The organism is Streptomyces sp. JLBJ103 (assembly GCF_058215575.1).
This window is the reverse complement of the sequence record NZ_CM177089.1, coordinates 7,393,200-7,623,885: the sequence shown is the minus strand read 5'-3', so window position 1 is coordinate 7,623,885 and position 230,686 is coordinate 7,393,200. Positions and strand designations below refer to the sequence as shown.

The window sequence follows — 230,686 nt, the reverse complement described above, 5'->3', positions numbered from 1 at the left end:
GCGGGGTGGAGTCGTAGAAGGGCCCGGGGTCGCCGTAGACACCCATGATGGGAGCGGGCCCGAACTCCTTGGTCAGGATCTCGGCCGCCCCGCGGAAGGCGGCCGCCTTCGCCGGCGCCCCGCCCTCCGGCACCACGACGGGCACATACAGCCCGATGTATTCCTGGCCACCATGGACGAAGTCCTCCTCGAAGCGGCCGACCGAGCGCAGCCGGGGTGCGGCGGCACCTTCCCGACCCTGGCCGATTTCCTCGGCCAGTGCCCTGAGCGCGGAACCGCTCCAGTCGCCGGTCTCCGCCCCCCTGAGCCGCCGCGCCAGATCCACCAGGCGTGCCTCGTCCCATGCCCCCGTCATTCCGAACTCCCCGCTCCTTGCTGTGGTGTGCTGCGTGGTGCCGATGCAGCAGACGATGCCATACGGCACCGACAGCGCCGTACCGGCGTAGGGCCCCGCAGACCGCCCGGCACGACGCGCAGGCCTGCCGCATGGAAGACCCTAGATCCGGCCCGGCTCCGGCGAGTCGAGAGTGTCCGCGATGAGGCCGGAGACGGTGGCGCCGTCCGGGGCGAGGATCTGGGCCACCGCGGCGCCCGCCGTACGGTGCCAGGCGCCACCGCGCCACAGCATGGCGTGACCGCCTCCCGTGATGAGCAGGGTTCCGGCGCGGGCGCCGTCCTCGCGGGCGCGGCGGACCAGATCGACCGAGGCGTGCGGATCGGTCGTACGGTCCCGGTCACCGTGCAGGACTATCACGGTGCTGCCGCGCAGCTGCGCCACCGGCTCACCGTCCGGACACCACGGAGCCAGCGCCACGACCCCCCGCACCCGCGGGTCCGCGGCGGCGCGCAGGGCGGCCCGCCCGCCCATCGAGTGCCCGATGAGCACCACCGGCACCTCACCGGCCCGCCGCGCAAGCTCGGCCAGCGCCCGTTCGGTGTCCCGCAGGGGATCGGCGAGGGTGTCGTTCCAGCCCTGGAAGCGGTAGCGGACGGCGCCGACGAACAGCCGCCGGTCCGGGAGGGCCCGGTCCACCGCCCGCGGGAAGGGGCGCATCCGGACCACCGCCGGCTGCCAGGGGCGGGTGGGCTGCCGGCCGTGCTCACGGCCGCCGTGCAGCATCAGCACGGCGGCGTCCGCGCCCGCGGGGTCGCTGACGATGCGCAGGGCGGACCCGTCCGGTGACGGCACTCCCGTGGCACCGGATGCGCCGTCGTCCGTCGGCCGCTGTGGTTGTCCTCGCATCGCGTACCTCCTGGTGGCGGGGGTGGGGGCACCTCGCCCATGCCGGTTATTGTCCCAGCTCGCACGCCCTCTCCTCGAGACCGCGGAGCCGGGTGGCTGGAGTCGGGTGGCCGGAGCCGGGTGGCTAGGGAGACACCGTCCTCCCCGAGAAGTACGCGTTGGACGACGGCAGGAAGATCAGCGCGATCGCGCCGAGCCCGAGCAGGTCCGGACCAATCGTGATCATCTCTTCCCAGGGGTAGCCGCTCATGCTCAGACTGTTGAGGAGGAACAGCGCACTCAGCACACCGGCGGCCGCGAGCACGATCCGCGCCCAGTTGTACCCCGCGCGCATCTTGACGGCGAGCAGCAGCCAGAGCGCACCGATCACGCACACGGCGCCTCCGGACAGGACGAGTTGGAGAATGGCCTCACGCTGACCCATGTGGTGCCGCATCTCCTCCAGCCCGGTGGGAGCGATGACGAACGCGCCCAGCGCCCAGGAGACCCCTTGGAGCGCGATGGCCGCGAGGGACAGAACATAGGCGGTCTCGACCTGCTGCGGGCGCTCACCATGGTGTGCCCCCGGGCTCCGGCTGCTCATTCCGTTTCCCTCCACTGAAGGCCGTTCGGCCATGGCTTCGTCCGTGCGCATGGCAAGACCTTCAACCGTCCCTGGAGGTTCCGCTCCTGGCTGTCTACTAGGGATCTCACGCTTCCCCGGTGTGTCACGCACCGTCACACACCGGAGCCCGTAACGAGGCGGACGCGGAGGTCAGTTGGGCAGCCGCCCCAGCGCCGAGATCAGCTGGGCGGGCATGAAGACCGGCCAGTGCGGGCGGCCCACCAGGTAGGACACATAGCCGAGGGCCCTGCTCGCCTCGATCTCATCGGTGGTCTCGGCCTGGTACACGAGTACGCAGTCGCCCGAGGCCTCCCGGGCGCGCTCCCACAGGGCCGAGGCGGGCTTGCGCTCGGCTTCCGTCCGCGGGGTGAGGATCCGGTCGCCGAAGTCGGACCAGGCGAACGGACGTGAGTCCTTCCAGTCCTTGGCGATGACCTTCTTCAGCTCCGCCGCCCGTTCGGCGTCGGTGTTCCCCCAGGACGAGGGGACGTTCGTGATCAGGCCGACGGGGATGTGCCGGGCCCGTAGCGCCCGCAGATGCTCGGCCGCACCGGGCATGTACCGGATGCTTCCGTCGCCGGCGGTGTGGATCAGCGTCTCTCCGAGGTCGAAGTAGACGACCACACAACCACGGTGGCCCTTCGCCGCGTTGTGGTGCGGTAACCGTACGGCGCCTTGCGCCGCGGTGGCGGATACGGTCATCGCGGTCAGACCACCGAGGGCCAGCAGCAGCCGCGCGATCCTCCGGGCGGGTGTCCTCGTCATGACAGATGCCCTTTTCTGTGTGGGGGGTTACCGGTCGTGCGCGGGCACGACAGGAGGGCCGCGCCATGCACACGTCATAGGCTCATACCCCGTGATCGCCGGAAAACCCGGTCTGGAGCGTGAGTTGGCGCTGCTTTGGTCCCGACTCTGGCGTGAAATCGGCGAGGGATGGGGCGCCGGGGTGGGCCCAACTCCTCATCGCCCCGCGGGTTACGTACTCAGGCGACTCCGACAACGCGGCGAGGCGCGGTGCCAGCCGTCGCGGGCCCGATAAGATCCACCGGACAGGGCCCAGGCTTGGGTGGGCGAGCCAGTGAGGGAGACCGCATATGAACGTGGACGACAGCACCACCGTCCGCCTGCCCTCGTTCCGCAGCCGCCGCAACCTCCGCGAGGAGATCACCGAAACCCTGCGGGGCGCGGTGATCGCGGGCGAGATGAAGCCCGGGGTCGTCTACTCCGCCCCCAGCCTCGCCGAGCAGTTCGGGGTCTCCCCCACCCCGGTGCGCGAGGCCCTGCTCGACCTCGCCAAGGAGGGGCTCGTCGAGGTCGTCCGCAACAAGGGCTTCCGGGTCACCGCCCTCTCCCCGGCCGAACTCGACGAGATCAATGAGCTCAGGGCGCTCATCGAGGTGCCCACCATCCGCCTGATCACCGAACGGGGCGTTCCCGCCGCCGTCATCGAGCAGTTGCGCCCCCTTGCCGCCGGGATCGAAAAGGCCGCCGAGGAGCGGGACTTCATCGCGCATGTCACCATCGACATGGAGTTCCATCTCACCCTGCTGGAACTGGCCGGAAACGCCCGGTTGCTGGAGACGGTACGGGCGCTGCGTACCAGCTCCCGGCTCTACGGACTGAAAACTCTCACCGACAGCGACGCTCTGTTCCACTCCTCCCACGAGCACGCCGAGTTGCTCGATCTGATCGAGGCCGGTGACGCGGACGGCGCGGAGGCCCTCATGCGCCGTCACATCAGCCATGTGCGCGGCATCTGGAGCGAGAAGAACCCTCCGGACCACGACATGGGGCGGGCCTGAGGCCCCAACCGCCCAGCGGGGCGAGTCGGTGGCCGATCTTGCCCGGCCGAGAGCGGAATCGGGGTACCCGCCTCGGTTGGGATGGATCAGCAAGCAGTGGTCAGTCCGTGTCGCGCGGGTTGAGCGACGTGGTGTCGACGATCAGCGGCGTGGGGAAGGCGGATGCCACCGCGTCCCATCGTACGAACTTGTATCCGGTGCTCTCCCTGTCCCCGTCCGCCGGAGTGGCCTCACCGTCCTGGGACACCCAGAGACCCCTTGGGGAAGCCATGCCCGAGCGGCACGTTCACCACGGTGGATCCGTCCGAGTGCTGGACCCCGTCGGTGGCCCGGCCGTCGGTCACGGTGAACGAGCCCACCCACGCGTTGTTCCCGCCGTGTCGGTAAACGGCGGAAGGTGCTGTCACCCTGGCTGGACCGCCTCCACAACCACGGGCAACGACCGCCCCGTTGGCGCCGTGAGGGTGCACATCGGCCGAAGACCAGGACACGGTGGTGCGGCCCCCGCCGGTGATTCACCGGACGTCGGGGTACATGAGTCCGTTGCGGGGCCCGTCACCGAGGGTGGCGCGTGGACTCCTCGGTCCGGTGACGCCGCCCCCAGGCCGTGATCATTCCGGCTGACAGCGCGGCGCAGTCGGGCGAGTCGAGATACCGGATCGCCTCGTCGACCTCGGTGTCGTCCACGAGGCCGGTGGACACGATCGTCTCCCTCGCCCGGTTCCAGGTCTCCGCCCAGAAGCGGCTGATGGGACTGGACGGGAGCAGGGGCGGCACCTGGATCTCGGCGGCCACGGAAGTGAGTCCGGCGGTGTGCAGCAGACGGGGGTAGTCCGGGACCCAGGAGATGTCGGTGCCGATGGTGTCGCGCAGCCCCTGCCACATGGCCTGCATGACCTTGGTGTACGGCGTCACGGGCGCGGTCGCGGTGGTCAGGTCGATGGCATCGCTGAGCACCAAAGCCCCTCCGGGGAGCAGCAGTTCGGCGAACCGGTCGATCAGCCGCCGCCACGAGCGCAGATGCATCAGGACGAACCGGGCGTGGACCAGGTGGAATCGGCCCGGGTCGAATTCCGGCACCGTGATGTCCGCCTCCATGACCTCCAGCCCGGGGACGGGGTGGGCGGCGAAGAAGCGTATGTCACGGTCGACGGCGAGTACGGAGTCGACACCGGCCTCGCTCAGCAACCGCCGCGCGACGGTGCCGGTACCGGCCCCCACGTCGAGACAGCGCCATCCCGGCCCGGCGCCCAGATCGCTCAGGCGGGCCATGGTGAGAGGGTCGTACACGAGCGCGCCGAGGCCGATGCGTTCGTCCTCGCCGGTCCGCTCGGGCCGGAACACATCCTCGCCGTAGTGGCCCGCCGTGCAGGGCCCCGGCTGCCGTGCACCGGGACGGATATGTGCGCACATGGCCGGTCACCGCCTCCGTGTGTCGCCCATGGTGGCCGTCCGACGGCCGCCTCGGGCGGCGGCTCCCCCTCCAGTATGGCCGGGGTGCTCCGGCCCTTCCTGTCGGCGGACGGTGTGGGCCGGCGCCGCCACCGGGGCCGTACCCTGGTGCCCGTGCACCTCTGCTTCGTCTGCACCGGGAACATCTGCCGGTCCCCGTCCGCCGCGCTGGTCTTCGCCGAGCATCTGCGCCGGGCGGGGCTCGACGGCGCCGTACGGGTCAGCAGTGCCGGTATCGGCCCCTGGCATGTCGGTGAGCCCATCGACGAGCGGGCCGGTGCGGTACTCGCCCGGCACGGCTACCCCGTCGGGCACATCGCGGCCCAGGTCGGAGCCGAGCACGGGGACGCCGATCTGTTCCTGGCGATGGACGTCGGCCATGAGAAGGCGCTGCGGCGGCTGGTCGACGACCCGTCCACGGTCCGGCTGCTGCGGTCCTTCGACCCGGACGCACACGGTGACCTGGACGTACCCGATCCGTACTACGGCGGCCCGGAGGGATTCGACGGGGTGCTGGCCATGATCGAAGCATCGGTGCCCGGACTGCTCGCCTGGGTGCGCGAGCGCCTCGCCGCATGACCGCCGGTCCGGCGGCCGGGGACGCCGAAGGTCCGGGTGCGGCGGCGGCCCGTTTCACCGGTCGCGAGGCGGCCGGTGAGCGTCCGCTGTCGGGCGCGCTCGCCGAAGTCGGGCTCGGCGACGGGCAGGTGGTGATGGTCAAGCGCGGTGACGCCCCCGGCGCGGTACGGGCCGAGGCGGCGGGGCTGCGCTGGCTGGCCGACGCCGGTACGGTCCGCGTTCCGGCGGTGTACGGTCACGACCGGCGCTGGCTGGTCACCGAACGGGTCCCCACCGGCGCGCCGAGCGCCCGAGCGGCGGCCCGGTTCGGCCGTGACCTGGCCGCACTGCACACCGCGGGCGCGCCCGCGTTCGGCGCTCCACCGCCCGACGGCCCCACGGACGCCTACATCGGGCTCGCCCCGATGCGCAATGTGCCCGGGTCCGACTGGCCGCGCTGGTACTCCGAGCACCGGGTGCTGCCGTATCTGCGCCGGGCGGTCGACGACGGCACGGTGCGCTCGGCCGAGGCGAACGTGGTCGAACGCGTCTGTGAGCGGCTGCCCGAACTGGCGGGCCCGGCCGAGCCGCCCGCCCGGCTGCACGGCGATCTGTGGAACGGCAATGTGCTGTGGGGTACCGACGGACAGGTCTGGCTGATCGACCCGGCCGCGCACGGAGGACACCGGGAAACCGATCTGGCGATGCTCCAACTCTTCGGCTGCCCGCGTCTGGACGATGTGCTGGACAGCTACCAGGATGCGGTGCCGCTCGCCGACGGCTGGCGGGACCGCGTCGGACCGCACCAGCTCTTCCCGCTGCTGGTGCACACGGTGCTGTTCGGCCGTGGCTACGCCGAGCAGACGCTCGCGGTGGCCCGGGCGGCCCTGGCAGTCTGAAGGGTCCAGAGGTATGCCCCGGATCCGGTTCAGTGCACGCCCCAGACATCGGGCTGGGCACCGTCGACATCGGTGAATCCGTATTCCCGGGCGAGTTGGGCGGAGCTGACCGACCGCTGGTTCCACCTGGCCCGTTCGGGGTCCGTGGCCAGCGCGGCGACGGCGCGGCCGACGTAGCGCGGTGACTCGGAGGAGGCGAAGCCCGCGGGGGCGGTCGGCCGGTCCTCGCCCCGGTCGGGAGCGAGCGCGTCGCGCCAGTTCTCCTCCGTCACCCCGTAGTTGTCGAGCATCATCTCCGAGCGCAGCCAGCCCGGTGTCAGGGCGACCGCGGTGGCCCCGTAGGGCGCGAGCTCATGACCCTGGGAGAACGCCAGCCGGTTCACCGCGGTCTTCACCAGGTCGTAGAAGACCGAGAGGCGGTACCGCTCGGCGTTGTACGCCGCGGTGCCGTCGGACACCTCGACCAGCAGCCCGCCCGGCTTCCCGATCAGCAGTGGCAGCAGATGGTGCGAGGTGATCAGGTGTGTTTCGATGCCGAGCCGGAGGATGCGCAGACCGTCGTCGAGACTGTGGTCCCAGATCGGGGTGTTCCAGTCGGCGGGCCCGCCTTTGAGCCGCTCGGCGCCCCAGATGTTGTTCACCAGCACATCGATGCCACCGTGGTCACGGCCGATGCGCTCGGCCAGCCGACGGACCTGGTCGGAGTCGAGATGATCGGTCCGAACGGCGATCCCGGTGCCGCCGAGCCGGGTGACCAGTTCGGCGGTCTCCTCGATCGTCTCGGGCCGGTCGTAGTCCGATCCGCCGGTACCCGTCACACTGCTGCGTCCGGTGCAGATGACGGTCGCCCCGGCCTCACCCAGCGCGGCGGCGATACCACGCCCGGCGCCACGGGTGGCTCCCGCGACAACGGCGACCCGTCCGCGCAGCGCGTCATGATCGAGTGATCGGCTCACCCGACGAGTGTGGCACAGCGGTCATATCCGCCGGACGGTGTGCGAGACACCTTCGGACCGTCGGATACGGTCCCGCCACCCGGGCCACGGATGATGGGCGACGACGGTAAATCCCGGCCAGGTCAAGGGGGTTGGCCGGATGACCGCCCCCGTCGAGAACACCACCGCGCCACAACTCCGGCGCACCACCGGCCTGGTCGCCCCGTACGGCACCGCCTGGTCCCGGCGATGCGGAATCGGTGGCCCCGGCAGGACGTCGTGAGGCCCGTCACAGGTGTCCCTGGCTGAATACATCGCAGGTCGGCCGCTGGATTCCCTGTACTATGAACCGGCAAGCAACGAACCACTCTGCCTGACGCAGAGCTGGCGCGACCGCTCGGCGGCCGCGGTCCTTCTGCCCCCTTTCGGCGCGGACCCGGTATCTACCCCGGTCCTGCGCGAGAGGACAGCTCTCGGCGCACTCCGCGATGACACACGGGTGCGCTACCAGGCGGCAGAAAGGGCATGGCCGTGGCAACCGCGGTCTCCACCACCCCTCCTGTCCGGGACCCCGGGCCCGCCGAGCGCCCCGATCCCGCCAGGCGCCCCGGCTACGGGCAGCTGCTGCGCACACCCGGCGCATGGACATTCCTGCTGCCCGGCTTCGCGGCCCGGCAGCCGTTCGCGATGCTCACGATCAGCATCGTGCTCCTGCTGCGCCACACCACCGGTTCGTACGGTCTGGCCGGTGCGGTGGCGGCGGTCACCGGGGTCTCCATGGCGCTCTTCGCACCGCAGAGCGGCAAGCTGGCCGACCGGTACGGACAGCGTGCGGTCCTGGTGCCGGGGGTGCTGATCCACGCCGCGTCGGCAGCGCTGCTGACGGCGCTCGCGCTGGGGCACGCCCCGCTGTGGGCCCTGGTCGCCGCCGCGGTGCCGACGGGCGCCTCCGTTCCGCAGGTCGGCCCCATGGTGCGGGCCCGCTGGGCCGCCTCACTCGGGGACGGGTCCGGTCCGGGCGGGCGGCGCAGTCCGCTACTGGCCACCGCCGCGGCGTTCGAGTCGGTGACGGACGAGCTGACGTTTGTCATCGGCCCCGTGCTGGCGACCGCCCTGAGCACCGGGGTGCACCCGGCCTCCGGGCTGATCGCGGAGGCCGTGCTGACCCTGGCGGGCGGGCTGCTCTTCGCGGCCCAGCGCCGTACCGCACCGTCGGTGAACCCGGCCGCGCCGGGCACCCGCGAGCAGCGCGCCTCGGCCCTCTCGGTGCCGGGTGTACGGGTCCTGGCCGTGGCGTTCCTGGGCATCGGCTCGGTTTTCGGCGGTATGCAGGTGGCCCTGACGGCCTTCACCCAGGAGCTCGGTCAACCGGGGCTGAACGGTGTGCTGTACGGGATCTTCGCCGCGGGCAACATGCTCGCGGGCGTGGCCTGCGGGGCCATCGCGTGGCGCACCTCACCGCAGCGGCGGCTGCTGGTCTCGTACGCCGCGCTGGCGCTGACCTGCTCGGCCCTGTGGCCGGTGCACGCACCACTGCTGCTGGGCGGGCTCGGGCTGCTGGTCGGCCTGTGCATCGCACCGGCGCTGATCACCGGATACACCCTGGTCGAGTCGCTGGTCGCGGCCACGTCCCGTACGGAGGCGTTCACCTGGCTGACCGGTGCGGTGGCGCTGGGGCAGGCCACGGCGGTGACGGTGGCCGGGCAGCTGGCGGACGGCTTCGGCGCGAGCGCCGCCTTCACGGTGCCGCTGGCCGGTACGGCGCTGGCCCTGCTGACCGTGCTGGCCCTGCGCGGCCGTATCGCACCGCCCGCGCGGCACAGCGCCGGAAGCCGTGCGGGTGCTTCGGTGCCGGCCTGAGGAAACACGGGTGCGGACGAAGTCGTGGCCGGGGCCATCGGCGGCGGTCCGCGACCTCCGCCGACGCGATATATACGCTACCGTACAGCCCGCGGCGGCGCCCGGCGGGGCACGCCCGCTTCGAGCCACACCACGGACAGGAGCAGGAACAGCCATGGGTGCCGAAATCCGAACGCCTCGCGGGAAATGGATCGAGACCGGACTGCGGGCGCTCGCCGACGGCGGTCCGGACGCCGTCCGCATCGAGGCCCTGGCGAAATCCCTCGGCGTCACCAAGGGCGGTTTCTACGGGTACTTCGCCGACCGGAACGCCCTGCTGGAGGAAATGCTCGACACCTGGGAGCGCGAAAGCGTCGACGATCTGCTCGCACGGGTCGAGCACGAGGGCGGCGACACCGAGGCCAGGATGCGGACGGCGGGCTCGCTGGCCTCCGACGACCGGCTGCTGGCGATCGACCTCGCGGTCCGCGACTGGGCCCGGCGGGACCGGGCCGTCGCGGACCGGCTGCGGCGCGTGGACAACCGGCGTATGGACTATCTGCGCTCACTGTTCCGCGAGCGCTACAGCGACGAGGACGAGATCGAGGCGCGCTGCATGCTCTCCTTCTCGCTCGTGGTCGGCAACCACTTCCTGGCCGCCGACCACCGCGGCCGCACCCGCGAAGAGGTCTACGAACTCGCGGCCAAGCTGATCAGGTCCTGACCCGCTCCGGGGCACCACCGGCCGACGCCCGCCACCGCTCGGCGTACCGCCGCATGAGGGCGGGGTACACGACCAGATACCGGAACGGCATGATCGCGGCCATGTAGGCGGCGCCGAACGCGCCGTTCGGCTTCACCAGCACGGCCATCTGACCGCGGTAGCGGACCCCTTCGCGGGACTCGCCGTCTCCGTGACCACCACTGTCTTCGACCGGAACCCAGCTCATGTGCATCACGGCGTGCACGGTCCGGTTGCCGAGCTCTGCTGCCCACTCGTCCTCGAGTTCGTACAGCGGGGTGAAGGGCCCCGAGGGGGCCGCCCGGCGCGGGGGCGCGTCGAGCAGGTCCTGCGGCAGGCGGTCGCGCAGTGTCGACAACCGAGACCCGATACCGGCGTCCCGCTTGTCCCAGCCGAACAGCTTCCCGAGCTTCCACCGGACCGAGAACAGCATGCGGACCACGGGCGAGAAGCTGCCCACCTCCCCCTCGGGGAGAGCCGCGTCCACCAGCCGCGGGAAGTCGTCCCGACCGCCCGGCGTGGGCAGGGCCCACACGTCCTCGACCCGGAAGTCGGGGGCGAGCTCATGGATCCGCCAGGGGCGGGAGGTGTGTGCGGAGCTCGGGAGCCTCATGAGCGAACCTCCATCTATACGGTGGCGTATAGAAGGAGCGTAGCACCGGCCCCCGCCGGCCACCCGCCACCCTCCCGGGCACGCGGGTCGGCGGCGGCGATCCGGCCATCGCCCACCTCCGCGCACCTCCGCGCACCTCCGCGCAAGGGGACGCACCGCTCAGCGGAAGGTGTGCGTACCCGACCAGCCGGGATCCCCTGTCGCCGCGAACCGCACCCACGCGCTGTGCACCTCCGCCGCGAGCGTGGCCGGGACATCCGGCCCGAGGAGGCCGGTTGCGGTGCGGAGGGCAGGGAGGGCCGTGTTGTCGAAGACGAAGGGGAGTTCCGCGCAGTGGCAGGCGCCGAGCGGGCCGCCGCGCCAGTCGAAGTCGTAGCCGAACGCCCCTTCGTACCGGGACACCAACCGCTCCCGCGCGGCGTGGAACATCGCGTCGATGGCCGCGGCGTGGTCCGGCCGCTGGTAGAGCCGGGACTCCTCGGTGTTGGTGCCCACCAGCACATCCGCCGGAAGCGCCGGGCCGATGTCGTCCAGCACCACACCCAGCGGGGACAGCCGCGTCCCCCGCCCCGGCACCGCGGCGAGCGCGGACACCAGACGTTCATCGGGGACGGCCGCGAACGCCTCGGCCGTCGGCGGAACGCCCAGCCGGTCGGCCAGGGCCTGGGTAGTCCCCGCCGCCTCCTCGCCGGTCAGGGTGTGCAGACCACCGCTCTGGCTGATCGCTCGGTGGAACAGCCCGGTGGCCTCCGGTGTCACCAGCAGCGCGCTGACGAGCATCGCGCCCGCCGACTGCCCGAACACCGTGACACGGTCCGGATCCCCGCCGAACCCCGCGATGCGCTCACGCACCCAGCGCAGCGCCGCGATCACATCCAGTAGCCCCCGGTTGCGCGGCGCACCCGGCAGATCGAGCCAACCCGGGGCGCCGAGGCGGTAGTTGAGGGTCACCAACACGACACCGTCGCGGGCGAAGGACGTCCCGTCGTACAGCGGTGCCTGACCGGTGCCGGAGACAAAACCGCCGCCGTGCACGAACACCATCACCGGTGCGCTGCCGTCGGTCCGCGGTGTCCAGACATTGAGGGTCAGATAGTTCTCGCCGCGCACCCAGCCCGGTCCTATGACAGGGCTCAGATCGAGTGCGAACCGCCGCGCGGGGGCCGGGGCGGTCGGCCCCGGACCGTCGGCGCCGGGTACGCCGTCCACGGGGATCGGGGCCGCGAACCGGCCGGCGCCGGTCGGGGCGGCCGCGTACGGAATGTTGCGGAACACCGTCACCGCCATGTCGCCCACTCCGTCACCGCGAACCGCGAGCCGTCACGCCGCACTTCGGCCGCGCTCGGGCCGGGGAAGTGCGCGGGGAACAGCAGGGCGCCCGTGTCGGCGGTCTCCTCGAGCACCCGGCGCCGGGCGGCCCGTGCACCCGTCTCGTCCTCGTCGAAGCAGGGGGAGCAGTCCGGCTCCACGATCTGCAAGGGGCTGTGCAGCAGATCGCCCGCGAACACCGCCCGGTCCGTACCGGACCGCAGCCATACGACGGAGGAGCCGGGGGTGTGGCCGGGGGCGGGCTCGATCCGCAGCTCGGCGCCGATGTCGTGGTGGTCACCCTCCCACAGCACGGTCTGTCCGGCCTGGTGCACGGGGGCGACGCTGTCCTCGAAGACATTCGCCATCCGGGGGCCGGAGCGGGTCCGGTGTCCGTTCGCCGGGTTCCAGTAGTCGAAGTCGGCGCGCGAGATCACATATTCGGCGTTGGGGAAGGTGGGCCGCCACTCACCGTCCACCTGGTGGGTGTTCCAGCCGACGTGGTCGCCGTGCACATGGGTGCAGATCACGGTGTCGACGTCCTCGGGGCGGACCCCTGCCGCGGCCAGATTGCCGAGGTAGTCGGTGTTCAGGTGGTGGAAGACCGGCATGGCGGGGCGCTCCCTGCCGTTGCCGATACCGGTGTCGATCAGGATGGTCCGGCCCTCGGTGCGGATCAGCCAGGTCTGGATCATGGTGCGGATCGCGTCGGCGGCCGGGTCGAAGAATTCGGGGACCAGCCAGTCCTCGTTCTCGCGCCAGCGGTCCATGGGGACGTCGGGGAAGACAAAATCGCGCGCCAGGCCCTTCGTGGGCAGCTCGACGACACGAGTGATCTCCGCGTTTCCCAGCGTGATGGTGTCCATGTCCTCAGCATGCGGGGCGATCGACCGCGGCGGTATCGGTCACCTGACTGCACCTGCCGCATGCAGTCGGACCTCGCGGGTCGCGGTGCGGGATACAGTCGGACGGTGACCATGGTCGGGCGGGAGAGCGAGAGCGCGGCCGTGCTCGGGCTGACCGGCGGTGTGCTCATCGTGACGGGAGAACCGGGCACGGGCAAGAGCACGCTGCTCGGGCTGGCGGCGGACCGGCACGGTGGCCGGGTGCTGCGGATGACCGGCAGCGAGAGCGAGGCGGATCTGCCGTTCGCGGGGCTGCACCAACTGCTGCGGCCGGTCCTGGACGAGACGGCCCGGCTGCCCGAGCGGCAGCGGTCGGCGCTGCTGGGTGCGGTGGGTCTGGGGGATGGAGGTCCCGGGGACACCAGCCCCGGCCCCGGCGAACCGGCCGCGCCCCGTCCACCCGACCGGCTGCTGCTCGGCGTCGCGCTCCTCGCCCTGCTCTCCGACCTCGCCCACCGTTCACCCCTTCTCGTGGTCGTCGACGATGTGCAGTGGATCGACACCGGCTCACTGGAAACGCTCGCCTTCGCCGCCCGCCGCATCCACGACGAGCCCCTCGCCGTGCTCGCCGGGACCAGGGATCTCACGGGCGACGGCACACCAGGCGGAGCCGGGACCACCGCACCGCTCTCCGGCTTTCCCACGCTTGCGCTGGGGCCGCTGGACGCCACCGCCGCGGGACTCCTGCTGGACCGGCAGCCGCATCCGCCCACCGGCAGCCGCCGGTTGCGCATCCTCGACCAAGCCGCCGGAAATCCCCTGGCCCTGGTCGAACTGGCCCGTGCTCACGGCGCCTGTGGCACGGACACCGCCGACGAGGAGCTGCTGCCACCCACCGACCGGCTGATGCGGGTTTTCGCCGGCGATCTCGACGCCCTGCCCGAGGCCACCCGACAGGCGCTGCTCCTGGTGGCGGCGGACGACCGGGCGCTGGCGGGCCGGATCGAGGAGCTGGCCCCGGCCGAGGCCGCCGGGCTGCTGAGGATCACCGGCGGGGGCACCGGCCAACGTGCCCGCTTCCGGCATCCGCTCATCAGGTCCGCCATCTACCACTCCGTACCGCTGGCCGCCAGGCGGCAGGCACACCGCCACCTCGCCGCCTCGCTCACCGCCGAACCCGACCGCCGCGCCTGGCATCTGGCCGCCGCGGCGGAGGGGCCGGACGAGGAGATCGCCGCGGCGCTGGAGGAGTCCGCGGTCAGGGCCCGTGAGCGCGGCGGCTACACCGCGGCCGCCACCACACTGGAACGCGCCGCGGAGCTGAGCCCCGACGACCACGACCGCGCCCGCCGCCTGGTGGGCGCCGCCGGTGCGGCAGCCTCCACCGGACAGCCCCGCTGGGTGCGTCAACTCGCCGCGCGGGCCGCGGCACTGACCGACGACCCGGCCCTCGCGGCGGAGGCGTCGCTGCGGGTCGGACAGGTGCTGACGCTGACCGCCGAGCACACCACCGCGCTGTCCTCGCTGCTACGAGCGGCGGAAGCCCCGGGTCTGCGCCGGATCGCGATCGCCACGGCGTCCGTGGCCGGTTTCTACTCGGGCGACGAGGAACACCGGCTCGCCGTACGGGCACAGGTGCAGGACGATCCCTGGACCCTCACCGTGATCGATCCCACCGAGCGCAGATCGGAGCGGGTGGCGGCGATCCCGGCGCTGGTGGAGCGGGCGGGCGACGACCCCGCCCTGCTCACCTCGCTGGGCGCCATGGCCTGGCTGCTCGACGAGACCGCGCTCGCGGTACAGATCTTCGACGACGCGCTGCACCGCTGGCGTCTGCGCGGCGACCTGCCCACCGGTCTTGGCTGTTCGGCGGGATGGGCGTATCTGGACCACGGACGCTGGGCGCAGGCCCGGCTCGCCGCCGCGAACACGGCCTCCGCCGGGGCCGGACTTCCGCATCTCAACGCCGCGGTACGGTCGCTGGACGCCGCCGCCCTGGCACTCACCGGACACTCCGCCGAGGCCCGCGACGCCGCCGAGGGCGCGCTTACGCTCGTCGATCCGCACCGCAGCCGCGCGGTCGCCGTCCGCGCCCGCTGGGCGCTGGGCATGGCCGCGGTGGCCTCCGGCGACCAGGCGAGCGCGTACGAACACTTCCGGCTGCTGTTCACGGCCGACGGCGACCCCGTCCACTATGCGTGCTCCCTCCCCGGGCTCGCCGAACTCGCCGCCGCGGCCGTACGTACCGGCCACGGCGCCGAGGCCACCGGCATCGTGGAACGCACCGCCGAACGGCTCGCCGGCGACGCGTCGCCGCGGATGCGGATCCTCCTCCACCGCGCCCGTGCCCTGCTCGAACCGTCGCGGGCCGAGCCGCACTTCGACGCCGCGCTCGCCGATCCCGCGGGCGGCCAATGGCCCTTCGAACGCGCGCAGATCCTGCTGGACCACGCCGAATGGCTGCGCCGCCGCCATCGCATCACCGAGGCCCGGACCGCGCTGAACACCGCGCTGGAGACCTTCCGCCGCCTCGGCGCCCGCCCCTGGATCGACCGCGCCCACGCCGAACTCCGGGCCGCCGGGGTCGACTCCGCGCCCACCACCCCGGACGCGCTGACCTCCCTGAGCCCGCAGCAGCAGCACATCATCCGGCTGGCCGCGCAGGGGCTGAGCAACCGTGAGATCGGCGAACGGCTCTTTCTCTCGCCGCGCACCGTCGGCTCACACCTCTACCGCAGCTTCCCCAAGCTGGGTGTGACCGCCCGCTCCCAACTCCGCGATCTGGTCGAGGCATCGTCCGCCCGCGTGAACTGCCCGGTGTAGACACCCACGCCGCATGTGACGGGCGTCATACACCATCGGGTGCCGAACCCGCGTAATGATCCCGCCGGGACCGGCTCTCCCCTGCTACCAGGCACCGCCAACACCATGGGCGGGCCGTACGCCTCGGGAGGACTCCGGCTCATGAACGGTCATATGGGTTTCGAATGGCGCGAGGGCGAGCTGACCACCCCAATGGGTGATGGTCTCGGTTCGCGGGTCTTCAAGAGCGGGACGTACACGCCGATGAGCTGACCACCGTGCCGTACATCGGCTTCGGGGTGCCGCTCGTCCGCCCAACCCACGCCGGGCAGTCCGCGTAACCGGCCATCCCGGGACACGCAACTCCACTCGTCCGAACGTGTCTGGTGTCACCGGTGGATTCTCGGTTCAGGAGTCCCGGAACGGTGACTGCGAGTACGGTTGTGTCATGTCTGCCGGTCTTCCCGGCAGCAGCCAAGCCGACAGCCGTCGCAACCGCAGGAGAGCCTCATGGTCTCGAGCCCTGTCCTCACCGGTGTCTCCGGTCCGTCCCGTTCCGCCCGAGTGCAGGCCCTGCGCGACGCGCTGGCGAGCCGTGTGGTGGTGGCCGACGGTGCCACGGGCACGATGCTCCAGTCGCTGGAACCCACGATGGAGGATTTCACCGGGCTGGAGGGCTGCAACGAGGTCCTCAGCGTCAACCGCCCCGACCTCGTCGGCTCCGTCCACGTCGCCTATCTGGACGCGGGAGTCGACTGCATCAAGACCAACACCTTCGGCGGCAATTACTCCGCACTCGCCGAGTACGACATCGCCGACCGTGTCTTCGAGCTGTCCGAGGCCAGCGCCCGTATCGCCCGCGACGCCGCCGACCGCTCCTCCGAGGAGAGCGGGCAGCAGCGCTGGGTACTGGGCTCGATGGGCCCCGGCACCAAGCTGCCGACGCTGGGCCATCTGCCGTACACCACGCTGCGTGACGCCTACCAGGCGAGCGCCGAGGGGCTGATCGGCGGGGGCACGGACGCGCTGCTGGTGGAGACCTCCCAGGACCTGTTGCAGGCGCGGTCCGCCGTACTCGGCGCCCGCCGGGCGATGGACAAGCTCGGAGCCGATGTCCCGCTGATCTGCTCGGTCACCGTGGAAACCACCGGCACGATGCTGCTCGGCTCGGAGATCGGCGCCGCGCTGACCGCCCTGGAGCCGCTGGGCATCGACATGATCGGGCTCAACTGCGCCACCGGCCCGGCCGAGATGAGCGAGCATCTGCGCTATCTCGCCCGCACCTCCCGTGTGCCGCTGTCCTGTATGCCGAACGCCGGACTGCCGATCCTCACCAAGGACGGCGCCCGCTATCCGCTCACCCCGGGTGAACTCGCCGACGCCCAGGAGATGTTCGTCCGCGACTACGGCCTGTCCCTGGTGGGCGGCTGCTGCGGCACCACACCGGAGCATCTGCGCCAGGTCGTGGAGCGTGTCCGCGGTCTGGTCCCCGGCGAGCGCGAACCGCGGCCCGAGCCGGGTGCCGCCTCGCTCTACCAGACCGTTCCGTTCCGCCAGGACACCTCGTATCTGGCCATCGGTGAGCGGACCAACGCCAACGGGTCCAAGAAGTTCCGCGAGGCCATGCTCGAGGGCCGCTGGGACGACTGCGTGGAGATGGCCCGCGATCAGATCCGTGAGGGCGCGCACATGCTCGACCTGTGCGTGGACTACGTGGGCCGGGACGGGGTGGCCGACATGGCGGAAGTGGCGGGGCGTTTCGCCACCGCCTCCACCCTGCCGATCGTGCTGGACTCCACCGAGGTCGATGTGATCCAGGCCGGTCTGGAGAAGCTGGGCGGCCGTGCGGTCATCAACTCGGTCAACTATGAGGACGGCGACGGACCGGACTCCCGCTTCGCCAGGGTGACCCGGCTCGCCCAGGAGCACGGCGCCGCGCTCATCGCGCTGACCATCGACGAGGAGGGCCAGGCCCGTACCGTCGAGAAGAAGGTCGAGATCGCCGAGCGGATCATCGCCGATCTGACGGGCAACTGGGGCATCCATGAGTCCGACATCCTCATCGACTGCCTCACCTTCACCATCTGCACCGGCCAGGAGGAGTCCCGCAAGGACGGCGTGGCCACCATCGAGGCCATCCGCGAACTCAAGCGCCGCCACCCCGACGTCCAGACCACCCTGGGGCTGTCGAACATCTCCTTCGGCCTCAACCCGGCCGCCCGGATCGTGCTCAACTCCGTCTTCCTGGACGAGTGTGTGAAGGCGGGCCTGGACTCCGCCATCGTCCACGCCTCGAAGATCCTGCCGATCGCCCGCTTCGACGAGGAGCAGGTCACCACGGCCCTCGATCTGATCCACGACCGCCGCGCCGAGGGCTATGACCCGCTCCAGAAGCTGATGGAGCTGTTCGAGGGTGCCACCGCCACCTCGTTGAAGGCCGACAAGGCGGAGGAACTGGCCGCTCTCCCGCTCGACGAACGCCTCAAGCAGCGCATCATCGACGGTGAGCGCAACGGTCTGGAAGCCGATCTGGACGAGGCCCTCCAGACCCGTAAGGCCCTGGACATCGTCAACGAGACGCTGCTGGACGGTATGAAGGTGGTCGGTGAGCTGTTCGGCTCCGGCCAGATGCAGCTGCCGTTCGTGCTCCAGTCCGCCGAGGTCATGAAGACGGCGGTGGCTCATCTGGAGCCGCATATGGAGAAAACCGCGGACGGCGAAGAAGGGGCGGGGAAGGGCACCATCGTGCTCGCCACTGTCCGCGGCGACGTCCATGACATCGGCAAGAACCTGGTGGACATCATCCTGTCCAACAACGGCTACAACGTGGTCAACCTCGGTATCAAGCAGCCCGTTTCCGCGATCCTGGAGGCCGCCGAGGAGCACCGCGCGGATGTCATCGGCATGTCCGGGCTGCTGGTGAAGTCCACGGTGATCATGAAGGAGAACCTGGAGGAGCTCAACCAGCGCAAGCTGGCCGCCGACTACCCGGTCATCCTCGGCGGCGCCGCCCTCACCCGGGCCTATGTCGAACAGGACCTGCACGAGCTCTACGAGGGCGAGGTGCGCTACGCCCGCGACGCCTTCGAGGGCCTGCGGCTGATGGACGCCCTGATCGGTGTCAAGCGCGGTGTGCCGGGTGCCAAGCTGCCCGAGCTCAAGCAGCGCCGGGTACGGGCGGCCACGGTGGAGGCTCAGGAGCAGCGGCCCGAGGAGGGCCATGTCCGCTCCGACACCGCCACCGACAATCCCGTGCCGGAACCGCCCTTCTGGGGCACCCGGGTCATCAAGGGCATCCAGCTCAAGGAGTACGCGAGCTGGCTGGACGAGGGCGCGCTGTTCAAGGGCCAGTGGGGGCTGAAGCAGGCCCGTACCGGCGACGGGCCCGGCTACGAGGAGCTGGTGGCGACCGAGGGCCGTCCGCGGCTGCGCGGTCTGCTGGACAAGCTGCACACCGAGAACCTGCTGGAGGCGGCCGTCGTCTACGGCTACTTCCCGTGTGTCTCCAAAGGCGACGACCTGGTGCTGCTAAACGAGGACGGCAGTGAACGCACCCGCTTCACCTTCCCCCGCCAGCGCCGCGGACGGCGGCTCTGCCTGGCCGACTTCTTCCGCCCCGAGGAATCCGGCGAGACCGATGTCGTCGGCCTCCAGGTCGTCACCATCGGCTCCAAAATCGGCGAAGCCACCGCCGAACTCTTCGAGTCCGACGCCTACCGCGACTACCTCGAGCTCCACGGCCTGTCGGTCCAGCTCGCCGAGGCGCTGGCCGAGTACTGGCACGCCCGCGTCCGCGCCGAACTCGGCTTCGCCGGCGAGGACCCCGGCGAGATCGAGGACATGTTCGCGCTGAAGTACCGCGGCGCCCGCTTCTCCCTCGGCTACGGCGCCTGCCCCGACCTGGAGGACCGCGCCAAGATCACCGAACTCCTCCAGCCCGAGCGCATCGGCGTGAAGCTCTCCGAGGAGTTCCAGCTGCACCCCGAGCAGTCCACGGACGCCATCGTCATCCACCACCCCGAGGCCACGTACTTCAACGCACGGTAGGTGCGGTCGAATAGGGCGCGTGCCGATCAGGCGGACGGTTTCGTCCGCGCCCACTGCTGGTTGGTGGAGACCGCGCACCCCCACAACTGCAATGGGGTCCCGGGGTCGTTGTAGCCGTTGAACGCGTCGACACAGATCCCGTCCTGCCGGATGGTGCCGTCGCCTTCGAGTTGCCAGCGCTGCCGGTCGCCACCTCCGCACGAGGCGATGACGACCGGTGTCCCCTGCGCGCCCTCCGGACCCGTCCCCGTCACACACGCGTCCCCGTACACCCGCAGCTCCCCGGCGGCGGTGTAGGTGAACCGCTGACCGCTCGATCCCGCACAGGGCGCGAGCCGCAACTGCGTACCCTCCTGGTGCGGGACATCAACACAGAGCCCCGATCCGACCCCGACATAGGCGTAGCCGACGGCGCCGGGTGCGTGGGGCGGCTTGGGCTTGGGTTTGGGAGGCTTCGACGCCGTGGGCGTGGCGCGCTTGTGCTCCGCCTTCTTGGAACGGGTGGCCGACGGGCTCGCCGAGCGCGACGGCTGGTGGTCGGCGGGCGAGGTGGCGGTGGCGGGAGCGGTGTCCCGGGGCAGGCGGGGGATCTCCGTCGCGGCACGGGTCGGTGAGGAGGTGTCCCGTGGCTCCTCCTCCGGATAGGCGAGGAAGGCGGCGGTGACGGTGGCGCCGATCAGCACCGCGGCCACGATCCGTCCCCGGCCGATCCCGCGGGACACGCGACCGGGCGGATCCGGTGCGTTGCCGAACCCCGCTCCCGGAGGGCCGGAGGGTGGTATGCGCTCCTGGTCGAACGCGGCCACCGCGGCGGGATCGGGCATGGCCGGAGCCGACGGCAGGAAGACGGGTGGGTCGGCAGGGGATGGGGACCGCCTTTCACACCCTGCGGTGCCGGAGCATGACGGGTCATCGCAGAATCGACACATCGTCATGGAGGGTGCCTCTTCTCGGTCTTGCGGTGGTGCCGGATCGAGTGGCCTTTGTACCAGGTCAACCCCGCTTCGCCCAGTGCGGGTGAACAGATCGTCCGGTGGGACGGGCGGTACGCCGGGGTCGGCCCGGATTTCCCGGATGAGCACTGCGGCTGTCGGGCGGCGCGCCCCGTGCACTTCCCGGGGGCGGCCCCCGCCCGCATGGGAGGATTCCGGGGCGGGTGGTATCCGCCTGGATCCATGAGCTGAATCCGCGACTCGTATCCGTGACTCGTATCCGTGATCTGTATCCGCGACGGAGGACGAAGCATTCATGCGTGATGAGACGATCGGCGACTTCCTGACCCAACTCGCCGCCCGGGTACCGGCGCCCGGTGGCGGAGCGGTCGCCGCGCTGCACGCGGCGCAGGCCGCGGCGCTGGTCGGGATGGTGGCCCGCTACAGCACGGGTGAGAAGTACGCCGAGCACCAGGAGATCATCGAGCGGGTCACGGCCGAGTCGGACCGGTTGCGAAACGAGGCGCTGCGGCTGGCAGAGGCCGACGCCACGGCGTTCACGGCGGTGGCCGAGGCGTATCAGCTGCCGAAGGACACCGATGAGGCGAAGGCCGCGCGGTCGACGGCGATCGCGCGGGCGCTGGCCGACGCGGGCCGGCCACCGGCCGAGGTGGTCGGGGTGGCGCAGGTGGTGCTCGAGCTGGCCGAGGAGCTGCTGCCGTTCGGCAACCGCAATGTCATCACCGATGTGGCGGCCGCGGCGGAGGCCGCCCGGGCCGCGGCCACCACCGCCCGGGTCAATATTGAGATCAACCTCGGCGGGGTACAGGACGAGATGGTCTACGGGGAGCTGACCGCGGCGGCGGCGTGGGTCCCCACCCTGGTGGCGCGGGCGGAGCGGGTGACCGCCGCCGTGCGTGAGCGGATCGCCGCATGAGCGCCGCGGTGCTGTCCGGCAAGGAGTGTCGGTCGCGTTCCGGGCCCCCGGAAGGCAGTGGACGATGAAGATCAGGGTGTGGTGAACGGCACCGTCAGCCAGGGGCTGTCGGGGTCGGTGGTCAGCTCCCGGTGCGCGTCGAGGACGGTGGTGTACCAGGGGCCGAAGTGCTCCTCGTCGAAGTGGAGACACCGCCCGAGGATGTAGCCGGCGGAGAACTCCTCCCATGAGCCGTACACCGCCTGGGCGCTTCTGGACGCGCTTTCCAGCGCTGTGTGCATCTCGGTCTCGGTGGCGTAGCGCGCGCCCAGACCCCAGCGGGCCATCTTGGACGCGCGGCCGATGTCCCAGGCGGCGACCGAGCGGACGACCCCGTCGGGCGGCAGCAGGCCGTCGGCGCGAAAGCGGGCCTCGTACCGCAGGATCTCGCCCACCAGATCCCGCATCCGCCCCACGAACGCGTCGAAGTCGGGGTCAGTAGGGGTGCGGGACTCCCGGGCGCGAGCGCGCAGGGTCGCCTCCACGCAGTCGCGCCACTGGTCGGGGTAGCCGTTGCCGCTGCGGAGCAGCGCGTTACGCGCGCCCAGCACAAAGTCCCAGTACCAGGGGCTCACCTCCTGGTCCAGAAGCTCTTTCTGCATCTCCAGCCAGTCCTCCCGGCTGTTCACGCCCCAGTCGCGGGAGATCCGTTCCCTCTCGCCCTGGTAGCCCATGCCGTGCCAGTGCGGGGTGTTCCAGGGGTCGCCGTTGCGGAAGCACAGATGCGCACCGCAGGCCAGGCCGTGCAGCAGCGGACCGGGGTCGGGGAGCCGGGTGCGCCGGGTGATCACCCGGTCCATCAGCTCGTCCGGTTCGAAGAGTTCGTGGTGCAGATCGAGCCAGACGTCCCGTTCCTCGTCGTCGGTGAGGAAGTACTGTTCGCACGGGGTCGCCGCGTTGACCACGAGAACATCCACCTGCTCAGGGACGATATGGGCGAGGGCACCGAGCGTGGCGTACTCGTAGACGAGGTACGGATGCGGCCGGGGCAGCACACCGGCGGTGTAGACCTGCGCCACGACTCGGCCGTCGGAGGTGTCGACGGTCAGCATCGGATACTCGTCCTCGGCGGCCTCGCGGGCGTGGTCGAGGCGGACCGGGTAGTACACCCCCTCGGTGGCGAGGGTGCGCAGATAGGCGTAGGCGTTGTCCCTCCGGCTCAGCTTGTACAGATGTTGTTCCAGATCGGTGGGCGCCTGCCAGCGGGTGACGCCCTCCGGAGGTGGTATGGACGGGAAGAACTCGTCGTGGAGTTCGTCCTCGCTCACCACATGCATGCGTTTCCTCTCCTCCGGTCCCGCCCCGACCGTTGTTCCTCACCATCAATCCGTAGAGGGTAACGGGGCGCGGTGTCACGGCACGCACATGGGGCGTGGCGGAGTCCGGAGGGGTGTGGTCACCCGGCCGCCCGGCGCCTGCTCCTCCGCCGCTACAGCAGCGGCCTCCGTGCGAAGTTCACCGCTTCGGAGGCCGTGCCCGCGACGTGAGGAGGCGTTCCGCAGGGGTCAACTATTCGACGTCCACCAGGGATTCCTGGCTGTCCCGGTCGCGCTCGGCCATCGGCACGATCTTCTGCTGACCCTCCAGCAGTTCCTTCTTGTCGGCCGAGGCGCTGGAGACGCGGCTGACGCCCGCCTCGCGCATCTCCATCCGCTCGGTGTCGATCCGGATGACCTTCCAGGCCAGGCGGGTCTTCTCCAGGCTCCAGATGAGGATGGCGCTGGGGTCGACCTCGTACCACTTCATACCGTGGCGCGCCGAACGCGGGAAGGCGTGGTGGTTGTTGTGCCATGCCTCGCCGAAAGAGGGGATGGCCAGCCAGGCGACATTGCGTGAGTGGTCGGTGGTCTCGAAGCGGCGGCGGCCGAAGTAGTGGCCGATGGAGTTCACCGCGTAGGTCACATGGTTGATCAGGAAGATACGGACCAGACCGCCCCACAGCATGCCGGTGAACAGCGCCTGGACATCACCGCCGGTGATGGCGAACGCCAGCAGGCCCGGGGCCACCACACCGGCCGCGGTAACCAGCAGCAGATTCTCACTCAGCCAGCGCAACTGCTTCTCACGGACCAGATCGGGGCAGTACCGCATCGGGTCGGAGGTGAGGCCGGTGTCGAAGAGCCAGCCGAGGTGGGAGTGCCACAGGCCCTTCATCATGCCCATGAACCCGGGCTCGAAGTCCAGGTGCGGGCTGTGCGGATCGCCCGGCTTGTCGGCGACCCGGTGGTGCTTGCGGTGGTGTGCGGCCCAGATGATCGGCGGGCCCTGACCGGCCAGGACTCCGGCCGTGGCCAGACCGTAGCGGATGGGCTTGTAGGTCTCGAACGAACGGTGCGTCAGCATGCGGTGGTATCCGGTGGAGATGCCGAAGCCGGAGATCACGTACATCACCAGCGTGACCACCAGATCGGACCAGGAGAAGATCCGGTTCCACAGCAGCACCATCGCGCCCAGGACGGCCACGAGTGGCACGATCGACGCGATGAGCATGAACCAGCGGTGTTCCCTACCGTCCATGGTTTCCTCACTTCCGGGAGAGCTGGGACACGGAGCGTGTGGACCTCGTCCGTGGATCCATGTCCTGAACCATGTGCTACTCCGCTGTCGCGGACCCCTCCAGCAGGAACGCCTTCATCGCGGCGGCGAGTTGTCCCGGCTGGTCCTCGGGGATGAGGGTGTAGCTGTCGGTGATCTCCATGTGCTGCCCTTTGGGCAGCAACGCGGCCAGTCTGCGGCCGTGTTCGGGTGGCATGACCTTGTCCTCCGCGGCCCAGGCCACCAGCGCGGGGCGGTCGAAGTCCCGCAGCTTCTCGGCCCAGTTGTGGAGCTCGCTCTGCGCGGGCACGCCGAGGACGTACTTCCTCAGATCCCGGCGGATGTCCTTGGAGGTCCACAGCGGCTGGAACCACTGATTCATGACCTCGTGCGGCACCGGCCGCTTGCTCATCCTCCCCCAGGTCATCGGCATCCGCCGCATCGGTGTGAGCTTCAGCAGTTTGAATGCGAGGTTGATACCGCCGGGCATCTTGGCCGACAGGTACAAATTGCTGCCGGGCAGCCCCGGCGGGAAATTCCCGAAGGCCTCGCAGGACGTGATGACAAGGCGTCCGATCCGCTGGTCACGGCCGTCGGCGACCAGGGCCTGCGGGCCGCCCCAGTCGTTCATCACCAGCGTGACGTCGTGCAGATCGAGCCGCTCCAGGAATTCGGCGACCAGCCGCGCCACGCCCAGGATCGACAGATCCGCGTCGGGGCGCATCGGACGCCGGTGTCCGCCCAGCGGCAGTGTGGGCACCACGCACCGGAAGTCGGCGCGCAGCTCGGCGACCACCTTCCGCCACAGCGAACCGTCCATCGCCACGCCGTGCAGGAGGACAACCACCGGCCGGTCGCCACCGGTGTCCTCGTACTCGATGATTCCTGCCGAGAGTTCCACCTCAGCCATCTGCGCAATCTCCCAACGGTCGGCGAACGAAGGCGGGGTGCCTGTCTCACGACTGGGTGGATCTGACTGGCGCTTGGAGTCACTCTGTCGACAACCACGCTAGCGGCCGTAAGACGGAATCCAGGAAAGCATCCGTGTCCTCTTACTGCCAGCTAATCGGAGGGAGATGACAGCAAGTTGCCCATTGCTCCTATTCCCCGAACTGTCGACCATAGGATATCGCTCACAGAAGTCCTCAAAATGCCTGTCGGCGGCTGGTGCTATCACGGCCCGCATGACCACCACGCCCTACGAGGAATTACTCAGGACTGTCCGATGAGTTCGCCAGGACTCTGGACTCCCACGAGCAAGGCAGGCAGCCTGCTCATGGGAGTCCGTCCACTATCGCTCCTGGTCGGCGACGTACGACGAGACCCAGGCCAGCGGCGCGTTCCAGTTGATGGTGATCTCGTTGGTGGCGAACGCCATGATGTCGTCCGTGTAGCACATCGCGGGGGCACAGCCCTTCAGCCGCTTCTTCGAAACCGGGTCCTCCAGAACGGAGTTCGGTCCTCCGGCCAGCGAACCGGGCGCCGGGTGCGGCAGCCTGGGGTCGAGCTGATGCGCCCAGAAACGGTGGTGCTGGTTGTGCGAGTCGCGTTCGCCGTAGCCGGTCACGTAGGACTGGTTGAGCGGGTTTCCGCCCAGCAGGTAGTCCATACCGCGCAGCACCGCGTCACGGTAGCGGGTCTTGCCGGTCAGGTCGTGCGCGGTGGCGAGCACGACCATGTTGTTCAGCACTTGGCTGTTGGAGCCCCACTCGTACGCGCCGCCCTTGGGCGCGTAGGGAACTCCGTAGGCCGACTTCGCGGAGAACGAGGCGTAGCGGTCGGCGGCCTTGGTGACCATCGAGCGGACCGCGGCACGCTGCTCGCCGGTGAGGTGGTTGGGCACGGTGGCCAGGTCCAGCGCGCCGAGACCGGCCACCGACGCCCAGGACACACCGCTGACACGGGGGAAGATCGCATCGGTGTCGCCGTGCAGCGGCGAGGTGAGGACGGCCGTGCGGTAGGTGTCCTCGCCGGTGGTGATGAACAGCTCGGACGCCGCCCAGTAGAACTCGTCCCGGACGTCGCGGTCGCCGTACGCGCCGCCCCCGACGGAATCCTTGTCGCTGGCGTACTTCTTCGGGTGTGCCTTGGCCGCGGCCCACGCGGTCCGGGCCACCTCCAGGCACCGGGCCGCGTACTCCGCGTCGTAGGGCTGGAAGAGGCGGGCGGCCTGCGCGGCGGTGGCCGCGAGGTTGAGGGTGGCCGCGGTGGACGGGGCGCGCAGCTCACGCGGCTGCTTGTCCTGGTCCGGCCTGGTCGGTAGCCCGGTCCACTGCTTGTCGTGCACCTTATGGAACGCCATTCCGGCGAGCGGCTTACCCTTCGGCACCTGCATGCGCATCAGGAAGTCCATCTCCCAGCGGGCCTCGTCGAGGACGTCCGGGGTGCCGTTGCCACGCTCGGGCACCCGGAGCCGGCCGTCACCCAGCGGCGCGGCGTCGGCGCCCGGGGCGGTAAGGGTCCGCTCGTACATGGACATCAGCTGGGCCACGGAGATCCCGCCGTTGACAACGTACTTGCCCTGGTCACCGGCGTCGTACCAGCCACCGGAGACATCGCGCCGGTAGTCGCACACACCCTTCGTGCAGCGCGCTTCGGTGTCGCCGCCGTGCGGAGCCTTCCTGTCGTGGCCCGCGGGCCGGGCGTAGGCATCGCCGACGAACTTCTTGTCGATCTTGATACCGCTGCGGTTGTGGTAGAAGTACGCCAGCGCGTCGGAGCGCAGCGAGCCGTAGAGATTGTCGCCGATGGTGAACGGCTCGCTCTTCTTCCCGCCGATGGTGATGGTGTACCCCTTGCCCGGGGCGGTGACCTCGCTGAAGTCGAAGGTCTGCACGTTCTGCCGGGAGCTGCGGTCGACACCGGCGGGGGTGGTGGTCCCACCGGCCCGCTTGATGCCGTCGGCGTCCCGGAGGGTCCAGGTCAGGGGCTTGGTGGCAGGAGTGACAACGGTGCCCTTCTTGGGGCCGTGCGTCGGGTAGCCGACCTGGTTCACGCGCACCGGGGAGCCGGTGTCGACCTTGGGACGGTCCGCCCCTGCGGCACGCGGACCGGAGTGGTCCGCGGCCACTGCCGCGGGTGCGGTCAGAGCGCCCAGGGCCAGCCCCGCGGCGACCACCGCACCCAGCGTGCGCCGGCGGCGGTCGGTGCGGTCGAGGGCAGGACGTGTCCGGGGAGCAGAGTGAATCAAGGCGTCAGTACTTCCGAAGCGGGGGCAGAGGCGGCGCAGCAGTACGGCAGCCACCGTTCTGCTGCTGCTCGCCGAGGAGGGTCCGAGGGACTCACGGGACATCTCGTGAACGTCACCGTGCGCGATGACGCGGATGCGTCGCGCGAAGTCAGCGGTGGATGTCCCGCGCGCTCGGCTCGGACCCCTCGACGGCTTTTTCCATTCACCAGACCCTAGGCAACCGGTCTGGCCTGCGGCTTCGTACGCCTAGCCGAAATTTGGGTGCACCAATCGAACGATCCCCACTCATTCAATTGAGGTAGCTGTCACCCCGGACGCCGTCATCCCGGACGCCGTCACCCCGGACGCCGTCACACCCGGCCGGCCACCGCCGCCAGCGCCTCGCGGGCCGCGTCCATCGCCACGGCCCGGTCCTCGGGGACCAGGCCGATCCGGGTACGGCGGTCCAGCAGGTCGGACTCGTCGAGGGCGCCTTCGTGGCGTACGGCCCACAGGAGTTCGGCGCGGGTGGTCCGTACCCCGGCGGCCACCGATTCGGCCAGGTGGGGGTCGGCGTCGGCGAGGGCCCGCACGGCCGGGGCCTCGGTGCCGTAGCGGTCGACCAGCCTGCGGGGCGCGGCCAGGGTGGCCAGGGCGGGCCGGGGGGCGGCGCCCACCAGGGGAAGGCGGGAGGTGCGGCAGGGCCCCGGCGCGTCCAGGCAACCCGCGGTGAGCGCGGCGTCCACGGCGTCCTGGGCCATCCGGCGATAGGTGGTGAGCTTGCCGCCGACGACGGTCACCACACCTTCGGACGAGGTGAGCACGGCGTGGCGGCGGGAGATGTCGGCGGTGCGGGTGGTGTCTTCGGTCTCCAGCAGGGGACGCAGCCCCGCGAAGGCGCCCACCACGTCCTCGCGGCGGACCGGCACATCGAGCACGGACCCCAGGATGTCCAGCAGGAAACCGATGTCGGACTCCGGCGCCTCGGGGACGTCCGGCAGCGGGCCGTCCACGGGCTCGTCGGTCAGCCCCACGTACACCCGGCCGTCGTCCTGAGGGAGCACCAGGACGAAGCGGTTGGTCTCGCCGGGGACGGGGATGTGCAGTCCGGTGCGCAAGCCCCCCAGGCTCTCCGCGCGCAGCACCAGATGGGTGCCGCGGGAGGGGCGCAGCCGGATGCCCTCGGTCAGCTCGGCGGCCCAGACCCCGGTGGCGTTGATGAGGGTCCGGGCCCGGATGCGGATCTCCTGGCCGGTGAGTTCATCGCGGACCAGTGCCTCTCCACCGGTGAGGGACAGGGCGCGGGTGCGGGTGAGCACCCGGGCGCCGTGTCCGGCGGCGGTGCGCGCGATGGCGGTCACCAGCCGTGCGTCGTCGGCGAGTTGGCCGTCCCAGGACAGCAGTCCGCCGCGCAGGCCCTGCCGGCACAGGCCGGGCGCCGCGGCCAGGGTCTCGACGGCGGACAGCCGCCGGGGGCCGGGCAGGGTGGCGCGGCCGGTGCGCGCGGACAGCCGCAGCACATCACCGGCGCGCAGCCCGGCCCGGACCAGGGCGGCGTTGCGGTGCGAGGTGAGGGCGGTCAGCGGCATGACGAAGGATTGGGCGCGCACCAGGTGCGGGGCGGTGCGCTCCATCAGCACGCCGCGCTCCACCGCGCTCTCGTAGGCCACGTCGACATCGCCGGTGGCCAGGTAGCGCAGTCCGCCGTGGACCAGCTTGGAGCTCCAGCGGGAGGTGCCGAAGGCCAGGTCGTGGGCGTCCACCGCGGCAACCGACAGGCCCCGTGAGGCGGCGTCCAGGGCGGCTCCGGCGCCGGTGACGCCGAGGCCCACGACGAGGACGTCGACGGCGCCGCCCGCGGCCAGTTCCTCCAGTTCCCGGGAGCGGCGCGCGGCGTTGAGGGAGTAGTCGGGGCGGGGACCGGCGGCAGCACTCATGGGGCGAGGATCCTTTCCAGGATGAGGCGGACTTCCGCGTAGAAGGCGGTGTCGTCCAGTTCGGGATCGGTGTCGTCGGTCATGGTCTGCAAGGACAGGGCGAACGACTGGAGCACCAGCACCAGGGCGCGGGCCTGGCGCACCGGGTGGTCCTTGCGGACCGTGCCGTCCGCGTGGCCACGCCGCAGCGCTTCCTCGATGAACTCCAGCACCCGGTTCTGACTCGCCCCGCGGCGGTCGAAGAGGTACGGGAGCATCAGCTCGGGGTCGACGTCGAGGATCTTGCGGAGCAACGGGTGGGCGCGCAGCGCCTGGAGCCCGCTCATCAGGGCGTCGACGAGCGGCGCGGCCGCCGTCCCGAGCGGGCCCGGGTGCGGCATGGCGCCCACGGTGACGGCCAGCCACTCCCGGGTCATGAGGTCGCCGACCAGGCCCCCTACATCGGGCCAGCGCCGGTAGAGCGTCATCCGGGACACGCCCGCGCGGCGCGCGACGTCGGTCAGGGTCGTGCGCCGGACGCCGACCGCCAGCACACAGTCCCGTGCGGCGTCGAGCACGGCGTCGTCATCCCGAGAGGTGTTGCGTTTGGACGTCATCTGTCACAGTGTAACGGCGGAAGCGGCGCCAGGCGAAGGCCGGGCCCGCCCCGGGCGCGAGCGATCCGCACCGCGGAGCACGGTCCAACCGCGCCGAGAAACACGGCTGAGCCGCACGGAGAAGCGAGGAATCAGGTGGAGTCGACAGACATGCTGTGGAACGGCTGGGGCGATCCGGACCGGGCGGAGCCGCTGCCCGAGCCGGTCGTCGGCCTGCTGGGCGAACTGCTCGGCGTACGGCCGTCCGACGGCCGCTCCGTCGCCCTGGAGGCCGCCCGGCCCCGCGCCACCCGGCTGACCGAGGACGCCCGCGAGGCGTTCGCCGGGATCGTCGGCGCGGAGCACGTCCGCACCGACGCCGAGAGCCGGGTCCGCCGCACCCGTGGCAAGTCCACGCCCGACCTGCTGCACATGCGGTCCGGCGCCGTCGAGGACGCCCCCGACGCGGTGCTGCGGCCCGGCAGCCACGACGAGGTCATGGCCGTTCTGCGGCTGTGCGCCGAGCGCCGGATCGCGGTCGTTCCCTTCGGCGGCGGCACCAGCGTCGTCGGCGGGCTCGCCCCGAGCGGCCACGACTGCTTCGTCACGCTCGACCTGCGCCGGATGAACCGGCTGATCGAGGTGGACACCGTCTCCCGCACCGCGGTGCTCGAACCCGGTCTGCGCGGACCCGAGGCCGAGGCCCTGCTCGCCGAACACGGCTACACCCTGGGCCACTTCCCGCAGTCCTTCGAGTGGGCGACGATCGGCGGATTCGCCGCCGCGCGCTCCAGCGGCCAGGCGTCGGCGGGCTACGGCCGCTTCGACGAGATGGTGACCGCCCTGCGCGTGGCCACCCCCGAAGGCACCTGGGAGACCGGCCGCACCGCCCCGCGCTCGGCCGCCGGACCGGATCTGCGCCAGCTGGTGCTGGGCTCCGAGGGCGCTTTCGGCGTGATCACCTCGGTGACCGTGCGGATCCGGCCGCGCCCCGCCACCCGCGTCTACGAGGGCTGGCGCTTCACCTCCTTCGAGGCCGGCCGCGACGCGCTGCGCGCCCTGGCCCAGGACGGCCCGCTGCCCACCGTGCTGCGGCTGTCCGACGAGACCGAGACCCTGGTGGGCCTGGCCGACCCCGCCGCCATCGGGAACGGCGCCTCTGAGTCGGGGTGCCTGGCCATCGCCGGATACGAGGGCAGCGCCGAGGAGGTGGCGGTCCGCAGGGAACGCGCCCACGCCGCGCTGAGCGCCCACGACGGCACCTTCCTCGGTGAGGAGCCCGGCGAGAAGTGGAACCACGGCCGCTACTCCGCCCCGTATCTGCGCGATGCGCTGCTCGACGTGGGCGCGCTCGTGGAGACCCTGGAGACCGCCACCTACTGGTCGCAGATCCCCACGCTGTACGAGAACGTGCGCACCGCGCTGACCACGGCCCTGTCCGGCGCGGGCACCCCGCCGGTGGTGCTGTGTCATGTCTCGCACGTCTATCCCGCGGGCGCGTCGCTGTACTTCACCGTGCTCAGCGCCCAGGGCGACAAACCCGAGGAGCACTGGGCGGCCGCCAAGCGGGCGGCCTGCGACGCGATCCTCGCCTCCGGCGGCACCATCAGCCACCACCACGGGGTGGGCACCGACCACCGGGACTGGTACGCACAGGAGATCGGCCCGCTGGGTGTGGAGGTGCTGCACGCCGTGAAGAACCGGCTCGACCCGTCCGGCATCCTCAACCCGGGTATTCTCCTGCCGCCCCTGACGTCCCCCGGAGCGTAGCCATGCGCCACTTCACCGCCGTCGTCAAACCCACCTCGGGCAGCTCGGGCAGCGAGTCCCTGGTCCCGCTGGCCCGTGCCCTCCGCGAAGGGGGCGCGGAGCTCGAAGTCGAGTACAGCCGCAGTCTCGGCCATGCGCGGGACCTCGCCCTGCGCGCGGCCGAGCGGGGCCGGGTGGTCCTCGGGGTGGGCGGGGACGGACTGGTGGGGCGGGTCGTCGGCGCCCTGGCCGGGACCGACGCCGTCGCGGGCATCGTGCCCGCGGGCCGGGGCAATGACTTCGCCCGCGCGCTCGGACTGCCCGAGAAGGTGGCGGACCTCGCCGACGTACTGCTGCACGCCGAGCCCGTGAAGACCGATGCCATCGAGGTCGAGTCCGCCGTCCACCAGCGGATGGCGGTCCTGGGCAGTGTGTACGCGGGCGTCGACGCCCTGGCCAACCGGCACGCCGACGACTACCGTGCGCTGGGCGGCGCCGCCTCGTACTACATGGGCGGGCTGCGGGCCGTCACCACCTGGCGGCCGGTCCACTACCGCATCACCATCGACGGCACCCCGCACGAACGCACCGGATACACCGTGGTGGCGGCCAACTCCGGCTACTACGGCTTCGGCCGGCAGATCGCGCCCGGCGCCTCGGTGCGCGACGGTGTGCTCGATGTGGTGGTCATCCACCACGCCTCACGACTGCTGTTCTTCAGCATGATGAACGAGCTCAAGACCGGACGGCACATCCTGCGGCCGGAGGTGGAGATCCTGCACGGCCGCGAGGTGCGTATCGAGGCCGACCGGGCTCTGCCCTACGGCGCCGACGGCGAGGTGGAGGCCGAACTGCCGGTGACGGCACGGGTGTTGCCGGAGGCGCTGAATCTGCTGTGCTGAACGAGATGTGCCGAACCTGGTCCGCTGACCGGCAGCGACGATGGAGGAGCCGATGAGGAGAGGCCGATGACGGATGACATGGTGTCCGAGACCATCCGGATCGCCGTACCACCGCGGGAGGTGTACGACACGGTGACACGGGTGGCCGACATGGGCCGCTGGAGCCCCGAGTGCACCGGGGGCGAGGTCAAGGGCGGCGTCGCCACGGAGATGCGCGCGGGGACACGGTTCACCGGGCACAACCGCTCCGACCGGCGCCCGTGGTCGACCGCGTGCACCGTCACCGCGGCCGACCCCGGCGAGCGTTTCACCTTTGTCGTACGCGCCGCGGGGCTGCGCATCGCGGTCTGGAGCTACCGCTTCGAACCGCTCGACGAGGGCCGCGCCACCCAGGTCACCGAGACCTGGATCGACCAGCGCGGAGGGCTGATGCGCCGCATCAGCCCGGCGGTCTCCGGGGTGCGCGACCGGGCCGAGTTCAACCGGCGCGGCATGCGGCAGACCCTGCAACGGCTCAAGGAGGCGCTGGAGGAGGAACACCGGACGGTCTGAGTACGCCTACGGGCCGTCCGGGAGCCGTGCGGACCCGGCGACCGGACGGCCCGGGGCACCCGAGCGTCCGGGCGTCCGGGCATCCGGACGGAAAGTGTGTGCGCGGTCCCCGCCCCGGGGTACGGTCCGCCCATGCCCCGATCATCAGAGACCAGCCCCCGCCCCTCCCCCGTCACCGCGGACGACCTCGGCCTCGCCGTACGGCTCGCCGTGGATGTGCTGCGCACGGCACCCCCGGACGCCTGGGACGGCAGGGCCGGTGCGCTGGAGTGGGACTGCTGGGAGACGGCCGAGCACCTCAGCGACGACCTCTTCGCGTACGCCGCCCAACTTGGCCCCGCGACACCGCCGTTGGACGGTGAGGTGCCGTTCGTGTGGGAGAGCCGTCGCCCCGGTGGCCCGGCGAACGCCATCCACGCCGACCGCGCGGCGGGACCCGCCGGGCTGCTGCGCGTACTCGAGGCGAGCGGCGCACTGCTGGTGGCCATGGTGCGTACGGCGTCCCCGCACACCCGCGCCTACCACGTCTTCGGCACCGCGGACCCCGAGGGCTTCGCCGCGATGGGCATCGTGGAAACCCTGGTGCACACCCATGACATGGCGGAGGGACTCGGGATCGGCTGGGAGCCTCCGGCCGGGCTGTGCACACGGGTGCTCGCCCGGCTGTTCCCCGACGTCCCGGCCACCATCGCCGAACCATGGCCCACGCTGCTGTGGGCCACCGGCCGTATCGACCTGCCCGGACACCCCCGGCGCACCACCTGGCGCTGGGACGGCACACCGTGATGGACCCGCACGGACGCCCAGGTCCTGTCCTGTCGATCTTCGTGGATCAGGCCGCGGCGTCTGGTGCCGTGGATCGCAAGGCGGAGGGTCGTCCTCGTACTGGGCGTACTCGGAAGATCCCGACAACGCGGCGAGGCGCGGCGCCAGGCGTCGCGGGCCCGCGAAGATCGGCAGGACAGGGCCTAAGGCGGTGCTGGGAGGCCGGTCGCGCGCTGGGGGCGGCCAACCCCCTGGCGGTGGACCTCGGCATCGCGCTCCTGATGCAGGCGGCGATGACGATGCCCTTCGTCGTGCCCCGCGGGCCCGAGCTGGAGCCCGCGACCTGGCCTGCCTACGGGCTGACCACGCTCATGGTGATCCCCCTGGTCTGGCGTCGGCGCGCGCCCCTCGCCGTCCTGCTGGCGGTCGTGGCGGCCAGCGCGCTGTACCGGCTGGCGCTGGACGGCCCCGGGCAGCCGCTGCCCTATCCCGGGCTTGTGGCCGTCCATACCGTCGCCGCCCTGTCACCACCCCGGAAACGGCTGGCCACGGGGCTTCTGCTGCTGGTGGCCGTGCCGGTGTCGGTATGGCTCAACACCCGGTCGGCCCGTGAACTGTCCTTCTCCGCCTTCGTGTTCGCCGCCGCCTATGTCTTCGGGCGGCTCACCGATGCCCGGCAGCGGGCGAACCGGATCGAGGCCGAGCAGGCCGCCGCCCGCGAACGGGCCCGGATCGCACGGGAGATGCACGACATCCTCTCCCATGCGGTGAGCCTGATGATCGTGCAGGCGGAGGCCGGTCCGGTGGCCGTGCGTACGGCGCCGGAGCGGGCGGAGGCCGCCTTCGACGCGATCTCCGAAACGGGCCGGGGCGCCATGGCGGAGCTACGCCGGATGCTGGGGGTACTGCGCGCGGGCGACGAACCGGACGGCACCACCGCCGCTCCGCGTGAACCGCAACCGGACCTCGCCGGACTGCCCGATCTCCTGGACCGGGTGCGGGCCGGCGGTCTCGATGTGGTGTACCGGACCACGGGGACGATCGCGCCACTGCCGGAGGCGACCGGGGCAACCGTGTACCGGATCGTCCAGGAGGCGCTGACGAACACGGTCAAGCACGCGGCCGCCCGAACCGTCCGCGTCCATCTCGCCTACGACGGGGATGAGTTGGACATCCGGGTGACGGACGACGGGCGCGGGCCGCAGCCCGGTCCGGGTGGCGGCCACGGTCTGGTCGGTGTGCGGGAGCGGGCGGCGGCGCACGGCGGTACGGCGGTGGCCGGGGCGGGCCCGGACGGCCGGGGCTTCGAGGTGCGGGTGCGGATCCCGGTACCGTCGGGGCGGACCACCGTGCGGTCTGGGCGCCTGCGTTCTCCCGTAGCATCCGGGGCGGAGGTGGCGCGTTGACGATCCGCGTGGTGGTGGCCGATGACCAGGAGCTGGTGCGCAGCGGCTTCGCGATGATCCTGGACGTCCAGCCGGACATCGAAGTGGTGGCGGAGGCGGGCGACGGGGCCGAGGCGGTCGAGGCGGTGCGGCGGCACTCGCCGGATGTGGCGCTGCTGGACATCCGGATGCCACGTATGGACGGTATCGATGCCTGCCGCGCGATCAGCGCGGACAGCGCCTGCCGGACGGTGATGCTGACGACCTTCGACTCCGACGAGTATGTGTACGAGGCGCTGCACGCGGGCGCGAGTGGCTTTCTGCTCAAGGACGTACGCCGTGACGACCTGGTCCACGCGGTACGGGTGGTGGCCCGGGGCGACTCACTGCTCGCGCCGTCCGTGGCCCGGCGCCTGGTGGAGCAGTACACCCGGTCGGCCACCCGGCCGCGGCGGCCCGACCCCCAGCTGGAGGTACTGACCGGACGGGAGAAGGAGACCCTGCTGCTGCTCGCGCGGGGTCTGTCGAACGCCGAGATCGCCGCGGAGCTGACGGTCAGCGAGCACACGGTCAAGACCCATGTCGGCAATGTGCTTGCCAAGCTGGGGCTCCGGGACCGGATCCAGGCGGTGATCTGCGCGTATGAAACGGGTCTGATCGCGGCGGGGTCTGCGGGGTCTCCCCCGCCCGGGGGAGCGTCCCGCCCCGGTTCCTCCCCCGCGTCGGCGAGGAACTGAACCCCAAACACCGGCTGTGCGGGCGATCCGCGCGACGTCGCTGGTCAGCAGGATGAGAGCCATCGAGAACACCGGCTCACGTCCATGGAGTTGACCATGCCTGGCACACCGCCCCGGAAAACCACCACCCGCGCCCTGCTGGCCACGGCACTCGTTCTGGGTGTTGTGGCGGGACCGGCGGCTTTGTCGGCCGACGCGACGCCGTCTGGGACCCCCGCTCCCTCGGCCCCTGAACGACCCTCCGCGGCCGCCCTGGAGGACGCCATCGCGGGCCTCCCGACGGCGGACGCCACGGCCGCGCTGGTACGGGTCGGTGGCACCGAGGGGGTGTGGCGGGGCAGCGCGGGGGTGCACGACCTGAAGACCCGCCGCCCGGCCGACCCGGACGCCCGTTTCCGTGCCGGTTCGGTCACCAAGGTCTTCACGGCGGCGGTCGCCCTGCAACTGGCCGCCGAGGGCGCACTCGACCTGGACCGCACCGCCCGTTCGTATCTGCCGGACCTGATCCCGGCCTCGTACGGGCACGTCACCGTCCGGCAGTTGCTCAACCACACCCATGGCATCCCGGCCGCCGACGTCCCCGGGGACACGGTCGAGGAGTGGTACGCCAACCGCTTCCGGATCCACCGCCCGGAGGAGATGGTCCGCTCGGCGACGGCCAAGAAGCGCGAGTTCAGGCCCGGGGCCGCACAGCACTACCTCAACATCGGCTACACCATCGCCGGGCTGCTGATCGAGCGCGTCACGGGCGACACCTACGAACACCAGGTGGCACGCCGCATCCTGCGGCCCCTCGGGCTGCGCGACACCTCGTTCCCGGGGACGAATCCGCGCATCACCGGTCGGCATAACCACGGTTACCAGAGGATGCGGCTGGACGACGGCACGACCGGACTGCGTGACGTGTCGGTGTGGGGGACGACGGACGGCTGGGCGGCAGGAGACATCATCTCCACCACGGCCGACCTGGAGCGTTTCACCCAGGCCCTGTTCGCGGGCCGGGTGGTGCGCGGCCCGCTCCTGGAAGAGATGTTCACCCTGCCCAAGGTGAAGGACGCCACCAGCGGCGCCCCGGCCGCGTACTCCGTCGGGCTCTCCATGAAGCGGCTGGGCGGGCGCGAGGTATGGGGCAAGACGGGCGGCCGCTGGGGTTACAACGCGGCCATCGCCGGCACCCGCCACGGCTCCCGGACCCTCGTCTACAGCGTCAACTCCACCGACGCCAAGGGCCAGGACATGAACAAGGTGGCGATGAACCTCATGGTCGCGGCCTTCGGTAAGCCGTAGGGCGCCCTCTGTCATGCCCGGCCATGGAGCCAAGATCCTATTTGAGCCACCGCGGAGCGGGGGTGGCAGCGAGGAGGCTGTGGGCTTCATCATGGGCGCGAACGGCCCACTCGCGTCCGGAGGGTGGACCTGATGTGCGACGATCTCCGAGGGTCACACCTGATGGCCACGGAGGGATACGAGGGAAAGACATGTCGTTGCGCGATTTGGTGCGTGATGAGGCAATTGCCTCGATGTCTCGTTCGGAACGGTTGACAGCGCTGCGGTCTGTGCGTCTGTACTTCCAACGGCCGGATGAACCCGGCTTCTTGGTCTCCGAGACGGAGGAGGGCCCCGTCGTCCCGGTCTTCACCTCCCTGGAACGGCTCGCGCTGTTCGCCGGTGTCTGCCCATGGGCGTCCACCACGCTCGAGGACGTGGTGGAGCTGCTGCCCGAGGGCGTACGCGCGTTGGTCGACCCGCTGGGCCCGCGGACCGTTGTACTGGACGCGCGGTCATTGGAGGACACCGGCGAGCAGGGGTCGGAGGACGCCAAGTGAGCGGGAACCATGACAAGGGCGGTTCGGCCGGGGATGGCCCAAAGCCCGGTGACGGTTACCGGGTGGAGATCACGTCGGTGCAGAAGGTGCTGATTCCGCTGGAGGAGTCGGTTGTCGCCGCGGGGAAGATCAAGAAAGACTGGAAATCCCTGGCGGACAACATCCAGAACGCCGTCGAATTCGACATCTACTCCTCCTCAGAGAAGATGCTCTCCTCCTGGGGCTTCGGTATGGGCCGGGTCGCCGACCAGGCCAAGGTCGTGGTGGAAACACTGCGGCAGGTGATCGCCGCCTATATGCTCGCTGACCTGCTGCGCATCAAGGACTTCGCGCCGACCGAGCACAACATCGCCAAGCTGCCCTTCGGCGAGCACGGGATGAAGGCATGGAAGGATGGCTACCGCCCCAAGTTCGACCCGCCACCGGAGATCTACCAGGAGCCGTGGCTGGACGACAACGGCGGTGACAGTGGGAGTGGTAGCGGTAGTTATCAGGACGTACCGACCAGGCCGCGGCTTCGGTACGACGGGGGCTGGGAAGTCGACGGCGGGGGAAAGGGAACTATCGCGTAACGCACAAGGCCGCTCGCGTCCGGAAGCCCCTTCCTGCGCCCCTCGATCTCCCCGGAGATCGAGGGGCGCGCGCATGCCGTCGGGAGCGCCCACAGGGTGGGCCGAGGACGTTTCTGGAGGACGCTGGCGGTGCCCATCAGCCGCCCCGACCACGAGCGGCCGACCGCCGACCGCCGACCGCCGACCGCCGAGAGGACCGCAGAATGGTGCGCCCCGCCCTGACCCGACGCCCCCAGCTGCATGACCGGTTTCCCGCACTGGCGGCCAGCGTCCCCTACCTCCCGCTCGGCCAAGCCCCCACGCCCGTAGGGGAATTGCCGGAGCTGACACCCGGCCTCTCAGTCTGGTGCAAGGACGAGAGCGGCTACGGCCACGGCGGCTGGGGCGGCAACAAGGTGCGCAAACTCGAGTGGCTGCTACCCGAAGCACAACGTCGCGGGGCGCGGACCCTCCTCACCGTCGGGGGTCTCGGCACCAACTGGGGCCTGGCCGCCGCGCTGTACGCCAGGGAGCAGGGTCTGGCCACCGCCCTGGCCCTCATCGACCAGCCGGTCGACGACCATGTCCGGGCCCAACTGGGGCGGTTGCGCCGGTCCGGGGCCACGCTCCACTTCACCCGTAGCAAGCTGCGCACCATGGCCGCCGCCCCCTGGCTCTTCCTGCGCCACACCACCGCGGGACGGCCGCCGCACTACCTCCCCGCGGGCGGCTCCACCCCGGTCGGCACACTCGGCTATGTCGAAGCCGCCCTCGAACTCGCGGCACAGATCGCGGCGGGGGACCTCCCCGAGCCCTCCCACGTCATCACCGCCGTCGGCAGCGGAGGCACCGTCGCCGGGCTTGTCCTCGGTCTGCGTCTCGCCGGACTCCGTACCCGTGTCGTGGGCGTGGTGGTCAATGACACGCTTCGCCTGGACCCACCCACGGTGGCCGGTCTGGCCCACCGGACCGTACGCCTCCTCCGGTCACGGGGCGCCGGCCTCCCGCCGATCCGCATCGGACCGGAACACCTGACCCTGGTACGCCACTGGCTCGGCCCCGGCTACGGCCACCCCACACCGGAGGGCCTGCGCGCCCAATGCCTCGCCGCCGACACCGCGGCCCTGCGACTGGAACCCGTGTACACGGCGAAGGCCATGGCCGCGCTGCTCGCCCTCGCGGCCGAAGGCCGCCTGGGCTCGGGCCCCGCGCTCTTCCTCCACACCCATGGCCCACGCCCCGCCAGTCCCTGAGCGATGGCCTCGCCCCACCGTCCGTCACCCCATGACAACGGCCTTGATGCTGGTCGAGCCGGCGACCGCGGACAGCGCGTCGCCGAACCGTTCGAGCGGGAAGCGATCGGTGATGATGCCGTCGGCGCGGATGCGGCCGGTACGCAGGAACAGCAGGGCGCGGGCAAAGCAGTGGGTCTGTGCGAAGGAGCCCTTGATGGTGAGTTCGCGGGAGAAGATCTCGTAGGGAGAGAAGGGCACGGTGTCGTCGGCCCCCGCCATCCCGTAGACCAGCACGGTTCCGCCGGTGCGGGTCATCTCCGGACACATGGCCAGCACGGCGGGAGCCCCGGTGGCTTCGATGACCGCGTCGAATCCGGAGGGGGCCAGTGCGCGCAGCCGTCGTAGCGACGCCTGTGGATCCGAGCGGTCCATCCGGACCGTTTCGTCGACTCCCAGGTGCCGGGCCACGTCGAGTTTATGGGGGCTGGGCGCGGCGACGGTGACACGGGCCGCGCCGCCGTGGACGAGGAGTTGGGCGAGCAGCAGACCGGTGGGGCCCGCGCCGAAGAGGAGTACATCGGACCCCGGGCGCAGCGCCAGCACATCGGCCCCGTGTATCGCACAGGCCAGGGGCTCGGTAAGGACGGCCGTCATCGGCTCCAGACCGTCGAGGGGGAAGCACTTCTCGGCCTGTGCCACGAGCAAGTCGGCAAAGCCACCGGGGCCGTTGACGCCGAGCGAGAAGAAGTGGTCGCAGTACAGGGGCTGGTCGCGTCGGCAGGGCGCGCACTGGCCGCAGAGCACCGTGTTGTCGACGGCCACCACGTCACCGATCGACAGCCCTTCGACGCACTCACCGAGCGACTCCACTTCGGCGACGATCTCGTGTCCGGGGATCAGCGGGAAGCGGGCCATGAATCCACCGGCCAGCAGATGCCGGTCGGTACCGCAGATCCCGGTGGCCACGGTGCGCAGGCGGACCTGCTCCGGGCGCGGTCGCGGATCGTCCATGTCCATGACGCGGAAGTGGTGGGGCCGGTCGAAGACCACTGCTCGCATGTCTGCGCTCCTGACGGTGGAGGTGGGAAAGGTGTCCTCCGTGGCCGGTGAAACGATAGATCAGGCATAAATATCACGCAAGATGCGTTAACAAACTGCTGATCTTCTACTAAGAATGCTGTACACCATCGTTCGCGCCCCACAACTCGACGACTTCAAGGGACGACGCACTCCCATGCCCTCTCTCCTTCCTCTCAGACCCCCGAGGCCCCGCATCAGCCGCCGCACCCTCCTGGGTGGCGCCGCCATCGCCGGGGCGGCGGGTCTGCTCACCGCCTTCGCGGACCACCTGGACGCGGACTCCCTCGCCGACACGGTGCAGTGGCAGTCGGCCGCGGGCACCACCTTGACCTTCCTCTCCGAGAACACCGCACCGACCGCCGCGATCGCCGCCCACCTCGAGCCGTTCACCGAGCTGACCGGGATAAGGGTCCGCATCGTCACGCTGAAACTGTCGGCCCTGGCGCGGAGGGTGGCCCGCGACATCGACTCCCGGGAGGGGGCGTACGACGTGGTGTATGCGGACCCCTACCTGGTGCTGGCCCCCTGCGCCTCCGCCTTCACCGATCTGCGGGAGTTCGAGGACGACGGCGCGATGCCACATCTGGCTGGCGGCTTCCGCGACTTCATCCCGACCCACCTGGACGCGGCCGGACGCTTCGAGGACGACACCACCGTGCTGGCGCTGCCGTACGACTGCCCGACCATGATCTGGCAGTACCGCGCCGATCTGTTCACGAAGCACCGGGCGCGGATGGCCGACGACCTCGGCTTCGATCCCACACCCTCCGAGAACACCACATGGGAGCAGTACTACGCCATCGCCCGGTGGTTCAACGACAAGACCGACGAGGTGCGCTACGGCACCGGCCACCAGGCCAAGCGGCACGACTCCCTGATGTGCGACTTCTCCAATCTGCTCTGGTCCTACGGCGGCGACTACTTCCTCGACGGATCACGCGTCGGCCGTCTGGGCACTCAGGACCCCGGCATCTGTCAGCTGCGCTCGGACGCGGCGGCCGAGGGGGCCGCCTTCTACCAGCGGCTGCTGAAGATCGCCGACCCCGGCTCCCGCACCTGGGACTGGGACGGGCTCGGCGCCGCCTTCCGCGCCGGACGCATCGCCATGTGCCCCAACTGGCACGAGTACGCGGCGTCCAACGAGGCCGCCCTCCCCGGCAAGGTCGGCTACGCCCCACTGCCCAAGGGCCCGGCCCGCTCGGCCGGAATGTACGGCGGCACCGGCATCGCCATCTCCAACCTCATTCCGGCCCGGCGCCGCAAGGCCGCCTGGCTGTTCCTGAACTGGGCCACCGCCCCGAGGACCCAGCTGGCCGTCCTCGCGAGCACAGTGGGCGGCGGGACTCCCACCCGCAGCTCCGTGTACGCGATGCCACGTGTCACCGCGGCCGAGCGCCGACCCTCCCCCATGCCCACCATGCTCTCCACACGCGCCGTACGGCAGGTGTGGGATCCACAGAACATCGGGCTCAGACCGAAGATCCCCCGGTGGGCGGAGTGCGACATGGCCATCTACGACGAGCTGTCCGGGATGCTCGCCGGGGAGACCTCACCCGCCGGGGCGATGCGCGCCGCGGCCGACCGCGTCGACCGCATCACGGCCCGCGGACGGGCGGACCGGCCATGAACGCCGCCCTGACCGCGTCCGGTGAGGTGGAGACCGAGGTGGTGGTGGAGGCGCCGGTCACCGCACCGGTACGGTCTGGAGCGACGGGTGGATCAGGAAGAACGGAAGGAAGCGAAGCGTACACCGACCGAGACACCGACCGGGACACCGGACGAGGCCGCCCGCGACCGTACGACGATCAAGCTGCTGGTGTGCCCGGGGACGGGCCGAACCGCGCCGGGCGCGGAGGGGAAGGAGGCCGTATGCCGGCCAAGGCACGGCTGACGCAGGCCGCCGTCGAGGAGCGGCGGCAGGCTGTCCTGCGCCATGTCGTCGAGCACGGCGAGATCCGCATCGACGATCTGGCTACGCGCTTCGACGTCAGCCTGATGACGATGCACCGCGACCTCGACGACTTGGCCGCCCGCCATCTGCTGCGCAAGGAGCGCGGCCGCGCCGTCGCCTTCCCCGCCCTGACCATGGAGACCGCCACCCGGTTCCGGGAGAGCGCGCGGCTGGCGGCGAAGACCGCGCTGTGCGCGGCGGTGGCCGACCGGATCACCCCGGGGAGCACCCTGTTGCTCGACGACTCCACCACCCTCTACCCGCTGGCCGACGTCCTGGCGTCGGTCGGCCAACTCACCGTCGTCACCAACTCGGTGGGCCTCGCCCAGCGGCTGAGCCGCGCGGCGGAGGTGGACATCACGCTGCTGGGCGGGCGCTACAACGGCGAGTTCAACTGCTGCACCGGCCCGGATGTCGTCAGCGCCCTCTCCCGGATCCGCGCCGATCTCGCTCTGACATCCGCCACCGCGATCCTCGAGGGGCGGCTGTTCCATCCCTTGCGCGAGTACGCGGAGATCAAGGAGGCCATGCTCGCCTCCGCGAACCAGTCGCTGCTGCTGGCCGACCACTCCAAGTTCGGCAGGACGGCCACGTACGCGTACGGCACCGCCGCCGTCTACGACGCGGTGGTGACCGACACCGGTACACCGGAGGAGGAGATCGCGGCCATCCGTGGTCTCGGGGTGCGTGTGGAGAGCGTCGCCCCCGAAGAACCCTCCTGACCCGTCAGGGGCTCCTGACCCGACCGCGCTTGCCGCCCCTTCCGCGGCTACGGAACGGCCGGGGCCACGGTCTCCACCCGGACCCCGTGGCCCCGGATCGCGGCGATCTCGTGCTTCGGTGTGCCGGAGTCGACGATGACCGCTTCGTACGAGCTGATGTCGCCGAAGGCGTAGGTGGCGGTCTTGCCGAACTTCGTGTGGTCGGCGAGGAGCAGCGAACGCTCGGAGCAGGCGATCATGGCTTCCTTCACATCCGCGTACTCGCGCAGCGGGTGGAAGAGACGGCCCTCGAGGATCGCGGTGGCGGACATCAGGCACAGATCGGCGTGGATCCGGGACAGGGCGCGGGTGACCTCGGGGCCGGTGCAGGAGTTGAACTCACTCCGGTAGTGGCCGCCCAGCAAGGTGATGTCCACTCCGGTGGCCGGTCCCAGACGCTGGGCGATGCCGACCGAGTTGGTGACCACCGAGAGCTGTTCGGACCCGGCCAGGAGGTCGGCCAGCGGATACAGGGTGGTGGAGTCGTCCATGACGAAGGTGTCACCGGGACGGATCCAGCCCGCCGCGGCCTCGCAGACGGCCTGCTTGGCCGCGAGGTTCTCCGATTCGCGGAAGCGGGTGGCGGTCTCCATGGTCAGGGCGGGGAAGGCGACGGCACGGCCGCGTTCCTTGCGCAGCAGATGGCGGGCCGCGAGGTCGTCGAGGTCGCGATGCATCGTCATCAGGCTGACGCCGAAGTGGGCGGCGAGGTCGTCGATGCGGATCTCCTCGCGCTCGGCGACATGGCGCAGGACGGCCTGACGGCGCTGTTCCACGGTGGCCTGCGACGACCGTACCTTGGCGGGCACCTGTCCTCCCTCGCTGGCGGTACCGGCTCCGGCTGCCGGTTCTCGTGGCGCGATCGCCACGGCGCGACCGCGGTCGGCACACCTCGGTGACCTCGATGTCGAGGTTCCCATATGCCCCTGCTCGCGCAAGGCGATACGGCCCCCGCGCACCGGCGGCGGGCCTTTGGCGGTCACCCCGTCACCGGCCGTTGCCGCGCGCGCCCCCGGGGAAGGTGAGAGCATCACGGTGAAGGCCCGCGATCATGCTCGTGCCGCCCGTGGACAACGCCGTGCTGGTCCGGCAGGCACGCCGACGGCGGAGAGGGATCCGGTATGTCGCGACCACCGCTGGGGCGGCGGGTGACCGGTGTCGCGGCCGGCATCTGCGCGGCGGGGCTGCTGGCGGTGGGCTGTGGTGGATTCGGCGGGGTGGGGGCCGGTGACGGCACCACCGTTTCGGTGGCCGTGGTGGCCAATCCGCAGATGACCGACATGGAGGCGCTGACCCCGTCCTTTGAACGGTCCCACCCGGACATCCGGGTGCGCTTTGTGACACTGCCGGAGAACCAGGCACGACAGAAGATCACCGAGTCGGTGGCCACCGGTGGCCGTGAGTTCGACATCGTCATGATCAGCAACTATGAGACGCCCATCTGGGCGCGGAACGGCTGGCTGGCCGACCTCCAGGAGCGGGCCGACCGCACCCCCGGCTACGCGCCGTCCGACTTCATCGCCCCGATCCGCGCCGCGCTGTCCTACCGCGGACACCTCTACTCGGTCCCCTTCTACGGCGAATCGTCGTTTCTGATGTACCGCAAGGACCTCTTCGCGGCCCGGGGGCTGACCATGCCGAAGCGGCCCACTTGGCGGCAGGTGGCGCGCTTCGCGAAGGCGCTCGACGACCCTGGGCACGGCGTGGCGGGGATCTGTCTGCGCGGGGCCCCGGGCTGGGGCCAGGTGCTCGCACCGCTGAACACCGTGATCAACACCTTCGGTGGCCGCTGGTACGACCTGCGGTGGAACGCCCAGCTCACCACCCCGGAGGTGGAACGGGCCGTCGGGTTCTACGTGTCCCTGGTGCGCCGGCACGGAGAGCCGGGTGCGGCCAACGCCGGTTTCACCGAGTGCGCCACCCACTACGCCCAGGGCAAGGCGGCCATGTGGTACGACGCCACGTCGGCGGCGGGGGTGCTGGAGGATCCCGCGAGCAGCAAGGTGGTCGGCAGAACGGGATATGTGGCGGCACCGGTGGAGCGCACGGCGTGGTCGGGCTGGCTGTACTCCTGGTCGCTCGGCATTCCCCGGACCAGCCCCCATCAGGACGCCGCCTGGACGTTCATGTCCTGGGCCACCTCCCGGGAGTACATCGAGCTGGTGGGGCGGCGGCTGGGGTGGTCCCGGCTGCCGCCGGGCAGCAGATACTCCACCTACGCGATCCCGCGGTACCGGCGGATCGCGCGGGCGTTCGCGGGCCCCACAATGCAGGGCATCCGCCACGCCGACCAGCGGCACCCCACCGTGCTGCCCGTGCCGTACACCGGTGTGCAGTTCCTGGACATCCCCGAGTTCCAGGATCTGGGCACCCGCGTGAGCCAGCAGATCAACGCGGCCATCAGCGGACAGGAATCGGTGCGCACCGCCCTGGCGCAGTCCCAGCGCTACGCCCGGACCGTCGGCCGCGATCAGCAGCGGCTGGGCCGCTAGGTACCGCCATGGCAGTCGGCTCTCTCCCACCCGCGGGCCCGACGGCAACCGCCGGGCCGCTCCCCTCGCGGCGGGCGGCAGGGCGGCGGGGCCGGCCGCTGGCTCCCGCCCTGCTGTGGGTGGTCGCCCTCACCCAGTTGCCCTTTGTCTTCACCGTGGTCTTCTCCTTCCAGTCCAGGAATCTGCTCCGGCCGGGGTCCGAACACTGGGTGGGCCTGGCCAACTACGCGAACGTGTTCACCGACAACGTGTTCCGCGCGGCGCTGCTCACCGAGATCGAGCTCACCGTTCTGACGGTCGCGTTCGCCATGGCGCTGGGAGTGGCGCTGGCCGTGCTGCTCGACCGCCGTTTCCCCGGCCGGGGCCTGGCCCGCACCCTGCTGATCTCGCCATTCCTGGTGATGCCCGCGGTCGCCGGGCTGCTGTGGAAGACCGCCATGTTCGACCCGGTCTTCGGGCTCGTCAACTACTCGGCGTCCTGGTTCGGCGTCCAGGGCACCGACTTCGTCAGCCGTTTCCCCGTGGCGTCGGTGGTCACGGTCCTGGTCTGGGAATGGACACCGTTCATGATGCTCATCGTCCTCGCCGGGCTCCAGAGCCGGCCGACCGAGATCCTGGAGGCGGCCCGGGTGGACGGCGCCGGGCCCTGGGCCACCTTCCGCTGGATCACCCTGCCGTATCTGCGCCGCTACATCGAACTGGGTGTGCTGCTCGGTGCGATCCACCTGGTCAACACCTTCGATGTGATCTACATGATGACCCAGGGCGGCCCCGGCACCCGGACCACCAATCTGCCCTACTACATCTACCAGCGGGCGTTCCTCGGCTTCGACGTCGGGCAGTCCTCCGCGCTGGGCGTGGTCACGGTCGCCGGCACACTGGTGGCTGCCGCACTGGCGCTGCGACTGCTGTTCACGGCGTTCACCGGCACCGGGGCGGGCGACCGATGAGAATCCCCGCCACGCTCCGCCCGCCGTACCGCCACCGGTTCGGCCGGTGGCTGTGGACCACCGGAACCTGGCTGGTGACCTCGGTGTTCTTCTTCCCGGTGCTGTGGATGGTGGTCACCGCGTTCAAAACCGAGGCGGACGCCTACACCACCTCTCCCAAGGTGGTGTTCGCACCGACGCTCGAGCAGTTCCGGGCGGTGTTCGCTGAGGGCGTCGGCCTCTATCTGGGCAACTCGGCGCTGGCCGCCGTGGCTTCCACCGCCCTCGTGCTGCTACTCGCGACACCGGCGGCGTACGCACTGTCCATCCGGCCCGTGGGCCGGTGGCGCGATGTGCTGTTCTTCTTCATCTCCACCAAGATGCTGCCGGTGGTCGCCGCGATCATTCCCGTGTATCTGGCCGCGCGCGGCCTGGGCGCGCTCGACAGCATCGGCACCCTGATCGTGCTGTACGCGGCGATGAACCTGCCGGTGGCGGTGTGGATGCTGCGCTCGTTCTTCCTGGAGATTCCGCGCGAGGTGCTGGAGGCGGCGCGGGTGGACGGGGCGACAGCGCGTCAGGAGGTGATGTGGGTGCTGCTTCCCATGGTGGCGCCCGGTATCGCCGCCACCGGGCTGATCTGCGTGATCTTCTCCTGGAACGAATTCTTCCTGGCGTTGAACCTGACGTCGGTCCGGTCCGCGACGATGCCCGTCTTCCTTGTCGGCTTCATCACCAGCGAGGGGCTGTACTGGGCGAGGCTGGCCGCGGCGGCCACACTGGCCTGTCTGCCGGTGCTGCTGATGGGGTGGCTGGCCCAGCGCCAGCTCGCCCGCGGCCTGTCCATGGGGGCGGTGAAATAGATGGCGGCGGTGAAACAGCCGGTGACCGCCGAGACCACATGCGAAACCACTGAGCAGGGCAGAGAACAGAGAGGAGCAGCGGTGCGTGTCCTAGTCGTCGGCGACCACTTCATCCCGGCCGCCTGCTACGTCGAGGCCCTGGCCGAGGTGTCCGGGCGGGACACCGGCCCGGACATCGGCCCGGTCCGCAGTGTCGACTGGTCCGGGACCAAGGCCGAGCAGCACGCCGCGCAGCAGGAGATGGAGCTGCGGGGGCCGGAGGCGGTGCCAGTGCCCGGTGAGATCGTCGAGGCGCTCGGGGACACCGGGGTGCTCGCCGTGCACTTCGCGCCGGTGTCCGCGCAGGTGCTGCGGGCCGCGCCGAAGCTGCGCGCGGTGTGTGTCGCCCGGACCGGGCTGGAGAACGTGGACGTGGCCGCCGCCACCGAACGCGGTATCGCCGTCGTACCGGTCTACGGACGCAATGCCTCGGCCGTGGCCGAACTCGCCCTGGGGCTGATGCTCGCCGAGGCGCGTGACATCGCGCGCGCGGATGCGTCGGTGAAGGCCGGGGGGTGGCGCAAGGACTTCGGCGGCCCCGGGGACGAGATCGGTGGCAGCACCGTCGGCATGGTGGGTATGGGCCATGTGGGGCAGGAGCTGGCCGACCGGTTGCGCGGCTTCGATGTGCGCGTCCTGGTCCATGACCCGTATGTGCCGGACGCGGTGCTGGGGCGCCATGGTGCGCAGCGGGCGGCCGATCTGGACACGGTGTTCCGGGAGTCCGACGCCGTGCATGTCTTCGCCCGGCTGACGCCGGAGACCGAGCGGTTCATCGGACGGCGGCACTTCGCGCTGATGAAGCCCACCGCGTACTTCTTCAACACCGCGCGCAGCCGTCTGGTGGACACCGACGCGCTGTACGAGGTGCTGGCGTCCGGCCGGATCGCCGGGGCCGGGCTCGATGTGCACGACGAGGAACCCCTGCCCGCCGACAGCCCGTGGCGCGCGCTGGACAATGTCACGCTCACCACCCACTACGGCGGCGACACGGTCACCACCAATGTGCGTTCGGCCCGGCTGGTCGCCGAGGTCATCGCCGAGCTGGCGGCGACCGGACGCTGTCCGGGCGCGGTCAACGCCCGTGAACTGGAATGGATGTAGCACCCCGTGCGTGAACTGTTGCTGGGTATCGACGCCGGGCAGACCGTGACCAAGGCGCTGCTGTTCGACGCCACCGGGCACGAGGTGGCCCGCGGCAGCGCGACCGTGCCGCTGAGCAGTCCCCGGCCGCACTGGGTCGAGCGCGATATGGACGAGGTGTGGCACGCGGCACGGCTGGCGATCAGGGACTGCCTCGAGGTGGCGGGCGAGGAGGCGGGCCGGGCCGTGGCGGCGGTAGGGCTGTCCGGACACGGCGACGGTGTCTATCCGGTGGACGGGCGGCTGCGACCGGTGCGCACGGCGATCGTCGCGCTGGACACCCGGGCCGAACCCCTGCTGGCGGACTGGCGGGACACCCCGCTGTGGGAGCGTGCCCTGTACCGCTCCGGTCAGGTGCCCTTCGCGGGCTCTCCGGCGGCCCTGCTGCCCTGGCTCGTCCGCCACGACCCGGACGCGGTGCGGCACAGCCGGTGGCTGCTGTTCTGCAAGGACTGGCTCCGGCTGAAGCTGACCGGCACGCCCGCGACCGATCCCACGGACGCCAGCGCCTCGTTCACCGATGTCCGCACCCGGGCCTACTCACCGGAGCTGCTGGAGCTGTACGGCGTCAGTGAGCTGGCCGGGAAACTGCCGCCGGTGCTGGCGTCCGACGCCCTGGCCGGAACGGTCACACCCGAGGCCGCCGCGGCCACCGGGCTCACCGCCGGTATCCCGGTGGTCACCGGTGCGCACGATGTGGACGCCGCCTCGATCGGGGTGGGACGGCTGGATCCGGGTGAACTGTCCCTGGTGGCGGGGACGTTCAGCGTCAACCAGGTGATCAGCGATCGGGTGGTGCTCGACCCGCGCTGGCAGGTCCGTGGTTTTGTCCGGCCGGACCAGTGGATGATCATGTCCACCTCGCCGTCGTCCGTGGCCAACCTCGAGTGGTTCCTGCGGGTCATGGGCGTGACCACCGGAGCGGGGGAGAGTGTGCACGATGTGATCGCCCGGGAGGTCGCCGCCCACCTCGGCGGACCGTCGGAGATGGTGTTCCACCCCTTCCTCTACGGGTCCCCGCACGGGCGGCCCACCTCGGGCACGTTCCTCGGTATGCGGGGCTGGCACACGCGGGGCCATGTGCTGCGGGCACTGCTGGAGGGTGTGGCGCTCAACCATCGCTGGCATGTCGACGCCCTGTGCTCGACGCTGCCCGTCAGCGGCCCCGCACGGCTCACCGGCGGCGCCGCGCGCAGCGAGATCTGGAGCCAGATGTTCGCCGACGCGCTGGCCCGGCCGGTCGAGATTACGGATGTGGCGGAGAGCGCGGCCCGCGGCGCGGCCCTGCTCGCCGCCACCGCGGTCGGACTGCTGGACGGTCTCGACGACCCCCGCGCCCGGGTGGCGGTCAGCAGACGGCATGAGCCGCACGAGGAGCGGGTGGCGGTGCTGGAGGAGGCGTACCAGGTGTATCTGGGGGCGCTGGAGGCGCTGGGACCGACATGGTCACGCCTTGCCGCCGACTGACCACATAGACGTATCACATAAAGAGAGATCTTTTAGCGAAATTTATGTGATTTCTGCCCAGAATCTCTTGTAATATCGATGGGCCGGGCGTACACCGGAACTAAAGGCACACCAAGCCGCCGACCCTCGCCCGGAAGCGACCCGAACCCATGTGTGTTACCGCCAGCCTGCTTGCCTCGCCGGTCGGCCCCCGACCGACGGAGCCCCCGCCGATGGCGCCCACCCCGGTCTCCGGACGCGACGCCCTGCTCGCCCTGCCCGCCGAAGCCGCCCTGGTCGGCTGTGCCCGCCACTTCGCCGAGAACGTCCTCACCCAGTGGCATCTGCCGTCCGACGAACGCGATGCCGCCGTCCTCGTCGTCGGGGAGCTGGCCGCCAACGCGGTCCGGCACGGACGCAGCAGGATGACACTCCGGCTGACCCTCGCCCCCGGCGCCCTCCAGCTCGTCGTGTCCGACCACGGTCTGCTCCCCCGCCCCAGGCGGCCGCACACCGCACCCGACCCCGATGAACACGGCCGCGGTATCCCTCTCGTGGCAACCCTCGCCACCCGGGTCGAAACCCGCCACCACGACAACGGCCACTGGGTCCGCGCCACCATGCCCGTGGCCGCGGCGCACCCGATGGCCGCATGAGCGGCCGGCCGCCGCACACGGCGGACCGTGACCGCTTTCACACCGGCGACGTGATCGTTTGCCAGCAGACTGGCCCTCATGTGGACGCAGACGATAACGGCGGCCGGAGTGCTCGCCCTGCTGACCGTGGTGCCGGGGCCGGACATGGCCGTGGTCACCAAGCGCGCGATCGCCTCCGGGAGGGCGGACGCCCTGCGCACCGCCGCCGGAATCACGACCGGCCTTGTGGTCTGGGGGGTGTTCACCGTCGCCGGGCTCGCCGCGGTCCTCGCGGCCTCGGCCGAGGCGTACTTCATCGTCAAGGTGCTGGGGGCGGTGTATCTGGCCTACCTCGGTCTGCAAGCGCTGTGGCAGAGCCGACGCGCCGCTCCGGAGACCGCCGAGCCCACGGCCACCGGCTCGAAGCGCGCGTACCTGACCGGGCTGACCACCAACATCCTCAACCCGAAGATCGCCGTGTTCTACACCGGTCTGCTGCCCACCCTCGCCCCTGACGGTCTGCCCCCGGCGACCGGTATGGGCATGCTGGTCACACTGCACGCGGCACTGACCCTGAGCTGGCTCGGCGGCTACGCCTGCCTCGTGTCCAGGGCACGCGGAGTGTTCCAGCGGCCCCGGGTCCGCCGGGTGCTGGACCGGGTCACCGGTGTGGTGCTCATCGGCTTCGGGGCGCGGATCGCCACCGACGCCCGCTGACGCCCGCGTCGGCGCGCCACGGCCGCGAACGACGGTGGGGGAGCAACCGGATCCCTCTCGGGATCGGTTGCTCCCCCACCGCGGAACGACGGATCGGACCGTCCGCCCGGGTCAGACCACCGGGGCCGGGTACGTCGGGTACTCCACCCCGGAGACGTGCTGGACAACGCGGATGACCTGGCACGAGTAGCCGAACTCGTTGTCGTACCAGAGGTAGAGGATCGCGTTGTCGCCGTCGACCTTGGTGGCGCCCGCGTCGACGATCGAGGCATGGCGCGAGCCGATGAAGTCGTTCGAGACCGCGTCGGGAGCGCTGGTGAAGTCGATCTGGCGCTTGAGCGGCGAGGTCAGCGAGACATCACGGAGGTAGTCGAGAACCTCCTCGCGGGTGGTCTCACGCGCCAGCCGCAGATTGAGGATCGCGATGGAGACATCGGGCACCGGCACGCGGATGGAGCTGCCGCTGATGGGCGCCTTGAGGTCGGGCAGCGCCTTGGCCACGGCGGACGCGGCACCGGTCTCGGTGATGACCATGTTGAGCGGCGCGGAGCGGCCGCGGCGATCGGCCTTGTGGTAGTTGTCCAGCAGATTCTGGTCGTTGGTGAACGAGTGGACGGTCTCCACGTGGCCGCGCAGCACACCGTACTCGTCGTCCATCGCCTTCAGCGGCGGGACGATCGCGTTGGTGGTGCAGGACGCGCAGGACAGGATCTGCTCATCCGGCTTGATCGTGTCGTGGTTGACGCCGTGCACGATGTTGGGGACATCGCCCTTGCCCGGCGCGGTCAGAACGACCTTGTCGACACCGGGGCGCAGGTGCTGCGACAGACCCTCGCGGTCGCGCCACTTGCCGGTGTTGTCGATCAGGATGGCGTTGTTGATGCCGTACGCCGTGTAGTCGATCTCCGACGGGTCGTTGGCGTAGATCACCTTGATCTCGTTGCCGTTGGCGACGATCGTGCTGTTCGCCTCGTCCACGGTGATCGTGCCCTGGAACTGGCCGTGGATGGAGTCACGGCGCAGCAACGAGGCGCGCTTGACGATGTCCTGGTCACCGCCCCGGCGGACGACGATGGCGCGCAGCATCAGGCCGTTGCCGGAACCGGCCTTCTCGATGAGCAGCCGGGCCACGAGGCGGCCGATACGGCCGAACCCGTAGAGGACCACATCGCGCGGCTCGCTGCGCTCGATCTTGTTGTCGCCGGTGGCGCCCGCGACGGCCTCGGCGGTGAACTCCTCGACCGACAGACCGCGGTCGTCGGTGCGGTAGGTCTCGGCGAGCAGGCCGAGGTCGATCTGGGACGGGCCGAGATCGAGCGTGGTCAGAGCCTGAAGGAACGGCAGGGTGTCGGTGACCGAGAGTTCGACACCCGCGATCTGCCGTGCGAATCGATGGGTCTTGAGGATGCTGACCACCGACTTGTTCACCAAGGAGCGGCTGTGAAGCAGGACGGTGACGTCCCGCTCCCGATGCAGCTTCCCGATGATCGGGATCATCGACTCCGCGATCTCCTCGCGGTTTTTCCAATTGGTGAACGAGTCCTCGTTGGCAGTCACAGCGCATCTTTCGAGCTAGGCGGTGCTCATATGCTACCCCCGCCCGCACGATGATCGTTCAAACGCCCCCCTCGGGCGGGATCCTGTGATGGGCCTCCTCACCAGACCGGGGCATCACTTTGACCCGATACGCCCTTTGCGTACCGCCTTACGGACGCCCATGCCGTCGCGCTCCGCACCGGCGCTATGACACCGTGCGCGCGCAGTGCGATGCACACCACCCCCGGGCCCACGCCGAGCGCGTGGTGAGGATCGTCGCAGCGCCCGTATCCCCGCCGCCAGGTGCGAAGATGCCCCCCAGGTCGGGGAACCGCAACAGCTGCGGCGGTAGTCATCAGGACGTACCGACCGGGCCGCGGCTTCGGTACGACGGCGCCTGGGAAGCCGACGACGGGGGGAAAGGGAACCATCGCGTGACGCACAAGGACGCCATCGAAGGCGGCGCGACCGAACGCATACCGCAAGGCGCCAAGCCTTCTGAGGTCATACCCGGCTCACCGAAGACCATCGAGGACCTGGCCGTCAAACTCCGCGCCTACTCCGGCGCGTTCAAGGACGGAGAGGACCAGCTCGGCGTTCTGTCCCTGATGAACTGGACCGGCGCCGCCAACGAAGGCTTCAAGGGCGCCACCGACAGACTCCCCACAGAACTGGAGTCCCCCCAGACCTACTTCACCTCGGCCGCAAGCGCCCTGGACTCCTACGCCGCCAAACTGCGGTCGGTGCAAAAGCGCGTCAAACCGATCATCGACGACGCCGACGAGGCCCGCGCCGCGTCCAAGCACTACTGGGCCCGGGTCAAGGAATACAACGCCGCGGTGGACCGCAAGGACGACACCCTTCCCGAGCGCCCGCCGGAGGACGACCCCGGACTCGCCGCGCTGAGCAGCTGCTACGGCCGCTTGGACAAACTGGAGCACGAACTCCAGCTCGTCGTCACCTCGTCGAAGAAGAAACTGGACACCGCGGCCGAAGAGGCCCCGGACAAACCCCCCGCCCCCTCCGGCTGGGACACGCTCACAAAGGGAGTCGGCGACTTCTTCGGCGGCGCGGGCGAGACCGTCAGCGGCTGGTACAACGACTTCGACGACCTCGTCAACGACGGCGTCGGAGGCGCCGGACTGCGCCTCGCGGGCATGGTCGACGGCGCCGCCTACGCCGCCGACCACCCCAAGGAATTCGCCAAAGCCGTCGTCAACTGGGACGAATGGCAACGCAACCCCGCCCGCGCCGCCGGCCAGCTCACCCCCGAACTCCTCCTCGCCCTCGCGTCCGGCGGCTCAGGCGCCGTCCGACGCGGCGGCTCCGCGGCCAAGAACGCCGCACAACGCCTCCTCAACCGCGAACGCGCCCTCTGCCGCGACCAGAGCCCGCGGGCGTACCAACAGCGATCCGGACAACAACAGCACACCGAACGGGGAGCGGCCCACCACTGGTGAGCCGATCGATGTGGCCACCGGCGAGATGGTCATGTCCGCCACCGACGTCGCCCTGCCCGGAGTGCTCCCGCCACTCCGGCGGCTACCGCATCGCCATCGACACCGACCCACAACTGCTGCGCATCACCGCCCTGCGCATGCTCCACGGCGAGGACCACCAGCACAGCACCACCCTGATCTCCTACGGCTACAACCAGGCCGGAGACCTCAGCGAGATCATCAACTCCACCGGGAAACCACTGCGCTACCAGTACGACGACGCTCACCGCGTCACGTCCTGGACCGACCGCAACGGCACCACCTACGCCTACGTCTACGACCACCGCGGCCGCGTCCTGCGTGGCATCGGCCCCGACGGCACCCTCTCCGGCAGACTCCGCTACAGCGCCGACGGCCGCACCACCCACTACACCGACTCCCTCGGCAACACCACCACCTACACCCACAACAACGCCTACAAGGTGATCGTGGAGACGGATCCGCTGGGCAACACCACCCGGACCGAGTGGGACACCAGCAACCGCCACCCCATCGCCATCACCAACCAACTGGGCCACACCACCCGCTATCACTACGACAGCCACGACCGCCTGACCACCATCGAGCACCCCGACGGCACGGTCAGCAGAGCCGTCCGCAACGCGTGGGGCCTGCCGCTGGAGATCCATGAACGAGGCGGCGCGGTATGGCGCCACACCTATGACGCACGCGGGGCGCACACCTCCACCACCGATCCCGGCGGAGCCACCACCCACTACACATACGACGAGAAGGGTCACCTCTCAGCGATCACCGATGCGCTGGGCCACACCATCGAGGTGACCACCAACGGCGCCGGTCTGCCGGTCACCGTCACCGACCCCCTCGGCCAAACCACGCATGTCCGCCGGGGTCCCCACGGCCAGATCACGGCGATCACCGACCCGCTCGGTGAGACCACCCGGCAGGGCTGGACCATCGAGGGGCGCCCCGCCTGGCGCGAATCCCCCGACGGCGCCCGCGAGGTATGGCAGTGGGACACCGAGGGCAACCTCGCCCGCCACACCGACCAGGCCGGACACACCACCACCTACACCCACACCTACTTCGACCAGCCGGTCACCCGCACCGACCCCGACGGCTCGGCCACACCTTCGGCTACGACACCGAACTGCGCCTGACCACCGTCACCAACCCCCAGGGCCGCCAGTGGAGTTACGACGACGACCCGGCGGGCCATCTGGTCGCGGAGACCGACTTCAACGGCGCCACCCGCACCTACACCCGTGACGCCGCGGGCCGCCTCACCGCCCGGACCAACGCCCTGGGCGAAACACTGCGCTACACCCTCGACACCGCCGGGCGCGTCCTCGCCCAGTACGACGAGACCACCGGTGAAGAGACCACCTTCGCCTACGACGCCAACGGCGCCCTGATCCACGCGGCCAACACCACGACTGAGCTCACCCGGGAGCTGCGGCCCCGAAGCCGCCGAGTTGAGGTGTTTCAGGGACCTCGGTGTGCTCGACCGGCCGCTGGACGCCCGGATCGGCATCGCCCCCGATGTGTCCCTCCTCGTGCAGGAGGGCGCGGTGGCGGGCTGGAGCCTCACCGATCCCGCCCGCTACCTGACTGACGGCTTCGCGCAGCCCGAGGCCACCGCACCCTCCCCCGCCACCCGGCGGCGGCTGGCCGAGTGCCTGGACCTGATCTCCTCCCCGCTCGTGGACGAGGTGATGGACCAGGACGCGGCAGCCTGGCGCATGCTCCGGACCACCGAGCGCGCCTTGCGCGACCAGCGGGAGGACCGGCGGCGGGCGGACGTCCTGCACCAGGTCATCAGCCGGCTGATGGAGGACTACGAGTCCTGAGGCCCGATCCGGCCGATGTAGCCGTCCCGTACCGGCCGGGTGCGGACCGCCCCGGGGGAGAACGGTCCAGGAGTGCGGTTCGTCCGGGCCGGGCGCGCCGAAGGTGAGGCGGGTGGCATGGGTCCCGCGGTAGAGGTCGAAGAGGCGCAGCGTCCGCCCGTCGGCGCCGCCACCGCGTCGTATGCGACCTGAGGCGTACGGCCGCCTTCTCTTCCGTCCGTGGCCACATCGGAGGACACCCCGGTGGGCGCGGACACGGTGTCCGATTCGGCGCCGTATGTCCGCTACCTCTCAGGTAGCACGGCGCGCCCCCCGCTGATACCCGCGGCGTACCGAGAGCGGCGCTTTGGGCTGACGCGGCCCCGGAGCAGGGCGACTTAGCGTGATTCACGTCCTCCGAGGGGCGCCGCGAAAGGAACCTGATGATCGAAGTAAAGGGACTGTCCAAGCGCTACGGCGACAAGGTCGCCGTGGACGACTTGAGCTTCACGGTCCGGCCCGGACTCGTCACCGGCTTCCTCGGGCCGAACGGGGCCGGGAAGTCCACCACGCTGAGGATGATCGTCGGCCTGGACCAGCCGACCTCCGGTACGGCGACGGTGTGCGGCCGCCCGTACCGGGAGCTCGCCCGTCCGCTGTGCACCGCCGGTGCGCTGCTGGAGGCGAAGGCCGTACACAGCGGGCGTACCGCGCGCGAGCATCTGCGGGGGCTGGCCGCCTCCAACCGCCTCCCCAAGCGGCGGGTTGACGAGGTATTGGAGCTGGTCGGCCTGACCGACACCGCCCGGCGGCGGGTCGGTGGCTTCTCGCTCGGCATGGGCCAGCGTCTGGGCATCGCGGCCGCGCTGCTGGGGGATCCCGAGGTCATCATCCTCGACGAACCGGTCAACGGCCTGGACCCGGAGGGCATCCAGTGGGTGCGCGAGTTCATGCGCGGCATGGCCGACGACGGCCGTACCGTTCTGGTCTCCTCCCATCTGATGAGCGAGATGCAGGACACCGCGGACCATCTGATCGTGATCGGCCGTGGCCGTCTGGCGGCCGACAGTTCGATGGCCGACTTCCTGGCGCGCAGTTCGCACAACGGTGTTGTGGTGCGTACACCGCACACGGCGCAACTGGTGTCCGTGTTGCGCAGCAGCGGGGCAACGGTCGACGCCCTCGCGGACCGCGACCGCGAGCGTGGGGACGATGCGGTGGAGGAACCACCCCTGATCGTGAAGGGGCTCGACGCCCGGCGGATCGGGGAACTGGCCGGGCAGAACGGTCTGTGGCTGCATGAGCTGGCACCACAGCGGGTGTCACTCCAGGAAGCCTTCATGGAGCTCACCGCGGATGCCGTCGAGTACCGGGTGGGGCGGCGCGGAGCCGCCGAGCACAACGGAGTTGCCGTATGAACATGGTCAGGACGCATACCGCCGGGGCGGAACACCGAGCGGTCCCCCGTGCACTGCCGGGTGACGACCGGAGCATGCGGCCACGATTCGCCGATGCGGTCGCCTTCGAGTGGATCAAGATCCGGTCGATCCGGTCGACGTGGTGGACGCTGGCGGCCGCCGCCTGCATCAGCATCGGCATCGGAGTGCTCGGCGGCCACGAGGCGCTTCCGGACGACACCACGGCGTTCGTCATGGAGAAGATCCTCGTGGGCCTCTCGCTCGGACAGATGGCGATCTGCGTCTTCGGCGTGCTGACGGCCACGTCCGAGTACGGCACCGGCTCGATCCGCAGTACGTTCACGGCGGTACCCGACCGCCTGCGGCTGCTGGCCGCCAAGGCCCTGGTCGTCTTCACCGTCTCCCTGGTGGCGGGGACGGCCATCGTCTTCGCCACCTTCGCCGCCGGGACCCTCACGCTGGGGTCGGATGTCCGGGTCCCGTCCGTGTCGGAGGACGCGGTGCTGCGTGCACTGGTGGGCGGAGGCTGCTATCTGGCCCTACTCGGGGTGTTCTCGCTCGCGCTGGGCCTGGTGCTGCGCGCCTCCGCGGGCGGCATCACGGCCGCCGTCAGCATCACCTTCATCCTTCCCACGGTGTTCCAGATGCTCGGCAGAGACGGTGAGACCCTGCGCAAGTGGTGGCCGACCCAGGCCGGACAGCAGATCCTCCAGGTGTCACCGTCCACGACCAATCTGGCACCGTTCCCGGGGCTCGGCTATTTCGTGATCGTCACGGTCATCGGGCTCGCCTCGGCGATGGTCCTGACCAACCGGCGTGACGCCTGACGGGGCCCATAACGTCCACCGTCCCAGCGCGCGGCCCTTCCCGGACACCTTGTGTCAACGGGCGGGGCCGCGGCCCGCGTTGGTGATGTCCCGGGCCCCCGTCCATCCGCGGTCATGCCTTCCGGCCCTCCCTCAACGCGGACAACGCGAGCAGGTGCCGGATCAGGGCAACTGTGGCCAGGACCACCACGAGTGCGCACACACCCCACCATCCGGCCCGGCTCCAGGCCTGGACACCGAGCCAGGACCCCGCGCTGCCGCCGAGGTAGGCACAGGTCATATAGGCGGTGTTGAGCCTGGAGCGGGCGTCGGGACGCACGGCGTAGACCCGGGCCTGGTTGGCGACCATCCCGGACTGCATCGCGACGTCGAGGAGCAATGTGCCGACGGTCAGGGCGGCCAGACCCACCGGGCCGCCCCGGGCGCCCACGGCGAGGACCGCGGCGGAGACGAGGACTCCCACCATGCAGATGAGGTTCACCGGGTCGGGACCCCGGCGGTCCACCAGACGGCCGGCGAACGGCGTGCAGAGCATGGTGGCCCCGCCCACCAGGGCGAGCAGTCCGACGGCCTGGGCACCCAGCCGGTACGGGGGGCCGGTGAGGAGAAGCGCCAGACAGGTCCAGACGGCCGAGAACCCCGCGAAGACCGTTGCCTGGTAGAGGCAGGAGCGGCGCAGCTCCGGCTCGGTGCGCAGCAGACGCAGCGGTTCGGCCAGGAGCACGGGGTAGGACTTCCGGGAGGACGGGATCGTCGCGGGCACCGTGAGCGCCAGGACGGTGGCGAGGAGCAGTGTCAGGGCCGCGGCCACCAGATAGGGGGCCCGCCAGCCCAGCCATTCGCCCAGCGTGCCGCTGAAGGTGCGGGCCAGCAGCATGCCCCCGGTCGATCCACTGAGCAGGGTGCCGATCACCGCTCCTCGGCGGTCGGGGGCCACCAGGCCGACCGCCAGCGGACCGGCGATCTGCGCGGCCACGGTGGTCAGACCGACCGCGCCGCCGGCGGCGACCAGCGGCGCCAGGGCCGGTGCGCAGCCCGCGATGAGCAGGGCGATGCCGGTGAGGGCGAGCAGGACCACGAGGAACGTGCGATGCGGGATCCGGTCGCCGAGGGGCACCAGCAGCACGATCCCTGCCGAGTAGCCGATCTGGGTGGCGGTCACCACCAGGGCGGCCGAATCGGGTGACACCTCCAGTCCGGCGGCAACCAGCGGACCGATGGCCTGCGGGAAGTAGATGTTGCCCACCGCCACGGCGCAGGTGAGGGCCAGGATCGGAATCATCCGCCGGCCGCCCGGTCTTCGCACCGGAGTGGCACATGCCGTGGGGGGTGTGGGCGTCGCGGGTTTCTTGGACGTCATGGCCCGAAGTCCACGACAGCGGCCGTCCGTTGCCAATCGATGTAGTGTCCGACTTAATGATCAGCTTTGAGCTCGGCGTGGAGGACCTCGCTGACACGCATTTCGCCGTCTCACCTTTGAACGAGACCGTGTTCAGCCTGCGGGTGCTGCACGATCCGGGCCTGTCAGCGCTGCATCTGCCATGGCGCAGATCCGTACTCGGCGGACTCGGCGCCCTGGACACGGACTTGCTGATGTCCCTGGTGGCGCGGCGACTCACCCTTCCGGACTTTCTGACCCCCAGACCCATGAGCTTCGCCCCGGCCTTCGAAGACGAACTGGCCGTCGTCCGCCGGACCCCTCCTGCCCTGGTGCGCCGCGATCTCCTGGCCGCCCACGCGCCGGATCCGCTCCCCCGGGCCCTGTACGACGCCACCGCCGACGACAGCGTGTGTGTGGCCGCACTCCGTGACACCATCTGCGAACTCCTGCGCCGGTACTGGGAGATCGCCATCAAGCCGAGGTGGCCGCAGATGCGCCTGGTGGTGGAGGCCGATATGACGTACCGGGCGCGGCAGCTGGCGCGGGGAGGTGCCCGGCTGCTCTTCGCCGATATGCACCGGAATCTGCGGTGGCACGACGGTGTGTTGCACATCGACAAGATGATCAGCAAGCACCATGTCGCGGCATCGGGTCGCGGGCTGCTGCTTCTGCCCTCGGTATTCGCCCACAAACCCGCGCCGCCGGTCAGCCCGGAGGAACCCCCGTCGCTGGTCTACCCCAGCCGTGGGGTGGCAACGCTCTGGACAACACCGGTGGCCACCGGTGACACATCCGCTCTCGTCCCGCTCCTCGGCGCACCCCGCACGAGGCTGCTCAGCCTGCTGGAAGAGCCGCTGGCCACGGTGGAACTCGCCCGCCGCCTCGGGGTGACTCCCAGTGCGGTGTCCCAGCATCTGCGTGTGCTGCACGCCACCGGCCTGGTCACCCGGGCACGCCACGGACGGCAGGTCCTGTACCGGCGCAGCGTGCTCGGCGATCAACTCACCGGATCCACCGGACGCACCGAACGGTGAGCGACCACCCGCCGGTCTAGACGCAGGACGGGCACAGCCCCTGGTAGGTGACCTCGACCGCGGACACGGTGAAGCCGAACCGTTCCTCCGCCGGGAGACCGGCCAGCAGATCGCCGGTCGGATGGACATCGCGGATGGTGCCGCAGCCGGAGCACACCAGGTGCTGGTGCGGATGGTGTGCGTTGGGGTCGTAGCGCTTGGCGCGGCCGTCGGTGGAGACCTCTATGACCTCACCGAGGGAGACCATCTCCCCCAGGGTGTTGTAGACGGTCGCCCGGGAGATCTCGGGCAGCCGGTCCGCCGCGCGGGCGTGCACCTCGTCAGCCGTGAGATGCACATGATCGCCGTCGAGGACCTCCGCAACGACACGTCGCTGGGAGGTCATCCGCCAGCCACGCCCTCGCAGTCGCTCCAGCAGGTCACTCATATCGGTTCACCTATTCAGGTTCGGTGGGACTCCCGAAGTTTACCAATGGACATCCGGGATCCGATCGGATATGGGTTTGGCGCACTTCTTGACTTAGATTCTGTCCATCGTAGGATCGGTTCCGGCGAGAGCCAAGAGACAGGAAGACTCCGGTACGACAGGAGACAGAGACGTGACGGGACCACCGCCGAGCAGCTCCGCGGTGCAGGCCCTCCGGTGATGGCCTCCCGCGTCTCCCTCTACGTCGTACCCGAGGACCTCTGCCTTACCGCGTCCGACGAACCACGGCTTCCCGATCGTCCTCTCGATCGACGGGGCCGAGGTCATCTCCCGGGGCCGTGCCCCGACCGTTCCACCATCCGCAGTTCATGAGCACCGTGATCCGCCTGGTCCGGAAGGATTCCCATGTCTGAGAACCATGACGCCATCGTCGTAGACGCGAAGACGGAAGGCGGAGGTGGCTGCCCGGTCGCACACGGGCGCGCGCCGCACCCGACGCAGGGCGGCGGAAACCGCCAGTGGTGGCCGGACCGGCTGAACCTGAAGATCCTTGCCAAGAACCCCGCCGTGGCCAATCCCCTCGGTGAGGAGTTCGACTACGCCGAGGCGTTCAAGGGCCTCGACCTCCCGGCCGTGAAGCGGGACATCGCCGAGGTGCTGACCACCTCGCAGGACTGGTGGCCGGCCGACTTCGGCAACTACGGCCCGCTGATGATCCGGATGGCCTGGCACAGCGCGGGCACCTACCGCATCAGCGACGGCCGCGGTGGCGCCGGGGCCGGTCAGCAGCGCTTCGCCCCGCTGAACAGCTGGCCGGACAACGGCAACCTGGACAAGGCCCGCCGTCTGCTGTGGCCGGTCAAGAAGAAGTACGGCCAGGCCATCTCCTGGGCCGACCTCATGATCCTCACCGGCAACGTCGCCCTGGAGACGATGGGCTTCAAGACCTTCGGCTTCGCCGGCGGCCGTGCGGACGTCTGGGAGTCGGAGGAGGACGTCTACTGGGGCCCCGAGACCACCTGGCTCGGCGATGAGCGCTACAGCGGCGACCGCGAGCTGGAGAACCCGCTCGGCGCGGTCCAGATGGGTCTGATCTACGTCAACCCGGAGGGCCCCAACGGCAACCCGGACCCGATCGCCGCGGCCCGCGACATCCGTGAGACGTTCCGCCGCATGGCGATGAACGACGAGGAGACCGTCGCCCTGATCGCCGGTGGTCACACCTTCGGCAAGACCCACGGCGCCGGCCCGGCCGACCACGTCGGCGCCGACCCCGAGGCCGCCGGCCTGGAGGAGCAGGGCCTCGGCTGGCGGAGCACGTACAACACCGGCAAGGGCGCCGACGCCATCACCAGTGGCCTCGAGGTGACCTGGACCAGCACCCCGGCTCAGTGGGGCCACGAGTTCTTCAAGAACCTCTTCGAGTACGAGTACGAGCTCACCCAGAGCCCGGCCGGCGCCAACCAGTGGGTGGCGAAGAACGCCGAGGCGATCATCCCCGACGCGCACGACCCGTCGAAGAAGCGCCTCCCGATGATGCTCACCACCGACCTGTCGCTGCGTTTCGACCCGGTCTACGAGCAGATCTCGCGCCGCTTCTACGAGAACCCCGAGCAGTTCGCGGACGCCTTCGCCCGCGCCTGGTACAAGCTGACGCACCGCGACATGGGTCCGGTCGTCCGCTACCTCGGCCCCGAGGTGCCCTCCGAGGTGCTGCTCTGGCAGGACCCGCTGCCGCAGCGCACCGGTGAGCTCATCGACGCCGCGGACAGCGCCGCGCTCAAGGAGCAGGTCCTCGCCTCGGGCCTGACCGTCTCGCAGCTGGTCTCCGCGGCCTGGGCCTCGGCCTCGTCCTTCCGCGGCAGCGACAAGCGCGGCGGTGCCAACGGCGCCCGCGTCCGCCTGGAGCCGCAGCGCGGCTGGGAGGTCAACAACCCGGACGAGCTCGCCCAGGTGCTTCGCACGCTGGAGGGCATCCAGGAGTCCTTCAACGCCAAGGGCGGCAAGCAGGTCTCCCTGGCCGACCTGATCGTGCTCGCGGGCAACGCGGCCGTCGAGAAGGCGGCCAAGGACGGCGGTGTCGAGGTCGAGGTGCCGTTCTCGGCGGGCCGGGTGGACGCCGCGCAGGAGGAGACGGACGTCGAGTCCTTCGCCGCCCTGGAGCCGGCCGCCGACGGCTTCCGCAACTACGTGGGCAAGGGCAACCGCCTGCCGGCCGAGTACCTGCTGCTCGACAAGGCCAACCTGCTCACCCTGAGCGGCCCCGAGATGACCGTTCTCGTCGGTGGTCTGCGCGTGCTGGGCGCCAACCACGGCGGTTCGAAGCACGGCGTCCTCACCGACCGTCCGGGCACCCTGACCAACGACTTCTTCGTCAACCTGCTCGACCTGGGCACGACCTGGAAGTCCACCTCGGAGGCGCAGGACGAGTTCGAGGCCCGCGACGCGAGTGGCGCGGTCGCCTGGACCGGTACCCGCGCCGACCTGGTCTTCGGCTCGAACTCCGAACTCCGCGCGCTCGCGGAGGTCTACGCGAGCGATGACACGAAGGAGAAGTTCGTGAAGGACTTCGTCGCCGCCTGGGCCAAGGTCATGGACCTGGACCGCTTCGACCTGGTCTGATCTCACCACTCCACGTCCAGGTCGGCCCCGTGACGGGCCGGCCTGGACGTTGCCGTTATGGGGACGGCGTTGAGCCGGGGCGGTTGTCGTCGGCGGCCAGGTCCGGGGCGATCCGGGCGCACAGGGCGGCGAATTCGGGAAGGTGGCGGGCCGCGAAGTCGTCGGCGTCCCAGGTCTCCGCCCGGATCTCGCCCTCGCGCCAGATGTAGGCCCATCCGCGGTCACCCGAGGCCAGGGTGATCTGGCGCAGCTCGTACTCGTCGTCCTCGAACGCGTCGAGGATCTCCCACTCCCTGAGGCTCAGCCCGGAGAGCAGCAGACCGGGCGCCGCGGCACCGGGAGCGGGCACGAGTCCGGGGTAGACACGTCGTTCGAGAGCGGCGGCCCGCCAGCCGGGAGCGGTCGCGGGTGCGCTCCGGGGCACCCGTCCGAGCAGTGGTGCGAGTACGGCCTCGAACTGGAGGGTGCCGTAGGCGAACAGCGCGTTGGGCCCACCGGCGAGCCGACTCCGCAGCGCGGCGTCGGGGCCGGTCGAGTGCTCGACGGGGATGGCGTCCTGCACGTGTCTCTCCGATCCCTCCGCGCCAGAGGCTCCGCGGCCGGCGACTTCCGGGTCACCTTATACGGCAACCACGTCAGTCCCCGGAGTGTGTCCTGCCCCCGCTCCTGGACGGCACACACCACCATGCGAGACCCGCGGCGATCAGGTAGGCGAGTGCGCCGACGGCCATGCTGACCCGCAGTCCAGCGCCGTAGTCGGTGGCTGTGGCTGTGGCGAGCAACGTGCCACCGAGCGCCACGCCGGTGGCGCTGCCGAGCTGCCGGGTGGTGTTGAACAGTGCGGAGGCGGTGCCCGAGTACGCCGGGGGTGCGGCGCCCATGACGGTGGAGGTGGAACCGGTGAGGGCGAAGGAGGTGCCGAATCCCGCTGCCATCATCGGGGCCACGAGCAGCGGGTAGGCGGGATCGTCACCCGCGGCGACCCAGCCCAAGACCCAGGGCGGCCAGCAGCATGCCGCTGATGACCAGCGGACGATCCCCGGTCCTCCGGGTCAGCCGCCCGGACAGGACGGAGGCGAACATCGTCATCGCCACCGCGGGGAACAGCGCCAACCCGGTGGCGAGGGCGCTGAGGCCGCGCTGGTGCTGGAAGTCCAGGCTGGCGGTGAACACCATGCCGTAGAAGCCGAAGTTGAACAGCAGGCCGATGACGGCTCCGCCGCCCAGCGCACGCGAGCGCAGCAGGTTCGGGGGGAGGGCGGGAGCGCGGGCCAGCCACTCGCGCACCACGAATGCCACGGCCGCCAGCACCGCAAGACCCACCCCGGCGAGGACGGCCGGATCGGACCATCCGCGTCGACCCGCCTCGTTGAGCGCGGCGGTCAGCAGGGCCACCGCCGCCACGACGGCGCACTGTGCCGACCAGTCCAGGGCCCGGGTGGTGAGCCGCGAGGAGGGCTCCACATGGCGCGGCGTCAGCGCCAGACAGGCGATCCCGACGGGCAGATTGATGAGGAACACCCACCGCCAGCCCACCGTGGAGACCAGCAGCCCGCCCAGCAGCGGCCCGGCCGAGGCCGCGATGCCGGCCACGGAACCCCACAGCCCGAAGGCCCGCGAGCGGGCGCCGGGATCCGGATACGCCTGCTGGAGAAGAGCCAGTGAACCGGGGCACGATCAACGCCGCGCCCAGCCCCTCCACCACCCGGGCGGCGATCAGGAAGAGCGCGCTGGGCGCGAACGCACACGCGGCCGAGGCGGCGGTGAACACGGCCACGCCGGTGCAGAAGATACGGCGGTTGCCCAGTCTGTCGCCCAGCGCGCCGCCGGTCAGCAGGAAACCCGCGAAGACCAGGGTGTATCCGTCGGTGATCCACTGGATGCCGGTGAGTGAGGCCGACAGCTCCCGGCCGATCACCGGTACGGCGACGTTGATGACCGTCACATCCAGGATCACCATGAAGTACCCGGCGCACACGGCCAGCAGCGGCACCAGGGACCCACTGGACGCGGGTGGCCCGTCACGGCCGGCCGACTTCGCGAACGCCACGTCCCCAACTCCATCTCGCTCACGAAGACCCTCCGGCAAAAGCCACAACAAGGGATGGATACCACATAGCACCCAGCCGGAGTGGACGTGGCGATCACGCGGGCGGCGGCGCCCTTAGCAGGACATAGGGTGACTGGCGAGTAGGGGAAACCCCACACGACGCGCGTTGGCTCAACGAAGGGCTGGCCGATTGCGGTGGCTGCGGTCATCATGACCCGGTCATCACACTCGCCACTCACACACCCTGGGGACGGAGTTCGTGAACGGATCCTTCGTCAGACCGTTATTGGCCGTCCTCCTGCTCCTCGGCCTGACGGCGCCGGATGCCACGGCCGCCCAGCGGGCGTCACAGCGGCCCGCTCCGACGGCGGCGGATACGGCGCCCGCTCCGGCGGCGGCCGACTGGAAGGGTCCGCTGAGCACCCGGGGCCGCTGGATCGTCGACGCCGACGGCAACCGCTTCAAGCTGAAGTCGGGCAACTGGCATGGCGCAAGCGGCACATGGACGGGATCCGGCAGTCCGGACGAGGACGCCAACCACCATTCGGGCGAGAACTCCGGCCGGATGCCGCTCGGTCTCGACCGAGCGTCCATCAAGGAGATCATCTCCGGATTCCAGGAACTGGGCATCAACAGCATCCGGTTGCCGTTCTCCAACGAGATGATCCATGACACCCGCCCCGTGACGGACGACTCGGTCGCCGCCAATACGGAGTTGCGCGGCAAGACGCCGCTCGAGGTGTACGACGTGGTGGTACGGGAACTCACCGCCGCGGGTCTGGCGGTCATCCTCAACAACCACACCAACACCACACGGTGGTGCTGCGCCGTGGACGGCAACGAGCGCTGGAACGCGAGCCAGTCCGCGGCCACCTGGGAGAGCGACTGGCTGTTCATGGCGCGCCGCTACCGGGACAACAAGCGTGTGGTCGGCGCCGACCTCTACAACGAGGTACGCCGCTCCGTACTGGACGACCCCAACTGGGGCCTCGGCGACAACCATGACTGGTACGCCGCCTCCCAGCGGGCCGGTGACCGCATCCTGACCGAGGCCAATCCGGATCTGCTGATCATCGTCGAGGGGATCAACTGGACCGGCATCCCCGTTGACGGCCTCCCCCACGAGCGGCCCACCCTGGAGCCCGTCCGCCGTCTGTCACACACGCTCGTCGAATCCGGCAAGCTGGTCTACTCGGCGCACTTCTACGACTACACCGGTCCGCGCCACACCGGCGCCACCGGCGTCGGCGAGACCAGCGACCCTCGCTACCGTGATCTCAGCCGGGCGGAACTCACCGCCACACTCAACCGCCAGGCCTTCTACGTGGCCTCCGAATCCGACCGTCACTTCACGGCTCCGGTCTGGATCAGTGAGTTCGGCATCGGAGGACGCGAGGAGACCGGGGCTAAGCAGCGGGCCTGGTTCGAGAACTTTGTCGACGAACTCATCTGCGCGGACGCCGACTTCGCCTACTGGCCCCTCGTCGGACTGCACGAGAACCGCAGGGGAAACGGCTGGGGGCTGCTGCACTGGGACGCCGCGGGCCACCGTATGGGCCTGTACGACGGGGACGACTGGCGGGCCGGGGCCTGGACCCGGCTGATCAACGCCCAGGGGCGGACCGGTCATATCGATCCGGTGACGCGCTGGTCGATGCTCAGCCCTGATCACGGGGACTTCGTGGCCTCCCGGCGAATGCGCGCGCTGCCCGAGCCCGACTGGGACCGCGGGGCACGCAAGGCCGCCTGCCCCGACGGCCAGCGGCTGATGGGGCTGAGCCACACCGGCAACCGTGGACTGTGCTCGGACGTGTCCGCCACGTCACTGGCGGACACCTCCGGTGGACACGAGGTCGTCACGGACGAGCGGCATGTGGCACCCGGCCAGGACTGGGCGTCCGGATACACCAAACTCCAGTGTGCGGACGGTCAGTTCCTGACGGGGTACAGCGTCCGTGGCTCGGCGGTGTCGGCCGCCCTGTGCGTGGCCGCCTCCCCCGGGAAGCTCGCTGCGAGTGGCCGCACGGTGTGGTTCGACCGGGGCGACAACCGGGGGACGGATCCCAAGGGCGGGGACTTCGGACACGGCCGCTACAAGGGGCAGTGTGCCGATGACGAGTACGCCGCCGGGATCGCCTACACCGGGCGCGTGGGTTCGTCCCGTACCCCGGACGCCCTGTACTGCCGGAAGCTGCGCTGAGCGGAAACCGCCCAGCGCTCATGGTGATGACAGGGTGACCACACAGCTCTGTGTCCACCGCCGTCGCAGGCTTGCGCGCTGCTCGGGATCGTCCACGGCCGGATGGCCGAACGCCCCCGACGAGGTCTGCTGGCGCAACAGGAAGTCCAGTCCGTCGCGGACGATACGGTGGCCGGCCCAGCCGAGCAGCGCCAGGCTCTGGAGAAGCACGGCCACTTCGTCCAGCTTGTAGTCCTTGCAGGCGGCCGGAAGGGCCGCGGCCAGTCGCTCGGCGACGGCATGGGCCGAGGAGCCGCGGGAGGACAGGCGGCTCGGATCGTCCCCGGCGTACTGGACCAGCCCCCTCGCGGTCATCGCGGGCGGGCTGCCCTCCGCCATCAACGGCGCCGGGTCCGCGGAGGCGATGAGGGAGTGCGCGGTCTCCTCGGAGAGCAGGCCCAGTCGCATCAGCTGCGCCACACCCCCGGCCGCGGCCGCGGGGATGGCCGTGAGGCCGGAGAGCGCGGTGGCGGTGTCGTCGAGGAAGCGGTCCAGCGTCGCACAGCCGCCGGATGTCGCCCTCAGTCCGTGGGCGCACTCGAAGACCACATCGGCGGCGATGCGTTGCCACCGCGACGGCCCCGGCTCGGCTTCGACGCGTTTGACGACCGAGGCGAGCGCGGAGTGGGCGAGTGCGGGTTCATGAAGCGAACGGGCGCCACGTGCGGCAGCGGCCGCCGCGGGAAGGGCCGCCTCGAGGTCGGCGCCCACGGCGGCTTCGGCGAGCCAGACGGTGGCCCGGCGAAGGGCGGTCGCGGACTGTGCGGCATCGGGCGCCGCGGGGGGTGACGGCCGCCGGCGACGGATGACGGAGGAGCTTCTGGCGAGCAGTCCGGCGAGCGCCGCGACGATGGTCGTGTGGTACGCCGTGGCCCACGAGCGGTAGTCCTCGTCACCGCCTTCGAGCCCCGGGTGGACGATGCCCTCCGGCCCGGCGACCCGGCCGTCGGGTTCCTGGACCTCGGCGAGAAAGGCCCAGGACCGCTCCGCCTCCGCCGAGTCGCGGATGCCCAGGCAGAGCAGCGAGCAGAGCAGCTCCGCTACGAGGTCCGCGTTCCCCCGGCGCCGACACAGCAGACACAGCGCCTCGAGCAGTTCGACGGCGCTGGACAGATCAAAACCGGCGGGCCACTTCGGGACGCGCAATCCGAAGTCGGTGGCGTAGAAGACCGTGTGGGTGATCGCGTAGATATCGCGGTCCCCGAGTCTGAGGACCGATGGGTCCGCGCAGAACAGCGTGAAGGGCAGAATCTCCTCGACCGCGGGCAGCCGGTTTTCGACTCCGGCCAGTTCCATGGTGTGCAGCAGATCCAGCTGCCGATAAGGGATGCGCTCGAAAGAGGTCGCATAGCGACCTGCCACGGATTGCTCGATGAGGTGGTGGAAATCTTCGTCGTGCTGTCCGCACAACCGGAGCGCCGCATGCGTTCCGGCGTACAGCAGAAGCGCGCGCTCATCCCGGCCGACGAGTTCCCGATAGGACGGACGCTTCGCGACGGCACCCATCCGGTCGCACAGCCGCTGATAGTCCTCGTCGAACGGGGCGGGGTCCAGCCGGGCGCGTAGTCCGACCAGCAGCGCCATCTCCACCAGCGCCTTGCGGGCGAAGAGAACGGATCGCTCTTCCGCGGTGTCCGGGTCGAACCGGGTGTGGTGCGCGGCCAGCCAGCAGACCGCTCGCTCTTCGACCGCGCACCACGGTGGGGGCAGTTCGCTCCCCGTGTTCATCGGTGCCACAACTGCCCCCTCGTCGCTCTCTGTCCATCGGGTCGGCCCCGCGGCTGCGTACGTCGCGAGGTCACCCTTACTGCTCGGCGGCGGCTGTCTCGTCGCATTCGGCCGCGACAACGAGCACGTACTTCTCCCACGCCAGCACATATCCCGCGACCTCGTCGAGTGTCGTGGTCGCGCGGACCAGCTGCTCCAGAGGTATTTCGAGATGGACGAGTCCGCTGGTCTGGAGGAACTCCAGGGCTTTCCGGGTATCAATGGAACAGGACATGGCTTGCCTCCGTGGAGAGTTGGGTGTCCTCGGTCGGAATTCCGCTGCCGCACCGCCGAGGTTCCCCCCAGTCTGGCCATGGAACGGCAAGGTGTCACTTGAGCTTTCATTACTCATATCATCGCCATCGAATACCCTGTGAGAATTCTGGGACGCCCGAACCTCCAGGTATTCATGGTGCGGTTGAGCCGGTGCGGTTGGGTTGTCCGTGCGTGCCGGCGCCTCCGCCGTTCGCTTGCCCAACTGCCCCGTGCGGCACGCCACTTCCGCCCCGTATAGTCATGGCCTGACGTATTCGCCCCCGTCGGCCGGAGGTTCCACGTGACCACCTCGCCCCACTCAGACAAGGTGCACGCCGGCCAGGCCATGTACGGGCCGTGGACCCTGCCCCTGTACGACCTGATGGCCTTCAAGATCAACTGCCGGTTCCTCTTCCGGATCCCGGTGTCCGAAGTGGTCGCCATGTTCGACCGCAACGTCTCCCCCGAGCATCTGGACCTCGGTGTGGGCACCGGCTACTTCCTGGACAACTGCCGCACCCATCCGGGGCAGTCCATCACCCTGGCCGATCTGAACGAGCACTCGCTGCGTCACGCGGCCCGTCGGCTGGCCCGCTTCGACGTCACCACGGTCCGGGCCAACGCGCTGGAACCGCTGCCGCTTCCCGAGGCGGCCTTCGGCTCGGCGTCGATGAACTTCTTGCTGCACTGCGTTCCCGGCAGCATCCGCGAGAAGGCGACGGTGCTGGACCATGTCGCGGCCTGCGTACGGCCGGGTGGGCGGCTCTTCGGCGCCACGGTGCTCACCCAGGGGGTACCGGTAGGGACGGCCGCCCGGGTGAATTTCCGGATGTGGAACAAGCGCGGCCTGATGAACAACGCCGAGGACAGTCTCGAGGACCTGCGCACGGAGCTGGCCGCCCGCTTCCCCGACCACAAGCTCACCGTCCATGGCTGCGGCGCCCTCTTCGAGGCCGAGGTCCCCTGAGCATCCCGTACACGACCGGGCCCGGTACGACGCGTGGCAGCGTGTCGCACCGGGCCCGGTCGTGTGTTCCTAGGAGCGGCGCGGCACCGGGATCACATAGCGGTTGAAGACCAGATCGCGCAGGACGTCGTCACCGCCTTCCACGACGGAGACGTAGCGGATGTCGCGCATCAGCTTTCCGATGGGCATCTCGTGGGTGTAGCCGAGCCCGCCGAACATCTCGGACCCCACACTGGCCACGTCCCAGCCGGCCTGGCCGCAGAACATCTTGGCGGTCAGGGCGGACTTGAGGGTGCCCTGCCGGTGGAAGCTCGCGGCGGCGCCCGGGGCGGCCATGATCGCGTCATAGTCGCGGCCGGCGCGCAGACAGTGGCTCTTCATGACGTCGATCTGCATCTCCATCTGCCCGAGCCGCTGGGCGAACACGGGGCTCTCCACGAGGAGGCCGTCGCGCAGCGGCTTGGTCTTGGCGTAGGTCATGCAGTGGTCGCGGATGCGGCGGGCGACCCCGATCGCGGTGGCGGCGATGAGGATGCGGCTGGCGTTGAGGCCGATCTCCAGCAGCCGCAGGCCCGATCCCTCGAGGCGGTTGGCGGCGGGGACCCGGCAGCCCTTCAGGCTGACCTGGTAGGTGTACGAGGCGCGCAGGCCGATGACGTCCCAGCGTTTCACGATCTCGACACCGGGGGTGTCGCGCGGGATCAGCACGGCGTGGTACGCCTCGGAGTCCTCGGCCGACCGGGCGATGACGACGAGGAAGTCGGCGAAGTCGGTGTTGGTCGAGAAGAACTTCTCACCGGTGACGACGAGTTCGTCGCCCTCGGTCGCCACCACGGTCTCGGTCTTGCCGAGTTCGCTGCCCGCGTTCCGTTCGCTGCCCAGTGTCGCGCAGAACGAGCCCCGCTCCGCCATGGGCTTGAGATAGCGGGCCTTGAGCTCCTCGGAGCCGTACAGCTGCACGATGCTGGTGCCGAGCACCGAGATGAAGAGTGTGAAGGCCACTCCGGCGTCGCCGTAGGCGATCTCGTTGACGATCTCGACGCTGTCCTCGAGGCTGAGGCCGCGGCCGCCGAGCTCCTCCGGCAGCCACCAGTTGGCCAGTCCGGTCTCCCGGAACTTCTCGTAGACGTCCGAGGGCTTGTCCTCGAGCGCGTCCGTCTCCGTGTGTCGGCCGGCCAGACACTCCTTGACGAATGTGCGAACGGCCTTCAGGTCTTCCGGTTTCATCTCTCCACCCTTGTCGAGGTCAGCACACGGGGACACGCGGTGCTCATTCGGAATTCGCCCGCTGCACGAGTGCCTCGATGTCGAGGTCATCGATCTCGTCGATCTCGTCCAGTCCGTCGAGCGCGTCGTCCGGCAGGTCGGCGGTCTCCTCTGCCACCTGCTCCGGCTCGGGGAACAGCAGTTCCCGCAGCCGTACCGCCAGCGCGGCGGGCGTCGGATAGTTGTAGATCACCGTGGCCGGGACGTGGACTCCGGTGTCCTGCTTGACCTGGTTGCGGAACTCGACACCGCTGAGGGAGTCGAAACCGATCTCCTGGAACGACATCTCGGCGTCGATGTCGTCGGCGGACGGATAGCCGAGCACCACGGCCGCGGTCTCCAGCAGCAGGGTCACCAGTTCCTCGCGCTGCTCCTCCGGCGAGAGGAGGGCCAGCTTGCCCGCCATGGGCGACTCCCCGCTCTCCTCGGCGGCGACGGGCCGCTCGGAGGGCGCGGGCAGCGCGGGCTGGACCAGGGTGCGCAGCAGCGCGGGCACGGTGTCCTGCCACAGGGCGGCCCGCTCGATCTGCACGGGCACTTGCAGCGTCTCGTCCGCGGCGAGAGCGGCGTCGAAGAGGGCGGTGCCCCGCGCCGCCGTCAGGGGCGTCATCCCGTGGCGCCGGAAGCGCGCCAGGTCGGACTGGCCGAGGGTGCTCGCCATGCCGAGCTCCCACGGGCCCCAGGCCAGCGAGAGCGCGGGCAGTCCGGCCCCGGCGCGGTGTTCGGCCAGCGCGTCGAGGAAGGCGTTGGCCGCCGCATAGTTGGCCTGGCCCGCGTTGCCGACCACGCCCACGACGGAGGAGTACAGCACGAAGGCCGACAGGTCCATGTCCTTGGTGAGTTCGTGCAGATGCCATGCGGCATCGACCTTGGGCGCGAACACGCGGTCGATCCGCTCGGGTGTCATCAACTCCACGGTGGTGTCGTCGAGTACGCCCGCCATATGCACGACGGCGGTGAGCGGCGCCTCCCGCGGAATCCGCGCGAGCTGCTCCGCCAGGGCCGCGGCGTCGGAGACGTCGCAGGCCGCGTGGGTGACGTTGGCCCCCAGCTCGGTCAGCTCGGCGGCCGGTCCGGCCGCGCCGGAGCGGCTGAGGAGCAGCAGGTTGCGCACCCCGTGCTCGGTGACCAGGTGCCGGGCGAGCAGGGCGCCCAGACCGCCGGTGGCGCCGGTGAGCAGCACCGTACCGGCCGGGTCCCAGGTCTGCCGGGTGGTGGTCGAGGCGTGCGAGGAGACCAGCCCCGGTGCGTAGAGCTTGCCCCGGCGCAGCGCGACCTGGGGCAGCCGGGCGTCCAGGGTCTCCAGCGCGCGCAACGACTCCTCACTGCCGTCGGTGTCCACCAGGACGAACTGACCGGCGTGTTCGGTCTGCGCGGAGCGCACCAGGCCCCACACCGCCGCGAGGGCCAGATCGGGCGTCTCCCCGGGGAGGGCCGCCACGGCGTTCGTGGTCACGATGGCCAGCGGGCGGTCGTGCGGGGCGTCCAGCCGCCGCCGCACCAGCTCCAGGGCTTCGCGGGCGCGCGCCCGCGCCGTCGCGGGGGCGTCACCCTGCCCGTTCGCCTCGATATGCGCGATGTCGGGCGTACGGGCCGGGCGGTCCGGGTGCTGCTCCGCGGGCGACCAGCGCAGCGCGAACAGGGAGTCGGCGAGGGAGCCTCGGGCGAGCTGGTCCGCCGACGCGGGCATCACGGCCAGGGACTCCACGGTCAGCACGGGCACACCGTCGGTACCGGTGATCGACAGCGACACCTCGGTGTCGCTGATCCGGGCGACGCGGACCCGCAGCCGGGTTCCGGCGGGCGCGTGGCACACAACTCCGGCCCAGGAGTAAGGCAGGACGGTCTGCACCGGGTCGTCGGACACCATCAGCGACAGCATCGGGTGCAGCGCGGCGTCGAAGAGGGCCGGGTGCACGGCGAATCCGCCCTTGGCGTGCGGTACCCGGTCGGGCAGCTGGACCTCGCCGTAGACCTCGTCCCCGAGCCGCCACAGCGAACGCAGCCCCTGGAAGGCCGGGCCGTAGCCGTAGCCCCGGCCGACCAGCTCCGGGTAGAAGCCGGACAGGTCCACCGGGACGGCGTCCCGCGGGGGCCAGACGTCCTCGGTGGCCGCGCGGGCGGGGGCCTGGGTGACCACATGCCCGGCGGCGTGCCGGATCCAGGCGCTGGACACCCCGGAGGCGGGACGGGAGTAGACGCCGATGGGGCGCCTGCCGGTCTTCTGCTCCGCCTCGCCCACGACGACCTGGAGCTGTACGGCGCCGTCGGCGAAGGTCAGCGGTGCGTGGAGGGTCAGTTCCTCGATGGCGTGGCAGTCGGTGCCCTCGATCGCGCGCAGCGCCATCTCCACCACGGCCGTGCCGGGGAAGACGGCGTTGCCGAAGATGGCGTGGTCGGTCAGCCAGGTCTCGGCGACGAGGTCGATCCGTCCGCTGAACGCCACCTGGTCGCCGACGGCGAGTTCGGTGGCGGCGGAGAGGAAGGGATGTCCGACCGGCTCGAGACCGGCGCCCGCGACATCGCCCTGCGGCTTGGCCGGCTGCGCCCAGTAGCGCTGGTGGTCGAAGGCGTAGGTGGGCAGGTCGACGGGGTGGCCCACGGCGCCGACGGCGTCCAGGTAGGCCCGCCAGTCGACCGGGACACCGGCGGTGTGCATACGGGCCAGGCCCTCGGCTGCCGCACGCGCCTCCGGACGCCCCTTGCGGACGAGGGGAATCGCCGTCAGGTTGGCGTCGGTGAGGGTCTCGGCGACCATGGCGGAAAGGACACCGTCGGGGCCGACCTCGACCAGCGCCTCGGCCCCGGCCTTCACGGCGGCGGCCACCCCGTCGGCGAAGCGCACGGCGTCGCGCACATGGCGCACCCAGTATCCGGGCTGCTCCAGCTCCCCCGGCTCGGCGATGGCGCCGGTCACGTTGGAGACGACCGCGAGGCGCGCGGGCGCGTAGGACACCGACTCGGCGACGGCCCGGAACTCGTCGAGCATGGGGGCCATCAGCGGCGAGTGGAAGGCGTGCGAGACACGCAGCCGGGTGGTCTTGCGTCCGTCGGCGGCCAGGGCCGCGGCGACCTCGGTGACGACGTCCGCCACGCCGGAGATCACCACGGCGGCCGGGCCGTTGACGGCGGCGACGGAGACGGCCTCTTCGTGTCCGGCCAGGGCGGCCCGGACCTCGTCCTCGTGTGCCTGCACGGCCACCATGGCCCCGCCGCGCGGCAGCGCCCCCATCAGGCGGCCGCGCGCGGCGACCAGACGGGCCGCGTCGGCCAGGGAGAACACCCCTGCCACATGGGCGGCGGCCAGTTCGCCGATGGAGTGGCCGACGAGCACCGCGGGTTCGACCCCGAGGGACGTCAGCAGCCGGTAGGCGGCCACCTCGAAGGCGAACAGCGCGGGCTGGGTCATCGCGGTCTCGTCGAGCAGCCCGGCCTCCGCGGACCCGGGCTCGGCCGAGACGACCGCGTCGACGGGGCGCTCCAGCAGGGGGTCGAGCGCGGCGCAGACCTCGCGCCAGGCGTCGGCGAACGCCGGGAAGGTCTCGATCAGCTCCCGGCTCATACCCAGGCGCTGGCTGCCCTGACCGGAGAACAGGACGCCGACGCTGGGCGGCGCCGAGGCGTGGCCGGTGACCACACCGGACTCGCGACGGCCCTCGGCCAGCGCGTCCAGTCCGGCGAGCAGTTCCTCCCGGTCCGCGCCGATGACCACGGCGCGGTGGTCGAAGGCGGAGCGCCGGGTGGCCAGGGACACGGCCACGTCGGCCGGGTGAGCGGCGGTGTCGGCGGCGAGCGCGGCGCCCAGCTTGCGGGCCTGCCCGGCCAGCGCCTTGGCGCTGTGCGCCGACACCGGCCACACCATCGCGCCCCGCGGCGCGGTGGCGGACGGCGCGCCGGACTCGACGCGGTCACCCTGCTCGATGATCACGTGGGCGTTGGTGCCGCTGATCCCGAACGAGGAGACTCCGGCGCGCCGTGGGCGGTCCGCCCCCGGCCAGTCGCGCTGCTCGGCGAGCAGCCGTACCGCGCCGGAGGACCAGTCGACCCGGCTCGAGGGCACCTCCGCGTGCAGGGTCCTGGGCAGCACACCCTCACGCATCGCCATGATCATCTTGATCACGCCCGCGACGCCCGCGGCGGCCTGGGTGTGTCCGATATTGGACTTCAACGACCCCAGCCACAGCGGGTCCTCGCGGTCCTGGCCGTAGACGGACAGCAGCGCCTGCGCCTCGATCGGGTCGCCGAGGCCGGTGCCGGTGCCGTGTGCCTCCACGGCGTCGACCTCGGCCGGGGACAGCTCCGCCGAGGCGAGGGCCTGGCGGATCACCCGCTCCTGGGAGGGACCGTTGGGCGCGGTGAGGCCGTTGCTCTCACCGTCCTGGTTGACCGCGCTGCCGCGCAGCACGGCCAGGACGCGGCGGCCGTTGCGGCGCGCGTCGGACAGCCGCTCCAGCACCAGCACACCGACACCCTCGGACCAGCCGGTGCCGTCGGCGTCGTCGGAGAACGCCTTGCAGCGGCCGTCGGCGGCGAGCCCGCCCTGCCGGGCGAACTCGAGGAACATGCCGGGGGTGGACATCACGGTGACGCCGCCCGCCAGGGCGAGGGTGCAGTCGCCGGAGCGCAGTGCCTGGGCGGCCAGGTGCACGGCGACCAGGGAGGAGGAACAGGCGGTGTCGACGGTGACGGCCGGTCCCTCGAGGCCGAGGGAGTAGGCGATCCGGCCGGACACCACACTGCCGGAGCCCCCGGTCAGCGCATGGCCCGCGAGATTGCCGGACACCTCCTGGAGGCGCGGCAGATAGTCCTGGGCCATGGCGCCCATGTACACCGCGGTGGCGCTGCGGCGCAGTGCGGCCGGGTCCTGGCCCGCATGCTCCAGCGCCTCCCACACCGCTTCCAGAGCGAGCCGCTGCTGCGGGTCCATGGCGAGGGCCTCGCGCGGACTGATACGGAAGAACCCCGCGTCGAAGTCGGCCGCACCGTCCAGGAAGCCTCCGGCGGGAACGAAGTCGGCGTCCGCCTCGACCTGCCATCCCCGGTCCTCGGGGAAGCCGGTGATGGCGTCGGCCCCGTCGGCCACCAGGCGCCACAGCTCCTCGGAGGTGGTGACGCCGCCGGGCAGCCGGCAGCTCATGCCGACGATCGCGATCGGGTCGTCGGTGGCGGAGACGGAAACGGTCCGCGCGGCGGCCGGGTCCTCGCCCGGCCCGGTGAACTGCTCGCGCAGATGCCGCACCACCGCGGCGGGGGTCGGGTGGTCGTAGGCCAGGGAGGCGGGCATCTGCAAGCCGGTCGCGGTGTTGAGCCGGTCGCGCAGCTGCACGGCGGTCACCGAGTCGAAGCCGAGCTCCTTGAAGGTGTTGTCGGTGCCGATCCGCGCGGTGTCCGCGTGGCCGAGCAGCACCGCCGCCTCACCGCGCACCAGCGCCCACAGTTCCTGTTCGGACATCCCGGCGGTGGCGGGGGCGGCCCCGGGGGCCACGGTGGCGGGGGCCATCGGCGTGCCGGGCGCCTCGACGGCGGCCCCGTCGACCCAGTAGGTCTCGCGCTGGAAGGCGTAGGTCGGCAGCGGCACCCGCCGGGCGCCGGTGAACATCCCGCTCCAGTCCAGGTCCACACCCCGGCTGTACAGCTCGGCCATGGACAGCAGCAGACGGTGCGTCTCCTCCTCGTCGCGGCGCAGCGTGGGCTGCACCACGGCGGAGCCCTCCGTGGCCGCGATGTGCATCGTCAGCACCGGGTGCGGGCTGACCTCCACGAACACGCCGTATCCGTCGGCGGACAGCGCCTGGACGGTGTCGGCGAAGCGCACCGGCTCACGCAGATTCCGGTACCAGTACTCGGCGTCCAGCGTGGCGGGGTCGACCCGGCCGGCGACGACGGTGGAGTAGAAGGCCACCCCGGTGTCGGTGGTCGCGGCGCCCGCCACACCGCTGAGCACCTCGTCCCGGATCGATTCCACGTGGTCGCAGTGGGAGGCGTAGTCGACGGGGACGATCCGGGCGCGGATGTCCTTGGCGTGGCAGTCGGCGACGGCCTCGCGGACGCCGTCGGGGTCACCGGAGATCACCACGGTACCGGGCGAGTTCACCGCGCCGATGGAGACCCGGGACTGGTCGATCTGGTCGGCGGGCCGGTCCAGGACGGCCATCAGGCCCCGCCCGGACAGCTTTTCGGTGATGATCCGCGCGCGGGCGACGATCAGACGGATGCCGTCGGCCAGGGAGAGGATGCCCGCCGCGGTGGCGGCGGCGATCTCGCCCTGGGAGTGGCCGATGACCGCGTCCGGCTCCAGGCCAGTCGAACGCCACACCTCGGCCAGCGAGACCATGACCGCGAACAGCGCGGGCTGTACGACATCCATGCGCTTGAGGGCGGTCTCGTCGCCGAGCACCTCCCGCAGCGACCAGCCGCCGAACTCCCGCAGCAGGGCCTCGCATTGGTCCATGCGGGCGGCGAACACCTCGTTCGCCTCCCACAGGCCCTTGGCCATGCCGACCCAGTGCGCGCCCTGGCCGGAGAACACCCACACCACTCGGCCGCCCTCGGTGGCGGTACCGGTGACGACCCGCGCCGACGGCCTGCCCTCCGCCAACGCGGCCAGGCCGTCCAGCAGTTCATCGCGGTCGGCGGCGAGCACCACACCCCGGCTCTTCAGTGAGGACCGGGTGGTCGCGGTGGAGTGGCCCACGTCCAGCGGGCGCAGCGCGGGGTCGTCGCGTACCCAGTCGTGCAGCCGCCGGGCCTGGGCCCGCAGCGCCTGGGGGGTACGGGCAGACACCAGCACCGGCACCGGGGTGCCGGGAGCGGGCTCCGCCGCCGGCCGCGGCTCGGGCTCCTGCTCGGGCTCCGGCTCGGGGGCGGCGACGACGAGGTGGCAGTTGGTGCCACCGATACCGAAGGAGCTGACACCGGCGAGCCGGGGGGCGTCCGGCCACTCCGCGGCGGTGGCGTTGACCCGCAGCTTCCACTGCTCCAGGGGGATGTCCGGGTTCGGGTTCTGGTAGTTGAGGCTGGCGGGCAGCAGACCGTGCCGCACCGACAGGGCGACCTTGATCAGGCCCAGGACGCCCGCGGCCGCGTCGAGATGGCCGATGTTGGTCTTCACGGATCCGACCAGCAGCGGCCGCGCGGCGTCGCGGCCCTCGCCGAAGACCGCGGCCAAGGCGCTCGCCTCGACCGGGTCGCCCGCGCGGGTGCCGGTGCCGTGCAGTTCGACATAGCCCACCCGCTCGGGCGCCACCCCGGCCTCGCGGCAGGCCGCGCGCAGCAGCGCGCTCTGCGCCTCGGCGCTGGGCACGGTCAGCGCGCCCGGTCCGTCGTGGTTGACGGCGCCACCGAGCAGGACGCAGTACACGTCGTCGCCGTCGGCGACCGCGTCGGCCAGGCGCTTGAGCACGACCACGCCCGCGCCCTCACCGCGGACAAATCCGTTGGCGCGGGCGTCGAAGGTGTGGCTGCGGCAGTCGGGCGACAGCGCTCCGGAGCGGGCGAAGGCGATCGTGCTCTCCGGCACCAGGTTCAGATGGACACCACCGGCCAGCGCCAGGCGCGCCGCTCCCGAGCGCAGGCTCTCAGCGGCCATGTGCACCGCGACGAGGGAGGAGGACTGCGCGGTGTCCACCGTCAGGCTCGGTCCGTGCAGGCCCAGTTGGTGGGAGACCCGGTTGGCGATCAGCCCGCGGCTCAGCCCGGCGATGGAGTGGTGGGACAGCGCGTCGCCGCCGTGCCGGTGCGCCAGGGAGGCGTAGTCGTCACCGGTGGCGCCCAGGAACACCGCGGTGGCGCTGCCACGCAGGCTCTCCGGCGGGAGGAAGGCGTCTTCCAGGGCTTCCCAGCCCAGCTCGAGCACCATGCGCTGGCGCGGGTCCATCACCGCGGCCTCTCTCGGGGAGATGCCGAAGAAGTCCGCGTCGAAGTCACCGACACCGTCGACGAAACCCCCCTGGGGGTGCCGTGCGAGTTCCGGGATGTCCGTGGGCCACCGGTCCGCAGGCCCGTCCGCTATCGCGTGCTCGCCCTCCCTCAGCAACGTCCAGAAGGAACGCAGATTTTCGGCGCCGGGCACCCGGCACGACATTCCGATGACGGCGACGGCATCCTGACCCACACCGGTGAGCCCCTGCCCGCACTTGTTCCCGCCCATAGAGCTCCAGCCCTCTCTTACCCCTTTGACTACACGATCCGCGAACCGGTCCCGTGGATACGCCATGGGGCGTTTTTTCGAATTCATGGCGCGGTTCACTGCGCGAGTCCACTGCTCGAGTTCACTGCGCGGGACAGGAGCGCGGGGTCGGACGGTCGTCCCGCCGCGCACACAAGTGTGGCCGCGCCGGGGTCCGGCGCGGCCACCTCGTTCGGGCGCTGTCAGTCGTGTGGTGCGCGTGTTATCGGGATGTGCCGGTGTGCGCCTGTCATCGGGACGTGCTCGTGTGCCAGGACCGGCCGATCGCCCTGACCAGGGACGGTGTCACGAAGATACGCCGGAAGGGCAGGATGGCCGGCATGTACACCTTGCCCAGCAGGCCCTTCTTCCGCACCAGCACGGCCATCTGCGCGTGATGCCTGCCGTTTCCGTCGTCCACCCAGCCGATGTGCATCGCCGCGTGCACGGTCTTGTTGACGACCTCGGTCACCCACTCGTCGGAGGTCTGGAAGACCGACTTCATCGGCACCGTCTTCAGGTCCGGGCCGCGCGGACCACTCAGCAGATCGTCCGGCAGCCGGTCCCGCAGGGAGGGGTCGCGCGGGCCGACGCCGTGCGTCTCCTTGTCCCAGCCGAGAATGGCGCCGAGCCGCCAGCGGATCGCGAACAGCAGCTTGTACATCGGCGACGGTTTGAAGTCGGACCCGTCACCGTCGAACTGCCGTACCAGCAGCGCCAGATCGTCGGGTCCGCCGGGGGTGTCCAGGTCCCAAACGTCCTCGACCTCGAAGTCCTCGACGAACTCGTGGATCCGCCACGGCCGCTCGGTGAAGGCGGTGTTCGGGAGCCTCATACAAACCTCCATGTCACGTGCGTCGCGAGCGGACCCCCGGGGCGTACCCCGGCCACACGCGGCGGAACCAACCTACCCGGGTGTCCGGCCCCCGGGTCTCAGCGAGCGCCCGGTCCGGCCGTCACCTTGCGCGGACGGAACACCATGCGGGCCCCGTTCCGCGGGATGTTGACCACCGTCCGGCTGTGCGCCGACTCCGGCTTGGCGTCGGCGCGCTCGACGTCACAGGTGGTCAGAATCTCGGTCAGGGTGGCCTTCAGCTCCATGAGCGCGATCCGGTCGCCCAGGCACCGGGTGTGGCCGCCGCCGAACGGGATCCAGGTGTGCGAGGCGGGCTTGACGCCGAGGAAGCGCTCCGGCTTGAACGCGTCGGGCTCGGGGTAGTTGTGCTCGTCCCGGTTGAGCAGATAGGCGCTGGCCCACAGCCGGTCGCCGGGCTGGTAGCGCACACCGCCGAGCTCGATCGGCTTGACCACCTCGCGGGGGACGATCTGCTGGATCGGCGGGCCGAGCCGCAGCACCTCGTGCACCACGGCGGTCAGGTACGTGTCACCCGCGCCCTCCGCCATCTCCTCGCGCAGCCGCTCGACCACGTGCGGAGCGTGGGTGAGGTACTCCAGCGCCCAGCAGATGGCCGAGGCGGTGGTCTCGGTGCCGGCCAGGAACTGGGTCATGATCTCGTCGCGCATCTCGACCCGGCTGGGCTTGGTGCCGTCCGCGTTGGTGATGCCCAGCATCACACCCAGCAGGTCGTCGCCGGACGCGCCGGACCGCTCGCGCTCCTCGATGGCGGAGTCCACCATCGCGTGGACGCGCGCACGGCGGGTCAGGAACTCGTTGACACCATTGGGCCGGAACAGCCGCATCCTCTTCATCTTGCCCTCGGGCAGCATATGGAACGGCTTCATGGTCGACGGCCGGGAGTTGAACTCCAGCATCTTCATCACCTCCTCGAACATCTCGTCCTCGCACGAGGGACGGTGTTCGCCGAAGAGCACTTCGAGGATCACCTTGGTGGTGTAGTGGTGGGCGAAGCGGTGGACCGCGAAGGCTCGCTCGCGCGGCCAGGAGGCGACCGTCTCCTTGGCCAGCCGGTACACCTCCTTCTCCACGCGCTTGAGCGCGTCACCGCGGAAGCTCGGCATCACACTGCGCCGCCGCGCGGTGTGCTCCTCCTCGTCCAGCCAGGCCAGACCGTGTCGACCGGTCCACTTCTCGATGGGGGTGTTACTGGAACCGGTGTGCAGCACATCCCGGGGCGCCAGGAACATCTGCTTGACGTCTTCCGGTGCCGAGATCACGTACAGCGGAACACCGGGGATGATCGTCACGCGGAACCGGCTGCCGTGCGTGGCGCGGGCCTTCTTCAGGAAGGGCTCCGGGCGGGCCCAGATGCTGAGCACCTGCCGCATACGCGCCATGTCCACCGCGGGCAGCGCGGAGGACGGGATGACCTCCTTGGGGGCGGGCGAGGAGTGGTCTATCGGGCACTTGCCCCCGGATGCGACCGCCGCGTCGTGAGCGTTGCTGGAGTGGTCCATTTACCTTGCTTCCTTATCTCGTTGCCGCTTGGGTCACGTGCGCTGACTGGTTGTCTCCGCCCGTACCGGGCGGGGCGGACGGTCTCACCGGGCCGATCGCGAACAGGGCGAGCCCGCTGACGAGGCTGGCACCGGCCATGATCAGGAACGCGGTGCGGAAGTCGTCGAGGTCCGGCACACCGTCGAGCACCGACGCGATCACGGCGACGCCGATGGCCATGCCGATCTGACGCGACATGGACGACATCCCGGTGCCGGTGGCCACGCGCTCCGGTGGCAGGGACAGCGTCGCCGCCGCGGCCAGGGGCGGCAGGATGAGGCCGAAGCCGATACCGCCGATGATGGCGCCGGGCAGGAAGTGGCCGGTGAAGTCCGGGGTGGCGTCCAGCGCGAACGTCCACCACAGGCCGCCCGCGGCGAAGAAGACGCCGCCGACAAGACCGACCAGGTGCGCCCCGTAGCGGACCGCCAGGATGCCGCTGGGCACGGCGAACACGGTGGCCGACACCGGGCCCGGCGCGATCTCCAGGGCGCCGCGCAGCGTCGAATGCCGCCAGATCTGGGTGAGGAACAGGATCGTGGACATGGCCATCGCGCCGACGCCGACGAAGAAGAAACCGGTGGCGACATTGCCCAGCGCCACCGGCCTGATCCGGAGGATGGCGGGTTCGATGACCGGTGCGGGATGGCGCAGCCCACGGCGCACCGTGCAGACGAGGCCGATCGCGCCGGCCAGCGACAGACCGATGACCTGGGCGCTGCCCCACCCCCACACCTGCCCCTGGGAGATGGTGGCGACGATGGCGGCGACGGACGCCGCGAGCACCGCGATACCGAGCAGGTCCGGGACCGGACCGTCCTCGGTGGCGGTCCTGTGCAGCGACCATCCGCCGATCAGCAACGCCACCGCGCCGAGGGGCAGGTTGACCACGAAGACCCACCGCCAGTCGATCTCGGCCAGCAGCCCGCCGAGCGGCAGCGCGGCGGCGGAGCCGACACCGCCGACCGCGGTCCACAGCCCGATGGCGATACCGCGCCGCGCGGGCGGGAACAGCCCGAGCAGCAGCCCCAGCGAACTGGGCGCCATCAGCGCGGCGCCGACGCCCTGGAGGGCCCGTGCGATCACGAGCACCTCCAGGTTCGGCGCCGCCGCGCACGCGGCCGACACCGCGGTGAACAGCCCCAGACCCAGCAGGAAGACCCGCTTGCGCCCGGACCGGTCGGCCCAGCGGCCGCTGGGCAGCAGCAGGGCGGCGAAGGTGATCGCGTAGGCGCTCATCACCCACGACAGATCGGTCAGACTCGCCGAGGAGAAGGACTCCTGCATGCTCGGGAAGGCGATGTTCACGATCAGCATGTCCACCGCGGAGATGAACACCCCGACGAGGACGACCGCGATGGACATCCCCCGGCGTACTCGGTCGCTGCTCATTCCTCGATCCACCTTTCGATCGCGTTCGCGGTGTCCGCGGCGGCGGTCTCGATCAGGGCGAAGTGGTCGGCGGCGACCTCGACATGGTCGTCGGTGGCCGCCCACCGCGGGCCGTCCGGCACCGCTGCGGCGCCGAGTGGTTCGGCCGCCCGGACCATCAGGGTCCTGGCGGACACCGGCTCCGGCCGGAGACCGGTGAACAGACGCAGGTAGGCGCCCATGGACAGCCAGCTCGCGTCGTCGATGGAGACCGCGCGCCGCTCCTGGGTGAGGATCTGAGCCAGCAGAGCGGCGAACGCCCGGCCCGCCTCGTCCTCGTCGCCGTCGCCGTCGCCGTCCAGCGCCAGTGTGTCGATCATGGCGACTCCGGTGAGCGCGGCGCCGGAGGACTCCAGACGCTCGGCCAGCGAGCGCGCCACCACACCCCCCATCGAGTAGCCGACCAGGATGAACGGGGCGTCGCCGACGGCCGCGCGGATCGCGCCCGCCAGGACCTCCACGGCGGCCTCCCGGGACTTCGGGGAGAGTTCGGTCCCAAAGCCCGGCAGGGAGCAGACGTGGACGTCCCGCACCCCCTCGAAGCGGTCGGCAAGACGCATGAACTGCTCCTGGCCGGAGCCGACCACATAGACGTAGGACGGTACGCAGACGATCTTCACGCGGCCCGGCCCGCCGGCCAGCTGTGCCAACCGTCCGTCGCTGTCGGGGAGTTCGGCGGCCGAGGAGAAGACCGGCCTGCCGTCCGCGGCGTCCAGCAGCTGCCGCAGTGCCTCCGGCAGGGTCCCGTTCCCGGCGGCCTGCCGGAGCCGCAGGCTGATCGTCTCGCCCGCGGGCTCGGCCGCCCCGGTGTCCGGCGCCCCCGAGCCGACCTGCTTGAGCAGCTGCCGGGCGATCTCCGCCGGGGTGGGGTGCTCGAAGACGAACGAAACGGGCAGCCGCAGACCGGTGGCCTGCGAGAGCCGGTTGCGCAGGCCCACCGCGCTCATCGAGTCCATGCCCAGTTCCTTGAACCTGCGCTCGACATCGATCCGGTCATCGGCACCGTGGCCGAGTACGGCCGCGACATGCGCCGTGACCAGTTCCAGCACGACCCGCTCACGATCCGCCTCGGAGACCCCCGTCAGTCGCTGGGCCAGCGACCCACCGCCCGCCTCACGCTGGGCGGGCAGCCGGACCAGACCGCGCAGCAGCGCCGGAAGGGTGCGCTCACGCGCCCTCGCCCGCAGCGCGGCCAGGTCAAGCTGTACGGGCGCCAGCAACGCGGCGTCGGCGGCGAGGGCCTGGTCGAACAGCTCCCGTCCGCGCTCGGCGGGCAGTTCGGCGGTCCCGGGCAACGTGCCCTCGCCCTCCCACGGCCCCCACATCAGCGCGGTGCCCGCGCGTCCGGCCGCGCGGCGCGCGCGGACCAGCGCTTCGACGGCCGCGTCGGCCGCCGGGTCCTGGGCCGCGGCGCCGCCGAGGGATGAGAACGAGGCAAACGAGGAGAACGACGAGAACACCACGAAGGCGGCGAGGTCGGCCCGTTCGGTCAGCGTGTGCAGCCGCCACACCAGCTCCAGCCCCTCGGGCTCGCCCCCGGTGTGGACGACCGCGGTGAGCGGCCGCTCCAGGGACCCGATCACCTCGGCCAGCCGGTCCGGCGCGTACGCCTCGACGCGCGCTCGCGCGCCGAGTTCCGCCAGCTCCGCGACCAGCCCGTCCGCGGCGGCGCCGGGCTCGCCGAGCAGCAGCAGCTGCCGCACACCGTGGTGGGCGGCCAGATGCCTGGCCAGCGACGCACCCGGAGGGGTCACCCCACCGGTGATCAGCACGGTGCCGTCGGAGTCCACCGGCAGCGCCCGGTCGGCGGACCCGGCCGGCACCAGCGCCAGTCGCGGTGCCAGGAACTGCCCGGCGCGCAGGGCGAGTTGCGGCTCGTCGGCACCGAGCACCGCGCCCCACTCGGGCACCGTGTCCCCGTCCACGTCCACCACGAGGAACCGGCCCGGGTGAGCGGACTGCGCGGCCCGCAGTACGCCCCACACCGCCGCCTGCGCCGGGTCGGGGACCTCCGTGTCCCGGACCGCGACCGCGCGGTGCGTCGCCACGGCCAACACGGCCTCGGCGGAGGGCCCGTGGTCCACCCAGCGCCGCACCAGGGCCGTGGCCGCCTCGGCCGCGCCCCGCACCGCCGCCGGACCCTCCCCGGCGGGCGTGTCGATCACCGTGAGCACGGCCTGCGGTACTGCCGCGCCACCGTCCACCGCTCGTTCCAGGTCGGCCAGATCGGCGTACCGGTCCGCCACTCCCCCGGCCGCCGCACCCAGCGCGGCCAGCCGCACCGGGGTGGCGGCGCCCAGTTCGACCGGAGCCCAGTCCACGCGGTACAGCGAACTCTGGCCGCGGCGCAGCTCCTCCAGATGGGCCGGATCGACCTCGTGGAAGGCGATCCGGTCCACGCCGAGCACCAGCGCGCCGTCCTCGCCGAACACCTCCAGCCGCAGGGTGTCACCGTCGGAGGTGAGGTGCGCGCGGCCACCGGTGGCGCCGGTCGCGGCCAGCCGCACCCCGGACCAGGAGACCGGCAGCTTCGGCGTGTCCTGCTCGACGAAGCCCAACTGGCCCGTGTGCAGGGCGGCTTCGAACAGCGCCGGGTGGATGCCGAAGTCCGCCCCGCCGATGCCCTCGGGCAGCGCGAGCTCGGCGTACACCTCGTCGCCGGAGCGCCACACCGCCCGCACCCCGTGCAGCGCCGGGCCGCAGTCGAGGCCGAGTCCGGCCAGCGCGGCGTAGAGCCCGTCCACCGGCACCGGTTCGGCCCCGGCGGGCGGCCACTGACCCGCCCGGCCCACGGCCGGTTCGGTGTCCGGTGCCAGCCAGCCCGTGCAGTGGCGGGTGGACTCGGCGCGCTGGTCACCGTCCTGGCGCGAGTGGACCGCCACCGGGCGGCGGCCGTCGGCTCCGGGAGCGCCCACGATCGCCTGGATCTGCAACGCCGCGCCGTCGGGCAGCAGCAGCGGTGCCTCGAACATCATCTCGTCGAGCAGCGGCGCCCCGACCCCACGGCCCGCGGCCAGCGCCAGCTCGACCAGCGTGGTGCTGGGCGCCACCGGGAGCCCGAAGGCGGCGTGGTCGCGCAGCCAGGGCTGGGACTCGTGGCACAGCCGGCCGGTGAGCACCCACTCGTCCCGGTCGGCGAGCTGCATCCCCGCCGTCAGGACCGGGTGCTCGACGCGGCCGAGACCGGAGACGGCCGGGTCGCCCGCGGTGGCCGGGCGGGTGCTCGGCCAGTACCGCTTGCGCTGGAACGCGTACGTGGGCAACGACACCCGCTGGGCGCCGGAACCGGCGAAGCAGGCCGCCCAGTTCACCTTCACCCCGGCGATATGCGCCTCGGCGAGGGAGAGCAGGAACCGCTTCATTCCGCCGTGGTGGCGGCGCAGCGAGCCGACCACTCCGACCCGGGCCGCGCCGGTGGCGGCGACGGTCTCCTCCATCGCCACTCCCAGCACCGGGTGCGGGGACATCTCCAGCAGGCACCCGGCACCGTTCTCGATGAGCGCGCGGATGGCGGGCTCGAAGCCGACCGGGTTGCGCAGGTTGCCGTACCAGTACGCGGCGTCCATGGTGGCGGTGTCGACGAACGCGCCGAGCGAGGTGGAGTACAGCGGGACGCTGCCGCCGCGCGGTTCGACCGGGGCGAGTGCCGCCATCATCTCGGCGCGGGCCACCTCCACATGCGGCGAGTGCGAGGCGAAGGTGGCCGGGACCCGCTTGGCCCGGATGTCCTCGCGGTCGCACCGCTCCAGCAGGGCGGCGATCGAGTCCAGATCACCGGCGACGATCACCGCTGCCGGGCCGTTCACGGCCGCCACGGTCAACCGGTCCCCGTAGGGCGCGATCAGCTGCTCGACCCGCTCGACCGGCAGGGCGAGCGACGCCAGGCAGCCGGTGTCCATGAGCTGTTCGTGGGCGATCCGGCTACGGACCGCGATGATCCGGGCCGCGTCCCGCAGCGACAGCCCACCGGCCACGTACGCGGCGGCGATCTCGCCCTGCGAGTGGCCGACCACGGCCGACGGTTCGACACCGTAGGAACGCCACAGCGCCGCCAGGCCGACCATCACCGCGAACAGCGCGGGCTGGACCACATCGACCCGCTTCAGGGAGGGGGCGTCCGGCGCGCCACGCAGCACATCCTCCAGACGCCAGTCCACGAACTCCGCCAGCGCCGCATCGCACGCGGCGATCTCGGCGGCGAACGCCGGGGAAGTGTCTAGCAGTTCGACGGCCATGCCCTCCCACTGCGCGCCCTGTCCGGGGAACACGAACACCGGCTTGGCGGTGGTGGCGGGACGGCCGAAGGCGGTCTGCTCGGTCACCTCGCCGACGGCGAACGCGGCCAGCTCACGGCCCAGTTCCTCGCGGTCGGCGGCCACGAGCACCGCGTGGTGCTCCAGCGACGCCCGCGAGGTCAGCTGGGAGTGGCCGAGGTCGGGCAGTGAGAGCCCGGGGTGCTCCAGCAGATGCCTCCGCAGCCGCTCGGCCTGGGCGCGTACGGCCGCCTCGGTGCGCGCGGAGAGCAGCACCGGGGTGGCGGGCGCCACGGTCTCCGCGGCCTTGGCGGCCGGGGGCTCGGCGGGCGCCTCCTCGACGATGATGTGCGCGTTGGTGCCGCTGACGCCGAAGGACGAGACGCCCGCCCGGCGGGGACGGCCGGGGCTGGTCCACTCCCGGGCCTCGGTCAGCAGCTCGACCTCGCCCGCCTCCCAGTCGATGTGCGGGGAGGGCGCGTCCACGTGGAGGCTCTGCGGCAGTACCCCGTGCCGCATCGCCATCACCATCTTGATCAGCCCGGCGACACCGGACGCCCCGGAGGTGTGGCCGATGTTCGACTTGATGGACCCCAGCCACAGCGGATCCCCGTCCCGCTCCTGACCATAGGTGGCCAGCAGCGCATGGGCCTCGATCGGGTCACCCAGGGCGGTGCCGGTGCCATGGCCCTCGACGGCGTCCACTTCGGACGGCGAAAGACCGGCGTTCGCCAGCGCCTGACGGATCACCCGCTCCTGCGACGGACCGTTCGGCGCCGTCAGACCGTTGCTCGCACCGTCCTGGTTGATCGCGGTACCGCGGATCAGACCGAGGATCGTCCGTCCGTTGCGCCGGGCGTCGGACAACCGCTCCAGCACCACCAGGCCCAGACCGTCGGAGAAACCCGTCCCGTCGGCGGACGCCGCGTACGCGCGGCACCGGCCGTCCGGGGAGTTCGCGCCCTGGCGGCTGAACTCGGTCATGGTGATCGGGGTCGTCATGAACGTGACGCCGCCCGCCAGCGCGAGCGAGCACTCGCCACCGCGCAGCGCCTGCGCCGCCATGTGCAGCGCGACCCCGGAGGACGAGCACGCGGTCTCCACCGACACCGCGGGGCCTTCCAGGCCCAGGGTGTAGGCGATACGGCCGGACGCGACGCTCGACATGGTGCCGGTGACGCGGTAGCCCTCGTACTCGGCGGGCACCAGCATGCTGTAGTCGGAGCCGGTGATGCCGACGAAGACGCCGGTGTCGGTGCCGCGCAGGGACGTCGGGTCGATCCCGGCGTGCTCCAGGGTCTCCCAGGAGGTCTCGAGCAGCAGCCGCTGCTGCGGGTCCATGGCCACGGCCTCGCGCGGGCTGATGCCGAAGAACTCGGCGTCGAAGTCGCCCATGCCCGCGACAAATCCGCCGCCGGTCGAGTAGGTCGTACCGACCTGCTCGCGGTCCGGGCTGTAGAGCCGCTCCAGGTCCCAGCCACGGTCGGCGGGCAGCGGGCCGATCACATCGCGGCCGTCGGCCACCAGCTGCCACAGGTCCTCGGCCGAGGTGACACCGCCGGGGTAGCGGCAGCCGATGCCGACGATCGCCAGCGGCTCGTCCACCGCCCCGCGCCGCTTCGGCGCGGCCGGGAGGCCGGTGTCCGCCGGTCCTTCGACCTGCTGGAGCAACAGCCGGGCGACGGCCTGCGGGGTGGGGTGGTCGAAGACGACGGTGGCCGGCAGCGCCACTCCGGTGCTCTGCGAGAGCCGGTTGCGCAGTTCGACCGCGCTGACGGAGTCGAAGCCGAGCTCCTTGAAGGCGCGTTCACCGTCGACCTCGTCGGCGGAGTCGTGGCCGAGCACGGACGCGACCTGTGCCCGGACCAGTTCGAGCACCACATCCTCGCGCTCGGCCTCCGGCACCTCGGCCAGCCGCCGCGCCAGGGTGCCTCCGGACGTGGCGCGCCGTGCGGGCACCCGGACGAGTCCGCGCAGTACGGCGGGCAGCAGTCCGGCGCGTGCCTGCTCGCGCAGCACGGCCGGATCCAGCTCGACCGGGGCCAGCAGCGGTGTGTCCGCGGTGATGCCGCGGTCGAAGAGCTCGAGTCCGAGCTCGGTGGGCAGCGGGAGGATTCCGGCCTGGGCGACGAGCGCGGGGTCGGCCACGCCGGTTTCGTCGATGCCGCGGCCGTCGGCCCAGAACCCCCAGGCGAGCGCGGTGCCGGGGAGCCCGGCCGCACGGCGGGCGCTCATGAGCGCCGCCAGGGCCGCGTCCGCCGCGGAGGTGGCCGCCTGGCCGGGGATGCCGACCAGGCCCTCGAAGGAGGAGAACACCACGAAGGCGGAGAGGTCCGTGTCCGCGGTCAGTTCGTGCAGCTGCCAGGCGGTGTCCACGGTGGCCCGCAGCGCCGTCTCCAGCCGCTCGTCGGAGAGGGTCTCGAGCAGGCCCGCGTCGGGCACCGCCGCGGTGTGCACCACGGCGGTCAGCGGGTGCTCCAGGGAGCCCAGCAGCGTGGCCAGTTGATCCCGGTCGGTGATGTCGCAGGGCACGACACGCACCCGCGCACCGAGGAACACCAACTCGGCGGTGAGCTTGTCGGCCTGGCCGCCGGGGGCGGCCACCACCACGTGGCGGGCGCCGTGGTGGGTGACGAGGTGCTCGGCGAACGGAGCTGCGAAGCCACCGGTGATCAGCACCGTGCCGTCGGGGTTCACGGGTTCCGGCCGGTCCACCGGTCCGCCGGGGACCCGGGCCAGCCGGGGAGCCAGCGCCTTGCCCGCGCGCACGGCCACCTGCGGCTCGCCGGGACCGAGCAGCGCGCCCCACTCCGGCTCCGCGTCGGCGTCTGTGTGCGCGTCTGCGTCTGCGTCTGCGTCCACGAGCAGGAAGCGGCCGGGGTGTTCGGACTGCGCGGTGCGGATGACGCCCCACACCGCGGCCTGCGCGGCGTCGGGAACCTCGTCCGCGACCGGCACGGCGCCGCGGGTGACCACGGTCAGTGTGGCGTCGCCCAGCGACTCGGCGGCCAGCCACTGCCGTACGAGGGACACAGCCCGCGCGGCCGCGTCACGCACCGCCGCGGGTGTCTCCCCGGCGGGGGTGTCGATGGCGGCCAGCACCGCCTGCGGCAACGGCGCGCCCTCCGCCACGGCGCGCTCGAGCGCGGTGAGATCGGCATGGGCATCGGCCACCCCGGCCACCTCGCCCAACGCGGCCATCCGCACCGGCTTGGCCGCACCGGCCGTCACGGGAATCCAGTCCAGGCGGAACAGCGCGTGTCGACCACGGCGCAGCTCCCCGAACCGGGCCGGGTCGGCGTCCCGTACGGCGATCCGGTCGATGTGCGCCACGAGCGCGCCCTCGGCGTCGAAGAGGTCGAGCCGCAGAGTGCCCTCGCCCACTGGTACGATCCGCGCCCGCGCCCGGGAGACCGGGTCGCCCATCAGCCGCACGCCCGACCAGGACGCCACCGACGGTGCCTTGTCGGCGGCGGGCCGGGGGGCGGTGTGCAGCGCGGACTCCAGCAGAGCCGGGTGGATGGCGAATCCGCCGGGCTCGGTGCCGTCGGGCAGGGCGAGTTCGGCGTACACCTCGCCGTCGAGTGTCCACGCCGACTGCGCGCACTGGAGCACCGGACCGCAGTCGAGGCCGAGTTCGGCCAGGGCGGTGTACAGCGCGTCCACCGACATCGGCTCGGCCGCGGCGGGCGGCCACTCGCCCAGCCGGCCGGACCGTGGTTCGGTGTCGGGGGCGATCCTGCCTCGCGCGTGGCAGACGGCCTCGGTGGACTGCTCGTCGCCGGTGTCCGGCCGTGCGTAGACCGCCACTTCACGGCGGCCGTCGGCGTCGGCCGGGCCGAGCGTGACCTGCACCGTTGCGTCGGTGTCGTCGGCCAGGACCAGCGGGGCGTCGAGGCTGAGCTCCTCGATCAGATCGCAGTCCACGTGGCGGCCCGCGGACAGGACCAGTTCCATCAGCGCGGCGCCGGGGAGGGTGACCGTGCCGAACAGCGCGTGGTCACGGATCCACGGCTGCCCCTGGTGGGATACGCGGCCGGTGAAGACCCACTCGTCACGGTCGCCCACCCGCACGGCGCCCGCCAGGACGGGGTGTTCAACGCGGCCGAGGCCGACCGCGGAGGCGTCGGCGAGGCCGGTGGCATCCAGCCAGTAGCGCTTGTGCTGGAAGGCGTAGGTGGGCAGCGGGACGTGCCGGGCGCCGGAGTCGGCGAAGCAGGCGGCCCAGTCGACCTTCACCCCGGCGGTGTGCGCCTCGCCCAGCGAGAGCAGGAAACGGGCCAGTCCGCCTTCGTCGCGGCGCAGGGAGCCGACCACTCCGATACGGCCTGCCGGGCCGTGGGCGGCGATGGTCTGCTCCACGGCCATGGCGAGCACCGGGTGGGGGGACATCTCCAGGAAGCACCCGGCACCGTTGTCGACGAGCGCGCGGATGGCGGGCTCGAACCCGACCTGGCCACGCAGGTTGGTGTACCAGTACGCGGCGTCCATCGCGGTGGTGTCGAGCAAACCACCCGTAACCGTGGAGTGGAACGGAACACGTCCGCTCGTGGGTTCCACGGGGGCGAGCGCCTTCAGCAACTCGGCCTCGATGGCCTCCACCTGGGCCGAGTGCGACGCGTAGTCCACCTTGACCCGGCGCGCCCGGACGTCGTCGCGTTCGCACGTGGCCAGCACCTCGTCCAGCGCCCGCGGCTCACCGGCGACGATGACCGCCGCCGGGCCGTTCACCGCCGCCACCGAGACCCGGCCTTCGTACGGAGCGATCAGCTCCTCGACCCGCTCCACCGGCAGCGCGACCGACATCATGCCGCCGAGGCCCGCGAGGCGGTCACGGACCAACTGGCTGCGCACCGCCACGATCCGGGCCGCGTCCCGCAGCGACAGACCACCGGCCACATACGCCGCGGCGATCTCGCCCTGCGAGTGGCCGACCACCGCGGACGGCTCCACACCGCAGGAGCGCCACAGCGCCGCCAGGCTCACCATCATCGCGAACAGCGCGGGCTGCACCACATCGACCCGCTCCAGGGACGGCGCACCCGGCGCACCCCGCAGCACATCCTCCAGACGCCAGTCCACGAACGCGGACAGCGCCTCACCACACGCGGCGATCTCGGCCGCGAACACCGGGGAGGAGTCCAGCAGTTCGACCGCCATGCCCACCCATTGCGCACCCTGCCCGGGGAACACGAACACCGGCTTGGCGCCGGGTGTGGCACGGCCCTCGACGACCACGGGCGACGGCTCGCCGAGGGACAGGGCGGCCAGCCCGGACAGCAGCTGGTCGCGGTCGCCGGCGGCCACCACACCGCGGTGCTCCAGGTGAGCCCGGGTGGTGGCCGTGGAGAAGCCGAGGTCGGCCAGGGACAGGTCCGGGCGCGCCAGCGCGTGCGCGCGGAGCCGGTCGGCCTGGGCGCGCATCGCCGCCGCGGTCCGGCCGGACACCGTCACGGGGGCGGCGGTCATCGGCCGTGGCTCGGCGGCGGCCTCGGCGGGCTCCTCGGCCGGTGCCTCCTCCAGGATGATGTGCGCGTTGGTGCCGCTGACGCCGAACGAGGACACAGCGGCACGACGGGGCTTCTCCCCCGCGGTCCACTCCCGCGCCTCGGTCAGCAGCGCGACCTCGCCCGCCTCCCAGTCGATGTGCGAGGACGGCGCGTCCACGTGCAGGGTCCGCGGCAGCACCCCGTGCCGCATCGCCATCACCATCTTGATGACACCGGCCACGCCCGCGGCCATGGAGGTGTGGCCGATGTTCGACTTGATGGACCCCAGCCACAGCGGATCCCCGTCCCGCTCGCGACCGTAGGTGGCCAGCAGCGCATGGGCCTCGATCGGGTCACCCAGCACGGTGCCGGTGCCATGGCCCTCGACCGCGTCCACATCGGACGGCGAAAGACCGGCGTTCGCCAGCGCCTGACGGATCACCCGCTCCTGCGACGGACCGTTCGGCGCCGTCAGACCGTTACTCGCACCGTCCTGGTTGACCGCCGTGCCCCGGATGAGACCGAGGATCGTCCGCCCGTTGCGCCGGGCGTCGGACAACCGCTCCAGCACCACCAGGCCCAGACCGTCGGAGAAACCCGTCCCGTCGGCGGACGCCGCGTACGCGCGGCACCGGCCGTCCGGCGACACCGCCTGCTGACGGCTGAACTCCGCCAGCAGGAACGGGCCGGACATGACGGTCACACCACCGACGAGGGCCATGGAGCACTCACCGGCGCGCAGCGCCTGCGTGGCCATGTGCAGGGCGACCGCGGAGGAGGAGCACGCGGTGTCGACGGACACCGCGGGGCCCTCCAGGCCGAACACGTAGGAGATACGGCCGGAGGACACGCTCGCCGCGCCACCGGTCAGCTGCATGCCCTCGATCTGGGGCAGGCTGCCCGCCGGCGCCGTGCAGTAGTCGCTGGTGCCGACGCCGCAGAAGACTCCGGTGTCGCTGCCGCGCAGCGAGGTCGGGTCGATGCCCGCGTGCTCGAACGCCTCCCATGACGCCTCCAGCAGCAGTCGCTGCTGCGGGTCCATGGCCAGGGCCTCGCGCGGGCTGATCCCGAAGAACTCGGAGTCGAACTCGGCGATCTCGTCGAGGAAGCCACCGCCGCTGGTGGACACGGCGCCGGGTCGGCGCAGGGTGGGGTCGTAGATCCGCTCCGGGTCCCAGCCGCGGTCGGTGGGCAGCCCGCTGACGGCGTCGCGCCCCGATGCCACAAGCTCCCACAGCTCGTCGGGGGAGCTGACGCCACCGGGGTAGCGGCAGCTCATCCCGACGATGGCGAGCGGTTCACTGGCGTTCGCGAGCAGTCGCTTGTTGAGCTGGCGGAGCCGGTCGGTCTCCCTGAGGGATTTCCGGAGCGCCTCGACGAGCTGGTTCTGATCGGTGGCCATGTCTATTCCTTCAACTCCAAGCTCATTGCGGCGACGGCGTTCCCGGCCGGGGTCATGCGAGGTCCTCCTGAGCCATCCGGATCAGGGCTTCCGCGTCCATGTCCTCGAACGACGCGGTGTCCCCGTCCTCGCCGACCGCCTCCGGCGGGTCGCTGTCGGCCAGTTCGCGCAGGGTGCCGAGCAGTCCGGCGCGGCGCAGCCGGTCGATGGGGATCGACACGAGCAGCGCGCGGATCTCGTCCTCCTCGGACCGCGGTGTGGCTGCGGCGTCCGGAACGATCTCGGGCAGCAGATGGCGGGCGATGGCCGCCGGGCTGGGGTGGTCGAACACCACGGTGGCGGGCAGCCGCACACCGGTGGCCTGGGTGAGCCGGTTGCGCAGTTCCACCGCGCTCAGGGAGTCGAAGCCGAGCTCCTTGAAGGCCCGTTCGGGGTCGACGGACGCGGGTGAGGCATGTCCGAGTACCGACGCCACCTGCGCCTGGACCAGTTCGAGCACGATCCGCTCCCGGTCCGCTTCCGGCGCCCCGGCCAGCCGCTGGACCAGCGCGCCCGCGCCCGCCTCGACCACCCTTGCCGGGGTCCGGACCAGCCCCCGCAGCAGCGGCGGCAGCATCCCGGCGCGGGCCTGGGCGCGCAGCGCGGCCGTCTCCAGCCGCACCGGCGCCACCACGGCCGCGTCCACCTCAAGCGACTGGTCGAACAGCGCGAGACCGGTTTCGGCGGTGAGCGCGCTCATGCCCATCCGCTCCAGCCGGGCCAGTTCGGCCTCGTCCAGTCCGGCGGCCATCCCCGCGGCTTCCGACCACAGCCCCCACGCCAGGGAGGTGGCGGGGAGTCCCGCGGCCCGGCGGGACGCGGCCAGCGCGTCCAGGGTCGCGTTCGCCGCCGCGTAGTTGGCCTGGCCGGGGCTGCCCATCAACGACGCCACCGAAGAGAACAGCACAAACGCCGACAGGTCCGCGCCGGCGGTCAGCTCGTGCAGATGCCACGCCGCGTCCACCTTCGGTCGCATCACCCGCTCGATCTGCTCGGGCGACAGCGACTCGACCACACCGTCGTCGAGGACACCGGCCGCGTGCACCACCGCGCTGACCGGACGCTCGACCGAGCCGAGCGCGGCGGCCAGTTGCTCCCGGTCGGACACATCACACGCCACGACCAGGGCCCGGCACCCCTGAGCCGCCAGCTCCGCCACCAACGCGGCGGCTCCCTCGGCCTCCGGGCCACGGCGGCTGAGCAGCAGCAGGTCGCGCACACCGTGGGTGGCGGCGAGGTGGCGGGCGAACAGCGCGCCCAGACCACCCGTGCCACCGGTGACCACCACCGTGCCCTCCGGGCCGAGCGGCGCCGGAACGGTCAGTACGACCTTCCCGACGTTGCGGCCCTCGCGCAAGTGGCGCAGCGCCTCACGGCCCTGCCGCACGTCCCAGGTGCGGATCGGCGCGAACGCGAGCGCCCCCTGCCGGAACAGGGCCACGATCTCGGACAGCAGCTCACCCAGCCGCCGTGGCCCCGCCTCCCACAGGTCGAAGGCCCGGTAGGCGACGCCCGCACGCTCCACCGCGATCGCCTCCGCGTCACGGATGTCGGCCTTGCCCATCTCCACGAACCGGCCGCCGCGCGGCAGCAGGTCCAGGGAGGCGTCGACGAACTCGCCCGCCAGGGAGTTCAGCACCACATCCACCCCGGCGCCCTGGGTGACATCGAGGAGGGCGTCGCGGAATCCGGTGTCCCGCGAGGTGGCGATGTGGTCGGCCGTGACACCGGCGGCCCGCACGACGTCCTGCTTGGCCGGACTGGCCGTGGCGAAGACCTCCGCGCCAAGGTGCCGTGCGATCTGCACGGCGGCCGTGCCCACACCACCGGCGGCGGCATGCACCAGCACCCGTTCCCCTGCCCGCAGCCCGGCCAGATCCACCAGGCCGTAGTAGGCGGTCGCGTACGCCACCGGCACGGACGCCGCCTGGGTGAAGGACCACTCGTCCGGCATCGGAGCGACCAGAGCCCGGGGGGCGACAGCCACCGGGCCGAAGGACTCCATCACGATGCCGAAGACCCGGTCGCCGGGCGCGACATCGGTGACGTCCGAGCCGACCTCCAGCACCACACCGGCCGCCTCGGCGCCCAGGGGCACATCGTCGGGGTACACACCGAGGGCGATCAGCACATCGCGGAAGTTCACCCCCGCCGCGCGGACCCCGATCCGCACCTCGTCGGCGGCGAGCGGACGACGGGCGTCGCAGGACACGATCCCCACGTCCTCCAGGGAGCCCTTGCGGGTGACCGACAGCCGCCATGTGCCGTCGGCGGGAGCGGCGGCCGCGCTCAGACGCGGCGCGAACACCCGCTCCCCGCGGACGGCGAGCTGCGGCTCGTCCCCGCCGAGCAGCCCGCCCCAGTCCGGCTCGTCGCCGTCCAGGTCGACCAGGACGAACCGGTCCGGGTGCTCGGACTGGGCGCTGCGCAGCAGACCCCACACCGCCGCCTGGGCGATGTCCGGCGTCTCACCATCGACGGAGACCGCACGCCGGGTCACCACCGCCAGCCGGGTGTCCCCCAGCCACTCACTGGCCAGCCACCGCTGTACCAGGGTCAGCGCCTCGGCGGCAGCGGTCCTGGCTGCGTCGGCCACGTCCGCGTCCGGGGTGTCGACGGCGGCCAGCACCAGCTGCGGCGCCGGGCTGCCGTCGGCGAGAGCCGTCTCCAGCGCGGCCAGGTCCGGGAACCGTTCGCCCGTGGCGGCCAGTTCGCCGAGCACGGCCACCCGGACGGGCTGCCCCGCACCGATCGCGACCGGGGCCCAGTCGAGCTGGTAGACCGACTGCCGGCCGCCGTGCCGCAGCCGCTCCAGCTGGGCCGGGTCGACCGGACGCATATCCAGCCGCGCCAGGCTCAGCACCGGTTCGCCGTGCTCGCCGACGACATCGAGGCCGAAGGCCGTCTCGTCCACCCGGCGCATACGGACGCGCACCCGGGACAGACCGCGCTGCCCGGTGCGCACCCCGGACCAGGAGAAGGGCAGGAACGCCGTGTCCCGCGGCCCGTCGTCCTGGAGCAGACCCGCGTGCAGGGAGGCGTCGAAGAGCGCCGGGTGGATACCGAAGCCCTCGCCGCCGGTATCGCCGGGCAGGGCGACATCGGCGTAGCAGACGCCGTCGATCTGCCATGCCGCACGCACACCCTGGAACAGCGGTCCGTAGTCGAACCCGAGCTCGGCCATCCCGGCGTACAGCGTGTCCGCGGTCATCTCCACACCACCGGCGGGCGGCCACGCTTCCGGGCGCCACGACGACACCGGTGTGGTGTCCTCCGCGGCCAGCCATCCTCGGGCGTGGCAGATCAGGTCACCCTGCTCACCGTCTCCGGCCTCGGGGCGGGCGAAGACCGCCACTTCGCGGCGGCCGTCCTCACCGGCCGGGCCGACCGTGACCCGCAGTTGGACCGCGGAATCCTCCTCCAGCAGCAGGGGTGACTCCATCACCAGCTCGTCCACCACCGGCGCACCCACCCGGCGACCGGCGACCGACGCCAGCTCCACCCATGCCGTACCGGGCACGATCACTGCGCCCAGCACCACGTGGTCGCGCACCCACGGCTGCGACTCGGCGGAGAAGCGGCCGGTGAACAGCCACTCGTCACGGTCGCCCAGCTGCACGGCAGCAGCCAGGACCGGGTGGTCGACCTGGTCGAGACCCGCCGCCGCGACATCACCCTGCGCCGACGGCATCAGCCAGTAGTTCTCGCGCTGGAAGGCGTAGGTGGGCAGATCGACGGGCTGGGCGCCGGTGTTGGCGTAGAAGGCGTTCCAGTCCACCTCCACACCCGCGGTGTGGGCGCGGCCGAGGAAAGCCGCGAGAGTCGCGCTCTCGCCGCGCTTGGCGCGCAGGGCGGGGATGAACGCGGCCTCGGTGTCATCCTCCACGCACTGCCGCGCCATCGCGGTCAGGACGGCGTCGGGGCCCAGCTCGAGGAATCGCCGCACGCCCAGGTCCCACAGCGTCCGCACACCGTCGGCGAACCGGACGGCCTGACGGACATGCCGCACCCAGTAGTCGGCGTCGAAGGCCGACACCAGCTCACCGGACACATTGGAGACGACCGGGATGCGAGGCTCGGCATACTCCAACCGTTCCGCCACCGCGCGGAATTCCTCAAGCATCGGCTCCATCCGTGGGGAGTGGAACGCGTGCGACACCCGAAGCCGGGTCGTCTTACGGCCCTCCCATCGCGGCAGCCACTCCTCCGCCGCCTCCTCATCACCCGAGACGACAACGGCCCGCGACCCATTGACCGCGGCGATCTCCAACCGGCCCTCGAACCCGGCAAGGGATTCGGCCACTTCGTCCTCGGCAGCCTGAACGGCAACCATCGCACCACCGGTGGGCAGCGCACCCATCAACCGGCCCCGTGCCACCACCAGTTCGGCAGCATCCGCCAGCGACAGCACACCCGCCACATGAGCGGCAGCGATCTCTCCAACGGAGTGTCCGATCAGGTAGTCCGGGCGCATGCCGAGGGATTCGGCCAGCCGGAACAGCGCCACCTCAACCGCGAACAACACCACCTGCGTGAACTCGGTCGCATTCAGCACCTCACCCTCGGCAGCCAGCAACTCCCGCACCGAACGACCAAGCCGCGGATCCAACTCCGCGCACACCTCGGTCAACGCCTGGTCGAACACCGGAAACGCCCCGGCCAGCTCCAGACCCATCCCCGAACGCTGCGAACCCTGACCCGAGAACAAAAACGCCGTCTGCCCCGCGACACCGGACTCCGGCGACACCTCGGCAAGCCGCGCCAGCAGTTCATCACGGTCACCGGCCACCACCACCGCCCGGCGGTCCAACAGCGCCCGCGAGGTCACCAGCGAGTACGCGGTGTCCGCCACCGACAGATCCGGCCGGGACACCAGATGTGCACGCAACCGCTCCACCTGCGCGCGCAGCGCCGAGTCCGTCCGCGCGGACACCACCACCGGCAGCGGAGTCGCGGGCGCGGTCCGCTCCTCGGCCACCGGCTCCTCGGCCGGAGCCTCCTCGACGATGATGTGCGCGTTGGTACCACTCACACCGAACGACGACACACCCGCACGACGCGGACGACCGTTTGCGACCGGCCACTCCCGGGACTCGGTCAGCAGCTCGACGCGCCCCGACTCCCAGTCCACATGCGGTGACGGCTCATCCACATGCAGGGTCGGCGGCAGCACACCGTGCCGCATCGCCATCACCATCTTGATCACACCGGCGACCGCGGCCCCGGCCGAGGTGTGACCGATGTTGGACTTGATGGACCCCAGCCACAGCGGATCCCCGTCCCGCTCCCGGCCGTACGTGGCCAGCAGGGCCTGCGCCTCGATCGGATCGCCCAGCTTCGTACCCGTCCCGTGGCCGTCGACCGCGTCCACATCGGACGGCCGCAGCCCGGCGCCTGCCAGCGCCTGACGGATCACCCGCTCCTGCGACGGACCGTTGGGCGCCGTCAGACCGTTGCTGGCGCCGTCCTGGTTGATCGCGGTACCTCGGATGAGACCCAGGATGCGACGGCCATTGCGCCGGGCGTCGGACAGCCGCTCCAGCACCACCAGGCCGAGCCCGTCGGAGAAACCCGTCCCGTCGGCGGACGCCGCGTACGCACGGCACCGGCCGTCCGTCGACAGACCGCGCTGACGGCTGAACTCCCGCAGCATGAAGGGGCTGGGCATGAGGGTCACACCACCGGCGAGGGCGAGCGAGCACTCTCCCGCCCGCAGGGCCTGCACGGCCATGTGCAGAGCCACGGCGGAGGAGGAGCACGCCGTGTCCACCGACACCGCCGGACCCTCCAGGCCGAGGAGATAGGAGATCCGGCCGGACGAGACGCTGGCGGCGCCACCGGTAAGCTGGAAGCCCTCCACCTGGGCCACGCTTTTCTCCGGCCCCATGCCGTAGTCGGTGACGCTGAGACCGCAGTAGACACCGGTCTCGCTGCCACGCAGCGAGGTCACGTCGATGCGGGCGTCCTCGAACGCCTCCCACGACGCCTCCAGCAGCAGCCGCTGCTGCGGGTCCATCGCGGTGGCCTCGCGCGGGCTGATGCCGAAGAACTCCGCGTCGAACTCGCCGATACGCTCCACGAAGCCGCCACCCCGGGTGTAGACCTTCCCGGTCTGGTCGGGGTCCGGGTCGTAGAGCCGCTCCAGGTCCCAGCCTCGGTCGGTGGGCAGCCCGGTGATGGCGTCACGCCCCGAGGCCACCAACTCCCACAGCTCCTCAGGTGAGCTGATCCCACCCGGGTAGCGGCAGCTCATGCCGATGATTGCCAGCGGTTCGGTGGCCCGTGACTCGGCCTCTTCGAGCTGCGCCCTGGTCTCGTTCAGTTCGAGTGCGACTTTTTTGAGATAGCGGACGAGCTTTTCCTGCTGATCGATGTTCTCGGTCATTCCTGTGTCCCCCGTCACGCGTCGCCCAACTCCACATCGATCATCTGGAAGATCTCATCGGCCGTGGTGGCCGCCTCGATCCGCTCCTTGGCGTGCTGCTTCTTGTCGCCCTGACCGCCGTCGCCCGCGCCGGCACCGGTCGCCTGGGCAGTGGCACTGATGCTGGACAGCAGGGTGCGCAGGCGCTTGGCCACCCGCTGCTGCTCGTCCGCGGAACTCGCGGCGAGCATGTCCTCGAGCTTCCTCATCTCCTGGTCGATGAGGGGCTCGGCCTGCTCCCCACCGCCGACCTCCGACAGCACCAGGTCGGCGACCGCGGCCGGTGTGGGGTGGTCGAACACGAGCGTGGCGGGCAGCCGCACACCGGTGGCCTGGGTGAGCCGGTTGCGCAGCTCCACCGCGCTGAGCGAGTCGAAGCCGATGTCCTTGAACGCCCGCTCGGGCTCGATGGACGCGGCCGAGGCGTGTCCGAGGACCGCGGCCACCTGGGCCTGGACCAGTTCGAGGACGATGCGCTCGCGGTCCGTCTCCGCCACTGCGGCCAGCCGCTGGACCAGCGCACCCGCGCTGGCGTCGACCACCCTTGCCGGGGTCCGGACCAGCCCCCGCAGCAGCGGCGGCAGCATCCCGGCCCGCGCCTGGGCGCGCAGCGCGGTCGTCTCCAGCAGGACCGGAGCCACCACGGCCGCGTCGACATCCAGCGACTGGTCGAACAGCGCGGGACCGGTCTCGGCGGTGAGCGCGCTGATACCCATGCGCTCCAGGCGGGCGAACTCTGCCTCGTCCAGGCGGGCGGCCATACCCGCGTCCGACCACAGACCCCACGCCAGCGCGGTGGCGGGCAGTCCCGTGGCCCGCCGGAGCCCGGCCAGCGCGTCCAGGGTCGCGTTCGCCGCCGCGTAGTTGCCCTGACCCGGGCTGCCGATGAGCGCGGACACCGAGGAGAACAGGACGAACGCGGAGAGGTCCGCGTCGGCGGTCAGCTCGTGCAGATGCCACGCCGCGTCCACCTTCGGCCGCATGACCCGCTCGATCTGCTCGGGCGTCAGCGCCTCGACCACACCGTCGTCGAGCACGCCCGCGGTGTGCACAACGGCGGTCAGCGGGTGTTCGAGGGAGCCGAGCGCGGCGGCCAGCTGCTCCCGGTCGGACACATCGCATGCGGCGACGTTGGCGTGGCAGTCCAGGGCCGCCAGCTCGGCCACCAACTCGGCGGCGCCATCGGCCTCCGGACCGCGCCTGCTGAGCAGCAGCAGATGACGGACACCGCGCGCGGTGGCCAGGTGTCGGGCGAACAGGGCGCCCAGACCGCCCGTACCACCGGTGATCACCACGGTGCCCTCGGGGTCGAACGTGGTCATCGACGCACCGGCGGAGGCGCGGGACAGCCTGGGTGCCAGCACCCGGCCGCCGCGGACCGCGAGTTGCGGTTCGTCCGCGTCGAGCACCGCGCCCCAGTCGGGCTCGTCGCCGTCCAGGTCCACCAGGATGAACTGGTCCGGGTGCTCGGACTGGGCGCTGCGCAGCAGACCCCAGACCGCGGCCTGGGCCATGTCGGGGGTCTCGCCACCGACAGCGTCAATGGCCCCGCGGGTCGCGACAACCAGCCGGGCTTCGGCCGGCCAGTCGGCGGCCAGCCACCTCTGCACCAAGGCCAGTGCCTGGGTGGTGGCTTCCCGGGCAGCCCCGGCCACGTCCCCGTCCGGGGTGTCGACCGTGGCCAGCACCAGCTCCGGTACGGGGCCACCGTCGGCCACGGACCGTGCCGGCTCGGCCAGTTCGCCGAGAGCCGCGACCCGCACGGGCCGACTCGCGCCAAGGGTCACCGGCGTCCAGTCGAGCTGGTACACCGACTGTCCGCCACTTCGGCCCAGCCGCTCCAGCTGAGCCGGTTCGACCGGGCGCATGTCCAAGCGCTCCAGGGTCAGCACCGGCTCGCTCTGCTCGGACACCACATCCACGCGCAGGGCGGCGTCACCCGCGGGCGAGATCCGCACCCGGACCCGGGAGAGACCCGAACGCCCGCCGGACACCTTCGACCACGAGAACGGCAGGATCGTCGCCCCGCCGTCCGAGCCCTTCTCGGCGAACGCACCGTGCAACGAGGCGTCGAACAGGGCCGGATGAAGACCGAAGCCCTCACCGCCGGTGTCACCCGGCAGTGCCACCTCGGCGAACACCACGTCATCGACACGCCACGCCGTACGCACTCCCTGGAACACCGGTCCGTAGTCGAACCCGAGCTCGGCCATCCCGGCGTACAGCGCGCCGCCGGTCATCTCCACACCATCCGCGGGCGGCCACTGCGCCGGGAGCCACGACGACACCGGTGTGGTGTCCTCCGTGGCCAGCCAGCCACGCGCATGACAGGTCATCCCGGCGTCGTCCCCGACCCCGGAGCGAGCGAAGATCATCACCTCACGGCGGCCGTCCTCACCGGCTGTACCGACCGTGACGCGCAGCTGTGCGGTCGCCCCTTCCTCCAGCAACAGCGGCGACTCCATGACCAGCTCGTCCACCACCGGTGTGCCCACGCGTCGGCCGGCGGCCAACGCCAGATCCACCCATGCCGTACCAGGAACGATCACCACGCCGAGGACGACGTGGTCCCGTACCCACGGCTGCGACTCGGTCGAGAATCGCCCGGTGAACACCCACTCGTCACGGTCACCGAACTGCACGGCAGCGGCCAGGACGGGGTGCTCGACCTGGTCGAGACCGGCCGCTCCGACATCACCGGCCTGGGCTGACGGCATCAGCCAGTAGTTCTCGCGCTGGAAGGCGTAGGTGGGCAGAGGCACGCGCCGCGCACCCGTTCCGGCGTACACCGCGTCCCAGTCCACGCCGACCCCGGCGATATGTGCCTGGCCCAACGACAGCCAGAACCGGGCGAGCCCGCCCTCGTCCCGGCGCAACGACCCGACCACGGCCACCCGGCCCGCCGCGTCCTGCGCCTCGACGGTCTCCTCGACCGCCATCGTGAGCACGGGGTGCGGGGACATCTCCAGGAAGCAGCCCATGCCCTTGTCGATGAGGGCGCGGATGGCGGGCTCGAACCCGACCGGGTTGCGCAGATTGCCGTACCAGTACGCGGCGTCCATCGTGGCGGTGTCGACGAACGCGCCGACCGCCGTGGAGTACACAGGCACCTTCCCCGCCGTCGGTACCACCGAGGCCAGCGCCTCCAGCAGCTCCGCTTCCAGCGCCTCGACATGCGCGGTGTGCGACGCGTAGTCCACATTGACCCGCCGCGCCCGGATCTCCTCCCGCTCGCACACGGCCATCACGGCGTCCAGGGCTCCCGGCTCACCGGCGACCACAACGGCCGCCGGGCCGTTCACCGCCGCCACCGACACCCGGCCCTCATACGGGGCGATCAGCTCCTCGACCCGCTCCACCGGCAGCGCGACCGACATCATGCCGCCGAGCCCCGCGAGGCGGTCGCGCACCAACTGGCTGCGCACCGCCACGATCCGGACGGCGTCCGGCAGCGACAGGGCACCGGCCACGTACGCGGCGGCGATCTCACCCTGCGAGTGGCCGACCACCGCAGACGGCTCCACACCGTAGGAACGCCACAGCGCCGCCAGGCTCACCATCACCGCGAACAGCGCGGGCTGGACGACATCGACGCGTTCCATCGACGGCACGCCCGGCGCGCCCCGCAGCACATCCTCCAGGCACCAGTCCACGAACTCGGACAGCGCCTCACCGCAGGCGGCGATCTCGGCGGCGAACACGGGCGAGGAGTCGAGCAGTTCGACCGCCATGCCCTCCCACTGCGCGCCCTGACCGGGGAACACAAACACCGGCTTGGCGCCCGAGGCGATGACCTGGCCGTCGACGACGTTCGCCGCCGGGGCCGCCGAGGCCAGTGCGTCCAGGCCCGCCAGCAGTTCTGCGCGGTCCGCGGCGACCACGGCCGCGCGCCGCTCCAGCAGCGCGCGGGTGGTGGCCGAGGAGAAGCCGATGTTCTCGACGGACACGTCCGCATCGGCGGCCACGCGCTCCCGCAGCCGTCGCGCCTGCGCCCGCAGCGCCGCGTCGGTGCGCGCGGACACCACGACCGGCACCGGAGCGGTGGGCGCGGTCCGCTCGTCGGCCACCGGCTCCTCGGCCGGTGCCTCCTCGATGATGATGTGCGCGTTGGTGCCGCTCACACCGAACGACGACACAGCCGCACGACGCGGACGGCCGTTTGCGGCCGGCCACTCCCGGGCCTCGGTCAGCAGCTCGACCCGACCGGACTCCCAGTCGACATGCGGCGATGGTTCATCCACATGCAGGGTGGGCGGCAGCACACCGTGCCGCATCGCCATCACCATCTTGATCACACCCGCCACACCCGCCGCGGCCGAGGTGTGACCGATGTTCGACTTGATGGACCCCAGCCACAGCGGATCGCCGTCCCGGTCCTGGCCGTAGGTGGCGAGCAGCGCCTGCGCCTCGATGGGGTCACCGAGTTTCGTACCGGTGCCATGGCCCTCGACCGCGTCGACGTCGACCGGGTTCAGCCCCGCACCGGCCAGGGCCTGGCGGATGACCCGCTCCTGCGACGGACCGTTCGGCGCGGTCAGACCGTTGCTCGCGCCGTCCTGGTTCACCGCGCTGCCCCGGATGAGACCGAGGATGCGGCGGCCCTTGCGCTGGGCGTCCGACAGCCGCTCCACCACCACGACACCCACGCCGTCGGAGAAGCCGGTCCCGTCAGCCGACGCCGCGTACGCCTTGCACCGTCCGTCGCTCGCCAGACCGCGCTGTCGGCTGAAGCCGATGAGCAGGTCGGGGGTGGCCATGAGCGAGATACCGCCGACGAGGGCCGTCTCGCACTCGCCCGCCCGCAGCGCCTGGGACGCCAGATGCAGGGCGACGGCGGAGGAGGAGCAGGCGGTGTCCACCGACACCGCCGGACCCTCCAGGCCGAGTGTGTAAGCGATCCGGCCGGACACCACGCTCATGGTGGTGCCGGTGAGGTGGTAACCCTCCAGTTCGGGAGCCATGGTGGCGTGATAGCCCGAGGCGACGGTGCCGCAGAAGACACCGGTGTTGCTGCCGCGCAGCGAGGTCGGGTCGATGCCCGCGTCCTCGAACGCCTCCCACGACGTCTCCAGCAGCAGGCGCTGCTGCGGGTCGGTCGCCAGCGCCTCGCGCGGGCTGATCCCGAAGAAGTCCGCGTCGAACTCGCCGATGCGGTCGACGAATCCACCGGCCCGTGTGTACACCGTCCCGACCTGGTCGGGGTCCGGGTCGTAGAGCCGCTCCAGGTCCCAGCCACGGTCGGTCGGGAACGGGCCCATGGCGTCGCGGCCCGTGGCCACGAGCTCCCACAGCTCCTCCGGCGAGGAGACCCCGCCGGGGAACCGGCAGCTCATGCCCACGATCGCCAGGGGTTCGCCGGTGTCGACGCGCCGCGGCCGTGCCGCACGTGTGCGACCGCTCGCGGGGTCCACCGTGATCTGCGATACCAGCAGACGCGCCACCGCCCTGGGTGACGGGTGGTCGAACACCAGGGTTGCGGGCAGCCGCACACCGGTGGCCTGGGTGAGCCGGTTGCGCAGTTCGACGGCGCTCAGCGAGTCGAAGCCGAGCTCGTTGAAGGCGCGGCCAGGGTCGAGGGAAGTGGCCGAGGCATGGCCGAGCACACCCGCCACCTGGGCCAGCACCAGTTCGAGCGCGACCCGCTCACGGTCCGCATCCGGCACACCCGCCAAGCGCCGGGCGAGAGACCCTCCGGCCTCACCACGCCGGGCCGGGGCGGGTGCCAGCCCGCGCAGGACGGCCGGGATCGCCCCGGCCCTGGCCTGGGCACGCAGCACCGCGGTGTCCAGCCGGACCGGCGCCAACAGCGCCACGTCGGAGGTCAGGGCCTCGTCGAACAGACCGAGACCCAACTCGGTCGTCAACGCCTTGGCCCCCATCCGCTCCAGCCGGGCCAACTCCCCCTGACCGAGCTGTGCGGCCATACCCACGGCCTCCGACCACAGACCCCACGCCAGCGAGGTCGCGGGAAGCCCCACAGCACGCCGCGACGCCGCCAGCGCGTCAAGAGCCGCGTTCGCGGCGGCATAGTTGCCCTGACCAGGGCTGCCGATCAGCGCGGCCACCGAAGAGAACAAGATGAACGCGGAGAGGTCGGCCTCAGCGGTCAGCTCGTGCAGATGCCACGCCGCGTCCACCTTCGGCCGCATCACCCGCTCGATCTGCTCCGGCGACAGCGACTCGACCACACCGTCCTCAAGCACACCAGCCGCATGCACCACACCCATCAGCGGACGCTCCACCGAGCCCAGAGCGGCAGCAAGCTGCTCACGGTCGGACACATCACACGCCACCACCCGGGCCCGGCAGTCGAGCGCCTCCAGCTCCGCCACCAACTCCGCGACACCATCAGCGCTCGGGCCCCTACGACTGAGCAACAGCAGATGACGCACACCATGCGCGGCCGCGAGATGACGGGCAAACACCGCACCCAGACCACCCGTACCACCGGTGACCACCACAGTGCCCTCGGAGTCGAACGCGGTCGCCGACTCACCAGCGGCGGCCGTGCGCGACAACCTCGGCGTCAGCAACTGCCCGCCGCGCACCGCGAGCTGCGGCTCGTCCAGGTCGGGCAACCCGCCCCACTGCAACCCGCCGGCCACATCGTCGGTGTCGAGGTCGACCAGCAGGAACCGCCCCGGGTGTTCGGACTGCGCGCTGCGCAACAGGCCCCACAGCGCGGCCTGCGCGACGTCGGGCACCTCGTCCTCGACGGCGACCGCACGCCGGGTCACCACCGCCAGCGCGGCACCACCCAGGCACTCAGTGGCGAGCCACCGCTGCACCAGGGCCAGCGCCTGGACCGCGGCCGTCGTTGCGTCCGTGGCCTCCGTGGCCTCCGTGGCGTCGACGACCGCGAGCACCAGCTCGGGCACCGAGTCACCATCCGCCACGGCTTGCTCCAGCGCGGCCAGGTCCTCGAACGGCTCACCCTCGGCGGGAAGTCCACCGAGCACCGCGACCCGGGCGGACCGACCGGTGGCGACCGTGACCGGGGTCCAGTCCAGCCGGTACAGCGACCCCGCCGTCTCGGCGGATCGCTTCAGCTGGGCCTGGTCGACCGGACGGAACACCAGCTTGTCCATGCTGAGCACCGGCTCGTCGAACTCGTCCACGATGTCGATGCGGAAGGCGGCCTCACCCGCCGGGGTCAGCCGGGCGCGGGCACGCGCCACACCGGTCCGGCTGAGCTGGACACCGTTCCACGAGAACGGCATCACGAGGGTGTCGTCCGGCTTCTCGCCGAAGAGTGAGCTCTGCACGGCGGAGTCGAAGAGTCCTGGGTGGATGCCGAATCCTTGTGCGTCAGCGTCGTCCGGCAGGGCAAGCTCGACATAGACGACGTCGTTGTCCTGCCACGCTTCGATCACCCCTTGGAACAGCGGCCCGTAGTCGTAACCGATGTCGGCCATGCGGGTGTAGAGCGCCTCCGCGGCGAGGGGCTCGGCGTCCTCAGGCGGCCATGCGATATCCCACGCGGACGTGGACCTGGGTTCCGGCGACAGCCAGCCACGGCCGTGGCAGGTCGCGTCAGGCTGCTCGTCCGCGTCGTCGTTCTCGGGCCGCGAGAAGATGACGAACTCACGGCGGCCGTCGTCATCGGTGTGACCGACGATGATCTGGATCTGCCGCGCCGCCGTGTCCGCCAGGGCCAACGGGGCCTCGATGACGAGCTCGTCGAGCACATCGCAGCCGACCTCGCGCCCGGCTGCCAAGCTCATCTCGACCAGTGCGACGCCGGGCACGATAACCGCGCCCATGACGACGTGGTCGCGTGCCCACGGCTGGGTTTCGGTGGAGATACGGCCGGTGAAGAGCCATTCGTCGCGATCACCGATGAGTGCCCGACCGGCCAGTACGGGGTGGTCGACGGCGATGAGTCCGGTGGCCGAGACATCGCCCGGAGCGGTGCCCGGGGTCAGCCAGTACCGCTCACGCTGGAAGGCGTACGTGGGCAAATCCACGTGCTGGGCTCCGGTGTTGGCGTAGAAGGCGTTCCAGTCCACCTCCACACCCGCGGTGTGGGCGCGGCCGAGGAATCCGGCGAAGGTCTCCCGCTCGGCATGCTTGGCCCGCAGGGCCGGAATGAACGCCGCCTCGGTGTCATCCTCCACGCACTGCCGCGCCATCGCCGTCAGGACAGCGTCCGGCCCCAGCTCCAGGAACCGCCGCACACCCAGATCCCACAACGTCCGCACACCATCGGCGAACCGGACCGCCCGACGCACATGCCGCACCCAGTAGTCCGCGTCGAAGGCCGACACCAGCTCACCGGACACATTGGAGACGACCGGGATGCGAGGCTCGGCATAGGTCAGCCCCTCCGCCACCGCACGGAACTCCTCGAGCATCGGCTCCATGCGTGGCGAGTGGAACGCATGCGACACCCGAAGCCGGGACGTCTTGCGACCCTCCCACCGCGGCAGCCACTCCTCCGCCGCCTCCTCACCACCCGAGACAACAACGGCCCGCGGCCCATTGACCGCGGCGATCTCCAACCGGCCCTCGAACCCGGCAAGGGATTCGGCCACTTCGTCCTCGGCAGCCTGAACGGCAACCATCGCACCACCAGTGGGCAGCGCACCCATCAACCGGCCCCGTGCCACCACCAGTTCAGCCGCATCGGCCAGCGACAACACACCCGCCACATGCGCGGCAGCGATCTCACCAACCGAATGCCCGATCAGGTAATCCGGCCGCACCCCCAGCGACTCCGCCAACCGGAACAGCGCCACCTCAACCGCGAACAACACCACCTGCGTGAACTCGGTCGCATTCAGCACCTCACCATCAGCGACCAGCAACTCCCGCACCGAACGACCAAGCCGCGGATCCAACTCCGCACACACCTCGGTCAACGCCCGGTCGAACACCGGAAACGCCCCGGCCAGCTCCAGACCCATCCCCGAACGCTGCGAACCCTGACCCGAGAACAAAAACGCCGACTTACCACCAACAGCCGCCTCACCAACCGTCAACTCGGCCAGCCGCGCGAGCAGTTCATCGCGGCCATCGGCCACCACCACGGCTCGGCGGTCCAGCAGTGCCCGGGTTGTCGCGGACGAGAAGCCGATGTCCGCGACGGACACCTCCGCGTCGGCGGCCACGCGCTCCCGCAACCGCTCGGCCTGCGCCCGCAGCGCCGCGTCATTGCGGGCGGAAAGAAGCACCGGCACCGATCCGGCGAGCCGGACCACATCGACCGGAGCGCCCTCGGACGGCTCCTCCGCGGGCGCCTGCTCCACGATGATGTGCGCGTTGGTGCCACTCACACCGAACGACGACACGGCGGCGCGGCGCGGACGGTCCTCAACCCGCCACTCCCGGGCCTCGGTCAACAGCCGGACCTGGCCCGACTCCCAGTCCACATGCGGCGACGGCTCATCCACGTGCAGGGTCGGCGGCAGCACACCGTGCCGCATCGCCATCACCATCTTGATCACACCCGCGACACCGGCGGCGGTCGAGGTGTGACCGATGTTCGACTTGATGGACCCCAGCCACAGCGGATCGCCGTCGCGGTCCTGGCCGTACGTCGCCAGCAGAGCCTGGGCCTCGATGGGGTCACCGAGCACGGTTCCCGTGCCGTGGCCCTCAACGGCGTCCACATCGGACGGCGACAGCCCGGCGTTCTCGAGGGCCCGACGGATGACCCGCTCCTGCGACGGACCGTTCGGCGCGGTCAGACCGTTGCTCGCGCCGTCCTGGTTCACCGCGCTGCCCCGGATCAGACCGAGGATCGTTCGCCCGTTGCGCTGGGCGTCCGACAGCCGCTCCAGCACCACCAGACCGAGACCGTCGGAGAATCCGGTCCCGTCCGCGGACGCCGAGTACGCCTTGCACCGCCCGTCGGGAGCAAGACCGCGCTGCCGGCTGAACTCCATGTGCAGGAACGGACCGGCCAGCACGGTGACACCACCGGCGAGCGCCAATGAGCACTCGCCCGCCCGCAGCGCGGTGATCGCGAGGTGCAGGGCGACGGCGGAGGCGGAACAGGCGGTGTCCACGGACACGGCCGGGCCCTCAAGACCGAGGCTGTAGGCAATACGGCCGGACACCACGCTAGTGGTGGAACCGGTCAGGCGGAAGCCCTCGATCTGGGGCAGGGTTCCCGCGGGCATCGACGCGTAGTCGGACGGGCCGACACCGCAGAACACACCGGTGTTGCTGCCGCGCAGCCGGTTCGGATCGATGCCGGCGTCCTCCAGCGCCTCCCACGACGCCTCCAGCAGCAGCCGCTGCTGCGGATCCATCGCGGTCGCCTCGCGCGGGCTGATCCCGAAGAAGTCGGCATCGAACTCGGCAGCGCCGTCGACGAACCCACCCTCCCTGGTGTACACGGTGCCGAGTCGGTCCGGGTCCGGGTCGTAGAGCCGCTCCAGGTCCCAGCCACGGTCGGTGGGGAACGGGCCGATGGCGTCGCGGCCCGTGGCCACGAGTTCCCACAGCTCCTCCGGCGAGGTCACCCCACCTGGGTAGCGACAGCTCATGCCGACGATCGCAAGGGGCTCCCCGTCGCGGGACTCGTACTCGCGAAGCTGCGCACGGGCCTGGTTGAGGTCGCTCGCCATCTTCTTGAGATAGCGGGCGATCTTCTCCTGCTGATCGGTGTTCTCTGCCATTTCCGCGCCCCTCGTCACGCTTCGCCGAACTCGGCGTCGATCATTTGGAAGACCTCGTCCATCGTTGTGGCCGCTTCGATGCGCTCGGCCGTGCTCTCCGCTTCGTCGTCGTCGGCGACGACCGACAACAGGCGGCGCAGACGCTCGGCCACCTGGCGCCGGTCGTCTTCGGCGATCGTGGCGAGCATGTCCTCCAGCTTCTTGAGTTCCTTGTGGATGGGTGGTTCGGCGGCTGCGACACCGCCGAATTCGGCGAGTAGCAGGCGCGCGATCTCCGCGGGTGTGGGGTAGTCGAACACCAACGTGGCGGGCAGGCTCACACCGGTGGCCTGAGTCAGCCGGTTGCGCAGGTCGACGGCGCCGAGCGAGTCGAAGCCGATTTCCTGGAAGGCGCGTTCGGGTTCGATGGCAGCGGCCGAGGCATGCCCGAGCACGGCCGCCACCTGGCCGCAGACCATGTCCAGGATGACCTGCTCCCGGTCCTCCGCGGCGACTCCGGCCAGCTGGTCACGCAGGGACACCGTGGTGGTCTCCACGCGCCGGGCCGGGGCGGGTGCCAGCCCGCGCAGGACGGCCGGGATCGACCCGGCCCTGGCCTGGGCACGCAGCACCGCGGTGTCCAGCCGGACCGGCGCCAACAGCGCCACGTCGGAGGTCAGGGCCTCGTCGAACAGACCGAGACCCAACTCGGTCGTCAACGCCTTGGCCCCCATACGCTCCAGCCGGGCCAACTCCCCCTGACCGAGCTGTGCGGCCATACCCACGGCCTCCGACCACAGACCCCACGCCAGCGAGGTCGCGGGAAGCCCCACAGCACGCCGCGACGCCGCCAGCGCGTCAAGAGCCGCGTTCGCGGCGGCATAGTTGCCCTGACCAGGGCTGCCGATCAGCGCGGCCACCGAAGAGAACAAGATGAACGCGGAGAGGTCGGCCTCAGCGGTCAGCTCGTGCAGATGCCACGCCGCGTCCACCTTCGGTCGCATCACCCGCTCGATCTGTTCCGGCGACAGCGACTCGACCACACCGTCCTCAAGCACACCAGCCGCATGCACCACACCCATCAGCGGACGCTCCACCGAGCCCAGAGCGGCAGCAAGCTGCTCACGGTCGGACACATCACACGCCACCACCCGGGCCCGGCAGTCGAGCGCCTCCAGCTCCGCCACCAACTCCGCGACACCATCAGCGCTCGGGCCCCTACGACTGAGCAACAGCAGATGACGCACACCATGCGCGGCCGCGAGATGACGGGCAAACACCGCACCCAGACCACCCGTACCACCGGTGACCACCACAGTGCCCTCGGAGTCGAACGCGGTCGCCGACTCACCAGCGGCGGCCGTGCGCGACAACCTCGGCGTCAGCAACTGCCCGCCGCGCACCGCGAGCTGCGGCTCGTCCGTCTCCAGCACCGCGCCCCAGTCCGGCTCATCGCCGTCCAGGTCCACCAGGACGAACCGCCCCGGGTGCTCCGACTGGGCACTCCGCAGCAGACCCCACGTCGCCGCCTGGGCAACAGCGGGAGCCTCACCGTCGATGGACACCGCACCGCGGGTCACCACGACCAGCCGGGACTCACCCAGCCACTCGCTGGCCAGCCACTTCTGTACCAGCTCCAACGTCTCACCGGTGGCAGCTCGGGCCGCCCCGGCCACATCACCGTCCGGGGTGCCGACCGCGGTCAGCACCACCTCGGGTGCACTCGCACCATCGGCCAGAGCCTTTTCCAGCGTGGCCAGATCGGCGAACCGGTCCACCGACCCACCACCGATCTCGCCGAGCGCGGCGAAACCGACGGGCCGTGCCGCGGCGGCCTTCGCGGGGACCCAGTCCATCTCGTAGAGGTGGCGTTCACCGTCCTGCCGCGCGGCTTCCAGATGCGCCTGTTCCACCGGGCGGACGTCGAGCCGCCGCAGGCAGGCGAGCGGCAGACCGTCGTCGCCCGCGATGTCGAGCCGCAGGGAGGTCGGGTCCGGCAGGGTGATCCGCACCCGGACCCGGGTGAGCCCGAAGCGCTCCAACTGCACACCGGACCAGGAGAACGGCAGCCCGCTGGGGTTGTCCTCACCCATGTCGAGCATGCCGAGCCCGCCGTGCAGGGCGGAGTCGAACATCGCCGGGTGGATGGCGAACCCGTCGGCCGGGCCGGCCACTTCGGGCAGCGCCAGCTCGACAAGGACCTCGTCGCCCCGGCGCCAGGCGGACTGCACGGCGCGGAAGGCCGGGCCGTAGTCGAAGCCCACGTCGGTGAGGTGGGCGTTCCGGTTGAGTAGCGTGTACAGCTCGGACACGGCGAGGGACTCGGCATCCGCGGGCGGCCACGGGACGGGCAGCGCCTCCAGGGGTTCGGCCTTGGCGGAGAGCCAGCCGCGGGCGTGGCAGGTCAGCTCGGTGGCTTCGTCCTCGCCGCCCTCGATCCGGGAGAAGAAGGCGATCTCGCGACGGCCGTCCTCACCGGCCTGGCCGACCATGACCCGGATCTGCCGCGTGACGTGGTCCTCCAGGACCAGGGGGGCGGCGATGACCAGCTCGTCCACAACATCGCTGCCCAGCCGCCTGCCGATGGTCAGTGCCATCTCGACCATCGCGGCGCCGGGCACCAGCACGATGCCGAACACCATGTGATCGCGAGTCCACGGCTGGGTCTCCTGGGACATGCTCCCGGTGAACACCCATTCGTCGCGGTCACCGACCTGCACGGCCGCGGCGAGGATCGGGTGCCTCATCCGGTCCAGACCGGCAGCTGTGGCATCACCGGCGCCGGGCTTACGGGAGAGCCAGTAGTTCTCGCGCTGGAAGGCGTAGGTGGGCAGATCGACGGGCTGGGCGCCGGTGTTGGCGTAGAAGGCGTTCCAGTCCACCTCCACGCCCGCGGTGTGGGCGCGGCCGAGGAAAGCCGCGAAGGTCGCGCTCTCGCCGCGCTTGGCGCGCAGGGCGGGGATGAACGCGGCCTCGGTGTCATCCTCCACGCACTGCCGCGCCATCGCCGTCAGGACGGCGTCGGGGCCCAGCTCGAGGAATCGCCGCACGCCCAGGTCCCACAGCGTCCGCACACCGTCGGCGAACCGGACGGCCTGACGGACATGCCGCACCCAGTAGTCGGCGTCGAAGGCCGACACCAGCTCACCGGACACATTGGAGACGACCGGGATGCGAGGCTCGGCATACTCCAACCGTTCCGCCACCGCGCGGAATTCCTCAAGCATCGGCTCCATCCGTGGGGAGTGGAACGCGTGCGACACCCGAAGCCGGGTCGTCTTACGGCCCTCCCATCGCGGCAGCCACTCCTCCGCCGCCTCCTCATCACCCGAGACGACAACGGCCCGCGACCCATTGACCGCGGCGATCTCCAACCGGCCCTCGAACCCGGCAAGGGATTCGGCCACTTCGTCCTCGGCAGCCTGAACGGCAACCATCGCACCACCGGTGGGCAGCGCACCCATCAACCGGCCCCGTGCCACCACCAGTTCGGCAGCATCCGCCAGCGACAGCACACCCGCCACATGAGCGGCAGCGATCTCTCCAACGGAGTGTCCGATCAGGTAGTCCGGGCGCATGCCGAGGGATTCGGCCAGCCGGAACAGCGCCACCTCAACCGCGAACAACACCACCTGCGTGAACTCGGTCGCATTCAGCACCTCACCCTCGGCAGCCAGCAACTCCCGCACCGAACGACCAAGCCGCGGATCCAACTCCGCGCACACCTCGGTCAACGCCTGGTCGAACACCGGAAACGCCCCGGCCAGCTCCAGACCCATCCCCGAACGCTGCGAACCCTGACCCGAGAACAAAAACGCCGTCTGCCCCGCGACACCGGACTCCGGCGACACCTCGGCAAGCCGCGCCAGCAGTTCATCACGGTCACCGGCCACCACCACCGCCCGGCGGTCCAACAGCGCCCGCGAGGTCACCAGCGAGTACGCGGTGTCCGCCACCGACAGATCCGGCCGGGACACCAGATGTGCACGCAACCGCTCCACCTGCGCGCGCAGCGCCGAGTCCGTCCGCGCGGACACCACCACCGGCAGCGGAGTCGCGGGCGCGGTCCGCTCCTCGGCCACCGGCTCCTCGGCCGGAGCCTCCTCGACGATGATGTGCGCGTTGGTACCACTCACACCGAACGACGACACACCCGCACGACGCGGACGACCGTTTGCGACCGGCCACTCCCGGGACTCGGTCAGCAGCTCGACGCGCCCCGACTCCCAGTCCACATGCGGTGACGGCTCATCCACATGCAGGGTCGGCGGCAGCACACCGTGCCGCATCGCCATCACCATCTTGATCACACCCGCCACACCCGCCGCGGCAGACGTATGACCGATGTTCGACTTGATGGACCCCAGCCACAGCGGATCCCCGTCCCGCTCCCGGCCGTACGTGGCCAGCAGCGCCTGCGCCTCGATCGGATCGCCCAGCTTCGTACCCGTCCCGTGGCCCTCGACCGCGTCCACGTCGAACGGTCGCAGCCCGGCGTTCTCGAGGGCGCGTCGGATGACCCGCTCCTGCGAGGGGCCGTTCGGCGCGGTCAGGCCATTGCTGGCGCCGTCCTGGTTGACCGCCGTGCCCCGGATCACACCCAGGATCGCCCGCCCGTTCCGCTGGGCGTCCGACAGCCGTTCCAGCACCACCACACCGACACCGTCGGAGAACCCGGTCCCGTCGGCCGACGCCGAGTACGCCTTGCAGCGTCCGTCCGGCGACACCGCGCGCTGGCGGCTGAACTCGGTCAGGAGGTAGGGGCCGGCCAGCAGGGTCACACCGCCCACCAGCGCCAGGGAGCATTCACCGGCTCGCAGCGCCTGCCCCGCCAGGTGCAGGGCGACGGCGGAGGAGGAGCAGGCGGTGTCCACCGACACCGCCGGACCCTCCAGGCCCAGCGTGTACGCGATCCGGCCGGACACCACGCTTGTCGTGGTCCCGGTCAGGCGGTAGCCCTCCAACTCGCCAGAGGACATGCCGCCGTAGTCGGTGGTCACCACGCCCGCGAACACACCGGTGTCACTGCCGCGCAGCGTCGTCGGGTCGATACTCGCGCGCTCGAACGCCTCCCACGACGCCTCCAGCAGCAGCCGCTGCTGCGGGTCCATCGCGGTGGCCTCGCGCGGGCTGATGCCGAAGAACTCCGCGTCGAACTCCCCGATGCGCTCGAGGAAGGCACCGCCACTGGTGTTGATCTTCCCGTGCTGGTCCGGGTCGGGGTCGTAGATGCCCGGGTCCCAGCCGCGGTCGGTGGGCAGCCCGCCCACCGCGTCACGGCCCTGGGACACCAGCTCCCACAGCTCCTCCGGCGAGGTCACCCCGCCGGGGTAGCGGCAGCTCATGCCGACGATGGCCAGTGGCTCGTCCAGCGTGACCCGCTTCGTCCGGGTGACGGGCTTCGGTGCCGCCTCCACACCGCCGAACTCGGACAACAGCAGCCGCGCGACGGCGGTCGGGGTGGGGTGGTCGAAGATCAGCGTGGCGGGCAGACGTACACCGGTGGCCTGGGTGAGCCGGTTGCGCAGCTCCACCGCGCTCAGCGAGTCGAACCCGAGCTCCTTGAAGGCGCGGTCGGTGTCGATCGCCGTGGCGGAGGCGTGGCCGAGGACGGCCGCCACCTGCTCCCGCACCACATCCAGGACCATCCGCTCCCGGTCGGGCTCCGCGACTCCCGCGAGGCGCTGAGCGAGCGAACCGCCGGTCTCGGCGCGCCGGGCGGGCACGGGTGCCAGACCGCGCAGCAGCGCGGGCAGCAGACCGGACCGGGCCTGGGCCCGCAGCGCGGCCGGGTCGAGCTGGACGGGTGCCAGGAGCGCCGCGCCGGTGCCGAGGGCCAGGTCGAACAGCTCGAGTCCGCGCTGCTGGGACAGCGCGCCCACACCGGTGCGCTCCAGACGGGCCAGGTCGGCCTCGCTGAGCTCGCCCGACATTCCGCCCGCGTCACCCCACAGGCCCCAGGCCAGTGAGGTGGCGGGCAGCCCCGAGGCACGGCGCGACGCGGCGAGCGCGTCCAGCGCGGCGTTGGCCGCCGCGTAGTTGCCCTGACCGGGGCTGCCGATGAGCGCGGCCACCGACGAGAACAGCACGAAGGCCGAGAGGTCGGTCCCGGCGGTCAGTTCGTGCAGATGCCACGCGGCATCCACCTTCGGGCGCATCACCCGCTCGATGTGCTCCGGCGACAGCGCCTCGATCACACCATCGTCAAGTACACCGGCCGCATGCACCACGGCCGTCAGCGGGCGCTCCAGAGAGCCGAGCGCCGCCGCGAGCTGGTCCCGGTCGGACACATCGCACGCTGCGACGCGGACTCGGCAGCCCAGGCCCTCCAGCTCCGTGACCAACTCGGCAGCGCCGTCGGCCTCCGGACCGCGGCGGCTGAGCAGCAGCAGATGACGGGCGCCGTGTGTGGCCGCGAGGTGACGGGCGAACACCGCGCCCAGACCAGCCGGACCACCGGTGACCAGAACGGTCCCGTCCGGGTCGAGAGCGGGCGGTTGACCGGCCGCCGCGTCGGGACGCGCGAGCCGCGGCGCCAGCAACCGGCCGTCTCGTACCGCCCATTGGGGCTCGTCCGTGTTGAGCAGGGCGTCCCAGTCGGGCTCGACACCGTCCACGTCGACCAGTACGAACCGGCCCGGGTGCTCGGACTGCGCACTGCGCAGCAGACCCCATACCGCCGCCTGGGCGGCGTCGGGAACCTCACCATCGACGGCGACCGCATGACGGGTCACCACCACCAGCCGTGCTTCACCCAGCCACTCACTGGCCAGCCATCGCTGCGCCAGAAGGAGCGCTTCACCGGCGGTGGCGCGCGCCGCGCCGGGGGTGTCCTCGCCTGTGGCGGACACGGTGGCGAGCACTGCCCGCGGCGCAGTGGCGCCCTCGGCGAGCGCACGCTCCAAAGCGTCCAGGTCCGGGTAGGTCTCCCCCGCGCCGATCCGGATGTGGTCCGGTGTCCCGTCGGTCGGGCCGGTTTCGATCCGCGTCCATTCCACCGTGTACAGCGACTGCCGCGCGTCACCGCGAGCGCTGTCGATGCGTTCCTGCTCCACGGGACGGACGACGAGGGAGCGTACGGACACCACCGGGGCTCCGTCCTCGTCCACCGCATCCAGCCGCAACGAGGTGCCACCGATCATGGTGGAGCGAACCCGCAACCGCGAAGCACCGGGGCGATGGAGCCGTACACCGCTCCAGCTGAACGGCATGAGATGCGCGGCGGCGTCGTCTCCGGTCAGCAGGACGACACCGCTCTGCAACGCGGAGTCGAAGAGCGCGGGGTGGATGCCGAAGCCCTCGTGGCCCTCGGGCAGGGTCACCTCGGCGTAGGTCTCGTCGCCGTCGCGCCAGACGGCCTCGACACCGTGGAACAGCGGGCCGTAGTCGTATCCGAGGTCGGCGAGACGACCGTAGAGCTCGTCGACGGGCATGGGTTCGGCGTCCTGCGGCGGCCATTTCTCCGGCCAGGCCCCGGCGGGCGCACTGTCGGTGCCGAGGGTGCCGCGGGCGTGACACGTGGTCTCGGTCTCCGCGGTACCGGCGCCGTTCTCCGACCGCGAGTAGATCGCCACATCGCGGCGGCCATCCGGGCCCGACGTCCCGACGGTGATGTGCAGCTGCCGGGTGACGTCGGGCTGTACGACCAGGGGGGATTCCAGCACCAGCTCGTCGAGGACCGGGGCTCCGGTGTGACGTCCGGCGGTGAGGGCCAGCTCGACCAGCCCCGTACCGGGCACGACCATGGTGCCGAGCAGCAGATGTTCCGCGGCCCAGGGCTGGGTCTCCGTGGAGATGCGGCCCGTGAGAACCCATTCGTCGTGGTCGCCGACCCGCACGGCCGCGGCCAGGATGGGGTGCTCGACGCCGACGAGCCCGGCGGCCGAGACATCGCCCGGAGCGGTGCCCGGGGTCAGCCAGTACCGCTCACGCTGGAAGGCGTACGTGGGCAGACCCACGTGCTGCGCACCGGTGTTGGCGTAGAAGGCGTTCCAGTCCACCTCCACACCCGCGGTGTGGGCACAGCCGAGGAAACCGGCGAAGGTCTCCCGCTCGGCATGCTTGGCCCGCAGGGCCGGAATGAACGCCGCCTCGGTGTCATCCTCCACGCACTGCCGCGCCATCGCCGTCAGGACAGCGTCCGGCCCCAGCTCCAGGAACCGCCGCACACCCAGATCCCACAGCGACCGCACACCATCGGCGAACCGGACCGCCTGACGGACATGGCGCACCCAATAATCCGCGTCGAAGGCCGACACCAGCTCACCGGACACATTGGAGACGACCGGGATGCGAGGCTCGGCATAGGTCAGCCCCTCCGCCACCGCGCGGAACTCCTCAAGCATCGGCTCCATCCGCGGGGAGTGGAACGCATGCGACACCCGAAGCCGGGACGTCTTACGACCCTCCCACCAAGGCAGCCACTCCTCCACGGCGTCCTCGTCACCGGACACCACCACCGCCAGCGGCCCGTTCACCGCGGCGATCTCCAACCGGCCTTCGAACCCGGCCAGCGACTCAGCCACCTCAGCCTCAGCAGCCTGAACGGCCACCATCGCGCCACCGGTGGGCAGCGCACCCATCAACCGGCCGCGCGCCACCACCAGTTCGGCAGCATCCGCCAGCGACAGCACACCCGCCACATGCGCGGCAGCGATCTCACCAACCGAATGCCCGATCAGGTAATCCGGCCGCACCCCCAGCGACTCCGCCAACCGGAACAGCGCCACCTCAACCGCGAACAACACCACCTGCGTGAACTCGGTCGCATTCAGCACCTCACCATCAGCGGCCAGCAACTCCCGCACCGAACGACCAAGCCGCGGATCCAACTCCGCACACACCTCGGTCAACGCCCGGTCGAACACCGGAAACGCCCCGGCCAGCTCCAGACCCATCCCCGAACGCTGCGAACCCTGACCCGAGAACAAAAACGCCGACTTACCACCAACAGCCGCCTCACCAACCGTCACCCCGGTCAGCCGCGCCAGCAGCTCCTCCCGGCTCCCGGCCACCACCACCGCCCGGCGGTCCAGCAACGCGCGCGATGTCACCAGGGAGTACGCCGTGTCCACCACGGACACCTCAGGCCGCGCCATCAGGTGCGAACGCAACCGCTCCACCTGCGCCCGCAACGCCTCGTCCGTCCGCGCGGACACCACCACCGGCACCGCACCAGCGGGCCGCACGGGCACGACCGGCGTCGTTTCCTCGGACGGCTCCTCGGCCGGAGCCTCCTCGAGGATCAGATGCGCGTTGGTGCCACTCACACCGAACGAGGAGACACCCGCACGACGCGGACGCCCCTCAACCCGCCAGTCCCGGGCCTCGGTCAGCAACTCGACGCGCCCCGACTCCCAGTCCACATGCGGCGACGGCTCATCCACATGCAGGGTCGGCGGCAGCACACCGTGCCGCATCGCCATCACCATCTTGATCACACCCGCCACACCCGCCGCGGCAGACGTATGACCGATGTTCGACTTGATGGACCCCAGCCACAGCGGATCCCCGTCCCGCTCCCGGCCGTACGTAGCCAGCAGGGCATGGGCCTCGATCGGGTCCCCGAGCTTGGTGCCCGTCCCGTGGCCTTCCACCGCGTCGATCTCGACCGGGCTCAACCCGGCGCTGGCCAGGGCCTGGCGGATGACCCGCTCCTGCGACGGACCGTTCGGCGCGGTCAGACCGTTGCTGGCGCCATCCTGGTTGACCGCGCTGCCCCGGATCAGACCGAGGATCGTCCGCCCGTTGCGCTGGGCGTCCGACAGCCGCTCCAGCACCACCAGACCGACGCCGTCGGAGAATCCGGTCCCGTCCGCGGACGCCGAGTACGCCTTGCACCGCCCGTCGCGGGCCAGTCCGCGCTGCCGGCTGAACTCCACGAACAGGAAGGGCCCGGCCAGCACGGTGACACCACCGGCGAGCGCGAGCGAGCACTCGCCCGCCCGCAGGGCCTGCGCGGCCAGGTGCAGGGCCACGAGGGAGGCGGAGCACGCGGTGTCGATCGAGACCGCCGGTCCCTCGAGACCGAGGCTGTAGGCGACGCGGCCGGACATGACACTGCTCTGGGTGCCGGTCACCCGGAACCCCTCCAGCTCGGGCAGCGTCGACGGGCCGTAGTCGGAGGAGACGGTGCCCGCGAACACACCGGTGTCGCTGCCCCGCAGGGTCGTCGGGTCGATGCCCGCGTCCTCCAGGGCCTCCCACGCCGTCTCCAGCGTCAGCCGCTGGGTCGGGTCCATGGCCAGCGCCTCACGCGGACTGATCCCGAAGAAGTCGGCGTCGAAGGTGGGAACGGTGTCGACGAACCCGCCTTCGGTCGCATAGGCGCTGCCCGGCCGCTCCGGGTCGGGGTCGTAGAGCCGCTCCAGGTCCCAGCCGCGGTCGGTCGGGAACGGGCCCATGGCGTCCCGCCCGGACGCCACCAGCTCCCACAGTTCCTCCGGCGAGGTCACCCCGCCGGGGAAACGGCAGCTCATGCCGACGATCGCGATCGGCTCGACATCACGCTGCTCCAGCTCGCGCACCTTGCGGTTGGCGGTGCGCAGTTCGGAGGTCACCCGGCGCAGATAGCTGCGGAGTTTCTGCTCTTCGCCCATCGATCCGCTCGATCCGCTCAGGCCGTTGTCTGTCTTCCCGGTCATGCGGATCCGAGCTCCTTGTCGATCAGGTCGAACATCTCGCTGTCGGAGACGAAGTCGAGGTCGTCTTCGGGGGTGTTGTCAGTGGTGTCGTGGCCGCCGCCCGTCGTGCTCAGCAGGATCTTCAGCCGGTTGCTGAGCGAGCGCAGCCGCGGTTCCGCACCGACCAGTTGCTGTTCCTGCTCGGACAGGGTGATCAGAAGTGTCTCGAGCCGCTGGAGCTCTTCCTCGAGCGGCGAGGAGCGCTGTGCGCTGGTGGCTCCGCCGACCTCGGCGAGGATCAGCCGGGCGACCTCGATCGGGGTGGGGTGGTCGAAGACCAGCGTCGCGGGCAGGCGGATACCGGTCACCTGGCTGAGGCGGTTGCGCACCTCGACCGCGGCGAGGGAGTCGAAGCCGAGCTCCTTGAAGCTGCGTTCGGGGTCGATGGCGGCGGCCGAGGCATGGCCGAGCACGGACGCGACCTGGGTACCCACCAGGTCCAGCACGACCTGCTCGCGGTCGGCCTCGGCCACTCCGGCGAGCCGCCGCTCGAGCGACCGCGCGTTGTCGGCACGGCGCGCGGGGGCTCGTACCAGACCCCGGAGCAGGGCGGGCAGCATGCCGGACCGGGCCTGGACGCGCAGCGCGGCGGGGTCAAGGCGCACCGGGGCCAGCAGGGCCGCCTCGGAGCCGAGGGCCTGGTCGAAGAGTTCCAGGCCGAGGTCGCCGGAGATCGCGCCGATGCCGGTGCGCTCCATACGGGCGAGGTCGGCCTCGTCCAGCTCACCGGTCATCCCGGTGGAGTCGGACCACAGGCCCCAGGCCAGGGAGAGGGTGGGCAGACCGGCCGCCCTGCGCAGCGCGGCGAGTGCGTCGACGGCGGCGTTGGCTGCGGCGTAGTTGGCCTGGCCCGGGTTGCCGAGCAGTCCGGCGGCGGAGGAGAACAGCACGAACGCCGAGAGGTCCATCCGCGCGGTGAGCTCGTGCAGATGCCATGCGGCATCGAGCTTCGGCCGCATGACGTGGCGCATCTGCTCGGGCGTCAGCGACTCGATGACGCCGTCGGCCAGCACACCGGCTGTGTGGATCACAGCGGTGAGCGGGCGGTCGAGCGAGTCGAGGAGACCGGCGACCTGTTCGCGGTCGGCCACGTCGCAGGCGGCCACGTGTGCCTGCGCGCCGAGCGCTGCCAGCTCGCCGACGAGCTCGGCGGCGCCCTCGGCGGCCGGGCCACGCCTGCTGACCAGCAGCAGGTGGCGTACGCCGTGGCGGGTGACGAGGTGTTTGGCGAACAGGGCGCCCAGGCCACCGGTGCCACCGGTGATCAGCACGGTGCGCTCGGGGTCCAGGGGTGCCGGCACGGTGAGTACGACCTTGCCGACGTTGCGGCCCTCGCGCAGGAAGCGGAACGCCTCCTGGCCCCGGCGCACATCCCAAGCGCGGATCGGCGAGGGGGACAGCATGCCGCGTTCGAACAGGTCGGCGATGGCGACCAGCATCTCTTGGATGCGCTCCGGCCCCGCCTCCATCAGGTCGTAGGAGCGGTAGCGCACACCGGCCCACCGCTGTGCGATGGCCTCGGGGTCGCGGATGTCGGTCTTGCCCATCTCGATGAAGCGACCGCCTCGCGGCAGCAGTTCCAGTGTGGCATCGACGAACTCGCCCGCCAGGGAGTTCAGGACGACATCCACACCCGTGTCACCGGTGGCCTGGTGGAGGGCTTCGCGGAAGTCCAGGTCGCGGGAGTTGGCGATGCGCTCCGCGGGCACGCCCAGGGCGCGTACGGCGTCCCACTTGGCCGGGCTCGCCGTGGCGAACACCTCGGCGCCGAAGTGGTGGGCGAGTTGTACGGCGGCCATGCCGACGCCACCGGCGGCGGCGTGCACCAGCAGCTTCTCGCCCGCTTGCAGGTCGGCCAGGTCGACCAGACCGTAGTACGCGGTCAGGTAGACGACGGGGATCGCGGCCGCCTCGGCGAAGGTGAGGTGTTCCGGCATGGCCGCGACGGTCTTCCGGTCGGCGACGGCGACGGGGCCGAAGGCGTCCATCACCAGTCCGAACACCCGGTCGCCGGGCTTGAGGTCGGTCACACCGGAGCCGACCTCGAGCACCACACCCGCCGCCTCGCTGCCCAGGGGCGCTTCACCCGGGTACATGCCGAGGGCGATGAGCACGTCGCGGAAGTTGAGGCCGGCGGCCCGGATGGCGACGCGGACCTCGCCGACGCCCAGTGCGCGGGTGCCGTCGGAGGGCAGGATGGTGAGGTTCTCCAGGGAGCCCTTCTGCCTGCTGCCCAGCCGCCACGCCGCACCGGACGGCCCGGCCACCGGCCGTCCCAGCCGGGGGGCCAGCAGCGCGCCGCCACGGACGGCCAACTGCGGCTCGTCCAGACCGGCCAGGGAACTCCAGTCCGGCTGGGTGCCACCGTCGGTGTCGACCAGGACAAAGCGGCCGGGGTGTTCGGTCTGCGCGCTGCGCAGCAGACCCCAGGCCGGTGCCTGGGCCAGGTCCACGGACTCCGCGCCGACGGCGACCGCCTGCCGGGTCACCGCCACGAGGGTGGCCTCGCCCAGCCATTCGCTGGCCAGCCACCGCTGAGCCAGGGCGAGGGTGCGCTCGGCGACCTCGTTGGCGGCATGGGCGGGGTCGTCCGCGGCTGGGGTCGCGATCTCGGCGAGCACCAGGTCGGCACCGGCGGCGCCGTCAGCGAGGGCGGCCTCCAGGGCGGGCAGATCGGCGTAGCGCTCACCCGGCGCGTCGAGATCGCCGAGGACCACCACACGGGCCGGCGAGGACGTGCCGGTGATCGGCGTCCAGTCCAGCTGGAACAGCGCGTTCTGCTCGCCCCGGGCGCGGGTCAACTGCGCCGGGTCCACCGGGCGTACGGCGAGGCTGTCGACGGAGACGACCATCTCGCCGTTCTCGTCGGCGACATCGACGCGGAAGGCGGACTCGCCCGTGGCGCCGATGCGCACCCGTACCCGGGAGGTGGCGGGGTGGCCGCAGCGCACTCCGGACCAGGAGAACGGCAGGTCCGGAGCGGTTCCGGGGTCCTTGTCCAGCATGCAGGCGTGCAGTGCGGAGTCGAACAGCGCCGGGTGGATGGCGAATCCGTCGACGGCGGTGTCCTCCGGCAGGGCCACCTCGGCGTACACCTCGGTGCCGCTGCGCCACACCGCCTGGACGCCCTGGAACAGCGGGCCGTAGTCGAGCCCGACGTCGGCCAGCCGCTCGTACAGGGCGTCGGCGGAGGTCTCAACGGCGGCGACCGGCGGCCAGGAGGCGGGGAAGGGCGTGGCGGACCCGTCGGCGTCGGGGGCCAGCCAGCCGCGCGCGTGCCGGACGACCTGCCGCTCGCCGTCCTCGCCGGTCCCGGAGGTGCCGTTCCCGGAGGTGGCGGTTTCGGGGAGGGAGTGAAGGGCGACCTCGCGACGGCCGTCCTCCCCCGGCACGCCCACGGTGACCCTGATGTGCCGGGCGAAGCCCTCGTCGAGGGTCAGCGGAACCTCGAAGATCAGCTCGTCGAGGAGTTCACAGCCGAGGTGGCGGGCGGCGGCGAGGACGAGTTCGACGAGCGCGGCGCCCGGCACGATCACCGAGCCCAGCACCACATGGTCGCTCACCCACGGCTGCGACTCGGTGGAGAAGCGACCGGTGAACACCCACTCGTCGCGGTCGGCGACCTGCACGGCCGCGCCCAGGACCGGGTGCCGCAGCCGGTCCAGACCGACCGCCGCGACATCACCGCCCTGCGCCGACGGAGTCAGCCAGTACTTCTCCCGCTGGAAGGCGTAGGTGGGCAGGTCCACCCGCTGTGCGCCGGTGCCCCCGTACACCGCTTCCCAGTCGATGCGCACACCCGCGACATGCGTCTGGCCGAGCGAGAGCAGGAACCGGGGCAGTCCGCCCTCGTCCCGTCGCAGGGAGCCGACCACGGCGACGCGGCCCACCGCGTCCCGCGCCTCGACGGTCTCGTCGACCGCCATCGTCAGCACCGGATGCGGCGACACCTCGACAAAGCAGCCCATGCCCTTGTCGATGAGGGCGCGGATGGCGGGCTCGAACCCGACCTGCCCGCGCAGGTTCCGGTACCAGTACGCGGCGTCCATGGTGGCGGTGTCGATGAACCCGCCGGTCACCGTGGAGTAGAAGGGCACCCGCCCGCTCGACGGTTCGACCGGCGCGAGCGCCTCCAGCAGTTCGGCCTCGATGGCCTCCACCTGGGCCGAGTGCGACGCGTAGTCCACCTTGACCCGGCGGGCCCGCACCCCGTCGCGTTCACAGGCCGCGAGCACCTCGTCCAGTGCCTGCGGCTCTCCGGCGACGATCGCCGCTGCCGGGCCGTTGACCGCCGCCACCGAGATCCGGCCCTGGTACGGGGCGATCAGCTCCTCGGCCCGCTCCACCGGCAGGGCGACGGACATCATGCCGCCGAGCCCGGCGAGGCGGTCACGGACCAACTGGCTGCGCAGCGCCACGATCCGGGCCGCGTCCTGCAGCGACAGACCACCGGCCACATACGCCGCGGCGATCTCGCCCTGCGAGTGGCCGACCACTGCCGACGGCTCCACACCGCAGGAGCGCCACAGCGCCGCCAGGCTCACCATCACCGAGAAGAGGGCGGGCTGCACCACATCGACGCGTTCCAGGGTCGGCGCGCCGGGCGCACCGCGCAGCACATCCTCCAGGCGCCAGTCCACGAACTCGGCAAGCGCCTCACCACACGCGGCCATCTCGGCGGCGAACTCCGGGGAGGAATCCAGCAGTTCGACGGCCATACCCACCCATTGCGCACCCTGCCCGGGGAACACGAACACCGGCTTCACACCCGCACCGGCGACCTGGCCCTCCGCCACGTTCGCGGCCGGCTCAGCCGAACTCAGCTCGCTCAGACCGGTCAGCAGGGCGCCCCGGTCGGTGGCCACGACCACGGCGCGGCGCTCGAGATGGGCGCGGGCGGTCGCCTGAGCGAAGGCGATGTCCAGGTGGTCCAGCTCCGGACGAGCGATCATGTGCGCCCGCAGCCGGTCGGCCTGCTCACGCAGTGCCGCCTCGCCGCGCGCCGAGAGCGGTACGAGAACCGGCGGCCGGACACCCGTGCCGTGCTCCCCGGTCGGCGCGTGGTCCTCGGCCGGCTCTGCTTCCGGGGCCTCCTCCAGGATCACATGGGCGTTGGTGCCGCTCACACCGAACGACGAGACGCCCGCGCGACGGACGCGCTCCCCCGGCGCCCAGGGCCGGGCCTCGGTCAGCAGCGCGACCTCGCCCGACGCCCAGTCCACATGCGAGGACGGGGCGTCCACGTGCAGGGTGGGCGGAAGCGTCTGATGACGCATCGCCATCACCATCTTGATCACGCCCGCCACCCCGGCCGCGGCCTGGGTGTGGCCGAAGTTCGACTTGATCGAGCCGAGCCACAGGGGGCCGTTCTCCCGGTTCTGGCCGTAGGTGGCCAGCAGAGCTTCCGCCTCGATGGGGTCACCGAGCGGGGTTCCCGTGCCATGCCCCTCGACGGCGTCCACATCGGACGGGGACAGCCCGGCGGCGGCCAGCGCCTGCCGGATCACCCGCTCCTGGGACGGGCCGTTGGGCGCGGTCAGGCCATTGCTGGCGCCGTCCTGGTTGACGGCGCTGCCGCGCACGAGGGCCAGGATCTGCCGTCCGTTGCGCTGGGCGTCGGAGAGCCGCTCCAGGACGAGCAGGCCCATGCCTTCCGCCCAGCCGACACCGTCCGCCGCCTCCGCGTACGCCTTGCAGCGGCCGTCGGGCGACAGGGCACGCTGGCGGCTGAACTCGATGAAGGCGCTGGGCCGGGCGAGGGTCGTCGCTCCGCCGACCACGGCGAGCGAGCACTCCTTGGCGCGCAGGGACTTGGCCGCCAGGTCGATCGCCACGAGGGAGGAGGAGCACACCGTGTCCACGGTGACCGCGGGGCCCTCGAAGCCGAAGGTGTAGCTGATACGGCCCGATGCCACGCTGGGCGAGGACGCGATGGAGAGGTAGCCCTCGATCTCCGGCCGCCGGTCGCTGAGGCCCGCGACGAATTGGTAGTCGGAGAACATGAGCCCGCAGAAGACGCCGGTGTCGCTCTCCTTGAGCGTCAGCGGGTCTATTCCCGCGTCCTCGAACGCCTCCCACGCCCCTTCGAGCAGCAGCCGCTGCTGCGGGTCCATGGCCAGTGCCTCACGGGGGCTGATACCGAAGAACTCGGCGTCGAAATCCGCCATGTTGTCGAGGAATCCGCCGTGGCGGGTATAGGCCGTACCGGGGTGGTCCGGGTCCGGGTCATAGAGGTTGTCCAGGTCCCAGCCGCGGTCGTCGGGGAACTCCGAGAACCCCATGCGTCCCTCGGCGACCAGCGACCACAATTCCTCCGGTGAGGTCACTCCTCCGGGAAAGCGGCAGCTGATCCCCACAATTGCCAGGGGCTCGCCCGCCTGGTCCAGCAGCTGCTGGTTCTGCCGCCGCAGACGCTCGGTCTCTTTCAGCGACTTACGCAGGGCTCCGACGATGTCGGGCTTCTCGAGGGCCATGCTTGTTTCCCCCACCTTCGGGCTCTTGCCGGCAACCATGTGGTCGACTCTTTAGATCCCGCGGCGACCCGTACGGATACAGCCATTCAAGAGTTTTTTCCCGAGAGAGGTTTGAGGGCATCCGATGCTGTGACGGACCGGCCCGGAGGAACTTTCGGGCATGGCGAAGCGACCCGGCCGCGCGGGGCTCCGGGATGGATACCGAAGCCCGCGCGGCGGGTCGCCCCGAGCCGTCAGAACCTCACGGCTTCACAGCAAGCGCGTCGTCCAGTGCCTTGTTGATGGAATCCGTCAGGCGGGCGCCGTTGTCGGTGAAGAAGAAGTGGCCGCCCTCATGGGTGTCGAGGGTGAACTCACCGGTGGTGCTCCGCTGCCACTCGGCCGCCTCGGGCTCGTTCACCTTGGGATCGGCCGTGCCGATGTGCACATGGACCGGCACCGAGATGCGCTTCTCCGGCGAGGCGCAATACGTCTCCGCCAGCCGGTAGTCGGCACGCATGGGAGGCAGGACCATATCGAGGATCTCCTCGTCCTGGAGCAGTTCATGTCCCATGCCGCCCAGCAGCGCCATCTCCTGGAGAAAGGCTTCATCGCCTTTGAGGTGCGTTCCCTCGTCCTTGCGCAGCGTCGGTGCCACCCGGCCGCAGGCGAAGAGGGCCAATGGCGCATTGTCCTTGGCCTCCAGACGATGAGTCACCTCAAAGGCCACCAGCGCGCCCATGCTGTTTCCCATCAGGACGACAGGCAGATCGTTCCACTCGCCGATGAGTTCGGCGATCTCGTCCGCCAGCTCCTCGACGGTTTCCCTGAAAGGCTCATGACGTCGATCCTGCCGACCGGGGTACTGCACTCCATGGACGTCCACATCGCGGAATCCGCGCGCGAACTGGAAGTAGGAGTTCGCCGAACCTCCGGCGTGCGGAAGGAAAATCAATCTGGCCTTGGGATCGTCCGTGGAGCTGAGTTTGCGGATCCAGCGGCCGAATTCTTCTGTGGTGCCCATAAGGGACCCTCCCCGTTCATTTCAGCATGACGTCGACTGGCTTTTGGAGATCAACTGGCGTCGTCGACCTTCTGCATGGCGACGCCCTCGTTCTCCTTCGGTGTCTTCTGCGACGGGAAGCGGATGAACAGGGTGCAGGCGATCGCGCCCAGCACCAGGAAGGCGACGGGCAGCAGACCCGTCTCGCTGAGCGCCGTGCTGTAGGGCTCCTTGAACATATCGGGGATGGCGGTGACGCTGCCCTCGACATGCCCCCCGCCCCCGCCGATACCCGGCAGGTGTGCGTCGAGCCGGTCCACGAACAGCGCGCCGACCGCGGCACTGCCGAGCACGGCGCCCACCTGGCGGTTGGTGTTGTAAACGCCCGAGCCCGCGCCGGACTGGTGGATGGGGAGGTTGCGGGTGGCGATGGCGCCCAGCGGGCCCCAGACCATGCCGTTGCCGATACCGGTCACGGCGGCCGTGGCCGAGAACATCCACAGGTCCGAGTCCGGCTTCATCAACTCGCTGTACCCGAAGATGGTGATGCCGAACAGCACAAATCCGATGGTGGTGAAGGTGCGCGGATGCATCGTGTCGGACAGCTTGCCGACGACCGGGGCGCAGGCACCGGTCAGGATCGCCAGCGGGGCGAAGATCAGGGCCGACTCCATGGAGGTGAGCCCGCGCACGCCCTGGAGGTAGAAGTAGGTGGGCACGGTCATCGCGGTCACCGCGGCGCCCATGGCCGCGATGCCCACGTTGGCCAGCGCGAAGTTGCGGTCGCGGAACAGACTCAGCATCAGCAGGGGCTCGCCCTTGTTGAGCGCCTGTGTCACGACGAACATCGTCAGCACGGCCAGCCCCGCGCCGATCATCAGCCAGATGGTCGCCGACCAGTTTCTGTTGTTGCCCTCCTGAAGGCCGAAGACCAGCAGGAACATGCCCCCGCAGGACAGCACGATGCCGATCAGGTCGAACTTGTGGGGCCTGGTCTCGAGCGCGGGCACCATCTTCCAGGCGAGGACGAAGGCCACGATGCCGACCGGGACGTTGATCAGGAAGATCCACTCCCAGCCGGCGGAGTCCACCAGCAGACCGCCGATGACCGGGCCCACCAGGAGCGCGACTCCGGCGGAACCGCCCCACGCGCCCATGGCGGCGCCCCGCTTGTCCGCCGGGAAGATCCGGGTGACCACCGCCATGGTCTGAGGCGTCATCAGCGCGGCCCCGAGTCCCTGCACGGCACGGGCCGCGATCAGCATGTCGATGCTTCCCGCCACACCGCACCACAGTGAGGCGAGCGTGAACACCACCAGGCCGACCAGATAGACGTTCTTGGGGCCGAAGCGGTCGCCCAGCCGTCCGGTGAAGAGCAACGGCGCGGCGTAGGTGAGCAGATAGGCGCTGGTCACCCAAACCACTTCGGAGACATCGGCCTCAAGTGACTCCATGATGGCGGGGTTGGCGACCGCCACCACGCTCATGTCCAGCAAAATGAGGGAGAATCCGACAAGCAGCGCGCCTAGAACGTGCCACGGATTTCGTTCAACGGTCACGGTTATCTTCCCACCCTCAAGCTGATGTTCCCTTCTCCGGACCACAGATCCGGGCGCACCCGGTCCGGATACATCCGTGGCGGATTCCTGCCACAGATGTGGCAGAGGTCACAGCAGTGCCGGGCGTCGGAAGGTCGGCGGATCCCGGGGAGCACCCCGTGTGCCGATCGTCGGGGCACGCCACAATCAGTCCGTGGGAACAGACATCGAGGGCTTCGTGGAGTGCCGTACCTGGGGGCCCGGCCTCGACATCGGAGAAACGGCCTGGCACTCCGCCATCGAGCTGTCGATGCTCGGCATGACCCGGGACTACGCCGCCTTCGCCTGCCTCTTCGGGGTCCGGGGCCTCAGTGGCCACTGGCGGCCGGTCGCGGCCGACCGTGGCATCCCGGCCGACGCCTCGACGGTGACCCGGGCCGGGTACGCGGCATCGCGGAAGGCGGCGTTCGGTGCCACCTGGATCGGCTGGGACGACGTCCTCGCCGTCGACTGGGACGAACCAGCGATCCCTCGGGCGACCGATATCGCCCGTTACCGGCGGCATCCGGACGGCACCCTGGAGCTGATGCACCGAGGGGACTGGAGCCGTGGCTTCGCCAGGGCCAGTGGCATCGACACCCTGTCCGTCGCCCCCGACCGGGTCGGAGAACTGTGGGACGAGGGCACCGAATGGGACGTCGGGACCACCGTCTTCCGCGTCGAACGCGCCCGACGCCGTGACGCGGTCTCCGCCGACGGCCCGTGGGAACCGGTGTGGACGGTGATGCGGACGCTAGCCGGCGTCCATGGTGACTCCCAGGTCCGCCTGGTGGTCTGGTTCGACGAATGAGCCCCTCGGCCCGCAGCCTACGCGAACGCCTTGCGGGTGTCCTCACCGTGGGTCCACCAGACGCCGAGCCGCTGGCGGGTCAGGAGCCAGCCGTCCCGGCCCCGGCTGAACTCCCATTCGTAGGGGCCTCCCATGGAGTAGGGAGAGGCGGTCCTCCCGGGCTCGGTGACGGCGACGAACCACATGTATCCGATGCCGGTGGCCCGGTCCTCGCTCTCGTCCTCGATGGCGATATGCATGTTCAGGATGTGGTGCTGCATGCTCGGATAGGCCGACTCCGCCCTCTCCACCGTCGCCCGGATCGCCTCCTTCCCGCGGATCGTCTCCCACGGGCCGAATTCGAGCGTCGCATCGTCGGCCCAGCACGCGATCCAGGTCTCCCAGTCCTTGAGATCCAGCGCCCGCCACCCGCGGATCATCAAGGTGCGCAGCGCTTCCTTGTCCTCCAGAACACGAACTCTCCGCATCAGGCTGTCGTAGTCGGCGGCAGAGGATGGCATATCGGTTCCCTTCCTTCCGGGCTGACGGGCGTTCACCGCCCCGCTCCGGAGTCTGACCGGCGGCGGAAACACGGGCCAGGACGCGCCATCCCTGGGAGTTGCGCACCCAGGCGCACCCAGGCGGACCGCCCTGTAACTACGACTTCAGAATCACATGCGGGCCGGTCTGTACCCCCACGGTTGGACACCATTCCACCCCCGTTGGGGGTTACCTCCCAACCGCCCTGTGCGAAAGGGTGGATGCGTCCGACACACACTGCCCAGAAGGACACCGCAGGTGCGAAACAGACCCCTCACACATGTCCTGGCGGCGAGTACCCTCGCCGCCCTGGTGCCGGCTCTCGCGCCGGGCACCGCCTCCGCCGCAGAAAACCCCCTGGAGCAGTACGTCAAGCAGCGGCCGGCGTGGCACCGCTGCACCAGCGACGCTCCGGCCTCCTTCCAGTGCGCCACCATCAAGGTCCCGCTGGACTACAGCCGTCCCGACGGCAAGAAGGTCAGCCTCGCGATATCGCGCATGAAGACCAGCACCGCGGCGGAGCGCCGTGGTGTGCTGCTGCTCAACCCCGGTGGCCCGGGCGGCTCGGGCATATACATGCCGTTCACGTCGTCCGGTGAGCTGCCCTCGTCCGTGAAGAAGAAGTACGACCTCGTCGGCTTCGACCCCCGGGGTGTCGGCCTGAGCTCCCCCGTCACCTGTGGTCTGACCGCCGCGGAGGAGAACTGGCAACGCCCGTACCGGGCGAATAAGTTGGCCAAGGATGTGAAGTGGGCCCGTACTGTCGCCAAGAAGTGCGACACCAAACAGGGCGACAGGCTGAGCCACATCAACACCCGCAACACGGCGCGTGACATGGACGTGATCCGGGCCGTGCTGGGCGAGAAGAAAATCTCCTACTTGGGGTACTCGTACGGCACCTACCTCGGGGCCGTGTATACGCAGATGTTCCCCCAGAACGCCGACCGATTCGTTCTGGACAGCGCCGTGGACCCGGCGCGAATATGGCGCGGCATGATCCAGGTCTGGGCCGAGGGCGCCGAACCCGCCTTCAAGCGGTGGAGCGAGTGGACCGCCCAGCGGCACAGCACGTACAAGCTGGGCAAGACTCCCGAGGCCGTTCGCAAGACGTTCTGGGACCTTGTCGCCCAGGCCGACCGCAAGCCGATCGAGCTCGACGGCCAGAAGCTGACCGGCGATGACATCCGCGCCGGCAGCCGCGCCGCGTTCTTCACCGTGCGCGAGGGCGCGGAGGGCATCGCCAAGCTGAAGAAGGCGGCCGACGGGGCCCCGGCCCGCACCGGTGAGCCCAAGGCGCCCAGCCGTCCCACCCAGCCGGCCTTCGGCCGGGAAGCGCCCGCTGACAACGGCACCGCCGCCTTCTGGACCGTCGTGTGCGCCGACACCCGTGAGTGGCCGCGCGACCCCGAGCAGTACCGCAGCGACGCGGTGCGGGACAAGGCGAAGTATCCGCTGTACGGCGACTTCGGCTCCACCATCAAGCCGTGTGCTTTCTGGAAGAAGGAAGGCAGCGAGCCGGCCACCGCGTTCAACACCAAGGTCGACGCGCTCGTTCTCCAGAACGAGTGGGACTCGCAGACGCCTCTCACCAGCGGTCGCGGTATGCACCGGGCCCTGAAGGGCTCGCGGATGGTCACCGTTGCCGGAGGTGAGGGCCACGGCATCTACGGCTCCAAGTCCTGCGCGGACAAGACGGCCACCAGCTATCTGACCACCGGCCATCTCCCGGCGGAGGACCTGACCTGCCGAACGCCCGCCTCCCAGCGCGAGCGCGGCGCCAAGAAGCTGCCCCTTCCGACACCTCCGGGACTCCCGGGGATGACGGCCGGCTTCTGATCCGTTTCCGCATGAGGTGAGTTGACGTGGGGCTCCGGCAGACCGGAGCCCCACGTCGCGTTCCGTCCACGTCGCGGAAGCCACCCCTGGCACACCGACGCGACAGACGCTACGATCACCGCGATGATGACTCCTTCTCTCAACAGAATGGGGGTCCCGTCCGCGCAAGGTGAGTGCTGATGCTCACTCGGACCGCGAACGGGGATTCCCGACTTTCCTTCTGGCTGCGCGTGCGTCAGTACGCCGTGCCGCCGTCCATGATCGAGACTGCGACCGCTCGCCGTTCTGCCGGGGACTGGGCAGGGGCATGCGCCACCGCGGGCTTTGATATCGATCTCAACCTACGTTCCCTGGCACGCACCCATGGCCGGGAACTGGCGGCCCGCCTCCGGGCAGATCTCCGCCATCTGGCTCCTGACCTGTTGCGCTGGCATATGCCGAGGATTGCTCCCGACGGGTTGCTGCGCCCAGGAGTGACCATCACTCTGGCGCGGTACGACACTTCGGGGCGCACCGGCGAACACCCCGTACACCTCGTGGCCCGGACTGCTCCGGCCTGGGCGGATGCCGGTCAGCGCATCAGCCTCGCGGTGTGGGACGGCTCCCACCCCGAGGCCGGTGCCTGCCGTCATCCCCACCCGCGCCCCAACCGGCGGTTCCGCCTCGATCTGCACCGCCACCTGTGGGACGCCCGCAGAACCGATGAGCTGCGGATCCGGTCCGGGGCCGAACGGCCGCCCGCCGACGGCCGTCCTGTGGTGGACCCCGAGGCACTGGAGATGGTGCCGTGGGGACACCGCTGTGCCGTTGACCGGTGGGTGGCCGAGGCGGGGATTCTGCTCCACGCCGAGGACCGCCCCACCCGTGCCGTCACCGTGCGGCTTGGGGCCCGGCACCGGCTGGTCCTGAACCTCGTGCCACACCGCGACGGCGTCGGGCCGCCCGCCCTGCGAATCGCCACGGAAGTCACGGAAGCCACGGCCTCCGTGCTACCCGTCCTGCCCGATGCGGCCACCTGGGTCCTTCCCGACCTGGAACTCCTCCGCACCGGCTCGATCGAGATCGACCAACTGCACCCGCTGGTCGCCTCGGCACTGGTGCCGGATCGTGTCCCGACCGCTCCGTCCCGCATCCCGGACCGGGCAGGACCACCACACCTGGTGGAGTGCCGAGGAGCACAGCACCGGATCGGCCTGGTCGAGGGGGTGTTGGTGGCACTGGACCACGACTCGGCCGAGATCCGCCGGGAAGAACTGCTGGCCGCGCTGAGCGGTACTCCGCTTCCGTGTCTGCGGGCCATCGACGAGGCGCACCGTCGTCCGGACTGCCTCCCCGGCATCCGTGAACGCCTGAACCACGGCGACACCGCCGGTGCGCTGGCCATCGTCGAGGGCCTGTTGGGCCCCAACGCGGTGCTGCGCGACGGCGCTTTGCGGGACGAGCTGGAGACGGCCGCGCGGCGGCGGATCACCTACGGCCTGTTCCGGGCGGGCCTGGCCGGAACGGGCCGGGTACGGCCGAGTCCGCCACGTCGGCGTGACCGCCGTTCGCACCCGCGCAACGCGACCCTCGGCTGACCCGGGGCCCGCTCCCGCCACTCATTCGGATCACTTGGATCACTACGAGCCTTGAGGTGATGACACATGCCCATGAAGACCCCGTTCGCCACGACCGACCATCTCACCGACCCCGTCTCCGCCGCCCAACTCGACGTCGCCGGGGAGCTGCTGGGCCTGCTGCGCGACTCGGCCACCGAACCGCGCGCCGACACACAGCTGGAGGCCCTGACGCTCGCCGTGGCCGCCGATCTGCCCGTGCTGCTGTGGGGTGAGCCGGGGATCGGCAAGACCGCGGCCCTGACACAGCTCGCCGCGGCCCTGGACCTTCCGCTGACCACCGTGATCGCCAGCGTGCACGAGCCGTCCGACTTCTCGGGGCTGCCCATCATCGGCGACGATCCCGCGGCACACGGTGTCCCGATGGCCCCGCCGGACTGGGCGGTGCGACTGGTAAGGGCCGGACGGGGACTGCTGTTCCTCGACGAGCTGTCGACGGCGCCGCCCGCCGTGCAAGCCGCCCTGCTCCGTCTCGTATTGGAGCGGCGGATCGGCACCCTGCGACTGCCGCCCGGCGTCCGGATCGTGGCGGCCGCCAATCCCCGGTCCTCGGCGGCCGAGGGCTGGGAGTTGAGCCCGCCCCTGGCCAACCGGTTCGTTCATCTTCAGTGGACCCACGACCACGACGTCGTGGTACGCGGCCTGGGCGGGACATGGCCCCGGGCAACGCTGCCCCGGCTCGACCGGGAGAAGCTGCCGGAGGCCGTGGCCTTCGCCCGCCGCGCGGTGTGCGGGCTCCTCACCGCGCGCCCTGGGCTGGTCCACCGGCTGCCCAGCAGTGAGAGCCGCCGGGGCGGCCCCTGGCCGTCCCCTCGGAGCTGGGAGATGACCCTGTGCCTGATCGCCTTCGCGACCGCGGCCGGATCCTCCCGGGACGTACTGTCGCTTCTGGTGCGGGGCACGGTGGGGGACGGTCCGGGGCTGGAACTGCTGGCTTCTCTGGACCGGATGGACCTGCCGGATCCCGAAGTACTGCTCGCCGACCCTGCCGGTGGTGTCCTGCCCGAGCGGGGGGATCTGCGCCAGGCCGTGCTGGACGCAGTGGTGGACGCGGTCCGCAAGCGCCCGGAGAAGTCCCGCTGGGACGCCGCGTGGACGCTGCTGGTCCGGGCGGTGGAGACCGGAGCTCCGGACCTGGTGGTCGTCCCCGCCACCACGCTCGCCACACTGCGCAGGGAGGCGTGGGAGGTGCCCGCGTCGATCGAACGGCTCGCCGGGGCGGTGACGGTGTCCCGGCGTGCGGACCACGTGGCGACCCGGGCCGCCGTCACCGCGCGGGGCGGCCGATGACCACGGACACACCGGGGACGCTGGACCGCGACAAGCTCTTCGCCGCCCGGCTGCACGCGGCGCGGGTGCGGCCCTACTTGGCGACGGCGCTGTTCGCCCTGCACACCGTGGAATCGCGTCAGGTGCCCACGATGGCCGTCGACCGGCACTGGCGGTGTTACGTCTCTCCGGCGTTCGTGGACCGGACGCCGGTGGAGGAGCTGGCCGGGGTATGGGTGCACGAGGTGTCGCATCTGCTGCGTGACCACCACGGACGCGGTGACCGGGTCGCGCGCGAGCGCGGGCTGACCGGTCCGGCGGAACGGCTGCGGATGAACATCGCCGCGGACTGCGAGATCAACGACGATGTGTACGGCGACGGGTTGGTGCGGCCCGAAGCCGCGGTCGATCCAGGGGCGTTGGCGCTGAGCGACGGGGAGCTGATGGAGGACTACCTGCGTCAGTTCCGGCTCGGACCGCGTACGCAGAACCTGGCCTGGCTCGACTGCGGCAGTGGCGCCGATGGGCTGGAACGGGACTGGGACCTGGGACCGGACGGCGCACACGGCCTCAGCGAGCAGGAACGGGACGCGGTGCGGTTCCGGGTGGCACAGGGCATCACCGGACGTCCGGGAAACGCCCCGAGGGGGTGGCGGCGCTGGGCGGAGGAGGTGTTCCACCCACCACAGCCGTGGCGGGAGCTTCTGGGAGCGGCGGTCCGCTCGGCGACCTCCGGCCCCGGCGCGGGCGAGGACTACCACTACGGCCGACCGTCGCGACGCTCGGCCGGGGTGCCCGGCGCTGTGCTGCCGAGCCTTCGGCGAAGGCCGCCCCGGGTCTCCGTGGTCATCGACACATCCGGGTCGGTCAGTGACACCGAACTGGGCAGTGCCCTGCTGGAGGTTGCCGCGATCTCCCGGGCCGTGGGCGGCCGTCGCGACCTGGTCACCGTGGTGCCGTGCGACACGGCGGCCCGGGTTGTGCACCCGCTGTGCCGTGCCGAGGGCATTCCGCTGATGGGTGGTGGCGGGACGGATCTGCGCACGGGCTTCGCCAAGGCGCTCCGGAGCCGGCCCCGACCGGATGCCATCGTGGCCCTGACCGACGGACAGACGCCCTGGCCCACCAGTCGGCCACCGTGCCGGACGGTGGTGGGTCTGTTCCCTCGACAGCACTCCACGCGGTCGTGGAGCGAGGACAATCCCGACTACGTGCCGGACTCACCCCCCGAGTGGGCCCGGGTGGTGGTCATCGGATCGGATTCCGGCGCCCGGTGAGGACCGGGTGCACCGGTCACCCGGTGGTGGCCAGTCGCTCACGCCACCAGTCCACCGTCGCCTTGACCTGCTCATCGACGGGGGTGGCCCGGACCGTGAACTCGGCTTCGTAGGCGCTGGAATCAACGGTGAACGGGCGGTCGAACTGATACCGGATCTCCTTCAGCTCACGGATCAGCGGGGAGAAGACGCCTATGACACCGAGGACGGCGGGCGACAGCCTGCGCACCGCGACCGGCCCCGTTCCCGCGTGAGCGGCAAGGCGGTCGGCCATCCCCCGGATGGACAGCGCGGGCTCCGTGGGGACGTGCCAGGCGCGTCCCCAGGCCCGTTCCTCGTCTGCGACCTCGACCAGGGCCTTGGCCACATCGGGGAGATAGGTCCAGCTGTGCGGGGCGTCCGGATCCCCGAGCACGGAGACCGGCTTGCCGCGCAGCAGCCGTGGCATGACCCGCGCGGCCAGATGCCCGCCGTCGGTCACACCGGGACCGAAGAAGTCCGAGGCCCGCACCTCGACCGCCTTGATACGACCCCGCTCATGCAGCGTTCGCGCCTCCTCCCACGCGGCGGCGCGTACCCGCCCCTTGGGGCCGGTCGCCGCGAGTGGCAGCTCCTCGGTCATGGGACGGTCCACCGGACCGTAGCCGTAGAGGTTGCCCAATGTGACCAGGACGGCCCCGGTCGCCTCGGCCGCCGCGCAGGTCGACGAGGCCAGCGGCGGCCATTCACTCGCCCAGCGATGGTAGGGCGGCGCGGCACAGTTGTAGATCGCGGCCGCCCCTTCTGTGACCGCGATCAGCCGCTCGCTGTCCCTGGCATCCATCGCGACATGGGCGATGCCGGGCTCCGGGTCGCGGCCCGACTTGGTGATGACCCGTACCGAATGGCCCTGTTCGACCAGGAGTTGAGCAGTGGCCGTGCCAGCGGGCCCGGATCCGATAACGACATAAAAGCTCACAGGCGCACACTAGCGCGAGGGGCATGACGCTGTGCCGGTCCCCGGCTGGTCCGCCGGGGGAAGGGCGGCACGGACGGGCCGCGACGGACAGCGACCGGGCTCACAACATGGCAGGTGGGGCCGGTACCGGCCCCCGGTCCGGGGTGCGGGGCGTCCACTCCGGACCGGCCGGGCGGGATCGGGCGGATAGCGCGACAACGGCGCCTCCGGCGACCGAACACTCATGAATCACACATGATTCGTCCCTGCCTCTTCCCGGTTGAACACGAAAGTGACATCCTCGCCGCCCGGATCGGTGCTCCGTCGAAACGTGCTCGAATTGTCCCTTTTCCCAGCGTTATCGACCTCTCGGGAGAAGACATGGCGTCCGCTGTTCACGTGGGGGATCTTGTCATCGGTGTCACCCCCTTCGGGGAACCGGACGCCAGACTCGCGGCGGCGATCAGTCGCGCCGGTGGGCTCGGTGTGCTCGATCTGGGTGCCGGTGGCCGTCAGGCGCGGGACGCGCTGGAACGCACCCGGCTATGGGTGGGCGACGGCCGCTTCGGGGTCCGGGTGGCGGCGGGCTGCCGACTGGCACCCACCGATCTGACCGCACCGCCTGCCGGTGCGTCTCCCAGGGCGGCCGATGCGAACACGCGGCCCGTGGACCCGGATCCACGGGCCGCCGGTGCGAACGGGCCGCATACGGTGGTGCTCTGCCAGGACGCTCCGTGGGCGGTCCAGGACATCACGCGTCACCACCGGGTGCTCGTCGAGGTCACCTCCCCGGACGAGGCTCTCGACGCCGTCGCGGCCGGGGCCCACGGCCTGATCGCGCGGGGCTGCGAGAGCGGCGGCCGAGTGGGCGAGCTGAGCACCTTCGTACTGCTCCAACGACTCCTCGCCGACCCGGAGATGACCGTACCGGTGTGGGCGTGCGGTGGCATCGGCCCGCATACGGCGGCGGCCGCCGTCGTGGCGGGAGCCGCCGGTGTCGTGCTGGACAGCCAGCTGTCGCTGCTCGCCGAATGCGGGCTTCCCGAGGAGCGCGTGGCCGCGATCCGCTCCATGGACGGTTCGGAGACCGTCGTGACCGACGGCCACCGCGTTCTGCGGCGGAGAGTGTCCGCGCCCGGGGTACGCCCCCTCCCCGTCGGCCAGGACGGCTTCCTCGCGGCACGGTTCGCCGAGCGCTGGCGGGATGCCGCGCGGACGGTCCGGGCCATCACCGACGCCATCCGCCACGCGGGAGCGGTGGCGGACGGGCGGGAGGAGGGAGACGGGGGAGGTCACGGTGGTTCCGCCCCACAGGCGTCGCAAGACGCGGCATTACGGCCCGATGCAGCATTACGGCCTGATGAGGCGTTACGGCCTGATGAAGCGTTACGGCCTGATGAAGCGTTACGGCCTGATGGGGCGTTACGGCCCGGCCGGGCGTCAGGGCCCAGCGCGGTGCTGCGGCCCGGTTCGCCGATGACCCGTACGACCGGGACCCGGCTGCCGCTCGCCCAGGGCCCGATGACCCGGGTCAGCGACCAGGCGGGGTTCGCGTCCGCCGTGGCCGACGGCGGTGCGCTGCCGTTCATCGCGCTCGCCCTGGCCGGACACGACCAGGCGCGCCTGCTGCTGGAGGAGGCCGAGGCCGCCATGGCGGGGCGGCCCTGGGGCGTGGGTGTGCTCGGCTTCGCACCCGAGGAGATCAGGAACGCCCAACTGGAGGCCGTACGCGAGGTCCGGCCCAGCCACGCCGTCATCGCCGGTGGACGGCCGTCCCAGGCCGTGGCGCTGGAACGGGAGGGCATCACCACCTTTCTGCATGTGCCCTCGCCGGGGCTGCTCGGCCAGTTCCTGCGGGCCGGGGCCCGCCGGTTCGTCTTCGAGGGTTCGGAGTGCGGCGGGCATGTCGGCCCGAGGAACAGCTTCCCGCTGTGGGAGGCGCAGTTGGGGGTGATCGAGGACTTCCTCGACAGTGCGGACGGAGCGGACGGAGCGGCGGGCGCGCACGCAGCGAACGGCGCGGACGGCGCGGACCGCGTGGACGACACGGGCCAAGGGCATCGCATCGAGGTGTTCTTCGCCGGTGGCATCCACGACGAGCGGTCGGCCGCCATGGTGGCCGCGCTCGCCGCCCCGCTCACCCGGCGCGGTGGCGCCGTGGGCCTGCTGATGGGCACCGCCTACCTGTTCACCGAGGAGGCCGTGGCACAGGGCGCCGTGCAGCCGCTGTTCCAGCGCCAGGTGGTCGCCGCCCGGCGCACCGCGCTGCTGGAGACCGCACCCGGACATGCCACCCGGTGTGTGATCAGCCCGTACGCCGACAGCTTTCACACCGTCCGGGAAGGGCTGCGAAAGCGCGGCACACCGGATCGGCGGATGTGGGAGGAGTTGGAGCGCCTCAACGTCGGCCGGCTGCGGATCGCCAGCAAGGGTGTCGAACGCGGCCCCGATGGAGGGCTGGTGGCGGTCGGCGAGGACCGTCAGCTCGCCGAGGGGATGTTCATGGCCGGGGACGTGGCCGTGCTGCGCTGGGCCACCACCACCGTCGACGCGCTGCACCACTCCGTCACCTCCGGGGCGGCGAACTTCCTCGACCGGAGTACGGCCGAGCTGCGCGAGCGGCTGGGTACCGGTGCGGAGCGGCGGGGTGGGGAACCGCAGGCGCCACCGCCGCTGGACATCGCCGTGATCGGCATGGCCTGTATGTTTCCGCAGGCCCCCGACCTCGCCACGTTCTGGGCCCAGGTGGTGGGTGGCGTGGATGCCGTGACGGAGGTGCCCGCCGAGCGGTGGGACCCGGCCGTCCACTACAGGGCGGACGGGGACGGAAGCACCGGCGCCACCAACTCCCGCTGGGGCGGCTTTCTGCCCCGGATCCCCTTCGACCCGTTGCGCTACGGCATCCCTCCGGCCTCGCTGGGCAGTATCGAACCGGTCCAGCTGCTCGCGCTGGAGGCCGCGCGCCAGGCCCTGGAGGACGCCGGATACGGTGCTGGAGAGGGCGGCCGTGCCCTTGACCGTGCTCGCACCTCCGTGGTGTTCGGGGCCGAGTCGGGCAGCGATCTGTCCCACGCGCAGACGCTGCGGGCCGTTCTCCCCTCGTACTTCGGCGAGGTGCCGCGCGGTGTGGCGGAGCAGCTGCCCGCGCTCACCGAGGACGGTTTCCCGGGCATGCTCGCCAATGTGATCGCCGGGCGGATCGCCAACCGGTTGGACCTGGGCGGGGCCAACTACACCGTGGACGCGGCGTGCGCGTCGTCACTGGCCGCCGTGGACGTGGCGTGCAAGGAGCTGGTCGGCGGCACCAGTGACACGGTTCTGTGCGGCGGCGCCGATCTGCACAACAGCATCACCGACTACATGTTGTTCTCGTCGGTCCACGCGCTCTCCCCGACCGGCCGGTCACGTACCTTCGACAGCTCCGCCGACGGCATCGTCCTGGGCGAGGGCGTGGCATGCCTGGTGCTCAAGCGGCTGGCCGACGCCGAACGCGACGGCGACCGCGTCTACGGGGTGATCAAGGGGGTGGGCAGCTCCAGCGACGGCCGTTCGCTGGGACTGACCGCGCCACGTCCCGAGGGGCAGCGGGCTGCGCTGGAGCGTGCGTACCGCAACGCCCGTGTCTCACCCGCGGACGTCGGTCTGATCGAGGCCCACGGCACGGGAACGGTCGTCGGGGACCGCACCGAACTCAGCGTCCTCACCGGGGTGTTCGGCGCCTCCGGAGCCCGTCCGGGCAGCTGTGCGCTCGGCTCGGTGAAGTCCCAGATCGGGCACACCAAATGCGCCGCGGGCCTGGCGGGTCTGATCAAGACCGTGCTGGGACTGCACACCGGCGTCAAGCCACCGACCCTGCATCTGAAGCGGCCGAACTCCGCCTGGGACGGGGACAGCAGTCCCTTCTCCTTTCCCGCCGAGGCCCGGCCGTGGGGGGCGCCCGCCGCCGAACGGGTCGCGGGGGTCAGCGGATTCGGTTTCGGCGGCACCAACTTCCATGTGGTCGTGGCGGCCCATGACGGCGGCGCTCCCCCGCCGCACGGTCTCCGCACCTGGCCCGCGGAGCTGTTCACCTTCCGTGGCGCCGACCGCGCGGCGGCGCTCCGCGCCGTGGAGGACCTCCTGAGGCTGGCAACCGCGGACGGTACCGGCACCCGGCCGTGGCGGCTGCGCGATCTGGCGCTGGCCGCGTCCCGGCGGTCGGACGCCGACCCCACGCCGGTGCGGGTGGCGGTGGTGGCCGAGGACGTGGCGGGGTTGACGGCACGGTTGCGCCGGGTGCTGGCGGGCGAGCACGACCCGGCGGCCGGGATCCATCGCGCCGGAGCACCGGAGGCAGGCCACATCGGGGACGGTGATGGCGCAGGCGACAGCGACAGCACCGGGGACAGCGACAGCACCGGCAAAGTGGCCTTCCTCTTTCCCGGCCAGGGCAGTCAGCGGCCAGGGATGTTCGGCGGCCACTTCATCGCCTTCCCCGAGCTCCAGCGCCATCTGGAACTCGGCAGTGCCCACGCCGATGTGCTCTATCCGGCCGCCGCGTTCGACACGGCGGGGAGGGCGGCACAGCGGGCCGCGCTGACCGACACCCGGGTGGCACAGCCCGCCCTCGGTATAACCGGGCTGGCCGCGTACGACCTGCTCACCTCCGCCGGTGTGGTGCCCGACATGGCGGGCGGGCACAGCTACGGGGAGCTGGTGGCGCTCTGCGCTGCGGGAGCCCTCACCCCACATGCTCTGCTGGAGCTGAGTACGGAGCGCGCGGCGGCCATCGTGGCGGCCGCGGGGGACACTCCCGGGGCCATGGCCGCGGTGACGGCACCGGCCGAGGACGTTCTACGGGTACTGCGGGACGCCGGGCTCCAGGAGCGGGTGGTCCTCGCCAACCACAACGCCCCGCGCCAGGCCGTGATCTCAGGGCCGGAGGAGGCGGTGGCCGAGGCGGTACGGATGCTGCGGGACACCGGACACTCGGCGAAAGCCCTCCCGGTGGCCTGCGCCTTCCACAGCCCCCTGGTCGCGGGCGCCTCGGCACGCTTCACCGAGGCACTGGCCCGGCAGGCGGTGGAGCCACCGGAGTTCCCGGTGTGGGCGAATCGCACCGCCACCCCGCACCGCCCGGCCCCCGACGCGATCCGGGCGGAACTCGCCGCCCAGATCGGCGCACCGGTGCGTTTCATGGAGCAGATCGAGGCCATGTACGCGGCGGGCGCCCGGGTGTTCGTCGAGGCGGGCCCTGGCACGGTGCTCACCAAGCTCGTCGGCGCGGTCCTGGGCGACCGCCCGCACCGCGCCGTCGCCTGCGACGGTGCGCGGGACGGTACGGGCGGGCTGCGTGGCTTCCTCGACGCGCTCGCCCAACTTGCGGTGGCCGGGCTGCCGGTGCGAACCGGCTGGATGTTCCGGGGCCGGGACGCCGTGGACGCCGGACGCGGTGATCCGCCGCGCCGGGCGGGCTGGACGGTCGACGGGCAGCTGGTCCGCACCGTCGCCGGTGAACTTCTCCCCGGTGCGCTCGCACCGGCCCGACGTGTTGTGGAGGCAACGGTGAGCCAGGCGGAACACACGGAGGGCGCGCGGGGCGACCGGGACGCCCTGGTCTCCGAATTCCTGAAGGCGAGCCGGGAGATGGTCGCGGCGCAGCGCGATGTGCTGCTGACGTACCTCGGTGCCACGCCGGACGCCCGGCCGAGCGCACCGGAGAGCGTTCCCGTGCCGATCTCGGCGCCGGTGGCCGCACCGGCTGCCGTGGGCTCGCCCGTCCCCGTGGAAACGCCACCGCCCGCCGACGAAGCCACCGAAGCGCCCACCCGGGAACACACCGTGGAGGAGGTGCTCCGTGCCGTCTCGGACATCATCGGTGAGCGCACCGGCTACCCCCTCGACATGATCGAGCCGGATCTCGATCTGGAGGCCGATCTCAGCATCGACTCCATCAAGCGGGCCGAGATCGCGGGAGAGCTGGCCCGCCGTCTGGGCATGGCCGGTACGGACGCCCTCGGTGACGAGGAGTTGGAGGAGCTGGCCAAGGCCCGTACGGCGATGGCCGTCGCCACCTGGCTGACCGCCCGGCTCTCGCCCACCGCCGCCGAACCCACCGAGGTCCCCGCCGAACCCACCGAGGTCCCCGCCCCACCCACCGAGGCCCACGCCGCGGCCAAGGCAGCGGAGTCCTCGGACACCATCACGGGAACGGCCCCCCGCCGGTTCCTCTTGCGCCCGGTGCCGCTCACCGCTCCCGACACCGCCGCCACCGCGCCCGCGCTGCTGTCCGGCACCCGCTTCGTCCTGCTCGGCGCCGACGACGACGTGGCCCAGGCGCTCACCGCGCGGCTGACCGGGTACGGCGCCGAGGCCGTGGTGTTCGACGCGGAACACCTGCTGGACGAAGGCGACGGCCGGGTGGACGGGGTCATCCTGCTCGACCCGCTCACCGGCTCCGGCGCGCCCGTACTGCCCGGCGCGTTTCCCGTCGTCCAGGCGGCCCTGCGCCGCGGTCCGCGATGGCTGCTGGCCACCCGCCGCGCCGATCCGCTCGACCTCCGTCCGGCCGGGCTGCGCGGGCTGTTCCGCACGGTGGCCAAGGAATTCCCCGGGATCGCGGCGGCGGTTGTCGAGTTCCCCACGGACTTCCCCGCAGATTTCCCCGCGGACTTCCTCACGGACGGGACGGCCACCGCGGCCGCCGTCGCCGACGCGCTGCTCGACGAGGTGGCCGCCGAGGACCGGGCACCGGTCGTGCTGCGCACCGCCACTGGGCGGCAGGGCCTCCAGGCGGTGGAGAGCGCGCCGGGGACGCTCGCCACATCGGGCGCGGGCCCCGCCGGCGATGGCGCGGCGGAGGCCGCGGCCCTGGGGCTCGACCAGGACGCGGTGGTGGTCCTGGTCGGCGGTGGCCGGGGCATCACCGCACGCTTCGCCGCCACGCTCGCGGCCGCCTCCCGCTGCCGGATCGAACTGCTGGGCCGTACCCCCGAACCCGTTGGTCCCGAGGATCCGGCCACCGCCGGTGCCCGGGACGAGCCCGCGCTGCGCGCCGCGCTCGCCGCCCGGGGCGGGGGCCGGACACCGGCGGAGATCCAGCGGGAGGCCACCCGGATCCTGGGCGCACGCGAAGTGGCGGCCACGGCAGAGGAGTTACGGAGCCTCGGCAGCCGGGTGCGGTACCGGTCGGTGGACGTGCGCGACGCGGGGGCGGTCCTCCAGGCCGTCAAGGAGATCCACGCGGACCACGGACGGCTGGACGGCGTGGTGTACGCGGCCGGTGTGATCGACGACCATCTGATCGAGGAGAAGACCGCCGAGTCCTTCCAGCGGGTGTTCGGCACCAAGACGGACGGCGCGAGCACACTGCTGGACGCGCTGGACAAGGTCTCGGCCGAGCCCTCGTTCGCCGTGCTCTTCGGCAGTGTCTCCGCGGTGTCCGGCAACCGCGGACAGGTCGACTACGCGGCGGCCAACGATGCGTTGGAGGCCATCGGGACCCGGTGGGCGGCCCGCACCGGACGCCGGGCGCTCACCGTGCACTGGGGCCCGTGGGCGCCCACGGGCGCACACCACGGGATGGTGACCCCGGAGCTGGCGCGCGCGTACGCCCGGCGTGGCATCGCGCTGATCGACCCCGAGGAGGGCGCGTTGGCCCTGCTGCGCGAGCTGGCCTGGGGCGACAGGTCCGTCCGTGCCGTCGTCTGCACCGCCTCGCGCTGGTGACCGGGGCCGCGGGCGGTACGGCGGACGGGGCTGCCGGGGACGGCCGTGTCCCGCCGGTGGCGATCGTCGGGATGTCCGTGCTGTTCCCCGGCGCCCCGGGGCTCGCCGCCTACTGGCGGAACCTGCTGGATGGCGTGGACGCCATCACCGATGTCCCGGACGGGCGGTGGGACGCGTCGTTCTACGACCCCGGGAGCGCGGGGGGCGGTACGGCGGGACCGGACCGGGTGTACTGCCGACGGGGCGGGTTCGTCGACGAGTTCGCCGAGGTGGAGGCCGTACGGTTCGGGATCACTCCGTCCTCGGTGTCCGGTACCGAGCCCGATCAGCTGATCGCGCTGAAGGTGGCCGCGGAGGCCCTGGACGACGCGGGCGGCCCGGACCGGCTGCCCGCTCCGGAGCGGGTGGGCGTGGTCCTCGGACGCGGTGGCTACCTCACCCCGGGGCTCGCCCGGCTGGACCAACGGGTGCGTACCGCACATCAGTTGACGCATACGCTCGCGGAACTGCTGCCCGGACTCCGGGACGACGTACTGGACCGGGTCCGGGCGGCGTTCGTTGAGCGGCTGGGGCCCGATCGCCCCGAGGCGGCCATCGGGCTGGTGCCCAACCTGGCCGCCTCCCGGGTGGCGAACCGGCTCGATCTGCGCGGCCCCGTGTACACGGTGGACGCCGCGTGTGCTTCCTCGCTCGTCGCCGTCGACCAGGCCGTGGCCGAACTGGCCTCCGGCCGGTGCGACGTGATGCTCGCGGGCGGTGTGCACCACTGCCACGACATCACGTTGTGGAGTGTGTTCACGCAGCTGCGCGCGCTGTCGCCGAGTCAGCGCAGCCGCCCGTTCCACCGGGCGGCCGACGGAGTGCTGATCGGCGAGGGCACCGGTGTTGTGGTGCTCAAACGGCTGGCCGACGCCGTGCGGGACGGGGACCGTGTCTACGCGGTCGTACGGGGCACCGGGGTGGCGGGCGACGGCCGCGCCGCGGGTCTGGCCACCCCCGACAGCGACGGCCAGACCCGGGCCGTGCGGCAGGCGTGGCGGGCGGCCGGTCTGGACCCGCGGGAGCCCGGGGCGATCGGGCTGCTGGAGGCACACGGCACCGGCACACCGGCCGGGGACAGGGCCGAACTCACCACTGTGGCCGAGGTGTTCGGACCTCCTCGAGACACCACCGAGGGGGCGGTCATCGGCTCGGTGAAGTCCATGATCGGTCACACCATGCCCGCGGCGGGTGCGGCCGGACTGGTCAAGGCCGCGCTGGCCCTCCACTACGGACACCTGCTGCCGACGCTGCACTGTGACGACCCTCATCCCGCGCTGGCGGCCACCCGCTTCCGCACCCTTGACAAGGCCGAGCCCTGGGAGACCGGCCCCGGTGCACGGGTGCGCCGGGCCGCGGTGAACGCCTTCGGATTCGGCGGGATCAACGCGCATGTGGTGCTGGAGGAGGCGCCCCCGCCAGCGCGCTCCGGCCCCTCCCCCACTCCGCTCCCTGCCCCTGCCACTGCCACTGCCGCTGCCTCTGTTGGCACCGTGACCGAGCCCGAGCCCGTGCTCGCCCTCGCCGCCGCCACCCCGGAGGCCCTGGGCGAGCTGCTCGCGGCGGACGACGCCACCCTGCGTGCCGTGGGATCGACCGACCACCGCACACCGGGCCGCGTCCGGCTCGGCATCGTCGCGCCGACCGCCAAACGGCTGGCCCTGGCCCGGCGGGTGGTGACCGGCGGCCGGGCGTGGCGTGGTCGCGGCGACCTCTGGTTCACCCCTGTCCCGCTGCTCGGCGAGGGCGGAGAGCGACACCCCGACGGCGGGGCGGGCCGTCTGGCGTTCGTCTTCCCCGGCCTGGAGGCGGAGTTCGCGCCCCAAGTAAACAACGTCGCCGCGTACTTCGGGCTTCCCGACGCGGCCGCCCCCGCCTCCGCCGAAGCGGCGCGGGTCGGTGATGTAGGTCGCCATGGGGTCGGTGTCTTCGCGGTGGGGCGGCTCCTCGACCGCGCGTTGCGGCGGATGGGCCTGGTGCCGGACGCGCTCGCGGGCCACAGCATCGGCGAGTGGACGGCCATGGCGGCGGGCGGGCTCTGCTCCGGGGAGGCTGTCGACGCCTTCCTCGACTCATTCGACCCCGATGCGCTCCGGGTGCCCGGCCTGGCCTTCGCCGCCCTGGGCGCCTCCGCCGAGCGGGTGGTGGCCGCCCTCGCGGAGCGGCCGTACGCGCGGACGGTGCTCTCCCATGACAACGCCCCGCATCAGTCGATGGTGTGCGGACCACGCGCCGCCGTCGAGGAGTTCGTCACCGCGATGCGCGCCGAGGGGGTCGTCGCGCAGCTGCTTCCGTTCCAGTCCGGCTTCCACACCCCGATGCTGGCGCCCTATCTGGAGCCCATCAAGCAGAGCGTGGGACGGTTCGAGCTGCTGGCCCCGGCCACTCCGGTGTGGTCGGCGACGACGGCCGCACCCTATCCGCACAGTGAGGCGGCGGTGCGTGAACTGTTCGTGCGCCATCTGCTGGAGCCGGTACGTTTCCGCGCGTTGACCGAGGCACTCCACACATCGGGGGTGCGGGCTTTTGTCCAGGTGGGCACCGGGCAGTTGGCCTCGCTCATCGGCGACACGCTCCAGGGCAGGGACCACCTGGTGGTGGCGGCGGGTTCGGCCCGCCGTGACGGTGTCGCCCAGCTCCGCCGGGTGGCCACCGCGCTGTGGACCGAAGGCGCCCGCGTCGACCCCGCGTTGCCCAGACCTGCCACGGTCGGCCACGGAAAGCTCCGGGCCACCGCGTCGCTGCCACCGGCGCGGCTCGACCTCGGCGGCTCCCTGGTCTCGCTCGGCCGACGGGACGCCGACGCGCTGCGGGCGGAGCTCGCTGCCGGCCGGCCGTCCCCCGCGGCGGCCAACGGCCGGACGACGCCGGACGGCCTCGGGACCCTCGCCGGACATCACCCCATGGCCGCCGAACTCGACGCGCTGCTGCGCGAGACGGCGGACACGGCGGCGGAGGTCATCGCCGCGGCCGCCGCCCGTCCCGCCCCAGCAGGCCATCCTCCGGTCACACCCGCCACGGCAGGCCATCCTTCGGCCGCACCCGCCACGCCACGGAGCACGGAGCGCGTCGTGGAACCACGCGCGGAGCGGCACACGACGCACACCGTACTGCGCATCTCCACCCGCACCATGCCCTATCTGCTCGATCACTGCTTCTTTCCGCAACGCCCCGGCTGGCCCGATGAGACGGACCGCAGACCGGTGGTCCCGGCCACGACGATCCTCCAACACCTCATGGACGCGGCGGAACGGGCCGCCCCCGGGCAGCGGGCGGTCGCCGTGCACGGAGCGCGGTTCGACCAGTGGGTGGCGGCCGCGCCACCGGTCGAGGTGCCCATCACCGTGACGCCCTCCCCCGGCCGTCCGGACGGGTTCGAGGTCGCGTTCGGGGACGGTGCGCGCGGGGTGGTGGAGACGGCCTCCGGCCATCCGGCCGACCGCCCCGCCCCGTGGCGTACGGATCCCGCCGACGAACGCGCCCCCGATCACACCGCGGCCGAGCTGTACCGCGAGCGGTGGATGTTCCACGGCCCCGCGTTCCAGGGCCTCACCCGGCTCACCGCCATCGGCGCGTCCCATCTGCGCGGCACGATCACGGCACCCTCCGCGCCCGGCGCGCTGCTGGACAACGTGGGCCAGCTCCTGGGCTACTGGATCATGGCCACCCGCACCGAGCGCACCGTGGTCTTCCCCGTCGCGCTGCGCCGGCTGCGCCTCTTCGGGCCGCCACCGGCACCGGGGACCGCACTGGAGTGTGTGGTGCGGATCGTGTCGCTGAGCGACACCACGCTCGAGGCCGATATGCAGCTCCACGTCGGTGGCGTGGTGTGGGCGGAGCTGGACGGCTGGCAGGACCGCCGCTTCGACAACCACCCCCGTACGGTGGCGGCTCAGCGCTTCCCGCAGCGCAACACACTGTCGAGCACCCGCCCCGGCGGCTGGGTGCTGGTCCATGAACGCTGGCCCGATCTGGCGTCCCGTGACCTGATCATGCGCAACCACCTGGGCGCGGCCGAGCGCGCCGAGTACGAGCGCCACGCGCCGCGCGGCCGCAGACAGTGGCTGCTCGGCCGGATCGCGGCCAAGGACGCGGTGCGGCAGTGGCTCTGGGAGCACGGGGAGGGTCCGGTCTTCCCGGCCGAGATCAGGATCCAGGAGGACGAGCGGGGGCGCCCGTGTGCCACCGGGGTGCACGGGCGGGTGGTGCCGGAGCTGGAGGTGTCCCTGGCGCACCGAGCCGAGGCCGGGGTGGCCCTGGTGCGCCCCCGCCCCCCAGGCGGCCGAGGGCTGCTGGGCATCGGCATCGAGGCGGTCGGGGACACCGACGGAGGGGCCCCGGTGGCGGACCGGGAACGGGAGGCGCTGGCCGCGGTGTGCGACGCGACCGGTGTGTCCGAGGCCCGGTGGGCGGCGGCTTTCCGCGCCGCCCACCGGGCCGTGACCGCGGCGGAGGCCGCACCGGCACCCGGCCGGGCCCCGGAGACGGCCGTGGTCGCGGCCGGGCCCGGGTGGCTGCTGGCCGAGGTGTCCGCGGATTCCGGTCCGCCGCGCCGCTACCGGATGCGGTGCGCGGAGACGGCCAACCCACCCGGGTTGCCGGTCAGGGACTACGCCGTGGCCTGGACGACCGGCACGGTGGACAACAACGAGGAGAACGCACTGTGACCATCGGTGAGCAGACGGCCCCACCCGTGGCGGACGAGCGGTCCGTCCTCGCGGACATCGCGGGGATGCTCCGGACCATGCTCGACGAATACGGCGTCGACGACATCGAGATCACCATGCAGACCCGCTTCACCGAGGACCTGGAGCTGGAGAGCATCGACCTGGTGGCCCTGGCGGGCAGCCTGGAGGCGCGGTACGGACAACACGTCAACTTCGCCGAGTTCGTGGCCGACCTGGAGCTCGACGAGATCATCGACCTCACGGTGGGACGCCTGGTCGGCCATGTGGTGCGGAAGTTACGGGCCGCCGAAGGGGGCAGCTGACGATGGCGATGGTCCACACCGGCGGCCCCCGCGACGGTATCGAACTCCATGTCCAGCGGCTGCCCCCGCCCGCGGGCCGCCCGGCCGCCGCCACCGCCGTGCTGCTGCACGGACTGCTCACCGACAGCCTGGCGAGCTACTACTTCACCGTGGCACCCGGCCTCGCCGCCGCCGGGCTCGATGTGGTCATGTACGACCACCGGGGCCACGGGCGCAGCCGTCGCCCGGCCACCGGCTACCAACTGGAGTCGTTCGTCACCGATCTGGAACGGCTGCTGGACCGGCTGGAGATCACCGGTCCGGTCCATCTGGTCGGCAACTGTTTCGGTGGCACGGTGGCCTTCGAGTACGCCATCCGCCACCCGGAACGGGTCGCGGGGCTCGTGGCGATCGAGGCGAAGCCCGCCACCGCGTCGTGGGCCACGGAGATCGACGGGATCTTCCGCCGGATGGTCGGCGAACTGATCGAGCACGAGGCCGAGTCGATGGCCTGGATCACCGCGCACCGCGGGGCGCACACGGCACGGCTGGCGCGGTCGGCGGCCCGTCTGGTGCGGGCCACCACCATCGCCCGGGACGTGCCGGGCAGCCGCACCCGCGGTGCGGAGCAGGTCCGTTCGGTGCGGTGTCCGGTGCTCGCGGTGTACGGCGCCGAGTCCGAGCTCGCCGGGGCCGGGGAGTGGCTGGAGTCCTTGCTGCCCGGTGCCCAGTCGGTCGTCCTGCCGGGCCAGGGCCACTCCGTCCTTGCCGAGGCGCCGGGGCCGCTGCTCGACCTGCTGCTGTGGTGGCTGCTCGACCCCGGTGGCACACCACCGCTCCCGGTACCGGGGGCCGGGCTCGGCCGCGGTCCGGTGGCGGCGGGGGCGAACGTCCGGTGAGCCGGTTCCTGTTCGTGGTGCCGCCGCTCGTCGGACACATCAATCCCACTCTCGGGGTGGGCGCCGAACTGGCCGCGCGGGGCCATGAGGTGGCCTGGGCGGGCCTCCCCGAGGTGCTTGAGCCGCTGACGGGGGGCCGGGCGGCCGTCTTCCCCTGCGCGGGGATCCGGCTCGGCGCGGGCGGCGCCGGCCGGCCGCCGGACATCCGGGGTCCGGGCGCGCTGAAGTTCCTCTGGGAGCGGTTCCTGGTGCCGCTCGCGGAGGAGATGGCCCCGGGGACGGAGCGGGCGGTGGCCCGGTTCCGTCCGGATGTGGTGGTGGCGGACCAGCAGACGGTCGCCGGTGGTCTGGTGGCGGAGCGGAGAGGTGTGCGGTGGGCCACCTCGGCCACCACCTCGGCCGAGTTCAGCGGTGCGCTCGACGGGATGCCCAAGGTCGACGCGTGGCTGGAGGGACTGCTGAAGGAGTTGCGCGGGCGCATCGGGGATCAGCGGGGCACCGCCGATCCCCGCTTCTCGCCGCACCTCGTCCTCGCGTTCACCACCGAGGAACTGGCGGGCCGGGCCACCGGGCGGGGCGGTGCGCGGATCCGCTTCGTGGGCCCGTCGGTCGCCGCCCGCCCGGCCGAACCGGACTTCCCCTGGGACTGGCTGGACACCGCGCGCCGCACCGTACTGGTCTCCCTGGGCACCGCCAACGCCGGCGCCGGAGCGCGGTTCCTCGCGGAGTGCCGCACGGCCGGGCGCCGGAGCGCCGACCGTCTCCAGATGGTGATCGTCGATCCGGCGGCCACACCGGACCCGGACACCGCGGCGGACCGCGATGTGCTCGCACTGCCGTACGTGCCCCAACTCCCCCTGCTGGAGCGGGCCGACGCGGTCATCTGCCATGCGGGGCACAACACGGTGTGCGAGGCGCTGTGGCACGGCGTCCCGCTGGTGGTGGCCCCGATCCGGGACGACCAGCCGGTGGTGGCGGCGCAGGTGGTCGAAGCCGGGGCCGGGGTGCGGGTGCGCTTCGGGAGGGCTACGGCGTCCCAGCTGTGCGCGGCGCTGGACACCGTACTCGGGCAGCCCGGCTACCGGGGGGCGGCCGAGCGCGTCAGCGCGTCGTTCCACACGGCGGGCGGCGCCCCGGCCGCCGCCACGCATCTGGAACATCTGGCGGACCCGGCGGCCGGGGACCACCGGATCACCGAGGAGGAGCGATGAGCGACACCCTCAAGGGCGCCGAGCACGGCAAGCGGTCGGCTCGCGCCGATCGCGCGGCACTCGTCACCGCGTTGCGACCGCGCTATCTGGCCGATACGGCCCGGGGCACGGAGCGGTTCTTCGAACCGCGCCGCCCCGACTGCCCGTGGTGCGGCTCGGACCGGCTGCGGCGTCGGCTGCGCACGGTCGACCGCTTCCAGCGCAAGCCGGGCCGTTTCACCCTGGACGTATGCCGGGCGTGCGGACATGTCTTCCAGAACCCCAGACTCAGCGCGGCGGGCCTGGAGTACTACTACCGGGACTTCTACGACGGGCTCGGCGAGCGGGACCTCGGCAATATCTTCGCCGGGAAGGGGAAGACCTACCGGCAGCGCGCCGAACCCCTGAGACGCTTCGCCCCATCACCCCGGAACTGGCTGGACGTCGGCACCGGACACGGCCACTTCTGCGAGGCGGCCCGCGTGGTCTTCCCCGGTACGTCCTTCGACGGGCTGGACTTCACGGACGGCGTGGAGCTGGCGAAGCGCGCGGGGCGGGTGGACCGGGCGATCCGCGGCGCCTTCACCGAACTGGCCGAGGAACTGGCCCAGGGGTACGACGCGGTGAGCATGTACCACTACCTGGAGCACAGCACGGATCCCCGCGCCGAGTTGAGGGCCGCACAACGGGTGCTGCGGCCCGGCGGCCATTTGCTGATCGAGGTGCCCGACGCGCAGTGCCTGTTCGCGCGGCTCTTCGGCCGCTGGTGGCTGCCCTGGCTACAGCCCCAGCATCTGCACTTCGTACCGGTGGCCAATCTCCGCGCGGAGCTGACCCGGCTGGGCTTCACCGTGGTCGTGGAGCAGCACCGCGAACCACACGACACGGTGGACCTGCTGGGCGCGGTGTGGCTGCTGCTGAACGCGGTCGCCCCGCCCGAGGACGCCCCGTGGCTGGAGAAACGGCCGGGACGACTGCGCTGGCTGACCCGGTCCGCCATCCTCCTCGCGGGGGTGCCCGCGCTGATCGTCGCAACCACGCTGGACCGCCTGCTGATCAAGCCGATGGCGGGCCACCTCCGTCTGGCCAACGCCTATCGGGTCATCGCACGCCGCGACTGACGGGTGTCGCCTCCTGGAGGCTCGGCGGTGCATGGTGCAGTCCCAGCGTCGTCCAGGACACTCCCTCGCGGGCGTGCGGGTCCTCGCGGTGAGCGAGGTGCAGCACCTCCAAGCCGTGTGCTTCGGCGAGAGCGACGGTCTCCTGCGCGGAGACGGGGAACATACGGCGTCCGGCCGGAACGGGGCCGTGACGCAGCGACAGGATCACCCGTCCCCCGGCGCCCAGCAGACGGACGAGGGCGGCCATGCCCGCCGCCCGTTGCGGCGGGTCCAGGTGCATCCACACCGCGGTCAGCAGGATCAGGTCGAATCGAGATGCGCGCACACTCAGGGCGGGCAGCTCGGGGAGGGCGTCGTCGATCCACTCGATCTCCTTGTCGGCGTGGATGCGTCGGCCCAACGCACGGAGTTCGGCGGTGGGTTCCGCGGCCACGACCCGGTGTCCCCGCGCGGCCAGTGCCGCCGCGTCGCGTCCGCTGCCCGCTCCGATGTCCAGCACCGAGCTGGGGTGTGCCGGAAACAGGTGCAGTACCTCCCGGTGCACCTCGGCGAAGGTCACGCTCTCGTACTGCTCGGCAAGGGACTCGGCCGCGTCGCCGTATCCCGCGGTGCTGTCCAGGGAAAGCAACCGCTCATCGGGTATGTCGTTGTCCACAAAGCGGCACCCTATGCGCAGGGGACGTCCGCTACGGGCAGCGCGGCCCTCGAGATCGGTCGCCACCGGCACCGGCTACCGCATGGCGCCCGCGGCCGCGCGCAGCGCCGTCAGCCCGCGGGCGATCGGGGGCCGGTGCTCACTGCCGCGCCGTACGACCGCCACGAACCGCCGCACCGGAACGGGCTCCCCGCGCAGCGGCACCCGTACGACCCGGTCCCGGTAGCCGTCCGGCACCTGAGCCAGTCGCGGCAGCAGGCAGATTCCGCAGTCATGGGCGACCAGGGCCACGACCGCGGCCCACTCCACCGCGCTGTGCCGCAATCGTGGGGTGAAACCGGCGGCCGCGCAGGCGGCCAGCAGCAGTTGATGCTGGTCGGCCGGATCGCCCGCGCGGATCCAGCACTCCTCGCCGGCCTCCGCCAGCGTCACCCCGTCCGCCGCCCGCGCGGCGAACGGGTGCCCGGCCGGCACCAGCAGATCCTGCGGCTCCTGGAGAACCGGCCGCTGGGTGAAGCGCGCATCGTCCGGCGGCGGGCCGCCCGGCGTCGGGATCACGACGGCGATGTCCGCCCGGCCCGCCAGCAGCAGATCGAAACGGTTCTCGCCCGGATCCTCTCCGATCTCCACCTCCAGCCTGGGCACTTCGCGGGCGAGCCGCTCCGCCGCCGGTGCCAGCACCCCCGTGATGGCGGTCGCCACCCCCGTCATCCGCAGCCGCCCGGCCACCCCGTCGGCATACCCGGCCAGATCCGCGAGGGCCTCCTCCCAGCGCGCGAACAGCGCGTCCGCATGCCCGAGCAGTGCGAGCGCCGCAGGCGTCAGCCGTACCCGGCGGCCCGCCGGCTCCAACAGCTCCAGACCGAGCCCCGCGGCGAGTTGGCGCAGTTGCTGGGAAACCGTGGAGGGAGTCAGATGCAGCGCCTGGGCAGTGGCGGTGACGGTGCCCTGTTCGTGCAGGACACGGAGAGTCTGCAACCGGGGGTCGATCATACGGCCGATCGTAGGTGGCGCGGATCGTACGGTGATGCCGCACGGTTCCGTACACAAACATTCGATGGACCCGAACAATGGTGGCATCCGATGCTGAGGGCATGTCCCAGACGCTGACCGAGCTGCTGACCGAGTCGTTTCTGCCGGGGCTGTGGGCGGGCTATGCGCTGGCCGTGCCCGTCGGTGCGCTGGCCGTGCTCCTGGTGAGCGTGACCGCCCGGACGTCGTTCCGGGTCGGCGCCGCGGCCGCCCTCGGGGTGGGCACCGCCGACGGCTGCTACGCCCTGGTCGCGGTGGTCGGCGGCGCCGCGGTCGCACGGACCGTCGCCCCCGTGGCGGGCCCGTTGCGCGCACTCGCCGGTGTCATTCTGCTCGGCATGGCCTCACGGACCGCCGTACGGGCATGGCGCCACCGGCACCGGGACGCCGCGCCCGGCCCGGAGCGGAACGTCCTGGGCCGTCCCGTCCGGGCCTATCTCGCCTTCCTCGGCCTGACGTTGGTGAACCCCTGGGCGGTCATCTACTTCTCCGCGCTGGTGCTCGCCGGAGGCGCGGGCACCGGAACCGGCCTCTCCGGCCAAGCGGCCTTCGTGGCCGCCGTGATCACCGCCTCCGTGAGCTGGCAGCTGTTCCTGGCCGCGGGTGGAGCCGCACTGGGCAGAACGCTGACCGGCCCACGGGGGCGGGCCGTTGCCGCCCTGGCCTCCGCGGTGGTGGTCGCGGCGCTGGCGGTCGGTCTGCTGCTGCCCGGCTGAGCCACCGCCGTGCCATGCGGCTCCCTGCCCTCGACCGGTCGCGCGAGCGGGAGTCACCCCACGGGCCGCCCGGCAAGACCCCGGACTCGGCCAGAACCACTGAGCCCGGGTGAGCCCTCCAGCACCCGCCGGGGCGACCACCGCCCCACCAGCAGCACCGCCCTCAGCGACAAAGGCCGACAAGCCGCCTCGCCGAACGCAACAGCCCCCCGCACGCTGCCCACATGGGGGGCTTCCACGAACCACACGTATGCCGCCGCTGTCCCGCCGTGGGCGGTGGCGTCACCAACCGCGGCCAACCACACGGGCCCTTGTGCGACCTGTGCTGGGAGATCGTCCAGGCTCTCGAAGACCACGACCAGGCCATCGCCGAGGGCGCCGACGCGCCGGCGCCACCCGCAGCGCCACTGTGCCGCGAGTGCGGCCGACCACAAGACCGGTTCATGACCGGCTACGACCATTGGGTACTCCTCGAGCCCCGCATCCCGCTACCGGTGAAGAGCGTGCCCGACGGGCAACGCTGGCTCATCGCCTCGGACGGGCGAGCCATCAACTGGGCCACGCGGCTGCCTGCCCATCCCAACTGCCGCATCCGGCACGCCCTCGTCTGCCCCGTCAACCCGCGCCCCGATCACCTGGCACCGGTCTTCGGCGTCATCTGGGACGAGAACCGGCGGCGACACCAGCCATCGACCCTCCTGACCGGCAGAGGATGACAACGCAAGCCTGTCACCGGCTCGACAGACACGAACTGACCCAGCGCACTTCGGCCATGCCTTGCTGATCGTCCAACGCATGGAAGATCGCCTCAGCCTGGTCCAATGCCTCGTATGCCTCGGCGATTCGCTTGCCCGCGTGGAGCGTGCGGCTGTGGTTGACCAGGGTCCAGGCTTCGCCTCCGCGGTCGCTGTGCTCGCGGTAGATGGCCAGAGCCCGGGTCTGGGCGTCGAAGGCGTCACGGAGCATGTCGCGCCGTTCGTGGCTGCCATGGTGTTCGAGGTCGCGGCCGAGGAGCGCCAGAACGCGGGCCGATCTGACCGTCGAGCCGTCCGGGTCATGTGAGATGGCCAGCACGGTCCGGGTAATGGTGATCAAATCGTCGAAGTGCCACCTGGAGGTGAGGTACTGGCCGACAGCCCAGGCGAGCGGGACGCTGACGCCACGGGGGCCCAGCTGCCGCGCGGCGGTGGTCGTGGCAACCAGATTGACGTGTTCGGCCTCGAGCCAGGCCATGGCCTCACCCGGGCTGGTGAAACGCGTACTGGCTCCTTTGACCCTGAAGGCCCGCCCCGCACGGAAGAAACGCCCCCTACGACTGACCGCCATCACGCAGGTGTGGAAGTAGTGGCGGTGGAGGCGCGTCTGGGCGTCCTCGCGGTCGTCGGGGACGGCGTGGACTTTTCCGTTCTCTTCCGCGTACAGGCGCACCAGATCGTGCAACCGCCAGCGTCCCCAGGTACGTCCGGGTTCGATGAGGTGGGTGCGGGCCAGGTCCTGTAAAAGTTCTTCGGCCTCGTGCTGATCGGTGTCGGCCAGGCGGGCCACGGCCTCGGTGGAGATGTCGGGGCCCGCGTTGAGTGACAGCAGTCGGAACAACCGCGCGTGGACGGGATCGAGGCGCTGGTACGACAGGTCGAACGCGCCCCTCACGGCCCGCTCTTGCCTGCGCAGCCGGTTCAGGCGCACATGCTGCGCTGTCAGGGCCTGGGCGAGGGACGACAGCGGGCGAGCGGGGTTGTCGGCCAGAAGTGCGGCGGCGATCCGCAGCGCCAGTGGCAGACCCGCGCATGACCGGGCGATCGCGGCGGCGTCAGCCGGCGAATCTCGTACGCGGGTATCACGGGGGCCACGTGCTTCGCACACAACTCCCTCCAGCATGCCGATCGCAGCTTTCTGATCGACGACGTCCAGATCGAACAGGCGGGCACCGAGGTCCAGAGTGTCACGAGAGGTGAGGACGGTCGCGGTGACGCCGTCGGTGGGCAGGAGCGGGCGCGACTGGTCAGCACTGGAAACGTTGTCGAGCACGACCAGGATCCGGCGTCCCGCGTCCGCGAGGGCAGCCAGAGCACTGCGATAGAGACGCGAACGGTCTTGCAGATCCGTCGGTATGACCTCCGACGGTATTCCCAGTGCGCGCAGAAAACCGTCCAGAGCCCGTTCGGGCGAGAGTCGACGCTCGGGGTCGTAGCCGAGCATGTCCACGAACAACACCCCGCCGGGGAACCAATCCTCCCTGCGCAGTGCGCACATGGCAGCCTGCACGACCAGCTCCGTCTTGCCGATCCCGCCCAGCCCGGCCACCACCGCGGCCGACATCGTCCGCGGCGAGCCGGGCTCAAGGACCTGAAGCAGGTCGCTGATCTCTTTGTCGCGGCCCGTGAAGACAGCCGAGACCGGGGGCAGGCCGGCCAGCGCCGGAGTGATCACCTGGGGCAGGTTGACGTTCACGGTCCGCCCCTGGATCACCGCACCGAAGAAGACACCACCGTTGATCTCGTTACCCATTGGCAGAAATTCCCGCGACCCATCCACGACAACCATCTTGCCCGCCCCCGGAGCACCGCCGAAGTACTGCCCACCCCCGAGAATAAGTTAGGCAACCCTAACCTTGCTGTATCCTCCGGCCCATGAGTGTTGGGGAGTTACTGGGAATCAGCCTCGGTTGCGCCACGATTCTTGTGACACTGTTCAGCGGGAGCGTCATCGGCTCGCTGCTGGTCGCCCCCGACGCTCTGCTACCGGACTATCCGCAGGCCATACGGGAGCGGTACGGGACGCAGAGCGCGCGGGGCAAGCGCGCGGCGGCCGCAGCCGGCCTGGTGAACCTGTTGGCTTTCGTCGCCGTGCCGGTCGCCGGCGTCCACGCGCTGCACCGGCGCGTGGACGGAGCACTCGGTTTCTGGCCTCCGTTTGTGCTGGGCACGATCTGCTTCCTGGCTCTCACCCTCTTCGACCTGCTGGTGCTGGACTGGTGGCTGTTCTGTACGATCCAGCCTCGCTTCATGGTGCTGCCCGGCACGGAAGGCATGCCAGAGTACCGGGACTTCGGTTTCCATGTGCGGGTGCTCGTGCCGCGCCCCGTGCCCTGGCCACTGCTTGCCGTCCCCGGGTATGGGACTGCTGTCGGAAGCATCGCGTACCTTGCGGAGACCATGGCCGGATGAAAGCGGCTTGCGCCTCTTGGATTGATAACTCCCGTGCCGGGCCGGGCGATAACCGAGCCCACGAGGGGCCGTCCCCACCGCAATCGCTCCCGACGACCGGATTCTGTGGAGCCGGAGCTGGGGCCGCCCGGCGATAGGCTCCGGTCCATGTCACCTTCCCTTGTCCCTTGGATCCTGTCAGCGGTGTTCATACTGGTCGGCGGCGCCTTCTGCCTGGTGATGTTCCTCGCCCTCCGGCAGGTTCGGAGTCTGCTCCAGCGGGGCGTGAGGACGGAGGGCGTGGTGAGCCGCTTGGAATCCCGGCAGCTGAGCGGCCACGGCTCGGAGTCCACGACCACGCTGCGAAGCTGGGGAACCACCGTGTACGCCCCGGTGGTCGCCTGGACCACAGTCGACAACCAACCCATGGAAACCAAGGGCAATATGGCCCGCCCCCTCGACAAGACCGTTCGCCCCGGTACCCGGGTCGCGGTGGTCTACGACCCGGCGGACCCCTCCCACTCGACACTTCCGTCCGAGGGCATGGGTCTCGGCCACTACTGGTCCGCTATCGGGCTCGGGGCGCTCTTCGTGGTGGTGGGGATGGCGATCCTGTCGGTGAAGCTGTTCATGGTGGCGTTCTGAGCTTGGCGCAGGGCATGCCGAGCGGCAGCGGAAGCCCTCCTCAGCCCTCCGCCCAGGCCTCTTCCTCCGCGCGGGCCGTGTCATAGGCCTGGCGGGCGGTGACGACCTGCGGCAGGTGGGCGTCGGACCAGTCGGCGATGGTGTCGAAGACGGGGACGAGGGTGCGGCCCAGGTCGCTGATGGTGTACTCGACCCTCGGCGGGATCTCGGCGTGGTACGTGCGGATGATCAGGCCGTCGCGTTCCAGCTGACGCAGGCGCTGGGTGAGCACCTTCGGGGTGATCGTCGGCAGGAGCCGCTGGAGTTCGTTGAAGCGCGAGCGCCCGTGGTGTTCGAGGGCCCACAGGATCGGGGTGGTCCAGCGGCTGAAGATCAGCTCCACCACTGGGTTGATCGGGCACGCCTCCTGCGCCGGGTCGGTCACGGCATCTTTCCCTTCGCTCTCGTCCGCCCTCCCCGTGCTCAGCGGTCAGGGGGCACTTTCCTGAGGGAAACCACTATACGAAGGATACTAGCGTGGTGGTGTCAGCAAGCGGCCCGGCAGTGAGCCGGACCGCTCCGCCGAAGGAGGCACCACGATGACGTTCCCGGCACTGCCCGCGCGTGCGGGTGACCGGCCCGAGACCGGGCCCGAGGTCCCGCATCTCCAGTTCACCCAGACCAGCCCGCCGCAGATCAAGGAAGCGCTGCGGCAGTGGATGAGTACCGCGCTCCCCGGCACCGTCCCCGGCCGCAGCGAGATCTCCGTCCCCACCACGTGGGCGGTGTTCCTCAACGATGTCGCACCGGCCGCCGGCGCCCGGCTGTTCCTGCCCCACGGAGACGCGGAGTTCGCGCATCTGCACGCCGACGGCAGCCTGCACCTGGCGCTGGATCCGGCCGACCACGCCGCGTTCCTGGCCTCCGGGTGGGGCGAGAAGCACCCGCTTTACGACCGTGGCGCCAATGTCGTGATGTTCTACGCGCCGCGCGACGAGGCGGAGGTGGAAGTGGCCAAGAAGGTCATCGCCGCTTCCTACCGGTACGCCACCGGTCACGCACCGGCCGCCGGGCCTGCCGCGGCCTGAGCCGCCCCCCTCAACGCCGGGTCTCCGAGCCCCCCTTCACATCACACCACTCACACCCCGCGGAGCAAATCCCATGCCCAAAATCACCCCTGGAAAGGTCCTGTTGACCCTCACCTCACTGGTCACCCTGACCGGTGCCTACCTCGCGGACTGGAACGAAACCCATATCTACAACCCCAACTGGCCGCCGCACGCGAAGTTCCACAACGCCCAGACGATGAGCATGGGCGCCGCGCTCGGCCTGCTGGGCCTGTATCTGCTGTGGGTGTACCGGGGCGCCTGGACGCGCTCTCTGGTCCAGGTCATTGTGGTGACCGAGTCGCTGTACTGGATCACCCAGCTGTCGGCCATCGCCTACCCCGGTACCGCCCTCGTCGACGGCGAGTGGGTTCCGCCCATCCAACCGGCTCTCGCCGGCACCATGCTGGCCCTCAACGCACTGGCGTACTTCCTTGAATCCCGACGGCTGGAACACCGGATCGCCTGACACCGCCGCCGTCAGGACGGCCGGGGCGCACGCCTGTTCTTGCGCTGCTCCAGCTCCTTCTCGTCGACGAGGACAAGCATGGGTTTGTCGGGCAGACACATCATGGTGACGAGGAACCGGACCGGTACTTCCGTGCGATGGTTACCGTCCTGGTAGTGGATCACATCGCCTCCCGGCTCCCAGAACGCCTCCCCCGCTCGGATCACCCGCTCCGGCTCTCCCTCCAGCTCGAACAGCATCTCCCCCTCCAGCACATAGCCGAAGGCCGGTCCGAAGTGACGGTGGGGTGGTGTGCCAGGGTCTCCGGGCGGGAACTCGACCACCACGGTCATGGCGTGCGCACCCTCGGGAACGACAGGTGTTTTCGCCTCCTGGATCACCGTGAGAGCGGACTTCCATGCCTCCGATCGATGCCCTTGGTTCGCTGAAGGGTGGACCGTCGGCTCGTCGTTCGCCATCACGCCACCTCCGTCCGGGCGCCGCGGTCCGGCGCCGAGCGCCGGAGCGGACAGGCTTCGTACGCAACACTACTGCGCATCCGTACCGGCCACCCCTTGTGGCTGCCTCCGACCGGCCACGCTGCGGCCGTCGCACTGTCGGGCGTACCGTGGTGTCAGGCGACGGATTCCCCTCCGGAGCCGCCGGGATGCCGACGCCTCGGGAATCGGACGCCTCAGGAATCCGAACACTCGACGAAGGGTGCGTCATGAAGTTCACAGTCCTGGGGGCAAGCGGCCGGATCGGCGCCCAGGTGGTCGAGCTCCTGACAGCGGCCGGACACGAGGTGGTACCGGCTTCGCTGTCGACGGGGGTCGACGTGCTCAGCGGCAAGGGCCTGAAGGAGGCCCTCTCGGGCACCGAAGTGCTGATCAACCTGACGAACTCCCCCGCGTTCGACGCCTCCTCCATCGAATTCTTCGAAACATCGATGAACACCATCGGAATCGCGGCGGAGGAGGCCGGAGTACGCCACGAGGTGATTCTTTCGATCGTCGGCGTGGACCAGGTGCCCCAGCTCGATTACTACCGGGCCAAGGCCATCCAGGAGAGTGCTCTCGCGAAGGGGCCGACGCCGTACTCGATCGTACGGGCCACGCAGTTCTTCGAGTTCATCGAACCGATCATGTCCTGGACGACCGACGGCGACATCGTACGGCTGCCGTCCACCCCCGTGCAGCCGATGGCGGCCGCCGACATCGCCGCCGCGGTCGCGGATACCGCCTCCGGCCCCCCGTTGCGGGGCATCCGCAACATCGGCGGCCCCGAGGTGTTCCCGCTCGACGAGCTGGGCCGGATCACGCTGGACGCCCGGCCCGACGGTCGCCGTGTGGTCACCGACGACCAGGCGGGCATGTTCGGTGTGATCTCGGGAGACGTGCTCACCGCGCCGGAGGGCGCCGACCTGGCGCCCACGCACTACCGGGAATGGCTCAAGCACTCTTAGGCGCTGTCCGGTAGATCTTTGAGGAGCAGCCCGCGGCGTCCCACACCGGCGTGACGTCCACACCGGCCTTAAGGCCCGTCAGCCAGCGCCCGGGCCGCCAGCCGGAGGTCCGATACGAGGCCCGCGTACCGTGCCTCGCGATCCTCGGCACGCAGCACCGCCGCAGGGTGGAGTGTCGGGACAACAAACCCCCCTGCCTCGACAGCCGGGGCCGGAGCGCCGTCTCTCCCCGATGCCCCCTCGCCGGGCAGCGGAATGAGCGTGCCCCGGTCCTTCGTCACCCGGAAGGACGGCCCCAGCAACGCCTTGCCCGCGGTGGCGCCGAGCGCCACCACCACCTCCGGGCCGATCAGGCGCAACTCGGCGTTCAGCCAGGGTCGGCAGGCCGAAACCTCCCGCAGACTGGGTGGTTTGTGGATCCTGCGCTTGCCCCGTGGCGCGATGGTGAACTTGAAGTGCTTGACCGCGTTGGTGAAATACGCCTGCGCCTCGTCGAGACCGGCCTCCCGCAGTGCCTTCCTCAGCAGACCACCGGCAGGCCCGACGAACGGCTCCCCCTGGCGGTCCTCCTGGTCGCCCGGCTGCTCGCCGACGAGCATGAGCCGAGCCGAGGGGCTGCCCGCTCCGAACACGGTCTGTGACGCGCTTTCGAACAGCGGGCAGCCCTGACAATCCGCCGCGGCTCGCCGATGCGCCGCGAGTCCTCCGCGCGGGGGCAGATACGGGGTGGCGTCGTACGGCTGCCCCATACCGGGCCACCTCCTCGTGGTGCTGGGCGACCGGCCTGCCCGGTACCCGACCCACGGGTTCCCGAACGCGGGGAGCTCCTCACGCGACGACCGGCAGAGGGCCACGACCGGAGGAACGGCACAGGGTGGCCGAGAGCTCAGGCGAGCAGGGCTCCCAGGAGGGTGATGCCTGCCAGGAACCACGCGACGTAGTCGCCCACATGGCCGGAGTGCAGCCGCCGGAGCGGGATGAACCAGCGGGCCGGTTCCGCCGCGGCGCGCCGTACGGCCAGCAGGGCGACCGCCACGGCCAGGGCGCCGGCCAGCAGACCCACCAGCACACCGGCCGCCGTCCAGTGTGGTGCGGGGGTGGGCACGAGCGGTACGGCACGGCCGTACAGCACGGAGGTGAGATAGCCGTGGTGATCGGTGAAGGTGTCCGCGGCGTGGCCGACAGCGGTGCGCAGAGCGGGGACAAGGCCCACCGCCAGCGCCCCGGCGAGCAGTACGGCCGGTACCGCGAGCATCGAGTCCGGGATCCGCGACAACGGCCCGCCACGGCTCTCCGGCTCTTCCGCTTCGCCGGTCGTCTCTTCCGGGGCGTCCGGAGGGCGGGTGCCGAGCCCGAGGAACACCCGGCCGCCCGCGCGCAGCACCGCGCCGCCGGTGACCGCCGAGGCCAGCACGAACAGCGCGGTGGCCCAGCCTCCCGCGGCCTCCTCGGTGACCGCTTTGCCCAGCGCGGTGCCGAACGGGGGCAGCCCGGCGAGGGCAAGCCCGCCGAACCCGAACATCGCCCCCACCCACGGCAGTTCCCGCCTCCTGCCGTGCAGCTGGTGCTCGTCGACACTGCCGTAACGGTCGAGCAGGATCCCCACGCACGCGAACAGCGCCGCCTTGACGCCTGCGTGTGCCAGCACATACAGGATGACTCCGCCGGTCCCCTCCGGAGTGAGCCGCGCCAGGCCGATGAGGAACAGCCCGGTGTGCGCGACCGTGGAGTAGGCGAGCAACCGCTTGAGGTGGCGCTGCTGCCAGCACATCACCGCGCCCACTACGGCCGTCAGTACACCCAGGGCCAGCAGGGCCCGGTGTGCGTCGGGCGCGGGGATGCCGCCGGGTCCGGCGAAGACGGTCCAGTAGACCCGGGCCGTCCCGTACACGCCCAGCTCCACCATCACACCCGACAGCAGCATGCACACGGGGGTCGGCGCCACCGCGTGCGCGTCGGCGAGCCAGAAGTGGAACGGCACCGCGGCAGCCTTGACGAGCAGTCCGGTGGCGACGAGGGCGAAGGCGGCGATCACCAGCGCGTCCGGGCCGCCGTCGGCGTGAGCGTCCAGCGCCCGCCCGATCTGTGCCAGGCCCAGTTCGCCGGTGCGGGCGTACAGCAGGCCGATGCCCGTCAGCGTGGCATAGCCGCCGAGGGAGTTCATGATCCCGAACACCAGGCCACCCTGAACGGCCCGTGCCTCCTCGACGTGGTAGCCGGTCAACGCGTACGCGACCACGCTCATCAGCTCGAAGAAGACGAAGGCGTTGAAGAGGTCGCCGGTCAGGGCGAAGCCGCACATGCCCGCCTGGAAGAGCAGCACCAGCCCGGGGTAGGAACCGGCATGGCCGCGCGGAGGTTCGTCGAAGTACCGCCAGGCGTAGCAGAGCGAGGCCAGCACCAGCAGCGACACCAGTGTGGCGAGCCCGAGCCCGATATGGTCGCTGACCAGGACGATGCCGACGCTCGCCCCGTTGTGCGGCCGCCAGCCCCCCACCCACTCGACGGGCCGCGCGACGGCCGAGGGGGTGGCCGCCGCCGCCCACAGGGCGAGCGTGGCGGCGCTCGCGGCGAACAGGCAGGCCAGCAGCTCGGCGGCGGGCCGCGGCAGCCGCCGTCCCGCTCCGACCAGTGCCGCGGCCCCGAACAGCGGGACGGCCACGATCAGTGGCAGGAGCCGCGCGGCGGTCATCCCCTCAGCTCCGAGAGCTGATCGGGATCCACCGTTCCGTGCCGCTTGGCGATCTGGACGACCAGGGAGAGCAGCAGTGCGGTGACGGTCGCCCCGATGACGATGTCGGTGAGGGTGAGGGCCTGCACAACGGGGTCGACGACCGGGCGTGAGCCGGGGGTGAGGTCGGAGAAGACCGGGGCGGTGCCGCCCTTGCGGTACCCGACGGCGAGCAGCAGCACATAGGTGGAGGACTGACAGACCGAGAGACAGCCCACCGCGTGGATGAGGTTGCGACTGGTGGCCAGCCCGTAACAGCCGATCAGGAACAGCCACCCCGCGATCACATACGGCAGCACGCTCATCGCTCACCCTCCGCCCCGGTGTCCTGTGGTTCGGTTTCGATCTCCACGGCCTGGTCCAGGAAGCCCGCCAGCAGGACGACAACACCGGCCGCGACCTCCACGCCGATGGCGGCGTTGAGCAGCGGAACGGTGCCGCCGGAGGCGAGGGTGTTGAAGGTGCCGTAGGGCAGGAAGTTGGTCAGAAAGGCCGCACCGGTCAGCAGCGCGGTCGCGCCCAGCAGGAGGTACCCGGCCTCGCCCGCGGCATCCGCCACCTCGTAGAAGCCGACGGGACGGATCCGCTCCAGCGCCCGGTAGTCCACGGCGATGTAGAGCAGGTGCAGCGAGGTCGCCACCACCACGCCGCCCTGGAAGCCGCCGCCGGGGCTGAGCTGGCCGTGGGCGACGACATACAGCCCGATCAGCAGCGTGACCGGCAGAGCGAGCAGGGCGTAACGGCGCACCGGCGGGGCCACCCGGACCGGCCGCGGGGGCAGCCGGTCCTCGTCGCGGGTCTGCCGCAGCAGCACGACGGTGCCCAGGACGGCGCCGAAGAGGATGGACTCCTCGCCGAGGGTGTCCAGGGACCGCTGGTCGAAGTTGACCGAGGAGACGGTGTTGGCGGTGTGCCGGGTGAGGGCGGCGTGCACCGCCCGGTCACCGTAGGGGTGCCACAGTCCCCCGAACGCGGGCAGATCGCGGCAGGCCAGCAGGTACAGCAGCGCCGTGCCCAGGCCCCCGAGGGCCAGGACCCACAGCCGCGTCCGCATACTCACTCGCGCTCCTTCCGTCGCTCGCCGCGGGCCCTGCGACGCACCTTGCGCACGGACAGCAGCACCATCAGCGGTGTCAGCGCGGAACCGACCGTCAGCTGGGAGAGCGCCACATCGGGCGCCTGGAGCAGCAGGAACAGGGTGGCGAGGGCCAGGCCGAACAGTGACATCACAAAGGACTGCCGCACGGGGTCGCGTGCCAGGACGGTGCCGGTCCCGGCCGCTGCCACCAGCAGCAGCCCGAGCAGCAACGGCAGATCGTCAGCCATCGTCCGTTCCTTCCACGGGTGCACCGATCGTGTGTCCGGCGGCGGCGCTCACCGCACAGGCCGCACTCCAGCTGCCGCCTGCCAACAAGGCGCCGATGACCAGGAGTTTCACCATGGCCCTGCCGGGGCCGGTGATGAGGCACAGAGGCAGCAGCACCGCCGGGACCACCAGGTAGCTCAGCCCGGTCACCGTACGCAGCACCCGCGGCCCCGGCGGACGGTCCGCCAACTCATCGGCGAGCAACCGTGCGTAGAGCAGGGTGCCTGCCGGACCGAGCACCGAGAGCACCAGCGCCGTGTCGGTGTAGGCCGTGCGGTGAAAGCCCTGGGCCAGCAGGAGGAAGACCAGGGACAGCAGGGTGCACGTCAGGTTCTGTGCGGGCACCCGGCGACGGACCGGGCCGGTGGCCGCGCACCCAGCGGCCGGTGCCACTCCGCAGGCCAGCAGTGCGGCGCCCGCGGCGATCCAGCCGTTCACCGGTCACCGGCCGCTCGCCGCGCACCGAGGGCGGCAGCGGCCGACACCAGTCCGGCACCGGCGCCGACCAGCCACTCCAGGGAGTCCACGGGGCCGATCAACACGATCCACAGCAGGGTCAACGAGCCCCACCAGCCGACTAGTTCGGTGCCCGCCATCAGCCGTCGCGCCACCGTCTACGCACCTCCCGCTGGCCGGGTACCCGGCCCTCAGGCTCACATGCACGGCGCCGCGGCCTCCGTCACCGCGCCGCGCATTACCCCCGTCGGAGGTGCGTCCGATGTAGGGTCCGTGGCGTCTCCAGGGTCCGTTGGCGTCTCCCCGCCAACGCACCCTACGGGTGCCGCGCGACGCGTCCCGGCCGACGTAATCGTCGTGGCGACAGCCCCTGCGGACGTGGCTCAGTCGGGGATGTTGTTCTCCTCGATGGGCGGCATATAGGCGCGCAGCCACCGTTCGGTCTGGGCGACGTGGGCCTCGGCGGCGCCCGCCGCGGCGCCGGGGTCCCGGTCGGCGATGGCATGGGCCAGTACACGGTGGTCCTCGTCGCTCTTGCGCCGCAGGTCAGGGCCATCGGGGAGGTTGAAGACCTGGTATTTGCGGGATCGGGCGCGGAAGACGGCGAGCAGGGAGACGAGGGTCGGGTTGCCACCGGTCCGGGCGATCTCGGCGTGGAAGCGGTGGTCGAGCTCGGAAGCCTCGGTGGCGTCCTCGGTCGCCTCCATGGCCTCGATGAGGGAGAAGAGTGTGTCCACCGTCTCCGGGGTGGCACGGGCGGCTGCCTTCGCCGCGACATGGGCCTCGAGCACCCGCCGGATCTCGTAGACCTCGAGCAGGCCGGTCAGCGGCAGCAGTTCGAGAGTCAGCGAGAGGCTGCCGATGATGTCCTCCGGCCTGAGCGGGGAGACATAGGTGCCGGAGCCATGGCGCGGTTCGACCACTCCCAGGGCGGCGAGCATCCGCACGGCCTCGCGCAACGGCCCCCGGGAAACGCCCAGTTCCTCGCAGAGGTCCGCCTCGGGCGGGATGCGCTCGCCTGCGCTGAGGCGCCCCGACGCGATCATGTGCCGTAGGCCGTGGAACGCCTTGTCGACTGCTGACATCCGATTCCTCCCTGCCACGGCCGATGGCCTCGCCGACCGGCCTCGGTGCACTGTAGCGATTCAGCGGACGTCACCAGTCATCGGAAGTCATCAGATGACCTACAGGCATCGACCGAAATTCATCTGATGACTGGCCGTGCACACCTCTTGTTTGAGCTAAACCCCTGTGCCAACATGCCGGAGTCATCATACATGTCCTGGTCGCGATCTGTTGTCTTACGAGGCACGGGTCCTGTGAATGGGGAGACACGTGAGCGAGACCGAGGTCACCACCGCACCACGCCCCCTGCTGCTTGCCGACGGCCGGCCCGCCGCCCGGGCCTGGTCGCTGGACCCCGCCCTGCGGCATCTCAACCACGGTTCGTTCGGAGCGGTCCCCCTCGTGGCGCAGGAGCGGCAGAACCAGCTGCGCGAAGAGATGGACCGCTCCCCGGTGGTGTGGTTCCCGGCGCTGCCGCAACGTGTCGCCGACACCCGGGTCGAACTCGCGGCCTTCCTGCGGGTCAGCCCCGGCGACCTGGCCCTCGTGCCGAACGCGAGCGCGGGTATCAGCACCGTCTACGCCGCGCTCGACCCACGCCCCGGCGGGGAGATCGTCGTCACCGACCACGGCTACGGAGCCGTCACCATGGGGGCCGAGCGGCTGGCACGCCGCTGGGGCGGCCGGGTGCGCACCGCCAAAGTGCCGCTGGAAGCGGACGAGGAGCAGGCGTACGAGGCGGTGGTGGCCGAGTTGAGCGAGGCCACGGGCCTCATCGTGCTCGACCACATCACCTCCGTGAGCGCACGCCGGATGCCGGTGGACCGGGTGGGCGCCGAGGCCCGGCGGCGTGGCATCCCGCTGCTGGTGGACGGTGCGCACGCCCCTGGCCTGATCGCCGCCCCGCTCTCCGGTGTGACCTGCGACTTCTGGGTCGGCAATCTGCACAAGTGGGGCTGTGCGCCGCGCGGCACCGCGGCGCTGGTCGCCCGTGGCCCGCTGCGTGAGGAGCTCCACCCGCTGATCGACTCGTGGAGCGCCGCCGATCCGTACCCCGACCGCTTCGACCAGCAGGGCACGCTGGACGCCACCAGCTATCTCGCGGCACCGACGGCGCTCGACTTCATCGAGCACACCTGGGGCTGGGAGACCGCCCGCCGGTACATGGACGACCTGGCCGGCTACGCAGAGCGGGTCGTCGGCGCCGCGTTCGCCGGGCTGACCGGTGTCAGCGGCACCGTGGACGTCGGTATGCCGGTCCCCGGTATGCGGCTGGTGCGGCTGCCCGCGGGCCTGGCCGCCACCCGCGTCGAGGCCGACGCCCTGCGCGACCGGGTCGCCGGGGAGCTGGGCGTGGAGTCGGCCTTCACCAGTTTCGGCGGCGTGGGGTATCTGCGGCTGTCCGCACATGTCTACAACACGGCCGCCGACTACGAGTACTTCGCCGAGTCCTGCGTCCCCGTCCTCGGCGAGTGGGCCGCTTCGACCCGCGGGCACCACAGCGGGCGCTAGCGGAGCACGGCATGCCCACACCCCTGTCCCCGAAGCCGCTGCCAGCGCGGCCGTCATCCACGGAAAGGTCGGCACGATGAAGAGAAGGACGGCAGCCCTCGCCCTCGGCTCAGCCGCCATGATGGTCCTGACGGGCTGTTCCACCATGAGTCCCGGTAAGGACGGAACGGTCACCCTCAATATGGTCGAGAGCCTGACGAATCCGGCCCGCAGCGACCTGATCAAGAACCTCATAGCCGACTTCGAGCAGCAGAACCCCAAGATCAAGGTCAATCTGATCTCGCCGCCCACCGAGCAGGCCGACCAGAAGATCCAGCAGATGCTTCAGTCCGGCAGTGGCGTCGATGTCCTCGAAGTGCGGGACATCACCGTCGGCCCGTGGTCGAACAACGGCTGGCTCTACGACATGAAGAAGGACCTGGGGGGCTGGAAGGGCTGGAAGGCCATGACGGAGAACGCCGTCAAGGCCGCCGAGGACACCAAGGGCAGGACCTACTTCGTTCCGTACGGCTTCTACGGGCTGAGCCTCTTCTACCGCACCGACCTGATCAAGGAGGCCGGTTTCAGCAAGCCGCCGGCCACCTGGGACGAGCTGCTGGAGCAGGCCTCCGCCATCCACGACCCGGCGAAGCGGCGGTTCGGCTACGCCTTCCGCGGCGGCGCCAACGCCAACAGCAACGCCACCGCCGTGATCGAGGCGTATGTCGCCGACAAGGTCGACACCGCCAACGGCTACAAGCTCACCAACGGCAAAACCATCTTCTCCGCGCCCGGGGCGCAGGACGCTCTGAAGACCTATCTGAAGCTCTTCAAGGAGGCGTCCCCCAAGTCGTCCGTCTCCTGGGGCTATCCGGAGATGGTCGAGGGCTTCTCCAACGGCTCCACCGGCTTTCTGCTCCAGGACCCCGAAGTGATCGCCACTGTCTCGGAGTCCAAGTCGATCAAGAAGGACCAGTGGGACACCGCCCCGCTGGTGGCCGGGCCCAGCGGCAAGACCGTCCAGCCACTGGCCACCGCCGGGTGGGGGATCGCCGACGGCAGCAAGCACAAGGCCGAGGCCGTCAAGCTGGTGCAGTTCCTCTCCCAGGGCAAGGCGTCGACGTCCTTCACCAAGAAGAACAGCCTGGTCCCGATCCTCAAGTCGGCGATCGCCGACCGGTTCTACAAGACCGGTCCCTGGTCCAGCTACGTCACCATGACCGAACACCCGGAGAAGTACCTCAATGTGAGCCAGCCGCGCGGCGTGGCCTGGTGGACCGAGTGGGAGCAGAAGGCCGACGCCGATGTGCAGAAGATGGTGCTCGGCAAGATGACGCCCAAGGAGCTGCTGGCCGGCTGGGACGCGTACTGGACCAAGAAGTGGCAGCGGGAGAAGTAGACATGCCGGCCACGTCCGCAATCACGAAGACGGCGAAGTGCCCCTCGCACGCGAGGGGCGCCCCGCCCGTCCCGAGCCGCCGGCGACGGGAGTTCACCACCCGCCGCGGCCTGATGATCGCCGCTTTCATGGCACCGGCCGCTGTCTTCGTGGCCGTCTTCACCTACTACCCCATGATCGCCGGCAGCCAGATGGCCTTTCGCAACTGGAAGCTGACGGATCTGACCGACACCTCCTGGGTGGGCCTGAAGAACTTTCGTGATGTCTTCGGCGACCCCATCTGGGGCACGGTCCTGGGCAACTCCTTCCTCTGGGTGTTCGGCTCGATCGTGCCCCAGCTGGTGATCGGTTTCGCGCTCGCGCTGTGGCTGCGCCGCCGGTTCCGCTTCCGCGGTCTCTACCAGGCACTGGTCTTCTTTCCCTGGGCGATTTCCGGGTTCCTCATCGGCATCCTGTTCCGCTGGATGTTCAACAGCGAGTTCGGCGTCGTCAACGACCTGCTCCAGAAGGCCGGACTCATCGACGAGCCCATCGCGTGGCTGGCCGATCCGAACACCGCGATGATCGCCGTCCTGATCGCCAACATCTGGTACGGCGTCACCTTCTTCGCCATCATGATCCTGGCCGCACTCCAGTCAATCCCCGACGAGCTGTACGAGGCGGCGGCCCTGGACGGCGCGAGCAAGACGCGCACCCTCTTCCAGATCACCATCCCCTACATCCGCACCACGCTGGCGCTCACCGTACTGCTGCGGATCATCTGGATCTTCAACTTCCCCGACCTGATCTTCGGGATGACCGGCGGCGGACCCAACAACGAGACACAGATCGTGACCACCTGGATGATCAAGATCACTCAGCAGGGCGACTACGGCAGAGCCTCCGCGCTCGGCCTCCTCGTGGTCGCCACGCTGCTGGTGTTCGCGGTGTTCTTCCTGCTGGCAACGCGCGAGAAGCGAGGGGTGAAGCCATGATCGGCAAAGCGACCGCGGCCGGCCGGACCGTCCGGTTCGCCTTCCTGGGGCTGTGGCTGGTGTTCACCGTCTTCCCGCTCTACTGGATCACCGTCACCTCGCTGAAGGCGCCCGGCGACATCTTCGCCTTCCCGATCGCCTACTGGCCCGAGCACTTCTCGCTGGAGAACTACCGAGGACTGTTCGGCAAGGCCGACTTCGGGACCTACGTCACCAACAGCCTCATCGTCGCGACCGTCGCCGGCGCGGCCGCCACCGCGATCTCGATGCTGTCCGCGTATGTGCTGGCGCGCTTCGAGTTCCGTACCAAGTCCGCGCTGCTGATGGCCGCCCTGGTCACCCAGATGATTCCCGCCTTCATCGCCCTGGGCCCGCTGTACCTGCTGATGACCGACCTCTCGCTGGTCGACAACCGGATCGGGCTCATCCTCGTCTACATCGCCGTGTGCATCCCGTTCTGCACGGTGATGCTCCGCGGTTTCTTCGAGAACATCCCGGACGCTCTGGAGGAGGCCGCCATGATCGACGGGCTGTCCCGGTTCGGAGCCCTGTTCCGGGTGCTGCTTCCGGTGATGAAGCCGGGCATCATCGCCGCCTTCATCTTCAACTTCGTCAACTGCTGGAACGAGCTGTTCCTGTCGGTGACCCTGCTGAACAGCGACAGCAACAAAACCGTCCCCACGGCCCTCAACGGATTCATCTCCAGCTTCAACATCGACTGGGGCTCGATGTCGGCGGCGGCCGTGTTCACCATCCTGCCCACGATGGTGTTGTTCGCCTTCGCCAGCCGCCATATCGTCCAGGGGCTGACCTCGGGGGCGGTGAAGGGCTGACACAGCCACCCGAACGGGGCAACGGACACCGGCGGACCCTGATCACCCCGCGATCCGTCGGTAGAAAGAGTCCATGTGCGGAATGTTCGGCAAAAACCGGCACAGAATTCTTCATTCGCCCAGGAGGATTCGTGTGCCGGGTCGGCTTCACCGTGCGGGAGACGGCCGTCAAGGACACCAGGAGCACGGCCGGGTCCCTCAGGGGCAGCCGGGGCAATCGCTCAGCGGCCACGGCCCCCTGCTGAGCGTGCGCAGCCTGGCCGGAGAGGTGTTCCTGCTGCAATTGGCGGTCGTGGTGCTGCTCGTCGCCGCCGCACTGATCGCTCTCGTGGTGCAGGTCCGACGCGACACCATGGCGGATGCCCAGCACCGGACGCTTGCCGCCGCCCAGGCGTTCGCGAATTCCCCCGGGATGCTGGAGGCGCTGGACAGCCGCGATCCGAGCGCGGTGCTCCAGCCGCGCGCCGAGGCGGCCCGGAAGGCCGCCGGGGTCGATGCCATCATCGTGTACACGTTGGACGGGATCACCCTCACGCACAGCGACCCGCGCCAGATCGGCAGACACATCATCGGGCCCTATGCGGAGGCGGCCGCCGGCAAGCCGTTCACCAGGACCTTTCGAGGATCCCTGGGCCTCTCCGTGGTCTCCGCCGTGCCCGTCAAGGACACGCACGGCTCCGTTGTCGCCGTGGTCGCCGTCCCCGTCACGGTCGGGACGGTGCAGCAGGGGGTGAGACGTCAGCTGCCGGTCCTCATCGGCGGCGCTGTCGGGGCTCTTGCCGTCGCCGCGGGTGGGGCGGGTCTGGTGAGCCGGCGGTTGCGGCGCCAGACCCATGGCCTGGGCCCGGTCGAGATGACCCGTATGTACGAGCACCACGACGCGGTTCTGCACGCGGTGCGGGAGGGGGTGCTCATCGTCGGGGGCGACGGCCGGATCCTGCTGGCCAACGACGAGGCGCGGCGGCTGCTTGACCTGCCGCGGGACGCGGAGCGGCACCATGTCGCCGGTCTCGGGCTGGCGGGGGACCTCGCCGAGGTGCTGGCCTCCGATCGCCCGGCGACCGATGAGGTGCATCTGGCGGGCGACCGGCTGCTGGCGGTCAACAAGCGGCTCACCGCCCCCCGCGGGCCGGTCGGCAGCGTGGTGACCCTACGGGACACCACCGAACTGCGGGCTCTCACCGGCAAGGCCGAGCTGGCTCGCGAACGGCTGAGACTGCTCTACGAAGCGGGGGTACGGATCGGGACCACGCTGGATGTCACACGTACCGCCGAGGAACTGGCGGAGGCCGCGGTCCCCACCTTCGCCGACGTCGTCACCGTCGAGCTCCGGGACCCGGTCCTGCACGGCGAGGAGCCGTCCGGTGCGAGCACCGAGATGCGCCGCACCGCCGTTGTCGGCCTGGAGGGTGACCATCCCCTCTACCCCGTCGGGACGCTGATCCGGTTCGCTGCCACCCATCCCATCGCCACCGGTGTGGCCAGCGGCCGAGCGGTCCTCGTCCGACGCTTGAGCACCTGCGAGGGGTGGCGGGCCCAGGACCCCGGGCGTACCCAACGGGTCCTGGACTTCGGCATCCACTCCTTGATCCTGGTCCCGCTCCGGGCCCGCGGGGTGCTGCTCGGGATGGCGCACTTCTGGCGGGAGAGCGCCTCCCCTCCGTTCGAGGAGGAGGATGTGTCCTTCGCGGAGGAACTGACCGCCCGGGCAGCGGTGTGCATCGACAACGCCCGCCGGTACACCCGCGAGCACGCCATGGCCGTCGCCCTCCAGCGCAGCCTGCTGCCCCGGGGGCTGCCCGAGCAGCCCGCCCTCGAGGTGGCCTACCGCTATCTGCCGGCGCGGGCCGGTGTGGGCGGGGATTGGTTCGACGTCATCCCGCTGTCCAGCGCCCGGGTGGCCCTGGTGGTCGGCGATGTGGCCAGCCACGGCCTGCACGCGGCGGCCACCATGGGCCGGCTGCGCACCGCCGTTCACAACTTCTCCGTCCTGGACATGCCTCCGGACGAGCTGCTGACCCGTATGGACGAGTTGGTGGCGCAGATCGGCGCCGATGAGGCCGACGCCGGGAACGGGCCGGGAATCACCGGGACCACCTGTCAGTACGCCATCTACGACCCCACCTCCGGAAAGGTGGCCGTCGCCACTGCCGGCCACCCGGGTCTCGCGGTGGTCCACCCCGACGGGACCGTGGCCTTCCCCCCGGTGCCGATCTCCCCGCCGCTGGGCCTGGGCGCCGGGCTGCCCCACGAGAGCGCTGGGCTGACGGTGCCGGAGGGTTCCCGGATGGTGCTCTACACCGACGGGCTGATGGCGGACCGCGACCCCGACACCGGCCGGGAGTCCCTGCGCACTGCCCTGACCGGACCCGGCCGCGATCCGGAGACCACCTGTGCCGCGGTGATCGAGGCCATGCTGCCCGCCCAGCCCAAGGATGACATCGCGCTGCTGGTGGCCCGCACACGTCGGCTCGACCGCTCGCAGATCGCCGAGTGGGAGGTGCCCCGTGACCCCGCGGCGGTGGCCCCGGTGCGAGCGGCCTGTGTCCGCCGGCTGACGGAGTGGGGCCTGGAGCAGTTCGCCCTCACCGCGGAGCTCATCCTCAGCGAATTGATCACCAACGCCATCCGCTACGGCACCGAGCCCATCACCGTACGGCTGCTCCGTGTGCGCACCCTGATCTACGAGGTCTCCGACGGCAGCAGCACCACGCCCCGGCTGCGGCTGGCCAAGGTCACCGATGAAGGCGGCCGCGGTCTCTTCCTGGTCGCTCAGTTCACCGAGCGCTGGGGCACCCGCTACACCCCCACCGGCAAGGTCATCTGGGCCGAACAATCCCTCCACGAGGGGGGCCCGCCGACGGCGGAAGGCATCGGGGAGGACCTGCTCGACCAATGGGACGACACGGCAGGGTGAGGGTGGTGACGCGGCCGGCCGCCGCACGGCGTTGCCCACGCCGAGTCGTTCACTCCAGTGACACGACGTGCCTGCTGCGGCCGGGAGCCCACCGGTGATAGCGCTCATTCCTGTGTCCCGTTCCCTGGAGTCATCGTGACCGCACCTCGTGCCCGAGCGGCGGCCGTCTGCGGCTGCCTCACCCTCGTGGTGGCCCTGAGCGCCTGTGATCAGACCCCGACCCCCATGCCCAAGAAACCTTCGGCGGCCACCTCCATCCACGACATGGGCGGCATGGACGCGCTGATCGCCGCGGCGAAGCACGACGGCAGGCTGAACGCGATCGCGCTTCCGCGGGACTGGGCCAACTACGGTGGGCTCATCGACGGCTTCGAGAAGAAGTACGGAATCAAGGTCACGGTGGCCAATCCGCAGGGCTCCAGCCAGGACGAGCTCGACGCCGTGCGGAAGGGCGGGATGAGTCGCCATGCCCCCGATGTGCTCGATGTGGCGGACACCTTCGCACGGGTGGCGGTCCGGGAGAACCTGCTCGCGCCTTACCAGGTCATCGAGTACGACGCGATCCCGAGGAATCAGAAGGACCCAAGGGCCCGCTGGGCCAACAACTACGGGGGCTATATCTCCATCGGCTGCAATGCCAAGCGTGTCAAGACCTGCCCCCGAACCTTCGCCGATCTGTTGAAACCCCAGTACAAGGGCAAGGTCTCGCTGGACGGCGACCCCACCCGGTCCGGTACCGCATTCGCCGGTGTGTACGCCGCCGCCCTGGCGAACAACGGATCCTTCGACAACATCCGGCCCGGTCTCGACTTCTTCGCCAAGCTCAAGAAGAAAGGCAACTTCAACCCCGTCGAGTCCACCTCGACCGCGGTCAGGAGCGGTCAGACGCCCATCGGTATCGACTGGGACTACGTCAACCTCGAATACGCCTCCCAGTTCCGCAGCAAGGGCGTGAAGTGGCAGGTCGCGATCCCCTTCGACGGCACATTCGCCCAGTACTACGCGCTGGCGGTCAACAGACACGCGCCGCACCCGGCGGCCGCCCGCCTGTGGCTGGAGTACCTCTTCAGCCCCGAGGGCCAGAACCTCCGGCTCCAGGGCTACGCCCGCCCGGTGCTGTTGGACCGCATGGAGGCGAATCGCACCCTCGACACGGCCGCGGCCGCGATGCTGCCGACGGTTGAGGGGACACCGCAGTTCCCCACGGATGCGCAGTTGGAGGAGGCGAGGGAGGTCGTCGACCGAGGCTGGGCGAAGGCCGTCTCGGGCTGACCACCCCACCCGGCGGCCCCAGGCCGTCACCCGGCCCTGGCGGAGGTGGAGTTCTTCCAGGGAAGGTGGTCAGCCGATCAGAGGGGGAAATCGCTGGCGGAGACGCACTTCGTGTAGGTCCGGAGGGGCTTGGCCATCTGGCTGATGTCGACGAGCGTGGCATCGATCGCCGCGGCACCGTCCTGGACGGTGACCTCCACGGCCGGGGTACGGCCGTAGGTGATGAGGCTCTTCTTTCCTCCGGTGGACTTGGCCGACTGAAGGACCCAGTCCACGCCGTTGACCGTGACGCACAGGTCGGGGGTGGGCGGGATCGGCGTCAGGCCGCAGCGCCAGATCACCGCGCCGTCTCCCCACGACGCGGCTCCCGGCACATCGACGCTGTCGCGGTCCTTGCCGTCGACCCGGTCGAGATATCCGTCCGCAAGTCCGCCGCACGCGGCCGAGTTGGCGCGACCGGCGGGCTCGATACCGACGGCCGGTGACATCACCTCTCGTACGACGAGGACAGCCGCGATGACGAGGACGACGCCGGTGATGCCATAGGCAAACCAGTGGCGCCGTGTTGGCCTCTTCATCACTCAACTCCCGTGTGTTTCCCGCCTCTTCACCGTGAACGCTACGTGAGAGGTCCCGAGGGGAGTGCGTCAGGGTCCCGGCCGCACCGAGAACCCGCCTTCACCCCTGCTGGTAGGCGTTGCCCTCCTCGTTGATGAGCACATGGTCGGGGTCGAGGGCTTCGGCCGCGCGGGCCCGCTCCAGCAAGCAGGTCAGGGGCGGGAGCGGAGCCAGACCGAGGCGGTCGAGGAGTTCGGCGCGCATTCCGGCCAAGTCCTCGAGCTCCGCGGCCTCGATGTACTCCGCGTCGTCCTCGTCGCGCAGGGCCTGGAGCGCCCGCTCGTCCATCTCCCGCCCCTCCCGCTCCCAGTGCAGTGCCTCCCCGGAACACGGCAGCCCGATCAGCAGGAGCAGCGCATCCTGGAGGTTGCTCCCGACCACCCCGGCGGATCCCTCGGAGTCGGCGAAGAGCACCGGGCGGTCCTCGCCGTCACCCTCGCCGCAGAGGAAGTACGTACCACCGCCGTGGTCCTTCGCGATCGGCTCCAGCGGGGCACCGGAGGCCAGCCGCACCGGTTCCACATGGGTGATGGTGTCCATGAGGGTGTCGAACTCGAAGGGGAAATCGGCCAGCAGGGCCGCCTGACGGTCGGCCTTGAGCCGGGCGAGAAGTGATCCGGACGTTGTCATGGGCCGGACCCTACAGCGGTGTCCGGACAGCGCCGGACCACAGCCCCGGGGCCGGCGGCGAGCCACGGGGATGACTACCCCGTTTTCCCGGGTGCCTGCCGGACCTCGAAGTTGTCGAACTGCTGCGTCTGGTAACCGGTGACGCCGAGGCCCGTCAGGCCCTTGGTGTACGAGCTGTCGTTCGCTTCGCCGAGGGTCTTTCCGTCGACGGATGCGGTGAGCTTGTCGCCCCGCATGGTGAACGACACGGTGTGCCAGCCGTTCAGACCCAGGGGCGTCGACTTTCCACTGGCGAGCGTGGTGAACTTCCAGGTCTGGTCACTCTTGTCGATCGACCACTCGCCCGTGTCGCTCACCCTCAGGTGATAGGCGTCCAGGCCGTTGTTGTTCTTGGCCTGTCGGCCGACACGGCCCAGGAGTTCCACACTGCCGGGCTGCTCGAACATCGCATCGGTGGTGACCGTGTAGTTGTCCCACGACCCGTCGCCCATGATGGAGTAGGGCGCGTTGTAGGGCTCGTCGGTCCAGCGGATCGGGGTGGTCGGTGTCATCTGCCGCAGACAGGTACCCGTACGGTCGCCGCCGCAGCGCACCGACTGGAAGGCACCGTTCATATCGGAGAAGTACTTGGCGTTCGTGGAGCCCGCCGGCTTGTCGAAGCGGTCGGTGTAGGGCAGCTTCAGCCCGGCGGCGGCCGGGGGCCTGGCGGTGCCCTTGCCCTGGCCGGTGGTCGTCGTCAGGGAGTAGACGTGTCCCGGCTTGAGGGTCAGCGAGTACCTGCCCTCCGACGGCACGATGTCCTCGCCCCGGACGAAGTGGTCCTTGCCGTCCGGCGACTTCACATCGGTGGACCACACGTGGACGACCCCGCCGGACAGACCGCCCTCGACCGTGAAGGTCGCGGTCTGGTCCTCCGTGGCGTCCATCGTCTCGATGACCGTGGAGTAGTCAGTGTTGTTCGTCGACTTCAGCGACACATAGCTGCCGTTGGCGTTGGTGCCGCCGAGATAGCCGCTGGCGGAGTCGATGTAGTGCCAGCCGGGCTGGGTGAACTGGGTGGTGTGTGCGGTGATCCACGTGGTTCTGCCGATGTGGTAGTTGCCGGACCACGGCTGCGCCGCGATCGACATGCCATCGCTCGAGAAGTGGAGATTCGGATACAGCGCGGCGATGACCGGCCAGTGGAAGAAGCCGGTCATCCTGCCGTCGATGTAGTGCCGGTTGACCGCGCGGGCCACCGCCGCGGCCCCGGTGTCGGTGTCCTGTGAGCCGTTCTCACTCGCCCACAGCGGCTTGCCCAGGTTCTTCGCGGTGTCACTGCTCGGGCAGGAGGTGTAGTCGCCGAGGTAGCCGCAGGGGTAGTGGGAGCCGACGATGTCGACCGCGTCCTTGAAACCGCTGTCGGCGGCCATGGCGTCGGCGGCGTCCCAGCCGAAGCTCTCGGCCGCGACCACCTTGGTCCGGTAGCCCTTCTCGACGAGTGTGGACTTGAGTTTCTTGAACCACTCGACGTCCCAGCCGCGCTCGTTCCAGCCGCCGAGGTAGTCGATGTCCAGATGGTGCTTCTTGGCGCAGCCCAGCCAGGACATGTAGTAGTCGATCATGTCCTGGGACCAGAACTTTCCGCCGCCGATCCATCCCGGCGCGCCCCACGCGAGTGCGGCGATCTTGATGTGCGGGTTGCGGGCCTTGGCCTGCTCGGCAAGCCACCACTGATAGCCCTGGCCGCAGTCCACGGTGTCGCGGGTGTGCATATGGCTGGGCTCGGCGCCGTCGGTGGAGTTGGTGTCGCCACCCACCTCGAGCTTCAGCGTCTGGAGTGCCGCGCCGTAGCCGGGTTTGAAGAGGTAGTCCAGCAACTCGCCGCGCTGCTTCCTGGGGTAGTCGATCAGCAGTCGCGAGTTGCCCCCGCCCCCGCTGATCGCCCCGACACCGTCGAAGGTACGGCCGGGCCGCGTACCGTCGATCGTGATCGATGTGCTCGGAGCGGCGTGGGCAACGGGTGGGCCCCAACCGATGAGGGCACCGATCAGCAGCACCAGGGAAGTGAGCAACGCTGGACGTCGTCGGCGGAGCGCTCGACGCCGACTGGCTGTGGGGGTCATGTCGACTCCAGGGAGTGGGCTTCAGCCGGCTGTTCCAGGGCCGGTTGACCGGTAGGAACTACTAGGACAGGGCCTAGGCGGCCCGCGGAGGCGGGGTGAGCTTGGTGGACTCACCGGCGGCGAGGTTCACCTTCCGCGTCCACTCCCCGAACGTCACGGTGGTCCTCCCGCCCCGGGCGCTGTGCACGGTCGCCGAGGTGACCTGGCCGTCGGTCCAGGCGAGGTCGACGGTGAAGCCGCCGCGTGCTCCGATGCCGGTGACTTTGCCGCGCGCGGCCCAGGCCGAGGGCAGTGCGGGAAGCAGCTCGATCAGGCCGGGACGCGAGTAGAGCAGCATCTCCAGCGCGGCGGTGGGCACACCGAAGTTGGCGTCGATCTGGAACGTGGCCCGGTCGCCGAGGGCGTACATGTCGAAGAAGTTGATCGCCGTGCCGTTGCTGTTGTCCTTGGACGGGCGCAACGGGGTCAGGAACCCCTGGTAGGCCCTGGCGGCGTCCTTCAGCCGCGCCCAGCACAGGGCGCGCCAGGCCATGCCCCAGCCGAAGGAGTTCATACCGCGTGCGGTGAGGAGCTTGGTCACCCCGGCGGCGATGTCAGCGGGCATGTCCTCGGCGGTCAGCCGGTCCCCCGGGAACAGGCCGACCAGCGGGGACAGATGGCGATGTGTGGTCTCACCCAGGTTGTCCGGGCTCGTCCACTCCTCCAGCCACCCGGTCTTGGGGCTGACCACCGGGAGGTAGAGGCGGCGCTGCAATCCGGCGATGGTCGAGGCGTATCGGGAGTCGACGCCCAGTTCCTTGGCGGCCACGCGGTAGTTCTGGAACAGCTGCCAGACGAGTTCCTGTGCATAGGTGATCCCCTTGGCGTCTTCGGGGCCGTGCTCGGGCGACCAGTCCTTGTCGTCGATCAGCACCTCCCGTGTTCCGCCGTCGGGATCGGTCACCGTGGTGGTGATCAGCCGTGCCTCCCAGAACTGGCAGGCGCCCTTCAGCAGCGGGTAGATCTTCGACAGATATTCCCTGTCCTGGGTGAACTCGTAGTGATCGAAGACCGAGTTGCACAGCCAGGCGTTGCCCGCCGGGTGCCAGTACCAGCCCAGTCCGCCGGAGATGTTGTGGGAGATCGCGGTGGTCCAGCCGGCCACCTTGCTGGAGGAGTTGCGGAACCGGTTGCGGGAGTCGTTGAACAGCGCCTGGGTCGTCCTGGTCCAGCACGGCACCTGGGCGAGCAGGTAGTCGGCCAACGGCTCGAAGCATGCGCCGAGCCCTGCCCGGTCCGGGAACCAGTAGTTCATCTGGACATTGATGTCGGTGTGGTAGTCGGCCATCCAGTCGGGGTCGTTGCGGTCCAGCCACAGCCCCTGGAGATTCGACGGAACGCTGCCGCGCGAGCTGGTGATCGTCAGGTACCGGGCGAACTGTAGGTAGGCCGCCTCCAGTTCGGGGTCGGGTGCGGCACCGTCGGCGGCGCGTGCGGCCAGTCGGCCGGCGGTGTCCTTGCCGCGCTGCTCCTCGGTGGAGGTACCGAGATCGACCGTCATCGCCCCGTACAGCTTCCGGTAGTCCTCGACGTGCGTGGCGAGCAGTGCGTCGCCGGACTCCTTGGCGGCGGTGGTGGCTTTCTCGCGGGCCACGCTCTTCGGGTCGACGGCCGGGTCCTTATACCCCTTGCTCGCGTCGGGGACGTAGTTCGTACCCCCCGCGATCACGATCAGCACCTCGGAGCAGCCGTCGAAGCGGACCTGACCACCGTCGACCGAGACCTTGCCACCCGTGCCCGTCGCGGTGACCACCGCGCCGTAGACGAGGCCGTTGCCGAGTGTGCCGCCGAAGGAGGCGGAGCCGGGGGCGCTGTCGCTGCCGGTGGACTCGCCATGAGTACCGTTCAGCGCCACACTGCCGGTGTAGCTCCCGCCACCGCTCTGCTTCAGCCGCACCACGACCACGTCGTCGGGGTGGCTGGCGTACACCTCGCGGGTGTAGGTGGCGCCGCTGTGCTGGTAGCTCGCCGATACGTATCCGTTGCTCAGGTCGAGCTGCCGACGGTATCCGCTGATCGCCGTCGAGGTGTGCGCGGGCACCGACACATAGGCCTTCGCGAGCAGGGAAAGGGTGCCGAACTTCGCTGTCTCGTAAGGGAATTGGCCGCTCGAGTCGAGTGTGTCGTTCAGACCACCGGTCCAGAGAGTCGCGTCGGTGAGGAAGAGGACGTCCTTGGCGGGGTCGCCGGTGACGAGCGCGCCGAAGCGGCCGTTTCCGATGGCCAGGCCCTCCTGGATGATGTGGGCCTCGGTGCCGGGCTTCGGGTACCAGAGGGTGGTCGCCTCGTCCGCCGCCACCAGCGACGGGGCGGATGGTCGCGACGGCGACGCCATCGCGCGGAATACCGGCAAGCCGCCCAGCGCCAGAGCCGCGCCAACGCCGGTACTCAGGCCCAGGAATGTCCGTCTCGAGGTGGAGCTGACGCGGTGCCGGGGCTGTTCTGCCATGGTGCGGCTCCTTGGGAGGGGAGGGTGTCCCGTTGACGCCGAACAGGGCGAATCGGGGTCACCGGTGGACGGCGGGGCACGGAGTGTGAGCCGCACTGAGACATGCACACCGCCGAGGTGACATCGGATGTATTAAGGAGCATCGGCCCGGCCTTCGTCCAGAGGGAGGACGAGATCTCATGAATATTGCCAGCTCACCCGCTGGGCAGCTCAAGGGACTTCACGGCACATCCGATGTTTGATCGCGGGAACTTGGGTGCAATCCGTCCCGCCGAAACCGTTGACGAACCCCCGCACCGCCTCTACGGTCCCTCAACAGAGTCGCACACATTTCACCAATTCAGCGCGCCCGCCGCCACGGGTACGATCAGCACCATGCCCAAGAAGGCCCCCGACCCTCTCACCCCACCCGGTACAACCAGCGTTCACACCCACGGCATGTCAGATACACTGCACAGTTTCACGGGCAGCGGGCAGCGGGCAGCGGGCAGCGGGCAGCGGGCAGCGGGCAGCGGGCAGCGGGCAGTGCTGCTTGCTGTGCGCTCGGCGGGGGCTCTGCACCGTCTGCTCGATGTGGTGCCCGTCTTCGAGGGTGACGCGCGTGTGGTCCTCCGGTTCACCCTGGTGCCGGGGTCGGAGTTCGACCTGGGCACCCTGGCTGCCCTGGAGCGGTCCGACGCTCGTGTCGTCCCTTGGGACGAAGCCGTCAGGCGCGAGCACGACTTGATCCTGACCGCCAGCCCGAAGGGTGCGCTGCGGGTCCTCTCCGGGCCACGGGTGGTTCTTCCCCACGGTGCGGGCTTCAACAAGACGGTCGGCGACGAGGGTTCACCCCATCTGCCGTCCGGACTCGATCCGCACTACGTGCTCACCGACGGTGAACCATGGGCCGCCCTCCACGCGCTGGCGCACGACGAGCAACTCACTCGTCTCGCCGCGTACTGCCCGTCGGCCGCCGACCGTGCGACCGTGGTGGGTGACCCGACCCTCGATCGTCTGCTCAACTCGATCAGCCACCGCGAGGGCTACCGTTCCGCACTGGGAACGGGCGAGCGTCGGCTCATTGTGCTCACCTCCACCTGGGGGCCGGAATCGCTGCTGGCCAGACGGCCTGAACTGCCGAGGGATCTCATCAGCCGGCTTCCCCACGACGCCTACCAACTCGCCCTGGTCCTGCATCCCAACGAGTACAGCCGGACCGGCTCGTTCGACCTCTCCCGGCAGCTCGCCCCGGCTCTCGCGGCGGGCCTGGTACTGGCCGGACCGTACGAGGAGTGGGCCGCTCTCCTGGTCGCGGGCGATGCGGTGGTCACCGATCACGGCTCGACCGCTCTCTACGCGGCCGCCCTCGGCCGACCCGTCGTCGGAGCGTACGACGGGGGAAACGAGCTGATCCCCGGCAGCCCCATGGCACAGCTGCTGGCCAAGGTGCCCCAGCTGACCGAGGCCGCCGACCTGCCCCAGGCCCTGCGGGCAGCCGAGGCCCAGGACAGCACGGGCTTCGCCGACGCGGCCTTCGCGCTGCGGGGCCAGGCCCTGCCGCGGCTGCGCCACGAGTGCTACCGGCTGCTGGGGATACGTCCGCCGGCCGTCCCGGCGGCTCCGCACCCGCTCCCCCGCCCGGCATCCGCGGCCCAGAGCGCGTCGGCCTTCGCCGTACGGGCCGATATCTCCGGGCTCCGGATCGGCATCGAACGGTTTCCCGCGTTCACCTCGGAGACCGTGCACCATCTGGCGGCCGAGCAACCGGAAGCCGACCAGCGCCGGATACAGAGCGCCGCGGTGCTGTGGCGCCGTGCGCGGCCCGCCTCCACCGCACCGCATACAAGCTCCTGGACGGCGGCCGGCTGGACGGCCCGGACACTGGAGGAATCTCCAGGCTGCTGGACGGCTGCCGCGGTCCTCACCCCGGAGCGGTGTCTCATCCGGCACCGCTCAGCGGGGGTACTCAGCGTCCGCGTCGAGCCGTGCAGAACCGGCGGACGGATTCTGCGCGCCGACCCCGCGGCAGTGGTGTCCGCGGTCCACGCCTGGCTGGGCGACACCACGTCCCAGTGGACGGCGCCGGTGTCGCTCCTCTGCGATATCGGCACGCTCACGGTCCGGGCCGAGCTGTGCCCGGCCGAGGAGGAAGACCTCGGCTACGAGCTCTGACCTTCCTCGGGCAGGCTGCCCGAACGGGCGGCCAGCAGCCGTGCCGCGGTCCGGTACCGCTCCGCTTCGGCGGTTTCCCCGAGTTCCTCAGCGAGAGCGGCCGATTCCTTCAGGACGCGTACCTCGTCGGAAGCCGAGCCCCGGTCGCGGGCGCTGACCAGTGCGGCCCGTACCAGGGGGACCGCTTCCGCCGGACGTCCGGCACGCCGCAGCGCCCGACCGAGTTCAAAGCCGCTCCTGGCCGTCATACGCTCCCTGTCCTGCTCCTGTGCCATCCTGTGCGCCTCGGACAGCAAAGACACCGCCTCCCCGGCTTCACCCTGGCCGAGGGCGGCACGGCCCAACAGGTAGGTCTGGAGCAGCACACCGTAGGCGTTCCCGATGGCCTCGTGGACTTCCCTGGCGGCGGTGAAGTCCTGGGCCGCACCCGCCCAGTCCCCCTGAGCCGACTTCAGCAGACCACGGAACTCCACTGCCGATGCCGTGAGTTTGCGTTCCCGGGTGGACTCCCCCAGCGCCCCGGCCGCGGCCAACGCGGTGTGCAGGTGTTCCGCGGCCTCGTCATACCGCTCCTGCTCCCACAGCGGCCTGGCCAGCTGGCAGCGCATCCGGATCCTGGCCGGAAGGTGCTCCAGGCGATCAGCGGCGGCTACGCCGGTCCGGAAGGCGTCGGTGACGTCCGCGTAATGCGGGTGGTCCAGAAAGTGCGTCCACAGCGGTTCGCACAGGGCCCACGCGTCCTCGTACAGACCGGCCTCGAACGCCACACGGACACAGCCGTACAGAGCCAGCCGCTGCGATTCCAGCCACCGCAGGGCCGCTGCCTTGTCGGTGAACTCGACGTCGGGGACGTCTCGTACCACCGCTGACGGCTCCGCGAACGTCATCCGCGGGCCGGCGGCCAGCAGATCCGCCCGCGCCGACTGACGCCGGTACCAGCGGATCAGCCCCTTGCGTGCCTCGGCTCGGTCCGCTCCGTCAGGGTCGTCCTGACCCGCACGGCGGTCCGCGTGCCCGCGCAGCAGGTCATGCATCCGGTACCCCTCGGGCCTGCTCTCCAGCAGACCGGCCACTTCCAGCTCCTCCAACGCGTCCTCGGCCGGCTGAAGACGACCGCGAAGGAGCGCGGCAGCGGCCGGGCCGGTGACCACGGGAGCCGGGTGCTGCGGCAGCAGGCGGTAGAGCCGGGCAGCATCGGGCCCCAGTCCCGCATACGCCGCGTCCCACACCGCCTCGACCATGGGGATGCCCTTCTCATGCAGCTCAGTGGTGAGTTCCTCGATCAGCCGGGACAGGCCGCGCCTGCGGTATCTGCGCACCCACTGACCGGCCACCTGGAGCGCCGCCGGCAGACCGCCGCAGCCCTGGGCGAGCTGGGTCAACGCGTCCGGTTCGGCGGCAAGCCGCGGATCGTCCACGATGTGTCCGAGCAACCGCACCGCGTCGTCCACCGCCAACGGGTTCACCGGCACCTCGACCGCCGCGACGCCGCCCAGGTCATGGAGCAGACCCTGACTCGTCACGATGGCGAGGCTCCCGGCGGACGCCGGAAGCAGCGGCGCGACCTCGGCGCCGTAACGGGCGTTGTCGATGACCACGATGAGCCGCTTGTCGCGGGTACGTGTCCAGTACTGCTTCGACCGGTCGGCGAAGGACCGCGCCAGGCAGTCCGGCGAGGTGTCCAGAGCGGTCAGCAGTTCGCCGAGTGCGTCGGCGACTTCGACCACTCCGTCCCGGCGGAGATCATCGAGATCGACGTAGAGCACTCCGTGGGGATACTTCTCGCTGTGCTGCCGCGCGACATGGAATCCCAGCGCCGTCTTGCCGATACCCCCGATACCGGTCAATGCCACGACCAGCGGCCCGGCATGGCCTCCGTGGCGCTCGGCGGCCCGTGCGATGCGGTCCTGTTCGTCCTGCCGGTTCTCGAAGTGCACGGGGGCGGGCGGCACTTGAAACGGCACCGGCTGCTGCGAAGCGGCCGCCGTGTGCAGATGGTGATGCAACTCCCCGATGTGCCCGGCCTGGACGACCACGTCCGCGTGCCCGCTCATGTTGTTGTGTGTCTCCCCGGTCATTCCGCAACTCTACGGTGGCATCGTCCGTATGACGGAAGGACAGCTGAGCCACGAAAGGGTGGAAGGCACCTGGTTTCTGAGTACGTACCTGAGTATCCGGTCGGATGCGGGGTCCGCCGCGTCCACCGATCCTTGTCCGCATGAGTGAGACACCGGTCAAACAACAGAGCACGGCCGCGTTCTACGGTCAGGCGGTCGCCTCCTTCTCCGTCGCGATGGCGGCCACCGCCATCGGCATCTTCCGGCTGGACGCCAACGCCTGGGTCCGCGGCTTCCTGGCCATCGCCGTGCTCTACCTGGTGACCTCGGCCTTCACTCTGGCCAAGGTGATCCGGGACCGGCAGGAGGCCGGGCAGATCGTCAGCCGGGTCGACCAGGCGCGGGTGGAGAAGCTGCTCGCCGAGCACGACCCCTTCGAAAAGCTGTGACCAGCGCGAGGGTCCATGGCGGGGTCGCGACGGCATTCAACCCATCGAAGCAACCGCTGCTGACCAGCCCGGGCACGTCATGAGAAGAACCCTATGTAGGACGAGGCCACGCTTGAGGCCAGCCAGTACAACCCGTAGGCCATACCGATGATGAGCAATATCGCCAGCGCGTTGTCTATCTTGCCGACGAATGTCATCGGAGGTCGAGGCTCCTGGTCATGTGAGCTCATTCGCTCAATATACGACAAGAAGTGTTCGTGTGCGGAGTCATGTTGATGTTTCTGGGCGGGCCGGGCGGGCTCCCTGACCGGGGAACCCGCCCTTCATGAGCGGGGCGCGACTCCGCTGACTCCGCCTGAACACAGTGTGCTCACACCAGCGACGCGGGGGCCTCGCGGAATGCCCGGATCAGCGGGAGCAGTTCGGCCAGCCCCGTGTCGATCCGGCCGCGCAGCGCGTCGGCCGCCTCGGGGCGGGCCAGCTCCGCGCGCTCGGCCACGATCTGAGTGGGTGCGGACCAGCCGCCCAGGGCGCGGACCACCGACCGCAGATGGTCGCAGGCGGTGGCGCCGTTGTAGAGGCTGGCGGCGGCGGAGGCGAGCAGCACCGGTTTGCCGCGCAGCGCGGTGGAGGGCAGATGGTCCAGCGCGTTCTTCAGGGCACCCGACAGGCTTCCGTGCTGTACGGGGGTGGTCAGCACGACCGCGTCGGCCTCCGCCACCTCCTTGAGTAGCCGGCGGACGTCCAGGTCCTCGAAGAGCTCACCGGAGACATAGCGTTCGGGGGCCAGGACGGGCAGCGTGAGCAGGGCACGGTCCAGCTCCCGGGTGTCGAACCCGGCGTCCTCCGCGCGGTCGCGGATGAGCGCGGTGAGCCGGTGGCACCCGGAGACGGCCGCGGTGGTGCCGGAGACAAGACACAGTTTCATCGGGTGCTCCGGACGTCGTCGCCACCCTGCCGCAGGTCCCAGGCGGCGCGCAGTTCACCGAGGTGCTCCAGTCCGGCCAGCACCTGATCCGGGTCGACGCCGAAGTCGATCAGACAGGCCACCTCGTCCACACCGATGGCCTCGAGCCGCGCCAAGAGCGGAAGAGTGTCCTCCACGGTGCCGAAGAGACCACCGGTGGAGAAGTAGCGGTCGAAGGAGCGCTGGACGAGGAATTCCGTGTCGTCGGGGTCGAGGTCGTCCGGATCGACACCCGGCAGGATGTCCCCGGCCGCCTTCATGATCAGGCCGAGGGAGCTGCGGATGTACGCGGTGAACGGCTCACGGACGGTCTCGCGGACCGCGTCCTTGTCCGTGCCGAGGAAGGTGTGCAGCATCAGTGCGACCTTGCCGGCCGCGGGGTTGCGCGGCGCCTCGTCCCCGGGCAGATGTGCCCGGTACTCGGCGATCTTCTTCTCCAGGTCGGGCAGTTCCTGGCCGAGCAGGTGGGTCAGCAGCCCGTAGCCGCGGCGCCCGGCCTCCTGGAAGGTCTGCGGGCTGCCCGCGCTGGTCACCCAGACCGGCAGCCGGGGCTGGACGGGCCGGGGGAAGGTGCGTACCTCGGCCGGTTCCCGTTCGCCGTCGGGCAGGGTTATGGACTCCCCCTGCCACAGCCGCTCGACGGTCCCGATGGTGTCGTTGAGGATGCGGCGGCGGTCGGCGTAGTTCTCCGGGCGCAGGGTGAAGTCCCGGGCGTGCCAGCCGGAGGCGAAGGAGAGCCCGACCCGGCCGCCGGAGAGGTTGTCCACCACCGACCACTCCTCGGCCAGGCGCAGCGGGTGGTGCAGGGGGGCGACGACGCTGCCCGCCCGGATGCCGATCCGTGTCGTGACCGCGGCCACCGCGGCGCCGGTCACCGCCGGATTGGGGTAGGGGCCGCCGAACTCGTGGAAGTGACGCTCGGGCGTCCACACGGCGCTGAAGCCGTGGCGGTCGGCGAATCGGGCGCCGTCCAGCAGGAGCCGGTAGCCGTCGGCACCGGCCTCCTGGCCGGCCGCGAAGTAGAAGAGGCTGAAGTCCATCGGATGCTTCTCCCTGAGGTCTGAGGCGTTCCGGGTGGGCGGGGCGCGGCGGCGGTCAGCCGCCGGCCGCCTCGGATGTCGCCTCCGTGCCGGGCAGCGGGGCGGCCGCCTCCGCGGCCCGCGCGGCCGGCTGCGCGCGGACGGCGAGGGTGGCGACGGCGCCGGCCAGCATGATGGCGACGGGCAGCAGATAGGTGATGCGGATGGCGGTGGTCATGTCGGTGCGGTCCAGCTGGGTCTGGAGCAGCGCTCCGACGGCCGCGCTGCCGAGCAGACTGCCGCACAGCCGGGTGGTGTTGAACAGCCCGGACGCCGCCCCGGCCATCGCGGGGTCGATGTCCTTGAAGGCGACGACGCTGGCGGGCGCGAAGGCCACGCCCATGCCGACGCCGATCAACGCCAGCCCGGGGAGCGTGGCGGAGGCCCCGGAGTCGGCCCGGATCAGGGCGGCGATGAGCGCGATACCGCCGGAGAACGAGAGCAGCCCGGTGATCATCACGTACTTGCCGCCGAACCGGTCGGTGAGCCGTCCCGAGTACGGCGCGATGAACACCGACACCAGGGGGGCGACGGCGATCATCAGCCCGGCGCGGAACGCGGACAGGTGCTGGACGTCCTGGAGATACAGCCCCGTCAGCAGCAGCATTCCGCCGAGTCCGCAGGGCAGGACGCACACCACGGCGGACATCAAGGTGAAGTTGCGGTCGCGCAGGACCGCGAACGGGACCAGCGGATCGTGTTCCTGACGCCCGCGCTCGACGAGGAAGAACACGCCGAGTACCAGCAGTCCGGCGACGACCAGGGCCGGGACGGTGACCGGTCCCCATACCGTCCCCCAGTTGTGCGACTCGCCCTCCAGAAGCCCGTAGACGACGCAGAGCATGGCGAGGGACAGCAGGACCGATCCCACGATGTCGATCCGCGGCCGGCCGCGGCCGGCCATCCGGGGCACGGCGAGCAGCACCAGCGCGCCGCCGATCAGACCGATCGGGATGTTGATGTAGAAGATCCAGCGCCAGCCCAGCGAGGCCACCAGCAGTCCGCCGACGGTGGGTCCGGCGGCGGCCACGATGCCCGCGAAGGAGCCCCAGACCCCGAGCGCCGCGCCGCGCCGCTCGGCCGGGAACATCTGATTGATGATCACCAGGGTCTGCGGGGTGAGCAGTGCGCCGCCGACGCCCTGGAGCGCCCGCGCGGCGATGGCCTGGCCGGGGTCCTGGGCGAATCCGCAGGCGGCCGACGCCAGGGTGAACAGCAGCAGACCGGCCAGAAAGACACGGCGGGAGCCGAAGAGGTCGGCGAGGCGACCGCCGGTGACCAACAGCACGGCGAAGGACAGCAGATACGCGTTGATCACCCACAGCACCTGCGTGAGCCCGGTGTCCAGGCCGGTGGTGATGGCGGGCACCGCGACATTGACCGCGGTGGTGTCGAGCAGTACGACGGCCTGGGCGAAGCAGACCGCGAACAGCGCGTACCACGGCCTGCGCAGCCGCTCCCGAGCCGTGGTGAGCGGCCCGCCGGGTGGGGTGGTGCGGGTGTCCGTCCGCGCCTTGCCGTTGGTCATGGGGACTCCTAGGAGCGTGCGGTGTCGGTGGCGCGGATGAGGCTGAGCGGGCGCATATCGGTCCAATGGTTCTCGATGTGGTCGAGGGCATCCTGACGGGCGGCGGGCCCGAAGGCGGTGCGCCACCCCGCGGGGGCCTCCAGGGCGTGGGGCCACAGGGAGTACTGGCCCTCGTCGTTCACCAGGGCGAGGAAGCGGGCTTCCGGGTCCTCGAACGGATTGGTCTGCATGGTCGTCCTTCGTCTGGATCGCGGGTGGATCGCGGGTGGGCGGTGCTCGGGTCGGGGCGGATCTCAGGTGTCGGCCAGCGCGCGGGCCAGGACCGGTCCGATCACGGCGAGCGCGGCCGGCTGGACCATGGCGCCGTGCGCGCAGGGCACCGGGTGGTGCCGGACGCGGCCGGTGGCATGGGGTGTCCAGGCCGCGTGGCGTTCTTCGCCGTCGTCCGGATCGCCCTCGGCCGCGGTGAAGCAGAGCAGGTCCCCGTCGTGGACCCCGGGGGTGAATCCGTCGGCCAGGCGGGCGTTGTCGGTGAAGGTGGTGACGACGGCGGCGAGGCGGTCCTCGCCGAGGGCGGCCAGCGGGCTGAACTCGGCCCGCAGCAGCCGCAGCACGCCCGCCGGGGTGAGGTCGGCGGGGTCGTCCGGCACCGTGTGGCCCAGCGATTCCAGCAGCTGGATCAGGGGCCCGGGGCCGGACGGGGCGGTGCCGCCGGTCCCGCCGCCGACGCCGCTGTCGAGCAGCGCGAGCAGCGCCACCCGCTCCCCGGCGGCGCGTAGCAGGACGGCCATCTCATGGGCCACGGCGCCGCCGAAGGACCAGCCCAGCAGGTGGTACGGGCCGTGCGGCTGAATCTCCCGGATCCGGGCCACGTAGTCCTCGGCCATCTCCGCCACGTCGGCGGGCGCGGCGTCCGGGTCCGTCAGACCGCGGGACTGGAGCCCGAACACCGGCCGCTCGGGCTCCACATGGCGCAGCAGCCCGGAGTACACCCAGCTGATGCCCGCGGCGGGGTGGACGCAGAACAGCGGCGGGAGGTGGCCCTGCGCCCGCAGCGGCAGCACCACGTCGAAGTCGTCGCGCGGGGCGCCCCCGGTGGGCCGGTCCGCGAGGCGGTCGGCGAGCCCGGCGACCGTGGGGGTCTCGAACAGGCCGCGGATGCCCAGCTCGGTGCCGAGCACCGAGCGGATGCGGCTGATCAGCTGGGTGGCCAACAGGGAGTGGCCGCCCAGGGAGAAGAAGTTGTCGTCGATGCCGACCCGGGGCAGCCCCAGCACCTCGGCGAACAACTCGCACAGCAGCTCTTCGTGGACGGTGCGCGGGCCGCGTTCGGACACCTGGACGTCCAGGGTGGGTTCGGGCAGGGCCTTGCGGTCGAGTTTGCCGCTGGGGGTGAGCGGCAGTTCGTCCAGGACGACGACGGCCGCGGGCACCATGTGCTCGGGCAGCGCCCCGGCCAGGAACGAGCGGACCTCGGCGGAGGCGAGGGTGGCGCCGTCGCCCGGCACCGCGTAGCCGACCAGGTAACGGTTGCCGTCGTCGGCGGTGCGGGCCACGGTCACGGCGGAGGCGACGGCCGGGTGCTTGGCCAGCGCCGCGTCGATCTCGCCGAGTTCGATACGGAAGCCGCGGATCTTGACCTGGTGGTCGACCCGGCCCAGGAACTCCAGTTGTCCGTCGTCCCGCCAGCGCGCCAGGTCACCGGTCCGGTACATCCGCGCGCCGGGCGGGCCGTAGGGGCAGGCCACGAACCGCTCGGCGGTGAGCACCGCCCGGTCCCAGTAGCCGCGGGCCAGTCCGTCGCCCGCGAGATACAGCTCACCGGCCACCCCCGGCGGCACCGGCCGCAGCGCGCCGTCCAGCACATACACCCGGGCGTTCCACACCGGGCGGCCGATGGGCGGGGCGGTGCCGTCCGGGGTCAGCGGGCTGCTCATCGTCGTCACCACGGTGGCCTCGGTGGGGCCGTAGACCTGCATCACGCGGCGGCCGGGCGCCCAGCGCTCCACCAGGTCGGCGGAGAGCGCCTCGCCGCCGACGACGCAGCCGCGCAGGGTGGGCAAGGCACCCTCGGGCAGTGAGGCGAGCATGGGTGCCACGAGGTCGGTGTGGGTGATGGCGTGGGTGCTGATGAGTTCGCCCAGTCCGTCGCCGAACACCGGCTGTCCCGGCTCGGGGACGACCAGCGCCGCGCCGCAGACCAGGGTCATGGCGATGTCGGCCATCGACACGTCGAAGGACAGGGAGACCAGCAGGAGGAAGCGGCTGGTCTCGTCCAGGCCGAGACGTGCGATATGCACTCCGGCGACGGCGGCGATACCGGTGTGGGTGACCACGACGCCCTTGGGCAGCCCGGTGGAGCCGGAGGTGTAGATGACATACGCCGGGTGGGCGGGGCTCAGCGGGGCCCGCCGGTCGGCGTCGGCCGGGTCGTGGGACGGCAGTCCGGCCAGGACATCGACGGTCGCCGGGTCGTCCAGTACGAGTGCGGGGATCTCGCCGGGGACCGTGTCCGCCACCGCGGTGGTGGTCAGGGCCAGCACCGGCCGGCCGTCGTGGACCATGTGGCGGATGCGCTCGGCCGGGTAGGCGGGGTCGACGGGCAGATACGCCGCACCGGCCTTCACGGTGGCGAGGAGGGCCACGACCATCTCGACGGAGCGCGGCACGACCAGGGCGACGAAGTCCTCCGGGCCGACGCCTTGGGCGATGAGGTGGTGGGCGAGCCGGTTGGCCCGCTCGTTCAACTCCTCGTAGCTGACGGTCCGGCCGGCGAAGACCACGGCGTCGTGGCCGGGGGTCCGCCGCACCTGCTCCTCGAACAGCCGGGGCAGGGTACGGACCGGCAGCTCGCGGGCGGTGTCGTTCCAGGTGTGCAGGATCCGCTCGCGTTCCTCGTCGGGGAGCAGGGGGATCCGGCTGAGCGGCTGCGCGGGGTCCTCGGCGACGGCGCGCAGCACCCGCAGCAGATAGCCCGCGATACGGCGCGCGGTGGTCTCCTCGAAGAGGTCGGCGCTGTACTCCAGCACACCGCTGATGCCGTCGGGCGTGCCGTCCGCCGCGCGCCGCTCGGTGAGGTCCACGGCGAGGTCGAAGCGGGCCGTGCCCAGGTGCGGGATCTCGACGATGCCGTCGATGCCGGGCAGGGCGAGCTCCGGGCGCAGGCTGTCCTGGAAGGCCAGCAGCACCTGGAACAGGGGGTGCCGGGCGAGCGAGCGGGCCGGGTTGAGCACCTCCACCAGCCGCTCGAACGGCAGGTCGGGGTGGCCGAAGGCGGCCAGGTCGGATTCCCGTACCCGGCTGAGGAGTTGGGCGAAGGTGGGATCGCCGGAGGTGTCGGTGCGCAGCACGAGGGTGTTGGCGAAGAAGCCGACCAGACCGTCCAGGGCGGCGTCGGTGCGGGCGCCCACGGGGCTGCCGAGCGGGATGTCCTCTCCGGCGCCGAGCCGGGTGAGCACAGTGGCCAGGGCGGCCTGGAGCGCCATGAAGACGGTGGCGCCCGCGGCGCGGGCCATGTCGCCGAGCCGCCGGTGCAGCCCGGGGTCGATGTCCACCGGGACGGTGCCGCCGCGGTATCCGGCGATGGCGGGCCGGGGCCGGTCGGCGGGCAGGTTGAGCTGGTCGGGCAGACCGTCGAGGGCGGACCGCCAGAAGGCGAGCTGGCGCGAGAGCCCGCTGCCGGGGTCGGTCTCGGTGCCGAGCGTGCGGCGCTGCCACAGCGCGTAGTCGGCGTAGCTGACGGGCAGCGGCTCCCAGCGGGGGGCGGCGCCGGTGGTCCGGGCGGCGTAGGCCCGGGACAGGTCGCGGGTGAGCGGGGTGGTGGAGGGGCCGTCGGCGGCGATGTGGTGGAGCACCAGCAGCAGGACGTGTTCCTCGGGTGCCAGCTCCAGCAGGTGGGCGCGGAGCGGGAGTTCACGGGTGAGGTCGAAACCGCGCCGGGACAGTTCACGGACGGTGTCGTCCACGGCGGCGCGTTCGCACCTCCGGTGCTCCAGCCGGGGCCGCGCCTCGTCGCCGTCCATGACCCGCTGCCGGGGCTCCCCCTCGCCGTCCGGGAACACCGAGCGCAGCGACTCCTGGTGTGCGGTCAGATCGGCGAGGGCCGCGGTGAGCGCGTCGCGGTCCAGGGGGCCGTCGAGCCGGAGCACCAGTGGGATGTTGTAGAGCGCCCCGTCGTCCTCGAAGCGGTTGAGGAACCACAGCCGCTGCTGCTGGAAGGAGAGCGGTACGGCGGCGGGGCGGTCCGCGGTACGGGCCAGGGGTTCCCGCTCGCCGCGCTCGCCGTCGAGGTGCTGGGCCAGGGAGGCGGGGGTGGGCGACTCGAACAGGTGGCGGACCTTCAGCGCCCGTCCGAGGAGGGTACGGGCGCGGGTGATCAGCCGGATGGCGAGCAGGGAGTGGCCGCCCAGGGCGAAGAAGTCGTCCTCCGCGCCGACCGCGGCCAGTCCGAGGACATCGGCGAACAGTTCGCACAGCAACGCCTCGCGCGGGCCGCGGGCGCGGCCCCCGCGGGTCCGGCCCTCGGCCGTGGCGGACGGGGCGGGCAGGGCGGCGCGGTCGAGCTTGCCGTTGGGGGTGAGCGGCAGCGCGTCCAGCACGACGATCGCGCCGGGCACCATGTACGCGGGCAGCCGCCGGGCGGCGGCCGTGCGCAGCGCCTCCGCGCTGACCGGGCCCGCGCCGGGCGCGGAGACCGCGTAGCCGGTCAGCCGCGGGTCACCAGGGGTGTCCTCGCGGACCACGACGGCGGCCGTGGCCACCTCGGGCAGATCGGCGAGAACGGCCTCGATCTCACCGAGTTCGATACGGAAGCCGCGGACCTTGACCTGGTGGTCGACCCGGCCCAGGAACTCCAGTTGTCCGTCGTCCCGCCACCGGGCCAGGTCACCGGTCCGGTACATCCGCGTGCCCGGCGGACCGTAGGGGCAGGCCACGAACCGCTCGGCGGTGAGGGTGGGCCGGCCGCGGTAGCCGCGCGCCAGTCCGTCGCCCGCGAGATACAGCTCACCGGCCACCCCCGGGGCCACCGGACGCAGCGCGGCGTCCAGCACGTACACCTGGGTGTTCCACATCGGCCGGCCGATGGTGGGCGGGCCGTCCTCGCCGTCGAGCCCGGCCACCGTGGACCAGATGGTGGTCTCGGTGGGTCCGTAGAGGTTGGTGACGCTCCGGCAGTGGTGGCGCAGCCGCGCGGCGAGGGCGTCCGGCAGGGCCTCCCCGCCGGTCAGGGCGCGCAGCCCGGCCAGCGCCCCGGGGCGGTGGCTGACCAGGGTCTGCCACAGCGAGGGGGTGGCCTGCATCAGGGTGGCGCCGGTGTTCTCCAGCAGGGCGGCCAACGCGGCCGGGTCGCGGACGGTGTCCTCGTCGGCGAGGACCACGGCGGCGCCGCCGAGCAGCGGCAGGTACATCTCCAGGGCGGCGATGTCGAAGGCGATGGTGGTGACGGCGGCGAGCCGGTCGCCGGGGCCGGGGGCGAACCGCTCCCCCATGGCGGCCAGGAAGTTCTCCAGGGCGCCGCGCGGCACGACCACGCCCTTGGGGCGGCCGGTGGATCCGGAGGTGTAGATGACGTACGCGGGGCGGGCGGCCGGGAGGTGCGCGGTGTCCGGGTCGGTGTCCGGATGCCCGGCGAGGGTGTCCGCGGTCGCGGGCAGGTCGAGCAGGAGCCGTGGCACGGACTCCTCGCCGGGGAGCGCGGCGGTGGTGGCGGTGGTGGCCAGCACCAGCGCGGGGCGGGCGTCGTCGAGCATGTAGGCCACGCGGTCGGCGGGGTAGCCGGGGTCCAGCGGCAGGTACGCGGCCCCGGATTTCAGCACGGCCAGCAGCGCCACCAGCAGATCGGGGGTGCGGGGCAGGGCGATCGCCACGAAGTCCTCGGGGCCGGCACCGCGGGCGATGAGGTGGTGGGCGAGCCGGTTGGCACGGGCGTTGAGCGTGGCGTAGTCGAGGGTGGCGCCGGTGGTGACGAGCGCGGGCGCGGCGGGACTCTCGAGCGCGAGGGTCTGGAAGCGTTCGACGAACCCGTGGCCGGGCGGGGTGTGGGCGGTGTCGTTCCAGCGGTGCAGGATCCGGTCCCGTTCGTCGTCGCCGAGGACGGCGAGCGAGGTCAGGCGACGTTCGGGGGCGGCTGCGGCGTCGGTGAGCAGCCGGGCCATCCGCTCGGTCAGCCGCTCGGCGGTGGCCCGCTCGAACAGTTCGGTGCTGTACTCCAGGACACCGCCGATCCCAGCCGGGCGGCCGTCGGCGTCGTGTTCCTCCTCGAGGTAGAACGACAGGTCGAACTTGGCCACGGGCAGCGCCACCGGCTCCGCTTCGGCGGTCACCCCGGGCAGCCGCAGCCGGGGCCGCGGGCCGCCCTGGAGGGCCAGCAGTACCTGGAACAGCGGGTGCCTGGCCATCGAGCGGGCAGGGTTGAGCACCTCGACCAGCCGCTCGAAGGGCACGTTCTGGTGGGCGTAGGCGGCCACGTCCCGTTCCCGCACCCGGGCCAGCAGTTCACCGAAGGCCGGGTCGCCGGAGGTGTCGGTGCGCAGCACCAGGGTGTTGATGAAGAGTCCGGCCAGGCCCTCGGCCGCCTCGTCCTCGCGCCCGGCCACCGGAGCGCCGAGCGGGATGTCCTCGCCCGCGCCGAGCCGGGTCAGCAGGGCGGCCAGACCCGCCTGGAGGACCATGAACAGGGTGCAGTGGTGGTGCTGGGCGAGGGTGCGCAGGGCCTGGTGCAACGTGGCGTCGAAGCGGACCGGGAGGCTGTGGCCGCGGTAGCCCAGACGGGCGGGGCGGGGGTGGTCGGTGGCCAGCCCGAGCTGGTCGGGCAGTCCGGCCAATGCGTCCTTCCAGTAGGCGAGTTCGCGTGCTTGGAGGCTGTCCGGATCGTCCTCGGCCCCCAACAGTTCCCGCTGCCACAGGGCGTAGTCGGCGTACTGCACGGGTAGCGGCGCCCAGTCGGGGGCGGCCCCTGCGGTCCTGGCGCGGTAGGCGCGGGAGAGGTCGTCCAGCAGGGGCTGGTGCGACCAGCCGTCGGCGGCGATGTGATGGAGGGTCAGCAGCAGGACGTGCTCGCGCTCCGCCAGGCGGAACAGCCGGGCGCGCAGGGGAGGTTCGGTGGCGAGGTCGAAGCCACGTCGGGCCTCGTCGGTCAGCGCGCGGGACAGCTCCGCCGCGGGGACGTCGGTGACCGGCAGTTCGGGGGCATGGCCGGGCAGGACGCTCTGGTGGGGCTCCCCGTCGGCCAGGCCCTGTCCGGCGGATCTCATCGGGCCCGCGACGCCTGGCACCGCGCCTCGCCGCGTTGTCGGAGTCGCCCGAGTACGCCCAGTACGAGGGGGATCCTCCGCCTTGCGATCCACGGCACCAGACGCCGCGGGCTGCTCCTCAGAGACCCACCGGACAGGGTCTGAGGGGAATACGGTGCGCAGCGCCTCGTGACGGTCGCTGACGTCGGCCAGGGCCCGCCGCAGGGCGTCGGTGTCCAGTGGTCCGGTGAGCCGCTGTGCCAGGGGTATGTGGTAGGTGGCGGGCGGGATGTCGTCCATGCGGCTGAGGAACCACAGCCGCCGCTGCCCGTACGACAGCGGGACGCGCTCGGGCCGCACGGCCGGGAGCAGTGGCGGACGGGCCTCGTCGGCGCGCTCCGGGTCCTCCAGACGCCGGGCGAGTGCCTCGGGGGTGGGAGCCTCGAACAGGCCGCGCGCGCCGAGCACCGCGCCGGTCGCGGCGCGGATCCGCCCGACCAGCCGGGTGGCCAGCAGGGAGTGGCCGCCGAGCGCGAAGAAGTCCTCGTCGGCGCCGACCTTGTCCAGCCCCAGCACCTCGGCGAACAGCTCGCACAGCAGCGCTTCACCGGAGTTCGCGGCGTCCCGGCCCACGGTCTCGGGCGCACGGGCGCCGGACGGCGCGGGCAGGGCGGCGCGGTCCAGCTTGCCGTTGGGGGTGAGCGGGAAGGCGTCGAGGACAACGACGGCGGAGGGCACCATGTACTCGGGCAGCAGCCCGGCGAGCCGGGCGCGGACGGCGACGGGGTCGGCGGGTTCCGCTGGCTCGGGCACGAGGTAGCCGACCAGCCGCCGGTCGCCGGGGCGGTCCTCACGGATGATCACGGTGGACTGGGCGATTCCCGGCAGTGTGGCGAACGCCGCCTCGATCTCGCCGAGTTCGATGCGCACCCCGCGGATCTTGACCTGGTGGTCCACGCGTCCGACGTACTCGATCGCGCCGTTCCCGCGGCGTCTGGCCAGGTCGCCGGTGCGGTACAGGCGGGAGCCGGGCGGGCCGCCGGGGTCGGCCACGAAGCGCTCGGAGGTGAGGGCGGGGCGGCCCAGGTAGCCGCGGGCCAGTTGGACGCCCGCGAGGTACAGCTCACCGGTCTCCCCCGGCTCCACTTCCCTCAGGTCCGGGCCGAGGACGTGCACCCTGGTGTTCCATACCGGGTGGCCGATGGGCACGGTGTGCGCGCCGGGTTCGGCGACGCACTCCCAGAAGGTGACGTCCACCGACGCCTCGGTGGGGCCGTACAGGTTGTGCAGCGCGGCGGTGGTGCCCAAGGTGGTGCGGAAGCGCTCGGCGAGGTCGGCGGGGAGCGCCTCGCCGCTACAGATGACATTGCGCAGGGACCGGCAGCGCGCGGCGGCCGGTTCCTCCAGGAACAGCTGGAGCATGGAGGGGACGAAGTGGAGGGTGGTGACGCCCTCCCGGCGGATCACCTCGGTGAGGTATCCCGGGTCGCGGTGTCCCTCGGGTCGGGCCATCACCAGGGCGGCGCCGAAGGAGAGCGGCCAGAAGAACTCCCAGACGGAGACGTCGAATCCGGAGGGCGTCTTCTGGAGGACGCGGTCCTCGGCGTCCAGCCGGTACTCCGCCTGCATCCAGTGCAGCCGGTTGACGATCCCCTCGTGGGGGACGACCACACCCTTGGGGCGGCCGGTGGAGCCGGAGGTGTAGATGACGTACGCCGCGTCCTGGCCGGTCAACGGGCGGGCGGGGGCGGGCGGTCCGCCGGGACCAGCGGACAGGCGCTCGCGGGTCTCCGGGGCGTCGAGCACCACGGTCTCCAGCCCCTCGGGGCGGGCGCCGGGCGGTAGCACGGCCTCGGCGGCGGTGTGGCTGAGGACGAGCGCGGGCGCGGAGTCCCGTAACAGGTAGGTGATGCGGTCGGCCGGGTAGTCGGGGTCGACGGGGAGGTAGGCGGCGCCGGCCCGGACCACCGCGAACAGCGCGGTGATCAGCTCGACCGAGCGGGGCACGGTGATCGCGACAACGGTCTCCGGGCCGACGCCCCGGGCGATGAGCAGCCGGGTCAGCCGGTCCACGCGCGCGTCCAGCTCCGCGTAGGTCAGCCGCTCGTCCTCGTGGATCAGCGCGATCCGTTCCGGTGTGCGCGCCACCTGCGCGGCGAACAGCTCCGGCAGGGTCCTGTCCGTGCCGGGCAGCGGCACGGCAGTGTCATTCCAATTCACCTCAATGCCCTTCCAGAGCCTGCGAATCCGAAAAATCTAACGACGGGTGGTGTGCGCCTCCCCCAAACCGGGGGTGCCCGCTACCGGCAATGGCCGGTAGCGGCCAGCGGGGTGTCATGGGCCGAAGCTGCGCGCGGTGCGGGCGCGCAGCGCGTAGGGGGTCGTGGCGTCCACCGACACCCGGCCCGGGGGGCGTTCGGCGCCGTGGCGGACCGCGGCCCACTCCGGGGTCTGGGACGGGTCCATGGGGACGGGCCGGAACTGCGGCCAGACCCTGGTGTCGGCACCGAGGTTGCAGCGGGTGAGCAGCGCCCACAGCAGATCCTCGGCGCATCCGATGGCGATGGTGTCGTCCGTGAAGAGCACCGTCTTCACGAACGGGTGCCGGTCCAGCAGTTCACGGGCGAGCACGTCCAGCGCGTGGTCGCCTGCGGCCGACTCCTTCCGTACGGCGACGGTCAGCAGCAGCATGCCGCCGCCCGCCGCGGCCAGGTGCATACCGCACACCCGCACACCCGGCGCGCGCGGCAGCACCTCGCGCAGGGACAGCGCGGCCGAGAGCGCCCCGGCGGTGCCCAGGATGTGCGACTGTTCGCGCCCCGGCCCGATCACCGCCTGGTACAGCGGTGCGGACCGGTGGGTGACGGCGGTGACGGTCAGCACCGGCAGCCCGGTGCGCGCGCCACCGTCGTAGCCCAGGAACTCGGGCAGGGATCCGGCGGGTCGGGCACCGGGCAGCGCCTCGTCCGCGAGGGAGCCGTCCAGGTACCCCTCCAGGACGATCTCGGCCTCCGCGAGTGCCGAGGCCGGCTGGGTGAGAGCGGGGGCCGTCGCGACCGGCTGCCGGGCGAGCGCGCCGGCGACGGCGAGCTTGTCCAGACCGCCGGGCAGGAAGCGGGAGCCGAGCGCGGAGGCCACCATGGCGGCGGGCGGCACCCCGATGTTCACGGTGACCGGCAGCGGGCGGCCGTCCTCGACCGCCCGCTCGTACAGTGCCCCCAGCTGACGCCCCGGCACCATCCAGAGGGTGAGCCGGGTGCGGTCCAGCACCAGCATCCGGTGGGCGGACAGCGCGGTCTCGCCCGTCTCCGGGTCCTCGGCGCGCACCAGCGCGGCGGTCAGATACGGGCCCGCGTCGCGCGGGGTGCAGGTGAGCACCGGAAGGGCGGTCAGGTCCACCGCGCCGCCGGTGAGCCGGTGCTGTTGGCAGCCGGGAGCGGACACCGTGACGGGCGCGCACTCCGGCCGGGCGGCCTCGGCCATCAGCCGGTCCGCGGTGTCCGGGGTGATACGCGGGGGCAGTCCGGGCAGCCAGCGGCGCAGCCGTTCCTCGTCGCCGTACAGGCCCAGCAGGACCGGGCCGCCGCGCACCCCCGGGTAGAGCACCGCGGGTTCGTCGTGGGAGCGGCCGGTGGCGGGGACGCCCGCGTAACGCCGGGCGTAGTGGTCGGCCACCCGGGTGGGGTCCTCCGGGCCGTCGTGCGCGGGGACGGCGCCGGGCCCGGCGGCGGACAGCTCGGCCAGGGCCGCCCGCAGGGACAGACCCGGCGGGGGCGTTGTCGTGGTGCCGGTCACCGGGTGCCCTCCCGTGTCCGTGCCAGGTGGGCGAACCAGCCCGGGAGGTCGTCGTGGAGCAGGAGTCCGGTGCCCACCAGAAGCGCCCGGTATCCGGCGGTGAGCAGCCCGGCGGCCTGCTCGGGGGTGCGGATACCACTGGCGCTGACCGGCACCGTGGTGCCGGTGGCCAGGACGGCGGGCAGCAGGGCGTGGCTGCGGGCGGGGTCGCCCAGGTCGCGTTCCCGCTGCCGGATGTCCTTGTTGTTGACGGCGATGACGCACCGGTCGGCATGGACGACCCGGGGCAGCTCCTCCTCCGTGGTCACCTCGACGAACGGGGTCAGCCCCAGCGCGAGCGCGCTCTCGGTGAGCCGGGGCAGCACGGTCCGCGGCAGCAGGCCCGCGGTGAGCAGCACGGCGGACGCGCCGTCCGCCGCGACGTCCGCGAGTTGGCGCTCCTTGGTGAGGAAGTCCTTGACCAGTACCGGCAGCCGGGTGGCGGCCGTCACCTCGGCCAGCAGTCCGGGATCGCCGCCGAACCAGGCGCCGGTGACCACCGACAGCGCCGGGGCGCCCAACGCCTCGTATCCGGTGACCAGTTGCTCCACCGTACGGTTACGGAAGAGGTCGGCGCCGTGGGCGCTGCGCCGCTTCAGCTCCATGACGACGGGGGTGTGCGCGGCGAGCAGTGCGTCGCGGAAGGGAGCCCGGGTGCCGGGCGCGGCGGCGGTCATGAGGCGCACCGCACGGACTCGTGCCGCTCGCGCCAGGCGGTCCACAGTGCGTCGACCCGGCTCAGCCGCAGCGAGCCGTCATCGCCGCGCAGCGCGCTGTCCACGTCCAGGCCGCGGAATCCGCTGTGCCGCAGCAGCCCGTCGTAGCGTTCGGTGCCGTCCGCGCTGATGCCGCCGGCCAGCAGGAACGGCAGCTCGGCCCGGTCCAGCACCCGGGCCGCGGCCCCGGGGTCCAGCGGGGTGCCGGTGCTGCCGACCCGGCCGTCCTCGCCCACCGAGTCGAAGAGGAAGAGATCGGCGCCCGCGCGCCGGTAGGCGTCGGCGAACGGCTCCTCGACGGCCTTCCCCGCACGCACATGGATCACCTTCACCAGCGTGACGTCGGGCAGTGCCGCCCGGATCCGCCGCACCCCGGCCGGTGCCGGGTAGCCGTGCAGCTGGACCCAGCGGACACCGGAGGCGGCGACCGCCGCCCGCAGCCGGGCGGGGTCGTCCAGGAGGGTGACCAGCACCGGTTCGACGGCCATCTCCCGTGCCGCGTCCGCCAGTCGCGTCAGCCGCTCCAGCGGCAGGTCCCAGCGTCCGCCGGGCACGCCGTACCAGAGCCCGGCCAGTTCCACGGGGAAGCAGGACATCCGCCGCAGCTGGTGGACATCGGTCACCCCGCACACCTTGAGCAGCACAGCGCCTCAGTTCTCCGCTCCGGCGGGGCCGGGGACCTCCGGGAGGGCGGCGAGCGAGCGCGCCACCCCCTCGGGGTCGAACGCCTCGTCGCTCAACTCACCGGCGAGGTACTTCTCGTACGAGGCCAGGTCGAAGTGGCCGTGTCCGGACAGGCCGAACAGCATCACCCGCGGTCTGCCCTCCTCGCGGCAGCGCACGGCCTCGTCGATGACCACCCGCACGGCGTGCGTGGACTCCGGCGCCGGAACGATGCCCTCGCTGCGCGCGAAGGCCAGCCCGGCCTCGAAGCAGCGGGTCTGGGGCACCGCGCGCGCCTCCATCAGCCCCTCCGACAGCGCCTGGCTGACGAGCGGGGAGATGCCGTGGTAGCGCAGCCCGCCGGCGTGGATGGACGGCGGGACAAAGGAGTGGCCAAGGGTGTGCATCCGCATCAGCGGGGTGAGCCCGGTGGCGTCCCCGAAGTCGTAGGCGACCGTGCCACGGGTCAGCGAGGGGCAGGCTTCCGGCTCGGCCGCGATGACCTGGACCGAGTCGCCGCCGCGCAGCTGGGCGCCGAGGAAGGGGAAGGCGAGCCCGCCGAGGTTGCTGCCGCCGCCCGCACAGCCGACGACCAGGTCGGGGTAGTCGTCGGCCATGTCGAGCTGGGTCATGGCCTCCTGCCCGATCAGGGTCTGGTGCAGCACGACGTTGTTGAGCACGCTGCCGCCCGCGTAGTTGGTGTGCGGGTCGTTCATGGCCAGCTCCAGCGCCTCGGAGGTGGCGATGCCCAGGCTTCCCGGGCAGTCCGGGTCGTCGTCGAGGATCCGGCCGCCGACATCGGTGGCGCGGGAGGGGCTGGGCAGGCAGGTGGCGCCGTAGGCGTGCATCAGGGCGCGGCGCTGGGGCTTCTGGTGGTAGCTGACGCGCACCATGTGCACCTGGACGTCGATCCCGAACAGGGCGCCGGCGAACGCGAGGGCCGAACCCCACTGTCCGGCGCCGGTCTCGGTGGTCAGCCGCCGGATGCCCGCCTGCTGGTTGTAGAAGCACTGCGGGATGGCGGTGTTGGGCTTGTGGCTGCCGGCCGGGCTGCCGCCCTCGTACTTGTAGTAGATCCGCGCGGGGGTGTTCAGGGCGCGCTCCAGACGGCGGGCGCGGAAGAGCGGCGAGGGCCGCCACTGGGCGTAGAGCTGCCGGACCGGGTCCGGGATCTCTATCTCGCGGGTGGTGGACAGTTCCTGCTCGGCCAGCTCCTTGGGCATGATGCCGGTCAGATCGTCGACCGAGGCGGGGGCGCCGGTCGCCGGGTGCAGGGGCGGTACGAGCCGGGGCAGATCGGCGGCGATGTTGTACCAGGCCCGGGGGATCTGGATGTCGCTGAGCTGGTACTTGACGGATTCCACTACGACGTTCCTCTCGGTCAGTGGGCGGGCAGCGCGGCGGGGCCGGCCGCGTCGGCTTCCAGCGAGCCGGCGACGAACCGGTCGCCGCCTCCGGCCGCGAACAGGCGCGGGTGTCCGGCCCGGAGTCCGGTCAGCACCTCGTCGTAGGGGAGGTCGTCGAACTCGCCGTGCTCCCGCAGGAGTTCCATGTGGTGCTCGCCGGACTCGTCGTACGGGTGGTAGACGCTGTCGGCGGTCCCGTCGAACTCCATGGGCTCGATCCGGTACAGGCGGCACAGCAGGCGGTTGAAGACCGGGGTGGCGCGCAGCCACCGGTCCAGCCGCAGGGAGGTGAAGGCGTGGTAGCGGAAGACGTCGCCGCCGACGCGGGCGCGCACCGCCTCCGAGGAGAGGTGGTTGCGGACGTCGGCGAACACCAGCCGGGCGGGGATGCCCACCGAGCGCAGCGCGGCCACGTAGAGCACCGACTTGTGGATGCACAGCCCCTTGCCGGAGCGGACCACCTGGGAGGCGGTCAGACCGTTCCGGGAGAGGTCGGCGCCGTAGATCTCGTAGCGGATCCCGTCGCGTACGGCGTAGTAGAGCGCCACCGCGCGTTCCCGGTCGCCGGTGCCGGTGTCGCGCAGGGCCCGCTGGACGAAGTCCCGTACGTCGGGGGCGTCGTGGTCCAGGAAGGCGGTGCGGGCGAGTGCGGGGTCGGTCTCCATGGGGCCTCGTCGTCTCGGTGGATGGTCGGGCGGCGGGCTCACAGGCCCAGGGTGGCGGCGATGCGGGAGGACTGGATCTCGGAGGTGCCCGAGTAGATGGTCCCGGCCACCGCGTTGCGCAGTTCCTGCTCCAGGCCGTACTCGGCGGTGTAGCCGTTGCCGCCGAAGATCTGGACGGCGCTGAGCGCGGAGGCCACGTTGGCCTCACTGACCACGCGTTTGGCCATGGCCAGGTCGGCGGTGACGCTCTGGCCCCGGGTGTGCTTCTCGGCCGTGTCGTAGAGCCACTTGTGGGCGCTCTCCACACCGATCCTCATGTCGACGATCTTGTGCGAGACGGCCTGGAAGCCACCGATCGGCTGTCCGAAGGCCCGGCGCTCCTTGGCGTAGGCCACGCAGCGCTCCAGGCGCCGCCGCATCTCCCCCAGGGTCACGGCGAAGGAGCACAGGATCTCCCAGCGCATGACGTGGTCCAGGATCAGAAAGCCGCTGCCTTCCCGGCCGATCAGGGCGTCGGCCGGGACCCGGCAGTCGTCGAGGAAGATCTCGCAGAACGGCGAGGACTTCAGCCCCATCTTGGCGATGGGGCTGCCGAAGGCCAGGCCGGGGGTGTCGCGCCGGAGCAGGAAGGCGCTGACCCCCAGCGGTCCGGCGGCGGCGTCGGTGCGGGCGTACACCACGACCAGACCGGCCACCGGGCCGTTGCTGACGAACGTCTTGGAGCCGCGCAGCACATAGGTGTCGCCGTCGCGCGCGGCGGTGGTCCGCATGTTCATCATGTCCGACCCGGCGTCCGGTTCGCTGATGGCGTGGGCGCCGATCAGCGAACCGTCGCACACGTCCGGCAGGTACCGCCGCTTGAGGGCGGCGGATCCGAAGCGCTGGAGGGGCACTCCGGTGCTGACCATGTGGGTGGTGACGGAGAAGTTCAGCCCGCCGTTGCGGCAGCCGTACCCGAGGGCGTCGAGTACGTACATGGTGGTCAGGAGCGACTGGCCGAGCCCGCCCCACTCCTCGCCGAACGGCAGCCGCAGGAGCCCGCTGTGCCGTACGGCCTCCCAGGGGCCGCGCGGGAACTCGGCGGCGGCGTCGTAACGGTCGTGCTGGGCCGCGAACTTCTCGAACCAGGGGGTGAGTCCGTCCCGCAACCGCGTCTGCTCTTCGGACCATTCGATCACTGGGGCTCCTGCGTCTTCTTGTCGTGTGTGCTCAGTGGTGCTCAGTAGTGGGAGGAGCCGGCGTCGCTCAGCGAGTGCTTCTCGTCGCCGCGCAGCGCCGGGGAGAAGACGCAGACCAGCCGCAGGTCCTCGGCGGGGTGGGCGATCAGCCAGTGCGCGTCGTGCTGGTCCAGCGCGTAGAGGGTGCCGGGGGTGATGGGGTGGCTGTCGCCGGCCATGTCCACGACCTCGCCGCTGCCGGAGATGCAGTAGCACGCCTCCAGGTGGTGCTTGTACTCCAGCAGCGACTTGCTCCCGGCCGAGACGACGGTGTCGGTGACCGTGTAGCCCAGGCCGTCCGAGGCCAGCAGGAAGCGACGGCTCAGGCCGTTGCCCCACTCGACGGACGGCACCTCCGCAAGCTGACGGACGATCATGGTTTCCTCCCGTTGGATGTGTCTGACGTGCTGATGAGCAGGTCCGCGACGCAGGCGCGGGCCTCGGCGACCGGGTCCTCACCGGCCAGCAGTGCCTGTTCCAGCCGGGCGACCAGGGCGGTGCCGACGACCGCGGCGTCCGCCCCCTGGCGGCCGAGCGCGGCGATGTCGGCGGCGCCGCGGACGCCGAAGCCCACCGCGAGCGGTACGTCGGTCAGCTTCCTCAGCCGGGCCAGAACCGGGCCCAGGGGGGCCGGTTGGACCGCTGTGGCGCCCGTGCGCCCGTAGTGGGCGACGAGGTACAGATAGGCCGACGCGGTGCGGGCGGCCTCTTCCAGCACGGCCGGTTCGGACCGGGCGTAGCAGGTCGTCACCATCGGCTGGCCGATGCGGTCCGCGGCCTCCAGGCACCGTGGCCGGGCCCGGGGCGGCGCTCCGTGCACCAGCACCGCGTCCGCCCCGCTGTCCCGGGCCCGCAGCAGGAACTCCGGCGGCCCGAGCGGGGCCACGGTGTGCCGCCAGTCGGCGAGCAGGGCCACCGCGGTGTGGCGCATCCGCGGGCGGACGTCGGCCAGCAGCCGCAGGGTCGCCGCCAGATCGGCACCGCTGTCCAGGGCCCGGCGGGCCGAACGGCGGATCACCGGGCCGTCGGTGACCGAATCGGGGAACGGCACCGCCAGCTCCACGCAGTCCACCCCGGCGTCGTCCAGGGCGAGCAGAGTTGCGGCGAAGACCTCCGGCGGGCCCGGGTCCCCGGCGTTGAGGAACACCGCGAGCCCGGGGTCGTGCGGTCCGCGGCGGGCGAAGAACGGGCGGGGTTCCAGGGCGAGTTCAGCCATGGCCGACCGCCCAGGCCGCGGCCCCCGCGCGGGGCGCGGTCAGCCGCTCGACGAGACCGAGCGCGGCGCCGTCGGCGAGCGCGTCCAGCGCGTCAGCGAGGGCGGTCGGCCAGTCCGGCCGGGCGCCGCCGATGACGGCGGCCGCGGCCGCGTTGAGGGCGATGGTGTGTAAGCCGGCCTCCGGCCCCCGGCCGGCGAGGAGTTCCCTGAGCCGGGTCGCGGGGGGCGTGCCCTCGGGTGCGGGCGCGAGGTCGGCGAGGGTGCCCCGGGCGGGGCGCAGCGCGGGCAGGGTGCTCGGGCCGATGCGCAAGCCGGGGGCGTCGTGCGGCTGGACGGCGTTGTCGGTGAAGCTGACGAGCTCATCCACGCCGAGGTCGTTGGAGAGCAGCCACAGCCGGTGCCCGGGGCGTACCCGCCGGGCGGCGAGACCGGTGAGGACGGTGTGCACATGGCTGTCCGAGACCCCGGTGAGCTGTGCGGCCACCGGAACGCGGGCCAGCAGCGGCCCCAGGATGTTGACCACCCGGCCGATGTGCCTGAGGCCGTAGGGCAGGATGCGCCGGGCGAGCATGGTGAGTTCGGGTGGGTAGACAAATCCGCCCGCGAAGGCGATGCCGTGGCGGTCCAGGCCGTCTTCGCACTGCGCGTAGGAGGCGGCCAGCGGGATGCCCAGCCGCTCCAGGACGTCGACCGATCCGGTGCGGCCGGTGTAGCCGCGGGAGCCGGTCTTGACGATCCGTACCCCGAGGGTCGCGGCGAGCAGGGCGGCGGCGGTGCTGAGGTTGACGGTGGGCGGACCGCCGCCGGTGCCGACCACGTTGACCGTGCCCGGCCAGGTGGCGGGCAGCGCTCCGGTGTCGCGCGGGCCGGTGTCGCGCGGGCCGGTGTCGCGCGGGCCGGTGTCGCGCGGGCCGGTGTCGCGCCGCTGGTCGAGCGAGGTGAGGAAGGCGTCCAGGGTCTCGGCGTCGGGCAGCAGCGTGGACATCGCGGTCAGCGTGGCGAGGGCTTCGCCGGGCGGGCCGTCACCGGTCCGCAGCCGCTCCCAGAACTCGGCCCAGACATGGACGGGTACGGGGCGGTCGCGGGCGATCAGGGCGGGGAGCAGTTCGTTCACGGCCGGTGCGCTCCCGTGGCGGAGGCCTCCGCCGCACCCGCCGTCCCCGCGGCCGGGCCGGGCGCGCTCGCCGCGTCGCAGAAGGCGTCGATCGCCTTCACGGAGCGGAAGTTGTCGGGCGCGACGTCGAGCACGTCCACGTTCAGTCCGTAGGTGTCCTCCAGCCAGCTCACCAGGGTGAGCAGGCCCAGGCTGTCGATGACACCGCCGGCCAGCAGGTCGTAGTCGTCGGCGAGTTCGTCCGGCTGGATCTCGAGCGAGAACTGCTCGATCAGGTACTTCTTGATCTGCGTGCTGCGGGCCATGGTCAGTCTCCGGTTCCTTGGCTGGTACGGCGGATGTCCGCGGACAGGCGGGCGGCGGGCGCGCCGACGGCCGCGGGGGCACGCGGGACGGATGGCCCAAGGGCGTCCGTCAGCGCGGTCCGGTCGAGCTTTCCGGTGGAGGTGCGGGGCAGCGGCTCGCCGGACCAGCGCACGGTCCGGGGCAGCGCGGCGCGGGGCAACCGCTGCCCGAGGTAGTGGCGGAGGGTGAGGCTGTCGAGCGTGGCCGCGGGTGCCCGGCGCACGACCGCGTGCAGCACCTTCCCGGCGTCGTCGTCGGGGAGCGCGAGGACCGCGGCCTCCTCGATCCCGTCGTGCGCGCACAGGGCGGCCTCGACCTCGGCGGTGTTGACGCGGACGCCGCGCACCTTCACCACGAAGTCCCGGCGGCCCTCCAGGGTCAGCGTGCCGTCGGGGTGCCGGCGCACCAGGTCGCCGGTGCGGTAGCAGGGACCGCCGGCCGGCTCCTGCGGATGCGGGACGAAGGGGCTGACGGCGGGGGCGGCGCCGAGGTAACCGGGGGTCTGGAAGGGAGTGCGCACCACGAGTTCACCGCGTCCGGGGCCGTGCAGCACCCCGCCGTCCTCGGTGCGGATCCACGCGCGGGTGCCCGCCACGGGCCGGCCGAGGGGCAGCGTGCCGTGCGGCATGGGGTCCTGGGGGTCGATCTCGTGGACGAAGCTGTCGTTGGTCTCGGTGCAGCCGTAGACGTTGTGGAAGCGCGCCCGTGGGAAGAGCGGCGGCAGGGCGGCGAAGGCCGGTCCGGAGATGGCGTCACCGGTGATCAGGACGTGCCGGACGGGGGCGAGGTGGGAGGCGTCACCGCCCGCGGCGGTCCGGGCGAGCAGGGCGTGGAGCAGGGGCACCCCCTGGACCACGTGGACGGGCCGCGCGCGCAGGATCCCCTCCAGATGGGCGGGGTTGACGGCGAGGTCCTGGTCCACCAGGGCGGCGCAGCCGCCGCTGCCGAGCGTTGTCCAGATGTCGAAGAGGCACAGGTCGAAGTTGAGGGGGGCGTGGTTGAGCACGGTCGTCCGCGCGTCGAGGCCGAAGTGACCGGCCGCCCACGCGGTGAAGCGGTCGAGCGCGCCGAAGGTGACCGGCGCGATTTTGGGGATGCCGGTGGAGCCCGACGTGGTCAGCAGCAGAGCGATGTCATCGGGGTCGCCCGTGGCCGGGTACGGCGCGGCGGGGACGGGCGGGGCGCCCTCGCCGGGGCGCGCGGTGAGCTCCGCGGGGTCCGGCAGCCGCGTGGCCCCGGCCGACGCCAGCAGGGCGGACAGCGCTTCCGCACCGAGGTCCGCGGAGGCGATGAGGAGGGGACGGCGCAGCAGCAGACAGGTGAGCACCACCGCTACGGCCTCGGGTGACTTCTTCGCCACCAGGGCCAGGGGCCTCGGTCGCGCTCCGGAGCCCGGCCCGGGGGCCGCGGAACCGCCGTGGTGTGCCCCGATCCACGCGGCCGCCCGGTCGGCCATGGCGATCAGCTCGCCGTAACCGGTGGTGTTCCCGTGCCAGAACAGGGCGGGTGCGTCAGGGTGGTGTGCCGCGTGCCGCACGATACGCGCAGGCAGACAACTCGACATGGGGCTGACCTCCTCGGCACGCGGTCGCGTGCAAGGGAAACGGCGGAAGGGGCAGGCGAATTCAGCACCCGGCGTCAGGAAATGCCAAGATGTTGAGCGCCGAACAATTGACATGGGTGCCTATCTGAATCCGGGCCGGCACCCCAATGGCCGGAAAGGTGTTGCCGCGGACTCAGCCGCGCGGCGCGATCAGCCCCACTCGAAGTCGTCCCCGCCGTCCGGGCGCGCCCAGGAAGCGTTTTCCCCCCGCTGCCCCGCGACCGTGGCGAACGGCGTGCCTGCCGCCGCTCCGGCCGATGCCCTCTTGACCGTCCCCCGTCTCATACGTCCCGCCTCACCGGCGGATCCGCATGCAGTCCCTCGCGCCATGTCCCTCCGCACTCCTTTCAACCGATCCACTCCCCCGCGGTGAAGATCCCGTGAGGAAGGTGCTTGCGGAACAACTCTGCTGTCGGAAAAAAGCCCAGTAAAGTGACCAAGGCTGGCCGACAAGGGACGTGACGCACATGGGCCAGCAAAATGATTCATTCCGCTTTTCCGCAAGGGGGTTCACGTGGATATCGAAGAGGACCGAAAAGTGCTTGCGGACCTGTATCGGAACATGCTGAAGGAACCGGCACTGAAGCTGGGCGAGTTAAGTGAGCGCACCAGCCTCGACCCGGACACCTGCCGCGAAGCGACCGATCTGCTGCGTGAGGTCGGGCTGCTCACCGACGCGGGCTCCGGCCGGCTCGCCACCGTCTCCACCGAGAAGGCGCTGGCCAGACTGGCGCTTATGGCCGAGGAGTCGGCCGATATGTGGCTGGCCGACACCATACGGCTGCGCAAGTCGATCCGGCTGCTGTGCACCGAACTGGCCGATCAGTACCACGACCAGCGGAGCCTGGCGCCGGCGGAACTGATCACCGGGATGGACAGGATCTCGGAAGTACTGGAGGACTCCTCCGAGATCGCGGTCAACGAGGTCCTGAGCATGCAGCCCGGTCCGGTGATCGAGAGCCGGACCCCGGACCGTATCGCCCGCAACCAGCGCGTCATCAAGCGCGGGGTGACCATGCGCACGATCCACCTGGCCTCCACCAGCCGCATCCCGCACGGTCTGCGCTATCTGCGCGAACTCCAGGCCATCGGCGCGAAGATCCGGCTGGCCCCCACCATCCCCTTCCGGCTCATCGTGGTCGACGACGTGATGGCCTTCACCCCGGCCCCCGGCACCACCGACCAAGCGGCCGCCCTGGTCACCCGCGGCCCGCTCATCACCCATCTGCTGCGCCGGGTCTTCGAGCACTGCTGGCACTCGGCGACCCCGCTGGACAGCGTGTGCCCCGACACCGGCCGCGAGCAGACCGCCCCACCGCTGGACACCCAGCAGTTCACGGTGCTCCAGATGCTCAACGCCGGGCTCAAGGACGAGGCCATCGCCCGTGAACTGGGCGTATCCATTCGCACCTTGCGCCGGATCACCGCCGATCTGATGGACAAGCTCAACGCCACCAGCCGCTTCCAGGCGGGGGTGCGCGCACACGAACTGGGCTGGCTCGATCACAGCGCCGGAACCGCCGCGAACAGTCCCAGCGCGATGTAGACCGCTCCGACCGCATGCGGCTGACGCCGCATGATCCGGGGGCGGTTGCGCAGCCATCCGCCCAAACGACCGCCCGCCACGGCCCAGACCAGGTCCAGGGCCAGCGCCACCACGAAGAACACCGCGCCCAGCACCAGCATCTGGCCCCGCGCCCCGACGGTGTCCGTGCCGGAACCCACGAACTGCGGCAGGAAGGCGAGGAAGAACAGCGCGACCTTCGGGTTGAGCACGTTCACCAGGACCCCGTCCCGGAACACTTTGGCCAGGGGTGTCCGCTCCGCCGTCCCGGAGAGGTCCAGCGCACAGGGCTGCCGCACGGCCCGCAGACCGAGGAAGAGGAGGTAGGCGGCGCCGGCGTACTTCAGCGTCGCGTAGGCCACTTCGGAGCGCGCGATCAGGGCGGAGAGCCCGAACACGGCCGCCGCGATATGCACCAGCGTGCCGGTCTCCACCCCGAGCGCCGAACACACCCCGGAGCGCCGCCCCTGGCTGACGCTCCGGGTGAGGACGTAGACCAGATTGGGGCCAGGGATCACGACGAGGGCGAACGACGCGACGACGAAGGCGAGGAGCCGCGAGGTCTCCGGGATCATGCGCCCTCCTGCGCTGTACGGTACCGACGGCCGAAGGCTGCCTCCGGTGGGGTCCCCTCCAGCCTGACGGAGCGGGAGGATTTCCGACCGGGCCAATGAAGGGGGAAGTGGACCGGATGACGGACCTCGGCACGGACCGGGCGGCCCATCCACCGGAGCTGTTGCTCCTGCTCGACGACTGGATGGCCGGACCCGGACCGCTGTACACCAAGCTGGCACGGGCGCTGCACCGCGCCGTGCGCGCGGGAGACCTGGGGGCCGGCGCCCGGCTGCCCTCCGAACGCGGACTGGCGAAGGCGCTGGGCGTCAGCCGGGCCACCGTGGTGGCGGCCTACGACGAACTGCGGGCGCTCGGCGCGGTGGAGAGCCGCCGCGGCAGCGGCACCCGGGTGGCCCCGCGCCCCGTTCCCCGCCCGGCCGGGACCGATGGCCGGGTCTCCGGCGGCCGGGCGACCGCGCTGCTGCAACGGATGGTGGACCGCCGGGAGAACACCATCTCGCTGGCCATGGCGGCCGAACCGGCGGTGGCCGAGGTGCGGGAGGCGCTGCACGACGTGCTGCGCACCGACCTGGACGGGCTCATGGCGGACACCGGATACCACCCCGGTGGACTGCCGGGTCTGCGGCACGCGCTCGCGGACCACTTCGCCGCCGCCGGGCTGGCCACGGCCCCCGAACAGGTGCTGGTGACCACAGGGGCGACCCAGGCGCTGGGGCTGGTGGCCCAGTTGTATCTGCGCAGGGGCTCGGGGGTCGTGGTGGAGTGCCCCAGCTGGCCAGGCTGCCTGGATGTGTTCCGCGCCGCCGGGGCCCTGCCGCACGGGGTGCCGCTGGACCAGGACGGGATCCGGGTCGACGGGCTGGCACAAGCGCTTGCCCGGCACCGCCCCGAGCTGGTGTACGTGACGCCGACCTACCACAACCCGACGGGTGTCCTGATGTCCACGGGGCGGCGCCGCCGCGTGGCCGAACTGTGCGCACACCACGGCGTACCCGTCCTGGAGGACCTCGCCTACGACATCGGCATCGACGAGGGTGCGCGGGAGCCCGCGCCCATCGCCGCGTTCGCCACGGCGGTCACGGGCCCCGGTGTGCGCGGGGCCGCCGAGGTGCTCACCGTCGGATCACTGGCGAAGGCGGTCTGGGGCGGGCTGCGGATCGGCTGGGTCCGCGGTCCGGCCGAGGTGGTCGGGCGGCTGGCCCGGCTGAAGGCGCTGGCCGACCTGGGCAGTCCGGTACTCGACCAGGCCCTCGCCGCCCGGCTGCTGCCGCGGCTGGACGAACTGAAGGCCCGCCGTGCCCTGACCCTGCGCCACCGGCTGGACCATCTGGAAGGACTCCTCACCGCGAGACTGCCCGCCTGGCAGTGGAACCGGCAGCCGGGCGGCTCCGCGCTGTGGGCGAGGCTGCCCCACGACACCGATGCCCAGGTGTACGCCCAAGTGGCTCTGCGGCACGGGGTCGAGGTGGTACCGGGAGCGGTGACGGATCCCAGCGGGGCGCACGACAGCCACATCAGGATCCCCCTCACCCTGCCCGAGGAACGGCTCACCGAACTGGTGGACCGGCTCGCCGCCGCGTGGGCGGATCTGTGTCCCTGACAGCGCCCTGGAGCAGCCGGTAGGGGACTCGACGCGGGGGGCCGTGCCGCCCCGCTCCTTGATCAACGCCGTGGCCGCGGACACCGGCGTCAGCGCCGTGGAGTGCGGAGGTGGCTGCGTCCACCCCGTCCCCCGGCACCCTCTCGGCGGAGGCTGACGCGCCGACCACCTGCGGCAGCTCGCCTTCCGTCATAGCCGCGACGCTCTCCGTAGCCGGCCGCGAGGCTCCACAGCATCCGACAAAGAGGGAGAATGGTGACATGGGTGACGGAAACCCCGACCCGGACCCCCGTCGCACCTCCGGGCCGGCGGCATCAGCGAGAGGCGTTCCCCCCGGCGAGACGCCTCCCGGGGAGGGAAGCACGGCCGACGCGGTCCCCGAGGAGTCCTACAACCCCACGAAGGGCTGGAGCAAGGGTCCCGTCCTCGTCATCCTGGTCCTGGTGGCGTTCTTCATCGCGTTCTGCATCGCCTTCGCCGCGGCCGTGTGACACGCCGCGGGACGGCTCCGCCCCCGTTCAACTAAGGTTCGGGCCCAAACCATCCACCCACCGATCGCGCCCGGTGCTGGGTCGGCCCTGCCCCGGACGTCCCTCTGGACCTCGATACATCGCAGCGACAGACACCACACCGGGGGCACTGGCCGCCGCCCGGTTCATGGGCCAGACTGCTCACACTTTCCACGACCCAGCAACGTAAGGACGCCTGATGGGCGCGTACGACGAGACTTACCACCGCAGCCTCGAGGACCCCGAGGGGTTCTGGCTGGACGCGGCCGCGGCGATCGACTGGACCCGGCCACCGACCCGGGCCCTGGACAACTCCCGCGCACCGCTGATGCGGTGGTTCCCCGACGGCGAGCTCAACACCTCGTACAACGCGCTGGACCGGCATGTGGAAGCCGGACTCGGCGACCGGACCGCGCTGATCTACGACTCCCCGGTGACGGGTACGGTCCGGCGTTTCAGCTACGCCGAACTCCGTGACGAGGTCGCGCTCTTCGCCGGGGCGCTGCGCTCGCTGGGTGTCGGCAAGGGCGACCGGGTCATCGTCTACATGCCGATGGTGCCCGAGGCGGTCATCGCCATGCTGGCCTGCGCCAGGATCGGCGCGGTGCACTCGGTGGTGTTCGGCGGCTTCGCTCCCAAGGAGTTGGCCGCCCGCGTCGAGGACGCCAAACCGGTCGTGATCGTCGCGGCGTCCTGCGGGATCGAGCCGACGCGGATCGTGGAGTACCAGCCCATCGTCGACGCGGCGCTCGAACTGTCCACCCATCAGCCGGAGAAGGTCGTCGTCCTCCAGCGCGACGCGGCGCGAGCGGAGTTGGGCGACCGACACCTGGACTGGGCCGAGCTCGTCGCCGACGCCGAGCCGGTCGATCCCGTTCCGGTGGCCGCGACCGACCCGCTGTATGTGCTGTACACCTCCGGTACCACCGGCAAGCCGAAGGGCGTCGTCCGCGACAACGGCGGCCACGCGGTCGCCATGTTGTGGTCGATGGCCGCAATCTATGACATCGGTCCGGGCGACGTCTGGTGGACCGCGTCCGACGTCGGCTGGGTCGTCGGTCACTCCTACATCGTCTACGCACCGCTGCTGGCCGGTGCGACCACCGTGCTGTACGAGGGCAAGCCGGTCGGCACACCGGACGCCGGTGCGTTCTGGCGAGTGATCAGCGACCACGGTGTGAAGGCGCTGTTCACCGCTCCCACCGCCTTGAGGGCGATCAAGAGGGTCGACTCGGAGGCCGCCGAGCTGAAGAAGTACGACCTGTCGGCTTTCCGCACGCTCTTCATGGCCGGGGAACGACTCGACCCCGAGACCTACCACTGGGCGCACGAGAAACTGGGTACACCGGTGGTCGACCATTGGTGGCAGACCGAGACCGGCTGGGCGATCGCGGCGAACCTCCAGGGGCTGGAGCCGATGCCGGAAAAGCCCGGGTCGGCAACGGTTCCGGTGCCCGGCTGGGACGTGCGCATCCTCGACCACGGCGGAACCGAACTGCCCGCGGGGGAAGAGGGCGTCATCGCGATCCGGCTCCCGCTGCCTCCCGGCGCGCTTCCTACTCTGTGGGGTGACGACCAGCGATTCGTCGAGGCCTATCTGTCCCAGTACGAGGGCTACTACTTGACCGGTGACTCCGGGTACCGCGACGCGGACGGCTACCTGTTCGTCATGGGACGCACCGACGACGTGATCAACGTGGCGGGGCACCGATTGTCGACCGGTGCGATGGAAGCGGTACTCGCGGCGCACCCGGCCGTCGCCGAGTGCGCGGTGATCGGGGTGCACGACGAGCTCAAGGGCCAGCTGCCCCGGGGCTTCGTGGTGCTCAAAGCGGGCGTCGACCTCAACGAGGAGGATCTCCACCAGGAGTTGGTCGCGGCGGTACGCCGGGAGATCGGCCCGGTCGCCGCGTTCCGGGCCGTCTCGGTGGTGGACGCGCTGCCCAAGACCCGGTCGGGAAAGATCCTGCGCAAGACGATGCGCGGGATCGCCGACGGGCGCGACGAACCGGTGCCGTCGACGATCGAGGACCCGGCGGTGCTGGACGCGCTGCGGCCCGTGCTGCGCCCCGCGGGACCTCACCAGTGAGGTCTGCGACAAGGTTCTGACGCGTCATGGCTCAGGGCGTGGCAGGTGGGGGTTGTGTGGTGGGTGGAACCGGCGACGTAACCCTCGACCGACCTGCCGCGCCTTCGGCCGACTCCCGTCGTCGTCATGGCCGACCCCGTTCCGCGTCACTCGGCGGACGGACGGCCAGGGTGTGGCGGAACTCGTCGCGCGGATCCCAGCGGGCCTTGGTCCGCTGCAACCGTGGATAGTGTCCCTTGTAGTAGAGGGTGTGCCAGGCGGTGCCGGAGGTGTTCAGGGCGGTGTCGGCAAGGTCGGTGTCCGGGTAGTTGATGAAGGAGCCGTCGTTCGCCCCGCCCGGTACGGGCACGCCCCCGCTGTCGGCGTACACGGTCCGGTAGAAGTCGCGGACCCACTCCAGCCGTGGGCCGCCGTCCTGCTGGGCTTCCCACTCTGCCACGTAGATCGCCTTGAGGATCGAGTCCCGCTGTGCGACGGCGGTCGCGGCCGCCGGGACGGTATTGACCTTGCCGCCGTAGGAGACCAGCCACAGCGCGCCGTCGAGACCGGCCCCCTCCGTGCCGGACAACCGCTCGTGGATGACGTCGATCTGACGGTCCGTATAACGACGGCGCAGATAGGCCGCCTTGGCCTTGAACGGTGCGGCGGCACTCTCCTGCACGGCTCCGGCGGCCTGCAACCACGGTTGGCTCTCGTACCCGCGCACCGGTTTCGCCGTCACACCGCGCCCCACCGCGGCCAGGTAGTCGTCCAGCAGCCGCTCCGCGCCGCGGCCGCTGGAGTCCAACTGCCCAGCCAGGGTGATGCTTTCCGCCTTGCGGCTTTTGAGCATCAGGACGCTGAACAGGCCGGCGTAGGGCGAGTCCGGCCCGCTGTTGCGCTCGTGCCAGCTTCCGTGGTTGCGCACCAGCCGGGCGAACGAGCGCTGGTCCAGGTCCTGCCAGGGCCATGTGGCGTAGAAGGTCGTCACGGACTCCGGCGGCCGGGGCAGCAACCGCGCGGGATCGTCGCCCTTCGCCGCCGGGTCGCGGAACCAGTAACAGGTGACGATGCCGAAGTTGCCGCCGCCCCCTCCGGTGTGCGCCCACCACAGGTCGTGGTGGGGGTCGGAGGGCTCGCGCGTGGCCACCACACTGCGCACCTCGCCGGACGCGTCCACCACCACGACCTCGACGGCGTACAGGTGGTCCACGGACAGCCCATGCCGGCGCGACAGCGTCCCGTATCCGCCGCCGAGGATGTGCCCTCCCACCCCGACCTCGGGGGTCGCGCCCGCCGGGACGGTCACGCCCCAGCCGAGGAACAGCTTGCGGTACACCTCCCCGAGCAGAGCGCCCGGCTGGACCGCGAACGCCCTGCGGCGGGCGTCGTAGGAGACGGATGCCATAGGGGACAGGTCGATGAGGGCCTTCACCGCCGGGTCATCGACGAAGTCTTCGAAGCAGTGCCCGCCACTGCGCACGGCGATGCGCTTGCCCTCCCGCACCGCCTGCCGCACCGCGCTGACGACCTCGTCGGTGGAGCTCACCACACGTACGTAGTCGGGCCGTCCGACGAAGCGGGCGTTCCAGCCGCGGTGCGTCAGGGACCGGTAGCGCGGATCGCCGGGCGCGACCGTGATCGAGCCCGGTGGCGACGCCGCGCTGCCTCGGGGCGACGCGGCCACCTCTTGAGCCGTCAAGCCCTGGGACACCAGCCCGGTGGCCGCCCCGCCGAGCGCCACCGCCCCCGCCAGAACACCTCGCCGCGTCACTTCTGCCATGGTCCACTCCCGTCGACGCCGGATGCCGGGACGATCCCGCCCCGTCCTCAGAATCATCGGGAAACCGGTGCGACGGGACATCGTCCTTGATGACCAACAGCCCTCTCCATCAAAGGATTGAGCGGTGCCATCCCACAGGAGGTGGCCCCGGAGCTCCGGCCGCCCCTGCATGGACAAAAAGGTCTACAACGGTGCCGGGTGGTCGCGAGGAACATGGCGGTGGGCTCACCACTCGCAAAGAGGCGGGTTTTTACCACCGACTTCTCTCCCCGGACCGCCTCACAATGACTGCGTGGACCGCATCGCACATGTCCTCCACAGCATGGGAAGCAGAAGGGCACAGGTTCAGATGGCCAGCACACGACAGTCCGGGGAAAGCCGACCGCCGACCGCAGATCAGGGGTTCTCGGCGTCCCGGGGGCTGACGGCGTTGAAGCGTTGCGCCGTTCTTTGGTGGCTGTCGTTGCGGTCGTTCTGGCTGTCGCTGTGGATGGTGACGGTGTCCATGCTCCTGAGCAGCCGGCCGGGGACCGGATTGCTGCCGAGTACGGTGCGGATGATCCGCGGACTGGCCGACCGGCAGCGGCACTTGGCGAAGGAGTGGTCGGGCATCGAGATCCCGGCCGTGTACGAGGACCTGCCGCCCGGCAACCACGGCGTCGCCCTCCGGTCCCAGCTGCTCGCCAGGAACAATCAGATCTGGCGCGACTGGCGGTGGGCGACCCTCGACCCCATCGTCGGCCCCCTCATCGCCATCGGCCCCTTCGCGCTGGTCCTCAGTGGGTTCTGGGGGCTTCTGACGGCGGTCTTCGGAGCCGAACTCTCCCAGGAGTGGGGCAGCATCTGGTTCCTGTTCATCCCGGTCCAGAACGTGCCCACCGCCGTCCTGGCCGGAGTGCTGGGTGTGCTGATGTTCCCCCTCGCGCTGTGGACCGCGCCGCGCTCGGTGCACTGGCACTCCCGTTACCTCCGCGCCATGCTCGCGCCGAGCGAGAGCGAGCTGATGGCGCACCGCATCGAGCATCTGACCACCACCCGCTCCGACGCCGTGGACACCCAGATGGCGGAGCTCCGCCGTATCGAGCGCGACCTGCACGACGGCGCCCAGGCTCGCCTGGTGGCGATGGGCATGACCCTGGACGCCGCCGAACGCCTGCTGGAAACCAACCCCGAGGCCGTACGCACACTGCTCGCCGAGGCCCGGCAATCCTCGTCCAAGGCGCTGGAGGAACTGCGCGACCTGGTGCGCGGCATCCATCCGCCCATCCTCGCGGATCGTGGACTGGCCGATGCCGTACGCTCATTGGCGCTGACCTGCCCGATCAAGAGTGAGGTGGCGATCGACCTGCCGAGTCGGCCCGAACCACCACTGGAGTCCGCCGCGTACTTCGCGGTCTCGGAGATCCTGACCAACGCCAGCAAGCACTCCGGTGCCGAGCGGGTCTGGATCGACGTGCGCCACGACACCGGACTGCTGCGCATCAGCATCACCGACGACGGACGCGGCGGTGCCGACGCGTCCGGTGGCTCCGGACTCCGCGGCATCGAACGCCGACTCGCCACCTTCGACGGGGTGCTCGCCGTGAGCAGCCCGCTGGGCGGCCCCACGATCGTGACCATGGAGCTGCCGTGCGCGTTGTCCTCGCGGAAGACCACTTTCTCCTGAGGGATGGACTGAGCCGACTGCTCGAGGCATTCCAGCACGAGGTTGTCGCGACGGTCGACAACGGCCCGGAGCTGCTCTCCGCGCTCATCGATGTGGTCCCGGACGTGGCGATCGTCGATGTGCGGCTGCCACCGACCTTCAGCGACGAGGGGCTGCGGGCTTCCGTGGAAGCCCGCAGCCGTATACCGGGCCTGCCCATTCTGCTGCTGTCCCAGTACGTCGAGCCGCTCTACGCCCATGAGTTGCTGTCCACGGGTTCGGACGGGGTCGGCTACGTCCTCAAGGACCGGGTCACCAACGGAACCCAGTTCATGAGCACCATCCAACGGGTGGCCGAGGGCGGCACCGCCATGGACCCCGAGGTGGTCTCCCAGCTCCTCATCCGCAAGGACCGTGACGCGCACATGGGCAGCCTCACCCAGCGGGAGCGTGAAGTGCTGGAGTGTGTGGCTCAGGGGCGCTCCAACGCGGGTATCGCGGAAGCCCTGTTCATCACGGAGAAGGCTGTCGCCAAGCACATCGGCAACATCTTCAGCAAGCTGGGGATGGCTCCCTCCGACACCGACAACCGCCGTGTCCTGGCGGTCCTCGCCTACCTGGATCGCTGATGTGCCCTTCGAGGTCGCGCTCCTCGCGTTCGAGCGTGCGCGAGTGTCCGGTCAGAGGTCAGGCTTGCCGCCCTTGTCGATGGGGAGGCCCGCCGGGATCTTGGGCAACAGCCGCTGTCGGCTGCTGACCTCGGGGATCCGCTGCGGATCGGTGTAGGTCTGGCGGCCCGCTGGGCGGAAGGTGATGTCCGGTCCGGTCCGGCGCAGGTTGCGACCGGTGGGAGTGGGCCCGGCCACGGCGGGGAGCCGGTAGGTGGTGGCCTTGTGCACTGCCTGATCCATGAAGGCGGCGGTCAGCTGGGCGACCTGGTCGCGTGCGGCGCCCGGTTCGGCCACCTTCGAGGCGCGGCAGTCACCGACGCTGCCGTTCTTCCGTGTCGGGTCGAGGTTGGTGTTGACCATGGCGTGGCCGGTGCCCGCCAGTCGCACATCGGCGGCAACCTTGGTCGAGCCGGACCGGGCCAGGTCCTTCATCTTCTCCAGGCCGGCGGTGGGTCCGGTGTCCTCATCGCAGGCGCCGCGGATGTTGAGGACCGGGACCTTGTGCGGCGGCTTCTCCGCCTCTTCGGCGGGCTCGATGGCCACGGCCCCGAACAGGCCCGTGCGCTTGCCAGCCGTCTTGCCCAGCACGTAACCACCGCCACGGCTGTGCCCGACCAGACCGACTCGTGAGGTGTCGATCCGGCCCTTGACACCCTTGATGTCCAGGCCGTGGTCGATGCCCTTGTTCAGGTCGGAGAGCAGCTTCAGATGGGCGTCGATCAGCTGTGTGTACCCCTTGGTGGAGTTGGCCTCCCCCGACCACCAGTACTCCGCGCTCACCACGTCGATGGAGACGGCTGCGAAGCCCTTGCGGGTCAGCGCCTGCACGACATGCGACAGTCCCGTGTCGTAGCGCACATAGCCCGGCCCGACGCCCGGCAGCTCCTCACCCTCGGCGGCACAGACCAGGGGCCAGGTGGTCTTCACCGCACGGGGTGCCACACCGTCGTCGGCCCTGTCGGGCGTCCGGACGCAGTTGGGGTGCGTGCCGTGCAGGACAACAACCACCGGATGAGGGCCTTTGCCCTTCGGCATGCCCAGGACGCCGTGCACCTGGGTGGGGTTCAGCCCGGACTCGCCGCTGGTGTTCTTGATGACACCGGGGGCGAGCCGGTACCGGTTCAGCGAAGCCGTGTCATGGGTATCGCCGCCGCGGTCGGAGACCGTGCTCTCACTGCCGGACGCCTGGAAGCCTCCGGCGGCGAAGGTCACGCCCACCGCGGCAGCGGTGGAAATGAGGCCCATCGATATTGCTTTTGTTCGTCTCATGCCCCGGAAGATGCGGAACCTTGGGTTCACGTTCCGCCGTCCGCACTCGTCGCCTAATCTCGACGATGTGATCGATCTGCCGCTCTCCGCCCTGGAAGTCGCCATCGTCGAAGCCGGCGCCTCGGCCGGGGACGCCCTGCGCAACTGCACCCGCGTCGCCGCCCATCTCGACCGGCTCGGCTACCAGCGGCTGTGGTTCGCCGAGCACCACCACTCCCCCGCGATCGGGGCGTTCCCGCCACCGATCATGACGTCGCACATCGCGTCCGCGACGACGGATCTGCGGGTCGGCTCGGGTGGAGTGATGGCGCCCAACCACGCACCGGTCACCATCGCCGAACAGTTCGCCACGCTGGCCGCACTGCACCCCGGACGCGTCGACCTCGGTCTCGGCCGTGGGCCCGGCACGTTCCATGAGGGCACGGCTCGCGCGCTGCGCAGGGGTGCGCCTCCGGCGAGCGACGACGAGTACCGGCGCGATGTCGAGGAGACGTTGGAGTTCCTTCTCGAGGTGGAGTTCGGGGAGCTGCCCGAGCCATGGGTGCTCGTGTCCAGCGAGGCGGGGGCATCGCTCGCCGCGGCGCTCGGCCTGCCGGTCGCGCTCGCCCACCACATCCGGCCGGAGAACACGCTGAGTGCGGCCGAACGCTATCGGAGCCAGTTCACACCGTCGCGGTGGTGTGCGGCCCCGCGCATTCTGGTGTGCGTGGAGACGGTGTGCGCCGACACCGAGGAGCGAGCGGCCGAGCTGACGCGGCCCATGGCCGTGGTGAAGGCGGACCTGTTGCAGGGGCGCAGCGAGGCTCCGTTCCCGAGCGTCGAGGAGGCCGCGCGCCATCGGTTCAGCACCCGCGAGCAGCAGGCCCTGGACGCGTTCGGCTCCCAACAGGCGTATGGCACACCGGATGTGGTGAGCAAGCAGCTTCAACGGATCGCGGACGAGACCCAGGCCGACGAGCTGATGCTCGTGACTCCGGTCTTTGGGCTCGAAGACCGGATGAGGTCGTTCGAACTGCTGCGGTAGCCGCCCGTCACTCCTTGCTGAGCCGCACCGTGTCCCCGGAGGAATCGCCCGTGCCGACGGTGATCCGGACACCGGTGGCCGGATCGGTGAAGGACTTTCCGGGTGCGAGCGCGGCCAGGTCCAGGGGGCCGCAGCCGCTCGGCGGCGTGGTGTCCGGGTTGGCGTTGATGACCCGGACGGGGCCGTCACCGGTCCGGGTCGCGGAGTCGACCTTGTAGATCAGTACCCCGGTGGAGCAGGCCGTACGGTCGTTGAGCTCGGCTCTGCGGGACTCCGCCACGTATGCCGTCGTCTCACCGGTGCGGATCACGGCGATCTTGGTGCCTCCGGGGCGCTCCACCGGTGTGAGCCGCACGGTCCGGGTGCCGCTCGAGGCGAGGCAGGCCACCTGGCTGTCGCGTATCCAGCCGAGTTTCCAGGAGTGCCAGCCGAGGTATTGCGGGGCGCGGCCGGCGATGTCGCCCATGAGGTCCCAGCCGTTCGTATAGCGGTGGGTCTCGCCGGTGAAGGCGTACAGGTCGGGCAGCCCGAAGGTGTGGCCGGTCTCATGGTCGGCGACCTTGTGGCCCCAGCGCCACATGTCCTGGCCGAAGGTGACGGCCCACTTCACACGGGAGCCGTCGGCGGTCACGCCGGGGGTGGCCGGATCGTAGAGGTAGGTCGGGGAGAAGGAGATCGCGCGCGCCGCCTTGGCCGGGACGAGGTAGACCATGTCGTAGTGGGAGAAGTCCACGAACGGGTCGGCCGCCGTCACGGCGTCGCGCAGGTAGCGCTCGTGGGCCTCGAAGGTGATGCCCCGGTCGAAACCGTAGGACGTGGCGGTGGACGGCATACGGACCCACCGGCGGTACGGCGTGGCGATGTCGAGCCGCGAGCGGCCGTAGGAGGCGGTGCGCATCCAGTCGGCGGCGGGTGCCAGGTGGGCGGCGTAGGCGTCGGTGGAGTCGGTGGCCGGAGCGTCGGGAAAGTCCACGAACAGGGTCAGCACACGGTGGGTACCGGTGGAGCGCTGGAACTGGACGTGGTCGGTGTCATGGCCCTCGTCGGTCCAGCCGGTTCTGCCCGGCAGCGCGCAGTCGGCCGCGGTGGACGGCGCATCGGCCGCCGGCTCCTGTGCTGTCGCCGTGGCGGTGGTCAGGCAGGTGGTGAGGACGGCGGCCACGGCCAGGGGGCGAGGGCGGAGCGGAAGGGTACGCATGTCTGTCCTTCGTCGGTTTCACGTGGTGGTACAGCAGCCAGGGCAGCTCGTCATCGGCGCGGCCCGGGTCGGCGACTTCCCGGGCGAAGATCTGGAGGGTGGGGCCGCCGGGGTCTGTGTGGTCCAGTGGGACGGTGAAGAAGTGGTCGAAGGTCGCGTATGCGGGGTTCATGGCGCTCTTTCCCGGACCCGCGCGGCCGGGGCGGCGGGCGGGTGGGGGGAGGGCGGCGGTGTGCCGGGGGAAGTGTGGGGGTGAGGTACCGCCCAGTGTGGGACGGCCCGATCCGCCCGCGGCAGCTCCCGCTTGGCCATAACCCCGCGTTATGCGAGCGGGCACACATGAGGGCGGGGTGCGTCCGCACCCCGCCCTCACACACGTTCTCCGATGGTCCCTCCAGCGGGCTCAGCCAGTCGCGCCCAGCCGCCTCCTGGCCACCCGCTTGGTGGGCTTCTTCGCCTCCTCCTGGGCACCCTGGGCCCACAGCGAGCGCACATGGCCGAGGTGGCGGGCCATGCACTGCTCGGCGGCCTCCGCGTCCCCCGCCACCATCAGGTCGAGAAGTTCGATGTGCTCCTCGGCCGACGGGATCAGCTGGTCCCGCTCGTCCAGCGCGGTCAGTCCGTACAGGCGTGAACGCTTGCGCAGATCGCCGACGGTCTCGACGAGCCGGTCGTTGCCGGTGAGGGCGAGCAGCGAGAGATGGAAGCGGCGGTCGGCCTCCAGATAGCCGATGAGGTCGTGCTCACGAGCGGCGTGCACGATCTCATCGGCGACCGGGCGCAGCGCTTCCAGGTCTTCGCGGGCGGCTTCGCGGGTGATCCGGCCGATCATGGGGACCTCGATCAGGGTGCGGATCTCGGTGTACTGGTCGAGGTCGTGTTCATTGACCTCGGTGACCCGGAAGCCCTTGTTGCGGACCGGCTCGACGAGGCCCTCGCGGGCCAGGTCGAGCATCGCCTCGCGCACCGGTGTCGCGGAGATGCCGAAGTCCTCCGCGAGACCGGGCGCCGAGTACACCTCGCCGGGGTGCAGTTCGCCGGAGATCAGCGCGGCCCGCAGGGCGTGGGCAACCTGGTCGCGCAGCCGCTCCCTGGTGGTGATGAGGTTGCGCTGCTGGAGGTGGCCCATGGTGGTGATGATCCCTTCGTGACCTGTTCCCTCGTGGCCGAGCGGATCACCAGCGTACAATGTCACGTTGTTTTCGCAGGTGCCGGTGGGTGTGCGGGGGCCAGTGTGTAGGTGCGGTCGGAGGTGTAGAAGGCCAGGGCCGCGTGTCCCTGTTCGCGCGGACCGTCGCTGGATGCCTTGGCTCCGCCGAAGGGCACATGGAAGTCGACCCCGGTGGACGGGGCGTTGACGCGGATCATGCCGGTGTCGAGGTGGTCGAGCCCGTGCAGTGCCGTGTCGAACGAGGTGGTGTGCACCGACGTGACCAGGCCGTATGCGACGGAGTTGGTGATCCGGACGGCCTGGGCCAGATCGTCGGCGGGCAGCAGCGCCGCCAGCGGTCCGAAGACCTCCTCACGCAGCAGCCGGTGGCCGGGCGGCACCTTCTCGACCAGGGTCGGCGCCGTGTACCAGCCGTCCGCACCCTTGGGGACGACGGCGCCCGCGACCACGGAGAGGCCCTCCCCCGCCTGGGTCACCCGGTCCCGGGCCCGCTCGTCGATCACCGGTCCGCACACCGTGGCGGGGTCGGCCGGGTCGCCCACGGGGAGCGCTCGCAGGGCCTCGGCGAGGGCCTCGCGCAGCGGGTCGAGGGCGGCGCCGACCGCGATCACACGGCTGGTGGCGGTGCACTTCTGCCCCGCGTATCCGGCGATCGCGGCGGCGATGTGCGCCGCGGCCCGGGGGATGTCCGCGTCGGGCAGCACGATCGCCGCGTTCAGCCCGCCCATCTCGGCCTGCACGGGGATGCCCCGTGCGGTGGCGGTGCGGACGACCACCTGGCCCACGGACGTGGAGCCGGTGAAGGAGACCACGTCGGCGGCGGAGACGACGGCGTTGCCCTCGACGGGTCCGCCGGGCAGTACGGTGAAGACCTCGGCGGGCAGGGCTCGATGGACGATCTCGGCCAGGCGCTGGGCGCACGCGGTGGCTTCCGGCGCCGGCTTCAGCACGACGGTGTTGCCCGTGGCGAGCGCCGGGGCCGCCTTCCAGCTGGGGATCGCGAAGGGGAAGTTCCACGGGGTGATGAGGCCCGCGACGCCGTGCGGGC

The 230,686-nt window shown here is 71.2% G+C and carries 148 protein-coding genes and 3 pseudogenes (2 of these 151 only partly in view); 70 read left to right on the top strand and 81 right to left on the bottom strand.

Annotated elements, in window-relative coordinates; genetic code table 11:
* From AC4BEG_RS32740 to AC4BEG_RS32725, 4 genes are all read right to left on the bottom strand, one after another.
* On the bottom strand, positions 1-355 hold the beginning of the coding sequence (locus AC4BEG_RS32740; protein WP_490703280.1) for a hypothetical protein. Its footprint begins 674 nt before the window's first position; 355 of the gene's 1,029 nt are visible here — the first part of the coding sequence; it begins with the start codon at positions 353-355; its stop codon lies off the left edge, out of view.
* A gap of 141 nt (positions 356-496) precedes the next feature.
* Positions 497-1,243: an alpha/beta hydrolase gene (locus AC4BEG_RS32735; RefSeq protein ID WP_490703279.1), complete on the bottom strand. Its 747-nt coding sequence runs from the start codon at positions 1,241-1,243 to the stop codon at positions 497-499.
* Positions 1,244-1,367: 124 nt separating this feature from the next.
* Positions 1,368-1,826, bottom strand: a complete 459-nt coding sequence (locus AC4BEG_RS32730) for a hypothetical protein (RefSeq protein WP_490703278.1) — start codon at positions 1,824-1,826, stop codon at positions 1,368-1,370.
* A 171-nt stretch (positions 1,827-1,997) separates the two neighbouring features.
* Positions 1,998-2,612: an HAD family hydrolase gene (locus AC4BEG_RS32725; protein WP_490703277.1), complete on the bottom strand. Its 615-nt coding sequence runs from the start codon at positions 2,610-2,612 to the stop codon at positions 1,998-2,000.
* Between the two features lie 329 nt (positions 2,613-2,941).
* On the opposite strand from AC4BEG_RS32725, the gene AC4BEG_RS32720 reads away from it, so the two are divergent.
* The gene (locus AC4BEG_RS32720; protein ID WP_490703276.1) at positions 2,942-3,649 is read left to right on the top strand and encodes a GntR family transcriptional regulator; all 708 of its coding nucleotides are present in this window, start codon (positions 2,942-2,944) and stop codon (positions 3,647-3,649) included.
* A 100-nt stretch (positions 3,650-3,749) separates the two neighbouring features.
* Here the strand turns inward: AC4BEG_RS32720 and AC4BEG_RS32715 are convergent, their stop codons facing one another.
* From AC4BEG_RS32715 to AC4BEG_RS32705, 3 genes are all read right to left on the bottom strand, one after another.
* Positions 3,750-3,896 (bottom strand): hypothetical protein, encoded by a 147-nt coding sequence (locus AC4BEG_RS32715; protein WP_490703275.1) that lies wholly within the window; start codon positions 3,894-3,896, stop codon positions 3,750-3,752.
* On the bottom strand, positions 3,880-3,993 hold the full coding sequence (locus AC4BEG_RS32710; RefSeq protein ID WP_490707284.1) for a hypothetical protein: 114 nt from the start codon (positions 3,991-3,993) through the stop codon (positions 3,880-3,882). Before AC4BEG_RS32710 ends, AC4BEG_RS32715 begins: the two co-directional genes overlap by 17 nt.
* Positions 3,994-4,204: 211 nt before the next feature.
* Complete coding sequence (locus AC4BEG_RS32705) at positions 4,205-5,062, bottom strand: class I SAM-dependent methyltransferase (protein ID WP_490703274.1); 858 nt, start codon at positions 5,060-5,062, stop codon at positions 4,205-4,207.
* 153 nt (positions 5,063-5,215) lie between these two features.
* On the opposite strand from AC4BEG_RS32705, the gene AC4BEG_RS32700 reads away from it, so the two are divergent.
* Both AC4BEG_RS32700 and AC4BEG_RS32695 read left to right on the top strand, forming a co-directional pair.
* Positions 5,216-5,680 (top strand): low molecular weight protein-tyrosine-phosphatase, encoded by a 465-nt coding sequence (locus AC4BEG_RS32700; RefSeq protein ID WP_490707283.1) that lies wholly within the window; start codon positions 5,216-5,218, stop codon positions 5,678-5,680.
* Entirely contained in the window at positions 5,677-6,558 is an 882-nt protein-coding gene (locus AC4BEG_RS32695; RefSeq protein ID WP_490703273.1) for a fructosamine kinase family protein, read from the top strand. The genes AC4BEG_RS32700 and AC4BEG_RS32695 overlap by 4 nt, the downstream gene beginning before the upstream one ends.
* A 29-nt stretch (positions 6,559-6,587) precedes the next feature.
* Here AC4BEG_RS32695 and AC4BEG_RS32690 read toward each other — a convergent pair whose 3' ends face one another.
* Complete coding sequence (locus tag AC4BEG_RS32690; protein ID WP_490703272.1) at positions 6,588-7,514, bottom strand: SDR family oxidoreductase; 927 nt, start codon at positions 7,512-7,514, stop codon at positions 6,588-6,590.
* Positions 7,515-7,653: 139 nt separating this feature from the next.
* On the opposite strand from AC4BEG_RS32690, the gene AC4BEG_RS32685 reads away from it, so the two are divergent.
* From AC4BEG_RS32685 to AC4BEG_RS32675, 3 genes are all read left to right on the top strand, one after another.
* Positions 7,654-7,776, top strand: coding sequence for a hypothetical protein (locus tag AC4BEG_RS32685; RefSeq protein WP_490703271.1), 123 nt, complete (start codon positions 7,654-7,656; stop codon positions 7,774-7,776).
* 248 nt (positions 7,777-8,024) lie between these two features.
* A complete protein-coding gene (locus AC4BEG_RS32680) occupies positions 8,025-9,353 on the top strand; it encodes an MFS transporter (RefSeq protein ID WP_490707282.1) in 1,329 nt (442 codons plus the stop codon).
* Positions 9,354-9,507: 154 nt separating this feature from the next.
* The gene (locus tag AC4BEG_RS32675) at positions 9,508-10,056 is read left to right on the top strand and encodes a TetR/AcrR family transcriptional regulator (protein ID WP_490703270.1); all 549 of its coding nucleotides are present in this window, start codon (positions 9,508-9,510) and stop codon (positions 10,054-10,056) included.
* On the opposite strand, the gene AC4BEG_RS32670 is transcribed toward AC4BEG_RS32675, so the two are convergent.
* From AC4BEG_RS32670 to AC4BEG_RS32660, 3 genes are all read right to left on the bottom strand, one after another.
* Entirely contained in the window at positions 10,046-10,687 is a 642-nt protein-coding gene (locus tag AC4BEG_RS32670; protein WP_490703269.1) for a DUF2867 domain-containing protein, read from the bottom strand. The two genes, AC4BEG_RS32675 and AC4BEG_RS32670, sit on opposite strands and share 11 nt — an antisense overlap.
* A gap of 159 nt (positions 10,688-10,846) precedes the next feature.
* A complete protein-coding gene (locus AC4BEG_RS32665; RefSeq protein ID WP_490703268.1) occupies positions 10,847-11,974 on the bottom strand; it encodes a carboxylesterase/lipase family protein in 1,128 nt (375 codons plus the stop codon).
* Positions 11,965-12,861, bottom strand: a complete 897-nt coding sequence (locus AC4BEG_RS32660) for an MBL fold metallo-hydrolase (RefSeq protein WP_490703267.1) — start codon at positions 12,859-12,861, stop codon at positions 11,965-11,967. Before AC4BEG_RS32660 ends, AC4BEG_RS32665 begins: the two co-directional genes overlap by 10 nt.
* Before the next feature lie 111 nt (positions 12,862-12,972).
* Here AC4BEG_RS32660 and AC4BEG_RS32655 point away from each other — a divergent pair, with 111 nt between their 5' ends.
* Both AC4BEG_RS32655 and metH read left to right on the top strand, forming a co-directional pair.
* Positions 12,973-15,663 carry a helix-turn-helix transcriptional regulator gene (locus tag AC4BEG_RS32655; RefSeq protein WP_490707281.1) on the top strand — a complete coding sequence of 897 codons (2,691 nt, stop codon included), beginning with the start codon at positions 12,973-12,975 and terminating at the stop codon, positions 15,661-15,663.
* A gap of 489 nt (positions 15,664-16,152) precedes the next feature.
* Positions 16,153-19,689: a methionine synthase gene (gene metH / locus AC4BEG_RS32650; protein ID WP_490703266.1), complete on the top strand. Its 3,537-nt coding sequence runs from the start codon at positions 16,153-16,155 to the stop codon at positions 19,687-19,689.
* Between the two features lie 26 nt (positions 19,690-19,715).
* Here the strand turns inward: metH and AC4BEG_RS32645 are convergent, their stop codons facing one another.
* Entirely contained in the window at positions 19,716-20,513 is a 798-nt protein-coding gene (locus AC4BEG_RS32645) for an RICIN domain-containing protein (protein WP_490703265.1), read from the bottom strand.
* 424 nt (positions 20,514-20,937) lie between these two features.
* Between AC4BEG_RS32645 and AC4BEG_RS32640 the strand changes: the two genes are divergently transcribed.
* Positions 20,938-21,558, top strand: coding sequence for a cyclodeaminase/cyclohydrolase family protein (locus AC4BEG_RS32640; RefSeq protein ID WP_490703264.1), 621 nt, complete (start codon positions 20,938-20,940; stop codon positions 21,556-21,558).
* A 71-nt stretch (positions 21,559-21,629) separates the two neighbouring features.
* Here the strand turns inward: AC4BEG_RS32640 and AC4BEG_RS32635 are convergent, their stop codons facing one another.
* The 6 genes from AC4BEG_RS32635 to AC4BEG_RS32610 form a co-directional block, all read right to left on the bottom strand.
* Positions 21,630-22,874: a DUF1266 domain-containing protein gene (locus AC4BEG_RS32635; protein ID WP_490703263.1), complete on the bottom strand. Its 1,245-nt coding sequence runs from the start codon at positions 22,872-22,874 to the stop codon at positions 21,630-21,632.
* A 232-nt stretch (positions 22,875-23,106) separates the two neighbouring features.
* Entirely contained in the window at positions 23,107-24,114 is a 1,008-nt protein-coding gene (locus AC4BEG_RS32630; RefSeq protein WP_490703262.1) for an acyl-CoA desaturase, read from the bottom strand.
* A 76-nt stretch (positions 24,115-24,190) separates the two neighbouring features.
* A complete protein-coding gene (locus AC4BEG_RS32625) occupies positions 24,191-25,042 on the bottom strand; it encodes an alpha/beta fold hydrolase (protein ID WP_490703261.1) in 852 nt (283 codons plus the stop codon).
* Between the two features lie 381 nt (positions 25,043-25,423).
* Positions 25,424-27,424, bottom strand: coding sequence for a glycoside hydrolase family 9 protein (locus AC4BEG_RS32620; protein WP_490703260.1), 2,001 nt, complete (start codon positions 27,422-27,424; stop codon positions 25,424-25,426).
* A gap of 248 nt (positions 27,425-27,672) precedes the next feature.
* A complete protein-coding gene (locus AC4BEG_RS32615) occupies positions 27,673-29,238 on the bottom strand; it encodes a glycerol-3-phosphate dehydrogenase/oxidase (protein WP_490703259.1) in 1,566 nt (521 codons plus the stop codon).
* Positions 29,235-29,834 (bottom strand): TetR/AcrR family transcriptional regulator, encoded by a 600-nt coding sequence (locus AC4BEG_RS32610; RefSeq protein ID WP_490703258.1) that lies wholly within the window; start codon positions 29,832-29,834, stop codon positions 29,235-29,237. The genes AC4BEG_RS32615 and AC4BEG_RS32610 overlap by 4 nt, the downstream gene beginning before the upstream one ends.
* 150 nt (positions 29,835-29,984) lie before the next feature.
* On the opposite strand from AC4BEG_RS32610, the gene AC4BEG_RS32605 reads away from it, so the two are divergent.
* The 10 genes from AC4BEG_RS32605 to AC4BEG_RS32560 all read left to right on the top strand — a co-directional run bounded on the left by AC4BEG_RS32605 (position 29,985) and on the right by AC4BEG_RS32560 (position 39,533).
* Positions 29,985-31,583, top strand: coding sequence for an FAD-binding oxidoreductase (locus tag AC4BEG_RS32605; RefSeq protein WP_490707280.1), 1,599 nt, complete (start codon positions 29,985-29,987; stop codon positions 31,581-31,583).
* Positions 31,584-31,585: 2 nt separating this feature from the next.
* Positions 31,586-32,464: a YegS/Rv2252/BmrU family lipid kinase gene (locus AC4BEG_RS32600; RefSeq protein WP_490703257.1), complete on the top strand. Its 879-nt coding sequence runs from the start codon at positions 31,586-31,588 to the stop codon at positions 32,462-32,464.
* A 66-nt stretch (positions 32,465-32,530) separates the two neighbouring features.
* Positions 32,531-33,016, top strand: coding sequence for an SRPBCC family protein (locus AC4BEG_RS32595; protein WP_490703256.1), 486 nt, complete (start codon positions 32,531-32,533; stop codon positions 33,014-33,016).
* Positions 33,017-33,148: 132 nt separating this feature from the next.
* Positions 33,149-33,802 carry a hypothetical protein gene (locus AC4BEG_RS32590; protein ID WP_490703255.1) on the top strand — a complete coding sequence of 218 codons (654 nt, stop codon included), beginning with the start codon at positions 33,149-33,151 and terminating at the stop codon, positions 33,800-33,802.
* Positions 33,803-34,062: 260 nt separating this feature from the next.
* Complete coding sequence (locus AC4BEG_RS32585; protein ID WP_490707279.1) at positions 34,063-35,187, top strand: sensor histidine kinase; 1,125 nt, start codon at positions 34,063-34,065, stop codon at positions 35,185-35,187.
* A complete protein-coding gene (locus AC4BEG_RS32580) occupies positions 35,184-35,903 on the top strand; it encodes a response regulator (RefSeq protein WP_490703254.1) in 720 nt (239 codons plus the stop codon). The genes AC4BEG_RS32585 and AC4BEG_RS32580 overlap by 4 nt, the downstream gene beginning before the upstream one ends.
* Positions 35,904-35,999: 96 nt before the next feature.
* The gene (locus tag AC4BEG_RS32575) at positions 36,000-37,190 is read left to right on the top strand and encodes a serine hydrolase domain-containing protein (RefSeq protein ID WP_490703253.1); all 1,191 of its coding nucleotides are present in this window, start codon (positions 36,000-36,002) and stop codon (positions 37,188-37,190) included.
* 308 nt (positions 37,191-37,498) lie between these two features.
* Positions 37,499-37,729 carry an SseB family protein gene (locus AC4BEG_RS32570; RefSeq protein WP_490703252.1) on the top strand — a complete coding sequence of 77 codons (231 nt, stop codon included), beginning with the start codon at positions 37,499-37,501 and terminating at the stop codon, positions 37,727-37,729.
* Positions 37,726-38,301, top strand: coding sequence for a hypothetical protein (locus AC4BEG_RS32565; RefSeq protein ID WP_490703251.1), 576 nt, complete (start codon positions 37,726-37,728; stop codon positions 38,299-38,301). Before AC4BEG_RS32570 ends, AC4BEG_RS32565 begins: the two co-directional genes overlap by 4 nt.
* A gap of 203 nt (positions 38,302-38,504) precedes the next feature.
* Complete coding sequence (locus tag AC4BEG_RS32560) at positions 38,505-39,533, top strand: 1-aminocyclopropane-1-carboxylate deaminase/D-cysteine desulfhydrase (RefSeq protein ID WP_490703250.1); 1,029 nt, start codon at positions 38,505-38,507, stop codon at positions 39,531-39,533.
* A gap of 24 nt (positions 39,534-39,557) precedes the next feature.
* Here AC4BEG_RS32560 and AC4BEG_RS32555 read toward each other — a convergent pair whose 3' ends face one another.
* The gene (locus AC4BEG_RS32555) at positions 39,558-40,574 is read right to left on the bottom strand and encodes a zinc-dependent alcohol dehydrogenase family protein (protein ID WP_490703249.1); all 1,017 of its coding nucleotides are present in this window, start codon (positions 40,572-40,574) and stop codon (positions 39,558-39,560) included.
* Between the two features lie 175 nt (positions 40,575-40,749).
* On the opposite strand from AC4BEG_RS32555, the gene AC4BEG_RS32550 reads away from it, so the two are divergent.
* Together AC4BEG_RS32550 and AC4BEG_RS32545 are read left to right on the top strand one after the other, a co-directional pair.
* Positions 40,750-42,222, top strand: a complete 1,473-nt coding sequence (locus tag AC4BEG_RS32550; protein ID WP_490703248.1) for an extracellular solute-binding protein — start codon at positions 40,750-40,752, stop codon at positions 42,220-42,222.
* Between the two features lie 242 nt (positions 42,223-42,464).
* Positions 42,465-43,268 carry a DeoR/GlpR family DNA-binding transcription regulator gene (locus AC4BEG_RS32545; protein ID WP_490703247.1) on the top strand — a complete coding sequence of 268 codons (804 nt, stop codon included), beginning with the start codon at positions 42,465-42,467 and terminating at the stop codon, positions 43,266-43,268.
* A 47-nt stretch (positions 43,269-43,315) separates the two neighbouring features.
* On the opposite strand, the gene AC4BEG_RS32540 is transcribed toward AC4BEG_RS32545, so the two are convergent.
* Complete coding sequence (locus AC4BEG_RS32540; protein ID WP_490703246.1) at positions 43,316-44,116, bottom strand: DeoR/GlpR family DNA-binding transcription regulator; 801 nt, start codon at positions 44,114-44,116, stop codon at positions 43,316-43,318.
* A gap of 312 nt (positions 44,117-44,428) precedes the next feature.
* Here AC4BEG_RS32540 and AC4BEG_RS32535 point away from each other — a divergent pair, with 312 nt between their 5' ends.
* From AC4BEG_RS32535 to AC4BEG_RS32505, 7 genes are all read left to right on the top strand, one after another.
* Complete coding sequence (locus tag AC4BEG_RS32535; protein ID WP_490703245.1) at positions 44,429-45,799, top strand: ABC transporter substrate-binding protein; 1,371 nt, start codon at positions 44,429-44,431, stop codon at positions 45,797-45,799.
* 8 nt (positions 45,800-45,807) lie between these two features.
* On the top strand, positions 45,808-46,749 hold the full coding sequence (locus AC4BEG_RS32530; RefSeq protein WP_490703244.1) for a carbohydrate ABC transporter permease: 942 nt from the start codon (positions 45,808-45,810) through the stop codon (positions 46,747-46,749).
* Positions 46,746-47,591: a carbohydrate ABC transporter permease gene (locus AC4BEG_RS32525; protein WP_490703243.1), complete on the top strand. Its 846-nt coding sequence runs from the start codon at positions 46,746-46,748 to the stop codon at positions 47,589-47,591. Before AC4BEG_RS32530 ends, AC4BEG_RS32525 begins: the two co-directional genes overlap by 4 nt.
* 81 nt (positions 47,592-47,672) lie before the next feature.
* Positions 47,673-48,734 carry a 2-hydroxyacid dehydrogenase gene (locus AC4BEG_RS32520; protein ID WP_490703242.1) on the top strand — a complete coding sequence of 354 codons (1,062 nt, stop codon included), beginning with the start codon at positions 47,673-47,675 and terminating at the stop codon, positions 48,732-48,734.
* Between the two features lie 6 nt (positions 48,735-48,740).
* The gene (locus AC4BEG_RS32515; protein WP_490703241.1) at positions 48,741-50,240 is read left to right on the top strand and encodes an FGGY-family carbohydrate kinase; all 1,500 of its coding nucleotides are present in this window, start codon (positions 48,741-48,743) and stop codon (positions 50,238-50,240) included.
* Between the two features lie 212 nt (positions 50,241-50,452).
* Complete coding sequence (locus tag AC4BEG_RS32510) at positions 50,453-50,875, top strand: ATP-binding protein (protein ID WP_490703240.1); 423 nt, start codon at positions 50,453-50,455, stop codon at positions 50,873-50,875.
* A gap of 78 nt (positions 50,876-50,953) precedes the next feature.
* Positions 50,954-51,571: a LysE family translocator gene (locus tag AC4BEG_RS32505; RefSeq protein ID WP_490703239.1), complete on the top strand. Its 618-nt coding sequence runs from the start codon at positions 50,954-50,956 to the stop codon at positions 51,569-51,571.
* A 111-nt stretch (positions 51,572-51,682) separates the two neighbouring features.
* On the opposite strand, the gene AC4BEG_RS32500 is transcribed toward AC4BEG_RS32505, so the two are convergent.
* Positions 51,683-53,128, bottom strand: coding sequence for a glyceraldehyde-3-phosphate dehydrogenase (locus AC4BEG_RS32500; RefSeq protein WP_490703238.1), 1,446 nt, complete (start codon positions 53,126-53,128; stop codon positions 51,683-51,685).
* Between the two features lie 413 nt (positions 53,129-53,541).
* Here AC4BEG_RS32500 and AC4BEG_RS32495 point away from each other — a divergent pair, with 413 nt between their 5' ends.
* From AC4BEG_RS32495 to AC4BEG_RS32475, 5 genes are all read left to right on the top strand, one after another.
* Positions 53,542-54,567: a putative T7SS-secreted protein gene (locus AC4BEG_RS32495; RefSeq protein ID WP_490703237.1), complete on the top strand. Its 1,026-nt coding sequence runs from the start codon at positions 53,542-53,544 to the stop codon at positions 54,565-54,567.
* Between the two features lie 25 nt (positions 54,568-54,592).
* Positions 54,593-55,237 carry a hypothetical protein gene (locus AC4BEG_RS32490; protein ID WP_490707278.1) on the top strand — a complete coding sequence of 215 codons (645 nt, stop codon included), beginning with the start codon at positions 54,593-54,595 and terminating at the stop codon, positions 55,235-55,237.
* Between the two features lie 829 nt (positions 55,238-56,066).
* Positions 56,067-56,417, top strand: coding sequence for a hypothetical protein (locus AC4BEG_RS32485; protein WP_490703236.1), 351 nt, complete (start codon positions 56,067-56,069; stop codon positions 56,415-56,417).
* Between the two features lie 422 nt (positions 56,418-56,839).
* On the top strand, positions 56,840-57,814 hold the full coding sequence (locus AC4BEG_RS32480) for an ABC transporter ATP-binding protein (RefSeq protein ID WP_490703235.1): 975 nt from the start codon (positions 56,840-56,842) through the stop codon (positions 57,812-57,814).
* A 74-nt stretch (positions 57,815-57,888) separates the two neighbouring features.
* Complete coding sequence (locus tag AC4BEG_RS32475; protein WP_490703234.1) at positions 57,889-58,641, top strand: ABC transporter permease; 753 nt, start codon at positions 57,889-57,891, stop codon at positions 58,639-58,641.
* A 112-nt stretch (positions 58,642-58,753) separates the two neighbouring features.
* On the opposite strand, the gene AC4BEG_RS32470 is transcribed toward AC4BEG_RS32475, so the two are convergent.
* Positions 58,754-59,923: an MFS transporter gene (locus tag AC4BEG_RS32470; protein ID WP_490703233.1), complete on the bottom strand. Its 1,170-nt coding sequence runs from the start codon at positions 59,921-59,923 to the stop codon at positions 58,754-58,756.
* A gap of 134 nt (positions 59,924-60,057) precedes the next feature.
* On the opposite strand from AC4BEG_RS32470, the gene AC4BEG_RS32465 reads away from it, so the two are divergent.
* Positions 60,058-61,056 carry an ArsR/SmtB family transcription factor gene (locus AC4BEG_RS32465; protein WP_490703232.1) on the top strand — a complete coding sequence of 333 codons (999 nt, stop codon included), beginning with the start codon at positions 60,058-60,060 and terminating at the stop codon, positions 61,054-61,056.
* 16 nt (positions 61,057-61,072) lie between these two features.
* Here the strand turns inward: AC4BEG_RS32465 and AC4BEG_RS32460 are convergent, their stop codons facing one another.
* A complete protein-coding gene (locus tag AC4BEG_RS32460) occupies positions 61,073-61,483 on the bottom strand; it encodes a Fur family transcriptional regulator (protein ID WP_490703231.1) in 411 nt (136 codons plus the stop codon).
* A gap of 405 nt (positions 61,484-61,888) precedes the next feature.
* Between AC4BEG_RS32460 and katG the strand changes: the two genes are divergently transcribed.
* Positions 61,889-64,105 (top strand): catalase/peroxidase HPI, encoded by a 2,217-nt coding sequence (gene katG, locus AC4BEG_RS32455; RefSeq protein WP_490703230.1) that lies wholly within the window; start codon positions 61,889-61,891, stop codon positions 64,103-64,105.
* A 55-nt stretch (positions 64,106-64,160) separates the two neighbouring features.
* Here katG and AC4BEG_RS32450 read toward each other — a convergent pair whose 3' ends face one another.
* Positions 64,161-64,667 carry a gamma-glutamylcyclotransferase family protein gene (locus AC4BEG_RS32450; RefSeq protein WP_490703229.1) on the bottom strand — a complete coding sequence of 169 codons (507 nt, stop codon included), beginning with the start codon at positions 64,665-64,667 and terminating at the stop codon, positions 64,161-64,163.
* A 73-nt stretch (positions 64,668-64,740) separates the two neighbouring features.
* A pseudogene (locus AC4BEG_RS32445) lies at positions 64,741-66,101 on the bottom strand (MFS transporter).
* Between the two features lie 313 nt (positions 66,102-66,414).
* Between AC4BEG_RS32445 and AC4BEG_RS32440 the strand changes: the two are divergent.
* On the top strand, positions 66,415-68,355 hold the full coding sequence (locus tag AC4BEG_RS32440) for a glycoside hydrolase family 5 protein (RefSeq protein ID WP_490703228.1): 1,941 nt from the start codon (positions 66,415-66,417) through the stop codon (positions 68,353-68,355).
* A gap of 18 nt (positions 68,356-68,373) precedes the next feature.
* Here AC4BEG_RS32440 and AC4BEG_RS32435 read toward each other — a convergent pair whose 3' ends face one another.
* Entirely contained in the window at positions 68,374-70,122 is a 1,749-nt protein-coding gene (locus AC4BEG_RS32435; RefSeq protein ID WP_490707277.1) for a DUF6895 family protein, read from the bottom strand.
* A gap of 76 nt (positions 70,123-70,198) precedes the next feature.
* The gene (locus AC4BEG_RS32430) at positions 70,199-70,396 is read right to left on the bottom strand and encodes a hypothetical protein (protein WP_201882010.1); all 198 of its coding nucleotides are present in this window, start codon (positions 70,394-70,396) and stop codon (positions 70,199-70,201) included.
* 321 nt (positions 70,397-70,717) lie between these two features.
* On the opposite strand from AC4BEG_RS32430, the gene AC4BEG_RS32425 reads away from it, so the two are divergent.
* On the top strand, positions 70,718-71,383 hold the full coding sequence (locus AC4BEG_RS32425; RefSeq protein WP_490703227.1) for a class I SAM-dependent methyltransferase: 666 nt from the start codon (positions 70,718-70,720) through the stop codon (positions 71,381-71,383).
* Between the two features lie 69 nt (positions 71,384-71,452).
* On the opposite strand, the gene AC4BEG_RS32420 is transcribed toward AC4BEG_RS32425, so the two are convergent.
* The 12 genes and pseudogenes from AC4BEG_RS32420 to AC4BEG_RS32365 form a co-directional block, all read right to left on the bottom strand.
* Positions 71,453-72,610 carry an acyl-CoA dehydrogenase family protein gene (locus AC4BEG_RS32420; protein ID WP_490703226.1) on the bottom strand — a complete coding sequence of 386 codons (1,158 nt, stop codon included), beginning with the start codon at positions 72,608-72,610 and terminating at the stop codon, positions 71,453-71,455.
* 43 nt (positions 72,611-72,653) lie between these two features.
* Positions 72,654-80,798 carry a type I polyketide synthase gene (locus AC4BEG_RS32415; protein ID WP_490703225.1) on the bottom strand — a complete coding sequence of 2,715 codons (8,145 nt, stop codon included), beginning with the start codon at positions 80,796-80,798 and terminating at the stop codon, positions 72,654-72,656.
* A gap of 268 nt (positions 80,799-81,066) precedes the next feature.
* Positions 81,067-81,651, bottom strand: a complete 585-nt coding sequence (locus AC4BEG_RS32410) for a DUF2867 domain-containing protein (protein WP_490703224.1) — start codon at positions 81,649-81,651, stop codon at positions 81,067-81,069.
* 98 nt (positions 81,652-81,749) lie between these two features.
* Positions 81,750-83,192, bottom strand: coding sequence for a cytochrome P450 (locus AC4BEG_RS32405; protein WP_490703223.1), 1,443 nt, complete (start codon positions 83,190-83,192; stop codon positions 81,750-81,752).
* A gap of 13 nt (positions 83,193-83,205) precedes the next feature.
* A complete protein-coding gene (locus AC4BEG_RS32400; RefSeq protein WP_490703222.1) occupies positions 83,206-84,624 on the bottom strand; it encodes an MFS transporter in 1,419 nt (472 codons plus the stop codon).
* Positions 84,625-84,695: 71 nt separating this feature from the next.
* Positions 84,696-95,813: pseudogene (locus tag AC4BEG_RS32395) on the bottom strand (alpha/beta fold hydrolase); the annotation flags it as partial.
* 46 nt (positions 95,814-95,859) lie between these two features.
* Positions 95,860-102,231, bottom strand: coding sequence for a type I polyketide synthase (locus tag AC4BEG_RS32390; protein ID WP_490703221.1), 6,372 nt, complete (start codon positions 102,229-102,231; stop codon positions 95,860-95,862).
* 14 nt (positions 102,232-102,245) lie between these two features.
* A complete protein-coding gene (locus tag AC4BEG_RS32385; RefSeq protein ID WP_490703220.1) occupies positions 102,246-112,895 on the bottom strand; it encodes an SDR family NAD(P)-dependent oxidoreductase in 10,650 nt (3,549 codons plus the stop codon).
* A 14-nt stretch (positions 112,896-112,909) separates the two neighbouring features.
* Complete coding sequence (locus tag AC4BEG_RS32380) at positions 112,910-123,472, bottom strand: SDR family NAD(P)-dependent oxidoreductase (protein WP_490707276.1); 10,563 nt, start codon at positions 123,470-123,472, stop codon at positions 112,910-112,912.
* A gap of 41 nt (positions 123,473-123,513) precedes the next feature.
* Positions 123,514-130,029: an SDR family NAD(P)-dependent oxidoreductase gene (locus AC4BEG_RS32375; RefSeq protein WP_490703219.1), complete on the bottom strand. Its 6,516-nt coding sequence runs from the start codon at positions 130,027-130,029 to the stop codon at positions 123,514-123,516.
* Positions 130,030-130,270: 241 nt separating this feature from the next.
* A complete protein-coding gene (locus AC4BEG_RS32370; protein ID WP_490703218.1) occupies positions 130,271-131,032 on the bottom strand; it encodes a thioesterase II family protein in 762 nt (253 codons plus the stop codon).
* Between the two features lie 50 nt (positions 131,033-131,082).
* Positions 131,083-132,498, bottom strand: coding sequence for an MFS transporter (locus AC4BEG_RS32365; protein WP_490703217.1), 1,416 nt, complete (start codon positions 132,496-132,498; stop codon positions 131,083-131,085).
* Positions 132,499-132,763: 265 nt separating this feature from the next.
* Between AC4BEG_RS32365 and AC4BEG_RS32360 the strand changes: the two genes are divergently transcribed.
* Positions 132,764-133,399 carry a hypothetical protein gene (locus AC4BEG_RS32360; RefSeq protein ID WP_490703216.1) on the top strand — a complete coding sequence of 212 codons (636 nt, stop codon included), beginning with the start codon at positions 132,764-132,766 and terminating at the stop codon, positions 133,397-133,399.
* 17 nt (positions 133,400-133,416) lie between these two features.
* Here AC4BEG_RS32360 and AC4BEG_RS32355 read toward each other — a convergent pair whose 3' ends face one another.
* Positions 133,417-133,899: a nuclear transport factor 2 family protein gene (locus AC4BEG_RS32355; RefSeq protein WP_490703215.1), complete on the bottom strand. Its 483-nt coding sequence runs from the start codon at positions 133,897-133,899 to the stop codon at positions 133,417-133,419.
* 277 nt (positions 133,900-134,176) lie between these two features.
* On the opposite strand from AC4BEG_RS32355, the gene AC4BEG_RS32350 reads away from it, so the two are divergent.
* The 4 genes from AC4BEG_RS32350 to AC4BEG_RS32335 all read left to right on the top strand — a co-directional run bounded on the left by AC4BEG_RS32350 (position 134,177) and on the right by AC4BEG_RS32335 (position 139,916).
* Positions 134,177-135,754: an alpha/beta hydrolase gene (locus tag AC4BEG_RS32350; RefSeq protein ID WP_490703214.1), complete on the top strand. Its 1,578-nt coding sequence runs from the start codon at positions 134,177-134,179 to the stop codon at positions 135,752-135,754.
* Between the two features lie 179 nt (positions 135,755-135,933).
* The gene (locus tag AC4BEG_RS32345) at positions 135,934-137,331 is read left to right on the top strand and encodes a hypothetical protein (RefSeq protein WP_490703213.1); all 1,398 of its coding nucleotides are present in this window, start codon (positions 135,934-135,936) and stop codon (positions 137,329-137,331) included.
* Positions 137,332-137,397: 66 nt separating this feature from the next.
* Positions 137,398-138,660 (top strand): AAA family ATPase, encoded by a 1,263-nt coding sequence (locus AC4BEG_RS32340; protein WP_490703212.1) that lies wholly within the window; start codon positions 137,398-137,400, stop codon positions 138,658-138,660.
* Positions 138,657-139,916 carry a vWA domain-containing protein gene (locus AC4BEG_RS32335; RefSeq protein WP_490703211.1) on the top strand — a complete coding sequence of 420 codons (1,260 nt, stop codon included), beginning with the start codon at positions 138,657-138,659 and terminating at the stop codon, positions 139,914-139,916. The genes AC4BEG_RS32340 and AC4BEG_RS32335 overlap by 4 nt, the downstream gene beginning before the upstream one ends.
* A 16-nt stretch (positions 139,917-139,932) precedes the next feature.
* Here the strand turns inward: AC4BEG_RS32335 and AC4BEG_RS32330 are convergent, their stop codons facing one another.
* Entirely contained in the window at positions 139,933-140,874 is a 942-nt protein-coding gene (locus AC4BEG_RS32330; RefSeq protein WP_490703210.1) for an NAD-dependent epimerase/dehydratase family protein, read from the bottom strand.
* Positions 140,875-141,234: 360 nt separating this feature from the next.
* Here AC4BEG_RS32330 and AC4BEG_RS32325 point away from each other — a divergent pair, with 360 nt between their 5' ends.
* The 6 genes from AC4BEG_RS32325 (at position 141,235) to AC4BEG_RS32300 (ending at position 156,778) form a co-directional block, all read left to right on the top strand.
* Positions 141,235-148,560, top strand: a complete 7,326-nt coding sequence (locus tag AC4BEG_RS32325) for an SDR family oxidoreductase (protein ID WP_490703209.1) — start codon at positions 141,235-141,237, stop codon at positions 148,558-148,560.
* 71 nt (positions 148,561-148,631) lie between these two features.
* Positions 148,632-153,266, top strand: a complete 4,635-nt coding sequence (locus tag AC4BEG_RS32320; protein WP_490707275.1) for a beta-ketoacyl synthase N-terminal-like domain-containing protein — start codon at positions 148,632-148,634, stop codon at positions 153,264-153,266.
* Positions 153,263-153,589, top strand: coding sequence for an acyl carrier protein (locus AC4BEG_RS32315; protein WP_490703208.1), 327 nt, complete (start codon positions 153,263-153,265; stop codon positions 153,587-153,589). The genes AC4BEG_RS32320 and AC4BEG_RS32315 overlap by 4 nt, the downstream gene beginning before the upstream one ends.
* Before the next feature lie 2 nt (positions 153,590-153,591).
* Positions 153,592-154,467: an alpha/beta fold hydrolase gene (locus AC4BEG_RS32310; protein ID WP_490703207.1), complete on the top strand. Its 876-nt coding sequence runs from the start codon at positions 153,592-153,594 to the stop codon at positions 154,465-154,467.
* Positions 154,464-155,678 carry a glycosyltransferase gene (locus AC4BEG_RS32305; protein WP_490703206.1) on the top strand — a complete coding sequence of 405 codons (1,215 nt, stop codon included), beginning with the start codon at positions 154,464-154,466 and terminating at the stop codon, positions 155,676-155,678. Before AC4BEG_RS32310 ends, AC4BEG_RS32305 begins: the two co-directional genes overlap by 4 nt.
* Entirely contained in the window at positions 155,675-156,778 is a 1,104-nt protein-coding gene (locus tag AC4BEG_RS32300; protein ID WP_490703205.1) for a class I SAM-dependent methyltransferase, read from the top strand. The genes AC4BEG_RS32305 and AC4BEG_RS32300 overlap by 4 nt, the downstream gene beginning before the upstream one ends.
* Here AC4BEG_RS32300 and AC4BEG_RS32295 read toward each other — a convergent pair.
* Both AC4BEG_RS32295 and AC4BEG_RS32290 read right to left on the bottom strand, forming a co-directional pair.
* Positions 156,759-157,433 (bottom strand): class I SAM-dependent methyltransferase, encoded by a 675-nt coding sequence (locus AC4BEG_RS32295; protein ID WP_490703204.1) that lies wholly within the window; start codon positions 157,431-157,433, stop codon positions 156,759-156,761. The two genes, AC4BEG_RS32300 and AC4BEG_RS32295, sit on opposite strands and share 20 nt — an antisense overlap.
* A 75-nt stretch (positions 157,434-157,508) precedes the next feature.
* A complete protein-coding gene (locus AC4BEG_RS32290; RefSeq protein WP_490703203.1) occupies positions 157,509-158,426 on the bottom strand; it encodes a LysR family transcriptional regulator in 918 nt (305 codons plus the stop codon).
* Positions 158,427-158,527: 101 nt separating this feature from the next.
* Here AC4BEG_RS32290 and AC4BEG_RS32285 point away from each other — a divergent pair, with 101 nt between their 5' ends.
* Together AC4BEG_RS32285 and AC4BEG_RS32280 are read left to right on the top strand one after the other, a co-directional pair.
* Positions 158,528-159,181, top strand: a complete 654-nt coding sequence (locus AC4BEG_RS32285; RefSeq protein ID WP_490703202.1) for a LysE family transporter — start codon at positions 158,528-158,530, stop codon at positions 159,179-159,181.
* 224 nt (positions 159,182-159,405) lie between these two features.
* On the top strand, positions 159,406-159,897 hold the full coding sequence (locus AC4BEG_RS32280) for a DUF6083 domain-containing protein (protein ID WP_490703201.1): 492 nt from the start codon (positions 159,406-159,408) through the stop codon (positions 159,895-159,897).
* Between the two features lie 13 nt (positions 159,898-159,910).
* Here AC4BEG_RS32280 and AC4BEG_RS32275 read toward each other — a convergent pair whose 3' ends face one another.
* Complete coding sequence (locus AC4BEG_RS32275; protein ID WP_490703200.1) at positions 159,911-161,689, bottom strand: regulator; 1,779 nt, start codon at positions 161,687-161,689, stop codon at positions 159,911-159,913.
* Positions 161,690-161,811: 122 nt separating this feature from the next.
* Between AC4BEG_RS32275 and AC4BEG_RS32270 the strand changes: the two genes are divergently transcribed.
* Both AC4BEG_RS32270 and AC4BEG_RS32265 read left to right on the top strand, forming a co-directional pair.
* Positions 161,812-162,348 carry a hypothetical protein gene (locus AC4BEG_RS32270; protein ID WP_490703199.1) on the top strand — a complete coding sequence of 179 codons (537 nt, stop codon included), beginning with the start codon at positions 161,812-161,814 and terminating at the stop codon, positions 162,346-162,348.
* A 183-nt stretch (positions 162,349-162,531) separates the two neighbouring features.
* Positions 162,532-162,972, top strand: coding sequence for a DUF3592 domain-containing protein (locus AC4BEG_RS32265; protein ID WP_490703198.1), 441 nt, complete (start codon positions 162,532-162,534; stop codon positions 162,970-162,972).
* A gap of 40 nt (positions 162,973-163,012) precedes the next feature.
* On the opposite strand, the gene AC4BEG_RS32260 is transcribed toward AC4BEG_RS32265, so the two are convergent.
* A complete protein-coding gene (locus AC4BEG_RS32260) occupies positions 163,013-163,396 on the bottom strand; it encodes a winged helix-turn-helix transcriptional regulator (RefSeq protein WP_490703197.1) in 384 nt (127 codons plus the stop codon).
* A gap of 154 nt (positions 163,397-163,550) precedes the next feature.
* Between AC4BEG_RS32260 and AC4BEG_RS32255 the strand changes: the two genes are divergently transcribed.
* Together AC4BEG_RS32255 and AC4BEG_RS32250 are read left to right on the top strand one after the other, a co-directional pair.
* Entirely contained in the window at positions 163,551-164,039 is a 489-nt protein-coding gene (locus AC4BEG_RS32255; protein ID WP_490703196.1) for a luciferase domain-containing protein, read from the top strand.
* 73 nt (positions 164,040-164,112) lie between these two features.
* A complete protein-coding gene (locus AC4BEG_RS32250; protein ID WP_490703195.1) occupies positions 164,113-164,526 on the top strand; it encodes a DUF6640 family protein in 414 nt (137 codons plus the stop codon).
* Between the two features lie 11 nt (positions 164,527-164,537).
* On the opposite strand, the gene AC4BEG_RS32245 is transcribed toward AC4BEG_RS32250, so the two are convergent.
* On the bottom strand, positions 164,538-164,984 hold the full coding sequence (locus tag AC4BEG_RS32245) for a cupin domain-containing protein (protein WP_490703194.1): 447 nt from the start codon (positions 164,982-164,984) through the stop codon (positions 164,538-164,540).
* Between the two features lie 248 nt (positions 164,985-165,232).
* Here AC4BEG_RS32245 and AC4BEG_RS32240 point away from each other — a divergent pair, with 248 nt between their 5' ends.
* Positions 165,233-165,970, top strand: coding sequence for an SDR family oxidoreductase (locus AC4BEG_RS32240; protein ID WP_490703193.1), 738 nt, complete (start codon positions 165,233-165,235; stop codon positions 165,968-165,970).
* 68 nt (positions 165,971-166,038) lie between these two features.
* Here the strand turns inward: AC4BEG_RS32240 and AC4BEG_RS32235 are convergent, their stop codons facing one another.
* The 8 genes from AC4BEG_RS32235 to AC4BEG_RS32200 all read right to left on the bottom strand — a co-directional run bounded on the left by AC4BEG_RS32235 (position 166,039) and on the right by AC4BEG_RS32200 (position 171,608).
* The gene (locus tag AC4BEG_RS32235; protein WP_490703192.1) at positions 166,039-166,719 is read right to left on the bottom strand and encodes a UdgX family uracil-DNA binding protein; all 681 of its coding nucleotides are present in this window, start codon (positions 166,717-166,719) and stop codon (positions 166,039-166,041) included.
* Positions 166,720-166,856: 137 nt separating this feature from the next.
* Positions 166,857-168,662, bottom strand: a complete 1,806-nt coding sequence (locus tag AC4BEG_RS32230) for a complex I subunit 5 family protein (RefSeq protein ID WP_490703191.1) — start codon at positions 168,660-168,662, stop codon at positions 166,857-166,859.
* The gene (locus AC4BEG_RS32225) at positions 168,659-169,006 is read right to left on the bottom strand and encodes a sodium:proton antiporter (protein WP_490703190.1); all 348 of its coding nucleotides are present in this window, start codon (positions 169,004-169,006) and stop codon (positions 168,659-168,661) included. Before AC4BEG_RS32225 ends, AC4BEG_RS32230 begins: the two co-directional genes overlap by 4 nt.
* On the bottom strand, positions 169,003-169,761 hold the full coding sequence (locus AC4BEG_RS32220; protein WP_490703189.1) for an MnhB domain-containing protein: 759 nt from the start codon (positions 169,759-169,761) through the stop codon (positions 169,003-169,005). The genes AC4BEG_RS32225 and AC4BEG_RS32220 overlap by 4 nt, the downstream gene beginning before the upstream one ends.
* Positions 169,758-170,027: a hydrogenase subunit MbhD domain-containing protein gene (locus tag AC4BEG_RS32215; protein ID WP_490703188.1), complete on the bottom strand. Its 270-nt coding sequence runs from the start codon at positions 170,025-170,027 to the stop codon at positions 169,758-169,760. The genes AC4BEG_RS32220 and AC4BEG_RS32215 overlap by 4 nt, the downstream gene beginning before the upstream one ends.
* Complete coding sequence (locus AC4BEG_RS32210) at positions 170,020-170,505, bottom strand: monovalent cation/H+ antiporter complex subunit F (protein WP_490703187.1); 486 nt, start codon at positions 170,503-170,505, stop codon at positions 170,020-170,022. Before AC4BEG_RS32210 ends, AC4BEG_RS32215 begins: the two co-directional genes overlap by 8 nt.
* Entirely contained in the window at positions 170,502-170,678 is a 177-nt protein-coding gene (locus tag AC4BEG_RS32205) for a hypothetical protein (RefSeq protein WP_490703186.1), read from the bottom strand. The genes AC4BEG_RS32210 and AC4BEG_RS32205 overlap by 4 nt, the downstream gene beginning before the upstream one ends.
* 228 nt (positions 170,679-170,906) lie before the next feature.
* Entirely contained in the window at positions 170,907-171,608 is a 702-nt protein-coding gene (locus AC4BEG_RS32200) for a FadR/GntR family transcriptional regulator (protein ID WP_490703185.1), read from the bottom strand.
* A gap of 250 nt (positions 171,609-171,858) precedes the next feature.
* On the opposite strand from AC4BEG_RS32200, the gene AC4BEG_RS32195 reads away from it, so the two are divergent.
* The 6 genes from AC4BEG_RS32195 to AC4BEG_RS32170 all read left to right on the top strand — a co-directional run bounded on the left by AC4BEG_RS32195 (position 171,859) and on the right by AC4BEG_RS32170 (position 180,474).
* A complete protein-coding gene (locus AC4BEG_RS32195; RefSeq protein ID WP_490703184.1) occupies positions 171,859-173,100 on the top strand; it encodes an aminotransferase class V-fold PLP-dependent enzyme in 1,242 nt (413 codons plus the stop codon).
* A gap of 76 nt (positions 173,101-173,176) precedes the next feature.
* Entirely contained in the window at positions 173,177-174,478 is a 1,302-nt protein-coding gene (locus AC4BEG_RS32190; RefSeq protein ID WP_490703183.1) for an ABC transporter substrate-binding protein, read from the top strand.
* A gap of 128 nt (positions 174,479-174,606) precedes the next feature.
* A complete protein-coding gene (locus tag AC4BEG_RS32185) occupies positions 174,607-175,452 on the top strand; it encodes a carbohydrate ABC transporter permease (RefSeq protein WP_490703182.1) in 846 nt (281 codons plus the stop codon).
* The gene (locus tag AC4BEG_RS32180; protein ID WP_490703181.1) at positions 175,449-176,285 is read left to right on the top strand and encodes a carbohydrate ABC transporter permease; all 837 of its coding nucleotides are present in this window, start codon (positions 175,449-175,451) and stop codon (positions 176,283-176,285) included. The genes AC4BEG_RS32185 and AC4BEG_RS32180 overlap by 4 nt, the downstream gene beginning before the upstream one ends.
* A gap of 73 nt (positions 176,286-176,358) precedes the next feature.
* Positions 176,359-179,202 (top strand): SpoIIE family protein phosphatase, encoded by a 2,844-nt coding sequence (locus AC4BEG_RS32175; protein WP_490703180.1) that lies wholly within the window; start codon positions 176,359-176,361, stop codon positions 179,200-179,202.
* A gap of 135 nt (positions 179,203-179,337) precedes the next feature.
* Positions 179,338-180,474 carry an ABC transporter substrate-binding protein gene (locus AC4BEG_RS32170; protein WP_490703179.1) on the top strand — a complete coding sequence of 379 codons (1,137 nt, stop codon included), beginning with the start codon at positions 179,338-179,340 and terminating at the stop codon, positions 180,472-180,474.
* 77 nt (positions 180,475-180,551) lie between these two features.
* On the opposite strand, the gene AC4BEG_RS32165 is transcribed toward AC4BEG_RS32170, so the two are convergent.
* From AC4BEG_RS32165 to AC4BEG_RS32150, 4 genes are all read right to left on the bottom strand, one after another.
* Positions 180,552-181,052 carry a DUF3515 family protein gene (locus AC4BEG_RS32165; protein WP_490703178.1) on the bottom strand — a complete coding sequence of 167 codons (501 nt, stop codon included), beginning with the start codon at positions 181,050-181,052 and terminating at the stop codon, positions 180,552-180,554.
* 100 nt (positions 181,053-181,152) lie between these two features.
* Complete coding sequence (locus tag AC4BEG_RS32160; protein ID WP_490703177.1) at positions 181,153-181,722, bottom strand: hypothetical protein; 570 nt, start codon at positions 181,720-181,722, stop codon at positions 181,153-181,155.
* A gap of 74 nt (positions 181,723-181,796) precedes the next feature.
* Positions 181,797-183,776, bottom strand: a complete 1,980-nt coding sequence (locus tag AC4BEG_RS32155) for a glycoside hydrolase family 30 protein (RefSeq protein WP_490703176.1) — start codon at positions 183,774-183,776, stop codon at positions 181,797-181,799.
* A 124-nt stretch (positions 183,777-183,900) separates the two neighbouring features.
* Complete coding sequence (locus tag AC4BEG_RS32150) at positions 183,901-186,315, bottom strand: glycosyl hydrolase family 95 catalytic domain-containing protein (protein WP_490703175.1); 2,415 nt, start codon at positions 186,313-186,315, stop codon at positions 183,901-183,903.
* Positions 186,316-186,753: 438 nt separating this feature from the next.
* Between AC4BEG_RS32150 and AC4BEG_RS32145 the strand changes: the two genes are divergently transcribed.
* Positions 186,754-188,469, top strand: coding sequence for a translation initiation factor 2 (locus tag AC4BEG_RS32145; protein ID WP_490703174.1), 1,716 nt, complete (start codon positions 186,754-186,756; stop codon positions 188,467-188,469).
* Here AC4BEG_RS32145 and AC4BEG_RS32140 read toward each other — a convergent pair.
* Positions 188,457-190,547, bottom strand: a complete 2,091-nt coding sequence (locus AC4BEG_RS32140) for a hypothetical protein (RefSeq protein ID WP_490703173.1) — start codon at positions 190,545-190,547, stop codon at positions 188,457-188,459. The genes AC4BEG_RS32145 and AC4BEG_RS32140 overlap by 13 nt on opposite strands.
* Before the next feature lie 140 nt (positions 190,548-190,687).
* On the opposite strand from AC4BEG_RS32140, the gene AC4BEG_RS32135 reads away from it, so the two are divergent.
* A complete protein-coding gene (locus AC4BEG_RS32135) occupies positions 190,688-190,975 on the top strand; it encodes a YiaA/YiaB family inner membrane protein (RefSeq protein ID WP_201876692.1) in 288 nt (95 codons plus the stop codon).
* Between the two features lie 370 nt (positions 190,976-191,345).
* Here the strand turns inward: AC4BEG_RS32135 and AC4BEG_RS32130 are convergent, their stop codons facing one another.
* The 16 genes and pseudogenes from AC4BEG_RS32130 to AC4BEG_RS32055 all read right to left on the bottom strand — a co-directional run bounded on the left by AC4BEG_RS32130 (position 191,346) and on the right by AC4BEG_RS32055 (position 214,521).
* Positions 191,346-191,903, bottom strand: a complete 558-nt coding sequence (locus AC4BEG_RS32130; protein WP_490703172.1) for an NADPH-dependent FMN reductase — start codon at positions 191,901-191,903, stop codon at positions 191,346-191,348.
* Complete coding sequence (locus AC4BEG_RS32125) at positions 191,900-192,982, bottom strand: MupA/Atu3671 family FMN-dependent luciferase-like monooxygenase (RefSeq protein ID WP_490703171.1); 1,083 nt, start codon at positions 192,980-192,982, stop codon at positions 191,900-191,902. Before AC4BEG_RS32125 ends, AC4BEG_RS32130 begins: the two co-directional genes overlap by 4 nt.
* Positions 192,983-193,037: 55 nt before the next feature.
* The gene (locus AC4BEG_RS32120; RefSeq protein ID WP_490703170.1) at positions 193,038-194,549 is read right to left on the bottom strand and encodes an MFS transporter; all 1,512 of its coding nucleotides are present in this window, start codon (positions 194,547-194,549) and stop codon (positions 193,038-193,040) included.
* An 8-nt stretch (positions 194,550-194,557) separates the two neighbouring features.
* Positions 194,558-194,779: an MbtH family protein gene (locus AC4BEG_RS32115; protein ID WP_490703169.1), complete on the bottom strand. Its 222-nt coding sequence runs from the start codon at positions 194,777-194,779 to the stop codon at positions 194,558-194,560.
* 63 nt (positions 194,780-194,842) lie between these two features.
* Positions 194,843-203,980 (bottom strand): annotated as a pseudogene (locus tag AC4BEG_RS32110) (amino acid adenylation domain-containing protein); the annotation flags it as partial.
* Between the two features lie 135 nt (positions 203,981-204,115).
* Complete coding sequence (locus AC4BEG_RS32105) at positions 204,116-205,576, bottom strand: UbiD family decarboxylase domain-containing protein (RefSeq protein ID WP_490703168.1); 1,461 nt, start codon at positions 205,574-205,576, stop codon at positions 204,116-204,118.
* Positions 205,573-206,292: a beta/alpha barrel domain-containing protein gene (locus AC4BEG_RS32100; protein ID WP_490703167.1), complete on the bottom strand. Its 720-nt coding sequence runs from the start codon at positions 206,290-206,292 to the stop codon at positions 205,573-205,575. The genes AC4BEG_RS32105 and AC4BEG_RS32100 overlap by 4 nt, the downstream gene beginning before the upstream one ends.
* Positions 206,289-206,954: a phosphoribosylanthranilate isomerase gene (trpF, locus tag AC4BEG_RS32095; protein WP_490703166.1), complete on the bottom strand. Its 666-nt coding sequence runs from the start codon at positions 206,952-206,954 to the stop codon at positions 206,289-206,291. Before trpF ends, AC4BEG_RS32100 begins: the two co-directional genes overlap by 4 nt.
* A gap of 27 nt (positions 206,955-206,981) precedes the next feature.
* Positions 206,982-208,358 (bottom strand): TrpB-like pyridoxal phosphate-dependent enzyme, encoded by a 1,377-nt coding sequence (locus AC4BEG_RS32090; RefSeq protein ID WP_490703165.1) that lies wholly within the window; start codon positions 208,356-208,358, stop codon positions 206,982-206,984.
* 17 nt (positions 208,359-208,375) lie between these two features.
* On the bottom strand, positions 208,376-209,065 hold the full coding sequence (locus AC4BEG_RS32085; protein ID WP_490703164.1) for a transglutaminase-like domain-containing protein: 690 nt from the start codon (positions 209,063-209,065) through the stop codon (positions 208,376-208,378).
* 38 nt (positions 209,066-209,103) lie between these two features.
* Positions 209,104-210,243, bottom strand: coding sequence for an acyl-CoA dehydrogenase family protein (locus tag AC4BEG_RS32080; RefSeq protein ID WP_490703163.1), 1,140 nt, complete (start codon positions 210,241-210,243; stop codon positions 209,104-209,106).
* 41 nt (positions 210,244-210,284) lie between these two features.
* Positions 210,285-210,659, bottom strand: a complete 375-nt coding sequence (locus AC4BEG_RS32075; RefSeq protein ID WP_490703162.1) for an ectoine synthase — start codon at positions 210,657-210,659, stop codon at positions 210,285-210,287.
* Entirely contained in the window at positions 210,656-211,498 is an 843-nt protein-coding gene (gene trpA / locus AC4BEG_RS32070; RefSeq protein WP_490703161.1) for a tryptophan synthase subunit alpha, read from the bottom strand. The genes AC4BEG_RS32075 and trpA overlap by 4 nt, the downstream gene beginning before the upstream one ends.
* Entirely contained in the window at positions 211,491-212,612 is a 1,122-nt protein-coding gene (locus tag AC4BEG_RS32065) for a hypothetical protein (RefSeq protein WP_490703160.1), read from the bottom strand. Before AC4BEG_RS32065 ends, trpA begins: the two co-directional genes overlap by 8 nt.
* The gene (locus tag AC4BEG_RS32060; RefSeq protein WP_490703159.1) at positions 212,609-212,917 is read right to left on the bottom strand and encodes a phosphopantetheine-binding protein; all 309 of its coding nucleotides are present in this window, start codon (positions 212,915-212,917) and stop codon (positions 212,609-212,611) included. The genes AC4BEG_RS32065 and AC4BEG_RS32060 overlap by 4 nt, the downstream gene beginning before the upstream one ends.
* Before the next feature lie 2 nt (positions 212,918-212,919).
* Positions 212,920-214,521, bottom strand: coding sequence for an AMP-binding protein (locus AC4BEG_RS32055; RefSeq protein ID WP_490703158.1), 1,602 nt, complete (start codon positions 214,519-214,521; stop codon positions 212,920-212,922).
* A gap of 601 nt (positions 214,522-215,122) precedes the next feature.
* Between AC4BEG_RS32055 and AC4BEG_RS32050 the strand changes: the two genes are divergently transcribed.
* Complete coding sequence (locus AC4BEG_RS32050; protein ID WP_490703157.1) at positions 215,123-216,106, top strand: helix-turn-helix transcriptional regulator; 984 nt, start codon at positions 215,123-215,125, stop codon at positions 216,104-216,106.
* On the opposite strand, the gene AC4BEG_RS32045 is transcribed toward AC4BEG_RS32050, so the two are convergent.
* A complete protein-coding gene (locus AC4BEG_RS32045) occupies positions 216,064-216,699 on the bottom strand; it encodes a LysE family translocator (RefSeq protein ID WP_490703156.1) in 636 nt (211 codons plus the stop codon). The genes AC4BEG_RS32050 and AC4BEG_RS32045 overlap by 43 nt on opposite strands.
* Positions 216,700-216,794: 95 nt before the next feature.
* On the opposite strand from AC4BEG_RS32045, the gene AC4BEG_RS32040 reads away from it, so the two are divergent.
* From AC4BEG_RS32040 to AC4BEG_RS32030, 3 genes are all read left to right on the top strand, one after another.
* The gene (locus tag AC4BEG_RS32040) at positions 216,795-218,300 is read left to right on the top strand and encodes an aminotransferase-like domain-containing protein (RefSeq protein WP_490703155.1); all 1,506 of its coding nucleotides are present in this window, start codon (positions 216,795-216,797) and stop codon (positions 218,298-218,300) included.
* Positions 218,301-218,560: 260 nt separating this feature from the next.
* Positions 218,561-218,791 (top strand): DUF6480 family protein, encoded by a 231-nt coding sequence (locus AC4BEG_RS32035; RefSeq protein WP_490703154.1) that lies wholly within the window; start codon positions 218,561-218,563, stop codon positions 218,789-218,791.
* A 217-nt stretch (positions 218,792-219,008) separates the two neighbouring features.
* Complete coding sequence (locus tag AC4BEG_RS32030) at positions 219,009-220,898, top strand: propionyl-CoA synthetase (protein WP_490703153.1); 1,890 nt, start codon at positions 219,009-219,011, stop codon at positions 220,896-220,898.
* A gap of 124 nt (positions 220,899-221,022) precedes the next feature.
* Here AC4BEG_RS32030 and AC4BEG_RS32025 read toward each other — a convergent pair whose 3' ends face one another.
* Complete coding sequence (locus tag AC4BEG_RS32025) at positions 221,023-222,660, bottom strand: FAD-binding oxidoreductase (protein ID WP_490703152.1); 1,638 nt, start codon at positions 222,658-222,660, stop codon at positions 221,023-221,025.
* Positions 222,661-223,165: 505 nt separating this feature from the next.
* Here AC4BEG_RS32025 and AC4BEG_RS32020 point away from each other — a divergent pair.
* Positions 223,166-224,326, top strand: a complete 1,161-nt coding sequence (locus AC4BEG_RS32020) for a sensor histidine kinase (protein ID WP_490703151.1) — start codon at positions 223,166-223,168, stop codon at positions 224,324-224,326.
* Positions 224,290-224,934, top strand: coding sequence for a LuxR C-terminal-related transcriptional regulator (locus AC4BEG_RS32015; protein ID WP_490703150.1), 645 nt, complete (start codon positions 224,290-224,292; stop codon positions 224,932-224,934). Before AC4BEG_RS32020 ends, AC4BEG_RS32015 begins: the two co-directional genes overlap by 37 nt.
* Before the next feature lie 51 nt (positions 224,935-224,985).
* Here AC4BEG_RS32015 and AC4BEG_RS32010 read toward each other — a convergent pair whose 3' ends face one another.
* A complete protein-coding gene (locus tag AC4BEG_RS32010; protein ID WP_490703149.1) occupies positions 224,986-226,221 on the bottom strand; it encodes a dienelactone hydrolase family protein in 1,236 nt (411 codons plus the stop codon).
* Positions 226,222-226,312: 91 nt separating this feature from the next.
* Between AC4BEG_RS32010 and AC4BEG_RS32005 the strand changes: the two genes are divergently transcribed.
* Entirely contained in the window at positions 226,313-227,269 is a 957-nt protein-coding gene (locus tag AC4BEG_RS32005) for an MsnO8 family LLM class oxidoreductase (protein WP_490703148.1), read from the top strand.
* 7 nt (positions 227,270-227,276) lie between these two features.
* On the opposite strand, the gene AC4BEG_RS32000 is transcribed toward AC4BEG_RS32005, so the two are convergent.
* From AC4BEG_RS32000 to AC4BEG_RS31990, 3 genes are all read right to left on the bottom strand, one after another.
* Entirely contained in the window at positions 227,277-228,467 is a 1,191-nt protein-coding gene (locus tag AC4BEG_RS32000) for a M6 family metalloprotease domain-containing protein (protein WP_490703147.1), read from the bottom strand.
* A 403-nt stretch (positions 228,468-228,870) separates the two neighbouring features.
* Positions 228,871-229,596 carry a GntR family transcriptional regulator gene (locus AC4BEG_RS31995; RefSeq protein ID WP_490707274.1) on the bottom strand — a complete coding sequence of 242 codons (726 nt, stop codon included), beginning with the start codon at positions 229,594-229,596 and terminating at the stop codon, positions 228,871-228,873.
* 62 nt (positions 229,597-229,658) lie between these two features.
* On the bottom strand, positions 229,659-230,686 hold the 3' portion of the coding sequence (locus tag AC4BEG_RS31990) for an aldehyde dehydrogenase family protein (protein ID WP_490703146.1). Its footprint extends 376 nt past the window's final position; 1,028 of the gene's 1,404 nt are visible here — the last part of the coding sequence; the start codon falls outside the window, past its right edge — the gene reads right to left on this strand; its stop codon occupies positions 229,659-229,661.

What these genes read in the sequence shown, in the direction of transcription:
- AC4BEG_RS32600 (WP_490703257.1), top strand. Translation starts at nt 31,586, where the DNA reads ATGCGCCACTTCACCGCCGTCGTCAAACCCACCTCGGGCAGCTCGGGC.
- AC4BEG_RS32460 (WP_490703231.1), bottom strand. Translation starts at nt 61,483, where the DNA reads ATGAGTGACCTGCTGGAGCGACTGCGAGGGCGTGGCTGGCGGATGACC.
- AC4BEG_RS32545 (WP_490703247.1), top strand. Translation starts at nt 42,465, where the DNA reads ATGCCGGCCAAGGCACGGCTGACGCAGGCCGCCGTCGAGGAGCGGCGG.
- AC4BEG_RS32685 (WP_490703271.1), top strand. Translation starts at nt 7,654, where the DNA reads ATGACCGCCCCCGTCGAGAACACCACCGCGCCACAACTCCGGCGCACC.
- AC4BEG_RS32510 (WP_490703240.1), top strand. Translation starts at nt 50,453, where the DNA reads ATGGCGCCCACCCCGGTCTCCGGACGCGACGCCCTGCTCGCCCTGCCC.
- AC4BEG_RS32165 (WP_490703178.1), bottom strand. Translation starts at nt 181,052, where the DNA reads ATGAAGAGGCCAACACGGCGCCACTGGTTTGCCTATGGCATCACCGGC.
- AC4BEG_RS32320 (WP_490707275.1), top strand. Translation starts at nt 148,632, where the DNA reads ATGTCCGTGCTGTTCCCCGGCGCCCCGGGGCTCGCCGCCTACTGGCGG.
- AC4BEG_RS32140 (WP_490703173.1), bottom strand. Translation starts at nt 190,547, where the DNA reads ATGACCGGGGAGACACACAACAACATGAGCGGGCACGCGGACGTGGTC.
- AC4BEG_RS32530 (WP_490703244.1), top strand. Translation starts at nt 45,808, where the DNA reads ATGGCAGTCGGCTCTCTCCCACCCGCGGGCCCGACGGCAACCGCCGGG.
- AC4BEG_RS32075 (WP_490703162.1), bottom strand. Translation starts at nt 210,659, where the DNA reads ATGATCGTCCGTCAGCTTGCGGAGGTGCCGTCCGTCGAGTGGGGCAAC.
- AC4BEG_RS32385 (WP_490703220.1), bottom strand. Translation starts at nt 112,895, where the DNA reads ATGGCAGAGAACACCGATCAGCAGGAGAAGATCGCCCGCTATCTCAAG.
- AC4BEG_RS32160 (WP_490703177.1), bottom strand. Translation starts at nt 181,722, where the DNA reads ATGACAACGTCCGGATCACTTCTCGCCCGGCTCAAGGCCGACCGTCAG.
- AC4BEG_RS32575 (WP_490703253.1), top strand. Translation starts at nt 36,000, where the DNA reads ATGCCTGGCACACCGCCCCGGAAAACCACCACCCGCGCCCTGCTGGCC.
- AC4BEG_RS32420 (WP_490703226.1), bottom strand. Translation starts at nt 72,610, where the DNA reads ATGAAACCGGAAGACCTGAAGGCCGTTCGCACATTCGTCAAGGAGTGT.
- AC4BEG_RS32040 (WP_490703155.1), top strand. Translation starts at nt 216,795, where the DNA reads ATGAAGGGGGAAGTGGACCGGATGACGGACCTCGGCACGGACCGGGCG.
- AC4BEG_RS32370 (WP_490703218.1), bottom strand. Translation starts at nt 131,032, where the DNA reads ATGGGCACCACAGAAGAATTCGGCCGCTGGATCCGCAAACTCAGCTCC.
- AC4BEG_RS32055 (WP_490703158.1), bottom strand. Translation starts at nt 214,521, where the DNA reads ATGTCGAGTTGTCTGCCTGCGCGTATCGTGCGGCACGCGGCACACCAC.
- AC4BEG_RS32060 (WP_490703159.1), bottom strand. Translation starts at nt 212,917, where the DNA reads ATGGCCCGCAGCACGCAGATCAAGAAGTACCTGATCGAGCAGTTCTCG.
- AC4BEG_RS32030 (WP_490703153.1), top strand. Translation starts at nt 219,009, where the DNA reads ATGGGCGCGTACGACGAGACTTACCACCGCAGCCTCGAGGACCCCGAG.
- AC4BEG_RS32470 (WP_490703233.1), bottom strand. Translation starts at nt 59,923, where the DNA reads ATGATTCCGATCCTGGCCCTCACCTGCGCCGTGGCGGTGGGCAACATC.
- AC4BEG_RS32670 (WP_490703269.1), bottom strand. Translation starts at nt 10,687, where the DNA reads ATGAGGCTCCCGAGCTCCGCACACACCTCCCGCCCCTGGCGGATCCAT.
- AC4BEG_RS32490 (WP_490707278.1), top strand. Translation starts at nt 54,593, where the DNA reads ATGGTCATGTCCGCCACCGACGTCGCCCTGCCCGGAGTGCTCCCGCCA.
- AC4BEG_RS32595 (WP_490703256.1), top strand. Translation starts at nt 32,531, where the DNA reads ATGACGGATGACATGGTGTCCGAGACCATCCGGATCGCCGTACCACCG.
- AC4BEG_RS32035 (WP_490703154.1), top strand. Translation starts at nt 218,561, where the DNA reads ATGGGTGACGGAAACCCCGACCCGGACCCCCGTCGCACCTCCGGGCCG.
- AC4BEG_RS32630 (WP_490703262.1), bottom strand. Translation starts at nt 24,114, where the DNA reads ATGGACGGTAGGGAACACCGCTGGTTCATGCTCATCGCGTCGATCGTG.
- AC4BEG_RS32135 (WP_201876692.1), top strand. Translation starts at nt 190,688, where the DNA reads ATGAGTGAGACACCGGTCAAACAACAGAGCACGGCCGCGTTCTACGGT.
- AC4BEG_RS32115 (WP_490703169.1), bottom strand. Translation starts at nt 194,779, where the DNA reads ATGCAGACCAATCCGTTCGAGGACCCGGAAGCCCGCTTCCTCGCCCTG.
- AC4BEG_RS32215 (WP_490703188.1), bottom strand. Translation starts at nt 170,027, where the DNA reads ATGGCTGACGATCTGCCGTTGCTGCTCGGGCTGCTGCTGGTGGCAGCG.
- AC4BEG_RS32645 (WP_490703265.1), bottom strand. Translation starts at nt 20,513, where the DNA reads ATGCCCGATCCCGCCGCGGTGGCCGCGTTCGACCAGGAGCGCATACCA.
- AC4BEG_RS32675 (WP_490703270.1), top strand. Translation starts at nt 9,508, where the DNA reads ATGGGTGCCGAAATCCGAACGCCTCGCGGGAAATGGATCGAGACCGGA.
- AC4BEG_RS32240 (WP_490703193.1), top strand. Translation starts at nt 165,233, where the DNA reads ATGAAGTTCACAGTCCTGGGGGCAAGCGGCCGGATCGGCGCCCAGGTG.
- AC4BEG_RS32610 (WP_490703258.1), bottom strand. Translation starts at nt 29,834, where the DNA reads ATGACGTCCAAACGCAACACCTCTCGGGATGACGACGCCGTGCTCGAC.
- AC4BEG_RS32145 (WP_490703174.1), top strand. Translation starts at nt 186,754, where the DNA reads ATGTCAGATACACTGCACAGTTTCACGGGCAGCGGGCAGCGGGCAGCG.
- katG (WP_490703230.1), top strand. Translation starts at nt 61,889, where the DNA reads ATGTCTGAGAACCATGACGCCATCGTCGTAGACGCGAAGACGGAAGGC.
- AC4BEG_RS32020 (WP_490703151.1), top strand. Translation starts at nt 223,166, where the DNA reads ATGCTCCTGAGCAGCCGGCCGGGGACCGGATTGCTGCCGAGTACGGTG.
- AC4BEG_RS32230 (WP_490703191.1), bottom strand. Translation starts at nt 168,662, where the DNA reads ATGACCGCCGCGCGGCTCCTGCCACTGATCGTGGCCGTCCCGCTGTTC.
- AC4BEG_RS32590 (WP_490703255.1), top strand. Translation starts at nt 33,149, where the DNA reads ATGCCCCGATCATCAGAGACCAGCCCCCGCCCCTCCCCCGTCACCGCG.
- AC4BEG_RS32270 (WP_490703199.1), top strand. Translation starts at nt 161,812, where the DNA reads ATGAGTGTTGGGGAGTTACTGGGAATCAGCCTCGGTTGCGCCACGATT.
- AC4BEG_RS32310 (WP_490703207.1), top strand. Translation starts at nt 153,592, where the DNA reads ATGGCGATGGTCCACACCGGCGGCCCCCGCGACGGTATCGAACTCCAT.
- AC4BEG_RS32255 (WP_490703196.1), top strand. Translation starts at nt 163,551, where the DNA reads ATGACGTTCCCGGCACTGCCCGCGCGTGCGGGTGACCGGCCCGAGACC.
- AC4BEG_RS32735 (WP_490703279.1), bottom strand. Translation starts at nt 1,243, where the DNA reads ATGCGAGGACAACCACAGCGGCCGACGGACGACGGCGCATCCGGTGCC.
- AC4BEG_RS32245 (WP_490703194.1), bottom strand. Translation starts at nt 164,984, where the DNA reads ATGGCGAACGACGAGCCGACGGTCCACCCTTCAGCGAACCAAGGGCAT.
- AC4BEG_RS32235 (WP_490703192.1), bottom strand. Translation starts at nt 166,719, where the DNA reads ATGGGGCAGCCGTACGACGCCACCCCGTATCTGCCCCCGCGCGGAGGA.
- AC4BEG_RS32660 (WP_490703267.1), bottom strand. Translation starts at nt 12,861, where the DNA reads ATGGACACCATCACGCTGGGAAACGCGGAGATCACTCGTGTCGTCGAG.
- AC4BEG_RS32725 (WP_490703277.1), bottom strand. Translation starts at nt 2,612, where the DNA reads ATGACGAGGACACCCGCCCGGAGGATCGCGCGGCTGCTGCTGGCCCTC.
- AC4BEG_RS32435 (WP_490707277.1), bottom strand. Translation starts at nt 70,122, where the DNA reads ATGAACACGGGGAGCGAACTGCCCCCACCGTGGTGCGCGGTCGAAGAG.
- AC4BEG_RS32430 (WP_201882010.1), bottom strand. Translation starts at nt 70,396, where the DNA reads ATGTCCTGTTCCATTGATACCCGGAAAGCCCTGGAGTTCCTCCAGACC.
- AC4BEG_RS32340 (WP_490703212.1), top strand. Translation starts at nt 137,398, where the DNA reads ATGCCCATGAAGACCCCGTTCGCCACGACCGACCATCTCACCGACCCC.
- AC4BEG_RS32010 (WP_490703149.1), bottom strand. Translation starts at nt 226,221, where the DNA reads ATGGGCCTCATTTCCACCGCTGCCGCGGTGGGCGTGACCTTCGCCGCC.
- AC4BEG_RS32050 (WP_490703157.1), top strand. Translation starts at nt 215,123, where the DNA reads ATGCTGAAGGAACCGGCACTGAAGCTGGGCGAGTTAAGTGAGCGCACC.
- AC4BEG_RS32665 (WP_490703268.1), bottom strand. Translation starts at nt 11,974, where the DNA reads ATGGCGGTGACGGTGTTCCGCAACATTCCGTACGCGGCCGCCCCGACC.
- trpA (WP_490703161.1), bottom strand. Translation starts at nt 211,498, where the DNA reads ATGGCTGAACTCGCCCTGGAACCCCGCCCGTTCTTCGCCCGCCGCGGA.
- AC4BEG_RS32605 (WP_490707280.1), top strand. Translation starts at nt 29,985, where the DNA reads ATGCTGTGGAACGGCTGGGGCGATCCGGACCGGGCGGAGCCGCTGCCC.
- AC4BEG_RS32705 (WP_490703274.1), bottom strand. Translation starts at nt 5,062, where the DNA reads ATGTGCGCACATATCCGTCCCGGTGCACGGCAGCCGGGGCCCTGCACG.
- AC4BEG_RS32375 (WP_490703219.1), bottom strand. Translation starts at nt 130,029, where the DNA reads ATGGCCCTCGAGAAGCCCGACATCGTCGGAGCCCTGCGTAAGTCGCTG.
- AC4BEG_RS32560 (WP_490703250.1), top strand. Translation starts at nt 38,505, where the DNA reads ATGGTGCGCCCCGCCCTGACCCGACGCCCCCAGCTGCATGACCGGTTT.
- AC4BEG_RS32480 (WP_490703235.1), top strand. Translation starts at nt 56,840, where the DNA reads ATGATCGAAGTAAAGGGACTGTCCAAGCGCTACGGCGACAAGGTCGCC.
- AC4BEG_RS32200 (WP_490703185.1), bottom strand. Translation starts at nt 171,608, where the DNA reads ATGTCAGCAGTCGACAAGGCGTTCCACGGCCTACGGCACATGATCGCG.
- metH (WP_490703266.1), top strand. Translation starts at nt 16,153, where the DNA reads ATGGTCTCGAGCCCTGTCCTCACCGGTGTCTCCGGTCCGTCCCGTTCC.
- AC4BEG_RS32655 (WP_490707281.1), top strand. Translation starts at nt 12,973, where the DNA reads ATGGTCGGGCGGGAGAGCGAGAGCGCGGCCGTGCTCGGGCTGACCGGC.
- AC4BEG_RS32355 (WP_490703215.1), bottom strand. Translation starts at nt 133,899, where the DNA reads ATGCCATCCTCTGCCGCCGACTACGACAGCCTGATGCGGAGAGTTCGT.
- AC4BEG_RS32505 (WP_490703239.1), top strand. Translation starts at nt 50,954, where the DNA reads ATGTGGACGCAGACGATAACGGCGGCCGGAGTGCTCGCCCTGCTGACC.
- AC4BEG_RS32045 (WP_490703156.1), bottom strand. Translation starts at nt 216,699, where the DNA reads ATGATCCCGGAGACCTCGCGGCTCCTCGCCTTCGTCGTCGCGTCGTTC.
- AC4BEG_RS32585 (WP_490707279.1), top strand. Translation starts at nt 34,063, where the DNA reads ATGCAGGCGGCGATGACGATGCCCTTCGTCGTGCCCCGCGGGCCCGAG.
- AC4BEG_RS32620 (WP_490703260.1), bottom strand. Translation starts at nt 27,424, where the DNA reads ATGTCCCGTGAGTCCCTCGGACCCTCCTCGGCGAGCAGCAGCAGAACG.
- AC4BEG_RS32730 (WP_490703278.1), bottom strand. Translation starts at nt 1,826, where the DNA reads ATGAGCAGCCGGAGCCCGGGGGCACACCATGGTGAGCGCCCGCAGCAG.
- AC4BEG_RS32225 (WP_490703190.1), bottom strand. Translation starts at nt 169,006, where the DNA reads ATGAGCGTGCTGCCGTATGTGATCGCGGGGTGGCTGTTCCTGATCGGC.
- AC4BEG_RS32325 (WP_490703209.1), top strand. Translation starts at nt 141,235, where the DNA reads ATGGCGTCCGCTGTTCACGTGGGGGATCTTGTCATCGGTGTCACCCCC.
- AC4BEG_RS32100 (WP_490703167.1), bottom strand. Translation starts at nt 206,292, where the DNA reads ATGACCGCCGCCGCGCCCGGCACCCGGGCTCCCTTCCGCGACGCACTG.
- AC4BEG_RS32250 (WP_490703195.1), top strand. Translation starts at nt 164,113, where the DNA reads ATGCCCAAAATCACCCCTGGAAAGGTCCTGTTGACCCTCACCTCACTG.
- AC4BEG_RS32345 (WP_490703213.1), top strand. Translation starts at nt 135,934, where the DNA reads ATGCTCACTCGGACCGCGAACGGGGATTCCCGACTTTCCTTCTGGCTG.
- AC4BEG_RS32275 (WP_490703200.1), bottom strand. Translation starts at nt 161,689, where the DNA reads ATGGGTAACGAGATCAACGGTGGTGTCTTCTTCGGTGCGGTGATCCAG.
- AC4BEG_RS32640 (WP_490703264.1), top strand. Translation starts at nt 20,938, where the DNA reads ATGCGTGATGAGACGATCGGCGACTTCCTGACCCAACTCGCCGCCCGG.
- AC4BEG_RS32285 (WP_490703202.1), top strand. Translation starts at nt 158,528, where the DNA reads ATGTCCCAGACGCTGACCGAGCTGCTGACCGAGTCGTTTCTGCCGGGG.
- AC4BEG_RS32465 (WP_490703232.1), top strand. Translation starts at nt 60,058, where the DNA reads ATGATCAGCTTTGAGCTCGGCGTGGAGGACCTCGCTGACACGCATTTC.
- AC4BEG_RS32405 (WP_490703223.1), bottom strand. Translation starts at nt 83,192, where the DNA reads ATGGACCACTCCAGCAACGCTCACGACGCGGCGGTCGCATCCGGGGGC.
- AC4BEG_RS32695 (WP_490703273.1), top strand. Translation starts at nt 5,677, where the DNA reads ATGACCGCCGGTCCGGCGGCCGGGGACGCCGAAGGTCCGGGTGCGGCG.
- AC4BEG_RS32185 (WP_490703182.1), top strand. Translation starts at nt 174,607, where the DNA reads ATGGCACCGGCCGCTGTCTTCGTGGCCGTCTTCACCTACTACCCCATG.
- AC4BEG_RS32400 (WP_490703222.1), bottom strand. Translation starts at nt 84,624, where the DNA reads ATGAGCAGCGACCGAGTACGCCGGGGGATGTCCATCGCGGTCGTCCTC.
- AC4BEG_RS32120 (WP_490703170.1), bottom strand. Translation starts at nt 194,549, where the DNA reads ATGACCAACGGCAAGGCGCGGACGGACACCCGCACCACCCCACCCGGC.
- AC4BEG_RS32380 (WP_490707276.1), bottom strand. Translation starts at nt 123,472, where the DNA reads ATGGGCGAAGAGCAGAAACTCCGCAGCTATCTGCGCCGGGTGACCTCC.
- AC4BEG_RS32180 (WP_490703181.1), top strand. Translation starts at nt 175,449, where the DNA reads ATGATCGGCAAAGCGACCGCGGCCGGCCGGACCGTCCGGTTCGCCTTC.
- AC4BEG_RS32550 (WP_490703248.1), top strand. Translation starts at nt 40,750, where the DNA reads ATGCCCTCTCTCCTTCCTCTCAGACCCCCGAGGCCCCGCATCAGCCGC.
- AC4BEG_RS32625 (WP_490703261.1), bottom strand. Translation starts at nt 25,042, where the DNA reads ATGGCTGAGGTGGAACTCTCGGCAGGAATCATCGAGTACGAGGACACC.
- AC4BEG_RS32720 (WP_490703276.1), top strand. Translation starts at nt 2,942, where the DNA reads ATGAACGTGGACGACAGCACCACCGTCCGCCTGCCCTCGTTCCGCAGC.
- AC4BEG_RS32190 (WP_490703183.1), top strand. Translation starts at nt 173,177, where the DNA reads ATGAAGAGAAGGACGGCAGCCCTCGCCCTCGGCTCAGCCGCCATGATG.
- AC4BEG_RS31995 (WP_490707274.1), bottom strand. Translation starts at nt 229,596, where the DNA reads ATGGGCCACCTCCAGCAGCGCAACCTCATCACCACCAGGGAGCGGCTG.
- AC4BEG_RS32615 (WP_490703259.1), bottom strand. Translation starts at nt 29,238, where the DNA reads ATGAGTGCTGCCGCCGGTCCCCGCCCCGACTACTCCCTCAACGCCGCG.
- AC4BEG_RS32125 (WP_490703171.1), bottom strand. Translation starts at nt 192,982, where the DNA reads ATGGACTTCAGCCTCTTCTACTTCGCGGCCGGCCAGGAGGCCGGTGCC.
- AC4BEG_RS32085 (WP_490703164.1), bottom strand. Translation starts at nt 209,065, where the DNA reads ATGGAGACCGACCCCGCACTCGCCCGCACCGCCTTCCTGGACCACGAC.
- AC4BEG_RS32535 (WP_490703245.1), top strand. Translation starts at nt 44,429, where the DNA reads ATGTCGCGACCACCGCTGGGGCGGCGGGTGACCGGTGTCGCGGCCGGC.
- AC4BEG_RS32300 (WP_490703205.1), top strand. Translation starts at nt 155,675, where the DNA reads ATGAGCGACACCCTCAAGGGCGCCGAGCACGGCAAGCGGTCGGCTCGC.
- AC4BEG_RS32410 (WP_490703224.1), bottom strand. Translation starts at nt 81,651, where the DNA reads ATGAGGCTCCCGAACACCGCCTTCACCGAGCGGCCGTGGCGGATCCAC.
- AC4BEG_RS32025 (WP_490703152.1), bottom strand. Translation starts at nt 222,660, where the DNA reads ATGGCAGAAGTGACGCGGCGAGGTGTTCTGGCGGGGGCGGTGGCGCTC.
- AC4BEG_RS32635 (WP_490703263.1), bottom strand. Translation starts at nt 22,874, where the DNA reads ATGCATGTGGTGAGCGAGGACGAACTCCACGACGAGTTCTTCCCGTCC.
- AC4BEG_RS32390 (WP_490703221.1), bottom strand. Translation starts at nt 102,231, where the DNA reads ATGACCGAGAACATCGATCAGCAGGAAAAGCTCGTCCGCTATCTCAAA.
- AC4BEG_RS32365 (WP_490703217.1), bottom strand. Translation starts at nt 132,498, where the DNA reads ATGAGCGTGGTGGCGGTCGCCAACCCCGCCATCATGGAGTCACTTGAG.
- AC4BEG_RS32290 (WP_490703203.1), bottom strand. Translation starts at nt 158,426, where the DNA reads ATGATCGACCCCCGGTTGCAGACTCTCCGTGTCCTGCACGAACAGGGC.
- AC4BEG_RS32000 (WP_490703147.1), bottom strand. Translation starts at nt 228,467, where the DNA reads ATGCGTACCCTTCCGCTCCGCCCTCGCCCCCTGGCCGTGGCCGCCGTC.
- AC4BEG_RS32130 (WP_490703172.1), bottom strand. Translation starts at nt 191,903, where the DNA reads ATGAAACTGTGTCTTGTCTCCGGCACCACCGCGGCCGTCTCCGGGTGC.
- AC4BEG_RS32525 (WP_490703243.1), top strand. Translation starts at nt 46,746, where the DNA reads ATGAGAATCCCCGCCACGCTCCGCCCGCCGTACCGCCACCGGTTCGGC.
- AC4BEG_RS32150 (WP_490703175.1), bottom strand. Translation starts at nt 186,315, where the DNA reads ATGGCAGAACAGCCCCGGCACCGCGTCAGCTCCACCTCGAGACGGACA.
- AC4BEG_RS32555 (WP_490703249.1), bottom strand. Translation starts at nt 40,574, where the DNA reads ATGCGAGCAGTGGTCTTCGACCGGCCCCACCACTTCCGCGTCATGGAC.
- AC4BEG_RS32475 (WP_490703234.1), top strand. Translation starts at nt 57,889, where the DNA reads ATGCGGCCACGATTCGCCGATGCGGTCGCCTTCGAGTGGATCAAGATC.
- AC4BEG_RS32415 (WP_490703225.1), bottom strand. Translation starts at nt 80,798, where the DNA reads ATGGGCGGGAACAAGTGCGGGCAGGGGCTCACCGGTGTGGGTCAGGAT.
- AC4BEG_RS32335 (WP_490703211.1), top strand. Translation starts at nt 138,657, where the DNA reads ATGACCACGGACACACCGGGGACGCTGGACCGCGACAAGCTCTTCGCC.
- AC4BEG_RS32175 (WP_490703180.1), top strand. Translation starts at nt 176,359, where the DNA reads ATGTGCGGAATGTTCGGCAAAAACCGGCACAGAATTCTTCATTCGCCC.
- AC4BEG_RS32280 (WP_490703201.1), top strand. Translation starts at nt 159,406, where the DNA reads ATGGGGGGCTTCCACGAACCACACGTATGCCGCCGCTGTCCCGCCGTG.